A 230,069-nucleotide genomic window follows, 5' to 3' on the forward strand; every position below is an offset into this window, starting at 1 on the left:
CTGCGCGAGCGTCACGGCCTCGCGCGCCCGCTCCAGCTCCGTCGAGAATTGGGTACGCAGTTCCGCCAGTTGCCGGCCCGCGGCCTCCAGTTCCGCCCGCCCCGCATCCAGCCGGGCCTGGGTCGCCGCGTGCCCCTGCCGCTCCGCGGCCAGCGTCGCCTGACCCTCCTCGATGGTTTGGCGCGCGGTGTCCAGTTGCGCGACGAGCGCCGCGGCTTCCTCGCGCGCAAGCGCGGTCTCGGCGTGCGCGGCGTCGCGCTCGGCCTCGGCGACGCTGGCCGCATGGCGGGCCTCGGCGCGCAGCGTGGCCAGTTCGCCGGTGGCGGCCTCGTTGGCCGCCTGCCAGATGGTCTGCACCGCCCCGGCCGCGATGTCCTTCAACGCCTCCGGCAGGTCGGGATGGTCGATGGTGACGCGCGTGCGCCCGCGCAGCTCCTGCCAGAACGCCTGCAACACCTCGGCGGGCGTGCCCATGCTGCCCTTGCGCACCAGACTGTAGAGCTTGTTGGCGGTGGGCGTGACCCCGTAGCGGAAGAACAGCAGGCCGCAGACCTCGCGGTAGAGCGCGCGGGTCTCGGGAAAGCGCCCGCGCAGCTCGGCCAGGTCGGCCTGTAGCGCAGTGTCGGTCAGATCCAGGTCGGCAGCGGCCATCGAGAGAAAAACGAAAAAGTGATGATAAATATTACACCATAATACGTAATAAAGCCAATTTTCGGCTACATACTTTAGACATAACTGCGCTTATGTTTATAATATCGAAGTAAAGTGTGATTCTTTCGACTCGCGCATGGACCTGCTGCCCCTCAAACCGCTTGGGAGTCTTACCGACTCACTTCCCACACCGCTGGAGCGGTTGAAACTGTCATCGCCGCTGTCCGGCGCCGCCGGTACTAATCGCGCGCCCGCCACCGGCGCTCGTATTGCCGCGGCCGATGACCTGGCCGCCGTGACCGCCTGGCTGGCCCGCTATGCCGACAGTGCGGCGACCATCGCCACCTACCGCCGCGAGGTGGAGAGGCTGATCCTGTGGGCCGTGCTCCAGTTGGGCAAACCCTTGTCATCGCTGACGCACGAAGACCTGCTCGCCTACGAGCGCTTCCTCGCCGATCCGCAACCGGCCGCGCGCTGGGTGCTGGCCGGCAACAAGAAGCTCGCGCGCAGCCATCCGGACTGGCGCCCGTTTGCCGGGCCGCTGTCGCCCGGCAGCGTGCGCCAGGCCATGGTGATCCTGAACGCGCTGTTCGCCTGGCTGACCGAGGCCGGCTACCTGGCCGGCAATCCGCTCGCCCTCGCCCGCCGTCGGCGCGCTCCCAGCATGGCGCGCATCACCCGTTATCTGAGCCACGACCTGTGGGCGATCGTCAAGGAGACGGTCGAAGCGATGCCGACCGAGACCGCGCGGGAACGGCTGCATGCGGCACGCTGCCGCTGGGTGCTGAGCGTGCTCTATCTGGGCGGCTTGCGGGCGTCGGAGCTGACAGCGACCACGATGGGCGCGTTCTTCTGCCGGCGCGATGCCCAGGGCACTGAGCGCTGGTGGCTGGAGGTCACCGGCAAAGGCAGCAAGACCCGGCTGGTGCCGGCGACCGACGAGCTGATTGCAGAACTGGCGCGCTACCGTCGCGCCCACGCACTGCCGCCGACTCCGCAGTTCGGTGAGGCACGTCCCCTGGTGCTGCCGGTGATCGGAAAAGCGGACAGCGAGAAACCGCTGTCACGCGGCGCGCTGCACCTGATCCTGAAAGAGGTGTTTGGCATGGCCGCGGCGCGCCTGCGGGCGCGCGGGCCGGAATGGGAAGCGCAAGCCGCCGTGCTGGCCAGCGCCTCGGCGCACTGGCTGCGCCACACCGCTGGTTCGCACATGACCGACCAGCAGGTCGACCTGCGCTTTGTGCGCGACAATTTCGGGCATGCATCGATCTCGACGACGAGCGGCTACCTGCACAGCGAGGAAGATGCGCGGCACAAGGCCACGCAGGAGCGGCACCGGATCGGCTGGGGCAGCAAGAGGTAGCAGCCCGTGGGAATTATTTCATCATCGTTCTAAAAGGAATATGGCTGTTCCGTCAGCCGCCCCCGAGGGGCTGCCGCGACTGCCGCCGGGGAAGAGCACCCGTTTGATTTCCGAGTTCGAGATCCCATGAAACAATCAACCAACGCGACATCACGTTATACCCATGCTATTTACTTAGGCACGCATGGCTGACAGTCACTACTGACGCCAATAGAATCATCGGAACCGATATCCGATCTGGTAAAAAATACGCAACGACAAGGCTTGCCGTGAAAATAATGGGGACCACCATGCTCCTCGTATTCATTGACTCGCATCCCTCTCTACAGCAAAATTCGATACGCCATGTCAGGGGGGCGGATGTTCATACTTCGAAGCGCGTCTATTTCTGCCAAAGGAATTCCCTCACCCCCACCTATAAGTTTTGGCGCCAAGAGCTTATATCGAAAACACGCGCAGCAGTTGCCCGGGGGTGTGGGAAAAACCACTAACGATCTTGCTCATGCGCTCGTGCTACAAGGTAGCGCCCATCACCAAAGACGAGCGGCCTGTGCTCGGACCGTTCCAGGCGGATAACTCGACCGATATAAATGACATGATCGCCTTCACGATGGGCGGAAACCTTCACGCATTCCAAGTTTGCAGCGCATGAGCCAATGATGGGAATACCTCCCAAACCGGATCGAAAGGTGATATTTCGAAATTTTTCGTCGCTAGCGGTCGAGAACTGTTTGGATATCTGAATTTGATTTTCTGATAGAATATTTACTGCGAACCGATCGGAATCCCGAAACGCGGTGTAGCTTTTTGATGAAAGAGATTGACTCCACAGAATTAAAGGTGGATTTAGCGAGACAGAACTGAACGAATTGACTGTCATTCCACACCTCCTTCCGGTGGCGTCCAACGTGGTCATCACGGTAACCCCGGTGGGAAAAGCACCCAACGCCTTGCGGAAAGCCAGGCCATCGATCTGTATCATGATGTTTCCTTTCCCCCACCGGTGTGCTAAGCGGACGACCCTATTCCAACTTTGAAGATGTCAAATGTCCTGACGGACGTACTGCCCTCGACCATCCCTGCCGTACCAGTTCCGGGCGCTCCGAACCGAGCGTCCACCGCAGGGCGTGTCACTAGTACATCAAATCTTTCAGCTTGGGAGATAGAACCGGTGCGTCGACACATTAGGACGTTCGCGCCAAGCCTGGATTCTGGCAACTCGGCTCACTCGGGAGTGTTAAGCACATGCGTGTGCAGGCGCCGGAGATCCTATTCGCGTTCTGCGTCGAAGTACCGCCACGTCAGGCCATACACTACCGGAGTCGCGTTGCGCTTGGGCGCATAGAACCACGCCAGCCGGCGTCCTCGCCGCACTATAGCCGGGTCACGCCACGAGACTGTCCGGATTTCCGCCGCCACCTCTCTGGTCAGGGCGGGCTACGTCAATGGACCAGCCCCCAGTCACTCAACAGCAATCGTCGTGACCGGCGTCCAATGGCCTCCCTTGACCTGGTAGAGGGTGGATGTCGGATTCTTCAGGTCGCCATTGGCATCGAAGGCGATCTTCCCTGTGACCCCCTCGTATTGCGTTGCGCGCAGCGCCGGCGTGAATTCGGCAGGCTTCGCGGAGCCGGCCTGTCTCATCGCGTTGATGGCCACCCACGCGGCATCGTAGGCGAACGGCGCATAGCTGAGGCTGTCGCTGCCGAAGCGCTTCCGGAACTTCTGCATGAAAGCCTTGCCTTGCGGTAGGCTGTCGATCGGGCGCCCATATTCCCATGCCATCGCGCCTTCCGCAGCGGGACCGGCAATGTTCAGGAAGATGCTGTCGGCGATGCCGCCGCTGCCGACGAACTGGGTGCGCATGCCGAGCTCGCGCATGCGTTTCGTGATGAGCGCCGCCTGGTTGTCCAGTCCGGCGAAGAACAGCAGGCCGGCGTTGGAGGCCCGGATGTTCGTGAGCTGCGCGCTGAACTCGACCGACTTGTCGTTGGTATATTCCGCTATCGCGATCTCGCCGCCCGCCGCGGCGACGGCCTTCCTGAACTCGTCCACCGCCCCCTGGCCGAACGCGGTCCGGTCATCCATCACGGCAATGCGCTGCGCCTTCATTACCGTGACCGCGTACTTGCCCGCGTTGCCGGAGTTTTGCGCATCGGTCGGAATGATGCGGAAAACGGTCTTCAGACCTTGCTGCGTAATGGACGGGTTGGTAGCCGCCGGATGGATTACCGGGATACCTGCCCTGGCGAAAATCGGCGCGGCCGGAAGCGCGACGCCTGAGTTGTAGTAGCCGACAACCACGGCCACCCTGTCATCGACCAGCTTCTGGGCCACCTGAACGCCGATGCGCGGATCGCTCTGGTCGTCCGCCGGAGCGAGTTCGAAACGGGCATCCTGACCATCCAGCCGGATACGCTGCGCATTGGCTTCCTCTACGGCGAGGCGAACACCGTTCTCCATGTCCTTGCCATTGGCGGCATTGAGCCCGGTAAGTGGCGTGGACACGCCGATCCTGACGACCTGTTGCCGATCAGCCCCATAGGACTGGGTGCAAGCGAAGGACAGCAATATGACGTTCAAGCTCGCAACGAGCAGCTTTCCGGCAAGATTGGTCATTGAATTCTCTCCGCGACCAAAATGAGTCGACGGGATGGCCATTTACGGCCGGCCTAATACCCTGCCATTGATTCTATGGCACAGCCATGCGAGCGATCGCGGCGTCGCATGCCGCAAAAGACACATTCATACACGATGCACGCATTTCCAAACGCCAGCGCGGTGCTAACCAATCACCCTGGCTGCCGGCGTTCGTGGCTGGGCGCATGGCCGAACTGCGCACGGTATGCCTTGCTGAAATGGCACGGCGACTGGAATCCGCAAACCGCCGTCACCTGTGCGATCGACGCGCTGGTCGTGCGCAGCATATCGCGCGCCCGCTTCAGGCGCAGGGTCAGATAGTAGTGGGTCGGCGAAACGTTCAGATAAAACTTGAACATGCGCTGCAAATGGCGCTGGGACAGCCGCACCAGCCGCGCCAGTTCATCGAGCGAGAGGGGTTCCTCGATGTTCGCCTCCATCAGCCGCACCACCTCGACCAGCTCCGCTCGCGATAGCCCGACCCGCGCATTGACCGGGATCGGCTGCGCATCGGTCGCGCTGCGAATGCGCTCCAGTATGAACTGTTCAGAGACCTGCGCCGCAAGTTGCCGGCCGAAGCGCAAGCCAACGAGATGCAGCATCATGTCGATGGGCGCCGTGCCACCCGTGCATGTGAGCCGGTCGCGGTCGATGACGAACAGCTCGTCGGCGAAATGCACCAGCGGAAACTCCTCGTGCAGCGACGATCGGCTCTCCCAATGCACCGCGCAGCGGTATCCGTCAAGCAGCTTGCTCGACATCAGCGCGTAGGCGCCTGTGCAGATGCTGCCGAGCGGTATGGCCTGCGCGGCCAGCTTCGCCAGCATGGCGCGCGTGCCTTCGTCGACGGTATCGCGGACACGAATGCCTCCGCAAACGATCATGACGTCCGGCAGTGCCGAGTCCTCGAGCGCGCGCGTCGGCCGTACCACGATGCCGTTGCTCGCGTGCACCGGCTCGCCGTCGGTCGAATAGATCGACCACGTGTAATGGTTGGCACGCCCGAGGTAGTTGGCCATGCGTAGCACTTCGACCGCGCTCGAGAACGCAATCATCGAGAAGTCAGGCAATGTCAGGAAGCCGAAATGCGAGAGTGGCCCTGATGGGCCTGGTGGCCCGAGGGGCGCGAGGGCCGTCGATGGGAAAGCGCTGTCGGTTGGCACGGCTGCAACGGCCCTCAGATCAATTTCCTGGCGGCGGCTGGCTGGATCAGGCTTGCGCCGTGCTGGCCTTGGCGCCGAACAGCTGCCTGAGCCCGGAGAACAGCGGCGCCTTCGCGTCACCAGGCGCGCGGCCAAAGCTCTCGGTGATGCGGTCCAGTACGATCGCCAGCAGCACGACCGAGAGCCCGCTTTCGAAGCCCAGGCCGATATCCAGCCGCTGGATGCTCGCGAGCACCTCGTTGCCCAGGCCGCCGGCCCCGACCATCGATGCGATGATGACCATCGACAGCGCCATCATGATCGTCTGGTTCACGCCCTGCATGATCGACGGCAGCGCGTTCGGGAACTGCACCTTGTATAGCAGTTGCCACGGCGTGCAGCCGAAGGCATGGCCGGCTTCGACGATCTCCATGTTCACCTGGCGGATGCCAAGGCTGGTCAGCCGTACCGCGGGCGGCATCGCGAAGATCACCGTCGCCAGGATGCCCGGCACGCGCCCGAGGCCGAACAGCATCGCGGCGGGAATCAGGTAGACGAATGCGGGCATGGTCTGCATCAGGTCAAGGACCGGGCGCACGGTGGCGGCGACCACCCTGCTTTTCGCCGCCCAGATTCCGAGCGGAACGCCGAGCAGCAGGCTGATGATGGTGGACGACAGCGTGAGGCCCAGCGTGATGATGGTCTGGTCCCAGAATCCGGTCGCGAAAATCACGAACAGCGACGCGGCCGTGAACAGAGCGAAGCGCCAGCCGACGCGCCAGAGGCCGATGCCGATGAAGATGGCCATCATCAGCCACATCGGCACGGCCTGCAGGCCGCGTTCGATCCATTCGGCGAGGCCCCCTATCGCGCGGCCGATAGCGTCGAACGTTGCCGCGTCGTGATCGAGGAGGTAGTGGACGGACTGATCGACCCAGCGGCCGAGCGGGAGTAGTTCAGACATGGTTGCCTCGCGAGCGCGTGATTGCTTTCAGGATGACGGCGCGGCTGACCGAGCCGCAATAGCAGCCGTCGTCGTCGACGACCGGCAGGGCATTGGGAGTCGCGACGACGCGCTCGACGACGTGGTCGAGCGAGGCGTTGCGCTGGATGCTCTCGACGGGACGCACGCTTTGCGTCGCGTCGCGCGTGACAAAGCCGCGGAGCTTGCGTTGCGCATCGAGCACGAAGGCATAATCTTCGCTGCCGTTCAGCGTCGCCGCAATGTTGGCCGCATCGAGCCGTGACAGGGTCGGCACCGCATTGGTCTGCATCAGATCGCCGGCGGTCAGGTAGCGGCTTGTGTCGATGCCGTCGAAGAACGTGCGGACGTAGTTGTCGGCCGGGTTGGCAATGATCTCCTGCGGCGTGCCAACCTGAACGAGCCGTCCGCCCTCCATGATCGCAATCCGGCTGCCGATGCGCAGCGCCTCCTCCAGGTCGTGCGATACGAACATGATGGTGCGCCGGTGCTCCTTCTGCAACTGAAGCAGCACGTTCTGCATTTCCTTGCGCTTGAGCGGGTCCAGCGCGGAGAAGGCCTCGTCCATGATCATCAGCGACGGATTGACCGCCAGCGCGCGCGCCAGGCCCACGCGCTGCTGCATGCCGCCAGACAGCTCACGCGGCAGCTTCTGCGCGAACGTCGCCAGGCCGACCTGCTCCAGCACGTCCATGGCACGGCGCTCGCGCTCCTTCCTGCCAACTCCCGCCACCTCCAGCCCGAACGCGGCATTCGACAGCACGGTGCGTTGCGGCATCAACGCAAACGACTGGAACACCATGCTCATGTCCTTGCGGCGCAGCGCGATCAGCTCGTCGCGGCTCACTGCGGCAACGTCGCGGCCGCCGATCAAGACCTTGCCGGCGGTGGGCTCGACCAGCCGATTCACCAGGCGGATCAACGTAGACTTCCCGGAGCCCGACAGGCCCATCAGCACAAATATTTCGCCTTCCTTCACTTCGAACGACACGTTGTGCACACCGACCACCTGGCCGGTGCGCCGGAACACATCATCCTTCGTCGAACCGGCGGCGAGCATGTCGAGCGCCTGTCTGGGATTGCTGCCAAAGACCTTGCACAGACCTTCGACCACGACCTTGGGACTATCCATTGAAACTTCTCCTGGTCCTGCGGGGACTCACTCGTCATATGGCATGCCAACGCTTTTTCCACTGGTCCGGGAAACGCTGGCGGCACGTTGCTACTTTCCTCCCTGGAATGCCTGAGCAAACCTTGTCGTCGCACCGCAACCTGCATTGCGCGATTCCCTACATGGTTGCCAAGAAACGTCCTCCCCTGCCGACGAATTCCGACAAGCGCTTGCGGAAATACGACAAAGACAACCAGGCAAGGCGATTTTGACGCCGACTGTTCACAAACGCCCCCGACGATCCGGCATGGGCGCCTCATGGGCGCCTCATGGGCGGGTTAAGCGCACCGTTCGGCGCGGCGGGCCGGTACCAGCATCGCGGCGTTTCGGTTCTATCCGGTGTCCGCGCGGCCTGATCTACTTGGCGCATGGCATGTGCGCGCACGATGCGTCCGCGGCCAGCAAACCAGAGAGGATTCGCATGAACGCGCTGTCTCCTTCACAGCAGCACATCCTGACGCTGTCGTGCCCGAGTGCCCCCGGGCAGGTGGCCGCCACGGTCGGCCTGCTCGAGCGCCATCGCTGCTACATCGATGAACTGACCGTCTTCGACGACGACCTGAGCAACCGCTTCTTCCTGCGCTGCGTGTTCCATTCAACGGACGCGCACGCGCTGGATGTCGGCAGGCTGCGGCAGGAATTCGCGCCGATCGCGCAGAGCTACGGCATGCATTGGGCCGTCCACGATGCGCAGGCACGCCCGAAAGTGCTGATCATGGTGTCCAGGCTCGAACACTGCCTGGCGGACCTGCTGTTCCGCTGGCGCATGGGCGAGCTGAAGATGGACATCGTTGGCATCGCCTCGAACCATGCCGACCTGGAGCCGCTGGCGCGCCAGCACGACCTGCCGTTCCGGCACTTCCCGATCACGCCGCAGACCAAGGCCGAGCAGGAAGCGCGCTGGCTGGACCTGTTCGAGTCGAGCAGCGCCGAGCTGGTGATCCTCGCCCGGTACATGCAGGTGCTCTCCGCGGAGACCAGCGCGAAGCTCGCCAACCGCGCGATCAATATCCACCATTCATTCCTGCCCGGCTTCAAGGGCGCCAAGCCCTATCACCAGGCGCATGCACGGGGCGTCAAGCTGATCGGCGCGACCGCGCATTTCGTCACCGATGACCTCGACGAAGGGCCGATCATCGAGCAGGCCGTCGAGCGCGTCGATCATTCGTACCGGCCGGACCAGTTGCTTGCGGTCGGGCGCGACGTGGAATGCATCACGCTGGCGCGCGCGGTGAAGGCGTTCATCGAGCGCCGCGTGTTCCTGAACGGAGACCGGACGGTCGTACTCCACTAAGCGAAGCAACGCCGGCCACGATCGCTGTGCGATCGTGGCCGGCGTTTTTTTGCGGTGGTTGATAGTTTAGCGAAGTGGCGCGACCGGATTACTGCGTATTCTCGAGCCACCCGCTGACCCGGTCCCCGTGCGCGGCGATCCACGCGTCGGCGGCCGCATCCGGCTTGGTGCCATTCTGGATTGCCAGCATCACGCTATCGATCTCGCCCGCCTTCCACTGGAACTTCTTCAGGAAGGCCACTACCGGCTTTGCCTTGTTCTCCAGGCCCGGATTCACGATGTTGTCGACATGCTCGGCGTCCCCGAAGACCTTCTTCGGGTCATCAAGGAAGCGCAGTTTCCACTTGGCGAACATCCAGTGGGGCGCCCATCCGGTCACGACCACCGGCTTGCTCGCGTTCATCGAGCGCGCCAGTTCGACCGTCATCGCGCTGCCGGAACTGGGCATCAGCGAATAGCTGAGCCCATAGCTCTTGATCGCCTCGGACGCCTTGCGCATCACGCCGGCGCCGGCATCGATGCCGACGATGCGGCCTTCGAACGATGCCTTCTGCGCGTTCAGTTCGTCGATGCTCTTCGCACTGACCGATGCCGGCACGATCAGGCCGATCCTGGCCTCGGTGAAGTTGGGCCCCAGATTGACGACCTTGGTCTTGAACTGTTCCCAATAGGCGCCCTGCGTGACCGGCAGCCAGGCGGACAGCGTCGCGTCGAGGTCGCCGCGGGCGACGCCCTGCCACATGACGCCTGCCGCCACCGGCACGAGTTGCACCGGATACCCGAGCTTCTTCTCGATGATGCGCGCGGCGACGTTGGTGGTGGCGACACTGTCGTCCCAGCCTTCGACGTAGCCGATCTTCAAGGTTGGCTTGGTGTCCCCCAGCGCCAGCGCGCTCCATGTCAGCATGACCGACGCGGCGCCGGTGCAGAATAATTTTCCGAGAAGCTTCATGTCTACCCTCCTTAATCGGCGCCGAGGCGCTCCCTTTTCAAAGCAAACGTCGCCCGTCGTACCCGCCGGACCCTCACTTGTCGATCACGAGATCCGACAGCGGCTTGCTGCAGCACAGCAACACCATGCCCTGGTCGATCTCGCGCTGGCGGATGCCACCGTTGTGCTTCATGTCGACCTGGCCGCTGACAAGCCTGACCTTGCAGGTACCGCACATGCCCTGCGTGCACGACGCAGGCAGCCGCACGCCGGACTGGCGCGCCGCGTCGAGCACGTGCTGCCCCGCGTGGCAGGCAATCTCCCGGCCGCTTTTGGCGAAACTGATGTTGAACTGCGCCGTTTCCGCATGGCCGTTGGCCGCCGGCGCGCCACCCTCGACCGCCTCGATCGCTTCGCCAGGGGCAGGCTCCGCGTTCAGTGTCTCGAAGGAAAAGCTCTCCTCGTGGTAGCGCGTGCGATCGAAGCCGGCCTCGTCGAGCAGTTCGCGCACCGCCTTCATGTACGGCGCCGGCCCACACGTGAAGATCTCGCGCTCCATGAAGTCCGGCGCGACCAGTTTCAGCAGCGGCAGCGACAGGAACCCCGTGACGCCCGACCAGTTGGTGCGCGCGCCGACCCGTTCGCAGACGAACGCCGTGCGGAAGTTGCCCTGGTCAGAGGCGATCAGATCCAGCTCGCGTGCAAAGATGATGTCGTCAGGCGTGCGCGCGCTGTGCACGAACACGATGTCGCGATCCTCGGCGAGATCATGGTGCGCGCGGCTCATCGACATCAGCGGCGTGATGCCCGAGCCGGCGGACAGGAACAGGTACTTGTGCGCCGGATGCCGCGCACAGGTAAACTCGCCGCCCGGCCCCAGCATGCGGACCGGCGTTCCCGGCTTTACGGTGTCGTGCAGCCAGTTCGACACCTTGCCATCGGGCACGCGCTTGACCGTGATCGAGACTGTGTGCGGCTGCGCTGGCGAAGAAGAGATCGTATAGCAGCGATTGATCGTCTCGCCGTCGATGTCGAGTTCCAGCGTGATGAACTGCCCCGGTTCGAACACAAAGGCGCGCCCCTGGGGTGAACGGAAAAAGAAGCTCTTCACGTCGTGCGTTTCCTGCCGCACGTGGCAGCATATGAGCGTTTCCTCCACGTCGCTCGTCCAGCGCTCCGGAAGCGCGTTCCAGAACGCCGGGCGCGTCACCCGGCTATCCGCCGATTCGAAATGCACCGCATCGCGCATCATGTCAGCCTCCGCTCCTTGCGCTCAGGCGCCGATCTGCTCGGCGAGCCGGCGGATATACCAGGCCGAGAACTTCTCGACCAGGCCTTCCGTGAATGGCGAATACGGACCGGGCTCGTACGCGCTGCTCGCCGCACCACGCTGCGAGTACTCGACCAGCGCGCGGTCTTGGTCATTGGTCGCGTTCCACACCGCCGTCAGGTTCTTCACGTCGTAGTCCACGCCCTCGCGAGCATCCTTGTGCACCAGCCATTTCGTGCGCACCAGGGTCTCGCCAGCCGACAACGGGATCACCGAGAACGTGACAATGTGGTCGCTCATGAAGTGATGCCACGAATTCGGCTGCGTCCAGAAGGAAAGTCCGCCGAGGTCGGCCTGCTCGAAGTTGCCCAGCAGCTTCTTCGAGGCCACCTTGGCATCGAGCGTCTGCGACTCGCCGCTGCGGTCCAGCGGCAGGCGCTGGGTGCGGAAGCCGGTCGTCTCCAGCAGCCGCTCGATCTCGGCCGACGGCAGCTTCATTGCTTCCCATTGCGCAGCGCGCTCCTCGCAGGTGCGCTCGAACGACTCCATGCCCTCGGCGTTGGCGGGGGAGCGCTGGTAGCCAAAGCCGTACTCGTACAGAGAGATCGTCAGCTCCGGATGGTTCGCCACGCAGTGGTAGCACTCGCGGTTGTTTTCCATCGTGAGCTTCCAGTTGCCCTGTTCGATGATGTCGACCTGCGCTGCGACCTTGGTGTTCGGCAGGTCGTGCGGCAACAGGTACGGCTCCATCGCGGTGCGCATCGGCGCGAAATCCGGCGCCTCCCTGGCCAGGCAGACGAAGATCAGCCCGGCAAGGTTCTCCACGTGGACCGACTTCAGGCTGTGCTTGCAGCGGTCGAACTTCTCGCCCATGTGCTCGGCAAACATCAGTTCGCCGCTGAGGTTATAGGTCCAGCTGTGATACGGACACACGATGTTGCCCACCGTGCCCTTGTCCTCGTTGCAGAGCCGTGCGCCGCGATGGCGGCATACGTTGTGGTACGCGCGGACCTGCATGTCGTCGTCGCGCACGATCAGGATCGAGTCCTGGCCAAGCTCGACCGTCACGTAGTCTCCCGACTCCGGCACGTCGGGCTCGACCGCCACCTGGATCCAGTGCTGGCGGAAGATTGCCTCCATGTCGAGCGCGAAGATATCGTCGCTCAGGTAAAAAGGCGCCTCGAGGCTGTGGCCCGCCTTGCGCCGTTCCACCAGCGCGCGAATGTCTGCCGATTCTTTCATCGTTTTGCTCCGGATTCCCTGCGTCCCTGGTTGTTTGCCGACCCGCCAATGTCAGTAGTCGATGAGTTGATGCTCGCGTAAATACGCAAGGATGACTTGTGCTTTTTCGACCGAAGTCCCACCGTTTACGACGCTGCCGCCGCGGCTCTCGGTGGTCGTCGCCGACAGCATCCGGGCGTGGCCCGAGCGCTTTTCGGCGGCCGCCAGCCTGACCGGCTTGCGCTCGACGGCGCCGAGCACCCAAGCCGCGGCGTCGTGGTACGTGCTGCGCACGGCCGGTGCAGTCCGGATCGCTCCCCCGCGCAAGCGCGCGTAGGCATAGCGCGGATTCGCGTTGGCAAGGGGGTGCACCGCAACCACCGCGGGCAGCGCCGCATCGACGCGCCGGCGCAGCCCCTTGGGCAGGAACTGCCGCACGGCGACGCGTCCGCCGTCGATGTCGACGTCGACAGCAGCGCCGACCAGTGGGCGGCCCATTGCCGCGGCGAGCCGATATGGCAGCATGCCGGTGTCGTAAGCGCCCTCCGCGCGCGTGCCGGTCAGCACGAGGTCGCAGGTCTTCACATGCGCGGCGAGCACGCGTGCCGAGTCTTCGCTGGGATCGCACGCCAGCACCTCGACTTCGCCGGCGCCGAGCGCCAGGTAGTCGGCGAGTGCGGGCTCGGCCGCATCGCCCGCATGCACCACGGCAAGCTGGGCACCGTGTTTTTGGGCCAGGCAGCGCCCGAGCTCCAGCGCGGCGGCGTCGTTGCGGCTGTAGCGCGGCGCGCCGCTGACGGGATGGCGGCCAACGGATACCAGCACTGCGATGCGCTTCACTTGTCGGGGGGCGTTCATGCTGCGACTCCTGCGAGTTCCCGGGGACGGGCCGTGGCCGGTTGGCCGCTCCCCGGGCGTGCCGCCTGCACCAGCTCCATCAGCGCGGCAATGGTCTCGTGCGCGTCGCCGACAATGGTCAGGTTCGCGCGCTTGGCGATCGGGGCGCTGCCGTCCACGTTGACGGCGATTACGTGGCGGCAGTCCTTGATGCCTTGCAAGTGCTGTACTGCGCCAGAGATCCCGAATGCGATGTAGACACTCGCCTCGACCGTCTTGCCGGTTGCGCCCACCTGCTTGTCGCGGGTGAAATGCCCGTTGTCCACGGCGACACGGCTGGCGGCAATGGCGGCGCCGAACGTGCCGGCCAGGCGCTCGAACGCGCCGATATCAGTCACGCCGTTGCCGGCAGCCACGATAAAGTCGGCCTCCTCGAGCGCGACCCGGGCGGCATCGATCTCCTCGATGCCGAGATCGCGGTATGGATGCATGCTGCTCCCCTTGGCGCACAGGAAGTCGGGCGAAAGCCGCTCGCCCGCGCCGGTGAACGGCAGCTTCGCGTCGACCGCGCCCGGCGCCAGCAGGATTACGTCGGTCAACGCGCGGGTCGCGAACGTACGCTTCGCGTGCGCATACGTGCCGACGTGATGCGCATCGATCTCCACGACATGCGTTGCAACGCTTGCCCCTGCTTCCGCCGCCGCTGCCGCGTACCGGCGGCCAAGATCGCCATCGCCCGCCGCATTGTCCGGAATGAAGACATGCCTGGCCGACAGCGCCGTGGCGCATGCCTGCAGCGCCCGCAGCTCCGCCTCGGGGGCGAACGTGCGGCGGTCGAATTCCGGAAGCGCGATCAGCTTGTCGGCGCCGAGTTCCGCCGCATCGTCCTTCAGCTCGCCGAACACCAGCAGCGCGACTTCGGTTTGCGCGTCCGCCAGCAGCGCCGCGGCGGCAACCGCCTGGCGTGCATGGTCGTCAAGCGCGCCGCGCTCGCTGTGCGCGGCAACCAGCATCACGTAGCGCGGGTCGCTCACCAGCCGCCGCGGCTTTGCCGCCGCGCCATGACCGTGCGCGGGCCAGTGCGCCGCGCCAGCATCAGCGCTGCCGGCCTCGCCGAGCGTGATGCGCCTGAGGCCAGCCGCCGTGATGATGAATGGCCGGCGCGGATCGATTCGTTTGATTGTGTCCATCCATTCACTCCAGCGAAGCGGCAACCAGTTCAGCCACGTCGAGCACGTCGGGGCGCGGGCCAACTACGCCCTCGAGCATCGCGGTGCAGTTGGGACATCCGACCGCGACCACTTCGGCGCCAACCGCACGTGCATCGGCGATACGGATATCGGGGATGCGCTGCTTGCCCGGGATGTCGGTCAGCGGTGCGCCACCGCCGCCGCCGCAGCAGCGGCCGCGCATGCCGTGGCGCTCCATCTCAACCACCTGGATGCCGATGCTCTTGAGCAGCTTGCGCGGCGCCTCGGTTTCGCCGTTGTAGCGGCCGAGGTAGCACGGGTCGTGGTAGGTGGTGCGCTTCTCGCGCAGCGCCTCCACCGCCCTGGGGGCGATCAGTCCGCTCGACGCCAGTTCGGCGAGATACGTGGTGTGATGTTTCACCGTCACGCGCAGGCCCAGCGCACGATACTCGTTGCGCAAGCTGTGCATCACGTGTGGGTCGGCCGTCACGATCTGCTTGAACGACAGCGCGTCGAGCGTGCCGATCAGGTGTTTGGCCAGTTGCTGGAAGGTAGCCTCGTCGCCGAGGCGGCGCGCGACATCGCCCGTGTCGGTTTCGACCTCGCCGAGCACCGCATAGTCCACGCCGGCCTTGTTCAGCACCTTGGCCAGCGCGCGCAGCGTGCGCTGGTAGCGCATGTCGAAGCCACCTTCTCCGGCCACGACCAGCACGTCGACTGCCTTGCCCGGCAGCGCAACGGGTGCGTTCAGGTCCACCGACCAGTCGTAGCGCGCCGCCTTGTCGTAGCCGCCCATGGTGCCCGTCTCGCGCAGGTTCGCCAGCACTTCGGCGCCCTTGCCCGGCACGGTGCCATGCACCAGCGTCTGGTTGCGGCGCATGTCGACGATTGCGTCGACGTGCTCGATCAGCATCGGGCATTCCTGCACGCAGGCGCGGCAGGTGGTGCACGACCACAGCGTCTGCGCCTCGATCAGGCCGGACACGATCGGCCCGTTGGGCTCGCCGCGATGCCGGCCGACCGGAATTCCCGGCGAGGGGCTGCCCGCGTAGGCGGCATCGGTGCCCCCCGCCATGCCGACGACAAGGTCCTGGATCAGCTTCTTCGGGTTCAGCGGCTGGCCGGAGGCGAACGCCGGACACGCGGCCTCGCACTTGCCGCACTGCACGCAGGCGTCGAAGCTCAGCAGCTGGTTCCAGCGGAACTCGACCGGCTTGGCGACACCGTATTCCTTGTGCTCGAGGTCGGGCAGCTTGAGCGCGGTCGGCGGGGTGGCCGTGCCATTTCCGGTGTACGATTCGGGCGTAGCCGCGAACCGCTCCTGGCGAGGGTGGAAGGCGAGATGCAGCAGGCCCGCCATCGCATGCTTCATCGGCCCGCCCGTGGCCGCGCCGACCGTCATCGCGAACGCGCCGACGCCGATCAGCACCGCGCACAACACCGCGAACGCGCCCGACATCACCCCGGCCGGCACCATCGTGTACAGCGCCAGGCCCAGCGCGAACGAGCCGAGCAGCCAGGGCAATGTATTCCACGGCCCCTTCGACAGGCGCGCCGGCACGTCCTTCGCCTTGCGGCGGCGCCACACGAATACCGCGCCGACCAGCATCGCGAGCGCCGCGACCAGGATGAGCTTGTCGAGCCACGGCGAGTAGATCGCGAGGCCGTAGTTGACGAACACGAGTGCCAGCGCCGCGATCGCGCCGCCCGCGGTGGCCACGTGCGTCCTGGCGATGTACGGATCGCGCGCCACCACATGGTGCAGGTCGACGAAGTAGCGCTTGGGGATCGCGAACAGGTTGGCGATGCCGAACGAGCCGGGCGTGGCCGGCCGTCCGACCCGCCAGTACGACGCGCGCCGCAGCACCGCGAAGGCAAGGCCGGCCACCGAGAGCCACAGCAGGCCGGTAATCAGCAAGGACGGATTCATGGTCAGAAATCCTTCACGAGCCGCAGCGCGTCATAGATCGCGCCGTGGATGTTATGCATCGAGATGCAGTCGCCCACACGGAACAGCAGGAAGCGGCCGTTGCCCAGCGCCTCCGACAGGCACGGCTGCGGCTCGGCGGCGAACAGCTTGTGCACATCGACCTGGCCGCGGTTGACCGATTCCGGCTTGAGCTTCCAGTAGAGCGCGTCGTTCGGCGTCGAGCCGTTCTCGATCACAACCTGGTCGACGGCGCGCTCCTCAAGTTCCTCCGTGTACTCGTTGCGCAGCACCGCGATCTTTTTGCCATCTTCCTCGTAGACACGGTCGAGCCAGTAATTCGGCGTATGGATCACGCCCTGCGCATACAGACGGCGATAGAAGATCGGAAAAGTCGTGCCGCCGCAGTCGTCGGCGACCTTCACGTCGGGTGTGACGATCTCCACCTTGGCGCCGCGGCTTGCCAGGTAGTCGGCGACACCCGCTCCCGCATGCGTGCTGACGCCGTCGTAGACCAACACGTTCTGCTTCGCTTCGACACGCCCGGATAGCACCTCCCACGAACTGACGGCCAGTCCCTCGGCAACGCCCCAGGCGGGGACCTGGTCGGAGAAGGCTCGGCCACCCGTGGCCAGCACGATGATGTCCGGCTTTTCGGCCATGATCATCTTCGCGTCGGCCTCCACGCCCAGCCGGCGGTCAACGCCAAGGCGCTTGGTCTCCATGTCGAACCAGCGCACGATGCCGGCCATCTGCTCGCGCTGCGGTGCCTTCGATGCGAGCATGATCTGGCCGCCCACTTCGGTGTTCTTCTCGAACAGCACCACGTCATGGCCGCGTGAGCGCGCGACGCGCGCCGCCTCCAGGCCGGCCGGTCCCGCGCCGACCACGACGACCTTGCGCTTCGGACCGCGCGATTTCTCGATCACGTGCGGCATCGTCGCCTCACGCGAGGTGGCCGCGTTCTGCACGCACAGCACGTCGAGGCCGTTGTACTGGCGGTCGATGCAGTAGTTCGCGCCGACGCACTGCTTGATTTCGTCCTCGCGGCCATCGCGAATCTTGATCACCATGTGTGGATCAGCCATCTGCGCGCGCGTCATGCCGACCAGGTCGACCATGCCGCTCGCCAGCAGCCGCTCCGCCTGGCCCGCGTCGCGGATGCTCTGCGCGTGCATCACCGGGATTCTGACCACCGACTTGATGCCCGCCGCCAGGTGCACGAACGGCTCCGGCGGCAGCGCCATGGGCGGCATGCAGTTGGCCAGCGTGTTGTGCGTGTCCGCGCCAGATCCGATCACGCCGAGGTAGTCGATCAGCCCCGACTCGGACATGGCCTGCGCGATCTCCTTGAGCTGCTGGTGGTCGAGCCCATCCTCGTGGAACTCGTCGCCGCACATGCGCAGGCCGACGCAGAAGTCCTTGCCGACCGCCTCGCGCACCGCCTGCAGCACCTCCACGCCGAAGCGCAGGCGGTTCTGCAGGCTGCCGCCCCACTCGTCGGTGCGGAAGTTGGTGCGCGGGCTCCAGAACTGGTCGATCAGGTGCTGGTGCGCGGCCGAAATCTCGATGCCGTCCATCCCCGCATCCTTGACGCGCTTCGCCGCCGCGGCGAAGTCGGCGATGATCCGGCGAATCTCTTCCACTTCAATGATCTTTGCGTTGCCGCGATGCACGGGTTCGCGCACGCCGGAGGGCGACATCAGGTGAGGCCAGTGCTCGCCGTGGAACGCCGAGCGGCGGCCCATATGGGTAGCCTGGATCATGATCTTCGCGCCGTGGCGATGCATCGTCTCCGCCAGCCGGGAGAGTGGCTCGACGATCCTGTCCGTGGCAAGGTTCACCGACTTCCACCAGCCCTGGGGGCTGTCGATCGATACCGGGCTGGAGCCGCCGCAGATCGCCAGGCCGACACCGCCCTTCGCCTTTTCTTCGTAATAGCGGATGTAGCGGTCGCCCGGCAGGCCGTCCGGTTCGGCATACACCTCGGCATGCGCTGTGCTGACGATCCGGTTGCGCAGCGTCAGCTGGTTGAGCTGCAAGGGTTTAAACAAGTGGGGATAGCGCATCGCAGGCGACCTCTGGCGTTCGTATGTCTGTCGTGTTGCGGAGGGAATCTGGCTCGGCGGACGCTCAGTGGGCGATTGCCGACACCTCGAACACGCAATGCTCGTGGCCTTCGGCCGCGCACTGCGCTTCCTTGGACTGTGCGCGCGGCCCAGCCGTGCCGGTGGGCGCCGTGTCGTTGACCCAGTCCATCGCACCGGCGAACCAGCCGGCAAACATGTAGCAGAGCTTGCCTTCCTTGCCCGGCTGCGCGAGCACGAACGAGGAGTGGTGCAGCGCGATGCGGGCATGCGCCGTCGCCGGATCGGCTTCGAGGAGGGAGAAGAGGCCCCATCCGCGCTGCGACAGCCGCTTCAGGTAGTGCTCGTACACGGCCATGCCGCTCAGGCCATGCAGTTGCGCCTCCTTGTCGCACCAGTGGTATGCGGACTTGTACCCCGCCTTGTAGAGGATCTCAGCGTATGCATCGACGCCGAGCGTCTCTTCGACGGCAACGTGATTGTTCGTGAAGAAATGGCGCGGGACATACAGCATCGGCAGCGCGTCGGTGGTCCAGACGCCGGTGTCGGGATTGACGTCGATCGGCAGTTGCGGTTGCATGGTGGTGGCTCCGTGAGGATAAATTCGCCGCTTGCGTCGTTGCGCAGGCGCGGCATTGCCCGCGTGCCCGCGCGGCGCGCGGGCACGTCCCGTTTTGTACTAAATCGCTTGAAGGGTCCTGCGACTGGCGGTGGTGCCGGCTCAGGCGCCCCAGACTTCCTTGAAGACTCGTACCCAGTTCTCGCCCATGATCTTGCGGATGCGCGAGGTCTTCCAGCCCGCGCGTTCCATCGCTGCGGTCAGGTTCGGGAACTCGCCGATGGTGCGGATACCGTCGGGATTGATCACCTTGCCGAAGTTGGTCAGACGGCGATAGCGGCCCTTGTCGTGCGTCAGCATGTCAAAGAATTCCGTGCTGTAGCCCTGCGTAAAGTCCGTGCCGATGCCGACCGCATCCTCGCCGACCAGGTTCACGACGTAGTCGATCGCTTCGATGTAGTCGTCGACCGTCGCCTCGATCCCGCGCTTCAGGAACGGCGCAAACATGGTCACGCCGACGAAGCCGCCGGCATCGGAGATCTCTTTGAGCTGCTCGTCGCTCTTGTTGCGCGGATGCTCTTTCAGGCCCGACGGCAGGCAGTGCGAGTAGCAGACCGGCTTCTTAGAGAAGGCGATAGCTTCGGACGAGGTGTTGCCGCCGACGTGCGACAGGTCGACCATGATCCCGACGCGATTCATCTCCGTGATCACCTCGCGGCCGAAGTCGGACAGTCCGCCGTCACGCTCGTAGCAGCCGGTACCGACCAGGTTTTGGGTGTTGTAGCAGAGCTGCACCACACGCACACCCATGTCGGCGAATGCTTCGATGTAGCCCAGGTTGTCCTCGAACGCATGCGCGTTCTGGAAGCCAAGAATCACGCCGGTCTTGCCTTCGCGCTTGGCGCGCAGGATGTCGTCGGTGGTGCGAACCAGCGTCAGCAGTTCGCCGTGGTCGCGGATCTGCTGTTTCATCAGCGCGATGTTGTCGACGGTCTTGGCGAAATTGTCCCAGACCGAGACGGTGCAGTTCGCGGCGGTGACGCCGCCCTTGCGCATGTCTTCGAACACGGACCGCTCGAACTTCGAGATGTTCAGGCCGTCGATGATGATGCTGTCTTCGTGCAGCGGGCTCATAGGTTGCTCCACTCCTTGCCTTGGTTCTTGTCCGTGCTCAGTAGATCGGGAAGCGGTCGCACAGCGCGAAGATCTCGCGCCGCACACGCTGCTCCGTGGCCGGGTCCCCTTCCGGGTTCGCGTGCAGCGCTTCGAACACCTCCAGGATCAGCCGGCCGATCTCGCGGAACTCCGGGACACCGAAGCCGCGTGTGGTGGCAGCAGGAGCGCCGAGCCGGATACCCGACGTGATCGTCGGCTTCTCGGTGTCGAAGGGAATGCCGTTCTTGTTGCAGGTGATGCCGGCGCGCTCGAGCGCCTGCTCGACCTGCGTGCCCTTGAGCCCCTTGGGGCGCAGGTCGACCAGCAACAGGTGGTTGTCGGTGCCGCCCGTCACCAGGTCGACGCCGCCTTCCTTCAGGACTTCGCCGAGCGCCTGCGCGTTCGCCAGCACATGGTCGATATAGGTCTTGAACTCCGGCTGCAGCGCCTCGCCAAACGCGACCGCCTTGCCCGCGATCACATGCATCAGGGGGCCGCCCTGCAGGCCGGGGAACACGGCCGAGTTGATCTTCTTGGCGATCTCCTCGTCGTTGGTCAGCACGAAGCCGCCGCGGGGGCCGCGCAGGGTCTTGTGCGTGGTCGAGGTGACGACGTGGGCGTGCTCTACGGGGTTCGGATGGCGGCCCGCCGCGATCACGCCGGCGATGTGCGCCATGTCGACCATCAACTTGGCGCCGACGCTGTCGGCGATCGCGCGGAAACGGGCAAAATCCAGCTTGCGCGGGTAGGCCGAGAAGCCGGCGATGATCAGGCTCGGTTTGTGCTCACGGGCGAGCGCTTCGACCTGGTCGTAGTCGATCAGCATGGTGTCGCGGTTCACGCCGTACTGCACGGCGTTGAACCACTTGCCGGACAGCGCGGGCTTCGCACCATGGGTCAGGTGGCCGCCGGCATCGAGCGACATGCCGAGCACGGTGTCGCCCGGCTTGGCCAGCGCCAGCATCACCGCGCCGTTGGCCTGCGCGCCGGAATGCGGCTGCACGTTGGCGAAGCCGGCGTTGAAGAGCTGCTTCACGCGATCGATGGCGAGCGCCTCGACTTCGTCCGCGAATTCGCAGCCGCCGTAGTAGCGCTTGCCCGGGTATCCTTCCGCGTACTTGTTGGTCAGCACCGAGCCTTGCGCCTCGAGCACCGCGCGCGACACGATATTTTCCGAAGCGATCAGTTCGACTTGCGACTGCTGCCGCTCGAGTTCCTTGAGGAGTGCACCGCGCACCCGTGCGTCGCGCTCGGCCAGGGACTGCGAGAAGAAAGTCTGGGTGTTCGACATAGATGATCCGTGACTGATTGAGATGGCTGCCTGACGGGGCGTGAGACCCGCTGCGCCGGGGCGCTTTGGCTTTGCGGCCTGGTCGGCGCAGCGTTGCCGACGGATCTATTCTTGTCGTTTGGGTTTTTGACCGGTTGGTGAATTCAGACGCGTTCTTTTCCATTTCCGCCATTCGCGTCCGATTTGAACAAGTGGGGCACGCAACGCACGCATGCCGCGTGACGGATACGGCCGGCAGCGCGGCGAAAGACTCGTTGGTCTCCGGCGTCAGCGCCTCTCACCGAGTGCTGCACCGCACTGGCGCACCGCACTCGCGCGGCGCACGGTGCGTGTCACGCATCCGGTGCATTACCGGTGCTTGCGGCCGTTGCCGCCCCCCATTGGTAGGGTTTCGCCGTATGGCACGTTTGTTGCGCTCGCATTATCAATAGCCATAGACGGCATCGCGCCATTCCCCAAGGCCAGAATGCCCGCAAAAAGCCAAGGAACGCCCCCATGTCCACCGACCGAACCGCGTCGCTGTCTCACTTCGCATTCATGCCGCTACCCAACTTTTCGATGATCGCGTTCAGCAACGCCATCGAAGTGCTGCGCATGGCGAACTACCTGAGCGGCCAGGAGCTGTACCGCTGGTCCGTCATCAGCCCGGAAGGCGGGCCGGTGACGGCGAGCAACGACCTGACGATCGACACCCGTCCGGCGGAGAGCATCGGGAGGCCGGACATCCTGTTCGTCTGTGGCGGGATCGACGTACAGCGCTCGACCGGCGCCGACCACCTTTCAACCCTGCGCCGCGCGGCGCGTGAAGGGCTAATGCTGGGCAGCCTGTGCACCGGCACGTACGCGCTGGCCAAGTCCGGGCTGCTGGGCGGCTATGCCTGCGCCATCCACTGGGAAAACATGTCGGCGCTGAAGGAGGAGTTCCCCGATACCCGCTTCCTGAAGGAACTGTTCGTGATCGACCGCGACCGCGTGACCTGCACTGGCGGCGTCGCGCCCCTCGACATGATGCTGTTCCTGATCGCCAGCCGAGTCGGCACGGGCCGGGTCACGCAGATCGCCGAGCAGTTCATCGTCGAACATGTGCGCGACACCAGCGCGCAGCAGAAGATGCCGCTGGTCGCAAGGCTGGGGTCGGCGAACAAGTCCCTGTTCGAGGTGATCTCGCTGATGGAGAACAACATCGAGGAGCCGCTATCGCGCGAGGAGCTCGCGCGGCTGGCCATGATGTCGCAGCGGCAGCTGCAGCGGCTGTTCCGCGACCACCTCGGGATGACGCCGACGCACTATTACCTCACGCTGCGCCTGCGGCGTGCGCGCGAGCTTCTGCTGCAGACCGACATGTCGATCATGCATATCACAATGGCCTGTGGTTTCCAGTCAGCGTGCCACTTCAGCAAGAGTTATCGCGAGGCGTTCGGGGTGGCGCCGACACGCGAGCGGAGGGCGCAGACGGCGCCGCTGGCGAAGCCGCCGGTGCATGGGAAGGCGCAAAAGTATGCACCGGCGCTGCATGCGTGAAATGGTAAGAGAAGCTGGGATCGTCCCGCCCGCGCCGCGCCAATAAAATCGGGCGGCCTGCCTGCGCCGCCCTTTTTAACGCTCCGCGCGACGGATCAGGCCGCCGCCAGCATCCCATGCGGATCGATCACGAATTTTCGCGGCGCGCCGCCATCGAACTGCTGGTAGCCTTCCGGCGCCTGGTCCAGTGAGATCACCGACACATTGACGATTTCCGCGATGGGCAGGCGATTGTGCAGGATGGCCTGCATCAGGTTGCGGTTGTACTTCAGCACCGGCGTCTGGCCGGTGTGGAAGGAATGCGACTTGGCCCAGCCGAGGCCGAAGCGGATGCTCAGGCTGCCGCGTTGCGCCGCGGCATCCTTCGCACCCGGATCATCGGTCACGTAAAGGCCCGGGATCCCGATCGCACCTGCGGGGCGCGTGATCTCCATCAGCGAGTTCAGTACCGTCGCGGGCGCCTCCTCCACGTGGCCCGAAGCGCCATGTCCGTGCGCCTCGAAGCCGACGCAGTCGACCGCGCAATCAATCTCGGGCGTGCCGAGAATGGCGGCGATCTGTTCACCGAGCGTCGCATCCCGCGACAGGTCGACGACCTCGAATCCCATTGCCTTGGCGTGGGCAAGGCGCGCCGGATTCATGTCGCCGACGATGGTGCAGGCCGCGCCGAGCAGGCGCGCCGAAGCCGCGGCCGCCATGCCGACCGGGCCCGCGCCGGCAATGTAGACGGTCGAGCCGGGCTTCACGCCGGCGGTCACGGCGCCATGGTAGCCGGTGGGCAGGATATCCGACAGGCAGGTGAGGTCGCGGATCTTTGCCAGCGCCTGGTCCCGGTCGGGGAACTTCAGCAGGTTGAAGTCGGCGTACGGCACCATGACGTACTCGGCCTGCCCGCCGATCCAGCCGCCCATGTCGACGTAGCCGTACGCACCGCCGGCACGCGACGGATTAACGCTCAGGCAGACGCCGGTGTGTTGCTCCTTGCACATCGCGCAGCGCCCGCAGGCCACGTTGAACGGCACGGAAACCAGGTCGCCGATCTTCAGCGTCTCGACGTCGCGGCCAATCTCGATCACCTCGCCGGTGATCTCGTGGCCGAGTACGAGGCCCACCTCTGCGGTCGTGCGCCCGCGCACCATATGCTGGTCCGAGCCGCAGATATTTGTGCTCACGACCTTGAGAATCACGCCGTGCCCGATCGCGCGTCCGGTTGGATCGACCATTTTCGGATAGTCGATGTTCTGCACCTCGACCTTGCCCGGCCCAAGATATACGACACCCCGGTTGTTGCTCATCGCCTTGTCTCCTTGTCTTCGCTAGAGCCTGCCGCACTCGCGGCAGGCGTGTTCGAGAGTAGTGCGCAGAGCCGCTGTACTTTGTGCAAAATCCGACGCGCGCTTGAACTGGCCCGACTTCGTTGCCGCCGAACTCAGAACTTGTGGCGAATTGCCGCGCGCACCAGGACCTGGCTCGACGTCGACGACGAGTCGGCCGCGCCGGGGATGTAGGCGCGATCCAGTGCCGTGCCGGTCTTGTCGCCGCTCACGCGCTGGTAGACGCCCTGCAGATAGACGTCGGTCCGCTTCGAGAAGTTGTAGTCCGCCATCAGGCCGATGCTGTGGACTTTCGGCTTGGCCTCGCCCGACGACGCCTGGAACTTCTCCGTAGTCAGCGTGTAGACCGCGCCGGCATAGAACGCCGGCGTAAACTGGTACTTGAAGTTGAGCTCGAAGTTCTGGAACTTGAGCGCGTCCAGCGTGCCGGTTGCCGGCAGGATCGAGCCGGAAATGTAGGAAGTCGACAGCGGCTGCGTCAGGTTGGTGTTGGAGTACGCGAAGCCGGCGGTCGCCGCGCCGAACGTGTAGTTGATGCCGGCGCCGAAGATGCGCAGGCGCCTGGCAAGGAAGTTCTGGTCGCCGCCGCTGCTGATGGCGCCGTTGGCCGTCGCCGACGGGTTGTCGGCCTGCAGGTAAGCCGCCGCCAGCAGCCAGCCGCCGTTCGCGTACTGCATTCCCGCGCCGTACTGGCGGTTGTTGGCAAAGTTGGTGTCGTTGCTGAAGCTGTACGTGCCCCCGAACTGGAACCCGCCAAGCGCGGGGCTGGTGTACTTGACCGTATTGTTGACACGGAACGAGTAGACCATGTTGTCATTGTCGTAAGGATGGCCGAACATATAGCCGCCCCAGTTGCCGACCACGGTTGTCTGCGCCAGGTAGTCGATCACGGAATCGTACTGGCGCCCGAGCGTGATGGTCCCGAGCCGGTCGTCGGCCAGCCCGACATAGGCCTGCCGGCCGAACAGCACGCCGCCCTGCGCCGCCCTGCCGGTGCTGGCGTTGAAGCCGTTCTCGAGCTGGAACAGCGCCTTGACGCCCCCTCCCAGGTCTTCCGAGCCCTTCAGGCCCCAGCGGCTCCCTTGCGCGAAGCCGCTCTGCATCTCGACCAGCCGGTCACCGCCGACGTTGTTGGTGTAGTTGATGCCCTCGTCGATGATGCCGTACAGCGTCACGCTGCCCTGGGCGAAGGCGGACGTGGAAAACAACAGGGAAATGGTGGCGCCTAGCGTGGTTTTTTTCATTGGGTTTCCTCCTCGTATTGATAGCTCGCGGATACGAGAGTAGTCGCCAGGGCCCCACCGGTTGCATGCTAAACCCGACGCGCGCTTGACCGGCGCCGACATCTCCCCGAGGAACGGTCAGGCAGGCTTTCGGGCGCGGCGCAAGAAGTCGGCGCGCGTCCATTCCAGCTCGACGCCGACACGCTGTGTGCCGGGGCGTATCTTCGGCTTGTGCACGGCGAGCGTCAGGGTGTCGAGCGCCGGCCATTCGCGGAACGACAGCTCCGCGATGTCGGCCACCAGCGTCTCGAGAAGGCGCGTGTGCGGTTTGCGTGCCAGATAGGCGGCGACGCGCGTGCAATAGCCTTCGTAGTCGATCCACTCGGTGGCTTCGCTCGGCTCGCGCCGGTAGCCCAGGCGCGCGTCGATCACGATTGGCTGGGGGGCGTCGTGTTCGTGCGGATGGATGCCGATGCGCACCGGCACCGTCAACGCATCGACAAACACGCTCCAGCCCCGCCCCGGCAGCAGCGGTGCCTCGAGCCCCCCATCGAGTCGATTCAGCTCAAGCCCCGCCAGCGGCTCGGCAAACGCCTTCTCGACCGGCTTCATGACAGCAGCGGCGTCGCCGCGTCGAGCAGAATGCGGCAGAAGTAATCCGCGAAGCTGCGTCGCACCACGATTTCGAAGCGGTCGTCGCCGGTCGGCAGGAGTATGACCGGCGCCTTGAAGTAGTGGCTCTGGGCGCATTGCCCGGTCCGGAACACGCGCGGATGCAGGTCGAGAGGGCAACCCCGGGCCAGCACATCGCGCACACGATCCCCGCTGATTTCTACCACGGTGTAGCCGCTGCCGACGTCAACAGCGGCCGAATACGAGCCGGCGATGGCCGGCGCCAGCTTTTCCTCCAGCACGCCGGCTGGCACCGGCCCGTTCGAGCGCACCAGCCATTCGTCCGGGCCCAGCCAAAGCACGTCGTACGCGGCGCTGCGCGCACACGTGTTCGGCGCAGCCGGCGGACAGCAGCCCACCACACCCTCGAACCCATCGACGAACGCAGGGTCGGCCAGCTCGCCCCGCACGATGACCAGATCGAGGAACTGCCGCTCGCGCACCGTGAAGTACATCGACCCGCGCAGGTGCGGACTCTCCAGCAGACTGGCCGCGCCGACCAGCGGCGACTCCAGGCGCACGTCACGCGTGCGCGCGTTTGGCAACGGCGCGTCGGCCAATGCCGAGGCAAGACCTTGTTCATTCCACATTCTGGCGCACTCCTTCGGTATCGTAGAAAACCGGGCTGGAAATCTTCGCGCTCACGCGGCGACCATCGGCCAGCGGGATCGCGACGCTCTCGCCCATCTTGCCCAGCCCGCCCTTCACCACGGCGAGCGCAATCGAGCGCTGCAGGATCGGGCTGTAATAGCTCGATGTCACGTGGCCGATCATCGGCGTCGGCTCGGTCGTCGACACCCGCGTGCCCGGCGCGATGATCTGGGCCCCCTCGGGCAGCACGAACTGTGCGTCGTCGGTCAGCAGGCCGACGAACTGCTTGCGGCCCTCCTTCACCGTGTCCGAACGCGTCAGCGAGCGCTTGCCGAGGAAGTCCTTCGATTTCGCCACCAGCCCGCCCATGCCAAGGTCGTGCGGCGTGATCGAGCCGTCGGTGTCCTGGCCGACGATGATGTAGCCTTTCTCGGCACGCAGCACGTGCATGGTCTCGGTGCCATACGGCGTGATGTCGAACTCGGCGCCGGCGGCCATCAACGCTTCCCACACCGCGCGGCCGGCGTTTGCAGGCACGTTGACCTCGTATGCCAGTTCGCCCGAGAAGCTGATGCGCATCACGCGCGCCCTGGCGCCGGCCACGGTCCCATTGCGGTAGCTCATGAACGGGAACGCCGCGTTGGCAAAGTCAATGTCGGCGCAGACCTTCTGCAGCACCTTGCGGCTCTTCGGCCCGACCACGGCGAACGTCGCCCAGTGGTCGGTCACCGAGGACAGGCGGACTTTCATGTCGGGCCACTCGGTCTGCAGCCAGCGCTCAAGCCACGTCAGCACGCGCGCGGCGCCGCCGGTGGTGGTGGTCATCATAAAATGCTGCTCGCCGAGCCGGACCGTCACGCCGTCGTCGAACACCATGCCGTTCTCGTCTAGCATCAGCCCATAGCGGCACTTGCCGACTTCGAGCTTGCCCCAGGGGTTGGTGTACATCCAGTTCAGCAGCGTGACCGCGTCCGGGCCCTGAATGTCGATCTTGCCCAGCGTCGACGCGTCGAGGATGCCAACGCTGTTGCGCACCGCCAGGCATTCGCGCTTCACCGCGGCGTGCAGGTCTTCGCCCCGCTTCGGGAAATACCAGGGGCGCTTCCAGTTGCCGACGTCCTCGAACAGCGCGCCGTTCGCGACGTGCCATTCGTGCACGCAGGTCTTGCGCACGGGATCGAGGAAGTCGCCGACCTCGCGTCCGGCGAAGGTGCCGAACGTGACCGGCGTGTAGTTGGGCCGGAACGTGGTGGTGCCGGTCTCGGGAATCGACTTGCCCAGCGCCTGGGCGAGGATCGCCATGCCGTTGATATTGCCGAGCTTGCCCTGGTCGGTGCCGAAGCCCATCGCGGTGTAACGCTTCACGTGCTCGACCGACTCGAAGCCTTCGCGCGCCGCCAGCAGGATGTCCGAGGCCGCGACGTCATTCTGGAAATCGACGAACTGCTTGGGGCCGCGCGCGGCTGCCTCGCGGCTTCCGACCAGCCACAGCGGCAACAGCGCGCCCTCGGCGACGGCGCTGACCTTGGGCGCGGCCGGCCGCTTCGCGCTGTTGAAGCCGGCGGCCTTCGCCGCCTCGGTGCCCGCTTCCAGCGCCAGCGGCAGTGCCAGCGCGAGGTTGAATTCGCCCGCGGCCGCGCCGATGCTGGTCTCGGCCTGCATCGACTTGCCCGGCACGAAGCAGGTCTTCTCGTCGCTCCACTGCGCCTTGCCGCCCGATTGCGCGAACAGGTGCAGCACCGGGCTCAGGCCGCCCGACATCGCGACGAGGTCGCAGGCGATCCTCGACACCTTGCCGCCGACCTTGCCGTTGGCATAGGAGGCGACGCCGACCGAGGTCACGTGCGTCTTGCCGGCGGCAGCCACCACGACCGCGCCATTCATCACGTTCAGGCCCTGCCGCTTCGCCGCCGCGGGCAGCGCGCCGCTGGTCGTGGCCCGCGGGTCGACGACCGTCACCTTCGCGCCGCACGCCTTCAGATCAAGCGCCGCCTGGTAGCCGCGGTCGTTGTTGGTGAACACCACCGCCTCGCGACCCGGCAGCACGCTGTAGCGGTGGATGTAGGTCGACACCGCCGATGCCATCATCACCCCCGGCAGGTCGTTGTTGCCGAAGACGATCGGACGCTCATGGGCACCGGTCGCGAGGATCACGCGCCTGGCGCGGATCTTCCACAGCAGCTCGCGCGAGCCGTGGCGCATCGATACCGACAGGTGATCGGTCAGGCGCTGCGTGACGGTAACCAGGTTATGGTCCTGGTAGCCGAAGGCATTGCTGCGCGACAGGATCGTCACGTCCGGCAGCTTGCGCAGCTTGCCCTCTATCTCGGCGACCCACTGCAGCGCGGGCTTGCCATTGATGTCGGCGCGCCCGGACAGCAGGCTCCCGCCGAGCTCGCACTGGTCGTCGACCAGGATCACGCGCGCGCCGGTCACCGCCGCGGCATGCGCGGCGGCGAGGCCGGTCGGCCCGCCGCCGACCACGAGCACGTCGCAGTGCGCGTAGCATTTGTCGTAGCGGTCGGCGTCCAGCGTCGTGGGAGCCTTGCCCAGGCCGGCCGCCTCGCGGATCTTCTCCTCATACCTGGGCCACATCTTGCGCGGCCACATGAAAGTCTTGTAGTAGAAGCCGGCGGGCATGAAGCGCGCGAACTTCTGGTTGACCGCCATGCGGTCGCGTTCGAGATCCGGCTCGGCGTTTACGCTCGCCGCGACCAGCCCCTGATACAGCTCGATTTCCGTTGCTCGCGCATTCGGTACCGTGTAGGCGCCGCCCTCCAGCTGCACCACGGCATTCGGCTCCGCCACGTCGGCGGTCATGATGCCGCGCGGCCGGTGGTACTTGAAGCTGCGCGCGACGAAGCGCACGCCATTGGCGAGCAGCGCCGACGCCAGCGTGTCGCCCTGGAAACCCTGGTATACGCGCCCGTTGAAGGTAAAGGTCAGCGGCTTGCCGCGATTGATGCGGCCGCCCGTGCCGAGACGATCTTTCTGGCTCATTGCTTGCCCCTTCCTTGCTGTGCGTTGGCAGCGGGCTGGCCGAAGGTCTCGTAGCCCTTGATGTCATAGGAGACGGTATCGCGCTCGACCTTGAACCAGCGGCGGCAGCCCTGCGCATGGATCCACTGTTCGCGGTGCGTGCCACGGGTGTTGGTGCGCATGAACAGGTAGTCGCCCCATTCGCGGTCGGACAGCTTGTCGGTTTCGAGCGGGCGCGCGATGTCGGCTTCGCCGCCGCACGAGAATTCGGATTCGGCGCGCGGGCCGCACCATGGACATTGGATCAGCAACATGTCTATCTCCTGCTTGCGTTCAGTGCGCAACGGCGGCGGCGCCGTGCTCGTCGATCAGGTGGCCGGTATAGAAGCGGTCCAGCGAGAAGGGTGCGTTCAGCGCATGCGGCTGGTCGCGCGCGATGGTGTGCGCGTACGCCCAGCCCGAGCCGGGCGTCGCCTTGAACCCGCCCGTGCCCCAGCCGCAGTTGAAATAGAGGCCCTTCACGTCGGTCTTGCTGATGATCGGGCACGCGTCTGGCGAGGTATCGACGATGCCGCCCCACTGCCGGTTCATTCGCACCCGCGAGAACACCGGGAACATCTCGACGATGGCCTGCAGCGTGCCTTCGATGACCTGGAAGCTGCCGCGCTGGCCAAAGCCGGTGTACTGGTCGATGCCCGCGCCGATCACGAGGTCGCCCTTGTCGGACTGGCTGATATAGGCGTGCACCGCGTTGGACATGATCACCGAATTGACCACCGGCTTGATCGGCTCCGAGACAAGCGCCTGCAGCGGGTGGCTTTCCAGCGGCAGCCGGATGCCCGCCATGTCGGCCAGCGTGGTGGTGTTGCCCGCAGCGACGACAGCCACCTTCTTCGCCTTGATAAAACCCTTCACCGTCTCGACGCCGACCACTGCGCCGCCGTCGCGGCGGATGCCGGTAACCTGGCAGTTCTGGATGATGTCTACACCGGCGCGGTCCGCGCCGCGAGCGAAGCCCCAGGCCACGGCATCGTGCCGGGCCACGCCCGCGCGCCGCTGGATCGAAGCGCCCAGCACGGGGTAGCGACTGTTCAGGTTGATGGTGGGCTCGATCTCCTTGACCTGCGCGGGGGTCAGGAACTCGGCGTCGACGCCGTTCAGGCGGTTCGCGTTTACGCGCCGCTCGGTGTCGCGCACGTCCTGCAGCGTGTGCGCCAGGTTCATCACGCCGCGCTGGCTGAACATGACGTTGTAGTTCAGGTCCTGCGACAGGCCCTCCCACAGCTTCATCGCTTTTTCGTAGAGCGCCGCGGACTCGTCCCACAAGTAGTTGGAGCGCACGATCGTGGTGTTGCGCGCGGTGTTGCCGCCGCCGATCCACCCTTTCTCAAGCACGGCGACGTTGGTGATCCCGTGCTCCTTGGCGAGGTAGTATGCGGTCGCGAGCCCGTGCCCGCCGCCGCCGACGATCACCACGTCATACTCGCGCCTGGGCTCGGGACTTCTCCACTGCTTCTCCCAGTTCTCGTGGTACGACAGCCCGTTGCGGAACAGACTGAAAATCGAATAGCGGCTCATTCCCTGCACCCCCTTAGCATTCAATGACGTTCACGGCCAGTCCGCCGCGCGACGTCTCCTTGTATTTCGTCTTCATGTCGGCGCCGGTCTCGCGCATGGTCTTGATCACCGAGTCGAGCGACACGTAATGCTGGCCGTCGCCCTTGAGGGCCATGCGCGAGGCGTTGAGCGCCTTGATCGCTCCCATCGCGTTGCGCTCGATGCAGGGAATCTGCACCAGCCCGCCGACCGGGTCGCAGGTCATGCCCAGGTTGTGCTCCATGCCGATCTCGGCGGCGTTCTCGACCTGGTCGGGCGTGCCGCCCATCACCGCGGCAAGCGCGGCCGCGGCCATCGAGCACGCCACGCCGACCTCTCCCTGGCAGCCGACCTCGGCGCCCGAGATCGACGCGGTTTCCTTGTAGATCATGCCGATCGCGGCGGCCGTCAGCAGGAAGTCGACGATGCCATCGTCGTTCGAACCGGGCACGAACTTCACGTAGTAGTGGAGCACCGCCGGGATCACACCGGCTGCGCCGTTGGTCGGCGCGGTGACGACGCGGCCGCCCGCGGCGTTCTCTTCATTGACCGCCATCGCGTACAGGTTGACCCAGTCGAGCATCGACAGCGGATCGCGCAGCGATTCCTCGGAGCGCGTGCGCAGCCGGTGATTGAGCTCCGCCGCGCGCCGCTTCACCCGCATCGGGCCGGGCAGCTCGCCCTCGACCTTGCAGCCACGCTCGACGCAGGCGGCCATGGTGTGCCAGATCGCCAGCAACCCGGCGCGCACGTCTTCGGCAGGGCGCAGCGCGCATTCATTGCGAAAGATCAGCTCGGCGATCGACAGCCCGCTGTCGCGGCACGCCTGCATCAGCTCGGCGCCGGTGCGGAACGGGTATGGCACCTCCGCCGCCGCGCGCACGCCGTTCACGCGGTCGCCGTCGCGGTTGACGACGAAGCCGCCGCCGATCGAGTAATACTCCTTCTCGACCAGCAACTGCCCCTGCTCGTCGAACGCCTGGAAGCGCATGCCGTTGGGGTGCACGACGCTGCCCGTGCCGCTCATCATGCGGCGGTAGAAGCCGAGGTGCTCCTTTTCATCGAAGCCGATCCCGTGCTTGCCGAGCAGCAGCATGCGCTTGTCCTTGCGGAGCATCGCCAGCCGCGGCTCGATCAGGTCGGGGTCGATCCGGTCGGGCAACCATCCTTCCAGGCCTAGCAACACCGCCTTGTCGGTGCCATGGCCCTTGCCGGTCGCGCCGAGCGAGCCATACAATTCCGCGCGGACGCGGCGGACAAAGCCGAGCAGGTTCGCATCCTCGAGGTGGGATACGAAGCGGCATGCGGCGATCATCGGGCCGACCGTATGCGAACTCGATGGTCCGATGCCGATCTTGAACAGGTCGAAAACGCTGACATTCATCTGACTGCCTCTCTGCTCGTGCTGGGTTGCTGTCGTTGGAAGCCAGTACATCAGAGCGCCGGATTTGCAGATAGAACAAAACCGGCATCGGCGTGGGATGCCGGCGCCAGCCACCGCCCGTCCGGACCCGGATTTCGCTTTGGCGATGATTCGCGTCGGAATTGCGCAAGTCCGCGACGGGTGGATCGGCGAATCTGGCAGCGACGGAATGCGTCGTGCGAGCGGGCGCAAAACGGGGGCGAGCGGAGCGGCGGGAGGCTGAATGGATGCAGTGCGCATCACCAGATTCACCGAGCCGAAGGCGCCCTCCCCTGCCAGTCGACTTCGGGGTAACCCGGATGCGCCCGCCCATGCGAGCCTGTCAAGATGGATGCCGCCATGACACCAGACGTTCCCGTTTCCCCTGTTGCCGAGCCGGCGCCACGGCGTATCCGCTTCGGCATTGTGCTGCTGCCGAACTTCACGTTGACCGCGTTTTCTGGCTTCGTCGACATGCTGCGGCTGTCGGCGGACGATGGCGACTACAGCAAGCCGGTGCGCTGCGTGTGGAGCGTGGTCAGCAACACCCTCGCGCCGGTGCGCGCGAGCTGTGGGATCCAGGTCGCGCCCTGGGAGACCTTTGACCAGGCAGAGCCGTTCGACTACGTGGTGGTCGTCGGCGGACTGCTCCATTCCGGGCCGCAGGCCGGCCCCGAGACGCTCGACTTCATCCGCCGCGCGGCGGGCGGCGGCGCCACCATCGTCGGCATCTGCACCGGAGTCTTTTCCCTGATGCGCGCCGGCGTGCTCGATGGCCACCGGGCGTGCGTCAGCTGGTTCCACTACTGGGACTTCATCGAGCGCTTCCCGTCGGTCGATCCGGACCTGCTGGTCGCCGACCGGCTGTTCGTGATCGACCGCCGGCGCATCACGTGCTCGGGCGGGCGCGCGTCGATCGACGTCGCCGCCGCGATCCTGCTGCGCCACTTCGACCATGCCACCGTGCAGAAGGCGCTGCGGATCCTGCTGGTCGGCGAGATGCAGAAAGGCAATGCGCCGCAGCCGCATCCGCCGGGCCTGGAACCGGCGACGCACCCAAAGGTCAAGCGCGCGATCCTGCTGATGGAGCAGCACGTCGGGCGCGCACTGCCGCTCGAGGCGCTCGCATGCAAGCTCGACCTGTCGGCACGGCAGCTGGAGCGCCTGTTCAAGGCCGAGACCGGCAAGAGCCCGCAGGCATTCGCCAAGCACGTGCGGCTGCGCACGGCTGCGTGGCTCCTGACCAGCTCGGACCGTGGCGTCGCTGACATCGCGCTGAGCTGTGGCTTTGCCGATGCCTCGCATCTCGGCCGCGAATTCCGCAAGCAATACGGCGTGCCGCCCGCGACCTACCGCGACAAGGGGGCGGCTACCGCCGAATCCACGCTGGCCGAAGCTGATGGCGACGCGCTTTGCGCGCTCGGTGAAGGCGGAAGTGAGGGCGAAGCCGAAAGCGCAAGCGCAAGCGCAAGCCAGTTTTGATTGCGGCCATCGGCCAACTTAGATCCGTTTTCGGACAAATGCATGGCGCCCGGCCCATCACCATCGCCCATCCCCCTATAGTCTGGCGCCACGAACCAACCGACAGAACCGACCAATGAAAACACGCGCAGCAGTTGCCTGGGGTGCGGGAAAGCCGCTAACGATCGAAGACGTGGACCTGGACGGCCCGCGCGCCGGTGAAGTGCTGGTGGAAGTGAAGGCCACCGGCATCTGCCATACCGATTACTACACACTGTCGGGCGCCGATCCCGAAGGCATTTTCCCGGCGATCCTGGGCCATGAAGGCGCCGGCATCGTCACCGACGTCGGCCCCGGCGTGACCTCGCTCAAGCCCGGCGACCACGTGATTCCGCTGTACACGCCGGAATGCCGCCAGTGCAAGTTCTGCCTGTCGCGCAAGACCAACCTGTGCCAGGCGATCCGCGCCACGCAGGGCAAGGGCCTGATGCCGGACGGCACCTCGCGCTTCTCGCTCGACGGCAAGCCGATCTTCCACTACATGGGCACCTCGACCTTCGCCAACCACATCGTGGTGCCGGAGATCGCGCTCGCCAAGATCCGTCCCGATGCGCCGTTCGACAAGGTCTGCTACATCGGCTGCGGCGTGACCACCGGCGTGGGCGCGGTGCTGTTCACCGCCAAGGTCGAAGCCGGCGCCAACGTGGTGGTGTTCGGCCTCGGTGGCATCGGCCTGAACGTGATCCAGGCGGCGAAGATGGTCGGTGCCGACAAGATCATCGGCGTGGACCTGAACCCGGCGCGCGAAGCCATGGCGCGCAAGTTCGGCATGACGCATTTCATCAACCCGAAGCAGGTCGAAAACGTGGTCGACCACATCATCCAGCTGACGGATGGTGGCGCGGACTACTCGTTCGAATGCATCGGCAATACGCAGGTCATGCGCCAGGCGCTGGAGTGCTGCCACAAGGGCTGGGGCAAGTCGATCATCATCGGCGTGGCCGAGGCCGGCGCCGAGATCTCGACGCGTCCGTTCCAGCTGGTGACCGGGCGCGAGTGGAAGGGCTCGGCCTTCGGCGGCGCACGCGGCCGCACCGACGTGCCCAAGATCGTCGACTGGTACATGGAAGGCAAGCTCAATATCGACGACCTGATCACGCACACGCTGCCGCTGGAGCGCATCAACGAAGGCTTCGACCTGATGAAGCGCGGCGAGTCGATCCGCTCGGTGGTGCTGTACTGAGCCTGGTCAGGCGACTCCGGCGGCCTGGTCGACACCGGTGCTGGCGAAGCGCTCGCGATAGGCGCCGGGGGTCACGTTGAGGCGGCGCTGGAACGCCTGCCGGAGCCGCGCCTCCGATCCAAACCCGCACTCTACCGCGATCCACTTCAGCGGTTGCTCGCCGCTTTCGAGCAGCCGCCGCGCCGCGTCAAGCCGGGTCTGCTCGACGTAGGCCGACGGTGTGTGCCCGGTCTCCTTCTGGAACACCCGGGAAAAATTGCGCTCGCTCATCGCAAAGCGCGCTGCCAGCGCCTTGACCGAGAGGTCAGCCTTTGGCGTGCGATGAATATGGTCCTGGATATCGCGCACCCTCGGATGCACAGTCATCTGGCTGAGCAGGTGTTCGCTGAACTGCGACTGCCCGCCCGGCCGCTTCAGGTACACAACAAGATCCCGCGCCACCGACAGCGCGATGTCGCGCCCCAGGTCCTCCTCCACCATGGCGAGCACCAGGTCGAACACGGCGGTCACGCCGGCCGACGTCCAGATATGCGCGTCGCGCACGAAGATGGCATCGGCATCCACCTCGATCCCGGGATACCGCTGCCGCATGAGTTCCGCCACGCTCCAGTGCGTGGCCGCGCGCCGGCCGCTGAGCAGGCCCGCCTCGGCGAGGAAGAAGCTGCCCGAGCACAGGCCGACGATGGTCTGGATCCGGTTGGCCCGCGTGCGGCACCAGTCGACGATGTCGTCGCACGCCGCCAGGACATTGAGGATGTCCCGCGCGCCGACCACCACCACCACGTCGGCGGGCGTCAGGCCGGCGAGCGCGTGCGTGGCATCGAGGGCAACCAACGTATCGGAGCGGATCGCGCCGGCCTGCGGCGCGACGATGCGCAGCGCATATTTCGGCTCGCAGCCGAGCTGCTGCAGGCGGGTGTTGGCATAGTCGAAGACATTGATGGCGCCGACGGCTTCGATGGCCTTGAATCCGGGATAGATGACGATGTCTACAGTAGTTCTCATTGCGCGCAGCGTCGCGGTACGGCGCAGTCAGGGCAGTCAGTGCACGTTTGTCGAACGGCGATTCTATCCAATCATCGCCCGGGGCCACGTGCAGCGTGGCGCACCCTGCCCCGTTCGACGGGGCCGGCATGCCTTGCTATGATCAGATCGTTGACGGTCGCCGGGCCATCCAGAGGGGCAAGCCCCATGCGCTGCGCAAGCTGCGGTTTCGAGAATCCCGCAGGCGCCAAGTTTTGCGAGGAATGCGGCGCCAGGCAGACGCGTGTCTGCCCGGCCTGCGGACAGGAAGCGGCCGCAAGCGCCAAGTTCTGCAGCGAATGCGGCGCGCCGCTGAGCGTTCCTGCCGGCATTCCCGCCGCTGCGCCGGTCGGCCCCCAGGCAGGCACAACGTCGCCGGGCCTGGCGCCCACAACTCCGATCGACTACACCCCGCCCTACCTTGCCGAGCGCATCCGCGCGGCGCGGGCCGAGATGGAGGCCCGTGGCGTGGCGGACGGCGAGCGCAAGATGGTCACCGCGCTGTTCGCCGACATGGCGGGCTCGACCGCACTGATGCATGACCTCGATCCCGAAGATGCACGCCGCCTGATCGACCCGGTGCTGGCGCTGATGATGGAGGCCGTGCATCACTATGAGGGCTATGTGGCCAAGTCGATGGGCGATGGCATCCTGGCGCTGTTCGGCGCGCCCATTGCCAACGAAGACCATCCGCAGCGTGCGCTGCTGGCGGCGCTGCGCATGCAGGTTGCCATGCGCCATTACGCCGACGGCGTGCGCCTGGCACAGGGCATCGCGCTGCAGATCCGTGTCGGCATCAACTCCGGCGAAGTGGTGGTGCGCACCATTCGCATCCATGACCTGCACACCGACTACGACCCGGTGGGCAATTCGATCAATATTGCCTCGCGCATGGAAAATATCGCAGTGCCCGGCTCGATCGTCGCCAGCGAATACACGCGTAACCTGACCGAGGGCTATTTCGCCTTCAAGGCCCTCGGTGCAACGCCGATCAAGGGCTTGCCCGAGCCGCTCGCGGTCTTCGAGGTGCTAAGCCCGGGCCCGCTGCGCACGCGCCTGCAGGTGTCGGCCAGCCGCGGCCTGGCCCGCTTTGTCGGCCGCGTCCGCGAACTCGAGCAGTTGCACGAGGCGCGCGCGCGGGCACGGGCGGGACATGGGGAGATCGTCGCGGTGGTCGGCGAGCCAGGCGTGGGTAAGTCGCGGCTGTGCCACGAGTTCAAGCTGCTCGCGCCGCGCGACGCCCTGGTGCTGGAGACCTTCTCGGTCTCGCACGGCAAGGCCTACCCCTATCTGCCGCTGATAGAGCTGCTGCGCAACTACTGCCAGATCACGGCGCACGACGACGAGCGCCGGCGGCGTGAAAAGCTGACCGGCAAGCTGCTGACACTGGACCGTTCGCTGGAAGACAGCCTGCCGTATTTGTGCCACCTGCTGGGCGCCGCAGAGCCCGACCTGGCGCTGGCAAAGATGGACACGCAGATCCGCCAGCAGCGCACCTTCGAGGCGTTCAAGCGCCTGCTGGTGCGCGAGAGCCTGGCCCAGCCGCTGGAGCTGATCATCGAGGACCTGCAGTGGCTGGACGACGAGACCGAGGCATTTATCGGCTTTCTCGCAGAGGCGGTGGCCAACGCCCGCATCCTGCTGCTGGTCAATTTCCGGCCTGAATACCGGCACGACTGGAGCCGCAAGACCGACTACACCCAGCTTCGACTCGATCCGCTGGGTGACGCCGAAGCCCGCGAACTGCTGCGCGCACTGCTGGGCGATGCGCCCGGACTGGCCCGGCTCGAGCAGCTGGTGCTGAAGCAGACCGAAGGCAATCCCTTCTTCATCGAAGAGGTGGTGCAGGACATGGTTGAAGGGCACGTCCTGAGCGGCGAGCGCGGACATTACCGCCTGGAGCAGATCCCTGCCAAGCTGCACATTCCCGCCACCGTGCAGGGCGTACTCGCCGCCCGCATCGATCGCCTGCACCCGGCCGAGAAAGCACTGCTGCAGACGCTGGCGGTGATCGGCAAGGTCTTTCCGTGGAGCCTTTTGTCGCGCGTGGTCGAACTGCCCGAGGACAACACCAGGAGCCTGCTGGCGCGTCTGCAAGCCGGGGAATTCATCTATGAACAGCCAGCCTTTCCGGAGGTGGAATACAGCTTCAAGCACGCTCTGACCCAGGAGGTGACCTACGGCTCGCTGCTGAGCGAGCGACGGCGCGCCCTGCATGAATGCACCGGGCAAGCGCTCGAGGACTTGTACAAGGCCCAACTCGAGGAACACTGCAGCGAGCTGGCCTATCACTTCAGCCGCAGCGGCAACACGCCGAAAGCAGTGGAATACCTGCACCGCGCCGGACGCCAGGCGGTGCAGCGCTCGGCCGACGCCGAGGCGGTCACCCATCTCACCACGGCGCTGAACTTGCTCGCCACGCTGCCCGAAACCCCGGAGCGAGCGCGGCAGGAACTCGCGCTGCAGCTCGCGCTTGGCCCGGCCTGGATGGCCACAAAGGGCTTTGCCGCTCCCGAAGTGGAAGCCACTTATGCGCGCGCGCTGGCACTGTGCCGGCAACTCGGCGAGACGGTCGAGTTGTTTACTTCGCTGATGGGCCTGCGCACGTTCCATACCGTCCGCGCCGAATTGCGCACCGCGCGCGAGCTGGCAGGGCAGTTACTGGACCTTGCCGAGACAGCCCAGGATCCTGACCTGCTGATCCAGGCGCGCCGCGCGTTAGGCGCCAACTTGTTCTACCTGGGCGAACTGGTCCCGGCCCGCGAGCGGCTGGAACAAGCCATGGCGCTCTACGACCCGCGGCAACACCAGTCGCACGCCTTCCTCTATGGCCTGGAACCCGGCGTTCAGGGCCTGGCGCTGATTGCCATGGACCTGTGGCTGCTCGGCTATCCGGACCAGGCGTGCACGCGCAGCCAGGAAGCGCTTGCGCTGGCGCAGACGCCGCTGCATCCGTCGGACTCGGCAGATGCCCTGATCTCCGCCGCAGAAGTCCGGCTGCTGCGCCGCGAAGTGCAGCCGGCCCACGACCTCGCGCAGGCGCTCGTTGCCCTCTCAACCGACCATGGCCTGCCGTACGGGCTGGCGGCCGGGACCATCCTCTCGGGCTGGGCGCTGGCCGCCGGGGGACGGGCGGCAGAGGGCCTGGAACTGATGCGCAACGGCCTCAGCGCATACCGCGCTACCGGCGCCGAGCTGCTGCGCACCCATTTCCTGGGACTGCTGGCCGAGACCTGTGCCAGGGCGGGACAGGTCGATGACGGACTCGCCGCGGTGGCCGAGGCACTGGCGGGAGTGGAGCGGACCGGTGAACGCGTGCATGAGGCCGAACTGCATCGGCTCAAGGGAGAGCTGACACTGCTTGCAGCCGGCCGCGCGGACGCGGCCAATCATGCCGACCATGCCGCGCGAGAAGCCGAGGCCTGCTATCTGCGGGCGCTCGAAATTGCGCGTCGCCAGAGGGCCCGGTCGCCGGAGCTGCGTGCCGCGGTGGCGCTGAGCCGGTTGTGGCTGCGCCAAGGCCGGCATGCGCAGGCCCTGCCGTTGCTGTCCGCAAGCTACGGCGTCTTCAGCGAAGGCTTCGATACCATGGACCTCCGGGAAGCGAGCGCATTGCTTGAAGAACTCGGCCAACCGTAACCCTATCGCCCGCCGGATCGCCGCGCCGCGGCCATCGCCCTGCCGCAGGGTCAGCTTCCGCTACGCACGAATGGCGTGCGCACGACTTTCGCGGCTATTTTGTTCCTGTAGACCTCCACATTGACGTGCGAGCCGATCCTGATCTCGGGCACGACACGCGCCAACGCGATAGCGATCCGCAGCGTCGGACTATAGGTTGCGCTGGTGACCGTGCCAATCACCGCGCCCCCCTCGTCTGTCACAGCGCTATGCGCCGGCGGGACAGCGGCACTGCCTTCCAGGGCAAGTCCAACGAACTGCTGCGTCTGGCGACGGGCACACACGGCTGACTTGCCGAAGAAATCCCGGTCTGAATCAAGATCAACACTCCAGCCCAGACCGGCATCGAGTGGCGAGGTTTGGTGATCCATGTCCTTCCCGTTTCGATGTATGCCTGCCTCGAGCCGAAGCGTATCCCATGCTTCATGGCCCACTGGATCGATGCCTGCCGACCGCAACATGTCCCAAATTCGGCCAGCATGCCTTGCCAGCGGCAGCAATTCGAAACCATCCTCCCCGGTCTTCCCGGTTCTCGCCACCATCAACTCCCCGAATTCCGGGTCGTGCACGATGGTCGAGTTGAACGGCTTCAGTTTTTCGGCTAGGCGGGTGGCTGGAATCGCCCGGAATACTTTTTCCCGCGCTTTCGGGCCTTGCACTGCGATGACCGCTAATGGCTCAACCTCCTCCGTTACCCAATCCTGTCGTCGCGGGACCACGGTCACTTGGCTTTTCACCTCGTTGATCGTTGACCGGATCCACTCGATGTCACCTGCGGCCGTGTGCGCGTTCAGGACAGCGCGGAAATGCTGCTCCCCCAGGTAGTAAACAAAGAGGTCATCGATCACCCCGCCAGACATGTTGAGCATGCAGCTATACAGCGCCTTTCCCGGCGTCTTCAGCTTTCCGACGTCGTTTGCCAAGAGCCTGCCAAGTACCATTCGTACATCGAGCCCATGCAGATCGACTACGCACATATGTGACATGTCGAACATACCGGCATCTTCGCGCACGGTGTGGTGCTCTTCGATCTGAGATCCATAGGCAACAGGGAGCTTCCAGCCATCGACGTCGCCTATGCGAGCGCGAAGGAGACGGTGATGGTCATACAGTGGAGTCTGCTGCCAATGCGGGAAACCTTTGGTCATCGCTTTGATTCGGTAGGCAATTGGGTTGTTGGCACGGGAATCGGCCATGGTCCGTCGGTCAACGCACCAGATGTCATGCATTGTGTTGCGTTAGCGCGCGCCGTTGCCCACCAGTACATCAAATCGTTGGAATAGCTGATAGAACGAAAGCGGCATTCACATCGGACGCCCCCGCCAGACGAAGGGCTATTGTCGTCATTTGTTGAAGAACGTTATTCGTGCGAGCGGCGCTCATCGTTCATGGGAGCATAGCTTTTTCGGCTCAACATTCATGCGAGCATAGCTTTTTCAATGCGAAACAATGTCCCGGTGGGGCAGTGCGTGCGCTCTTCGAAGCAGCTGACTGAAATTGCCAATCTTGCGCCATCCAGAACCTCTGGCTTGCCGCGCGCGCCGAAGGAATCGGCGTGGGCTGGGTTTCCTTGTTCGACCCTGAACAGCTTGGCCGGCTGCTGCGGCTGCCTCCCGGTGCCCGGCCAGTGGCTGTGCTGTGCGTCGGCCAGGTCGACACCTTCTATGAGAAGCCGATGCTGGAACAGGAAGGCTGGGCCAGACGGCAATCCCTGGACGAGATGGTGTTCGAGAATGGCTGGACCAACCCTTCCGGACAATGACCTGATGCACTAAGGGCCGTTTCACCTGAATCTGGCTGCGGGCCTGGAAGACAGCATCGTTCGAATCTTGAACGCCGAGAACATCACCGCAGGTAGTCGCCGGCCGGGGCCGAATCAGGACATCGACCAGCCAACGGCCATCGGCTGGGGTTCAAGATCCAGCGCCTGGCCTGCAGCCCCGTGTGACTGCCAACCCTGCAACTGGAAACGGCGAGGATCTCCTCGCCGTTTTTCTATGCTGCCTTGGCTTCCGCGCCGCGCCGGATGTCCTTCTCCAGCGCCGGACTCACAATGTCCGAGAGGCTTCGGACGGCCTGCTCGAGCGTGCGGATCAGATCCGGGGTGGCTCCCAGGCCTTCATAGATGTTCTTCCAGCCCCGCACTGCACCCCATACCCGGCGAATCACGTCGAGCGCCGTAGGCCGGTCCGCCACGAAGGCAGAGAACTCGCTCATCGCATTGTCGAGGGTTGCAAGCTTCCCCTGCTTGCCCACGCTTAGGTGCAGGCGGCGCTCCATGGAGACGGACGCCCGCGGCACGACGTCGTACAGCGGGCTCAGGCGCCAGCCCTGCAGCTGCGTGTCGTAGGCAAACGCGTGGTTGCGCAGGTGGTCATCGTCGTTGGTCAGGAAGATGTTGAGCACCATGCGGGCAAACAGCTCCTCGTTGTCGGCTTTCACGCACGACGCCACGACCTGCTCGCGAATCGTCTGGGCCAGATCCTTGTAGCCCTTGGCCATCGACTCCATCTCCGGGCATCCCATCAGGGTCAAGGCGCTGACTTGCGCAATGCGGCCCTCGGTATAGCCGGGCATGGGCTCGGTGTCGTAGCCGCGCGCCATGGCCGAGAGCGGTTGCCCGGCCGGGGCCCAGTATCGGTCGAACCGACGGATCATCAGCACCGGCTTGCCCCCGACCTCGATCACCTTCACCGGCGGAACGGAAAGCCCGGCGGCCCGCGCGATCTCCAGGGCGCCGGCCTCGAGGACTGCCATGTTGAGCGTGTCGGTCTTGGACGGGAACTTGGCCAGCCACAAGACGCTGTCGGCCTCCCGCACGGAAGCTTTCGGGCGCGCGCCGCCGGCCGACGGCACGCCGCCGAGGTATGGCAGCAGGTTCGCTGGAATGGGCTCGCCGTTCTCGACCGCGTCAGCCACTTGCAAAAGGTATGGCAGATCGATCAGACCCCCGGCCCCCTTGTGAGCGGGGCTCTTGGTGTCCTCCCGCACGTCCAGCGCACCAACGCGGTCGCTGCCGGCCTCCAGCAGGTAGGTGAATTCGTCGAGCGAGTTCGGCGCGGCATTGAGCCCGGCCTCGATGACGCGGCGGCCCCAGGCATCGGGCGCAGCATCGCGGATCCCCCCAAATTCGTTCACCTCGGGCAGCGGGTACCACACCGTGCCGGGCTCCGCCAGCCGCGCCTGCGCCAAGGTGAGCGCCCGAGGGTCTACTTCGATGGCGTTCGGCCGCTGCAGGTAACGCGTGCCATAGGCAAAGCTGACGGTTTCCCGACCCGCGGAAGTCTCGCGACTGAGCAGACCTGCGGGCACAAAGTGATGCCCTTCCGCCTGATCGGCGATGTGGGCGAATACCGCTACCTTGTTGGGAGCGCGACGAGGGGCCAAGGCTTTTCCTTAGAAATCGAGTTCACGCAGTTCCGCCTTGCTTGCGGAGCGAATGCGCTGTGGCAGCTTGCGCGCATGCAAGGCGATCAATGCCGGCACATCCCCTGCAAGGAGCGCCTGCAGGGTGACTTCCGGCGCCAGGGCATGAACATAGCGCAGGATCTGCGTAAGAGTCCGTCCCGGATCACCTTTTTCGATCAGGATCGCTGTTCCCCGGGAGACCCCGGCGCGCGCTGCTACATCCGCCTGGCGTAGCCTCAGGCCTTGGCGCAGCTGGGTGATACGCGCACCGAGCTGCTCGGCTTCAGTGAACCGGGAAAGGGGCAGAAGTGGAGATTCGTCTCGTTTCATGATGTCCGTAATCCTGAACTATAAGACGATTTAGGTCTATGATTACGAACATGGTAGCGCTGGTGGCGCTGGTGGTCAAGACCGTTAGATGTTTCCAAAGTTAGACTGTATCCAGCTTAAAGTCTATGATTGAAAGCATTTTGGATCGTTTCGATCCTTCCACCTCGCTCAGCTTGACGGATATGACGCGAAAGGCATAAGCCGCCTCATCGAGTTGGCCCCGGTGAAGGCTTCCTGAACGGCGCTTGCCGAGGAAGTCATGCAGGGCGTTGAAGATGGCCATGCTCTTGCCTGCTGCTTGTGCCGGCGACCGACGAGTTGATCGCCGAACTGACGCGCTACCGCCGCGCCCACGAGTTGCCACCTACCCCGCAGTTCGGGGAGACGCGTCCACTGGTGCTGCCGGTGATCGGCAGCGAAGAACGCGAGAAACCGGTGTCACGCGGCGCGCTGCACCTGATCCTGAAAGAGGTGTTCGGCATGGCCGCGGTGCGCCTGCGGGGCCGCGGGCCGGAATGGGAAGCGCAAGCCACGATGCTGAACAGCGCCTCGGCGCACTGGCTGCGCCACACCGCTGGCTCGCACATGACCGACCAGCAGGTCGACCTGCGCTATGTGTGCGACAACTTCGGGCACAGCTCGCTGTCGACGACGAGCGGCTACCTGCATAGCGAAGAGGATGCGCGCCATGAGGCTACGCAGGAGCGGCACCGGATCGGTGGACCAATAAGTCGTAGGCACGCCAGCAGGCGGGCATTTCCACACGGATCGAGGGCCGCATCCGAGAATGGCGCATCATGATCGCCCCACTCATTCAGCCAAGTTTATTGGCCCCTGATTGATACCCTTGCCGTTGACGCAAGGGTGGAACCTCCGCGACCCGCACGAAATCTCGTCGGTCGAGCGCCCATCGGTGCCATGCCGCGCTACGACAGGTCACTCTCTTTGCAAGAGCTTCCAATTTCACAATCGGGACCGGCTTTCAGGTGCTACGTTTTCGGCCCCTCCACCCGGGAGTGTTACGGCCGGCGCTAGTCAGTCCATCCGTGGCCTGTTTGGACGGTTGCGAAAGGCGTGTCGGGCGTCTTTGCATCGCGAAGTAATATCGTCAGTTCCATTGCGGCGGCTTTGAGTTCCGAGACAATACGCTGCCTGATGTCTTCGATATCCGGATTCGGCTCGACCGCGCCGCAACTTAACGTCATCCGCACTGACGAGCGTCCCACGAATACTGGGAGTGCCACGCCGTACGAGTCGCGCTGATACTCATTCAGCGACATGCACGCGCCTGTGGTCTGCAGTTCTTCGAATGCAGTGTCAATGCCCTTGATCATGCCCTCTGTTTGCGCACCTGCTGCCTGCATGATCGAGGCGATGTACTCGCTGCGTGCCGCCGCAGGCAGCGCCCACAGCCATGCCCGCCCTGTCGCCGTCAGCCCCATTGGCACCAGCGAGCCGACGCCGCGCCGCAGCGTGACGATCCGCGCGCTGCTCCGATAGGCGATATAGAGCATGTCCAAGCCATTGGGCACCGATAACGCAACGCAAACGTTGAGCCGGTCGGCCAGTTGTTGCATGAAGGGATGGGCCAGTCGCGTGACCGGATTGGTTTCAAGGTAGGTTTGGCCGATGCCGAGCGCATCGCTGCTCAGCTCAAGCTGCCTCCTGCCGGGGACGCGGCGAAGGAAACCCAGGCGCACCAGTGTCATGGTGAGGCGGGATACCGTCGATCTCGGCAGCCCCGTACGGCGAACGAGCTCGCTATTGGTCAGTGGCGCCCGCTCTGCCCGAAAGGCCCGCAGAACGCAGAGGCCACGCTCCAGCGTCGTCGTGACATCCGTGGATTGACGCATTGCTGCTCCTGATATCGGGAAGTTTGGACGTGGCAACCCGTACTCAGCCGTGAACGCCCAGTTGCGCCTGAAGCGCTTGCACCGCGCCTGCGAGCCTGGGCCCCAGTTCCCGCTCTGCCCTGGCACGGGTGATGTCGGCACTGCAGCCGATACAGGCCAGCACCAATGGCGTGCCGTACGGAATACGGATCGGTGCCGCAACGCAAGTCAGCGCCGGTTCCCACTCGCCCTGCGACATGCAGAATCCAAGCTCACGTACCTGCGAAATGCCTGCCGCCATCCGGCGGCGCAACTCTGGCCAGTCGCACCCTGCCTTCCGTTCCACGTTGTGCTCCAGGAAATAGCGCTCCCGCTCCGGAAGCGTGGCCAGCAACGCCCAACCCATCCCTGACGATGCAATACCGAGCCGCGTCCCGGCACGCAGTGGCGCATCGAACTTCGGCCGACCGCTTACACGTGTTTCGAGCACCATGACGTCAAGTCGGTCCCGTATGCCGAGCACTACGCAGACATCGCCGCAGCCGGTCAGCGACTGCATCCCGGCACGCGCCAAACGCTGTAGCCCGGGGTCGGCAATGGACGCGTGGCCAAGGGTCAGGGACGCCGACGCCAACCGATACCGGCGATGCTTCCGGTCATGGCACACGTAACCCAACTCCACCAGCGAATGCAGCAGCCGCGAGACGGTAGCCGCGGGCAGCCCGGTTTCCAGCGCGATATCGTAGTTGCGCACCCACGTCTGGCGCGGATCAAAGGCCGCCAGCACGGCCAGGCCGCGGGCGAGTGGCTCGACCACCATGCGATCTGGGGCGATGTCCTTTCCCGGCGTTGGCAGCGCTGGCACGGATGAGTGTGGCGCCGGCATGGCGCGACCGGAGATCAGCAAGGGAGTCTCCTTGTGTCTGGACCATTGCAGGTTAGGAACGCCATCCCGTTCCGGTCAATGAACACATCGATGTTGTCCCGTACTTTGGAATACGCCCGCACACGCTTCTCCTTCCTTTCTTGGATGGTTCAGCGCGTAACGCCCTTGCGATTCGCTAGGCAGCGCACAGCCGGTGCCTCAACGCGCCACCTCCGAACGCTCCTGTTGGAGAACGTTGCGATAGTGCGTCGCCGCCGCCGTTGTGGACGGCAATGCCGTCGCGGGCCACTGCCTCCATGATGGCCGTGGAGTCTTGCGGGGCCAGGGCCAGATCCGTTGACAGCGCAATGCGGCGCCCCCTGTTCAGCAGGAAGCAGTCGCCTTCTTCAAAGCGGATCGGCTGGTCCACGCCATCAACCATTCCCCAGCATGCGCCTTGCAGGACGGCGGCGAACTTGATGCCGTCGTAAGGTGGGAAGGAGAAGGACCACGCCCCGGCGGCGTCGAGCCCCGCGTAGAACTGGTTGCGCGGCTTCAGGAGCGACAGAACATCCGAAAGCGTGTCCATGGGGCGGGGGTCGCATGGCCGGGACTGCAGCGGTCTAGGCAGACTGATGCCTGCGCCGGCGCAGGTCAATCACGCACTATGAGGGTTCCGTACATCCGAACGCCGGCGGGGCATTGCGTGCACGGTTATCCCAGGTGGCGTACAGATCCGGCTCGGTTGGGTTGCAGCCCGCGAACCCGACACACCGCCTCAGGCGCGCGTCAGTTGCACCAGCCGGCGCCACTTTTCCGCTTCGGCGGACAGCCCCGCCTGAACCGTGGCGGCGGACTGGAAGTCCGGATCTAGCGACTGGGCCGCGCAGAACGCCTTGAACTCCGGCGACGCGGCAATGACCCGGAACGCTTCGGAAAGCTTGCCCACGATGGCCGCAGTTGTCCCTTTTGGCACGAATGCCCACACCGGTGACACGATGTCGTAGCCGTCGACGCCAGCAGCCTGGTTCATCGTCGGCGCATCGGGCATCACCGCCGAGCGCCGGACGCTGGTGACCGCCAGCACGCGCAGCTTGCCGGCCTTGATCAGGGGCAACGCCGCCGGCCCGGAGAATGCGAGCTGCACCTGCCCGTTGGCTGTTTCGATCATCGCCAGCGACCCGTTCTTATACGGGACGTGGTTCAGCCTGATACCGGCTGCGGCATTCAGCAACGCCCCGCACATATGCGAAGGCGTGCCCTCACCCGCCGAGGCGTAGGTCACCGAACCGGGCTGCTGCTTCTCCGCTGCAATGACGTCGCGTACCGTCTTGAGCGGCGAATCGGCTGCGGTCACCATGACGAGTGCGGTGCTGGCAAGCCTACAACGGGCTCAAAGTCGGTGAGCGCGTCGTAGGGAGTCTTTTCCATCCATGGGTTCGTGAAATGGCTGGAAAAGGTAAACAGCAAGGTATACCCGTCGGGCGGCGACTTTGCGACCACGTCCGTGCCGACGACACCGCCTGCACCCGGCCGGTTTTCGACCACCGCCGCGCCGATCCACAGCTTGTTGAGCGAGGCCGACACCTGGCGCGCCACCAGATCCGTGGCCGCGCCCGGCGCGACCGGGACGACAAAGCGAATGGGGCGTGCCGGGTAGGCCTGGGCGAAGGCTCGCATTGCGCATAGCGACCCGAATGCCGGGAGTGCGATCAGCAAGGAACGGCGGGACAGCATCTGTGGTCTCCTAATGTCTTCTGGTTGACAGTTGTTCTTATTGCTTGGCGCCGAGTGCCGTCTTCCAGAAGTGCACCATCTCACCGACTTCGCGATTGGCCTCCTCCAGCGTGGTCGGCGCGGGCTGCAATGCCATCTGGCCGATCTTCTCCTGCACCGTCGGATCAGCGAGCGCCTTGCGCAGCGCGGCATTGAACGCCTGCGCAAGGGCCGGCGGATATCCCTTGGGCGCGAAGAAGCCCAGGAAGGTATGGAAGCCAAGGCCCTCGACACCGAGTTCCTTGAAGGTTGGAACGTCGGGCAGCAAGGGCCGCTCGGTGCCAGAGACCGCGATCACCCTCGCCTTGCCGGACCGGTGCGCGGCTATGGCTTCGGGCATGCCGGTCAGGCCGGCGGGAACCTGCCCGGCCAAGACGTTCTGCAGGACCGGCGCCGATCCCTGGTATGGCACCTGAACCATCTCGACCCCCGCGGATCTGCCAATCGCATTGCCGATCACGCTGGGGGCGCCTCCCGCCAACGGCACGCCATAGGAGCGGAGCATGGGGTCCCGCCTGACGGCCGCCAGGTAGCCCTTGAAGTCGCTGTGGGCAGCATTGGGCGGGATCATAAGTGTCCAGAACGTGCGTACGGCCTGACCGAGCGCCACGAAATCGTTGGTCACGTCATAGCGAACACCGGGCACGGTTAGCGGCACAATGATGAGCGAATGGTCGACCGCGAACAGCACAGTGCTCCCGTCCGGCGGCGCATTCTTGACCACTTGCGTGCCGACCTGCCCGCTGGCTCCGGGGCGGTTCTCCACAATCACGGTCTGCCCCAGTTCCCTGGACAGGCCGGGGATCAGCAGCCTGGCAACGATATCGGTGCCGCCGCCCGGGGCTTGCGGCACCACGATCTTGACAGGCGCCTTGAAAGACTGCGCGCCGCCCAGCCCCGGGGCGAGGCAGCACAGGACCATGGCTGCCGATAACAACAAGTTTCCGATTTGACTCATGGGATCTACCCCAGTGATGGTTAACTCTTGGCCGGCCGGTGAAAGGCCGGCCAGAGCTGCTGGACCAGTTCGCGCGAAGCGCCGTAGGCGTAGCAGCTATCGATCTTGCGCGGCTTGCCACTGGCGTCGGTGGCATCGCGCAGCAGATGCGCCCGCTGCGGGTTGACGGCCTGGATGGCCGCCGTCGCCAGCGGCATCAGGATCTCGCGGAGATGGGTGCAGGTGTCTCCCGAGGGCAGGCGCTTGCGCACCTCGCCGCTCCAGTCGGCGCCGATGCGTAACCCCACCAGCGCCTGCAGCGACTCGCCGCCGCCGGGACACTCGCGGTACGGATACGCGCGGATAAAGGTGCTGACCGCGTGGACGACCATGTCGAGGTCGAACACGACGCGCAAGCCGATGTCGTGGATGAAATCGTTCGCCGTCACCACACGCACGCCGCTCGGCGGCGTGAAGTCTTGCGGCTTCTGGTCGGTCAGATGGCCTTCGACTTCAAACAGGCCGTCGCTGCGCCGAAAGCCCTGGAACTCGATGCGCCGGACATGCAGTGGCTCGCGGGTGATTTCTCCTGCTACCATGGCCGGTTGCTCGGTCGTCATGTTCTTTACTCCTTGCCCGATTCCGCCACGCACTATGCACGCGCCAGTGCCTGCGCCAGCGCGCGGGCGCCCTGCGCTTCGTCCCACAGCAACCCGGCCAGCGTCTTGCCGACCGGCGTTGCCTTGTTCTTCGGGGCCAGCCCGTCGCCCTTGGCAATGATCTGCTCGATAGTCAATGGTTTGGCTGGCGTGCCCACGCTGTCCACCACCACGCTGGAGCGCGTGGTGCCATCCTGCAAGTCAATCCGCGCGCCGGTGGCAAACCGTGACGGGTAGTACTGCATCAGGGTCTCGCTGAGTTCAAAGCGCACCCTCTGCGCGATGCGGCGGATGCTGGGGTCGTCAAGGAATGCGTCGCCATAGGCGTCGTAGCGATAAGGTCCGTAGCTCAGCGTGGCGCCCACGATGTAGGGGCAGCTGTACTGCGCGGCCATGGTGGAAGTCGGCTGCGCCAGCATGTGCTGGTCGGCGATGAGCTGCGGGCCGCTGATAACGATCTCTCGGATTGCGGAGGTCGGCATGTGGAAATTGTCGGTCAGCTGCGCCAACGCATCGATGGTCGAATGAAACAGGCGGCAGCATGCATACGGCTTCAGGCTGATGGCGTGGATCTGGAGCCTGTCGGACAGCACGACCTCCCGCAGCGGGCCGCCGAAGAGCGCGGCGAGACCATAGGTCCCTTCGATGGCCAGCACCGGTGCGGTGACAGCGTCCATGAGCGCGAACTCCGCGGCCAACACGCCGTTACGAGCCGCAAACCCGGAGTGCACCCGCTTGACCTCCCCGCCGGACGCCTCCGCCGAGAATTACATCGAACCGCTGGCTTGCGACAGGGCGTGGCCCCACGCGCGAACCAGCAGTTCGGGTGCGACTGGCATGCCACGCTGGTACGCGTGCAACGCCACGCACGCGACCGCGGCACCAAAGGTGCCGAAGATCGCCGTAGGATGAAACCCCCGGTGCACGGTTTCCAGGCCACCGGCTGCCATGCCCACCAGCGCCATGGCCTCATAGCCGGCGGCGACGGCACCGAACAGGCCCGCCTGCGAGGCATCGGTGGCGGCGGCCACGGCCAGCGCTGCGGGAATGATGGCGGCGCCGGGATGGCTCAGGGTTTCGTTGTGGGTGTCGTCCAGCTCGTAGCTGTGAGACGCGGTGCCATGCACCAGCGCTGCAACGGAAGCGTCCGCGGTCCAGTCGCCCCCGAGCACGGGACTCGTGCCGGTGCCCGCGAAGCGGCCCGTCCACTGCGCGATCTGGCCGGTCCAGGGCCGGGTACTGCCCCACAGGGACACCACGAAGTTGTCCAGGAACAAGCGGCGCAACGCTTCCATGTCGGCCGCGTCAAGCTGCGCATTCGCCACTCGGGCGACATGCCGGGCGATGGTTGCGGTGGCTCCTGCTGATAGGGTGGCCGGCACACGGTCTCCGGAACCACTGTGGGGCTGCATCATCTGTCTCCTTGCGACTGGGTCAGTTGATGCCAGAGTGGTCCCGGCACCAGTGCAAGTCAATGCAACCGGAAAAAGCTCCCGCCTGTCGGAATGTGGCCGGCTCTCAGAGGTTCTCCTTGTAGAACGGCCCGAGCTTTGCCATTGCCTGTTCAACACATTCCGTGTCTGTCGTACAGGTCGTAATGGCTTGCCCCTTCCACGACAAACAGGCTCTTCCGCTTGGAACGCGCACGGGCGAACAGGTCGTAGCCATCACGCAGCGAGCCGAAAGCCCCCGGGCTTGCTGCCCACCACGATCTGAAGCGGCTGGGTCAGCAGGTGTTCCGCCAGGTGGAAGGCATCGAAACCCACTGCCGCCTGCAGCCCGGAGAAGCGCAGCTTGTTGGGAGAGCCGGGCTGCTGCCCGCGCGGCGTGGTGTAGTACTCGACCGCCTCGACGATATCGATGTCGGTGATCCCGGCCTTCTCCCTTTCCGCCACCGAGGCGGGGATATAGGTGACGATCGCCGGCTCGGCGCCGCGGGCCTCGGCGGTGCGTTGCCTGCCAATCGCTTCCAGCGTCTTCAGCGCCGCATCCGGGGACAGGTCGCCTTCGCGCATGACGTAGTTGGCCGCCACCACCGTGCCCACCGCCTTGATGCGGCGCTCGGTCATCGCGGCATTGACCGCGTACCCGCCACCGCCGCAAATCCCCAGCACGCCGATACGCGCTTCATCCACATAGCCCAGCGTCACCAGGGTAGTCCACCGCGCAGCGGAAATCCTCGACGCGGGTGGCCGGGTCTTCGAGGTAGCGGGGCTCGCCGCCACTCGCGCCCTGGTGCGAGGCGTCGAACGCCAGCACAACGTAACCCAGCGCGGCCAGCTTTTCGGCATAGATCGCTGCGGTCTGCTCCTTGCAGCTGCTGATCGGGTGGGCGCACAGGATGGCGGGGTACTGCTTTTGTTGACGGGCCGATCGTGCTCAACAGCATCGCGCCCATACGCGATGCCGCCGCGGCAGGCCTCGGGCTGGCCTTCCTGCCGCAGGCATACGTCAGCGAACAGGTCGCATCGGGGCATCTCATCCAGGTCCTGGGCGACTGGCGCAAGACATTCGAGGGCTACCACCTGTACTACGCCAACCGGCGCCACGCCTCGTCGGCATTCTCGCTGCTGGTCGAGGCGCTGCGGTACCGGAAGGCGTAGGCGACGCTCCCGCCGGGCAGGTCTGAGCCGTCCTTTTTGATGTACGGGACGCTCTGTGAGGCTGAATTGACGGATGGGCGGCCGATGCCAAAACTGCCCATCGTCACCTGTAGCGCCAGGCGTGGCTGTCCTCGGCACGCGCGGCGGTACATTCACCTTGCCCCGGGGAGGAAGGACTTGGCTGATCCACTCGAAGTCTGTGCTGACCACGCCCATCACATCGACCAGGGCGACCTCACTGCCCTGACCATCGCCGAGCTGGGCGCACGGCTGCGGCAAGGCACCCTGTCTCCGGTCGCGATCGTCGAAGCCTGCCTCGACCGGATCGAGGCACTCGACACACGACTGCACGCCTTTGTCACCGTGACGGCCGACCAGGCCCGCGCGGCCGCGCGCGCCGCGGAGCGTCGCATCCGCAACGGCGGCTATCGCAGTGGCATGGACGGCATCCCCTTCGCCATCAAGGACAACATCGATACCGCAGGGATCCGCACGACATCGAATTCGCGGCTGCTGCAGGACCATGTGCCACAAGAGAACGCCCACGTGGTCTCCCTGCTGGAACAGGCAGGCGCCATCGTCATCGGCAAGGTGGCCACATGGGAGTTCGCGCAAGGCGGCCCGTGCTGGGACCTGCCCTGGCCTCCCCCGCGCAATCCATGGAACGTGGCGCACCTGGCGGGCGGCTCGTCGGCGGGCTCGGGTGCAGCCGTGGCGGCGCGCCAGGTCCCCGCGGCGCTGGGTACGGATACAGGCGGCTCGCTGCGCTATCCCGCCGCGGTGTGTGGCATCGTCGCGCTCAAGCCAACCTACGGCCGCACCAGCCGGCGCGGATTGCATCCCAACACGTTTTCGCTCGATCACTGCGGCCCGATGGCGCGCACCGTGGAAGACTGCGCCCTGCTACTAGGCGCCATGGCCGGCCACGACCCGCGCGATCCGGCCAGCATCGACGAACCGGTGCCGGACTATCGTGGCGCACTGACCGGGGATATCAGCGGATTGCGCATCGGTCTCGTGCGCCACTGGTATGCCGGCGTGGCCACGCCCGAGGTCGAGGCGGCCATGCAAGGCGCGGTCCGGACGCTGGAGCGCCTGGGCGCACACGTCGAAGAAGTGCGGCTCGATGCATTGCAGGACTACATCGACTGCAAGACGATCATTGGCCTGAGCGAGCTCTACGCCGTGCACGAGGGCGACCTGAAGCGCCAGCCGCATCGGTTCGGCCGCCCGTTCCGCAAAAGCATCATTGCCGGCGCACTGCTGCGCGCTGAGGACTACGTCCAGGCGCTGCGCTGGCGCACCGAACTGGTCACGCGCATGTTCGCGAAGTTCCGCCAGGTAGACCTGCTGCTGACAGCCGGCTGGATGCAGGAAGCCGAGCCGTACGACCCGGCGGCAGGCAGCCGCTTCGCGCACCGGCCACCCATCACCATGCCCTTCAGCCTGGCTGGCAATCCGGTACTGAGCGTCCCCTGCGGCTACACCGCGGCCGGGCTGCCGCTGGGATTGCAGCTCGCGGCCAGGCCGTTTGACGAAGCCACCCTGCTTCGCGCAGGCGATGCCTTCGAGCGTCACCACGGCATGCGCGGCTTTACTCCCCCAACCCTTTGAAACGGCCTGGCGCCTGCGAATATGACCCACGCTCTGCTGACCCGTGACGAGATTGCCGTCCTCGCCAAAGCCGCCGGGCTTCCTCTTGACCCCGGATGCTTCGACGAGCTGGTCGAGGCATATCAGGCCATCGAACCGGCGCTGGCGCGCCTGCGCCGCGACCGGCCGCGTGCCGACGAGCCGGCACACGTCTACGACCCCAGGAACTTCATGCCAGGCCCCTCTCGCGACTGAGGGACCGCCGGCTTCGACCGATACGAATCGCTGCTTCGAAAAAGGCCAGTTGGCCAGACTGCGACCCGTCACTACCCTTGCAGCGGACGTTTCAGGTCCCGCCCGGGGGGCTCAACGTAGCACTCATAACAATGCAGAGAGGAGACACCATGCATCAAAACTTGCCAACCCGAAGCAGTCTGTCCGTCGTCATTCTATGTTTCCTGACGCTCGTGGCCGATGGCTATGACCTCATCGTCTACGGCGCCACCATTCCGCGGCTGCTGGAAGAGCCCGGCTGGGGCCTGAGCCCCACCGCGGCAGGCATGATCGGAAGCTGGACCCTGGTGGGCATGATGGTTGGCCTGGCGGCGGCCGGCCCGCTGACCGATCGCGTCGGCAGGCGCAACCTGATCATGATCGGCGTGCTGTGGTTCTCGCTCGGCTCGATCGTCTGCGCGCTGGCGACTTCCCCGATGTTCCTGGGCACGGCCCGCTTCCTGACCGGCATCGGGCTGGGTGGCGTGGTGCCGTCAGCCGTGGCGCTCACGGTCGAATATGCGCCGCGCAACCGGCGTCAGTGGTACAACGCGCTGACGCTGACCGGCTATTCGGTGGGCGGCATCATCTGTGCCTTCATCGCCATTGCCCTGCTGCAGTCGCATGGCTGGCGCACGCTCTATGCGCTGGGCGGCTTCTATGCGCTGATCCTGCCGGTGATGTACGTGGCCCTGCCCGAGTCGGTCAACTTCCTGGTCGACCGCGGCCGCATGGATGAGGCGCGCAAGCTGGCCGCGCGCTATTCGCTCGATTTCGACCAGATCCTGCGCGAGCAGGAGGCGCAGCGCCGTTCGCAGGACAAGGTCGCAGGCGCGCGTGGATACCGCCTGCTGCTGTCGGCCGATTTCCGCGCTTCCACGATGCTGTTCGCATTCGTGGCCTTCTGTGTGCAGCTGATCGTCTATGGGCTGAATGCGTGGCTGCCGCAGCTGATGCGCAAGGCGGGTTATCCGCTTGGCTCTTCGCTGCAGTTCCTGCTGGTGATGCAGCTTGGCGCCGTAGTGGGCATGCTCGGTGGCTCCTGGCTCGCCGACCGGCTGGGCTCGAAGCGCGTGATCATTCCGTTCTTCGCCATCGGCGTGCTGTCACTGGTTGCGCTCAGCCAAAAGCTGGAGTTCGAATGGCTGATGCTGGCGGTGTTCGGCGCCGGGATCGGCTCGATCGGCACCAGCTCGCTGGTCTACGGCTACATCGCTACGCACTTCCCCACTTCCTGCCGGGGCTCGGCGCTCGGGGCTTCGCAGGCGCTCGGCCGGTTCGGCTCTGTCCTCGGGCCGCTGATCGGCGGATGGATCGTCGGCTCGAACCTGGGGATGCACTGGAATTTCTATGCGTTCATCGTCCCGGCGGTGATGGCGGCCGTGTTCGTGCCGCTGATCCCGAAGACCCGGTAAGCCGGCCCGCCCTATGGAGACCTACGACTACATCGTGGTGGGCGCCGGCTCGTCCGGATGCGTGGTGGCAAGCCGCCTGTCGGCGGACCCCGCCGTGCGCGTGCTGCTGCTGGAGGCTGGCGCGGACATGGACAACTTCTGGGTGCGCACCCCGGCGGGCGCCGGCAAGCTGTTCATGGACAAGCAGTTCAACTGGGCCTTCAATACCGAGTCCGTGCCGACGCTGGGCGGGCGCAAGGTGTACTGGCCGCGCGGCAAGGGCCTTGGAGGCAGCAGCTCGATCAACGGCATGATCTACATGCGCGGCCAGCCGGGCGATTTCGACCACTGGGCGGCCCTGGGCAATGAAGGATGGGGCTGGGCCGACGTCCTGCCCTATTTCCTGCGCTCGGAAGCGAACCAGCGCGGCGCCAATGCCTACCATGGCGCCGATGGCCCGCTGCATGTGAGCGACCCCGCGGTCGGGCATCCGACGGCGGATGACTTCATCATCGCCGCGCATAGCGTGGGCATCCCGCGCAGCCACGATCTCAACGGACCGCCCCACGAGGGCGTCGGCTACCGGCAGTACACCATCCGCAACGGCCGCCGGCACACCTCGTACAACGCCTTTATCGAGCCGGTACGTCATCGGCACAACCTGACCGTGCGCACCGGCGTGCGGGCGACGCGGGTGGTGCTGGAATCGGGCCAGGCAACCGGCGTCGAGGTGCTGGAGCACGGCCAGCCGCGCCGGATCGCCGCCGCCCGGGAGGTGATCCTCTCTGGCGGTGCCCTCGCCTCGCCGCACCTGCTGATGTTGTCGGGAATTGGTGACGGCGCGGCCTTGCACCGGCATGGCATCGCGCCAGCTGTCGAATCGCCCGGCGTGGGGCGCAACCTGCAGGACCACTGGTTCGGGTCGCTCTCATGGCGGGTCACGCCGGAAAGCTCTTACAACCACCGGTTGCGCGGCGTGCACAAGTACCTGGAGGGCGCACGCTACCTGCTCACGCATGGTGGCTACCTCGCGCTGGGGGCAGCGCCGGCGACAGCCTATGCGCGCAGCGAGGCCAGCCGTCCGGAAGCCGACCTCCAACTGACCGTCAGCCCGATGACATTCAAGTTCACGCCGTCCGGTGAGCCGGTGGTCGATGATTTTCCGGCCATCGGCGCTTCGGTCGTGCTGCTGACGCCGGACTCGCACGGCCATATGGAACTGGCCTCGCCGGATCCCCTGCAGGCGCCCGCGTTTCATCCCAACTACCTGAGCGACCCCGGCGACATTCGCCGCACCATCGCGGGCATGCGGATCATGCGCAAGATCGTCCAGGCGCAGCCGCTGGCATCGCGCGTGGTCGCCGAGATCGCACCGGGGGCATCGACCGATACGGACGAGCAGTTGCTGGAGCATCTCAAGACCAGCGGCAACAGCGGCTGGCACCAGGTCGGCACCTGCAAGATGGGCAGCGATCCGCTCGCCGTGGTGGACGCGCGGCTGCGCGTGCGAGGCGTCCAAGGGCTGCGGGTCGTCGACGCATCGATCATGCCCAGGATCGTGGCAGGCAACACCAATGCGCCGTGCATCATGATCGGCGAGAAAGCCGCGGACATGATCCGTGCCGATGCGGTGCCAGCGCGCGCCGTCAAATCCTGATTCCGTCCATAACAAAACGATAAACCATGATGAACACCGAACGCACCATCCCGCTGACGCATCCCGGCTGCTTCTATATCGACGGCCAATGGGTGCCTGCCGGCAACACCGACCTGTTCGAGGTCCTCGATTGCAGCACCGAAACCGTGGCGGCACGCGTTGCCATGGCCGATACCGCGGAAGCTGCGCGGGCCGTCGAGGCTGCACGCCGGGCATTCGACCAGGGCCCATGGCCGCGCCTGGCGCCACAGGAGCGAGCAGCTTATCTCCAGAAGATCGCGCAACGCCTGGAGGCATTGAATGACGATTTCGCGCGCGGCTGGACCATCGAATCAGGCATCCTGCACAAGATCGCACGGCCCCGTATCGGCCAGTTTCTCGGCGGGGCGTTTCGCCAGTACGCCGACATGGTGCAGACCTACCCCTTTGTCGAGCCGCATCGGTCGGCGACCGGGCACCAGGCCTGCAGCGTCAAGGAACCCGTGGGCGTAGTACTGGCCATCGTTCCCTGGAACGGCCCCGCGGCACTGACCGCGTACAAGGTTGCACCCGCGCTGCTGGCGGGCTGCACGGTCATCATCAAGCCGTCGCCGGAGGCTCCCACCTCCGCCTATCTGTTCGCCCAGGTATGCGAGGAAGTCGGCCTGCCGCCCGGCGTGGTCAATATGGTGACCGCCGATCGCAACGTGTCCGAGGCCCTGGTTCGCCACCCTGGCGTGGACAAAATCACCTTCACCGGCTCGACTGCGGCAGGCCGGAGCATTGGCGCGGCGGCGGCCGAGCGGGTGGCACGAGTCACGCTGGAGCTGGGCGGCAAGTCGCCTGCCGTGATCCTGGATGACTACGACATCGACACCGCGGCCGGGACCATCGGCGGCGCCTACTTCGGTTACCTCACCGGACAGGTTTGCCACAGCCTGACCCGCATCATCGTCCCGCGTGCCAGGCACGACGCCATGGTAGAGGCCCTGAGCGAGGTGGCGCGCGCCATGGTGCTGGGCGATCCGTTCGACGACGCTACCACCGTCGGCCCGCTGGCGACGGCGCGCCAGCGCGAGACCGTAGAGCGCTATGTGGCCAGGGGCATTGCCGAGGGCGCCACCCTGGCTGCGGGCGGCTCCCGCCCCCGTCACCTGGAGCGCGGCTTCTTCTTCGAGCCCACGGTGTTCGGCAACGTCGACAACCGTTCGACCATTGCCCAGGAAGAGATCTTTGGTCCCGTGCTGTCCGTGATTCCGGCGGACAGCGAGGCGCAGGCGGTCGAACTCGCCAACGACACCATCTTTGGCCTGAACGCCGTGGTGTTCACGCATGACACTCAACGCGCGCAGGATGTCGCGCGGCGATTGCGAGCCGGCACCGTGGGACACAACGCTTCGCGCACGGATTTCTCGATTGGTTTCGGAGGCTTCAAGCAATCCGGGATCGGGCGTGAAGGCGGGGTTGAAGGACTCAACGCCTTCCTGGAATCCAAGACCATCGTGCTCGACAAACTGCTGACTTGAACGCCGCCTCGTTCGGCGCCACCAGAGGGCGCCGCTATGCGTCGGCGTTATGCACGCGAGCCCGCGAGCTGCTGGCAGGCTGACGTGCCAACGAAATTGCGCTAGACAGTCCGGCTGCCTCGACTCTCATGCTCAAGCTGTTCGCGCTGCTCAACCAGAAAGTCCATCAGGGCCCGTATCTTGGTGGGCATTTGCGCGCGTGACGGTACATAGAGAAAAAAGCCTGGAAACGGCCTGCACCACGGGCGCAACACGCGAACCAGCGAGCCATCGGCCAGATGGTGGCGCACACACAGGTCGATGTGCTGCACCAGTCCCACACCTTGCACGGCGGCGCGCAGCATGCTGTCGTCGTCGTTGAAGACGGCGTTGCCCTGAGGTTCGAAAACGATGGTGCGCCCCTCAGCATCTGGCGAGGCGAATGACCAGCGGTCAATCGTGCCACTGGAGGTGAAGCGGTAGGACAAGCAGTTGTGCCGCATCAGGTCGGCGGGAGATTCAGGCACCCCGTGACGCTCGAAGTAGGCTGGTGCGCCGACGATGGCCATCTCCAGCATGGGCGTAACAGGCACGGCCACCATGTGTTCATCCAGGCTCTCGCCCAGGCGGATGCCGGCATCAAGCCCCTCGGCCACGATGTTTGAAAACCCATCGTTGATTACCAGCTCCAGCCGGAGCTTGGGATAGCGCGCCAGGAATTCGGCCAGCCGCGGCTCCAACAGCAGCCGGGCTGCGACTCGGGAGGTATTCATGCGGATCAGGCCCGACGGCTCGCTTTGGGCCTCGCCCAATTCGGCCACTGCCCGTTCGATAGCGGCCAACGCTGGCTTCAAGGTATCGAACAGACGCTGCCCTTCCTCGGTCAGCGACATGTCCCGTGTTGTGCGATGCAGTAGTCGCACGTTCAGTTGCCCCTCCAGCGCTTTCAAGTGTTGTGAGAGGGCTGCACGCGACACCTCCATTTCCATGGCGGCCTTAGTAAAGCTGCGATGACGGGCAACGTGTGCGAACCAAGCCAGGGCCGGAAGGAGTGAGGGTTCTATTGGCATATTGTTAAGTCTAGCTTAACTCTGATGTCTTTTTAAGCATGTTTTTCTGGTGCAATTCGCTTCCTATCATGTGAGCCATGACAGCTTTTACTCGCAACCCGGAGTCACCCACCATGCAAAAAGTCAGTTTCAAGAACCTGAATGGCCAAGGCGTCAGCATCGCCGCAGTGCTCTACTTCCCGGAAGGCTTCGACCAGAGCAAGAAGTATCCGGCCGTCGTCGTCACGCACCCCGGCGGTGGCGTGAAGGAGCAGACGGCCGGCCTGTATGCGAAGAAGCTGGCCGGGAACGGCCTGGTCGCCATCGCGTTCGATGCCTCCTACCAGGGCGAGAGCACCGGTGAGCCGCGCCAACTCGAGAACCCGTACATCCGCACGGAAGACATCAGCGCGGTGATCGACTATCTGACGACGCTGCCATACATCGATCAGGACAAGATCGGCGCCATGGGCATCTGCGCAGGCGGTGGTTACACGGCCAACGCGGCCATCAACGACCGGCGCATCCAGGCAGTGGGCACAGTCAGCGCGGTAAACATCGGCCAGATGTTCCGCAACGGCTGGGAAAACACGGTCAAGGACGCGGACGCTCTCCCTCTGCTCGAACTTGGCTCCGGGTCCCGCACCGGCGACGCAGGCAAGGCCGAGCTTGCCACACTGCCGCTGGCCCCAATGCGAAAGGAAGACGCGCCGAACAAGGAGCTGGAAGAGGCCTGGGAGTACTACCACACGCCGCGCAGCGAGCATCCGAACGCGCCCGGCCTCATGACTGCCCGCAGCCTTAACCAGATCATCACTTACGACGCCTACAACAAGGCCGAGGCGTTCCTGACGCAGCCGCTCCAGATCGTCGCCGGCAACGTTGCCGGCAGCAAGTGGATGAGCGATGACCTGTTCAGCCGCGCGGCCAGCAAGGACAAGAGCTTCCACGTAGTGGAAGGCGCCAACCACATGTCGCTGTACGACGTCACGAAGTACGTTGACGAGGCCGTCTCGGTGCTTGCGCCGTTTTTCCAGCGCACGCTGAAGTAACCCCCCCTGGGCGCGGCGCCCTGAACTGGAGCCGCGCCTCCCCCAAGGCACAAGGCGCTGGCAGGAGAGTCACGCGCTTTGCGCCGCCTGCCAAGCCTGCCCCAAAGCCGGAACATCGACTGGAAACGCATCATGACCTCGAGCACCATCAAGAACGTCACTTACAAGAACCTGGGTTGGGATTCTGCGGCCGACCTCTATCTGCCGCCGAACTTCGACGAAAGCAGGAAGTACCCCGCCATCGTCAGCACCCACCCGATCGGAAGCTGCAAGGAGCAGACCTCAGGCAACATCTACGCATCGGCACTGGCCAGGGAAGGCTTCGTCGTCATCGCGTTCGACGCGAGCTTTCAGGGCGCCAGCGGCGGATCGCCCCGCTTCATCGAAGACCCGGCGATCCGTGTGTCGGATATCCGGTTTGCCATCGATTACGTGGTCACGCTGCCGTACGTCGATGCGGAGCGCATCGGCGCCATTGGCGTGTGCGGCGGCGGTGCCTACACGATTCACGCCGCCATGACCGACCACCGCATCAAGGCGTTGGCATCGATCACTGGCGTCAACTTCGGCCGCCTGATCCGCGAAGGCTTCAGCAACTTCGACCCGGTCGGCGCGCTGCAAGCCATGGGGAAGCAGCGCACGGCGGAAGCCCAGGGCGCCGAGCGCAACGTCATCAACTATCTTCCCGCATCGGTAGAGGAAGGCAGGAAGAACGGCATCACGGACATCGACGTGCTGGAAGCCACTGATTACTACAAGACCCCGCGTGGCCAGAAGCCACACGGTGCCACTAGCGGACTGTTCTCCTTCAACAGCGCCGCCGTGGCCTGGGACGCGTTCCACCATGCCGAGGTGTTGCTCACCCAGCCGCTGATGGTGGTCATCGGCGACAAGCCGGGCGGTTTCGGCGCGTATCGCGACGGCTGGGAGATTTACGGCCGCGCCGCGTCGAAGACCAAGCACATCGTCGTGGCCGAGGGCTGGTCGCACTACGATCTGTATGACCAGCCCGAACCGGTGGCACTGGCGCTGTCCAGGATAGCGCCATTCTTCAAGGAAAACCTTTAATCCGTTGCGCCGGTGCCGCTGCTCCACCTGGCGGCAGCATGAGCCGTGCTGTTGCCGGCTGGGCACCGTGACAACGGTGTGTACGTGGGGCCGCATGACGGGGGCACTGGTTCAGGCCTCCAGCCCGGACCGGCGCCTCGGCATAAGGGAAGGAATGATGAAGAATCTACTGATACTGGGCGCCAGCGGGCAGATTGCACAATGGGTGATCGAAGCACTGGCAGACCGCAGCGATACGGCGTTGACACTCCTGCTGCGCAACCCAAAGAGGATTTCCGGCAAGGAACCCTCGAATGCGAAAGTCGTTATTGGCAACGTCCTGGACAGGAAACTGCTCAGGCAGGTCCTGCCTGGACAAGACATCGTCTACGCAAACCTGACGGGCGAAGACCTGGACGCACAGGCCAGAAGCGTCATCGCGGCCATGCAGGCGACCGGCGTCAAGCGCCTGGTCTTCGTGCTGTCGTTGGGCATCTATGACGAAGTGCCGGGCGAGTTCGGCGAATGGAACCGGGCCACCATCGGTAAAGAGCTCGAGCCCTTCCGGCGCGCCGCCGACGCCATCGAAGCCTCGGGCCTGGATTACACCATCCTGCGTCCAGCCTGGCTGACCGATGAGGATGAGGTGGACTACGAGCTGACCGAGCTCCATGAGCCTTTCAAGGGCACCGTGGTGTCGCGCAAGAGCGTGGCGGATCTGATCGTGAAGGTCGTGGAATCGCCCCGGTTGCACTCCAGTGCCAACCTCGGCGTGAACAAGCCAAACACCGACGGCTGCAAGCCGCATTTCATGTAGGCCGGCGCGGAGCAGCAAAGGCATCCGCGTGTCGCCGATCCGCCCGGACTGAGCAGGCCGCTGACGAGTCGTGCGACGACATGAGGAAAGCCCGCAAGGCCGTGGACGCCCGCCCTGATCTTGCAGACGTGGCCCAGGCACTACCTTTGCGCAGCCGGCGCGGGTGCTGGTCAACGACCTTGCCATCTGGCCGGTACTGCAGTTCGTGCCTTGATCGTTCGGTAGGCGTACCGCACGACCACGTCCCCCTGTATGTACCCAACGTGACAGGAATCCATCCGTGGGAAAGCCGATTTCCATCATGCAATGGCTAATGATCGCACTGGGGCTGGCCCTGGTCGCTGCGGCACTTTTGCCGATCACGGTCACCTGGATCGAGAAGCGCCAGGCACGCCAGGTACGGGATATGGCCCCTTACCCACCAACCGCCGTCCAATCCGGTCAGACTGCGGTGGTGTACTTCTCTCGCTCGGGTAACACGGCACTGGCCGCACGCCATGTGGCGCAGCGGCTGAATGCGCAACTGTTCGAGCTGCAAGCGACCGACTATGCACTGGGTCTGGGGGGTTGGGCACATGCGATGAACGACGCGCGCAAGCACGTGGCAGACATCACGCCACGCACCATCGACTTGACGCAATTCGACACGGTCTATCTCGGCTCGCCGGTCTGGCTCTACAGCCCAGCCCCGCCCATCTGGGCCTTCGCGGAAAACAACCGCTTCGACGGCAAGCGCGTCATCCTGTTCAACACCTTCAACAGCCATGTCGGCGCCGAGTACATCGAAGCCTTCCGGGACACGGTGATGCAGCGCGGCGCCCGCTCCTTCGAGCACCGCCACATCCTGCGAGGACGCATGACCCAACAGATTACGCCCGACGAGATGCTGAAGGCGATCGATGCCGAGTGGTTTGCGGATGAAAGCGCTACCTCGGTCAAGGAGTCAGCAAGCTAACTGCAATGCCATCGCGATAGACAGGCGGTCCGGCACCAGGGCCGCACGGATACTGGAACCGTACAGATCGTACCGCGCCGCATCAAATGGCAATCAGCGAAATCGTGGTTCGCCGCCCGGGAACACCTGCCGGCCTGGTTCGCGTTCCGGCAACCGCCGGCTCGCGAATCGGCATTTGAGCCGCGCGGTTGCCGCCTCTACTATCAGTTATCAGTTCCAGTGGTAGGGAAAACACAGCGCACGCCAATGCGAACCCATTCATGACACGTCCCGCACAGATCACGATGACCCTGGAACGGGGCCTTCATGTGCTTCGCGCCTTCCGTGCCGAGCGTACGACGCTCACAAACAGCGAGATCGTCAAGCGTACCGGTCTGCCGAAAGCCACGGTATCGCGGCTGACCACCACCCTGATTGCGCTTGGCTTCCTGCGCCGCGTTGCCGGCAGCACGCAGTTCGAGCTGGCTCCGGCTTCTCTCCACATCGGGGACACCTACCTCGAAACCAACCCGGTCACCGATCGCGTGCATCCCTTCCTGCAGGAACTGGCGGACCAGCTCAATGTGTCGGTCGCTCTTGCCGTGCCCGATCAGCTCGACATGCTCTATATCGCGCATCGAACCAGTTCGCGCATTGCGACGCTGCGCCTCGGCGTGGGCTCGCTGCTGCCGATGGGCTGGACGGCAACCGGCCGTGCCTGGCTGTGGGGCTTGCGCCCCGATGCCCGGCATGAATACCTGGAAAGCCTCAAGCGCGCGGACGGCGCGCGCATCGCCGAACTCGAACGCGGCATCGCTGCGGCCTTCCAGGAACTGCAGACCGTTGGAGTCTGTACTTCCCTGGGCAAGTATCAGCGTAACGCTTACGGGGTTGCCCTGCCTGTCACGGTGGGACGTGCGGCCACACTGATGTCGCTGAGCTGCGGCGCGGTTGAGCTGGAGCCGGACATGGCAGCCATCACAGAACGCCTCGCGCCTGTGCTGAAGGCCGCAGCAGCGGACCTCGTCGAACTGCTGCGAGATGTTGATACGCGGATCTGACGGTCAATCCGAGGCGCCTTCCCGGGCGCCACTGCGGCATCAGTGACGCGTGCTCAGGCGCTCCTCCAAGGCATGCGCTGTCGCAGCGAGCCTCGGGCCCAACTCCCGCTCCATCCTGGCCCGATTCATGCCCGCGCTGCGGCCAACGCTGGCCAGCACCAGTGACGGATGTCCCGGCACACTGACAGGTACCGCAACCGAAGCCAGCTCGCGCCCGCAAGGCGACATGCAGAAGCCATACTGGTGGAGCTGCGACATGCCCTCGGCCATCTGCCTGCGCAGCGAGGGCCAGTCACGGCCGCTCTTGCGCTCGACGTTGCTCTGGAGGTAGAAGCGCTCCCGTTCCGGCAATGCGGCGAGCAGCGCCCACCCCATCGGGGACGAAGCAATCGGCACGCGGATCCCGGCACCAAGGTGCGTGTCGAGATAGACGTTCTTGCCGACCTGCGATTCATTGACGATGACATCGAGCCGGTCGCGTGAACCCAGGATGACATGGGTATCGCTGGCGTCGGCAAACTTCTGCATCTCGATGCGGGCGGCGCCTTGTACGCCGTCGCCCGAGACGGCCGCGTAGCCCAGAGTCAAAGCGGCCGAGGCAAGCCGGTACTTGCGCCGGCTCTCGTCGTAGCGCACATAGCCGAGTGCTGCCAGGGAATGCAGCATCCGGGACACGGTAGGCGCCGGAATACCGGTCTCCACGGCAATCTCCTGGTTGCCCAGCCACGGATACTCAGCGCTGAATGCAGCCAGGACGGCCAGGCCGCGGGCCAGCGGCACCACCCGCACGTCACCCTTGTCGAGATCACGGTTCGATTGCATCACGGCTTGAACGGTTGCCATGGCTGTCTCCATTTTTGCCCGGCCGGCCTGCATTGGGCCGAGCCGCTATTTCCGTCACGCTTCAAGCGTAATCAGCTGGCCGCGATGGGCCAAGTTGTGTTCCGCGATGCGGCGATTCGCCAAGCGCGATCCAGCACACAGCGTGCCGGGCGGCTGCCTCAGGATAACGCCGGCCCAGGCTGCCCGGTCAGCTGGCGGCGGCTCGGCGCGCGCCTCAGACCAGGCGCAGGATATCGTCGACCCGGGCACGCTCGGTGCGGTAGCCATTCACCGGGTGTGTCCTGTCGGCGTAGCCAAAGGAGATGCCGCACACGAGTTTGCGCCCCTCCGGAATGGCAAAATAATTGCGGATGAAACTGGACTGCGTGGCCAGGGCCGCCTGCGGCGTGGTGGCCACGCCATGGGCCTGGGCTGACAGCAGGAAGGCGCTGACGAAACCGCCCGCGTCCACAGCGCCATACGTGCCCAGCTCCTCCGGCACGGTAACGATCGCCACATGCGGCGCACCGAACAGGCGGAAGTTTTCGAACGACTGGCTGTCGCGCCGCTCCTTGTCGCCGCGGCCAATCCCCAGCGCTTCATAGAGCTGAAAGCCGGCTTGGCGGCGACGGTCGAGGTAGACGCCCCGGTATTCGTCCGGAAACGGAAAGTCAGCGTCCGGTGCGGGGTGCTGCCGCACCTGCTCCATCAGCGCGTTCCTGAACTCTTCGGTGTTCTCGCCCGAAGTAATCACCAGATCCCAGGGTTGCGTGTTGCACCACGAAGCGGTGCCGCGCGCGACCTCGACGATGCTGCGGATCACGTCCTCCGGGACCCGTTCGCGCAAATAGGCGCGGCACGTGGCGCGCCCGAAGATCAAGCGCCGTAGCGCATCAATATCGGCATTGTGTGCGGTCATGGGGACCAATCCTTCCAGGAGTGAGTTCGTGCCGAGCGCCGGCCCAGCGATGCTCGCCAGCCTTCCCCGAACAGGAGAAGGTTGGCGACATGGCCTATCAGAACGACTTGAGCAAACCCAGCAAAATGTGGGCCGCGAAGTTACGCACCATTGACGCCAGCCTGCAATGAGGCCGGCTTCAGGCGATGCGGCCATCCGGGCCACTCTTTGTGGTCAATAAGACTTCGGCAGCCCGAGCTTGCGCTCGGCGATGTTCGACAGGATGAGCTGCGGGGTGACGGGCGCAATGTAGCCGATCCAGGCTTCCCGCATGAATCGCTCCACGTGATACTCCTTCGCGTAGCCGAAGCCGCCATGCGTGAGGATCGAGGTCTGGCAGGCGTTCATGCAGGCCTCGGATGCCAGCAGCTTGGCCGCATTGGCCTCGGAGCCGCAGGAGATCCCTTTGTCGTAGAGACCGGCTGCGGCGAGCAGCATGTGGTTGGCAGCCTCGAGCTCCGCCCAATTGCGGGCCAGCGGATGCTGGACACCCTGGTTCTTGCCGATCTGACGACCGAAGACGACGCGGTCCCTGGCGTATTGCGTGGCAAGCTTGAGCACCGCGCGGCCGATACCGACCTGCTCGGCGGCGACGAAAACGCGCTCCGCATTCATGCCGTGGAAGATATATTTCAGGCCCTTGCCTTCTTCACCGATCAGCGAGTCCTTGGAAACCGGCAGATCGTCGATGAACAACTCGTTGGTGTCGACAGCGCCACGGCCAAGCTTGTCGATTTCCCGAATCTCCACATACTTGCGGTCGAGCTTGGTGTAGAACAGGCTCAACCCTTCCCCGTGCTTCCTGACCTCCTCGACCGGCGTGGTGCGCGCGAGAATCAGCATGTGGTCGGCGACCTGCGCGGTCGAAATGAAGACCTTCTTGCCCGAGATCAGGTAGTTGCCATCGGGCTGCTTCTTCGCCACGACCTTGAGCTTGGTGGTATCGAGTCCCGTGTCCGGCTCGGTGACCGCGAAACACGCCTTGTGTTCACCACGGACAAAGGGCGGCAGCCAGGCCTTCTTCTGCGCATCCGTGCCGAAATGCACGACCGGCTGCAAGCCGAAGATGTTCATGTGGATAGTGGAAGCTCCCGCCTGCCCGCCGCACTCGGCCACGGTACGCAAAAAGAGCGCGGCTTCCGTCACGCCAAGGTTCGCGCCACCGAACTCCTCTGGCATGCAGATGCCGAGCCAGCCGCCACTGGCAACCGCCTCGAAGAATTCGTGCGGAAACTCGTGCTTCTTGTCCTTGTTCCGCCAGTACTCGAGCGGAAAGTCCGCACAGATCTTTTCTGCCGCATCAATAATGGCGAGCTGATCGGCGCTGAGTTGGTAATCCATCGCTTTACTCCTGCGGGTGTCAGATCAGGCCTTGTCGGCAGGGCGCAGCATCATCAGGCCGGTGCGCACGGCAGTGCAGACGATTTCATCGCGCTGATTTTTGGCAACATGCCTGAAGGTGACAATGCCGGAGTCCGTGCGGCTCTTGGAGATGCGGGTTTCGATGATCTCAGTCTCGACGCGGATGGTGTCACCGTGGAAGGTGGGCTTGGGAAAAGCAATCTCGCCAAAGCCGAGGTTGCCCAGTGTGGTACCCAGCGTCGTCTCGTACACCGTGATGCCGGCCACCAACGCCAGCAGGAACATGCTGTTGACCAGGCGCTGCCCGTAGAACGTATTCTTGCTGTATTCGGCGTCGATGTGCAGCGGTGCGCAGTTGTAGGTCATGGCCGAGAACAGGACGTTGTCGGTCTCGGTGACGGTGCGGCGGATGGCGTGCTCGATCACCATGCCGGGCTTGAATTCTTCGAAGTAAAGGCCTGCCATTTTTCTATCTCCTTGGGTGGTCGCTATCAGTTGCTGTACGATTGTGCGAGCTCGATGATTTCGCGCGCCGTCTTCACATGCGCGATGTCGATGTGCTCGCCGTCATAGATGCACGAGGCACGACCCTCGGCCTGGGCCTTTTCCAGCGCGTCGATCATGCCCTGGTAGAACGCCACTTCCTCCTCGGTGGGACTGTAGGTCTGGTTGACGATCTCGACGTTGGAGGGATGCAGCACCAACTCGCCGCTCATGCCCAGCTGGCGGTCGTTGGCGGACGAGACCTTGAGCCCTTCGAGGTCATGCACCTGCTGCCAGACTCCGCCGATGGGCAGCTTGCCCGCGGCGCGTGCGGCCATGACGATGCGCGACTTCAGGTACAAGGTCTCGCGCCCTTCGAGCGACCAGACGGTCTTGAGGGCACGGGCCACATCGGCGTTCTTGGCCGTGGCGCCGACGATGGCGGGCACGCGCTCGTGCTGGGCGATCTCGTAGGCGTATTGCAGCGAGCGGGCGGTCTCCAGCAGCGGGATCACGCGAGTGTGGCCCACCGGCAGGCCGGCGCGGTATTCGGCCTCGGCCAGCATGGACGAGACGGTATGAATGTCTTCGGGGCCGCAAGGCTTGGAAATCACGATGCCCTCGACCACCGGATGGACGATGGCCAGGATGTCTTCGAAGTCGTACAGATGCGCGCTGCGATTGATGCGCACCCAGATGCGCGGTTTCTGCCCGGCCAGCCAGTCCAGCCTGGACTTGACGACCTCACGCGCCTCGACCTTCTGGGCTGGCGGCACACTGTCCTCCAGATCCAGGATCAGCGCATCCGCTTTGGCTGCCACCGATTTCACGATCCAGTCTGGCTTGTTGCCCGGCACGAACATCATGGATCGTATCGGTTTCATGGCACTTACACTCATCTCGTCTCCTGGTAATGATTACAGCCTTACAACCGTTAGATAAACGGCAAAAAATTTTTTTGGGGGATCCCGTGACCTTGATGCTAGATGGGCCAGATGGTTTGACTCAAGTAGTGACTGACGAACCACCGATTCGCATTGCGCGAACCGGCGATGCACCGACGGCTTCAACCCGCCGGGTGGCGTCTCGGCAATCGTTGCAGGCAGCGAAACTTGGCCACCACCTCGTTGCGCTGGTTATAGGCGCGACGCTCCAGTTCGATCAGGCCGGCGTCGGGGCGCGCGGGGTCTTCGCGCTTGTCCAGCACCTCGCTCTCAACATGGATGGTGTCGCCGATGAAGACGGGCCGCGTGAAGCGCACGTCGCTGAAGGCAATGGTGCCCGGCACCAGGCCCCGTGCCAGTCCGGTCGCACCGACTCCGCATGCCAGCCCCAGCAGGAGGATGCTGTTGACGGCACGCATGCCATATGGCGCGGCTTCGGCATAGGCCTGGTCCACGTGCAATGGCTCCATGCCATAGGTCAGCGTGCTGAACAGGAGGCTATCGGCCTCCGAGATGGTCTTGCGGATGGCATGCCGGCAGGCGCTGCCGATGACGAAATCCTCGAAGTAGCGGCCGGTCGCGGCGTCTGACATGGGTGCATTCCCTTGAAAGGCGGGACTTGCATGTGCATGCCACGACGCAGCATCCCGTCACGCCTCAAGGGTAATCAGCAGGCGGCGAGGCGCCAAGTTGTGTTCCGCGACACGGCGATTCGCCAACCGCGATCCGGCATCCGGTATGCCGGTCGGCTCAGGATGACCCCGGCTCAGGCTGCTCGGTCAGCTGGCGGATCAGCGCGCGCGTCGCCGCCGTGACCGCCTTGCCGCGGCGCGTGCCGATGCGCACGCTGCGAGTCGTCCATGGTTCGGGGATCCGTAGCACAGTCGAGCGCGTGCTGGCCTCAAGCGAGACCATGCACTCCGGCAGGATGGTCACGCCAAGGCCCGCCTCAACCAGGCTGCGCGCCGCCTCGGGACCATTGATCGTGAACTTGGGATGCACCACCCGGCCGATCTCGCGCGCGGCGCGGTTGACATCGGACATCAGCGTGGTGTTCGGGTGCATGGCAATGAACGGCTCGCGGATCAGGTCGGCGAAGGCGACCTCGGGCTGCTCGCCCAGCGGGTGGCCATGCGGCACCAGCGCGACCAGGCGGTCGACGCGATACGGCAGGCTGTCCAGCGGCTCATCGTCGATATCCGGGCTGACGATATACACCGCCAGGTCGACATCCCCTGCCACCACCGAACGCACCAGGTTGGTATTGGCGTCCTGTTTCAGCTCGAGCTCGACCAGCGGGAAGTTGCGGGAGAATTCGCCGATCTCGCGTGCCAGGTACTGGATGATGACGGCGCCCGTGGTGCCCACGGTGACATGGCCACGAACGCCTTCGGAGAATTCGCCGAGTTCCCGGCGCATGTCCTCAAGGTTCTCGAACAGCTGGCGCAGATGGCGCGCCAGGACTTCGCCCGCCGCGCTCGGCGCCACGCCGCTGGGATTGCGCTCGAACAACTGCACGCCGGCAATATCTTCCAGATCCTGGATGCGCTTGGTTGCCGCGGAGGCGGCAATGTTCTCGCGAATGGCGGCGCGCCGGATCTGGCGCTCTTCCACCACCGTCAGGAACAGCCGCAGGGTGAACAGGTCGACCCGCCGGGTCAGGCCATGCACGCTCAGCGTGCTCATGGTGTCTCCTTCAGTGCTGGAACCGGTCTGTCGCCGGGTCAGGCGTCGCGCGCATGCTGCATGGCAGCATCGTGCTGCGTGCGCCGTGAATCGCACCGCGAGTATACCGTCATGTCAGGCGGACCTGCACGGCTGCCGCGGCCGTACAAGGTGGAGACATCCTGCAGGAATCTTGCGGATGTCGAAGACGCTAATCATCGGCCCGATGGTCGCGCCCTGGACCAGTACCGTGGCCAGGATCAGGTCCGTGCCCCGCATCGCCGGCGACGCAAGCGGCTGGTGCTTTCGATTTCCGGAACAGGCGTGACATGTGAATTGCCGGGGGCGGCATCCAGGACTCTAATCGTTCGCGGCGAGCGCCCGGACCCTTCATCGGCCAGCCACCCTGCCGTGGGCCGCCCCAGGATGAACTAGCGGGCGCCCTGTGATGGCCAACCCAACCCCAAGACCCTGCCATGACGAGATTTCCACGCCAGAATTCCGAAGACCCAATGGCCACCCTGTGCCGCATGGCACTGCAAACGCAGTACGAGGAGCTGCCGGCAGACGTGCTCCGGCATGCCAGGCATACGTTGCTGGATGCCATGGCCGTCACCATCGGCGGCTCGGCAATGGACGGCATACCGGCGATCGTCGAACTGGTGAAGGACAAAGGTGGCAAGCCGGAAACCATGCTGCCCTTTTATGGCGGCAAGGTCCCCGCCGCGGAGGCGGCACTGGCCATCGGGCCGATGCCGCGGGCCATGGATTGCGGCGATCTCCATGAAGAGGCCGGGCACGTCAGCGAGTACATTGTCGCCACCCTCCTGGCCGCGACGGGCCTGCGACAGAACGTGACGGGCAAGGAATTCCTCGCAGCGCTGGCAATCGGCCAGGAAATCCTGATCCGCCTGGGCTCGGCCTACAAGCTCATCAGCCGCGCGGTCAAGGCCAACGACTGTGGCGGCCACTATATCTTTGGCGCGGTCGCGGCGGCCGGCAAAATGCTGGGACTGACCCAGGAGCAGCTCGAGAACGCCCAGGGCATCGCGCGCACCATGACCCAGCCGCACACGATGGCCATCTACGCCCCCGCGACGCTGATGGTCCGCGTGCATCACGGGCTGGTGTGCCAGGCGGCGATCACCGCGTGCCAGCTGGCCTCGCGCGGCATCACCGGACCGCGCCAGCAGGTGCTGCTCGGCGCCAACGGCTACCTGAACACCGCCCACTGGGAAACCGAGCCCGAAGCACTGACGCGGGATCTCGGCGTGCGCTGGGAGCTGGCCAGGATCATCACCAAGGGCTACAGCGCCTGCTATTTCTCGCATTCCTCCATCGACGGCATCCGCGACCAGATGCGCAGCCACGACTTCGGCGCGGCCGACATCGCCAGCATCCAAATCGATGTCTCGACGCCTGGCTGGCGTGCGGTCTGCGAACCGACCGAAAAGAAATGGCATCCGCGCACCGTACCGGAATGCCAGTTCAGCCTGCCCTATGCCGTGGCCACCGCGGCGATCGACGACAAGGTGTTCCTGGATTCCTACACGGCCGAGGCCAGGGAGCGGGAGGACGTCCGCGAACTGATGACGCGGATCATCGCGTCGGAGGATCCATCCGTTTCCGACTGGGGCGCACGGCTGACCACCAGGCTGCGCGACGGCCGCGTGATCAGCAAGGAATATGTCCATGTGAAGGGCCATCCCGAGAACCCATTCAGCGAACAGGACTTCATCGACAAGTTCAGGCTATGCGTGCCCTATTCCGCGTACCCGTTGAGCGAAGAGATCGTCGACACGCTCATAAACGACATCCTGCACCTGGAACGGATCGACGACGTGGCGCAGGCCCTGCTCGCGCCGCTGACCCCCGCCGGAGCCTGAACGAACAGACATGGCGAAAACTACTGGAGACAACGTTCAAATGGAAACGCTCGAACAACGCGTCATGCCCAAGGTGTTCCGGCGCCTGGTCCCGTTCCTGATCCTCTGCTACTTCGTGTCCTTCCTGGACCGCGTCAATGTCGGCTTCGCAGCCTTGCAGATGAACAAGGACCTGGGCCTGAGCGCCACGGCTTTCGGCCTGGGGGCCGGCCTGTTCTTCCTGACCTACTTCCTCTTTGAGGTGCCCTCGAACCTGCTGCTGGTCCGCTTCGGGGCGCGCCGCTGGATCGCGCGGATCATGGTGACGTGGGGCCTGGTTTCGGCGGCGACCGCGTTCGTCACCGGGCCGACCAGCTTCTACATCGTGCGCCTGCTGCTTGGCCTGGCGGAAGCCGGGTTCTTCCCGGGCGTGGCCTATTTTCTGACCCTCTGGTTCCCCTCGGCCTACCGCGCGCGCGTGATGGGCTACCTGCTGGTCGCGGCGCCGATGTCCACCGTGATCGGGGCTCCGATTTCAGGCGTGCTGCTGAACCTGGAGGGCGTGATGGGCCTGCATGGCTGGCAATGGATGTTCATCCTGGAAGCGCTGCCCGCAGTCATCCTGGGGTTCATCGCGCTGAAACACCTGAAGGGCGAACCCGCGGATGCCGCCTGGCTGTCGGCGGACGAGCGCCGCTGGCTGTCCCAGCGCATGGCGGCCGAGGATCGTGAGCGTCGCGCCGAGAGCCACCTGTCGGTGGCGCAAGTGTTCTTCAACCCCCAGGTGTGGCTGCTGTCGACGATGGCCTTCGGCTTCTTCCTGACCATCTTCGGCGTGGGCTTCTTCCTGCCCCAGATCGTCAAGTCGTTTGGCCTGAGCAATGTGCAGACCGGTTTCGTGGCCGCGATCCCGTACGTGGTCGCTTCGCTGAGCATCGTGTTCTGGGCCAGGCGCTCGGACGCACGGAAGGAGCGCCGCCTGCATATCGCGGTGCCCGCTTTCATCGCCGGCGTCGCGCTGATCGCGGCGGCGCTGGCGGACGATTCGATCCTGAAAATGATTGCCTTCAGCGTGGCTGCCTTTGGCATCTTCGGCGCCCTGCCGGCGTTCTGGGCCATCAACACCACCCTGCTCTCCGGACCCGCGTCCGCCGCCGGCATTGCCTTCATCGGAGCGGTCGGCAACCTGGGCGGCTTCGCCGGGCCGTCGCTGCTCGGGCTGTCGAAAGACCTGACCGGAAGCTACGCCGGCGGGCTCGTGATCCTGGCCGCCGTGGCCTTCGTCGCAGCCGCCATCGCGCTGGGGGTCGGCAGGCGCAGCAACCCGTCCGGCATCGCCCTGACACCATCCGGCGAATAACCCGGCCAGCCCGGCCAGCCGGGGCGCGGCATCCGCTCATTGTACGGAACCGGAGCCCGCCTCGGATTGACACGCCCAATGCGGGCGAGGAATCTGGTCACCAGGCCAGTACACGTCGCTCATTGAACGGGCGATGCATCAACGACACTTTCCCCAGGGGACGCTTCAGTGACTACCACCCAACCCGATTCCAGTTCTCCGGCCAACTGCCCGCCCCTTGAGCAGGCAGTGGTTCGCCTGATCCGGAACCTGACCTTCGCCCAGCTCGACGCGCCGGCGCACGCCGGGGTGAGCCGGCTCATGCGCGACCAGCTGGCCCTGCAGATCGGCACCTCGCAGATGCCATGGTCGCACCAGGTACTGGCGTTCGCCACCGCCCAGCAACGCCCCGGCCGCAGCCACGTCGCCGCAAGCAAGGCCACCATGAGTGCCGCGGACGCCGCCTTCGTCAATGGCGCCTATGGCCATGGCTTCGAGTACGACGATGCGCACGGAGCCAGCGCCAGCCATCCCGGCAGCTGCGTGATTCCCGCGGCGCTCGCGATCGGCGAGGAATTGGGCTCGACCCTGGAGGAGGTCATCACCGCGATCGTGGCCGGCTACGAGGTCTACACCCGGATCGGCGTGCTGGCGGCGCCGGACCTGCTCAAGCGCGGCTATCACCCGCATGCCGTACTGTCCAGCTTCGGCGCCGCGGCAGTCTCGGCCAAGTTGCGCAAGTTCGATGCGGAAACCACCCTGCACGCGCTCTCCATCGCGCTGAGCCATGCGGCCGGCACTACCGAGTACACCTCCACCGGTGGCTCGGTCAAGCGCGTGCACGCCGGCATCGGGACGCGCAGCGGCATGGTCTCGGCCGACCTGGCGCAGGCCGGCATCACCGGGCCGCGCGCCTTCCTGAGCGGCAACAAGGGCTTCTTCCGCACCTTCCTGCAGCGTGGCCCGGGCGATCGGGCCGAGGAGCGGTTCCGCCTCGGCCAGCCGTTCGAGATCGGCACGGTCTGGCTCAAGGCGTACTGCGCCTGCTATTGCACCCATGCGTATATCGACGCAATCCGCCCGTTCGCGGCGCGGCGCGCCAGCATTGCTGACATCCAGGCCCGCATCCATCCCGCCTTCAACGTGGTCGTCGGCACCGCCAACGCCAATGCGTATGAGCCGAAGAACATCGAGCACGTCCAGTTCAGCCTGCCGACGCAGATGGCATTTGCCGTGCTCGGCATGGGCAATGGCTACAAGGTGCACCGCGACTACCTGGATGGCAAGCTCGACATGGACCCCGTGAAGGAACTGGCGCGTGGCATCGGCATTACCGAGGCGCCGGAACTCGAACAGCGCTACCCCGGCAAGTTCGTCGCCGATGTCACCGTGACCTTCCGCGATGGCACATCCGAGCACGTATTTGTGGAAGATCCGATCGGTTCCCAGGCGAATCCCATGTCGGAAGCCGAGCAGGACGCGAAATTCATGGAGCTGACGGTTGGCGTGCTTGGCGAAGACCGGGCGCAAACGCTGCTGGCTACGCTCAGGAAGATGGATCCGCGCATCAAGGCCGCAGACCTGATGGCCTTGACGCACTAGGCACCAGGGCAGGACGCGCGCCGATCGCGTGGTGTAGCCACCGGCGTTGTCCGGATAAGGCAAGCGAGCCGACCCTGGTCGGCTCGCTCTCTTCGTCGCAGACCCATCGGCCGGCTTCAGCCGGCCTTTGCCTTGGCCTGCGTCAGGGCTACCAGCTTTTTCCACCGTTCCAGTTCAGCCGGCGCACTGGCGCGAACCGCAGCGGCATCCGCGATATCGACCTCCAGGCCCTGCCCGATGCAGTAGGACTTGAACGCGGGCGTCGCCGCCGCCGCGGTCATGGCCCGGGACAGTTGCGTGACGATGGCAGGCGGCGTGCCCCGTGGCGCCATGACCCAGATCGGTGAGACCAGCTCATAGCCTTTCAGGCCGGCCTCGTCCATCGTCACGACACCCGGAAGCTGGCTCGAACGCTGCAGGCTGGTGACTGCCAGCACGCGCAATCGTCCCGCCTTGACCAGAGCCAGCGACGAGGCCACGCCCCCGAAGCCGACGTCGACCTGGCCGCTCGCCGTATCGACCGCCACCTGCGCCGGTCCCTTGTACGGCACGTGGGTCATCTCAATGCTGGCCATGCTGCTCATCAGCGCCGCCGCCATGTGCGACGTGGTGCCATTTCCCGAAGACCCGAAGGACACGCTCCCGGGCTTGCGCTTCGCCGCCGCGATAACCTCCTGGACCGTGCGGAACCGCGAATTGGCCGCGGTAGTCAGCAGCAGCGCCGACATGCCCAGCCGCGCGACTGGTTCGAAGTCCCTGACCGCATCGTATGGCGTCTTCTCGACCCACTGGTTCGAATAGTGCGCGGCGTACGTGCACAGCAGCGTGTAGCCGTCCGGTGCCGCCTTGGCCACGAAATCCGTGCCGATGATCCCGCTCGCGCCAAGGCGGTTCTCCACGACAAACGCAGAGCCCATGGCCTTCGTCAGCTCGGCGCTCATATAGCGCGCCACGACATCACTGCCCGAGCCGGGGCTGACGGGTACGATGATTCGCACCGGGTGGGAGGGATAGGCCTGGGCGAGCACCGAAGCCGGGAACGATGCCGGCATAGCCGCCAGCGCCGGCAGCGACTGAAGGAAGGTACGGCGCTTCATCTTTGCGTTGCTCCATTCTGGATGCGGCCGGCGGCCGCCAGGTTGTCAAGCTCCTCCCTGGACAGCCATTCAGCCAGTGCCAGGGCGGCATTCTCCGGGGTGGCCGCAGCCGGAGGAACCGGATCGGCGGCGCGCGTACGCGAAAAGCGCGGCGCCGGGCGCGGCTGCATCACGCCATCCACCTCGACGAAGGTGCCGCGTGCCTTCAGGTGCGGATGTTCAAAGGCCTCTTCCTGGTCGAGAACGGGCGCAAAGCACACGTCGCTGCCTTCGAGCAGTTCCGTCCACTGCGCACGGGTCCGCGTCTTGAACTGCGCAGCAAACACGCTGCGAGCGGCTGGCCAGTCAGCGCGGTCTGCCTGCTTACCCAGCGCGGAGGGATCCAGCGCCAGTCGTTCGAGCAGCTGCTGGTAGAACTTGGGCTCGATTGGGCCGATCGATATGTACTTGCCATCGGCGCATGCGTAGACATCGTAGAAAGGCGCGCCAGAATCCAGCAGGTTGGTGCCTCGCTCCGATCCGGTCAGGCCGGCCGCGCGCAGCCCGGTATGTACCGTCAGCAGCGACGCCACGCCATCGACAATTGCCGCGTCGACGACCTGACCCTTGCCGGAGGTACGCGCCTCCAGGATGGCGCTCACGATGCCGAGTGCGGCATAGACCGAGCCGCCGGCATAGTCGCCGACGACATTGAGCGGTACCGTCGGCGGCTCGCCCTCACGCCCGATCGCATTGAGCAGTCCGGTAATCGCGATGTAGTTGATATCGTGCCCCGCCGTCTGGGCCAGCGGGCCATCCTGGCCCCAGCCGGTCAGCCTGCCGTACACCAGCCTCGGATTGCGCGCGAGGCACGCATCAGGCCCCAATCCGAGCCGCTCGGTGACACCGGGACGAAATCCCTCGATCAGTGCGTCCGCCTTGTCGATCAGCGCGCGAACCAGTTCCAGCTCGGCCGGATCCTTCAGGTCGACCTGGATCGACTTCCGGTTGCGCAACACCAGATCAAACTGCAGCGGCCGTGACAGGCCCAGCCCCGATGGCTCTTTCCGGTCGACGCGGATGATCGTCGCGCCGAGGTCTGCCAGCAACATGGCGCAAAAGGGAGCCGGCCCGATGCCCGCCAGCTCCACGATGCGCACTCCAGCAAGTGGTCCCACGATTGTCTCCTGATAGCTATGTCCGGTGTCCGCGCGCCTGCAATCGGCGCGAGAGCGGCCCACGCAACCGGGGGTTCGATCCGCCTGATTCAGGCTCGCCAGCGCCCCCGCGCGTACTGCCGCCACCTACCGATCGTGCGCGCCCTCCCCCCGGAACTCAACTCGCCAGCCCATGCCGTTCCGTGCTTTGAGAGGCGGAACCTTTGCCAGCACTCAAAGCACGGAACGGTGCACCGGCGATGATTGCCCAGCCCACCGGCCGCGCCTATCTTCGAGGCATAAGAGAGGAGACATTATGTTCAGCAGAAGGCATTTCCTGAAATCACTGGCGTCACTAGGGGTTGTCGCCTGCGCGCCGTCAGCGTTTGCGCAGCAATATCCGTCGCGGCCGATTCGCATTGTCGTGCCAGCCTCCCCAGGCACGGCAGTCGACATTACCGCACGCTTTGTTGCCGAAGCACTGGCAAAGAACCTGAAAACCCCGGTCATGGTGGACAACCGTGCCGGCGCCGGCGGGCTCATCGGCACGGACGCCGTCGCCAAGGCTCCCGGGGACGGCTACACGCTGCTCTTCGCCGGTGTTCCCCACCTGACCACGCGGTGGTTTGCCAATGGCCCGGTCACGTTCGATCCAGTCAAGGACTTTGCGCCGGTTGCCAAGGTGAGCAGTTCCGCGCTGGGCATCGTGGTCAAGGCCGACTCGCCTTACAAGACCCTGGGCGACCTGGTCGCGGCGATGAAGCGCAAGCCGGGCGAGATCACCTATTCGTCCGGGGGAGCGGGCAGCACCTCTCATCTCTGTTCGGTGATGCTGAACGATCTGACGAATACACGCGCAAAGCATATCCCCTACAAGGGCAACGGCCCGGCCGTGACCGACGTCATTGCCGGCCAGGTGGATTTCACCTGCCAGGGGGCGCCCAGCGTGGTGCCGATGATCAAGGCGGGAAAGCTGCGCGGTCTCGCCGTTACGAGCGCCGGGCGGTGGGGTGAGATCCCGGACGTCCCGACCTCGGCGCAAGCGGGGGTTGCGGGCTACCAGGTCGCGTCGTGGATCGGCGCCCTCGCCCCCGTTGCGACGCCGGCCCCCATCGTCCAGCGCCTGTCCGACGAACTGGTGCGGATCGCCCAGTCGCCCGAGTTCAAGGCCTTCTGTGCGCGTCAGTCGATGTACGTCGATATCGCCGATCGCCGCCAGTTTCTCGCCGACTTGCCGAAGGAGGATGCGCACTGGAAGCGCATCGCGCAACTATCGAAGGAATCCTGAGTTCGCGGGGCTTCTTACTTTCCTAAATCGAAGTACGGGACAAACCGGGTCACGCTCTTGGCGCGGCTGGGCTGCGTCATGTGAAATGGTCGCCGACGTGTTCCGCGCGGTGAAGCGGCTCAATGCCGAGGGCATGACGATCCTACCGGTAGCACAGAACGCGCGCCTGGCGCCGGAAGCCGCGCACCGCGCTGCGGTGCTGGAACAGGGCCGCATCGTCAAGCAGGGCATCGCGGCAGATCTGGCCAACGACCCTGTTATCGCGGACCACTACATCGGCCAAGCGGCCGCAATCTGAAGCCGCCCCGCTCCAGCGCGAGCCGGGACCGACTGCCACCGGCGGCGCCTTCAACCAGAAGACGATTCATGAGAATAACGACTGTCCTGCTGGATGGCCTGACGCATACCGAGGGTGCCCGCTGGCACGACGGCCGCTTCTGGTTCAGCGACTTGTACACCTACCGCGTGTATTCGGCAAAAGAGGACGGCTCGGACCTGCGCACCGAACTGGAGGTGCCTGGCTGCCCATCCGGCACCGGCTGGTTGCCGGATGGACGGTTGCTGGCAGTGTCGATGCACGACCGCAAACTGCTGCGCCGCGAGCATGACGGCACGGTCGTGACGCACGCCGACCTCTCGCCCTACCTTGAGTTCGAACCGAATGACATGGTCGTGGACCGCAATGGCCGCGCCTGGGTGGGAAACCTGGGGTTCGACGTCATGAAGCTGGCACCGCGCCGCCCCGCGCGGCTGGTGCGCGTGGATCCGGACGGCGCCGTGACCGTGGTAAGCGAACCGCTGCATTTCCCGAACGGTTCGGTCGTGGTGGATGGCGGCCGCACGCTCGTGGTCGCTGAGTCGTTTGCCAACCGTATGTCGGCCTTCGAAATCCGGCCTGACGGCACGTTATCCGACCGCCGGGACTGGGCGCGCTTTGGCCCAGTGGCTGAGAATCCAGACCCGATCCAGGCGATGGCCGAGATCGTGGTAGCGCCCGACGGCATCGCGGAGGCTGACGCCGAGGGCGCGATCTGGGTGGCCGACTTTGTCAGGACGCGGGCGATCCGTGTCCTTCCGGGCGGGGAGATTGTCGACGAGGTCTCGACCGGCAATCTCAACTGCTATGCCTGCGCGCTGGGCGGCGAGGACGGGCGCACGCTGTTCCTGTGCGCCGCACCGGCCGAGTTCAATCCGCAGATCCGCAGGAACCATCCGCTGAGCCAGGTGTTGTCAACCCGGGTGGACGTACCCGTCGCCTGATGGCGTTGCATGGGCCGGTTCATGCAGGCATGCCAGGCACATCTACCAATGCGAATGCAGCCATCGCACGCTCGCTGCAGAAGACAAGGAGTTCAATATGGGAAACGAAACAGCCACCGCAACGGCCGGCAACGTCGACACCGGGCTGGCCGCGGCGCGGGCATGGATCAGCGCTGGACCGAAGCGCCTGCTCATTGGCGGGCAGTGGGTAGCGGCCGCATCCGGCAAGACCTTCGAGGTCATCAACCCGGCCACGGAAGCGCTGCTCTGCCATGTCGCCGAAGCCGATAGTGCCGACGTCGATGCGGCGGTGGCCGCGGCGCGCCACGCCTTCGACAAATCGTCCTGGGTCGGCATGTCGCCGCATGCGCGCACGCGCGCCTTGCTGCGCATCGCGGACCAGATCGACCGGCACGTGGATGAACTGGCCGCGATCGAGACCCTCGACAACGGCATGCCCTTGTGGTTCAGCACGGCCGTGGCCTCCACCGCGGCCGACATCTTCCGCTATTACGCCGGCTGGTGTTCGAAGATCCTGGGCAGCACGATCCCATCCGATGCGTCCGGCTTCGTCTATACCTTGCGCGAGCCCCTCGGCGTGTGCGGCCAGATCATCCCGTGGAACGTGCCGATCCTGATGGCCTCGATCAAGCTGGCTAACGCGCTGTGTTGCGGCAACACGTTGATCCTCAAGCCCGCCGAGCTGGCCTGTCTCACGTCCTTGCGGCTGGCCGAGCTGATCCAGGAGACAGATCTGCCGCCGGGCGTCATCAACGTGCTGCCCGGCTTCGGCGCCACGGCCGGGGCAGCACTGGCGCTGCACCCCGATGTCGACAAGATCGCCTTCACCGGCTCGACGGCGATCGGCAAGCAAATCGTGCAGGCCTCCACCTCGAACCTCAAGAAGGTGACGCTGGAACTCGGCGGCAAATCGCCCAACGTCATCTTCGCCGACGCGGATCTCGACAAGGCCGTCCAGGCTGCCGTCAAGACCTTCTGCGGCAATTCCGGCCAGGTGTGTTCGGCAGGCACCCGGCTGTTCGTCCACGAGAGCGTGCATGACGAGGTTTCGGAGCGCGTCGCCCGCCTGGCCGCCACCTACACCGTGGGCGACCCGCTGGCGCCAGACACCAAGCTCGGCCCGTTGATCTCGGCCAGACAGCGCGATCGGGTGCTGTCCTATATCGAGGCAGGCCAGGCGGGCGGTGCGTCGCTGCGCCTGGGCGGCTCGCAGTGGACTGGAGGCGGCTACTTCGTCGCGCCGACCGTGTTCGACGGCGTGACCAACGGCATGCGCATCGCACAGGAGGAAATTTTCGGCCCGGTCCTGTCGATCATCCCGTTCCGCGACGAAGACGACGCCGTCTTCAAGGGCAACGACACCTCCTACGGCCTCTCCGCGGCCGTGTGGACCCGCGACGTCGCGCGGGCGCACAAGGTGGCGCGCGCGCTGAAGGCCGGGCGTGTGTGGATCAACACCTATGGCGAGGCCGATCCCGCCATGCCGTTCGGCGGCTACAAGCAGTCCGGCTGGGGGCGCGAATTCGGGCAGGAGTCCATCGACGCCTACACGCAGGTCAAGGCCGTGATGCTGAGGACGTAAGTGGCCGGGGGCGCAAGCACCTCCTTTCACAAGAATATTTCAAGGAGACATTGCATGAGCAACATGACATTCGGCGTGCAGACGCCGGCATTCGTCGGCGGCACCAAACGCCTCCTGATCGGCGGCGAATGGGTGTCGGCCGCGTCCGGCAAGGCCTTTGACACGGTCAATCCCGCCACCGGCGAGGTCATCGCGCGCCTGGCGCAGGCGGGCCCGGCCGACATCGGCCGGGCCGTCGCGGCGGCGCGTCAGGCCTTCGAAGGCCCCTGGAGCCAGTGGACGCACAGCGATCGCCAGCGCCTGCTGATCCGCATCCACGACCTGGTGGAGAAGCACTTCGACGAGCTGCCATCGATCGAGACGCTGGACATGGGCGCGCCGCTGGCGCGCACGCGCGGCATGAAGTCATTCCTGCTGCAGCTGATCCTGTTCTACTCGTCGCAGACGGCCGCCGGTAGTGTGCAGACCCCGATGAACGCCCTGCCCGGCAACTTTGCGACGCTCAAGATCAAGGCGCCGGTGGGCGTGGTCGCCGGCATTATTCCCTGGAGCGGCCCGCTGATGAGCCAGTGGTGGATTCTTGGCGCGACCCTTGCCACCGGCTGCACCGCGGTGCTCAAGCCGGCCGAGGATGCCTCGCTGAGCTCGCTGCGCATGGCCGAACTGCTGCTGGAAGCAGGCGTGCCACCCGGGGTGATCAACGTGGTGACCGGCTACGGCGGCGAAGCAGGCAGCGCACTGGCCGAGCACCCCGGCGTGGACCGCATCGCTTTCACCGGCTCGCCCGAGACCGGGCGCAAGATCGTCCAGGCGTCGGCCGGCAACTTCAAGCGGGTGTCGGTGGAGCTCGGCGGCAAGTCGCCCGACATCGTGTTCGATGACGCCGACCTGGGCAAGGCCGTGCCCGGCGTGGCCATGGGCGTGTTCACCAACACCGGCCAGATCTGTGCCGCCGGTACGCGCGTGCTGGTGCAGCGCCGGATCTACGACGAATTCATCGAACGACTGAAGGCCTTCAGCACCTCGCTCAAGATCGGCAACGGCCTCGATCCGCAAGTGCAGCTGGGGCCGATCGTCTCGCAGCGCCAGCTCGATCGCGTGATGCACTACGTCGACGTGGGCGGCCAGGAAGGCGCCCAGCTCGCCTGTGGCGGCCGGCGCCTGGGCGGTGAGCTGGCCGCGGGCTATTTCGTCGAGCCGACCGTGTTTACAGGCGTGCACAACGACATGACCATTGCGCGCGAGGAGATTTTCGGCCCGGTCGCTTCGGTCATGCCATTCGACACGCCGGACCAGGCGCTGCGCATCGCCAATGACACCAGCTATGGCCTGGCCGGGGGTGTCTGGACGCAGAACCTGTCCACCGCGCACAGGTTTGCACAGGGCATCCAGGCCGGAACCATCTGGGTCAACTGTTATGGCGTGCTGGATCCGCAGGTCGGATTCGGCGGCTACAAGCTTAGTGGCTATGGCTGGAAGGGCGCTGCCGAGCAGGTGGACAGCTACCTCTACCAGAAGGCCGTCTACATGAATCTTGGCTGAGGCCCGCGACCTGGGCGCCTGTCTGTCTGCATACCGTCTATACGGAGAAATCTATGCGTGGTGTTGTATTCAAAGGTGATCGCAAGCTCGAGCTCATGAACTTCCCCGACCCGACTCCGGGCGTGGGCGAGGTAGTGATCGAAATGAAGGCGTCGGGCATGTGCGGCAGCGACCTGCACTTCTACCGGCACAGTCCCGCCGAAGTGATCCGGTCCCTGGGGTTCAAGGACCTGGCGTCGCGCGGCATCGACGAGAACGCGCCGATCATTGGCGGCCATGAGCCGTGTGGCGTGATCGCTGCGGTAGGCCCGGGCGTGAACCCGAAGGCGTTCAAGGTCGGCGATCGCGTCATGGTGTTCCATTACGAAGGCTGCAGCTTCTGCGACGCGTGCCGCACAGGCTGGACGCAGTTGTGCGATCACGGTGCCACCGTGCACGGCGTGATCGCCCATGGCGGCCACGCCGACTACATGAAGGTACCGGTCTCATCGCTGGTCCACCTGCCGGACGAGGTGTCTTTCGCGGGCGGTGCGGCGATTTCCTGCGGCACTGGCACCGCTTATGGCGCGCTGCTACGGCTGGATATCAGCGCGCGCGACACCCTGGCGGTGTTCGGGCTGGGCCCCGTCGGCCTGTCTGCCGCGCAGCTCGCGGCCGCGATGGGCGTCGAGGTCATCGGTGTGGATATCTCGGCGGATCGCGTCAGGCAGGCCAGGCAGTTCGGGGTCGCCCATGCCATCGATGGCAGCCAGGTGGATGCCGTGGCGGAAATCCTCCGGCTCACCGGTGGCAAGGGCGTGAGCTGCGCAGTGGAGTGCGCGGGCGGCGAAGTACCCAGGCAGCAGGCGGTGCGCTGCACCCGGCCATGGGGGAAGATTGCCCTGGTGGCGGTCGGCGGGAATCTCAACGTCGACGCGATGAAGGACCTGATCGGCAAGCAACGGACCGTGATCGGCTCCTACACATTCTCGGAGGTTGGCATGAAGGAATGCGCCCACTTCATCGCCCGTCATGGCGTTGAAGTGGGCAAGCTGTTCACCGACCACTGGCGGCTCGAACAAGCCGACGAGGCGTATCGTCGCTTCGACGGCCAGGCCGGGGGCAAGGGCGTATTCCTCTTCTGAGCACGGCTACGCTCATTCCTGCCAATGCGCGCCATCACATGGCGCGCATACCGGGCCCTCCTGGCTTCCCCGTTCACACGGCGGTGTAGCCACCGTCCAGCGGCAGGGTCACGCCAGTGACGAACGACGCGGCATCGGACAGCAAGCACATCGCAGCTTGAGCCTGTGCAATTGGCTCGCTGGCGCGACCGGGCAGGTGCAGACCGTTCACCCGTTCCTCGTGATCGGGCTTGGTCTTCAAGTAGTGCAGGTACAACGGCGTGCGCGTCGAGGCAGGCGCGATCGCATTGACGCGGATGCTCTGCCGGCCATAGTCGGCGGCTGCGGCTTTGGTCATGCCGGTGATTGCATACCGGGCTGTGGTTTCCGGCAGCACGCCTGCACCGATAGTCCAGCGCATATGAAATCCTGCGCTCGGCCAGCGGGGGGCTCAGCGCGGACCTGCTCCCACAAACGTTAGGTAGATTTTGTGCGCCCGATGAAGTAACGTCCATGGGAAGTATCCGCCAACCCTGCCAGGAACCCGGCTCCGGCCCTCATCAATCATGACAAAACGCCAGGCCAACGCCACCACTGTGGATACCCGCGAGAAGCTGATGCGCCTGGCGGCGCGCGCCTTTGGCACGCAAGGCTATGCCGCCACGACCATGCGCGGGATCGCCGACCAGGCCGGCATTGAAGCGGCCAGCATCTACTATCACTTCTCCTCGAAGGAAGAGTTGCTGGATGCGGTGATGGAACACGGCGCCCAAAGCATCTTTGCGCACACACAGGCGCGCATCGCGGCGCTCCCGCCAGGCGCCGACGCCGAGCAGCGCTTCCGCGCCGGCCTGCTCGGCCTCTTCAGCGCGATGATCAAGTACGGCGACTACACCCTTGCGCATGGGCGCCAGCTGGCCGAGTTGCCGGACAAGGTGCGCGAGCGCCATCTCAGGCGACGGGCCCAGCATCAGACGTTCTGGAGCGGCATGCTGGAAGACCTGCGCAACGAAGGACACCTGCGCGAGGACATCGACATCGCCCTGTGCCGCGTGTTCGTCCTGAGCACGATTACTTCAGTGCAGACCTGGTTCAACCCGAAGAAGGGTTCGCCCGAAAAGGTGATCGACGAACTCTGCGCGATCCTGTTTGAAGGCGTCCGGCCCAAGCAGGTGCGCAAGCCGGCGCGACGGGCGCAGGCCGTGGCTTCGTGAACCAATGCTGCAGCAGCACCTCCCGATCGCGAACCGAATCCCCCTCCCCGGCATTCAGCGAGGGTAGATAGCCCTCAGCATGCGGGCGTTGTCATCCTGCCTTCGCCTGAGACAGCGCCACCAGCTTCTTCCAGCGCTCAAGTTCGGCCGCCGCATTGGAGCGGGCCTTGGCAGCGTCCTGGATGTCGACCTCCAGCCCCTGGCTGGTGCAGAACGCCTTGAAGGCCGGCGCCGCGGCGGCTTTAGTCATGGCGTCGGACAACTGCGTGATGATTGCCTGCGGCGTGCCGCGGCGGGCAAATGCCCAGATCGGGGTGACCAGTTCATAGCCCTTCAAGCCAGCCTCGTCCAGGGTGGGCGCGTCGGGGAAATAGGTCGACCGCTGCTTGCTGGTCACGGCCAGCACTCGCAAACGCCCCGCCCTCACCAGCGGCAGCGACGTGGCCACGCCGCCGAAGCCGGCATCCAGCTGTCCGCCCGCCACATCGACTGCGACCTGCGCCGGCGCCTTGTATGCAATGTGGTTCATCCGGATCCCGGCCATATTGCTCATCAGCGCCGCCGCCATCTGCGGCGTGGTGCCATTGCCGGGTGAGCCATAGGACAGCCCGTCCGGCTTGCGTTTCGCGGCGGTAATGAGATCTCGCACCGTTTGCAACGGTGAGTTCGCCGCAGTGACCAGCACCATCGCCGAGGTCGCCAGGCGGGCGATCGGCTCGAAGTCGGCGACCGCGTCATACGGCGTCCTCTCCACGAACTGGTTCGAGTAGTGCGCCGCGTAGTTGAACAGGATCGTATAGCCGTCGGCGGGTGCCTTTGCTACCAGATCTGTGCCGATGATCCCGCTGGCTCCCATGCGGTTCTCGACGACGAACGATCCGCCCATGGCCTTTGCCAACTCCGAGCTCATGTAGCGCGCAACGACGTCGGTACCGGAGCCAGGGCTCAGCGGCACGATAAAGCGGACCGGGTGGGACGGGTAGGCGTGCGCAAGCGCCGACAACGGTAGCGTTGCCAGCGCGGGCAGCAACTGCAGGCAGCTACGGCGTGAAATCATTACATTTTCTCCTGTTGAATCAGGCCGGTGACTGCGGTTTGCTCCCCTCTCCCACTTCGCGGGAGAAGGGATCAGACGATCAGCCGGCCGAGCAATGGCTAGACGATCCCCGTTTCGCGCAATGCCTGGATCTCTTTCGGGCTGAGCTTGAGCAGCCTGCCGTAGATCTCCTCGTTGGCACCACCCAGCGCCATGGCAGGCCGGTCGAACTGCGAGGGTGTCGCTGAGAACCGGATCGGCAGGCCCATGCCCACCGCGTCCACCGGGCCGAAATCGGGGTGGGCCAGGTTCATCAGCGCACCGCTCTCATGCAGCCGGGGGTCGTGCAGCACCTCGTTGGGCTTGCGCACCGGCGCGCAGGGCACGCCGCGCTTGTCCAGCAGTTCGCGCACCACCTCGGCCGAGTTGCGCCGCTTCGTCCAGCCCGCGATTACCTCGTTGAGTGCCGCGGCATTGCGCATGCGCGGCCCGCGGCCGCTGAAACGCGGGTCCTCGAGCAGCTCGGGCTGGCCGATCGATTCCAGCAGCCCGCGCATCCAGTCAGGCTGGAACGCGACAATCGCCACGTGCCCGTCCAGCGTCGGATAGACCCCGAACGGCGCGAGCCGGTCGTGGTAATTGCCAGTGCGCGAGGGATAGCCTTCCCGTCCCATGACGTCAAAGTGCTCTTCGGCCACCCACGATGCCAGGCAATCCAGCATCGACACCTGCACGCGCTGGCCCTCGCCGGTGCGGCCCCGGTGAATCAGCGCGGCCAGGATGCCATTGACGACATACATCGGCGCGACCAGGTCCGCGATCGGCAGGCCGCAGCGCGTCGGCGGGCCATCGGCGTAGCCAGTGACCTCCATCAGGCCGCTGAGCGCCTGGACGATGATGTCCATGCCCTTGAGCCCCGGGAACGCACTGGGCTCGCCCATCGCCTTGACCGACGCGTAGACGATGCGCGGATTGCGCTGCTTCACCTGCTCGTAGTCCACGCCGAGCTTGGCGGTGGTACCCTCGCTGAAGTTCTCGAGCACGACGTCCGATTCCTCGGCCAGCCGCATGAACAGCTCGCGGCCCTGCTCCGATTTCAGGTCCAGCGTGATGCTCTTCTTGTTGCGGGCCCGGTTCAGGACCGTCAGCGATACCTCGCCGTCTTCACGCTGGCCAAAGTGGATGCCGTGGCTGCCCACGAACGGCGGGTTGGTCCGTGCGATGTCCCCACCACCGGGCGCTTCCACGCGGATCACCTCCGCGCCCATGCCGCCAAGCAACAGCGAGCCATATGGCCCGGCAAGCGCCACGGTCAGGTCCAGTACGCGGATGCCTTCAAGTGGCCGCGATTGATTTGCTGGCACTACTGTCTCCTTTCTTGTCGGCCCGCCGTCATGCGCCCGGGCCCTTGTCACTTCCATTGCCTTACCACTGCTAACGACGCGCCGGCGCCGCGCTTTCCCGGCCTGACTTGGCTCCGGCAGGCCCCCATTGCTTTGATTCAATGCTAGTGGAGCCGGCCGGTTGCGCTCAAGTAGTCACTGGCGAACCACCAGTTCGCATTGTGCGAATTGCTGGTGGTGCGCTGGTGGTGCGGATCGTGCTGTCAGACGATGCCGGCCTTGCGCATGGCTTGCACCTGCGAGCGGTCGTAACCCACCTCAGCCAGCACTTCTTCGGTGTGTTCGCCGACCGTGGGCGGGCGCCGCACAACATCGGGCGGGGTACGCGACAACATCGCCGGCGGCGCCACGATCGGCGCCTTGCGCGGCAGGCCCGGGTAGTCGAGCCAGATGTAGGCGCCCGACTCCTGAATCGAGGCATCATCCAGCGCCTCGCGCGGGGAATAGACCGGCGCCGCCGGGATCCTGGCCTTCTCCAGTTCCCGCAGCGCGTCATCGCGGGTGCGGCTCGCGCACCATTTGCCCATCAGGCCGCTCAGGAACTCACCCTGCTCGCCGCGCCGCAAGTCGTCGCGGAAGCGGGGATCGTCCACCAGTTCCGGCGCACCGATCAGGTTGGCCCAGCGCCGGAACAGTGGCTGCCCGATCACCTGGGCGATGATCCAGCCATCGGCCACGCGGAAGATGTCCGAGGGCCCATAGGAGGGGCTGCGGTTGCCCATCGCCTGCCGGTCGATGGCAAGCGCCGCTTCCTCGATCAGCGCCCCGCTGGACAGGTTCAGCGCCGTCTGCAGCAGTGACGCCTCGACGCATTGCCCGCGCCCGCTGTTGCGCCGCTCGTAGAGCGCCATCACTGTGCCGAGCGCGCACGACAAGGCGGTCGAGAAATCGACCACCGGCACCATCGCCTTGGTGGGGCTGTCGGGTGTGCCCGACATATAGACAGCGCCGCTCATCGCCTGCCCCACTCCGTCGAAGCCAACTCGGTGGCCAGCGCCTTCATGCGAGCCGAAGGCCGTCGAAGCGGTCAGGATGATGCCGGGATTGATCGCGCTCAATGTCGCGTAATCCAGCCCCAGGTTCGCCAGCGTTTTCGGCGGCATGTTCGCCACCACCACGTCAGCCTTCTCCACCAGGCGGCGCACCACCTCGCGGCCCTCCTCGCTGTCGATGTCCAGCGTGATCGAGCGTTTGTTGCGGTTGCACTGCAGGAACAGGGCTCCCTCCCCTGAATCCGTGACCGGCACGATGAACCGGTCTTCGCTGCCCCCTACCCGGTCGATACGGATGACGTCGGCACCGTAGTCCGCGAGCAGCGCTGCGCAGAACGGGCCGGCAATGAAGCGTCCGAAATCGAGGACGCGGATACCTTCAAGAACCTTGGACATCTTCTTTAGCTTCCATCTCACTGGTTGCCTCGTCTGGGTGAGACGACGGCTGATGGAATCGATCCTGACCGCCGGCCCTTTGCTGGTCAATCAAGGCTTCCAAGACGTTCCGTGCATCGAAATTGTCTGGCTGGATCGGCAGCGGAAACCGGCGTACCACGTCACCCAGCTCAGGCGACCGAGAGCCGCCGGTCGGAAGAGCAGCGGATCGCAAGCCGCCTGGCCGCATCCAGCGACAAGCCGAAGCGATCATGGAATGCGGAGTCGAGGTCATTGGTGGCAGGCCAGCCGGCGCAGCCCCCCAGAGCGGACACCGCAACATCGCCCGACCCCAGGAAAATGCGCCGACAACGAGGGCGGATCGCCCGGCCCGTCGTCGCCCTTCCCGCTCAGGCCGTGGTCGTGCGCGGGAACACCGGAGCGCGCTTCTCGCGGAACGAGGCCACGCCTTCCTTGACCTCCGGGCCGCCGAAACCGAACATCTCCAGCGCCAGCGAGGCATCGAAGGTCGGGCCGGCCTGGCGCAGCCAGTTGTTCAGCGAATACTTGGTCCAGCGGATCGCCGACGGCGCGCCATTGGCCAGCCGCGTGGCGATCGATACCGCCGTGTCCTGCAACTCCGCCTCGTCCACGGCGAGCGACACCAGCCCCATCTGCTCCGCCTTCTCGCCGCTCACCGGCTCGTACAGCATCAGGTGGTACTTCGCCTTGGCCATGCCGCACAGCAGCGGCCACACGATCGCGGCGTGGTCGCCGGCCGCGACGCCGAGGCGCGTATGGCCATCCACCAGGCGCGCGGTGCGGGCCGCCACGGAGATATCGGCCAGCAGCGCGGCAACCAGTCCGGCGCCAACCGCAGAGCCGTGGATCGCCGAGACGATCGGCTTGGAGCAGTTGATGATGTTATAGACCAGGTCTTTCGACTCGCGCCAGACGCGGGCGCGCGCCTCGAAGGAGTCGATCATCTCCTCGACCATGTCGAAGTCGCCGCCGGCGGAGAAGGCCTTGCCGGCGCCGCACAGCACCACGGCGCTGACCGTGGGGTCGGCGTCAATATCGCGCCAAACGCGGGCGATCTCGTCGTGGCCGCGTGCATCCAGCGCATTCAGGCGCTCGGGACGGTTCAGCGTGATGCGCAGGACGCCCTCGCTCGGGCGGTCAAACGCCAGGCTTGAATAGTTCTCATAGGCCGCGCCCGCGGCGGCATTGCTTTTCGACATGGAATCTCCTGAACAAAAGTGCGGTGGCGTGTGAAGCGAACAAGAAATACACACGCCCCCGTCAATCAATGCGCCGTCACGGTGACGTCAATGCGCGGCAGCGGCGCGAATCTCTTCGAGTGCCGGCGGGTTGTCCAGCGCCGACAGGTCGCCGGCAGGCAAGCCGGTGTAAACGCTGCGGATCACGCGGCGCATGATCTTGGAGCTACGCGTCTTGGGCAGCTGCGCGACCACGTGGACCACGGACGGGCGGAACGGGCGCCCCAGCCGGCCGTCGACATGCTTGCTGACGGCGGCCGCCAGCGCCGCGTTCGACTGCGTCATGGCGGCCGATGGCACCAGGAACACAACCAGTTTCTGTCCCTTGACCGGGTCCTCCACGCCGATAGCGGCGGCTTCGGCGATCTCCGGCAGTTCGAGCAGCACGTCCTCGATCTCGGCCGGGCCAAGGCGCTTGCCCGCCAGCTTGATGGTGTCGTCGGAGCGGCCCATCATGAACCAGGTGCCGTCGTCACGGCGCAGCGCCAGGTCGCCGTGCACCCAGATGCCCGGCACGGTGTTCCAGTAGGTGTCGAGATAGCGCTCGTCATCCTGCCAGAACGACTGTGTCATGCCGACGAACGGGCGGCGGATCGCCAGCTCGCCCACGGTGTTGGTCAGCGACTTGCCGTCCGCATCTACCACATCGGCCGCCACCGACGGCGAGGCAGTATTGAACCCGGCCGGGCTGATCGGCTTGACGATGACGCTGGACAGCAGTGCGCCAGACACCTCGGTACCGCCGGTGTAGTTGATGACCGGGCGGCGGCCACCGCCGAACGCCTTCTGGAACCACACGAAGTGTTCAGGATCGATGCCCTCGCCGGCCGTGATCAGCAGCCTGACCGTCGACGTATCGCCTTGCGTGGCGATGGCCTCGTTGGCCGCCAGACCCCGGATCAGCGTCGGCGCCGAGCCGAAGTGCGTCACACCGTAGCGCTCGACGATGCGCGACATGCGGGACCAGTCCGGGTAATCCGGGGCACCGTCGTAGCAGACCAGCGTCGCGCCGCGCAGCAACGCGCACGACATCACCAGCGTGCCGGCGACCCAACCCATGTCCGCCGGCCAGCAGAACACATCCTTCGGGCTGACATTGAAATGGATGGCCGAATCGTGTGCGATCTTCATCGGGAAGCTGCCGTGCGTATGCACGGTGCCCTTGGGCTTCCCGGTGGTGCCAGAGGTATAGATGATCATGAAGGGATCGTCCGGCGACATCCGCTCCGGCGCGGCAGCCGGCTGCGCGTTGGCCACCTGCTTCCAGTCAACCACTGTGTCGCCGAAGGGGATCGCTTCGCCCGCATGCTTCCAGACCGTGGTGCCGATGTCCGGCAGGCGCGACAGCGCCTCGTCGACCAGGCTGCGCGTATCGACCCACTTGCCTCGGCGCGAGAATCCGGTCGTGGCCACGAGCGCGCTGGCCGAGCACGACGACAGGCGCGACACGATCGCATCGACGCCGAAGCCGCTGAATAGCGGCACCGTCACCGCGCCGATCCAGGCGACGGCCAGCGAAGTTACGGTCGCCTCGACGCCGTTTTCCATCAGCAGGCCAACACGGTCGCCGCGCTTGACGCCAAGCGCCTTCAGGCCGCCGGCAAAGCCGGCTACCTTGCGCGCCAGTTCGGCATAGCTCAGCTGCTCGACCGCGCCGCCCTCTTTTTCCGCCACCACGGCGGTGTGCGACGCCATCGCGGGATCGTCCGCCCACCTCAGCGCGGACTTGACCCAGTTGAGCTGCCCGCCCGGGAACCACTTCGGGAACGGCTTGCCCTTGGAGGCATCCACATACTGCGTGTACGGCACGTCCCACACCATCCCGCAGAAGTCGATGACGGCGTCCCAGTAGGCGTCAGGCTTCTCGTTGGAGAAGGCCAGCAATTCGTCGTAGTCCTTCAGGCCCAGGCGCGTGACCAGCGCCGACACGTTCGCCGTGGCGATATCGTCTCCCGTAGGGATCCAATCATTGTGCAGAGTGTCACTCATCGAAAATCCAAGCGTATTGGTTGTACGGTTGCTGCGGCGCGATGCGGTCAAGACAGTTCATGCCGCATCAGGAGCGCCATCGCATAAGTCCAGCGTGCGCGACGCACCGAAGCAAGTCAATCAAGGCAGCGGAGTTGTGCCGTACTTTGGAATGCCGTGGTCGCGGTCCGCAGCGCCGGGCCTGGCCGTGTGCATCGGGAGCCGGGGTGCGACGGCGCGCGCGGGCGCTCCCCGCGTGAGGTCCGCGGCCCGGACTGTGGCTTCCGGAATACGCAACGCAACCCCGGCCCGGCACACTAAGCCTCGCTGCCAACATCGCGCAGCAGCACCATCAACTCCACCGCGGCGGCCCTCAGTTCCGGCACGATGCGCGCCCGAATCGCGTCGACGTCCGGGCGCAGTTCGACCGCCCCACAGTTCAGCGCCATCAGCGTGTCCGCGCGCCCCACTCTGAGCGGCAGGGCGATGCCGTAGGCATTGCGCTGGTATTCGCCGAGCGACATGCACACGCCGCTCGTGCGCAGGTCCTCGAACGCCGCCTCGATGTTCTTCTGCACCTCTTCGGCCTGCGGCCCTGCGGCCTCTACCACCGAGGCAACGTAGCCCGCACGTGTGTCCTCGGGCAATCCCCACAGCCACGCCCGCCCGATCGCCGTCAGCCCCATTGGCAGCAGCGATCCCACGCCGAGGCGCAGCGTGGCGATGCGCGTGCTGGTGCGATACGCGACGTAAAGCATGTCGAGCTGGTCGGGCACCGCCAGCGCCACCGAAACGTTGAGCCGGTCGGCCAGTTGTTGCATGAACGGATGGGCCAGCCGCGTGACCGCGCTGGTTTCCAGGTAGGCGTGGCCTATGTCGAGCGGTCCGCTGGCGAGCTCAAATTGCGGCCCCCCCGCCACGCGGCGCAGGAAGCCCATGCTGACCAGCGTCATGGTCAGCCGCGACACCGTGGATTTGGACAGTCCCGTCCGGCGCACCAGTTCCCCGTTGGTCAGGGGCACACGCTCCGCGCGAAAGGCGCGCAGCACCTGGAGGCCACGCTCCAGCGTCATGGTGACGGGTGAGGAAGGGCTCATTGCGACTCCTTACAGCTTGCAGAAGGGAACACATCGCTACACCCGTATCCCTTACGCTTGTTAGGTACATTCTGGCAGCAAGAACTGCCGGCTTCCATGAGGTTTACCCGCACCGGTGGACTCCCCCATGTGTCTTCAATTTCATTGCACGGCACAGCTGTCGCATTGGCTTTGACGCCATTGCGCGACATCTCACAGACTCCGCACATATACAAGACCACAACGGAGGAGCCCTATGAAGAGTCGGTATTACGCCGCAGTGCTGTTGTCCATGACTGCACCATTCGCCGCCGCGCAATCGTCCGTCACGCTCTATGGCGTCGCGGACATCGGGATGGAATACCTGAACAACGCCAATGCCGCCGGCGACAAGCTGTTTCGCATGACGTCCGGCAACGTGTCGGGTTCGCGCTGGGGCCTGCGCGGCGTGGAGGACCTGGGCAGCGGCGTGAAGGCGGTCTATGCCCTGGAAAGCGGCTTCGATCTCGACAGCGGTGTATCCAGCCAGGGCGGCCGTCTGTTCGGCCGCCAGGCGTTCGTGGGCCTGGACCACAAATGGGGCCGCGTCACGCTCGGCCGGCAGCAGAACGCCCTGTTCGACTTGCTGATCAACTATGAGCCGATGGTGCTGGCGGCACGCTATTCGGCGCTGTCGATCGATCCCAACCTTGCTGGCCGCTACGACAACACTGCCAAGTACACCGGCAAGTTCGGCCCCGTCACGGCAACCGCCCTGTACAGCTTTGCGCGCGGTACCAGCATCACCAGCGGAGGCACTACGTCGCTCGGCACCGAGGTACCCGGCGACGTCAAGAGCGACCGTGCCTTTGGCGGCGGCCTGGAGTACGCCGGCGGCAACTTCGGCGCTACCGTGATCTATGACCAGCAGCAAGGCACGCGTGGCATCACCGGACAGAACTCGGGCCAGACCGACCGGCGCATCGCGGCGGCGGCCAACGTCAGCTTCGGCAGCTCGACGGTTTTGGCCGGCTATCGCTGGTTCAACGGCGATATCGGTGTCGCGCGCCGCAACGACCTGTTCTGGCTGGGCTACCGTTTCCAGGCCACACCGGCCCTCACCTTTACCGGCGCGGGCTATTACCTGAACAACCGGCGTAACGGGCAGGATCCGTGGATGCTGGTCGCATCCGCCAATTACGCATTGTCCAAGCGTACCGATGCCTTCCTGAACGTGGGATACGTGCACAACAAGGACAACTCCAACCTTGGCCTGAACGGCTTCGGCAGCACGATCACGCCGGGCGAGAATCAGACGGGGGTCATGGTGAATATTCGCCATAAGTTCTGACGGATAGACTCCGGCCGTGCCGCTTCAATGCGGTGCCGCCGGACAGCAAGACAAGAAGTAGAAAAGGGAAGAGGTAGAGGTAGACGTAGAGGTAAAGGGAACTGGCGCCTGCTCGCGTGTCAAAGCGCGACCAGGCGCATTTTTTTGGTGTGGCTAACGGCCTCGAAAGCGGCCGCTGCCGCAGCAGGCGCTAGCGGATCGCCCCCGCGTCGTGCAGCGCCGCGAGCTCCTGCGCGGAGAACCCCCAATCGCCCAGCACCTCGTCGGTGTGCTGTCCGGGGCGGGCCGGTGGCCGCTGGATGCTTCCCGGCGTGCGGCTGAAGCGCGGCGCCGGCGCGGGCTGCACCACGCCATCGACTTCAACGAAAGTCTTGCGCGCCTGCAGGTGAGTGCAGTGCGGCGCCTCTCCCATCGACAGGATGGGCGTGATGCAGGTCTCGGCGCCGGCCGCGAGCACTGCCCACTCGTCACGCGTGCGCCTCCGGAACGCGGCGGCAAACTGCTCGCGCATCGCCGGCCAGCCGGCGCGTTCGTGCTGGCCGGGCAACTTGTCGACGTCGAGCCCGAGGAGCTTTACGGCGTTGCGGTAGAAGCGCGTCTCGTTGGCGCCGATACCGACATGCTTGCCGTCCTTCGTCTCGTACACGTTGTACCAGGGCGCGCCCGAATCGAGCCGGTTGGTGCCGCGCTCGTCAGTCCAGTACCCTGCTGCACGCAGGCCGTAGATCAACGTCATCAGCGATGCCGATCCGTCCACCATCGCGGCATCCACCACCTGTCCGCGCCCCGACATGCGGCTCTCAAGGATGGCGCTTACCACGCCCAGCGCCAGGTAAAGCGAGCCGCCGCCGAAGTCGCCCGCGAGATTGAGCGGGATCGACGGCGCTTCGCCGGCCTTGCCGACGGAATGCAGCACGCCTGTCAGCGCGATGTAGTTGATGTCATGCCCCGGCTCCTGGGCCAGCGGCCCGTCCTGCCCCCAGCCGGTCATGCGGCCGTAGACCAGTCGCGGGTTGAGCTTGTGGCACTCGTCCGGGCCCAGCCCGAGCCGTTCCGCCACGCCGGTGCGGAAACCCTCGATCACGGCGTCGGCCTGGCTGACCAGCCTCAGCACCGTCGCGACCGCCTCCGGCTGCTTGAGGTCCATGGCCGCGCTGCGGCGGCCGCGATTGAGCAGGTCGAAGCGTGCCTCGACCGGCGCGCCGCCGTCGGAGGGCGACGGACGGTCGATGCGGATGATGTCGGCGCCCAGGTCGGACAACAACATGCAGCAGAACGGCCCCGGGCCGATGCCGCCCAGTTCCACGATCTTGATGCCCGCGAGGGGCCCGGTTGGCTTTTGCGCCATGGCGTTGGTCTCCTGGGAATTCAATGGCCTGTTCCAGGCCCGGCGGGCCGGGCCTCTGTCAGTCTGCACAGGGGACGGCACGTCACGAGGGCTGGCCACTACCCGGCGCGCCGTCCCGCTTTCATTCTCCGTTCGTGGACTCCGCACGGTCCGGAGCGGGTTCGCGCGCAGCGCCGCATGCCAGCATATCCCGCACCTCCGCGACGGAGAAGCCATACTCGGCCAGCAGCGCCGCAGAATGCTCGCCGAGGCGGGGCGCCGGATGGCGCAGTGACGGCGGGCTTTCGCTCCACTGCTGAGGAATGCCGATGGTGCGGATACGGCCCTCGGAAGGGTGATCCTCCTCCGCGAAGAAGCCCAGCGTGGTCATATGGGGATCTTCCAGCAGCGTTTCCGGCGTATTCATCTCGATGATGGGAATGTCTGCCGCCGACATCAGCCGGATCCACTCCGCCGTTGGCCGGGTTTCAAAGGTTTGCCCCAGGAACGCATAGAGCTCCTGGATATGCTGCGTGCGGCCATGGATATCGGCAAAGCGCGCATCCGCGGCCATGGCCGCATCGCCGCAGATCTCGAAGAAGCGTTGCCAGTGGCGGTCGGTGTAGCTCTGCACGCCGACATAGCCGTCCTGCGTGCGATAGGGCCGCCGTTCAGCCGTCATCATGCGCGCGTAACCCCAGTCGCCGATCGGCGGCACGAAGGTATGGCCATACAAGTGGTCACCCATCACGAAGTGCGCGAAGGTCTCGAACATCGGTACCTCCACGGCCTGGCCCTGCCCGGTGCGCTCGCGCCGGTACAGCGCCATGGCCACCGCATTGCTGGTCGCCATGCCGACCACGCGATCGGCAATGGCGGTGGCCACATAGGTCGGCGGACCGGCCTTGCGGCTTTGCAGCACCGGCAGACCCACAGCGGCCTGGATCAGGTCGTCGTAGGCCGGCCGCGAGGCATATGGTCCGTTCTGGCCGAAGCCGAACGCGCCGCAGTAAAGGATGCGCGGGTTCAGCGCCCGCACGTCTTCATACGACAAGCCCAGCCTGGCCATCGCCTGCGGACGCAGGCTGTACAACAGCACGTCGGCCGAGCGTAGCATGCGCTTGAGCGCAGCAATCCCGCTCGGCTTCTTCAGGTCCAGCACCAGGCTGCGCTTGTTGCGGTTCAGGTGCAGGAAGATCGCGCCCATGCCCGGGGTGCGGCTCGGGCCAACCTTGCGGGTCGTATCGCCTTCGGGCGACTCGATCTTGCACACGTCCGCGCCCATGTCGGCCAGCAGCAGCGATGCGTACGGCCCCATGAAATTGGACGTAAGGTCCAGGATACGTACGCCCTCCAGTGGTCCTGACATGGCTACTCCGGCTTGTAGTTCATTTCAGCAAAAAGGTTCTTCCAGACGTTGGCCTCTTCAGCCAGCTGCTTCGCGAACGCCGGCGGCGAGGATGCCACCATGCGCCCGCTCAGGCGCGACTCGATGCTGCTGCGGAATGCCTTGTCCGCTTCCAGCGTGCTGAAGTCGTGCGCAATGCGGTCCACCACCGCGGCCGGCGTTCCCTTCGGGACAAAGATGCCAGCCCACAGCAGCGGCAAGTAACCCTTGTAGCCTACCGCCTCGGCCAGTGTCGGCAGCTCAGGGAAGCTGGCGTAACGCTCGGCGCTGATGGCAGCCAGCGGCTTGAGCTTGCCCGAATCAATCTGCGACTTCATCGAGCTGGGCGTATTGACCAGGAACTGCGCATCGTTTCGCATGGCGGCCAGGTTCATGGTGCCGACGCTGTTGAAGTCCAGCGGCGTGTACTTCATGCCCAGCGACTTGTTGAGCAAGGCCATGGTCAGGTTGAAGACCGAAGTCTGGCCCGTTCCGGCGAAGAATAGCCCGTTGGGGCTGCTCTTGCTCAGGTCGACCAGCTCGCGCAGCGTCTTCGCCTTTGGGGCGGTTTCGGCATTCACCGCGATGACGAGCTGGTAGTTGATGACCTTGTACACTGGAACCAGGTCGGTCATCGGGTCGAACTTCAGGTTCCTGGTGGTGAACTTGGGCAGGATCGAACTTTGCGTGCCCAGCAGGAGGGTATGGCCATCGGTGGCATTGACCACATATTCCGTGCCGATGACGCCGCCCGCTCCGGGCTTGTTCTCGACGATCACCGGCTGCTTCCAGATCCCTTCGAGACGCTGCGCCAGGCTCCGGGCCAGGATATCGCCGGTGGATCCCGCCGCGACTGCGATTACGATCCTCACGGGCCGGGTTGGCCATTCCGCGGCCGCGGCGAGCCTGGGCAGCGATAGTGCCGCGCAGGCGGCCAGGCCGGCGGCGCCCGCCAGCCGTAGCCAGCGCCGGCGGCCGGGCGCTGCTAGTCGTACTGTCATGTCTCTCTCCGTTCTATCTGTTATATCTTGCGCTGCGTCAGGCCTGGGTGAACACCGGTAGCGCCTGCCCGCCGCGTTCGATCATGTGCGCTTGCACACGGTTGCCGATCTGCATCGACTCGGGCGGACCTTCGATCTGCGTGAACAGGAAATAACCTTCGTCCATCTCGACAAAACCGACCGTGTACGGCGCGATCGCGGCAAAGGCCGGTGTCGGCCCCCGCATCACGGTGCTGAACGAATACAGCTTGCCGCGGCCGGCGGAGACTTCCCAGGCGAGCTGGTCGGCGCTGCAGTGCGGACAGAAGGAATGGGCCGGCCAGACCGCCTGGCCGCATCCGCCGCAACGCTGGTATTTCAGCAGTCCGGCGCCGAGGCCTTCCCAGTAGGGCTTGGCATCGAGAAGCTGGTATGGCTGCGGCCAGCCGTCTTGCGTTTGGATCATCACGTGCTCCGATGAGGTTCAGGTGGAGGAAGACAGCAGCAGCACGCTGCCGGCGGCCAGCATGCCCCCGGCACCCTGCACCAGCACTGTCTTCGGCCGGCGCGCCGGCGCCAGCCCGAGCGCTTCGCCGCGCAACTGGCGCACGGCCTCGACCATGCTGTCCATGTTGCAGGAGATGCCCGGCTGGCCGAACGACAGCCAGCCGCCGTTGGTGTCGGTGGGCAGGTCGCCGCCCACCCCGGTGCGTCCTTCGCGGTACAGGTCGATACCCCGGCCCTTCTTCGCGAAGCCCAGGTCTTCCATCACGATCGGTCCCATGTGCGCGAAGTTCACCGAGATCTGCGCCATGTCGATGTCAGCCGGCGACAGCCCCGACATGGCATAGGCCTGGCTCGCCGCCGCCGCCGTCGCCGTGTAGGTCAGGTTGGGCATCGCGCCAAGCTCGGGAAATCTGCACGACCGCATGTTCATGCGATCTCCCAGGTACTCATGCGTCGTGGCTGACCCGTAGCCCATCAGGTAGACCGGGTTGCGCGCCGCCTTTGCCCGTTCCGGCGAGGTGACCACCAGCGCGCCGCCGGTGCCGCCGCCCCAGGTGGAGCACATCCAGCGCCGCAGCGGCGTGGCGACATAAGGCGACGCAAGCACGGTCTCGCGGTCAATTTCGCCGAAGCGCGCCTTGGCAGCATGCGGGTGATGCACGCCCCAACGCTGGTTGGCCACTGCGACCTCCGCAAGGTCGGCTTCGGTCAGGCCGAACTCATGGAGGTAGCGGCACGCGGCCTGGCCATACAACGCCGGGATGATCGGGCCATACGGCACTTCGAACTGCGGATCGGCATCGGCCTCGGCACCCATTGCCACGGCATCGACAAAGAGCTCGGTCGCGTCACTCTGCAGGCACAGTACGTACTCTGCCTGGCCCGCAGCGATCATCTCCGAGGCCACCGCCAGCGTGGCAGTGAGCCCAGCGCCGTGCATGGTGATCTCGCTGGTACGCTTCACCGGCATCTGCATGTGGGAGATGAAGATGTTGCTCCACTGCGAGCGCTTATCCGCCCAGGGCGAGCGGCCGGTGTAGACGGCGTCGACCTGGTCCTTGGTAATGCCCGCGTCCTGCAGCGCGCGCCGCGTGGCTTCAGCGGCTAGCTGCAGCGGGTCCTTGCGATCCGCCCGGGACGCGTAGGCGTCGCCCATCCCGATGATGGCCGCTACTGGCTTGGTCGACATGGCCGCCATTGCCTCATGCCGCCTTCAGTTCAGGCAGCGACGATGCGATCAGCGCGTCGAGGTCTTCGCGCTTGCGCAGCATCAGCAGGCTCCATTCGCCTTGCTGCAGCAGGTCGCCGTTCTGGTTGATCGCGCTGATGCGGAACTTGATCACCCCGTACTTGTCGTCCTTCTCCTTCTTTCCGATCACTTCGCACACGGCGTAGATGGTGTCGTTGATATACACCGGGCTGCGGAAACGCATATTGTCGATGCCGTAGTTCGCCTGGATGCCCAGGCCGAACTGGATCAGGCCGGTGACGATCGAGTAGGTCAGCGAACCCTGCACCAAACGCTGGCCAAAGCGGGTCTTGGACGCGTAGTGCGTGTTGGAGTGGATCTCGATCCAGTTGCCGGTGAGTGCGCAGTAATTGACCACGTCCGCTTCGGTGACGGTGCGCCCGCCCGAGCGGAACACCTGGCCCACCTGCAGCTCGTCAAAGGTCTGGTCGATACGGTTGTTGATAATGCGCTTGGTCGTGTCAGTCATGTTGCTGGTTCCTTGATGTAGTTGCGCGTTCAGCCCAGGCGCATGGACTTGGCGATGATGGTCTTCTGGATCTGCGAGGTGCCGCCGCCGATGGTGGACTGGACAGATTCGCGCAGGTAGCGCTCCATGTCGGCTTCGGGCAGGTTGGCATAGCCGCCCAGCACCTGCATGCCGGTCAGCGAGCATTGCTTGAGCGTCTCGGATCCATACAGCTTGGCCATCGACACTTCACGGCTGCACGGCACGTTGGCAGCTGCCATTTGCGCGGCGCGGTAGCACAGCAGCCGCGCGGCATCCACCTCGGTCTGGCGGTCGGCCAGCATGTGCTTGAGCACCTGGAAGTCCCACAACTGCTTGCCGAACTGGATACGCTCGTGGGCGTACTGCACCGCCTTCGACACCGCCGTTTGCGCATTGCCGACATAAGCAGCGGCCACCGCGCAGCGCTCGAGCTCCAGGTGCTTGGTGATGATTTCCCAGCCTTGGCCTTCTTCGCCGAGGATCGCATCGGCCGGCACGCGCACTTCGTCCAGGAAGATCTCGGTGGTGCCGGTCGCGTGCCGCGACAGGGTCGGCAGCTTGTTGATCACCAGGCTCGGCGTGGTGTTCGGGATCAGGAGAACGGACAGGCCGCCGTGCTTGTTGTCGGCATCCGTGCGCACCAGCATGGCGATGACCGTATCCTTGGCCGCCGCGCCGCTGCACCACAGCTTCTGTCCGGAAACGATCCAGTCGCCGTTCGCGTCGCGACGGGCGCGGGTCTTCGTGTTGGAGGCATCGGAGCCGGCGTCGGGCTCGGAGATCGACACAGAGAAGCGGATCCTGCCCTCGATGAACGGCTTGATGTACTTGTCCTTCTGCGCAGCCGTGCCGTACTTCGCGATATTCATCGCCGTGAAGGTCGGCACCAGGACCGCCGCCGCGAAATCGAAGCCGAACTTTCCAAGACCTTCGGCCATCAGCGTGTAGTCGAAGATGTCACCACCGGCGCCGCCCTCTTCCTCCGTGAACAGCAGCCCCAGCCAGCCCTGCTTGGCGATCTTGTCGTAGGCCTCGTAGGGATAGTCACGGTTCTGGTCGCACTTGCGCACGTACTCGACCGTGACCTCGTTGTCCATGAAACGGTTCACGGTATCCAGCCACAAGGCCTGCGATTCATTCAGGAAGTTCGGTTGCACTGTATTGCCTCCATTGGTTTGCGTTGGCATCTGCCTGCATTGCAGCGAGCCCTTGCTGCGATTGCCGCGATGCGTGTTGGAAGCGTAGTGGTGTGCAGCAGGCAAGCCAACTGGCCTTTTCCGAAGCGGCGATTCGGTGGGATCGAAGTGAGCCGCAGGAGGCGCCCGGACGGGCCGGCGCGCAGTGTTGCGCCGTGTTGCGCGACGGTGCGTGGTAGCGCTCAGCCCTGCCCTGATGCGGCGGGCTCGCCGCGCGGGCGGTCTAGCAGCTGCTTCATCAGCGCGGCGGCAGGCGGGCTCAGGACACGGCCGCGGGCCGTGGCGATATGGGTGGTGCGCACGGCCCATGACTCGTCGATGGCCACGCTGGTGACCTGATCGAACATATCGTGGCTGAGCAGGCATTCGGGCAACACAGTCACGCCCAGCCCGGCCTGGACCAGGCTGGTCGCCACCCCGGCGCTGACGACGTGGAACGGTGGGGCGAACTCGGCGCCCATGCGTTTCGCCGCGGCGCGGAACATGCCCAGCATCGATTCCACCGGGATCAGCCGTTCCGGCAGCAGGTCTTCGAACCTGAGCGTTTCGCGCGCGCTGAGCGCGTGCGAGTTGGGCACCACGGCGACCAGCCGGTCGCGGCGGTACGGTGTCACGTCGACGCCCCCAAGCTCAAGCTCGTGGGCCATGGCGAACACGCCTACGTCGGCATCGCCGCGCGACACCGCCTCGATGATCGCGGCGTTCTCGACTTCGCGCACCACCAGCTCCACAAGCGGGAAATCGCGCGCGTAGTCGCCCAGCTCGCGGGCAAGAAATGGCGCGATGATTGAGCGCGCCGAAGCCACCACCACCTTGCCGCGCATGCCTTCGGTGAAAGCGGAAATCTCGGAACGCAGGTTCTCGATGCTGTCCAGGATCTGGCGCGCGTAGCGCACCAGCACCGCGCCCGCGGGACTCGGCACGACGCCCCTGGGCCCGCGTTCGAGCAGCTTGACGCCGGCGATATCCTCGAGGTCCTGGATCCGCTTGGTCGCCGTCGATGCGGCAATGTTCTCGCGGCTCGCGGCGCGCCCGATCTGCTGCTCTTCGACAGCGGACAGGAACAACCGCAACGTGAACAGGTCGACTTGGCGGATCAGGTGCAGGCGGTTGAATTCGGTCATGAAAGGCTGGCGGGAAGGTGAAGGGCCAGCCTATTTTGCTCGCCTTATTCGCGCGATGCCAGCCGTTCCTGCAGCACCTGCGCCATCGCCAGCAGGCGCGGCCCGAGCTCGCGTTCGACGCGGGCGCGCGCCATGCGCGCAGTTCGGCCAATACAGGCCAGCACCAGCGGCGGCTGCTCCGGCACGCAAACCGGCACGGCGACGGTGGCCAACTCAGGCTCCCACTCGCCGAGCGACATGCAGAAGCCCAGTTCATGGACCTGCGAGATCTTCTCGGCCATGCGCCGCCGCAGCAAGGGCCAGTCGCGGCCGGCCTTGCGCTCCACATTGCCTTGCAGGTAGCAGCGCTCCAGTTCCGGGATCGCTGCAAGCAGTGCCGATCCCATCAGCGACGACGCAATATGCAGGCGCGTCCCCGGCGTCAGGCGCAGGTCCAGCACGGCCTGGCTGCCCACGCGGCTGTCCAGCACGATCACATCGAGCCGGTCGCGCGTGCCGAGCACCATGTAGGTATCGGTCGCTTCGGCGAACTTGCGCATCTCGATGCTGGCCTCGCGCTGCACGGCAGGATCGGCGGTCGCCGCATAGCCGAGCGCCAGCGAGGCGGCCGCGAGCCGGTATTTGCGCCGCACCTCGTCGTGGTGCAGGTATCCCAGTGCGACCAGCGACTGCAGCAGCCGCGTGACCGTGGGCGCGGGGATGCCGGTCTCCAGCGAAATCTCCTGGTTGCCCAGCCAGGCCTGCTCCGGGCCGAAGGCGGCCAGCACGGCCAGGCCGCGGGCCAGCGGCACAACCCGCACCTGACTTTCCTCTGTAGCGGACCGGCCCGGCCTGGGCCAGATCGCGCCGATCCCGGGTTGATGGCCTCGCGGCCTCGCGCCTGCTTGCTGCAACATGGGCGTCTCCGTATCCATGGATATGCTTGCGCCCGCTACCCACGAGCATGCGGCGCATGGCGGCGCGCCCGTACCTGACGAACGTTAGGTAGAGTTTGAGGGCCGGTTCGATGAAGCTCCATGGGGGTTAACCCCCTCGCTCATTGCACGGAACGTCGGCAAGCGCTGCATTGACCGCGCCTGCCCCCGATCCGACCATGCGTGCATACGCCACCCTGCACGCAGGGCTGTCAACAGGATATCGAGACAGGAGACCGCAGCAATGACCCATTCCCTTCACCGCCTGTGCGGCGTGATCATCATGGCGCTGGCCGCAGGCCCGACATTCGCGGCAGACGCTTATCCAGCCAGGCCCGTGCGCATCATCGTGAACTCGGCGCCGGGCGCGCTGCTCGACGTCACGACCCGCGCCGTGGCGCAGCAGATGGCCGAGAACCTTGGCCAACCCGTGGTCGTGGAAAACATGGCTGGGGCTGCCGGGCTGCTAGGCATCCGTTATGTGAAGGCCCAGAAGCCGGATGGCTACACCCTCCTCGCCACCGCCAACACCCTGGCGCTGGCGCAGGCCACCAAGCTGGAGCCGGGCTACGACCTGGCGCGGGACTTCACCGGCATCGGCATGATGAACAAGGCCCCGCTGATCATGGTGGGCTTCTCCGCCCAGCCCGACAAGACCCTGCCACAGTTGATCGCGCATGCCAAAGCCAGTCCGGGCACGATGTCCTATGCCACCGCGGGCATTGGCACCAGTACCCATATGGCCGCCGCGCTGTTCATGCACCAGGCCGGCATCAATATGCTTCACGTACCCTACAAGGGCAACGCCGGCGCCATGCCGGATGTGCTCGGCGGGCGCGTCAACATGATCTTTGACGGCGCCAACTCGTCAGGCCCATACGTCCAGGACGGCAAGCTGCGCGCGTTCGCGGTTTCGTCACCCAAGCGCCTGCCGGCGTTTCCCGATATTCCGACACTGGCCGAACAGGGCCTGCCCAACTATAGCTTCCATGTCTATATGGGCCTGACGGCGCCGGCCGGCACGCCAACGCCTGTCGTCATGCGGCTGGCGTTGGCATTGAAGGCGGCGCAGGCCAGCGAGGCCGTGCGCGAGCGGTTCCGCAAGGACAGCGCCGAAGCCGGCAACCTGTCCCCGGAGGAATTCACCGAGTTCTTGCGCCAGGATCTTCAGCGCAATATCAAGGTCGTGGCGGACCTGGGCATTCCGAAAGAGTAAGCCGAACGACAAGCCGAACTCCCCTGCCAGCCCCTGCCGCAGGGGCGCGACACATTACCTGGAGAGAACGCAATGGCAACAACCATCGTCGAGCACCTGGCCAGCTTCACCCAACAAAGCACCTACGACTCGCTGCCCCCGGCGGTCGCGGACGAATGCAAGCGCATCGTCCTCGATTCGCTGGGATGCGCACTGGCCGCCGTCGACCAGCCCAAGGGCAAGATCGGGATCGACTATGGCGCACTGATGGGTGGCGCCGCGGGCAACGCCACTATCATCGGCACCGACCAGCGGGTGTCGGTCGTCGGCGCGGCCTTTGCCAACGGCGAACTGATCAACGCGCTCGACATGGATGCGGTGGTTCCGCCGGGCCATGTGACGCCCTATGTCCTGCCCGGCGCGCTGGCGGTCGGCGAAGCCATGGGCCGCTCCGGCCAGGACCTGATCACCGCGCTGGCCGTCTCGCACGAGATGTCCTACCGGCTCGGCAAGGCCATGGACTACCTGCGCGACACCAAGGACGGCAAGGTGTCGCCACCGAAGATCTATGGCTACAGCAGCACCGTCTTCGGCGCGACGGCGGCCATCGTCAAGCTGAAGGGACTGGGCGCCGAGACAACAGCGCATGCGCTCGGAATTGCCGGCAGCATCAGCCCGGTAAATTCGCAAGTCGCCTGGTTCCAGCATGCGCCCAGCTCCACGATCAAGTACCTGCTTGCCGGCGCGCTGACGCAGGCGGCCATGGCCGCCGCGCACATGGCCGAGTTCGGCCACCGCGGCGACCTGCAGATTCTCGATGACCGCGAGTACGGTTTCCCGCGCTTTATAGGCACCACGCGCTGGGAGCCCGATCGCATCCTCGCGGCACTCGGCACCGACTGGCAGTTTCCCGCCGAGCAATCCTACAAGCCCTACCCGCACTGTCGCATCCTGCATGCGCTGCTGGACAGCCTCAACGAGATCGTCGGCCAGAACGAGCTGCGACAGGATGAGATCGACGGCATCAAGGTCTGGGTCGAAGGCTTCGTCGAGCAGCCGGTATGGCTCAACCGGGATATCCGGCATGTGCACGATGCACAGTTCAGCATCGCGCACGGCATCGCGCTGGGCGCGCATCGCGTGCCGCCGGGCAAGGCCTGGCAGGATCCGGAACTGGTCTTCGGCGAATCCGTGATGCGCCTGATGGACAAGGTCGAGCACGCGGTGCACCCCGACTATGTGGCACTGCTGACCGGCCACGCGGCCAGCCGGCCGGCGAAGATCGAGGTGTCGGCGCGCGGCCAGACCTTTGCCGACGAGCGGCGCTATCCGAAGGGGAGCCCCTCCCCCGATCCGGCCAGCCATATGAGCACGGAAGAACTGGTACAGAAATTCCGCGACAACGCGCAGGACGTCATTCCCGAGGCCAACATCGCTCGCGTCATCGATGCGGTGCTGGACCTGGAGAATGTGCGGAACATCGCGTCGATCCTGGCTGACGTGCGACCCGGCTAAGGTCCGGCTTCACCTGGCAGCGGGCGCCATGTGCAAGGCATGGTGCCCGCGCAGACCTCAGCGGTTAGCGCATTCGGGCCGCGGCGTCCGCGGTGGCGCGCTGCAGGCCCGAGACAATTGCCTTCAATGACGCCGACACGATGTCAGAGTCGATGCCCACGCCGAACAGTGTACGGTCGCCAATGCGCAGCTCGAGGTACGCCACTGCCTGCGCGTCTGCGCCGGCGCCAATCGAATGCTCGTGGTAGTCCAGCACGCGGATGCTCTCACCGGTGGCCGCCGCCAGTGCTTTCACGAAGGCATCGATCGGCCCGTTTCCGGCGCCGTCCAGGGCAACCGGCTGCCCGTGGACCACGGCTTCGCCGGCAAGCCGTACGCGTTCTCCCGCAGCGCCTGCCGCGGCTTCTGCCAGGCTGTGCTTCGGCGCGGGGATGGCATGCACGGCGTACTCGCGCTCGAACAGCTCGAACAGGTCATGCGCGGTCAGCTCGGTGCCGGTCGCGTCCATCACGCCCTGCACTACCTGGCTGAACTCGATCTGCAGGCGCCGTGGCAGCTCCATGCCGTACTCGCTCTCGAGCAGGTAAGAGATGCCGCCCTTGCCGGACTGGCTGTTTACGCGGATCACCGCCTCGTAGCTGCGGCCGAGATCCTTGGGATCGAGCGGCAGGTACGGCATGTCCCAGATATCGCCCTCCTGGCGCGCGGCGAAAGCCTTCTTGATGGCGTCCTGGTGCGAACCGGAAAACGACGTGTAGACCAGGTCGCCCGCATAGGGGTGGCGCGGGTGCACCGGCAGCTGGTTGCAGTGCTCCACAGTGCGACGGATCTCGTCGATATCGGAGAAGTCGAGGCCGGGGTCCACGCCCTGCGTGTACAGGTTCAGCGCGACATTGACCAGGTCAAGGTTGCCGGTGCGTTCGCCATTGCCGAACAGGCAGCCTTCCAGGCGGTCGGCACCCGCCATCACGGCAAATTCGCCGGCCGCTGTCCCCGTACCCCGGTCATTGTGCGGATGGACGGACAGTCTGATCGAATCGCGGCGCGCCAGGTTCCGGTGCATCCACTCAATCATGTCGGCGAAGATGTTCGGCGTGGAATGCTCCACCGTCGAAGGGAGGTTCACGATGCACTTGTGCGCGGGCGTGGGCTGCCAGACCTCCGTGACCGCGTCAACCACGCGCTTGGAGAAAGCCAGCTCGGTACCCGAGAACATCTCCGGCGAGTACTCGAAAATCCACTGCGTCCCTGGCTGCTGCGCTGCCAGTTCGCTGAACAGCTTGGCGTGGCTGGTGGCGAGCTCAACGATGCCGGCCTCGTCGAGGCCAAGCACCACCCTGCGCATAACGGGCGAGGTGGCGTTATACAGATGGACGATCGCGCGCGAAGCCCCGCGCAGGGACTCGAAGGTGCGGCGGATCAGGGGTTCGCGTGCCTGCGTCAGCACCTGGATAGTCACGTCGTCGGGAACGAGTCGCTCATCGATCAGCTTGCGCACGAAATCGAACTCGACCTGCGACGAGGACGGGAAGCCGACTTCGATCTCCTTGAAGCCCGTCTGCACCAGCATCCTGAACATGCGCAGCTTGCGCTCGATGTCCATCGGCTCGATCAACGCCTGGTTGCCATCGCGCAGGTCCACGCTGCACCAGGCCGGCGGGCGGGTCAGCACTGCGTCCGGCCAGGTACGGTCGCGCAAGTGGACCGGGGCAAAGGGACGGTACTTGGTGGCGGGTTGCTTCAGCATGGGAGGAAGGCCTTTGGTCGAAGGTGGCGCCAACGGCGCGAACAAAAAAAGAAGCCCCGCGGCAAGCCGGTCGGGGCATAAGCTCGCTCGGAGGCGAGCATGGAGACAACAGCTACCGTTTCCGGCATGCACGGATTCACTATGCTGCAGCGGCGCCAGATAACCAATGGCGTTGCGCAAACTCTCCCGTACTTTGAAACATCTCGGCAAACCCGCGCCCCTGAGCGCTGAAGCCGCAGCGTGGCGACCGCCGGAACCGGTCGCATCCCGACCTGCAGTTGCGGGCGGCGGCGCCGTGGCATTCCAAGGTACGGAACGCCCTGTCCTTTTCGGTTGAGCTGGCGGGCGTCATCGTCGTAGCATTGCCCGCAACGCCGCAAGAAAGGCATGGCCGGGAACGCCCGGGCCGCGCCAGGCAATGACATGGCAACCATGACCGAACACCACGCCTCGAGCACGAACGCCTCGCGCGTGCAGGCCGCCCTGCAAGACCTCGAGCGCCGCTGGAACGCCGCCGCGCTGACGTGGAACGCAGACGCGCTTGCCGCGCTATACGCGCCCGAAGCCCTGTTTTTCGGGGGCCGCCCGGGCCACGCCGTGGGCCAGGCGGCGATCCTGGGGTACTTTGCCTCGTATGCCGGGACGCTGCGCTCGGCATCCATGTCGCTGGTCGACCAGACCCTGGTTGAGCTTGGCGCGGACACGCTGCTGGCGCAGGGGCACGCAAACTTCCGCTTTGTGCTCGCCGACGGGAGCGAAACCGCCTCGGCACTGCGGACGACCTGGGTGCTGGTCAGGCGCCTGGGGGTGTGGCAGATTCTGCAGCATCACTTTTCCCCGACACCGGAAGCACCGCCTATCCAATAGCCGGCGCCCCCTTCATCGAGATGACCCGATGCACGAAGACCAAGCGCCCGCCGCCGCCCACGCCGCGGCAACGCCTACCTGCGAATTGCCGCCACCGGCCCACGACGCCACCTGCATACCCGCGCTGTCATCATGCAGGGCTTTCGCCGTGACGACGGCTTGTGGGACATCGAAGGCGAGATGAAGGACAGCAAGACCGGGCCCTGGCCCAGCTGGGAAAGCGGTGAGCAACCGCCCGACGTGCCCATACACCACATGCAGGTCCGCATCACGCTGGACAACACCTATACCGTCCGGGCCATCGCAGCAGCGCTGCCTTCCATCCCTTTTGCCGAATGCACCGGGGGCCTGCCACCGCTGCAAGGCCTGGTTGGCGCGAGCATCGCGCGCGGCTGGCGCAAGACGCTCGAAACCACGTTGGGCGGCACCAGGGGCTGCACGCATCTGCGCGAACTACTGATGAATCTCGGTACCGTGGCCTACCAGACCGTGGGCGGCGAAGCGCGGCGCCAGGAATGGGAAGCCCTGCCCGAACCCCGTATCAGGCCTCCGGTGGCAACATCGCCCAAGCCGCACTGGGACAAGTGCGTCGGCTGGCGCCTTGACGGGGAAGTGATCAGGCGGTGGGCACCGGATTTCTACCAGACCCCCGGCAAGGCTTCGGCGGGCACCAGCCCAGCCGATACGGAATAACCACCGACGCGGGTGGTCGTGCAAGGTACCCGTGGTATTGCCGGATATCCTCGCGCAGGATGCCGCGCGGCTCGGTGATGCGCATCGCACCTTCTTGCACCCTGTGGCTCGAGGTGATGACAGCTTCCGAGGCCGCGCCGGGCAGGTGGTTGAGCAAGCGCGAAAGACGGCCTTAACAACCGGCTCCTCAACATAGCACTTCCAAAGTACGGGACGCGCGCTTGCAACTCGTTGCGACGCGGCGTGGCATTGGTCTCCAATCTGGCATACCTGTCAAATGAGCCACGCCATGGGGACTGAGAACGCGAACGAAGCTGGCGCTGCCGGTATGTGCCAGAAGCCATCGGTGAGCACATGACGGAGCCGCCACGCAAGTCGGCGCAAGCCGCCGCCACCACCGCCACCGCCACCGCGTGGGGGCCGCTGCGCAACCGGCGGTTCTCGGTACTCTGGTCGGTATGGGTCGCCGCCAACCTGTGCGTGTGGATGTGCGACGTCGCCGCGGCCTGGCTGATGACCACCCTGACCGACAGCAAGATCCTGGTTGCCCTGGTGCAGACGGCCACGGCCTTGCCAGCGTTTTTTCTCGCTCTCCCCGGTGGCGCGCTGGCGGATCAACTCGACCGGCGCAGGTGCTTCCTCCTCACACTCTTGTGGACTACGGCCACGACGACTGCGCTCGCAGTGGCTGCTGCCACTGGTTTCCTCAATACACCGCTGCTGCTTGCGCTGGTCTTTGCCGGAGGCATTGGCACCGCCGTGCGCTGGCCGGCTTTCTCGGCCTTGCTGCCGGAGGTCGTTGCGCGCCCAGAGTTGCCGCAGGCAATGGCCCTGCATGGCCTGGCTGTGCACGGCGGACGTGTGGGAGGACCGCTCCTGGCAGGCTTGTTCCTGGCCATATGGGGCGGCGCCTCGGTGTTCATCGTCGGCGCGCTGATGTCGCTTGCCTCGGCATTGGTGATCTGGAAATGGGACTATAACGCGCCGCCGCGCAAGCGCCGCACCGTGCGTCTGCCGCAATCGATACGATCCGGCCTGCGTTACGCATGGCGCAGCCAACGCCTGCGCGCCGCGATCGTGCGGGTCTGGGTGCTCTTTTTGACTGTGACCGCATTGATGGCGTTGCTCCCGCTGCTCGCGCGCGCATATGGCGGGGTCAGCGCACAGGTCTACACGACGCTGCTCGCTTGCGTAGGCGCCGGGGCCATGACGGTGGCGATGGCACTGCCGCGACTGCGGGCCCGTTTCGGCTCGGCAAGGATCGTCACGGATGGCTCGCTCATCCTCGGTATCGCGATTGCAGGCATCGGGCTGGCCCCGCATGCGTGGCTTGCGGCATCTGTCCTGTTCGTGAGCGGAGCCAGCTGGCTTGCGATCGGCAACTCGCTGAACGTCAGCGCCCAGCTGGCGCTGCCTGACCGGCTGCGCGCCCGCGGCATGGCGGTCTTTTTCATGGCCGCAATGGGAGGCGGCGCCAGCGGCGCTGCGCTATTCGGCGCGCTGGCCGACCATGTGGGCGTGCGTCCGGCGCTGCTGTCACTGGCGCTGATGACGTTCGGACTGGGCTGGCTGATGCGCGGCCGTTGGTCTATCTCATTCGCGGACGGCAACAGTCAGGAACAGGGTTGAACCAGAGGCCTGCGGGACCGCGCAGCCCGCCAGTCAGGAGCATGCACGCTGGCTGGAGGGACTTTCTGCATCTGACGACGCAGTTGCCTCAGTGAATGGTCAACCCACCCGTAGGACTGAGCGTCGCCCCCGTGAGGTAGTGCGCGGCATCCGAAGCCAGGAATGCCACCACCTGGCCAATGTCTTGCGGCGCCGCCACGCCAAGTGGGCTGCTGGCGATGATCTTTTCATACTGCTTGCGGTGGCGCTCCGAGACCCCTCCCTCCTTCTCGAATGCAGCCTGCCAGGAGGGGCTGTCGCGCACCACCGTCACGCACACGCAGTTCACGCGGATCCGGTCTCGGGCCAGCTCCCTGGCAAGCACCTTGCTCGCACTGATCAGCCCGCCGGCGAAGGTCGCGACCGCTGTCTGGGTGGGCGTGGGCACGCGGCCACCCTCGGATGTCACAAAGACGACGCTTCCGCCTCCGCGCTGGCGCATGAAGGGCAACGCCGACTGTACCGGGAGCAGCTTCGCAGCGGTGTTCTCTGCCACCACGGCGCAAACACGCGACAGGTCGATATCGCCGAACGGTCCCCTGACGTCGGGGCGGCGTGCCTCGTCGTCGTTGCCGCCGGCGTTCGCGACAACAATGTCGATGCCGCCATGATGGCGGGCAGCTTCGGCGGCCACCGCATCCATGTCCGCTTTGGAGCGGACATCACCGGACAGGAAATCCCCGGTACCTCCGGCGTGGCGAATCTCGGCGAGCACCGCCTCAGCCCTCGCTGCCGTTCTGCCACTGATGACAACGATGGCGCCGAGCGCAGCAAGCTGTAGCGCGATCCCCTTCCCGATCCCGCCGGTGCCGCCGGTAACGATGGCAACCTTCCCTTCAAGAATTTTCATTGCGGAGAACCTCTATCCATTGAGACGTTGATTGCATCGGGGCAGATGCCCAGGCGCTGCTCAGATGACCTCCGACGCGTGCAGTGCGTCGAGCTGCTGCGCATTCATGTGCAGCCAGTCGCCCAGCACCCTATCGGTATGCTGACCTAGCCGGGGTGGCAGACCAGCCTCCGGCTCGGGAGTATCGGACATCTTGATCGGATTGCCCGCGACCTGGACGGCGCCCCATGCCGGGTCCTGCAGGGTCATCAGCATCTGCCGCGCGGCAACGTGCGGGCATTCGAAGACATCAGCAATGTCGTTGACCGCGGAGGCCGGAACCCCGCCTTCACGCAGTGCTTCGACGGCCTCGGCGCGTGTGCGCGTGGCCAGCCATGCGTCGATATGCGGGTTGAGCGCGTCGCTGTTGGCACTGCGGGCCATACCGTCCTGGAAGCGCGCATCCTCCAGCAGGGCAGGCATGCCAATCACGTGGCAGAAGCGCTGCCAGATATGATCCCCCAGCACGGCGATGACAATATACCCGTCGCTGGCGCGGAAGGTGCCGAACGGCGCCGTCACGGCATGCAACCCGGGCGGCGCAGGCTTGTGGAAGGCGGAGTACATCGCAACCGAGATCTCGTTCTGCACCAGAGAGGCGTCATAGAGCGAAATGTCGACCTTCTTCCCCAACCCGGTTCGTTCGCGCTGGTAAAGCGCCAGCAGCGCCCCCTGTGCGGCAAGGATGCCGCCCTGCAGGTCGGTCATCGAGAAGCCGAGATAAGTCGGCCGGTCTCCCTGGCGCTCGGGCCGGTACATCAGCCCGCTCAGCGCCTGCCCGATGATGTCGAAGGCCGGGTAGTCGGTGTACGGGCTCGGCATCACATCTTCATGCCCGAAACCGGAGATCGCGACATAGATGAGGCGCGGGTTGTGCTCGCGCAGCGCGCCATAGCCAATGCCGAGACGGTCCATCACGCCGGGCCGCAGGTTCTCAAGGACGATGTCCGCCTCGCATGCCAGTTGCGTGAATATCCGCTTGCCTTCGGGATGCTTGAGGTCCAGCGTGACGCTCTTCTTGTTCCGGTTGTTGCGCAGGAAGGACAAGCTTTGCACGGAGCCGTCCTCGGCGCTCTTCACCGGAGTGGTGCTGCGCGCAAAATCCCCGCCGTCACGCGACTCCACCTTGACGACTTCGGCACCGGCATCGGCGAGCCACATCGAGGCAAAAGGCCCGGCAACAAAATTCTCGACCGCCAGGACTCGCACGCCGCTCAGGGGTCGCCCAGGGTTGTTCGTGGTGGCTGCGGTAGCAGCATTCGCATTGGCACTCATGGTGACTCGGGTTGGTCATGCATCAAGGCGAAGAGACTCTCCGTTTGCGGAACTTCGGTCATGTCTCTCTCCGTTTTCATATATCGTCGTAGCCGTCAAGCCTTTGGCCGCATGGTCAGGCACGCAAGGTCCGCGTTGTCGTGGCCGACTTCGCGCGCCGCCGACAATGGCGGCGGACGCTTGCCGTTGAACGACAGCGGCAAGCCAACGACAGCGAGCTCATCGTCTGACGGCTTGCCGATGATGCCCAGCGCCTCCGTCTGCGCGTGGTGCACCAGCTCCTCGGTCGTCTGGATCGGGGCGCACGGCAGCCCGACGACGCCCAGCCGCTCCTGCCAGTAGGCGCGCGGATGCTCGGCCAGGCGCTCGCCGATGAGTCCGTCGATCAGGGCGCGATTACGCAGGCGCCCCGCATTGGTGGCAAAGCGCTCGTCACGCGCCCATTCGGGCCGGTCCAGCGTCTCGCAAAGCCGGGCGAACAGCGCATCGTTGGCGCAGCTGACGATCAGGTAGCCGTCGGCGGTCTGGTAGGCGCGATGCGGCACGATGAAGGCGACGCCGGACCCATGGCGCGAACCCGGTTCGCCGTCCGCGTTGTAGTTGGCCACGCCGATCGACATCCAGGCAATCGCGGTTTCCAGCAGCGAGCTGCTGACGGTCGCGCCGACGTGCTTCTTCTGCCGGCGCATCAGCGCCGCCAGGATGCCGATCACGGCCCACATACCCGTGCCAAAGTCGACAATGGACACCCCGGCGCGCACCGGCGACTGCCCCTCCTCGCCGGTGATGCTCATGATCCCTGCGAACGCCTGCATTAGCGGGTCATAGCCCGGCGCGGTGTTCAGCGGACCCTGGTGGCCGAAGGCGCCGACTTCGCAGCAGATCAGCTCCGGCTTGGTCACGCGCAGGCTGTCGGCATCGAGCCCGTACTGCGCCGCCGAGCCGGGCCGCAGGTTGTGGAAGAAAACGTCGGCGCGCTCCGCGATCAACTGGTGCAGCTTGGCCAGGTCGCCGGGATCCTTGATGTCAAGGCTGATGAAGCGCTTGCCGCGGTTGATGGCATGGAAGGCCGCGCCGCTGCCCTTCCACTTGCTCGGCCCCCAGCCGCGCGCAGAATCGCCCGTGGGCCGCTCGATCTTCCAGACGTCCGCGCCGAGCGCTGCAAGGATCTGGCCGGCGAACGGCGCCGAAGCGCTGTCGCTCAGCTCGACCACGACCACACCGTCGAGAGGCAAGTCATGCATTGCTGATACGCTCCTTCGTTTGATATGCGTTGTGTTGCATCTGCTTGGATCGGATGCATGCGGGAAGAGTAGAGGCGTGACGCCGTCTGGCCAACTGGCCTTTTCCGAAACGGTGATTCGGAGGGATCGAAACCGGAGCGCCACGGCCCAACCGGTTTTGGGGCCGCTTGGGCGCGGCAGCGTCGTCGCGCGCCCCTCGCCGAGTTGCCTGATCAGCGCAGCAAACCCATCGTGCTCACTTAGAAACGTGAGGTTATAGGCGCTTTCAGCTTACATTTCCAATGAATCCCCACATTGAAATGGAAGTCCCGAGCGCAGGGCTGCCAATTTCGAGCGCGGGAGCAGAATCGGTAGTCGACAATGTCATTGGCCAGCGCATGAAAAGGAACGGGCACATGCGATGGACGATTGCTGGAGCCAATGGACTACTGCAGGTTCGATGTGCCGTTCTCAACGGCGTGAACTGTAGTAAAAGGCGGTACGTTTTCGTAGATGGAATGGTCGCCTCCCGCCTCGGCGAATCGCCGACCGTGCCGGAGCAGTTCGTAAGGCAGCTCCCATGTGTGTCACAGTGGTGATTCTGTCGTCGCAGCCTGCCAAGGAGGATCCACATGGAACCGACCACAGTAGCCATCGACCTGGCCAAGCACGTTTTCCAAATCCATTTCGTTGAGCCCGACACTGGCACGATTCACAGTAAAGCCATGAGGCGCGCTCAGCTGTTGCCGTTCTTCACAAACCGACCGCCATCCCGCATCGTCATGGAGGCCTGTGGCAGTGCGCATTACTGGGCACGGAAGTTGTCTGCGCTCGGGCACGATGTCCGGCTTATTGCGGCCCAGTTCGTGCGGCCGTTTGTCAAATCCAACAAGAACGACACCGCAGACGCCGCAGCAATCTGGGAGGCAGCGCAACGCCCAGGAATGCGATTTGTGGCCGTCAAGACGGAGGAACAGCAAGCCATGCTGGCGCTCCACCGCATGCGCCAGCAACTTGTACGCTTTCGCGTGATGCAGGTGAACCAGTTGCGCGGACTATTATATGAGTTCGGGGTGGTGCTGCCACAGGGGCGCCGCACGGGGATCGCAGCTGCCAAGATCGCCTTGGCTGATTTGGCAGACCAGTTGCCTGCAATGCTAACGGATGGCTTGCAAGACCAACTATCTCGGCTGCTCGCGCTCGACGAGCAGATCCAACGGATTGAGCAACGCATTACGGAATGGCGTCGCAGTGACGAAGCGTGCCGCCGTATCTCCGACGTCCCGGGGGTTGGCTTGTTGACAGCCACTGCCGCAGTCGCCGTCATCGGGAATGCCCGCACCTTCAAGTCCGGACGAGAGTTTGCAGCCTATCTTGGACTTGTGCCTCGACAGAATGGCTCTGGCGGCAAAGTCAAACTGGGCGGCATCAGTAAACGGGGCGACGTCTATCTCCGCACCTTGTTGATCCACGGGGCACGATCCGTAATATCAAAGGCTCGACACTTGCCCGACCACCTGAAGTCCATGCTTAAGCGACGACCCACAAACGTCGTTGCCGTGGCGCTGGCCAACAAAATGGCGAGAATCATTTGGGCCCTGCTGGCATACAGGCGCACGTACCAGGTTCCCCTCGCTCCGCCATTGCCGGCGTGACTTCGATGAAACGACTATCCACACCACCTTTCACGGTTGCATAGGTTGATATTGAATTGATGGCAAGACAGGTCGGACCGCGCAGAGCCAAACCTGAAACATTACTCGGACCTTGAGTCCGTTGCGTAGATGAGGACCTCTGCGGCGAAATCCATCGGGGCCTGCGGGTACGCCCGCGATAGAGTCCGGATATAAGTGCTCGCTTAACGTAGCCAACATCGATGCCAAGCTCGGCGATGGGTTTTTTCTCCTCGCACCACCGCCGCACAGGCCTTGCGTGCTGGAGGTATTTGCCTACGGCCACGGTGTGATTGCGGATGGTGACGTGGCTATCGCGGCCGGAGGTTGGTAACAAGAGGTTCATGACCTGCATGGCCTGCCGGTATGGCATTGTGGCGCTGAGTTCAGCATGCAGCCATCGCAGTTCCCCTGTGCTTGCTTCCCTAACAAAATTCTTAAGCGGCGATACATACCTCGATTTGTCAGCACCACACTTGCATGCTTTCCAGCGAGGGCGACAGTAGTAGACCTTTCCCAGCGTCGTCTTCAGTTCTGAGCTATGCAAGTCATGTTCACGACGGAGCGTGCCGCAGACCTTACAAGTTCGCTGTGACGCGCAGTAGCGGGCGATCTGTTCGTTGACAAATTCCTCCTGGACGCAATTGACGAATGATTTGCCTTCCTCCAGCGTCAAGCCCACGTCGCCGCAGGGCCCGCATTCAGCGCGGTGAAATCGCATCAACTCAACCCGCTTGACCGCTGTGCCGTGGCCATCATCGAACTCGAGAACGATTGTGCATCGCATGTCGGTTCTCCGTCTCTTTGCTACAGATACGATACTCCGATGAAGGGCGGCGTCCCGGGCTTTTTAACGGCTTCCTTCAACACTAAGGCGGTAAAGGATGGGCTCGGTCTGCGCTGGTCGTTCATGGGGCCAATGGAGACCATCGACCTGAACGCGCCTGGTGGCCTACGCGACTATTGCGGACGCTATGGTCCGCTCTATCTCGACATTGCCAGGCAAGCTACGCCGCGACAGTGGACCGATGCGCTCATTGGCAAACTGGAAGCGGAGCGCCTTGTGGAACTGCCGTCGCATCTACGCGACGCTCGCCAGGCATGGCGCGATCAGCGATTGATGCAATTGGTGGCCCACAAGCGCAGCGCATCAACCGAGTATGCGAACGATTGAGTGTTCCTCAAGTCGATTCTTCCCATTTAATAAACGCGCCGCGCACATGTGCAGTCAGGTGCGCTTCTCACTATGCTTGTTTCCGTTGCCTCCGGAACCTGCCCATCCTATAATACTTAGTCTCCTAACAATATGGATGGAGGCATGATGGCAGCGCACAATCCGATGTACTGGCATGACGGGCTACTGATCGGTCATTCCTCGATTGACGACGAGCATCGACAGTTTGCGGCGCTCATCCAGTCGTTGCGCGAAGCGCCTGTTGAGCGCCTGGCGGAGATGCTGGAGGAACTGCTACAGCTGGCAAGAACGCATTTCCTGCACGAGGACAGGCTGATGGAGGCAACGGCCTTTCCGCCGCGCAAGTGCCACATCGGCGAACATGCAGCCGTGCTGGCCTCGATATCCGGCGTGCAGGCAAGGCTCGTACGCGGGGAGGTGGAGGTTGCGCGCCGGCTGGCAGAAGAACTGGAGCGCTGGTTTCCTGCGCATGTCCAGCACCTGGATTCGGCGCTGGCGCACTGGATCTGCAAGCAGCAGGTCGGCGCCAAGCCGGTCGTCCTGCGCAGGAACCTGGAAGCCAGTCGCGCCGCGGAGCCTGCGTAAAGCACAGACAAGCCGTGGCAGAATACGTCTTTGCCCTTGCTTCCCGCCCTTATGTCGAAAGCCTCTGAACTCAGAGAACAGGAAATCGCCCAGCGCGTCCTGCGCCGCTGGCACGACGACGTGCCCAATGATCGCCTTGCGCACCTTGTGAAAGACGCGACGCGGGTCTTCCTGCGCGCGCTGCAGCACCGGCTCTCCCAGCATGACGTGCAGCTTGGCCACTGGACCTTCCTGCGCATTCTCTGGGAACGCGACGGCATCACCAAGCGTGAGCTGAGCATCGAGGCGGGCGTGATGGAGCCGACCACATTCGCGGCCTTGCAAGCCATGGAGGCGCTCGGCTATGTCACGCTGGAGCGCCGGCCGACCAATCGCAAGAACATCTATGTGTTCCTCACGCCATTAGGCAAGCGGCTGCGCAAGACGCTGGTACCGTTGGCCGAAGAGGTCAATGCGGTAGCGGTCCAGCATCTCGCCACGGAAGATGTCGCCACCACGCGCCGCGCCCTGCTGGTGATGATCGACAACCTGACCCGCGACCAGGAAGGTATCGAGCAGGCGTAACGATTGCGCGACTGCGCGCGAAGGACTGCGGCTGGCAGTCCTGTTTTCCCCAACACATCTCCAGCAGCCCCCTCCTCCCTCCCCCCTCTCAATATTCCCGGCTGCGAGCTGCTTCGCCGTCCGCCCTTTTTCGCCCTTCCGCCGAGCATCTGGCAAGCCGATGCCTTGCTTCCCGTCCGGCCGCGCATTGCGCACGTGACCGTGACGGCGCACGCTCCCTTTTTATTAGCCCCCTAAGTATTTTCCCTTGGTTTCCCAATCCCGCCTTGCTATCGAGGTTTGCCCTGATTATTCTTAGGCCACTAAGTATTTTTCAAGCAAAGCCAGAACGCCAGACCGGCCAGCGCCCGGGATGCGATGGCCAGGAGCCCCCAAATGATGACCAAGGAAGAAAATGATCTGTTGTGCCGTGTGGAAGGCGATGCGCCGATGGGGCAGCTGATGCGCCGCCATTGGACGCCGGTTTGCCTGCTCGAGGAGGTGACGGAGCCCGATGGCGCGCCGGTGAAGGCGCGCGTGTTCGGCGAAGACCTGGTCGTGTTCCGCGACAGCGACGGCCGCGTCGGGGTGATGGACGAGTACTGCCCGCACCGCAGGGCTTCGCTGGTCTTCGGCCGCAACGAGGAAGGCGGCCTGCGCTGCCTCTATCACGGCTGGAAGATGGATGTAGAGGGCAACGTGCTGGAAATGGTCTCCGAGCCCGCATCCAGCGGCATGGCAGAGAAAGTCAAGCACAAGGCCTATCCGGTCAAGGAATGGGGCGGCATGGTCTGGGCATACATGGGACCGGCGGATGCGGTGCCGGAATTCGCGCCGCCACGCTGGGCCCCGACCGAGGACACCCGCGTCAGCATCGCCAAGGTGCTGCTGCCTTGCAACTGGGCACAGGTGCTGGAGGGCGCGATCGATTCCGCGCACAGCTCGAGCCTGCACAGCTCGGACATGGTGCCGGCGCGCGTGGACAGCGCCAAGGCAACCGACAGCCTGTGGCTGCGCCCTTCGACCGACAAGGCGCCGCGGCTGCAGGTGCAGCGCGGCGGCTACGGGTTCCGCTACGCCGCCATCCGCAGGCCGATCCACCAGGCGCAGACACATGACTATGTGCGCTCCACGGTCTTCGTTGCGCCGGCGACCGCGCTGATCCCGCCGAACAACCTTTACAACGTCGCCAACATCAACGTGCCGATGGACGACACCAACACGGCGTTCTACTTCATCGCCTGGGGCCATCCGGCGCAAACGCCAGAAACAGAGACGTGGCGCAAGTTCCTGCGCCAGACCGTCGGCGTGGACCTGGACGCGTACTACCGCCCGCTGCGCAACATCGACAACCGCTTCTGGCAGGATCGCCAGGCGATGAAGGCAGGCAACTTCACCGGGATTGCCGGCTTCCCGAACCAGGACGTCGCGATGTGGCTGACGATGGGCCCGATCGCCGACCGCAGCCACGACCGGTTGGGCGCGAGCGATCTCGCCATCGTCGAGTTCCGCAAGCAGATGCTGGATGCCGTCCGGGCGTTCCAGCAAGGCGGCGAAGCGATCGGCACGGGCGCCAATGCGATTCCCGCCGACATCTGCGCGTTCCAGGCGGTGGTGCCGAAGACCGATGACTGGCGTACGTTCGACGTGCAATACGTCTGGGCCGGTAGGCAGGACCTGCCCGAACTGGAGCCGTCGTACTCCGTCACCGCTTGAGGCACACATCCCCCCGCATCCCCCGCTGACTGCCCCCCTGCAATCCCCCGAGCCCCCACTCCATCACCGATGACCAAACTCCGCCTCTCCGTCGCCATGGGCGACTATGACCGTACCCGCGCGCTGCTCGACGGCCGCGTCCAGATCGACGGCGTCGATCCCGTCTACATGACGCTCAACCCGGAGGAAATGTTCTTCCGCGCCATGCGCAGCCAGGACTTCGATATCAGCGAGCTGTCGTTCTCGAGCTACCTCGTCAAGCATGCGCGCGGCGACTGTCCGTACATCGCGGTGCCCGTGTTCCTCTCGCGGGCGTTCCGCCACACCTCCATCTACGTGCGCAAGGATCGTATCGGACGTCCCGAGGACCTGAAAGGCTGCCGCATCGGCATTCCCGAGTACCAGCTCACCGCGATCGTGTGGGCGCGCGCGATCCTGCAGGACGACTTTGGCATCCACCCGTCCGATGTGACCTGGGTACGCGGCGGCATCGATACGCCGGGACGTCCGGAAAAGGTGAAGCTGCAGCTTCCCGCCGATGTCCGCGTGGAAGCGGCGCCCGAAGGTCGCACCATTTCCGACCTGCTGGACAGCGGCGAGATCGACGGCTTCATCGCCCCGCGGCCCCCGGGCGCGGCGGCGCTGCGCAACGAGAACGTGGGCTGGCTCTTCGACGATCCGACCGCCGAGGCGAAAGACTACTTCCGGCGCACTGGGGTGTTTCCCATCATGCATGTGGTGGGCATCCGCAAGACCCTCGCCGAGGCACAGCCGTGGCTGCCGGGCGCCGTCTTCAAGGCGTTCAGCCAGTCCAAGGCCCACGCGCTGGCGCAGCTGTCCGATACGTCCGCGACCAAGGTGACGATGCCGTTCGTCGAAGAGATGCTGAAGGCCGCGCGCGAGACGCTGGGCGAGGACTACTGGTCGTACGGCGTGCAGGCAAACCTGCGCACGCTGGAGACGTTCTCCCGCCATCACCATGGCCAGGGCCTGTCCGAGCGGCTGGTGCCGGTGGAGGAGATGTTCCATCCCTCCACCTACGAGTCCTACAGCATCTGACGAACGCCGCGCGGCCGGGGCCATCCCGTGCCGCGCATTCGGGAGCAAATGATGTTCGAGTACAACGAGACCCTCGAGCAGGCGCTGCGACGCAACGTCGACGACGCGCTGCGCGAGGACATCGGCCGCGCCGACTGGACAGCGCAGCTCGCGCCGGCGGCCAAGCGCGTGCAGGCGCGCGTGGTGGCGAAGGAAAGCGCTGTGATCGCGGGCCAGCCGTGGTTCGACGCATGCGTGACGCGGCTCGATCCGGACGCGTCCATCGCATGGCGGATTGCCGAGGGCGAGGCCGTGCTGGCTGGCGCCGAGGTCTGCCGCATCACCGGTGACGCGCGGGCGCTGCTGTCCGCGGAGCGCCCGGCGCTGAATTTCCTGCAGACACTGTCCGGCGTCGCCACCGTGACGCGCCGCTACGTCGAGCGGATCGCCGGGGTGTCGCCCAATCCAAACGGCTGCGCGATGCTCGACACCCGCAAGACGCTGCCCGGCCTGCGCCTGGCGCAGAAGTACGCGGTCCGCGTGGGCGGCGGCGCCAACCATCGCCTGGGCCTGTGGGACGGCATCCTGATCAAGGAGAACCATATCGCCGCGGCCGGTGGCGTGCGCGAGGCGCTCGAACGCGCAGCGCAGCTCGGCGCAGATGTGCCGGTGCAGATCGAAGTGGAAGACCTGGAGGAGCTGGCGGCCGCACTGGCCGCCGGGGCCACCAGCATCCTGCTGGACGACTTCAGCCTCGACGACATGCGTCGCGCCTGCGCGCTGAACGCCGGGCGTGCGCTGCTGGAGGTCTCCGGTGGCGTCGACCTCGAATCGCTGCAGGCCATCGCCGCCACCGGCGTCGACCGGATTTCCAGCGGCAAGCTGACCAAGGACGTGCGCGCGATCGACCTGTCGATGCGCATCGTCGACTGACAGGAATGCGCATCATGACTACCACACCGCTCCATCCCGAGCCCCACGCCGGGTTGCATGCAGACACGCCGATGCTGCTGCGCATCGCGCGCATCCACGACGCCGCGCAAGGCATCCGGGGCTTTGAGTTCGTGCAGGCGGACGGCACCGAACTGCCTCCGTTCACGCCGGGCTCTCACATCAAGGTGCAGGTGCCCAACGGCATGCTGCGCAAGTACTCGCTGTGCAACGACCCCGCCGAGCGTCACCGCTACGTGATCACCGTGAAGCGCGACGATCAGGGACAGGGTGGCTCGAAGAGTCTGTGCGACGACGCCAGCGAGGGCGACCTGATCCCGGTCGGCTTGCCCGACAATGCCTTTGCGCTGCTGGAGGATGCCAAGGCATTCGTGTTCATCGCCGGCGGCATCGGCATTACGCCGATTCTGTCGATGATCCGCAGCTTTGGCGAGCTTTCCACCGCAAAGTGGCGGCTCTATTACTTCACGCGCTCGCCCGAGAGCACCGCCTTCCTGGACGAACTGCAGGCGCCCGAACTCAAGGGAAAGGTGAAGATCCACCACGATTTCGGCGATCCCGCCAAGGCCTTCGACCTGTGGCCGGTGCTCGAGCGTCCGGGCGACACCCACATCTACTGCTGCGGTCCGCGCGGCCTGATGGAGGCGGTGCGCGACATGTCGGGACACTGGCCCGCCACCCGGATCCACTTCGAAAGCTTCAACGAGGGCGGCGGCGTACGAGCCGACGACAAGCCGTTCGACGTGGTGCTCAGCCGCAGCGGGCAACGCTACGAAGTGCCGGTCGGCGCGAGCATCCTGAACGTGCTGCGCCAGCATGGCTGCAATGTGCCATCGTCCTGCGAGAGCGGCACCTGCGGCACATGCCGCACCGGGCTGGTCTCGGGCGAGGCGGATCATCGCGACATGGTGCTGATGCCGGAGGAGATGGACCACCAGGTGATGATCTGCGTCTCGCGGGCAAAGTGCGCCGAACTGGTGATCGACCTATGAGCGCCAACGCAACCCGGCAAGTGCGCCTGGGCGTGGTCGGGCTCGGCCGGGCCTTCTCGCTGATGCTGCCTACGTTCCTCGCGGATCAGCGCGTGCGCCTCGCCGCCGCCTGCGATCCCCGCGAGGCGGCACGCCAGCAGTTCGCGCGCGATTTCAATGCGCCCGTCTATGAGGACCTGGCGGCGATGGCAGCGTCGCCCGACCTTGACGCCATCTACATCGCGAGCCCTCATCAGTACCATGCTGCGCATGCGTGCCTGGCGGCGGAACACGGCAAGCACCTGCTCGTGGAGAAGCCGATGGCGATCTCGCTGGCCGAGTGCGATCAGATCATCGCGGCTTGCGGGCGCGGCGGCGTACGGATGATCGTGGGGCATTGCCACAGCTTCGATTCCCCATACCTGCACGCGCGGCAACTGATCGCGTCAGGGCGCTTCGGCGCAGTGCGCATGATCCACGCGCTGAACTACACCGACTTCCTGTATCGCCCGCGGCGCCCCGAAGAATTGCAGACGGAGGCCGGCGGCGGCGTGGTGTTCAGCCAGGCCGCGCACCAGGTCGACGTGGTGCGATTGCTGGCAGGCGCGCCCGCCACACGTGTGCGGGCGACACTGGGCAGATGGGACCCGGCCCGGCCGACCGAGGGCGCCTATAGCGCCATGCTCTGGTTCGAGGATGGTGCCTACGCGTCGCTGACCTACAGCGGCTATGGCCGTTTCGACACGGACCCGTGGAACGGCGGCTTCAGCGAAATGGGATTCGCCACGCGCGAGGAGGACTACGGCCGCGCACGGCGCAAGCTGGCGTCGATCGGCTCGGCGCAGGCGGAGGCGCGCCTGAAGACGGATGGCACCTACGGCGGCCCGTCGTGGCAGGCCCCGGCCGGCACGGAACGCGCGCTCGCCAACCAGCACTTCGGGCCGGTCATCGTGAGCTGCGAGCATGCCGATATCCGGCCGATGCCGGATGGCATCTGGGTCTACGCCGACACGCAGCGCGAGCACATCCCCCTGCCGGCACCGGCGGTGCCCCGCTTCGAGGTCATCGACGAACTGGTCGATGCCGTCATCCATGGCCGCGACCCGCTCCATGACGGCGCGTGGGCGCGGTCCACGCTCGAGGTCTGCCTGGCGATGCTGACCTCGGCGCGCGAGGATCGGGACGTAACGCTCACGCGCCAGGCGAGGGCTTCGCCACCTCCGGTCGACGCAACACCGGTCGCCTGAACCCACGGCTCGCCCAAGACCACCATCCGATAACCCCCGCGCAACGAGCCCACGAATGCCGTCGTCAGAACGGCATCACCAAGGGCCGCCGCATGCACTACGATCGTAAAGTGGAGACAACACATGAACCGCCCCCAAATCCGACTTGCACGACGCAGGCTTTGCTTCAGCCTGGGCCTCGGCCTTACCGCAGCATTCGTTCCCGCATTGGCCATGGCCAGCACCGATGCCTGGCCCGCCAAGCCCATCCGCTTTATCGTTCCCTACGCGCCCGGAGGCTTGCCTGACACTGTTGCGCGCGTTTTGTCCCAGCAACTCACCCAACGCCTGGGCAAGCCGGTCGTCGTTGACAACCGGCCCGGCGCCAATGGCGTGGTAGCCGCCCAGGCGCTCATGACGAGCCCTGCCGACGGCTACACGTTCCTGGTGACCGACGGCTCGATGATGTCCATCAATCCGGCGATTTTCAAGAACCTGTCGTATGAACCCAAGCGCGATTTCGTACCCGTCTCGCTTGCCGCCAGGTCTCCGCTCTTCCTCGCCGTCAATGCACGCGTTCCGGCCGACTCACTCAACGATTTTGTCGCGCTGGCGAAATCCAGATCTGGCGCGCTGAACTATGGATCTTCCGGCATCGGCAGCACCCATCACCTGTCGATGGAAGCACTGAAAACCGCCCTCAAGCTGGATATCAAGCACGTGCCGTTTCGTGGCTCCGGCCAGTCCGTTCCGGCTTTGATCGGGGATCAGGTCCAGGTGGTGTTTGCTGCCTTGCCGTCGCTGTCGGGCTTCGTCAAATCGGGCCAGGTCAAGATTCTCGGCACCAACTCCCTGAAGCGCTCCGCGCTTGCGCCGAAGATTCCGGCGATCTCCGAGGTGGTGCCAGGATACGACTTCGCTGTGACGGTCGGGTTGCTTGCCGCAAAGGGAACCTCGGACGCCGTGGTTCAGAAGATGGCCAACGCGGTTTCCGAGGCAGTCAAAATGCCCGAGGTGGTCTCGCAGTTCCACGTTGCCGGTATCGAACCCGTGGGAGGATCCAGCGCGGACTACGCGAAGGTCATTGCCGACGAGGCGGCTCGCTATGCGCAGACCATCAAGGTTGCGCATGTCGTGGCCGAGTAAGTAGCAAAGTCCATCTGCCGCTATTCCTGAGCCTGATGACCAGGCTCAGGATTCAACTCTCTCGGCCTCCCAGCTTTTGCACGCTCTCATTCAGTGGGTGACCGACACCACCTGCGGGAATGTCTTCCAGAATACACTTCTGGTACACCTGTGCAACGACCGCTGCCCGAAAGCCCTTGGCGGGGTCACGTCCCATCGCTTCGAGCGTCTCCCGCACCCATCCGGGGCTGACGACATTCACGCGAATTTTGCCTTGCAATTCGAGCGCTGCAGCCCGCCCGAACGCCTCGATGCCCGCGTTCACGGTGCTCATGGCGGCACCACCGAGCATTGGATGCTGCGCGAGGGTGCCACTGGCCCAGGCTCGGAGCGAAGCAGTGGAAGTTCTTCGACAGGGAAGCGAGCTGCGGCTCCCAATAGCGGTAGTCGCACAGCGACCCGTGCACGAATACCATTGGCGCGCCGCTCCCAGCTTTCACATAGGGAATGGAGGTGCCGGAGGCAGTGGAAACAAAAGAAGGTTGTGGCCAGGCACCGGCAATAGCCAGCGTAGTCAGGGGCGCTCGTGCATTCATGGTTAACTCCTTGCCGAGACTTTGCTGCACCGCCCCCAAAAAGAAAATCGAATAATATTGATGGAATCGTTCAGATTTTCTGATAGCTCCACAGTCGCGGGGGGCACACAGTCTCGTGTCCCAGCGCGAACGCGCGGGCGGCCCGATTAGCATGGCGGACGCGCAGATTGCAGCCATCTGTCGGCACCCCGCCGCCGCGTTGGCCACACGCAACGGCAAGGACTTCGAAGGGGTTGGCATTGTGTAGGCCAATCCCTGGTTGGATTGATCCAGTCCTCCCGTGCAGCCGAACTGCGCAAGGCGCAATCGGCCGATGCCAGCCGCACGCGTTGCAATAGGGACCGCTGCGTCAGTCCGGCATCATGCCGCCGGTGGCAGTCCCAGCAACTGGCGCGCTTGCGCTGGCGTTGCAACGGCGCGGCCGTATTGTTCGCACAGATTTGCTACCCGGCGTACCAGTTGAGCGTTGCTGGCGGCCAGCGTGCCCTTGTCCCAGCGCACATTGTCCTCTAGGCCGGTGCGGCAGTGGCCACCGAGTTCCAGCGTCCAGTGGTTCACTTCTAACTGGTGGCGCCCGATGCCGGCGGCCGTCCACGTGGCGCCTGGCAGGATTTTCTGCAACTGGTCCACCTGGAAGGCCAGGATTTCCCGGCGAGCGGGCAATGCGTTCTTGATGCCGAAGACGAACTGCACATGCGCGGGCGCCGCGATCAGCCCTTCCCTGACCAGTTCCGCGGTGTTGTAGAGCATGGCCAGGTCGAAGATCTCGATCTCCGGCTTGATATCGAAGTCACGCATCGTTGCGGCCAATGCGCGCACGAAGCCGGGCGGGTTCTCGTAGACCGTGGTGGGGAAGTTCACGGACCCGGTGGCAAGCGATGCCATGTCGGGCCGCAGGTACAGCATCGCGCCGCGCTGCTCCGGCTCGCGCCCGCGTCCACCCGTGGAGAACTGCACGATCATGCCCGGGCAATGCTTGCGGATGCCCTCCTGTACGGCGGCAAAGCGTTCCGGGTCAGAACTGGAGTTCTCCTGATCGTCACGCACGTGCACATGGACCAGCGTCGCGCCGGCCTCATAGCTGGCGTGCGTGCTTTCGATCTGCTCGGCCACCGAGATAGGGATGGCAGGGTTGTCTTTCTTGCGAGGAATGGAACCAGTAATGGCCACCGAGATGACGCAGGGGTCTTGCATGTGGAAACTCCGATAGCGGTGAAAGGTGGGGGAGCTGCCGTGGGGGCTAGCTTTCGGGAGTCGAGATCGCAGTGAGCGGACCCGGTGATCGGCCGCCCGGGAAGGCAGTCGGGCGATTGGCTGGTTTGCGATACCGATGGCGGGTCTAGCGTCTGGCGCAGAGATTAGGCGTGGTTTTCCATATCGACAACCACAGTACGCGCACGTACGTCCAATAATCGCGCACTCAAGAACGAATACCGTACGAAACTAGGGTTTCCATGGGAAGACGAATGGATACACCGGCGTGACTGGATTACCGGCCTGGAAAAAAACCATGCTGGACGCGATGTACCAATTCGCGGGCTGCTGGATGTGCACGGCACGATGCTCGAGATCAACCGGGCCGCGCTCGAGGCGATTGGCATACGGTTGGACGACATTCGGGGGAAGCCGTTCTGGGAGGCCCGCTGGTGGGTGGTCTCGCCAGAGACCCAGGCGTTGCTGCGAGAACTGATCCAGCGTGCGAGCCAGGGCGAATTTGTCCGTTGCGACTTCGAAAACTACGGCCAGGCCATGGGCGAGGAGACGATCATTGTCGACTTCTCGCTCCTGCCGATCAGGGATTCGAACGGGAACGTTGTATTCCTGCTCCCGGAAGGCCGCAGTATCACCGAGAAGAAGCGCGCCGAGGCCGCGCTGGCGCGAAAGAACGAGGAATTGCAGGCAAGCTCGGAATTGATCAGGCGCCAGCACGACGAGCTCCAGAACCTCTATGAAAGGCTTCTGGCCGAGCAGGAGCTGCGGAGCGCCTGCTACTCAACCTGCTGCCCCTCCCAATCGCTGAACGACTGAAAGCGCGTCCTGACCTGATCGCCAGCGGCGTTCCGGAACTCATCGCCGACAGCTTTCCGGAGGTGACGGTCCTCTTCGCCGACGTCGTGGCGTTCAGCCGTTTCTCTGCAGGCATGAGCCCCGAGCAGTTGGTTGCCATCCTCAATGAGATCTTCTCCGAATTCGACACCATTGCCGACTATCGCGGCCTTGAGAAGATCAAGACCATCGGCGACGCCTACATGGCAGCCGCGGGACTGCCGGAGCCAGCGCCTGACCACGCGGTGCGGGCCGCGCATATGGCGTTGGATCTATCAGCGCCGAATCTGCTCGGCTTGCTGCAGCGGCACAACTACCACCGCCGCATCATCGCCACGATCGAGTCCAGCCGGGTCCTGTCGCACGCGACGGCATGCCGTCGGCGAAGATTGGAACAGATAGCGCTACTTGCCCGCTGATCCCAATCAAAACTTGTGTCGGAGATTGACAGTGACCCCTGTCTGGCTTTGCCCTGTGGTCACCGTGCCAAATCCGTTCAACCCAAGACGTGAATTGTCCTTGTTGTGCGCATAGCCCACGGTCAGGAATGCATCGGTCCGCTTTGACAGGGCATAGTTGACCGACGCCACTAGGCTCCATGGATCCTGCCTGGAGTTCCTGTCATTGAAGTAATAGCCTGCCGCAGTGAGACCTACTGCTGGCGACACCTGTAGGCGATAGCCGAGCCAATAGATATCATTGCGACGTGCCTGACCACCCGGGGCGATGCCGATGTCCCCCCTTAACCAACGGTAGCCCACGGAAATGGTCGCCTGTCCCAGCATGTAGTTGCCTGCCACGGCTAAGCGCCGGTCAGTCTGGCCGGAATTCTGTCCGGAGATGCCGGAAGTGCCCTGTTGCTGGTCATAGATCACTGTCGCGCCGAACGAGCCGGCTGCGTATTCCAGGCCACCACCGAACGCACGATCGCTCTTGACGTCCCCAGGAGACTCGCTTGCGAAGGCGCTACCAGTGCCACTCGTCACGGTGGTGCCGCGCGCAAAGCTGTACAGGGCTACCGCGGTGATTGGCCCAAATTTTCCTGAGTACTTCGCCATATTGTCGTAACGACCAACCAGGGCGGGGTCCAGCATAAACGCCGAGTATCGCGTCGCCAGGCCCGTTGGATCGTAGTTGATCAACAGGTCAAAGAGCGCATTCTGCTGCCGACCCAGCGTAACACGTCCCCACTGGTTTTCCAGTCCTACATAAGCCTGTCGACCGAAAAGCCGACCACCTTGGCCCATCCCCGTGTCCAGATCGAAACCGCTTTCGAGCGCATAGACGGCCTTGCTGCCGCCGCCAAGGTCCTCAACGCCGCGCAGGCCCCAGCGCGAGCCTGAAACGTTTCCACTGGCCATGCGAAGCTGCTTGTTACCAGCCGCATCGGCATTGGTCAGGTATTCAAATCCGATGTCGCCAACGCCATAGAGCGTGACAGACGACGCTGCCGTAGCCACCTGGGACCCAATCGCCAGCAGCATGCCTGCATAGAACTCCTTCTTCATGGGTTTCTCCTCCTTTGACAAGCCTTGTATTTTTTGGAAAACGGGCGTTCTGGTCTGGCAAGAGCCGCCGCGCCCCCGCCGCATCTCGCCTGGCGTGACTTCACCGCATCAGTGGGAAAAGCCACGCCGCGTAGCCTGGTTGTGCCGCTGGCCAGCTCAGGGCATATAGGCTCGCAGCACTTCGGCCGCCGCCCGGTAGTCGCCTGTCAAGGGACGGTCCTGTTCGAGAAAGGCCACGCGCTTGCGCAAGGTATCGGCCAGCGCCTGGGTGGCAGGCGACAACGTGAACCCGGGATCTTTGCGGCGTCGCAAGTCTGCCGCCTGTGCGGCATGGACAAGCTCAATGGCCAGCAGTGCATAGGCGTTGTCGATCTGCTTGCGCACGCGCTGCACGACAGCGGGAGCGTTGGTCGCGACATCTTCAATGTTCCCGGAGGATGGCGAGAAATCCATCGAAACCGGGTGCGCCAGTGCCTTGTTTTCCGCGGCGAGCGCGATAGCAGGCTTCTCCATGGCACCGAAGGCATGGACCGTATTGTCAGTGCCGAGGGAACGTGAAAGGCTGGTGAAATTGGGGTCGTTCAGGCGGCCGATGCGTTGGGCGGATGCCAGCGAGTGATGCCCTAGGGCAATCGCAGTCTGCTCAAACGCAAGCACCCAAGGCAGCGGCACGAAGTTTGCTGTGGGGAGCACTGCCCCGCCCTTTGGCAGATAGCTTTGCTGCTCTTGCCATCGGGCCGATCGCGGTTTCACACCAATTGCCACCCCCGGGTTGTCGTCAGATGCGTTGTACTGGACGTTCAGCAGTGTGCGTAATTCCGCCTGTGTGCGATCCAGTTCGCCAATCAGGAAAACCCCTGTGCGGAAACTGAGCGGATCCTGCAGACGGCGGGACGCATCCTGGTTCCAGAGACTGGAGCCGCTCAATAGACGGCGCAATTCCGCCCCGGCTTTTACCGTCTCCGGGAACGGCCGCAAGGCGAGCGAGTCTTCCAGGAACGGCGACACATTGCCGTTGAGCGCCTGCAAGCTCAACGCGTAGACGAGCTTTGAGTGCCGGCTCAGATTCGCAAGATCCACCAGCGCCAGCGAAGCCAGGCCAGAGGCATAGGAGTTGGAGCTGAGGATGGACAGGCCGTCCTTGCCAAAGGGCTGAATTGGTGCGATGCCGGCAGCCGGAAGAACGCCGGACGCCGGTTGCCGACGGCCCTGATAGTACACGTCGCCTTCTCCAAGCATGGCCACCCCGACATGGCTGAGGATGGTGATGTCAGCCTCGCCAATGGAGCCGACGGATGGGATCGCAGGCGTAACGCCCTCGTTCAGGAAGCGAACGTAAGCGTCGACGATACTTTCCTGTACGCCGCCACCGCCGGAAAGCAAGGCATTGAGCCGGGCAGCCATCGCGGCGCGCACGTCTTCAACAGGTGCGTCAGGCCCGGCGCCGCCACTGTGCGCGCGCAGCAGGGCGACGTTAAAGCGCCGTGACGCCTCCACGATCTCGCTAGTCAGCTGGCCCTTGGCATCGACCATGGAGCGGTCCTTGTTGAGACCGACACCGACGGTCAGGCCATAGATCTGCTTGCCTGCGCGGGCCGCATCAAGCAAGACGTCGTGAGCCTGGCGCACGCGCTGACGCGCCGCCGGCGAAATGCGGACGGATTCGCCACGAGCGATGCGAACGATGGACTCCGGCGTAGCATTTCGACCGTCGAGCTCGACGTCGGCAAAAGCCGGATATGCCATGCAGGTGGCGAATGCGGCAAGGCCGAAGCAGCGGCCGAATGCCAGGGCTTTTCTGCTACGGAACACCAATACATTGCGTTTCATGGCTGGCTCACAAAGATTTGGACAAATGAAGTGCGTTACCGCGTCCCGGAATGCGGGAGCGAATCTTGTTCAGGCAAAAAGAGAATTGAGCAGCGGTGCGGACATCCCGGCCCTGGCAGGGTCCAGGGCAAGGCCGGCGCTACAGCTCCGCCGCAACCGAAGCGCAAAGACCCGTGTCAGGACCACCACATGGCGCTCGTCAGGAAAGGCGCGAGAAGACTGCGCTCACTCCGTCTGAAATCTGTCGCTGGCGAATCAGGACCGCCCAGCGGCTGCTTTCCTTGCGAGATGCTTCGCGCCGATTGCGGTCAGTGCGCCGGTGCGCGCCTCCATGATGAAAGCCGCATCCATCATGGCAACCGGTACGCCGGTGCGAGGCTCGAACAGGTTCAGCATAGCCATCTCCGAAGGCAGGCCAAGCTTGTAGTTCGCGACGAAACCGCCACGATCTTCACGTCAGTCAGTCCGAGCGGCGCTACATACCCACGCAATACATTGAAGTGGCCATAGAAGGCGGCATCGGGAATCAGATGTACCCGGGGTTCAATCACGGTTTGTCCGTTCCCCTGGGCCACCAGGCCTTGCTCGACCGCGTCCAGGATTCCTGCGTCAGTCATTTCCAGCCGAGCAATGTCCTTTCCATTGATATACGTGAGATTGAGGTCTCCCAAATAGTCTCCTGTCCGGCAGTTGATACTCCGCACACCATGTTGTGCCCATGGTTCATTGCAGCACGCACTGAATCCATGGAACGCAGTGTAGACATAGACTCATTAACTGTCTTATGCCTTTTTGTCAGAGACCCTTAACATCGCATTAATTATCATGAAGATGAGCCTTCGCCGGATCGTGGTGTATCTTGCGGCCATGCTGACTGGGTCGACCAGTGGCGCATCGAAGTTGCTATTTGTCTCCAGCCTGCCATCAGCCGACTGATGGCGCCCACTGAGCAACCGGCAACCTGCTGAGCCCGTAACCCAGTGCACCGGACGCAACGAACAGCGCTGGCTCGGCATTGGCTTCGTCCCTTCGGTGCTGTATTGCTCCTGCCGTAAAGATACGTGGCGATGCCTGCCATGCATGCCGATCACTCCGGCGAGCCGGCCAGCGATGAATGTCGGGGCGTCAGGATGGCGTGCTGCACGCCGCGCCGGACAGCATTGAGCATGGCATCGCCGATGATCGCGGTAGTCAGCACGCTGTCCGGAGCGATACGCCGAATCAGGGATAGCGGCGCCTTGAACGCGATATGCATCAGCCGATAGAATCAGCCGATCGACATTGGTGCGAGACTGGATACCGTCTTCGGCGATGATCGCCGAGCGGAGCCGGACGTTTGCCGCCATCGCTTTCGCTGCCTGCGCGACATACCGCGACGAACTCGCTTGCAAGGCGCGCCGCAGTTGTTGCAGATCGTTATTTCGGCCAATGGCGGTCACAATTTCCGCCAATATGGAGATCTGACCGCTTTTTCCTACCCCTTGCGCTGACGCTTGCTAATCGCACGGAGAACCTCAGTGAGGTTGCGGCAGATACGTAGCGTGCATGGCGGGAGGGTATTCAGTCTATGGCCAGGGAGTCGGCAGACAGCCGTGTGCGGATCCAGCCAATCCCGCTTCCAGCGCGGCGATGAAACGTCAACGGGATTCAGAACCAGGCAGTCGAAGCAGTATGGGAGCTGATCGCGGTCTGACACCCAAGCCATAGGTGTTTGAAGTGCCTCGAGCCTTTGGATACCGATATGAGTCAGCAGCGCAAGGCGGCACAGCGCCTGCTCGTCCATCGGGGGAATAGAAGCCAGCCACTATTGGTCAACGCTGGAAACGCACCAAGGTCGCCAATCTGCCACAACTGGTCAACACTGATCTGATACCTTGCGCCCAGGCGACCGAGCCAACCGCCAAACGCTTCGTCATCGAATGGGCGCGGAGCAACAGGCCAAGGCCTAACACCCTCAAGAGAGCAAGGTTCGCGCTGCATGCTCTATGTGACCAAGGTCGATGGCCTCCTGCCCATCCCGGATCGCGAGTTCTGCGGAAACAGTCAAGAGGCGCGACACTTCCCCGGTTAACCCTCCACTTGCAGTCAGAATGGCATGTACCATCTCTCGCCGTGCAAGATTCGACGGACGTCGAAGTGGAAGAATCATCTCGAAGGCAGCAAGAAGGGAACGAAATGCCTCCGTCTCCTGCCATCTCGGCACCTCGAGGCGGGCGAATCGACTGACCATCTGGGGATCCGTTTGAAGCGCCATGACGGCGTCTTGAGTGCCAACGAGGACAACAGCGATTTTCAAGTCATTGGCGAGGAACTTCAGCAGATTCAAGGATGCACGTTGCTCCCGGTAGTTGCCGGCCAGCAAGTGATGAACCTCGTCAACGATCAGCATGCGCGCCGAAACTTTTCGAAGCAGTGCGCGACTCAGGTTCTCAAGCGCAGATAGCCTTGCCGACGCGTTGAAGGGGGCGCCCAGTTCGAAAAGCAATGAGGAATAGAACCGGGGCTGCTCGGGTGTCGGTGGCATCTGCATGGCAACAATACTTCGCAACTCGACGCCCTTCCCTTCGTCATACTCGGGGGGATGACGACGCTGGAATTTGGAGACGATCTGCGTCTTACCGATGTTGGAATCTCCGTGCAGCAATAGACACGGCATACGCTCCCGCTGAGGTGTTTGCAGGAGACGCTCGAGAATCTCCAGCGCCTGGTCATCGGCAAGAACTGGATTAGAAAGCGCAGGGGTTCAGGCGCCGCATTGGGAAGTAAGCGTGGCGGCGTCTTTTTACCCGCCGTCGCCCACTCCGAAAATGGAGTGGCGCCCTGCAGCCCGCGGTGAGCGTTGTGGTGATAGCGTTCGGCAATCTCGAGAACTAGCCACCGCTCAAATTCCCGGATCGTCACGGAGGCTTCTTTCTCCGGCGGTCTGGCCTTGCGGCCCTTGGGTGACGAGCCAGTCGACCCTGGCAAACTGTGGACACGTTCCATGATGGTCCTCATCAAACGTTCGATATGGCCCCCGAAGTACGGTCTCCCCGCAGGTCGGTACATCAGTTCGACACCGTACTCCCGACACCCCGCTCGCAATGCCCTACTCTTGAATTCCGCCGCATTATCGAGATGAAGTAGCTGTGGAATGCCGTGCATAGGCCAATCAACGCTAACATCGAGGCTGGCGAGCCAGCCATCCTTTGGCAAGACAACACGGGTCAATAGCAACGCAACAGTTGCCGCGTTGGGGCGGTCCATCCCGACGTATACGCCGACGACGCATCTTGTCGAAACGTCGAGGGCGATGCTTAGCCATGGCCGGCCAATGGGGCGTCGGCTCGCATCATCCACCAGCATCAAATCGGCCAGCGTGTGATCAATCTGCACAATGTCCATCGGACAGCGCGCCACAAGATGGCCTGGGGGAATCTCAGAACCCGGCAGCGTTGCGAGCCGAAGGGCCTCTTCTTCCCGATGTGCGCGCCAGCGTCGCGAAATGGTAGATCTGCTTGGCGGACTAATACTTGCCGCTGCGCATCGCTTCCGGATTTCGACGACGAGCTCGAAGAGCGGGTGAGCAAGATGAGGCTGTCGCGGCAGCCAATCGGTAAGTACCTCCCTCACAATTTCCTCGACAGTCGCCGCTAGACGCGTATCTCCCACTTTGGGACCTCGTTCATACGGTATCAACGCGCTCGCCACAGGATCCGCGAGGAAGCGCTGGCGCAAGTGATAAACCGTCGCCCAATGGATTCCAAGCAATTTGCCAGCATTCTCGGCTTGCTTACGCGAGAGAGGATCCCTCCCAAGAGGACGTAAGACCCTCGCAATCGCCAGCTCGCGTTCGTTGCAATCCTCATCGCATGTCCAAGACGGTGGTCTTAGTCACATTAGGCGATTAACTGAACGGCTGACCCAGGCTGGCGGAATTAGTGGACCCGACGCCGCAAAACGCGTTGCCTACCAGCAACAGTGTTAGACGGCACAGCGGATGAGAAATCCATTACGGATCAATCAGTTGGATCGAGGTGAATGCTAGCGGATATAGCGGCTACCGCTGGCGCTATTGGCGATCGGCAACAGCAGCGCGCGATCCGCATTGCCTTCGTTCCGCTTCATGATGCATTCCTCTCTGGATTGCTTTCCCGTGCCTTACCGCAGTGCCACGCCGGCCTGGCCGGCATGGCGTGCGTTACTTGGACTGGCCCTCGGTGTAGGGGTCGAACTTGCCGCTGCGCGCCACGTCGTCGGGCTGCGGACGTTCGTCCGGAAACTTCTTGGCGTCCGGCGATTGCGGCTTGGCGCGCGCCCCATCGGTATAGGGATCGAACTTGCCGGTCCGTTGCGGAGCGGTCTTGCTCGATGCCTTCGCGTTGTTCTTGCCCTGCGAACCCGCATGGGCGCCGCCATAGAGATCGCCGCCATCCGTGTAGTTCTTCTGCGCCATGACAGGCGATGCCGTCAACGCGGCAATGGCCGCCAACACCGCGAATCCGGTTGCATGATTGCGCTTCATTTCCTTCTCCTTCGATCCAACAACAGTACGTTTCCAGACTAGGATCGCGTCCCGAATCAGGCTTGACACACATCAAGCCAAGCAGCCGACCAGCGCATAGTCTTCCATCGTCATCGGGCCGATCGACTCGACGGTCCACCTCTCTGGGAAACTGCCATGTACAACTTCGCCGTTGCCTTCTACTCGCGTACCGGCACCACGCGCGACGTGGTGCAACGGATGGCCGATCGCCTGGACTGCCCGCTCATCGACATTGCCGATGTGGTGAGTCGGGCGGGATTCTGGGGCGACATCCGGTGCGTGTTCGACAACCTGTTCTGGCGGCGCGTGCCGTACCGGGCCAGCGGGCCCGACGTTGCCGACTGCAATACGCTGGTGGTGATGGCGCCCGTGTGGATCGGGCACCTTGCCGCGCCGATGCGCGCGTTCCTGGAAGACCACCGCGCGTTCCAAGGCAACCTGGCGGTCATGGCCGCGCGCGGCGGCTATCTCTCCGCCGAGGACATCGCCATGGCGGCGGGACGGTAATGCAATGAAATGCATCAAGAGGCACTTCTTTGCCGTGGCATCCTAGCCGCCACCCTTACATGGCTAGGTCGTGCAGCGCAGCCTGACATTCATCAGTCCGGAAGCCGCCCAGGTACTCTCGGCTTCTGAGAGGTCCTGATAAGGCAATGTTATCGAACCTCTGGTGGGTATCCATTTAACCGGAGTCACCACGCCTCCACGGTCTGTTTTGCCAGGGACGTTCGTTCGAGACTGGGAGGATGTCCGCGGTTCCGCGGTGGTGTCGGACGTACGGCCTTGGGGCTCGCTATTGTCATGCTTTGCTCGAGCGACGAACCATTACAGCAGCGAGCTAGCGGATTCCTAATGGCGGTATCCGGCCATTCTGAGCCATTCGCACTTGCGGTCATGCGGTCACTTAAGTTCCGCTCCATCATCATCAGGTTAGAACTCCCGGTCGCAATCTGCTCTGAGATAGATCATCTGGCTGTCGTTGCGCGCGCTGGCCGTTGGTGAGCCCGCTAGTCGCGGCGCGTAGCTGCGCCGCGGCCAGCGCCGCCTCGAGCGGGACCAACCCGGCTGGCCACCTTTCATAGCTGGCAGCTCGCCCTATGCTAGGTGATGATTGCGGCGCATTTCCGGCACTATGGGTTGCGGTTGACAACTGTCCCTATATAGTGGTGGTAAGTGCTTAAAACGCACGACACCAGCCCGACATTGCGCGTTGCATGACCTACCCTTTCGCCCCCAAAGGCAAGGCCTGGCCGCCATCGTCCAGAAAAGCGCCCCCGCTTGCTATCGATTTTGCGATTGGCAGTGGTGCAGTCGTGCTTTGCATCGCCCTGGCCTATCTCCTTCGGATCACCGTCGAACGGTACCAGGAGTTTCTGGTACCGTTGGTGCCTGTGTTGGGGGCGGGGATCGGACTGGTGGCTGGTCTTTACTGGATCCGGCTGAGAAGGCTCAAGCGCGCCTCCGGGGACGGTCTTCAGAGCGTGAAGGAAAGCGAGGCGCGGTTGGCGGGGATCATTCGCTCCTCAGTGGAAGCGATCATCACCGTGGACAGCGACCAGCGCGTCGTGCTGTTCAATCCAATGGCCGAGGCCTTGTTCGCCTGGCCTGCCGAACTCGCGATTGGTCGCCCGCTCGGCGATTTCATTCCCGAGCGTTTCCGGGCCGCGCATGAGGCGCATGTACGCCGGTTTGGTATCACGGGGGTGTCGGATCGCCAGATGGGACGTCAACGAGCCCTCTACGCCTTGCGGCGAGACGGCAGCGAATTCCCGATCGAAGCGTCCATCTCGCAAACGGCGGACGGAGGCACCAAACTGTATACGGTGATGCTGCGCGATATCACCGAACGTGCCCGTGCCGATGAGGCGCTGCGGAGCAGTCTCCAGCGAGTGAAGGAAAGCGAAGCGCGCTTGGGTGGCATCATCCGCTCGGCCATGGAGGCGATCATCACCGTGGACAACAACCAGCGGGTCGTGCTGTTCAATCCAATGGCCGAGAGTTTGTTTGGCTGGCCTGCCGAACTGGCGATTGGCCGCCTGCTCAGCGATTTCATTCCCAAGCGCTTCCGGGCCTCCCATGAGGAGCATGTGCGCCGGTTCGGCATTACCGGTGTGTCCGAGCGCCAGATGGGACGTCAACGGGCACTCCATGCCTTGCGTCGGGACGGTAGCGAATTCCCGATTGAAGCGTCCATCTCACAAACCGTTGACGGTGGCACCAAGCTGTACACGGTGATGCTGCGCGACATCACCGAACGCGTACGTGCCGAGGAAGCTCTGCGGCGTTCGCGTGAGGAACTGCAGCATCTCTCTGGGAGCGTTCTCGCCACACGCGAGGAGGAAAAGCGGCGCGTTGCGCGCGAACTCCATGATGACCTGGGCCAGCGGCTCAGCGCGCTGAAGATGGACACGTCCATGCTTCGCGCCGACATGAAGGACGGCCGTGATGCTGCGGACCTCCTTCAGGAGATGGATACCATGGACGAAGTCATCGACGACGCCGTAGCCTCGGTTCGCCGCATTGCCAGTGACCTACGGCCGGCGCTGCTCGACGAACTTGGGATGCTCCCCGCCATCGAATGGCTGGCCAATGATTTTGCCAACCGGTACGGATTGGCGGTAAGCGTCGATGGCGTCGATGCGGAAGTTCCGGAGCGAACGGCAATCGCCATGTTCCGCATTGCCCAGGAGGCGTTGAGCAATGTCATCCGGCATGCCGACGCAACGGCCGTACAGATCCGCCTTACCCAGAAAGCGAGCCAGGTAGAACTGCAGATACAAGACGATGGCGTGGGCTGGGACAAGAAACCTTCCGGGGGCGGGCCGCGCAAGTCGCTGGGCCTGCTCGGCATCCGGGAACGGGCGCGCCTCCTGGGTGGCGCCGTCTCGATCGACAGCACCCCTGGTAAAGGATTTTGCCTGATGGTACAAGTCCCCCAGGTCAAGGAGACTTAACGTGGTACGCGTCATGATTGCCGACGATCACGCATTGGTCCGCGACGGGCTCAGGCAGATCCTGGAGCGAGCCGGCAAGTTCGAGGTCGTCGCCGAAGCCGCGGACGGGGCGCAAGTCCTGTCTCTGGTGCGCGATTGCAGGCCGCAAGTGATGTTACTTGACCTCTCCATGCCGGGACGCAGCGGGTTGGAGCTGATTCGTCTGTTGCGGGACGAGCAGCCGGCGTTGCGCATTCTCGTGCTTACCATGCATGCGGAGGAACAATACATTGTCCGCGCCTTCCAGGCGGGGGCTGCCGGCTACCTGACCAAGGAAAGCGCCGCGAATGAAGTGGTCGCCGCCATTAGTCAGGTAGCCAATGGCAGCACCTATGTCAGCCCTGCCATCGCAGGAAAACTCGCGACGAGCTTGCAAGATCAACATAGCGAGACCCCTCACCTGCACTTGTCCGACCGCGAACTGGAGGTCTATCGCCGTCTGGTCCTGGGCGAGTCGCTGACGGCCATCGCTGCGGCGCTGTGTGTCAGCGCCAAGACCGTCAGTACCTACAAGATGCGCCTGATGGAGAAGATGGGGACGTCAAGCGAAGCCGCGCTGGTACGGTATGCCCTGCACCATCATTTGTTTGGCGACGACGAGGACTGCTAAGACTTAGCATTGGGCCTTTGTTCGATGCGGTACCCCGTCGAAGCGAGCGCTGTTGGCCGGATGCATTTGCGTGTGGGCGCGGCGTGCCGGCACTGTTCCCTGCCCCCAGCACGCGTCAAGCGCCTCGGGGTCGCATAGCGTGATTTGCTTGCCATGGACCCGGATCATGCCTTCCTGCTGGAAGCGGGACAAAGTACGGCTAACCGTTTCGAGTGTCAGGCCCAGGTAACTCCCAATCTCCTCCCGTGTCATGCGCAACGTGAAGTCGGTCGCCGAATAGCCACGGCGTTCGAACCGTGCCGAGATGTCTAGCAGGTACGCGGCCACGCGCTGCTCGGCGGTAAGGTTACCGAGCAGCAGCCTCTGACCGGCTTCACGTACGATTTCCGCGCTCAACATCTTATGAACATGTAGCTGCAACGGTTTGACCTCGCGGCACAGCGCTTCCAGTAGATGGAACGGGATCACACAGACGGCGCTGTCCTCCAGGGCAACGGCATCGCAGGTGTGCTGCTCTGTCGCAATGCCGTCTACGCCGAGAGTTTCGCCAGGCAGGAAGAACCCGGATACGTATTCCCGGCCACTCTGGTGCGAGAGAACGGTCTTGAACGAACCTGAGCGCAACGCATACACACTGTGGAACGGATCTCCGGCCCGGTACAGCGCCTGCCCCTGCCTGAGCGTTCGCCAGTTGAGGACAACGCCACTCAGTCGAGCGACCTCCTTCTCATCCAGGGCGGACACCATGCAGATGTGCCGCAACGCACAGGAGGAACATTGGGCCTTTGGCTTTGGCGACTTGGACGCGATGTGACCAAAGTCCTCCGCTGCCGAGGCGACGGTATCGAATGCCGTCAAGGCTGCCGTCCCCGCAATGCTTGTTTCGAACATCGTTGTCTCCATCTCGATGCCAGTCGTTGACTGGCCGAACGGCGATCTTGCGCATTCTGGACTGCGCGCATTTGTCACCGATTGCACTCTCCCTATCGTTCCTTGGCGTTCTTGACTGCAACAGCTTCCATCAGAGCCGCCCGCAGTTCATTGATCTCGAGCGACCTGTCAAAGCAGTAGCGCCCACCTGCCTTCAGGCAAGCCTTACGTAACAAAGAATCGCCGCTTTCAGCAAGCACAATCAAGATGCTCTCCGGGAGTGCTTTCGCCACTGTCTGGATCTGCGCCAACCAGCCTGGCTGCGAGGCGCGCAGTCCGATCAGAATGATGTCCGGCCTTACAGCAATCAGCACCTGCAACTCGGTCGCTGCATCTGCCCCCATTCCTATGACCTGAATGCCTGCAAGCGTCCTCAGCATACGCAACTGTCTGCGCCGGATCGGGATAACATGTTCGAGCAGATAGACGGTGAGGCTATCTTGTCGGGTGGGATCACTCATGTACCCAGTATTGTGGATGTCCGGGTGTGTCGAAATGAGGCGACACTGAGAGTGGCGTCAGATTTGGAGGCGGCGCTGTCAGACTTTCCTGACAGGCGGTCTGCGTTTAGGCCCCGACCGCGAGGAAATTATGCCTCACCGCCCGTAGTGAAGAGGGCGTGTTACCGTCGCAGCCGGCCAAAGCCTAGCAATTGCAGGCTGTCCCCTTTTCGGCCGGCACAGGTCTGGCGCGCAATGAGAAATTCTCGGATCATAAATATAAGGACCCCATGGGCAGCCCGATGCAGAATGCCCGAGACGTCCGCACAGCGTGCAATAGTGGTCCATGGCCATTTCCTTCGTGGATTGCAGAGCGTTGCCAACTCCAGTATCGAAGGGACACCCGACTACCGCCATCAGGAGACGCTGATTGTAATGTCAGAACCGTGGCGCGCCGTTTGTCGGCCGTGCCCCTGTGCGCGTAAGTAACTACGGCAGGCCTGTCAGGGCACCCTGACAGCGGTCGACTCCTGATTTGTCGCCGGGTGTCGTGAACGCAGGGAGCCTTTCACTTGGCTCGGGGTGTTTCCAGTATGGCATTTCGAATCGCCGTTACCGGCTCCGCGTCGATCGCACGATCCATCAGGTCCCGCAGGGCACTCCGGGAAAACTGCCAGCCCATTCTTGTCACCATCAGGCCAACCACATTCACCGAACTCGATGCTTCTGATGCCGAACTAACTCTGCAAGCAGCTATTTCGCTTGAAATGGAAAGGCCTGGTCCAGGCGCTGAGAACATCAACGTCGAAGACCTTTGGTGTCGCAAGGGTCAGATTCTTCACGAGACCAACTAAGGAGAGAGATATGCCTACCGGCGATTGTCAACGGCAGCGTGGACGAGGCACGCGCATGGACGCAGCAATTCGTGCGTTGGTACAACCACGAGCACAAGCATAGTGGATTGAAATTCGTGACACCGGCGCAGCGCCACGGTGGTACAGCCGCGGTGGTCCTGGCGCACCGTGAAGCGGTCTACGCTGAGGCTAAGGCCAGAACGCCCGAGCGTTGGTCCGGGTCAACGCGGAACTGGAGTTTGGCGGATGAAGTCTGGCTCAATCCGGAGCGGATTGAGCCAGCAGAACTAAAGCAGGTTGCGTGAGGTGACGCGACAACTACGTTGACAACCGCCGGAACTGGAGGGGCAAACCGTACGACTCCATGACCGGTTTAGCCCAGCTATCTATGATCGGTCAGGCGATGATATGCGTGCACGTGGTCTTTTCCTGGACATGCCACCCTGGGGTTATCATGTTTTTGATGTCCAAAGGATTGGTTGATAGGGCCGTTGGCATCTCCGGGGAGACCTCACCTACTCTCAACGCGAAGTCGCCAGGCGCCGAGTAACTTCGCTGCTCAGTTACCAACAACAACGGAACAAGGTCTTTAGCCATTTCTGCGAAAAAAAGGGGGCAGAGGCCGGGACACGCGGGGTCTTTTCTCTGCCAGCCTGAGAAAACGAGCGAGTTCCGTCCCCAGCGGCACCCGCAGAGGAGCCTCGGTCAGCTCTACGGCGCAGCCCCCCGGGCGAGAGCCCTTGCAATATTGGCGGGAGGCTGGCGGCATTAGCGGCCTCCTGGCCAATCAAAAAAACTTCTTGACGTGCCTCAGGACGACTTGAGGCTTTACGCATATTCTCTAAAGACAGTTCCGGCTCGTTGGCTTCCGTTTTCATCATCGAAATGCCCCAATGCCGAGACTGTATGTATCGTTGAAGCCCGAAGGAGAATCGTAATGAAAAGCACAATCTTGGCAGCGGCGTTTTCGATACTTGCACTCTCTTCCGTTCCTGGATTCTCGCAACAACCGTCAGGCGCTAAAGCGAGTCCGACGGCTCCCAATGTGCAGGAGTTCGACAAGCAGATGGCGCAGGTGCAAGAGAACATGAAGAAGATGCAGGAGCAGATGGATAAGATCCGACAGACTCAGGACCCGCAGGCACGGCAAAAACTGCTCCAGGATCACTGGGCCACTATGCAAAGCAACATGCAGTTGATGCACGGCATGTCGGGGCCGGGCGGCGGAATGGGCCCGGGGATGATGGGTATGGGCCCGGGGATGAAGGGCGGACGGATGATGGGCTGGGGGCACATGGGTGGCTATTACTCCAAGCTCACACCGGAACAGCAGCGGCAACGCCAGTACATGTGGGATCAGTACATACCCATGCAGCAGATGATGATGGACCACATGATGCAGCACCAGCAGATGATGTGGCAGTCGCAACAGCCAAGATAGCCAAACGCCCTAACGGCCCCGGGACGTCTCCTAGGGACAAACATAGTCCCCCTGCTCTGCGCATGCCCGTCCGGGGTGGGATGGGGTAGCCCGATCACCTCGATTTCTCTGGCGGCGGCCTCCCTCTCACAAGGTCGAACACGCAGCAGAGGCTTAGCGGCTTTCCTGAAATAGGGTATGGGTGGTGGAGAGGGCCACCTTTGCCAGCCAGCCTGACCGAGCGTGTCAGTTTCGCTTGCCGAATTTGCGATTGGCAACACTGGACATTTCGCTCGCGTTTCAGTGCAGGCGACGGGACGGTGCCTTGCGCCCGATCAAATGGCAGCCCGTCTGGCGTCCTACAGTAGCTTGCACCAGGACCTGTCCCCACCACGCCCACCAGGAGTGCCGCCATGACACCGGTAGCCGATCCCAGCCTGGACGCCTACTCGCCCAAACAGGTCGCGAGCCGGGTCAACGAATTCTGCATCGCCAAGGCGCACATGCCGCTGCTGAAGCTGGCGATGCTGGGCATGCTCGCGGGCGCGTTCATCGGGCTGGGCGCGCTGATGTTCGCTCTGGTGACCAGCGATGCCTCGCTCGGCTTCGCGGCAAGCCGGCTGCTGGGCGGGCTGGCGTTTTCGCTTGGGCTGATTTTGGTGACGGTGGCTGGCGCCGAACTGTTTACCGGCAACAACCTGCTGGCCATGGCTTGGGCCAGCGGCTGCGTGAGCACCCGCGATGTGCTGCGCAACTGGATCGTCGTTTGCGTAGCCAACTTCGTTGGTGCACTCGGGCTGGCGCTGCTAGTCTGGCTCTCGGGCCACGCCACGATGAACGGCGGTGCCGTGGGAAGCACAGTCGTCTCCATCGCCACGACCAAGGCCGGACTCTCGGCAACCGACGCCTTCTTCCGCGGCATGTTGTGCAACGTCCTTGTCTGCATAGCGGTGTGGATGGCGCTGGCCGGGCGAAGCTTGGCGGACAAGGCGGTGGCCATCGTGTTTCCGATTACCGCCTTCGTTGCCGCCGGCTTCGAGCATTCCGTCGCCAATATGTATTACTTCCCGCTGGCGATGCTGCTGGGCGCGCCGCTGGGCTGGGATGATTTCGCACGCAACCTGGGGCTGGTGATCGCCGGCAACCTGGTCGGGGGCAGCGTGCTCGTGGCACTGGTCTATTACACGATCTACCTGAGGCCGACGGCACGGGAGGCGGACACCGCCGCTACGCCGATCAGCACGAAGGAGCCCGGATGCTGAGTCTGACGATCGACGGCAAAGTGCTCTCAGTGCCGTCCGGACAAAGCGTGCTTGAGGCAGCCCGCCTCCACGGCATCGAGATCCCGACCCTGTGCCATCACCGTGACCTCACACCGGTTGGCTCTTGCCGCCTGTGCCTGGTCGAGATCGAGGGCGAGGATCACTTCGCGGCCGCCTGTGCGCTGGAGGCCCGGGCCGGCATGGTGGTGCGCACGGCCACACCGCGCATCGTGCAGGCACGCCGCGCGGTGCTGGAGATGCTGCTCTTGCGCTACGACGACGCGGCACAGCCTGAGCGGGACTCGGAGTTCATGCGCTGGGTGCGAGAATACGGGGCAAGTCGGCCGGAGGCCCCGCCCACTGCAGCGCGCTTTACCGCCGATACCGATCCCCACCCCTTCATCCGAGTCGATCTCAACAAATGCATCCTCTGCACCCGCTGCGTGCGGGCCTGTGCCGAGGTGCAGGGCAGAGCGCCGGCTGGGCCGCACGCGGGCTGGGACTACACCGGCCCGGACGACATCCTGACCGAAGTGGGCATGCTGTGCCCGTCCTACGCCGGCATTACGCCGGCGCGGCTCTCGCGCGGCGAAGCGCTGCACTGGCCGCGGACACAAGCCATCCGGGAACACCCATCCTGCACATGGGACACTTCAGCCGCGGCAAAGGGAAATTCCACCTTGCCGAATACCTACCCCCTCAAGAACTGCCGGACGCAGACTATCCGCTGCTGCTCACCACCGGCCGCGTGCTCCCACACTGGCACGCGGGCGAGATGACGCGGCGGGTGCCCGGGCTACTGGAGCTTTATCCGCAACCGCTGGTCGAGATCAGCCCCGAAGATGCGGCGCGGCTGCACATGGCCGACAAGCAGCCGCTGCGGCTGGCTTCGCGCCGCGGCGAGATGCAGGCCCTGGCGCACGTCACGGACCGGGTACCGCCAGGGGTGGTGTTCGGCAATTTTCACTTTCCGGGCGAGGCCAACGTCAACAACCTCACGCAACCGGCGCTGGATCCGGTAGCGAAGATTCCGGAGTTTAAGGTCTGCGCGGTGCGGGTGGTGGATTCCGGCACACGCACTGGTGAGCCATAGCGATCCCCAGTAAGCCAGGACCTATCCCTCTTGATAAGCTAGCGTGCGAGCGCGTCCGCCCGTTTTGGCCGCCGCTCGTTGTGGGCGTAGCATTGGGCCCGCTCAGCGCTGCCATGCAATCCATGCGGACTCTGCGGGCAGGAATGCTTCTTCGTGCCAGGCGCGTACTCTTGCCGTGTAATGTCCCGCCAGACGGGAAGCTGGCACAGAGGCCGAAAAGATATCCCCCTCGGTGGCCCCCGCAATTGGGCCTTCGGAGGTCATCGGCGTCCTTTCGGCGGGGGAACTCGCCATTGGCGGCGGCATAGAGTTCCACCTTGACTGTATTATCTGGCGCAATCTCACCCAGATACACGGGTAGCCTGATATGCCACTGGTCTGCCTCCCGCCTTTGCCTCGACGGCACCGAAATGGACCTCGTGCCAATCAGCGGCAAGCGCTGCGTCCCGCGCATGCAGTGCTCGCGCCAGCCGCGCTCCGCCTTCACAACGCCGCCGATAGGCGCCTGCCGCGGGCCGATAGAAGCGTTCCAGGTACTCGATGAACATCCGATTGGTACTGAAACGCGGTGCCAAATGCGACATGCTGGCACGCATGCGGCGCACCCAGCTGCGTGGAATGCCCTGGGCGTCCCGTGCATAGAATGCGGGCACAACTTCATCCTCGAGCAGGCGGTACAGGCATTCGGCGTCCGCGCCGTCACCCCCCTCCCCGCTCCCGATCGCCTATCCATACTCCGGCTGAAAGGCTTCCGCCCACCAGCCGTCCAGCGTCGACAGATTCAGTCCGCCATTGCACAACGTTTTCATACCGCTTGTCACACAGGCCTCCCGCGGCCTTCGCGGCGTATTGGCCGCTCCTCAAGCACAAGACGAAGCAGCAAGATGCGGCCGCTTGTCATTGCACATGGGTCGCGCGGACAGCCAAGGAAGACCGGCCTTGACCTTCATCAATTTGCGTTCCCGCTCATGGCCTACTTTGTCTAAGGGTCCATTGAGTTCGGTGGATAAGATTGAATGCCATGTGGCAAGCACATGACTGGCACCTGATCAGGGCTAATGCGTGCGGAATTTCGGAGGAGAGTAACCATGAACAAGTTCGTTGCCAATGCTATGGTTCTGTGCCTGAGTGCCATTGCCGTTGCCGTCCATGCGCAAACAGCGCCTTCAACCGTTGCTGGTCAGGACCAGACAGGTGTTTCATCTCCTCCCGCACATGGAAGCAAATCGGGAAAGGCAAAGTCGACTAACGTTGCCGGAAAAGACCGTACAGGCCCTTCGGCACCCCCGGAGCAGTCTGGCCAATCCAGTGTGGCGGGTCAGGACCGGACGGGCGTCTCGTCTCCTCCCGCGCACGGAAGCAAATCGGGAAAGGCAAAGTCGTCTAACGTTGCCGGAAAGGACCGTACAGGCCCCTCGGCACCGCCGGAGCAGTCTGACCAATCCAGTGTGGCGGGGCAAGACCGGACGGGCGTCTCGTCTCCTCCCGCGCACGGAAGCAAATCGGGAGAGGCAAAGTCGTCTAACGTTGCCGGAAAGGACCGTACAGGCCCCTCGGCGCCGCCGGAGCAATCGGGCGATTCCAGTGTGGCGGGGCAAGACCGGACGGGCGTTTCGTCTCCTCCCGGACGTAGCGTGAGTACCGATGCGAAAAAATGAGACCACAGGCCGCTGGATGGGACCATTGAAGCATTTGGCCGGTGGAAATCGTCAGGCAACACGCGTAATGAGATCCTGTCCAGAATTCAGCAGCCTGACATTGCGAGTGACAGCCCCAGGCTACCTGTCGGCCTTGTCGTGGCATCGATTCAGGCTAGGGTACCCCGTGCCCGGCCGCCCGGTACTCACGTCAGTCCACCGTCGAAATCGGGCTCTTCGCTTTCCAGAATCTCGAAAATACGTGCTGTCTTGCCTTGCAGCTCATACCCAGCCTGATGCGTCAGACGCTGGTCGGATTTGAGCCACGTGTACGCCTCAAGGACTTCAGCCGTACTTGGGGTGAGTTCCAGGATCAGTTCGACCACCTCGTCGTCCAGCGCACCAACGATCTCTCGGATCTCGCTTGCCGTCGCCGTCGGCGCTTCCGAATGGGTATCCATTGTCTTTCCTGATAGGGCAGCGGTTTCGTCGGAGTAGACGGGCCGGTACCCAAGTGCGAGCGCTGTTGCCCGCGTGGTTGCGCCCACGCCGATCGGAGGCGGGGCGCATGCGTCATCGCGCGCCTCGCCACCGGCTATAGAATCAAGCGCCCTTGATCGGGATCTTCTTCTCGGCTTTACGTGCTTCCGGCGTCTTGGGCAGCGTTACCGTCAGCACCCCCTTCTTGAAAGTCGCTTCAATCTTGTCGGCATCGACACCCTCTGGCATGCGGAAGGCGCGCTCAAACGAGCCGAAGTGGCGCTCATGGAGATAGTAGCCCTTGTCCTTCTGTTCCTTCTCTACGTGTTTTTCGCCTCTAATCATTAGCCCGCCATTGGCAAGTTTCACCTCGATATCTTTCTCGTCCATGCCAGGCAATTCTGCTGTGATCTCGTAGGAACTGTCCGTCTCCACGAAATCCACGGCAGGTCCGGATGCCCAGGTCCATTCCCCGCGCCAGAGCGGCTCGACGTCGTGCATCGGACGCTGGAATGGCGAGAGGCTAAAGTCGCGGTCGAAATCCCTGAAGAGGCGATCGACCTCGCGACGCAGGCTCTCGAACGGGTGCCACGCTTGCGGTAACCACGAGCGTGCATCCCCTTCTTCGCCCTTCTTCACGGGCAGTTTGGTAGCAGTCTCGGCCATGTCAGTTCTCCATCAGTTGATGTACATGAACCATAGGCACGCACACCCAAAACCCATTGATGAAAATCAAGCGTGTGCCAGACGTCCGCGCTTGTCGCGCTAGCTCCGGCCGGCTATGGCGCGACCGTTCAAAGGCCAGCGCAGCCGCAGGAATCGATCTGGCACTGTTCAAACCTGTTCAGGATTTCGTTGAGGATACCCGCGTGCCCGAGCGGCTGCTTGTGCTCGCGATGCCACGTGACGTCGTCCGCCCCGGCGAGATCGTCACAGAAGATGCGTCAAGCGGCCACTTTTTAGGATAGTTCACGAGGGGGTAACCAGACCAGGACGTGAACGACGAAATCCCGTAGTGGCGCCTCTGCGCCGTTGCACAGCGCCCGCATCGCGCCGCCATCCGCCTATCTGCCTGTCCGCGAGTTGAGAATTCCGACTCTGCCCCCAGATCGGTAACCATGTGGCACGCCGGAGCGAACGGGCGTTTGCGGATCCCCTGGCTGCCAGACGGGCGGGGCGCGAGTCTCGCCAATCCTGTATCGCGGGATGAGTCCGCACACGATATGAGTACGCAAGAGCGCGTGAACGATGGGGGCAGTCCCTCCCAGGCCATGGCCCAGTTGCTGGCGCTCGCCACGGAGCGAGGCTACCTGATCCACTCGGATGTTGTCGACGAGCTGCCGGCCGAATATGCGTTGCCGGAAGAACTCGAGTCCGTGCTCGCCGCGCTCGCGCAGCTGGGCATCGATGTACTCGAGGAGCGGCCACAGGCCGGGACCTTGCCGGTCGCCGCTGGAACCTCCGTGGACCCCGCCGCAATCGAGGAGGCCCGCAGATTCCTGGACGACGTCGTCACTCACGGGTCAGGTGCGTCAACGGACACCCTCGCGGTCTATGTCCGCCGCATGTACGCCGTCGCGCTGCTGACGAAGGACGAGGAAGTCGTGCTGGCGAAGGAGATCGAAGCCGGCCGGCGCGACGCCCTGCTGGCGTTCGCCGGATGCCCGCGCGCGATCGGGGCGTGGATCGACAGTGCCGATGCGCGTGGCCTCATCGAGGATGCGCGGACGCTTGACGAGATTCGCCGGTCACTGGCATCGATGGGTCGTTCGCTGCGCCGGGGAGGCATCGAGGCGCCCGCCTACCGGGGTGCCCGCCAGGCTATCTTCGCGCTGCTCGAGACGAACGCGCAACCGGCACGCGTCGTGGAGAGCCTGGCGCAGGTCATGCGGGATCTGAACGCCCTGGCCTGCGAACAGACCGACGACAGCCTCGATGCACGCGCCGGCGTCGGCGCGCTCGCGAAAGAGGTAATGGCGGCGGAAGCGCGCATCCATCAGGCCACGCGCAAGATGCTGGAGGCCAATCTGCGGCTCGTTCTGTCAGTCGCCAAGCGGTATCGGAACCGCGGGCTGGATCTGGCGGACCTCGTTCAGGAGGGCAATATCGGCCTGTTGCGAGCCATCGAGAAATTCGAGTACCGCCGGAATTTCAAGTTCTCGACGTATGCCACATGGTGGATCCGCCAGGCCGTGGCGCGCGCCGTGGCCGACCGCGCGCGGATGATCCGGTTGCCTGTGCATGTCGGTGACGAACTGGGCCGCGTGCGGCGCACGGCAGAGCGTATCCGACAGCGCACGGGTCGAAAGGCGGCGCATGGGCAACTGGCAAGCGAATGCGGGCTGGACCCGGAGAGGATTCGGACCTTGTTGGCGCTGCCTGGCGCACCCGTTTCTCTTGACGCGCCCGTCGCGGACGGCGAGACCCATCTCGCCGAACTCATCGAGGACCACGGCGCGCCCGATCCGTTCAGGACGGTGGCCGACACGCGCTTGCGCGAGTTCGTTTCTTCGCTACTGATGACGGTGACGCCGGACGAAGCCGAGGTCCTGCGCCGGCGATTCGGCATCGGCGGTGACCTTCCGAACAGCTACGAGGAAATCGCCCGGCAGACGGGTCTGTCGCGAGAACGGGTGCGCCGCATCGAGCAAAGGGCGCTGGAAACCCTGCGCGCATCGGCGCACGCACGGGCGGCACAAACGTTCCTGGAGACGGAAGCCTGAACTGGCCGGACATCCATGCCGCATGGCGGGGCACGCCTGCCACGGGTTCCCTGGCAGTCCTATCTGCGCCGCACGATCATGTCGAGAAGGCGTTTCCGTGTTGTAGATCCGGCACCACTGCGGCCACCGCACGCGAGATCCTCTTTCTCGCCCCCATCTTGAGCAGATCGTCAAGGGCATACGTGCTTGGACGGAAACGGAAAAAGCTGCTCGACGTGTCTTGATTTCCCGCATTGACAGACTTCGCCAGTGCTTCTGGCGTGCCCAGCTCGAGAAAGCCCAAAGTCGGATGCAGGGTATCTCACAATCTGTCGGGTGATCGTGCCTGAAACGCCGGGCGTTGCCAACAGTTTCGCACAACTGGACTACCGGGCCCGACAGCTTGTTGCATATGTCGACGCGAATGGCGGGCCGACGATCAATTACGGGGCAAGACATCGTCGAAACAAGCCTATCTCAACCGCACCGTTCGAGTCTGCGGTTAATCAGGTACTGAACCAGCGTGCAAGCGTCAACAAATGCGCTGGTCGGCGAACGGAGCCCATTTGCTTGCCCAGATCCGACTGATCAACGGTGACCTCATCGAGAGACTTGCCAAGTATGAGCCACCGACGGAACCAGTGCCGAGGGAATCAGCTGAGTTCTTCGAGCAATTCTGGCTTGCCTCGGAGTTACAACCCCAAGGTTTTTGACGCTCCCCCGCGACTATCGCGACGGCACGTCCGCCCCCTTCTTCTTCTCGCCAACCTGCTGACGACGCGGCGCCAGCGCAATCGTGGCCGAACTCCCAATTCCAACTCGCTCCGCGTGCTCCAGCCATTCCGCTAGTGCGCTCAGATCGTGCTCAGCGATCCCGCCCGTTCGGTGCAGGATCACGTTGCACGCCTTTCGCAGAAATTGGTACGCCGTCGAATCCTCGACCACGAAGAGGACGTTGCTACCCGTGTTCAGATCCTCGCCCCCTTCGGTCACGGCGTCCTTCAGGAGCGCTAGATCGTTGACCGCCACGCTGATCGGTGCGGCGGCCGGATAGCAATTCACCACCACCTCCAAGACTTGCTCCTCACACGTCAGCGTTAAAGCGTCCTGGGGCGACGCCAGCTCGAAGCCAGGCTGGCCCTTGAGCACGCGCATTTCGCGCTCTTCCAAATCCAGGTTGAATTGCGGGTTGCTGCGCAAGAAGATCTGAACGGTCGCGTCGCACACCGCTACCGGCTGATAGACATATTCGCCCTCTTTATTGATGCGTCGGATCGACTGCGCGACACCCGGGCAGATATCGAACATCAACTTGTTCTCGGAACGCCAGAAGGTGACCTTCGGCACTTCCCGCCAGACGCTGGCCAACTCCGGCGACAGGCCTTGCGTCTCGATGAGGCGCTCGACTTTCTCGCTGATACCGCCGGCGACCTTCCGGAACTCGGCGTCCAGATCAAAATCCTTCACCAGATCTAGGAACTGCGCGGCGACGCCGCCCTGGCTGATGGCCCACCGCAGGAGCGCGTCATGCCCCTCCAGTTGCTGGCGTGCTGCGGCGTGGAATGGGGAGGATCCAGAGGCGGCGGAGCGCGCCATAGCGAACTCCCAGGGTGGTTTCCGATATAGTATAGGGGCGCCGGCGGCTCCCCGACTTCTGACGTGTCTCGCGCCGCGCCAAGACGACGCTGCGCACCCGACGGATCATCGTCGGATGACATCGGTCTTTTCGAGCGCACATCTAAAACACCCGTCCGCGTGGGCTTCTTTGCACGTTGCACGGACATTCAAGGCGATTTACGTTTGTGAGGGATCGAGCCTTTCACGTCCACTCCGGCGCGGAACGGTCATCGACAGCTCTGGCAATTGTCGGCGGGTCCCGTAGCCTGTCGATTCGGCACAGCGTTGGGCTGGCCTGACAGCTAGAAGCTACCGAGTACAACGAGGACCACCAATTTCGATAAGAGATAGCGGGACGCAGCCTCCCACCCATCTAACGGCACACCAAGACCGGGATCTTGCAGTGCGTGAGCACTTTCTGGGTTTCGCTGCCGATCAGCAAGGCCCCCACGCCAGCCTGGCCGTGCGACGCCATCACGATGAGGTCGCAATTCCGCTCCTCGACGATTCGGATAATTGTCTCGTAGGGGTGATCGGCAGTGACGCAGATTGCTTCACATTCCACCGAGGCGTCCTTGGCTGCTTGTTCAATCACCCCCAAGTAATGGGCGGCGTGTTGTTCGGCAAGCTGCGCGTAGCGCTCGCGCTCGTCCTCCAGCATTTCGATTCGGTGGGTGAAGACACGGTACTCCGGGATGACATGCAATCCCGTGAGCCTGGCCTGGAACAGCCTGGCAAGTCGTACCGCGATCTGGACTGCACCTTCCGAGAGAGCCGTGCCATCGGTTGGCACCAAGAGATGCTTGAACATCGTCGTCTCCTTAACGCTTGGCAAGGCAACGCATCGGCGCGCAGGACTTAGGCCGCGTTCGCATGAGGGTTGTTGATTGCGCCAAGTCTGTCGGGCGCAAAATGCCGCACAAGGATCAAAACTACCGCACCGGAAGCCGGCCGCCGTGCAGTACCAAGTGATTAGGCTTTGGGTTGGTTAAACCATCGCGAGCACTCAGCAAGCCACTAGGAGGCTCGTCAGTCCAGAGCCGGCTCCATTTCGGATCACGCCCCCGCACGCTCTAATATGGGCACCCAGCCAGTCCGCAGCTTGCGCTGCGTCAAGCCACAATCGGCCGTTGCGCGTGGCGTAGCGACCTACCGGCTCCCAAGGCTGACTCGAGATCACGAAATTGCTGATCCAGGCAATAACGACAGCGCAGGGGAGCTCCGCACCGAGGCCCAGTGGGAGCGCCAGGGAACTGGGCAGCGATATCCCCCTGCACTTCACGGGATTCCATCCCGACTACAAGATGCGCGGCGTGGCGGTCCAAGCGAAGTGATCGAAGATTCCGGACTGAGTTCCGGCATGGCCACCACATGGCGCTGCTCAGCTCACACGGGAGGCAATTCCGGCAGGTTGCGCACCAGGTGCTTGAATCGTCCCCAGTCGACGGCCGGACGAATCGTGGCTTCTCCATGTCCATAGGCCCGGACCAGGACCGACACCCGCATGGCAGTCTCGTTGTCATTGGCCTCGAAGATGTCGAGATAGTCATAGGGCCCGAGGGTCGCATAGCTGCCCAGCCATTTCACCTCCGGACAAGCTTTCTCCAGATAACCGGCCACGCCACGCTCAAGCGCCTCGAACGACCGCGGCTGTCGCAGGGATTCCACGGAGACACGGGTTTCCATGATGAAGATCGCCATTTCTAACTCCTCAATATCGGCATGGGCCGGTTAGCCTCACAGCTAAAGGCTAGCTTGGAGATGACCCGCTTTTTTGGACACCCGCTATCTTGAACCATAGGGGGTACCCATCATGGCCAAGACCCGAGCGCCGTATGCCGCTGCTTTCCGGCAGCAAATGATTGACCTAGTCCATGCCGGCCGGACGCCGGAAGACCTGGCCAAGGAATTCGAACCCACTGCCCAGACCATCTACAACTGGGTCGCACAGGCGGACCGTGACGCCGGCAAACGTCACGATGGCTTGAGCACTGCCGAGCGCCAGGAACTGACCCATCTTCGTAGAGAGCTTCGGCAGGTCAAGATGGAGCGCGATATCTTGGCAAACTGACTTCGCGACCCGTCGCGGCCCGGGCAGAAGAAACACGCGGCGCCTACACTGTCGTGGCACCCGGGCCCGAGGCCGTCAGCTTTTTGGCGATATTCCACCCCGTCGGCAAACATGGTCCAGGGGATCTGCGGACCCGATTTTGGTGGCGCTTCGGTGACCCCGTTTAGGAAAGTGATGCTTGTCCGTGTCCCCGTCCGGGCGCTCAACGCAGGAGGTGACCATGAGCAGGCGATCCAAGGCCGTAGATCTACCGATTCTCAACGCACGTGCTGCGGCCATCGATATCGGTGCCCGCTTCCATGTCGTTGCGGTGCCCAGCGAATTGTGTACCGAGCCATTGCAGACGTTTCAAGCCTTCACCCGTGACTTGCACCGAATGGCCTACTGGTTGTCCGCGCTGGGGATCACGACGGTGGCAATGGAATCCACCGGCGTGTATTGGATCCCGGTGTATGAGGTGCTGGAGGACGCGGGGCTGGAGGTCATCGTCACCAATGCGCGCGAAGCGCGCGCCGTGCCCGGACGCAAGAGCGATATCAAGGACGCCCAATGGTTACAGCGCTTGCATGCTTGCGGTCTTCTGCGGGCCAGTTTTCGTCCGGGCCGGGAGATCGCGGCGCTACGCGCGTACCTCCGGCTTAGAGAAAGGCATCTGGATTACGCTGCCGCCCATATCCAGCATATGCAGAAGGCATTGACGTTCATGAATCTGCACCTTCATCACGTCGTCAGCGATGTAACGGGGGCGACCGGGCTGAGGATCGTGCGGGCCATCATCGCCGTCGAGCGTGACACTAAAGTACTGGCACGCATGCGTGATCTCCGATGCAAGGCGACGCACGAGGTGATCGAAGCCGCATTGCAAGGCAACTATCAGCCCGAACACGTCTTTGCGCTACAGCAGGCACTGGAACTGTATGACTTCTATCAGCGACAGGTCGAGCAATGCGACCGGCAGATCGAGCAAGTCCTGACGAGGCTTGCTGCGCAATCCCCTGCGCCCACGGCACCGCTGCCTAAGCCACGTCATCGAACCAAACAGCCCAATGCCGTCGATTTCGACACGCGACCACTTCTGCATCAGATCACGGGCACTGATCTGACTCAAATCCATGGCATTGGCCCCTACCTCGCGCTGCGCCTGGTCTCGGAATGCGGTACTGATCTGAGCCGTTGGCCGAGTGCTAAGCACTTTACGTCTTGGCTGTCGCTGTCGCCAGGTTTCAAAATCAGTGGCGGCAAGGTCCTGTCTTCGCGAACACGCAGGTCGAGCAATCCCGTCGCCGCCCATCTTCGCTTGGCAGCAGTGACGGTGGGCCGCACCGATACTGCGCTTGGCGCCTTTTATCGGCGCCTTGCGGGCCGCCTCGGCAAGGCAAAGGCGGTGACGGCGACAGCACGGAAGATTGCCGTGCTGTTCTATAACACAATGCGCTACGGGGCCGACTATAAAGATCCCGGTGCAGATTATTACGAGGCGGCCTACCGAGACCGTGTCGTCAAGCAGCTTCAGCGGCGAGCGGCAAACTTCGGGTTCCGCCTCGAAGCCATTGAGGGTAGCCGCGGCCTGGTTCGCCCGGGAGACCGGAACGGTACCCGACAAGGGTTCGAATTCATGAAGGCGAATCAGGACACCTGGCCCTTGGCGACCATGGCACGGCTGCTCAAGGTCTCGCGCAGCGGTTTCCATGCGTGGAATCAACGCCGGCCATCGGCCCATGCACAGCAGGATATGGACCTGCTGGCACGCATCCGGGCCATCTACGCGCGTTCACACGGCACCTATGGCATGCCGCGCATTCACGCGACGCTGGCCCGGCAAGGCATCCACGTCGGGCGCAAGCGCGTGGCACGCCTGATGCTTGAAGCGGGCCTGCGCGGCGTGAGTCGGCGCCGCTGGGTCAAGAACCACGCGGCGAGCACCTGGGGCACGACCGGCTCCGGATCTGGTGCAGCGCCACTTCCAAGCTGACGTGCCGAACCGTCTGTGGGTCTGCGGATTTCGGTGAAGGTGATCAGCAGTTTCGGCGAACGTGATCAGGGAAGGAAGGTGGTACTGCGCGGTCAGGAGATTGTAGCGTAGGTGATCACGATGCCCGTTTCTTGGCGTCGGTTGCCGTGCGCTTACGCATGGATTCGCCTTTGAGCGGCACCTTGTGCGCCTGGTGGACCAGCCGGTCCAGGATGGCGTCAGCCAGCGTCGGATCATTCAACCACTGGTGCCAATGCTCGATTGGGAGCTGGCTGGTCACGATGGTCGAGCGGGTACCAACCCGATCGTCCAGAACTTCCAGCAGATCGCCGCGGGCACTTTCAGAAGGCTCCTGTAGGCCCCAGTCGTCCAGCACCAGAACGTCGATGCGCGCGAGCTGCGCCAGGCGGCGGGTGAAGCTCCCGTCGCCGTGGGCGATCTGTAGTTCCTCGAACAGTCGTGGCACGCGCAGATAGAGCGCAGAGAATCCCTGCCGACAGGCCTGCTGGGCAAACGCACAGTCCAGCCAGGACGTGCCGGCACCGGTCGCCCCGGTCAGGATGAGGCTCTGAGCATTGCGGATCCAGTCGCAACTGGCCAGGGTGGCGACCAGCCGCTGGCCGTGTCCATGTCGAATACCGTGACGAGTCAGACGCGTCGGGCTGCCCTGCGGCGTACGGTTGCGCGATAGAACCAATGCTTGGCGAGTTCCGCGCAGCCCAAGTATACCAGCGTGAGCGCGGAGATCAGGAGCAGCAGCCCCGCGGGCGGCGCGACAAAACCGAGCAAGCTGGCCAGTGGGGTGAACGGCAGCGCCACGGCGATGCTCACCGCCGCAAGCGCGGCCGCGACGAGCCACCGCTGCGGCCGGCTTGCCCAAGGCCGGCCGCGCGTACGGATGACGAAGATCACCAGCACCTGGGTGGCGATCGACTCAATGAACCAGCCGGTGCGAAACAGCGACTCCTGCGCCTGGAACACCCACAGCAGCAGCCCGAAGGTCGCGAAGTCGAACAGCGAGCTGACCGGGCCCAGCGTGAGCATGAAGCGCCGGATGAAGTTCGGATCCCAGTTGTGCGGCCAGCGCAAGTAGTCGGCATCCACGTCGTCGAGCGGGATGGGCACCTCCGAGGCATCGTACAGCAGGTTGTTCAGCAGGATCTGCACCGGCAGCATCGGCAGAAACGGGAGGACTAGCGAGGCGCCGGCCATGCTGAACATGTTGCCGAAGTTCGAGCTCGTTCCCATCATGATGTACTTCATCACGTTGGCGAAGGTACGCCGGCCCTCGATCACGCCGTCGTGCAGCACACCCAAGTCATGCTCGAGCAGGATCATGTCCGCGGCGTCCTTCGCCACATCGACCGCGGAATCGACCGAGATGCCGACGTCCGCGTCGTGCAGCGCCGGCGCATCGTTGACGCCGTCACCGAGGAAGCCCACGACGTGGCCGCGCCGGCGCAGCGCGCGCAGGACGCGGCTCTTCTGCGGCGGCGAGACGCGGCAGAACGCGTCGGTGCGTTGCGCAAGCGCGGCCAGCGCCGGGTCGTCGAGCTGGTCGATCTGCGCGCCGGTTAGCAGGTGCCTGATCGGCAGCCCGACCTGAGCGCACACGTGGCGCGTGACCCACTCGTTGTCGCCGCTGAGCACCTTGACCCGGACGTTGCTGCGCTTGAGCTGCTCGAGCGCGACGGCGGCGCTCGCCTTGGCCGGGTCGAGAAAGGCCGCAAAGCCGCACAGCACGAGCTGCGTCTCGTCGTCGACTACGGCGTGTCCGTGGTCCGCGCCGACCGCGCGCCATGCGATCGCGAGCACGCGGAAACCCTCCCGGCTGAGGGCTTCGAACTGCGACAGCGCGCTCGACCGCGCTGCGTCGTCCATCGGTTGCAGTATTGGCCCCGGATCGGCTGTACCCGCTTCGCCCGCCTCATACTGCACGCACAGCCGCAACATGTCCTCGGGCGCGCCCTTGACGACCAGCAAGCGCCCCTCGCCCGTGCACTCGGCCAGCACAGACACGCGCCGCCGCTCGAAGCCAAACGGCACCTCGTCGACTTTGCGCCAGCCGCCGACGTCCACCTCCTTGTGTTCCCGAATCGCATCGTCGAGCGGGCTGCGCAGGCCGGACTCGAAGAAGCTGTTGATGTAGGCCAGGCGCAGCACGCGCGCGCTGTCGCGGCCCTGTGCGTCGACGTGCCGCTCGAGCCGGATCGCCGCCTCGGTCAGCGTTCCGGTCTTATCGGTGCACAGCACGTCCATGCTGCCCAGGTTCTGGATCGCGGTCAGCCGCTTGACGACGACCTTGTGGGCCGACATGCGAAGGGCGCCGCGCGACAGCGTCACCGACACGATCATCGGCAGCAACTCCGGCGTCAGACCCACAGCCAGTGCGACGGCGAACATCACAGTTTCGTGTACCGGCCGGTGCGCCAGCACATGCACGAAGACGATGAAGAGCACCAGCGCGAACGTCATCCGCACGATCAGCAGACTGAACCGGCGCGTGCCGAGCTCGAACGCCGTGGGCCCGGCCGGCTCACGCAGCGTGTCGGCGATGCCGCCTAGGAAGGTCGATGGCCCGGTGCAGCACACCAGCAACGTCGCGCTACCGGAGAGCACCGACGAGCCCATGAACGCGGCGTTGACGGCGTCGGCTACTTCGCGCGCTTCAGGCCCCAGATCGGCGGCGCGCTTTTCCACCGGGAACGCCTCGCCGGTGAGGACCGACTGCCGCACGAAGAAGTCGAGCGCCGCCACCACCCGGCCATCGGCAGGAACCAGGTCGCCAGCTGCCAGCTGCACCAGGTCGCCCGGCACCAGTTGAGCTGCGGGCAGGCGCACCGGCTGGCCATCGCGCAGCACGGTGGCGCGCAAAGCCACCGAGTCGCGCAGCCGCTCGGCTGCATTGCCGGCGCGGTGCTCCTGCACGAAGTCGAGCGTCACGCTGCCGGCGACGATCAGCGCGATGACGACGAAGCTCGTGGCGTCGCCCAACAGTGCGGACATGCCGCTCGCGCCCAGTAAGAGGAGCACTAGCGGGTTGCGGAAGTGCGCCAGATACTCCAGCGCCAGCGTGCGGCGACGGCGAGCGCGCAGCCGGTTCTCGCCGACGGTGGCGCTCAGGCGATCAGCTGCGGCAGTGGTCAGACCTTGCGCGCCGGTGCCAAGCTCGGCCTGCAGATCCCTTAGCGGGCGAGACCAGAATGGTGACGCCTGCAAGTCGATGTGATGCTCCATGCGGTGTGCCCCTGTCCAAATCCACACATGGATGGCAGCGCGAACGAACGCAGCGCCAACGCATGCATGATCAGCGCAAACACCAAGGCGGCTGCCAACACGATGAATACACCGTCAATACCACGTCCCTTGGTCGCGGAGTGCGGGCAACCAGAGCCGGCGCGCCGCAGCTGCGGCAATGCTTCTCACGCTAGCCCGCCGACGCTGCACCGACTCACTTGATGATGGCAGCCTTCTTGGCCGCGGCGACTTGCTTCTCACAGAGCTTCTGTTCCCTTTCAGTGGAGGCGCTCTGTGTTTCCGCGAGCTGCGTCTCGGCCTTTTCCTTGTGAGCCTTGTTGGTCACCTGGCGACCTCGGTCTCGACCTTGGCAATATCGGCCTCACAGTCCGCGTGAACCGGCAGGGACACGGCACCACGAATGGCGGCCGCGACAACAGAGGTGGTGAGTTTCAGCATGATTCACTTCTGACTCCGATTGGAAGAAAGATTTCAGCATTGTGGGTTGCCCTGAACTCCATGCAATATAAGTCGCACTACCGCCAGGGCATTGCGCCATGTCAAGTCGCGAATCACAAGGGCGATTCCTTGATGCCCAGTCGCGCCGACAGGCGGCATGCCAGTAGATCGGAGCAGTTCTCAGAGGAGAACAGCCTTGACGCTCCTCCGATTACCCACGAGGCCACGCGCTGGTGGCAGCACTGACGGTCGGTCTCCTGATTGGCTCGGAGCGTGGATGGCATGAGCACGGACCCCCGAAGGAGGGCGCGTCGCCGGCCTGCGCACTGCTTTACACGGAATTCGAGTCCAGGGCGTCACTAGAGCACGCGATGTAGTGCTGAATATGTTAAGCCGCTCCGCTGCCGACTAGCGCCCACCGCTCACTGCGATTGAACAGCTTGAACGTGTGATTCGGCTTGTGAGCCAGAAACTACCGCTGAGCACGTGGCAGAGCTTGTGACAACCCTACGCCAACGCTGCCCAGCACGGCGGCGCAGAGCCACGCCCCGTATAGCGCTTGCGCACGCGCTCCGCGCGACACCGTCGCATTCCGTTCCGTGACAAGGACCGGCAGCGCCGCCGCGATGGCCCATACGCCTTCCTTAGCCGTCAGGTCCGAGATCGGGTGGCGGTCATGCGCATACAAGCCCTCGGCGGCGTGCGCCAGCGCGTTGATGCCACTGATGACGCTGGCAGCGACCGGCAAGGAGTAAGTGAGTTCCTTGATCGTAAATGACGGCACGCGGCAGCACTTTCATGTCAGTGCCTGTGCGCTTCAGCCCCGCATCGGTGAGCCCGTAGATCGCCGTCATCTCCGAGCCGGCATAGGTGGTAGGGATCGCCACTCCAGGTTGCCATCGCACAGGCCGCGTGCGCCGTCTCGACGGGCACGTGCATCACGGCACGGTCGAAGATGCCGATCGCGCGGACGCCGAGCAATGCCACAACCGGCTCCAGCCAGTGGGCTGCGCGTCCGGGTTGGTCTCGCGGCGGCCCATGTCGGCTGATGAATGGCTCGAGCCGCTCAATGAGACATCAGCACCGGCACAGTCATAGATTCCAGAAGCGTTCGCGTCATACCGCCCAAAACAATTTCACGGAGCCGGGCATGGCCATAGGCCCCCATCACGATGAGGTCGGCATCCCGGTCAGCTGCGAGCGATAGCAACAGCTTTCCAGCGTCATCACCACCTCCATTTAGTACTGGCTCCTCATGGGTGGCTTGAACGCCATGACGTGCAAGCCACTGCACAGCATGCTCAACAGGCGAAAGCCAAGGATCGCGCAAAATGCCCGGCCGCAAGTACGAAACGATATGAACGTGATCCGCTCGTAGAAGGAGTGGCAGCGCGTCGCGGATCGCACGGGCCGCCTCCCGGCTGCCATTCCATGCCACCAAGATATTCTTGCCGACGCTAGAGAATCTACCCGCATAAGGAACCAAGAGAACCGGCCGACCACAATGTAGAACGACAGACTCAACGAAATGATCCTCTGCGAAAGCCTCCGCGTCAGCAGAATCGCGTTGCCCGAGAATTAACAGGTCGGCAAGATGAACATCGGCTTGTACCGATGAAACCGTGGCGCACTCTGGCGCCCGCCATTCTGTCGTTATCCCCGTCCCTTTTGTAGCACCTTCGAAGGCCTGACGACCACAATCTTCGATCTGTCGGTGCCATTCCTTATACGAAGCGAGGTAGCGGTCGCCATCAGCAAAATAGCGAATTGCCTTCGGGTCGGGGTTGCCTGCGGCGAGAAGACCTACCAGCGCAGCGTTAAACTCTAGCGCAAGTTGGGTAGCAAGGTGCAGGCGCTGGTGCACATGACGGCTCGCATCCAGATGCACCATGATCGTGGCGTAGTCCATGGACGTTTCCTTCAAGCGGATCTAGACCGCATGTTTAATCTAGAGCTCGGCCATGGGCGGGACTTGACGTATGTCAAGGCCAGTGCGCGGAAATGTATCGTTGGCGAAATTCGACCCCCTGCTGTCGCTTGCCTCAGCCCGTCGTGAACTGTAGATGGAATGGTCGCCTCCCGCCTCGGCGAATCGCCGACCGTGCCGGAGCAGTTCGTAAGGCTCTGCTCCCATGTGTGTCACAGTGGTGATTCTGTCTGGCACGATTCACAGCAAAGCCATGAGGCGCGCTCAGCTGTTGCCGTTCTTCACAAACCGACCGCCATCCCGCATCGTCATGGAGGCCTGTGGCAGTGCGCATTACTGGGCACGGAAGTTGTCTGCACTCGGGCACGATGTCCGGCTTATTGCGGCCCAGTTCGTGCGGCCGTTTGTCAAATCCAACAAGAACGACACCGCAGACGCCGCAGCAATCTGGGAGGCAGCGCAACGCCCAGGAATGCGGTTTGTGGCCGTCAAGACGGAGGAACAGCAAGCCATGCTGGCGCTCCACCGCATGCGCCAGCAACTTGTACGCTTTCGCGTGATGCAGGTGAACCAATTGCGCGGACTATTATATGAGTTCGGGGTGGTGCTGCCACAGGGGCGCCGCACGGGGATCGCAGCTGCCAAGATCGCCTTGGCTGATCTGGCAGACCAGTTGCCTGCGATGCTAACGGATGGCTTGCAAGACCAACTATCTCGGCTGCTCGCGCTCGACGAGCAGATCCAACGGATTGAGCAACGCATTATGGAATGGCGCCGCTGTGACGAAGCGTGCCGCCGTATCTCCGACATCCCGGGGGTTGGCCTGTTGACAGCCACTGCCGCAGTCGCCGTCATTGGGAATGCCCGCACCTTCAAGTCCGGACGAGAATTTGCAGCCTATCTTGGACTTGTGCCTCGACAGAGCGGCTCCGGCGGCAAAGTCAAACTGGGCGGCATCAGCAAGCGGCGGCTACCGGGGCAAGCTTGGCAGTGTCACCATCGCCGGTACGTACAGCCTTGGGCGCGACGTCGTCAGTGCACCCTGCCGGCGCCAACTGCGGCGCCGAAAACCCTGCCGACAAGCAAGCCTGCAGCGGGTGGTCGGCAATGATCGCCTACGACATCCAGGCCGTTGCCGCAGCATACGCCGCTCTTCTCGTGGCGCCACCACGCGTCGAAGTCATAGACATGAACGAAGCCTTCGTGTTCGCGGAGATGAAACGCGGTCAGTGGCAGTTCGCTGGCGACTGTGCAGAGCTGCAAGATGCCGTCATGAGCTTCGCCGTAACGCCGGCGGCACAATTGCAAATCCCGTCCACGCCTCGGCAAGGTCGTTTGCCCCGCTTTGGCGCGCTCGCCGGCTAGCGCTACAGACCGAGTGCCGGTCCCCGGCTCCGCTTGAGCTGGAACGCCACCGACACACGCTCGGCCGGATAGACGGTATCCGTAATCTCGAGAATCTTGCCGGAGCCTTCCTTGTAGTGGCGGATCAGCCGCAGCCCCGCCGATCCCGCCGGCACGCCGAGCTGCGTGGCCAGAGGTTCCTCGATCAGTGTGGCCGTGACTACCTGCCGGATCTCCGCGATCGCGGTGGCATGTTCGCGTTCGATCAGCTCACTGACCAGTGTCTGCGGATGATTGCGGATGGTATCGACGAGACCCGCCAGCGACGCGTCGATGTAGATGTCGGCGCGCGCCACGGGCGTGCTGCCTTTGCGCGCGTCCACGCGGGTGCCGCTGAGCAACACCCAGGCGCTGCCCACCGGCGCTTCGAGCCGCCGCGCGAGAGCGCGGTCGAGCGTGACGTCGTGCACGTCGTCGATCGCACGCACCTCGGTGGCCGCTACGCGCACGAGGTCTTCGGCCGTGCCGAAGGATTGCGTATACGCCGCGTTCGGGTTGACGGCCTCGACAATGGTGCCGACCGCCTTCTTGCGCGAGATATACCCCAAGTCCTGCAGCATGCGCAGCGAGGCGCGCACCGTATGGCGGCTCACACCGTGCTGTTCGGCTAGTTCGTGCTCCGTCGGCAGCAAGCTGCCCACCACGCGGCGGCCTTCCACGATGTCCTTCACCAGCAAGCTGGCGAGTTCGGCGTATCGGGTGGACGCGGCCGGCGCACCGGTTTTACTGTCCTTCAGTATCGCTGTCATGGCGGCAGGCGGTGCGGAAAGTCGTAGGGATTGCGCATTTTACGATGTCACTGCCCCTACCCTCCTCCGTCAGTTGGCAAAAAAGCGGCGCTCCGCCTCGGCCGGCATCGCCATGCCGGTGACCTTCGCCTTCTGCAGCACTTCCCAGAAATAGCGGTAGGTGGCGCGGTCGTGCAGCTCGCCCTTGTACTGGATCGGGCCCCAGTCCGCGTCCTGCGCGGCCACCAGGATGCCAGCGGCATCTTCCACCTCGGTGAAGTCCGGGCGCATGGCGTTGACGATCGGCTGGATCTGTGCCGGATAGATGCTCCACATGCGCAGGAAGCCGAACTCGTTGCGTGCGCGGCCCGCGTCGCCGGCGATCACGTCGGCGTCCTTCAGGTTCAGGCACACGTTATGGGCCGGCACGATGCCGTTGGCTAGCGCCGCCGCGACCATGTCCGCCTTGGCGCGCGCCAGCAGCGCGTGTTCGAACTGGCCCGGGCTACGCATGGCGGCGGCCGGGATCGCGCCGTGGTGGCCGCTGACGAAGTCCATCAGGCCGAAGTCGAGCACTTCGATGTTCGGCAGTTCGGCAATCTGGAACACGTTCCGGAGCGCGCCGTGGGTTTCGATCAGCACGTGGACCGGCACGGGCTTGTCCAGGCCGGCCTTCTTGGCGGCCTCGCCGATATAGCGGATCACCTCGGCTACCTGCTCGCTGTTGGTGGCCTTTGGCACGGTGATATAGGCCAGCCGGCTGCGGGCTCCGGTCACGATGATGTCGACGTCCTGACGCCAGGCCGGGTGCGACGGGTCATGGATGCGTGCACCGGCGCGGTCGAAGCGGTTGCGGTCGGAGGCAATCATGCGCGCGACCATCTCGGCGTGCTCGCGTTCCTGGCCGGAGGCGGCGCCGTCCTCGCAATCGCAGGTCACGTCGAAGACCGGGCCGTATTCGAGCTGCAGGTCCATGGCCTTGCCGATCAGCTTCTCGCTGCCGGCAAAATGCTCGCAGGCGGCCAGTACCGGGAAGGATTTTTCGCCGGCGAAGAGGGCGTCTTTCGGATGCGTTGCGGTGGTCATGTCTTGTCTTGTCTCGCTGAATGGTTGGATGCAAGGGGCAGCCCAGGCGTGGGGTTTACCGCTGGCGTTTCGGAATGGCGATGGTGTAGTCGAGGTCGAGCACCACGTTGGACGGATGCGCCGGCCTGCCCTCGCCCGGTTCCGGGAAAACGATGGACGCGGCGCTGGCGTTCTTCACGCCGATCATGCGCAGCCGCAGGCCGCCGACGTGTTCCTGGCCCAGGTCGATCTTGTCCAGCACCTGTGTCGCGCAGGCGATGGTGTCGCCGGCATAGCTCGGGTTCACGTGGCTGCCGCCGTTGATGGCCAGGATCGACAGGCCGTTTTCCAGCCCGTCGTAGGCCAGCGCGCGGCATACCGAGATGATGTGCCCGCCGTAGACCAGGCGCTGGCCACCGTTCGCCGCCATGGCATGGCCATCGAAATGCGCTCGTGCCGTGTTCTGGTACAGGCGCGTGGCCAGGCTGTGGTCGCTGTCGTTGATCGTCATCGCGCCCGGATGGTCGAGCCGCTCGCCCACGGCGTAGTCCTCCCACAGGTCGTCGAAGCCCGTCATGGCCGTGATCTCGCGCACGCGTGCCGTGTAGTCGCTGCCGCGCAGGCGCTCGGCCGGCACCACAGCCTGGGTAGACGGCACCATCGCTTCACCGCAAGCGGCACCGTGGTCGCGCTTGTGCACCATCACCCAGCGCACCCAGCTTAGTACCTCGCGGCCATGCTGGTTGCGCGCGGTGGAACGCACATAGACCACCCCGCTCTTGCAGCTGGAGTTCTCCTTGAGACCGATGACTTCGGTGTCGACGGCCAGCGTATCGCCCGGATACACGTGCGACACGAAGCGCACTTCCGCGTAGCCGAGGTTCGCCACGGCATTGAGCGAGATATCCGGAACCGTCTTGCCGAACGCAGTGTTGAACACCAGCATGTCCTCCAGCGGCCGGCGCTCGAAGCCGAGCTGCCAGGCATTGGTCTCGGCCGTGCACAGCACGGTACGGCTGCCGGTTAGCCCGATGTACAGGCTTCGGTCGCCTTCGGTCAGCGTGCGCGGCGTGGCATGGCTAGTTCTCATGCCAACGCGGAAGTCCTCGAAAAAATTACCGCTGCGGTCCTTCATGTCCCCTTCCTTGTCCCTCAGACCCGGCGTCGGCCTGCGCCGGCTCGCAGTCATTTATGTACGTACATAGTGATTGGCAAAGCAAGCGATGTCAACCCGTATTTTGCCCAGTGCAGCTCGTAGATGGCTTATATACCAGGATAAATCCCCACACGACTTGAGTGGGTGGCATGGATAAGCCTTGCCATCCACCGGATTTCTCCGGTTACTATGTACGAACATAAATACCGCTGAAAAGCGGACCGCAGGACAAACCGCCAGCAGTGCAAGGTGCAGAAACTGACCGTGCATGGTTCAGGAGGCCGCGCGCCAGTTCACCCAGCACGCGGCGTGTTACGGATTCCGAGAGCAGCATGCCGCATCTCGGGTTCCGGCTGCCCATGGATGACAGGCAATGGGAGCAAGTGCGATCCACGCACGCAGTTGCAGACCGGGGCCAAAAACAACCGAATTCCCATAGGTATCTGGCACTCCCTCCGGGCTAGAAGACGTCGACCACGGTCGTTGCATTCCTGGCGCGACAAAAGACGCCGGCATATGCCTGTACCGCCCCATGCCGCCGTTTCGCGAACTACTGGTGCAGACATCTCCGATCTTATCCGAGATTTCGTATGCATCAACGCCCCCTCGAAAAACCATTTGCCATCCCGTTCGACAGGTCGTACATTTATTCCATATATCGTAGTTTAGTCCGACATTTCGGAGCAAACAGTGCCAGTCCAGATTCCCGCCGCAAGCCGCGCCATGGCCGTATTCGAAGTGTTCGCCCGGGAGCGACGGGACCTGTCGAACTCCGAAATGGCGAAATTGCTCGCTGTCGCCGATAGCAGCTGTTCCGACCTGTTGCACACCCTGCACTCGCTTGGCTACCTGATGCGTACCACGCGGACGCGCCGCTTTTATCCCACCGTCCGCCTGCTGGAAACCGCGCGGCAGATCGCCGAGAACGACCCGCTGACGCGGCTTGCCCAGGAAGCCGTCGCACGCCTCACGGACAAGACCAACGAGAGCGCCTTCTTCGGCGTACTGGAACCGCAGGCGGTACGTGTTGCCGCCGTGGCCCAGAGCCGGCTGCCCCTGCGCTACATCCTGGATGTCGGCGAGCGCGTCGCGCTGCATGCGTCGGCGCTGGGCAAGGCCATGCTGGGCACCCTGCCGGAAGGCGATGCCCGTATGCGTCTGGAGGCCGCCAAGCGGCCCGCCGTGACTCCCAGCACGGTGGTGGATCTCGACCGCCTGATGGCGCAGCTGGCGCGCGGCCGCGAGCAAGGCTGGTACGAGGCCCATGACGAAGGCACTGACGGCGTGACCGCGCTGGCTGTCGCGGCGCGGCTGGGCGACCGGCCGGTAGCCATCTCGGTCGCAGGCCCCACCGAGCGCATCGAGAAACACCGCGAATCCTATCTGGCAGCCCTGCGCGACGTGCGCGACTCGCTGCTGTCCGAACACTGAACCCACACACCCCCTAGGAGAGAGACATGGATCTTGGATTGACAGGCCGCGTGGCGATCGTCACGGGCTCGGCGCGCGGCATCGGCGCCGAAACTGCCCGCATGCTGGCCCGTGAAGGCATGGCCGTGGTCATTACCGATGTGGACCTGGATGCCGCGCGCGAAACCGCCGCCGGCATCAGCCTTGCCGGCGGCAAGGCCATTGCCGTGCAGTGCGACGTGCGCCAGGAGGACCAGGTGCGCACGATGGTTGGCGCAGGCAAGGAAGCCTTCGGCAGCATCGACGTGCTGGTCAACAACGCGGGGCTGGTCAAGGACCGCACCATCCTCAAGATGGACGAGTCCGACTGGGACCTGGTGCTGGACGTGACCCTCAAGGGCGCCTTCCACACCACCCGCGCGGCACTGCCTTTCATGCATGAAAAGGGCTGGGGCCGCATCATCAACATCAGTTCGCGCGCGCTGTTCGGCAACCCGGGCCAGGCCAACTACTCGACCGCCAAGGCCGGCATCATCGGCTTCACCCGCGCACTGTCGCTGGAGCAAGCGCGCAAGGGCGTGACGGTCAACGCTATCGCCCCGGGCTACATCGAGACCGAGTACATCAAGAGCCTGCCCAACTACGACACCATCCTGGCCAACGTGATGACCAAGAACGCCGTGACCTTCCCGGGCCAGACCAGCGACATCGCCGGCGCCGTGGCCTTCATGGCATCGGAACACGCCCGCTACATCACCGGCACCACCCTGTTCGTGACCGGAGGCCGCTATGGTTGATCCCAATGTCGATGTCGACGGCCTGGATGCCAGCCAGCAACTGCTGCGCGACAACATCCGCCGCTACCTGAAGGAACACATCGCCCCGCGCATCGACCAGGCGGAGCAGGAAAAGCGTTTTCCGCACGAGGCGCTGACGGGCCTGGCCGATTTCGGCTACTTCGGCGGCTACCTGCCGGAGGCCGACGGCGGCCTGGGCCTGGACTACCTGACCTGGGCCGTGATGATGGAAGAAGCCGGCTACTGCTGGCTGTCGCTGCGCATCCTGCTCAACGGGCTGAACATCGTCTCGGGCATCATCAATGCCTACGGCACCGAGGAGCAGAAGGAACGCTTCATGCGCCCGCTGCTGCGCAACGAGCGCAAGACCTTCGTGTCGATCTCGGAGCCGGACGTCGGCTCCAACGTGGCCGAGATCAAGACCCGCGCCGACAAGCGCGGCGACCGCTACGTGCTCAATGGCAGCAAGCTGTGGATCACCAACGGCATGTTCGCCGACTTCGGCATCGTGGTGGCGCGCACCTTCAGCGAGACCTGCAACGGCGAGCTGTCGCTGTTCCTGGTGGAGCGCGACGTGACACCGTACAGCGCCACGCCGGTGGAAACCATGTTCACACGCAGCACCGGCACGGCCGCCTTCACGTTCGAAGACGCCGAGGTGCCCGCCGCCAACCTGCTCGGCAAGGAAGGCCAGGGGCTGCGCCAGATCCTGATCGGCCTGAACTTCGGCCGCCTGAACGTGGCCATGGGCGCGGTCGGCGCCGCGCAGTGCGCGCTGGACCTGTCGGTGGACTACGCGCTGCAGCGCAAGCAGTTCGGCCGCCAGATCGGCTCGTTCCAGCTCGTGCAGAAGCACATCGTCGACATGACGATGCGCACGCAGGCCGCCCGCGCGCTGGGCTACCGCGCCGCACGCTCGATGCAGAACGGCACGTCGCGCACCGAATGCTCGATTGCCAAGCTGTACGCCACGGAAGCCGCGTTCGAAGTGTCCAACCTCGCGCTGCAGGTGCACGGCGGCATGGGCTACGCCACCGGCTACCCGATCGAGCGCATCTTCCGCGACACGCGCGGCGGGATGATCCCCGAAGGCACCACCGAGATCCAGACGCTCATCATCGGCCGAGAAATCCTGGGCATCAGCGCGCTGACCTGAACTTCGCTTTCACCGACCGCTTGACTTGCAGGCGCCCCTCTCCCACAGGCGGGAGAGGGGTGCAATCAGAACCGACAATCCAAGAGACACCATGACGCAACCCGCCATCCTCGAACAGATCGCCAATACCACGCTCTACTGGGAAGACCTGGTGCCGGGCATGACCTACAGCACCTCGTCGCGCACCATCACCGAAGCCGACGTGGCCGCCTTTGCCGCGCTGACCGGCGACTTCAACAAGGTGCACGTCGACGCCGAATACGCCAAGGGCACCATCTTCGGCCAGCGCATCGCGCACGGCATGCTGGTGGCCTCCTTCATGGCCGGCCTGACTTCGCGCTCGATCCCGAACCAGTTCTTCGAAGGCTCGCTGTTCAGCGTGCTGGAAAACCGCCTGAAGTTCCCCAAGCCCACCTTCATCGGCGACACTATCCGCGTGGAGATCGAAGTCGTGGAGCAGAAGACCACCAGCCGCCCGGACCGCGGCATCATCGCGTTCCTGCGCAAGGGCATCAACCAGCGCGGCGAAGTGGTGGCCGAGATGGCTGCGACCTGTCTGTTCAAGCGCCGCACGCCGGGAGAGGCGCAATGAGCCAGCAGCCCATCTGGTTCAGCGACCTGTCGCGACTGGTCAACCCGCACTCCATTGTGCTGGTCGGTGCGTCCGAGAAACCGGACAGCATCGGTGGCCGCACGCTGGAAAACCTGACCACCTACTCGGAGTTCAAGGGCGACCTCTACCTGGTCAATCCAGGCCGCGCCGAGATCCACGGCAGGCCCTGCGTCGCATCGGTCAATGACCTGAAGCAAGCGCCGGACCTGGCCATCCTGGCCGTGCGCGCCGACGCCGTCATCCAGACCCTGCGCGATTGCGGCAATCTCGGCGTCAAGTTCGCGATCGTCTTCACTTCCGGCTTCGGCGAAACCGGCGAAGACGGCCGCGCCGCGGAAGCCGAAATGCGCGAGATCGTGGCCAGCACCGGCATGCGCATCTATGGCCCGAACTGTCCCGGCCTGAACAACATGAATGCGCGCCTGGGCCTGACCTTCTCGCCGGCGTGGCGCATCGACCGCCGTCCCGGCCCGATCGGCGTCGCCACCCAGGGCGGGGGGCTGGGCCGCTCGTTCATCCAGGCGATGGACCGCGGCGTGGGCGTGGGCCTGTGGTGCTCGGGCGGCAACGAGGTGGACCTTGAGGTCAGCGACTACATCCACTACATGGCCGACGCGCCCGACATCGAGGTGATCGTCACCACGCTGGAAGGCGTGCGCAATGGCCCGCGCTTCATGGCGGCAGCCCTGCACGCGGCCCGCCGCGGCAAACCCATCGTGGCAATCAAGGTCGGCAAGTCGGAGTACGGCGCCAAGGCGGCGCAATCGCATACCGCCGCCATCGCCGGCTCGGCCGAGATCAACAGCACGGTGTTCAGCCAGCTCGGCATCATCGAGGTGGACGACATCGACGAGCTGATCGACGTGGCCTCGCTGCTGTCGCGGCGCAAGCCCACCGGCAAGGAACAGCTGGCCGTGTACAGCTTCTCGGGCGGCACTGCGGCGCTGGCCTCCGACATGGTCGGCCTGGCGGGTCTGAAGCTGTCCGAGTTCGCCCCCGCGACCATCGAGGCCCTGCGCAACGCCCTGCCCGGCTTCGCCGCCTTCAACAACCCGGTGGACGTCACCGCCGAGGTGCTGGTGAACACCGAGGTCAGCTACGCCACGCTCAAGGCCACCGCCGCCGACCCCCACACCGACCTGGTGCTGGTGCCGATCCCGGTGGAATACGGCACGACCACCGCCATGCTGGCCGACAGCATGGTGCGGGTGCAGGCGGAAGAGACCAACACGCCGATCGTGCCGGTCTGGATGAGCGACCGCACCGGCGAAGGCCAGCGCAAGATGATCGATGGCGGGCTGATGCCGATGCGCGCGGTGGGCAACGCCGTGCTCGCCGTCCAGCGCTTCATCGAGTACGGCAAGTGGAAAGCCAGGTTCGAATGCGAATGGCGCCCGCTGGCCGAAGTGAGCAGCGCTGACGCGACCGCCAACCTCTCCGAAGCGCGGACCAAGGCGCTGCTGGAGAAGGCCGGCGTTCCGACGCCGGGAGGCATCGTGGCCCGCTCCCCCGCGGAGGCCGCGCTGGCCTTCCGCAACGTCGGCAACGGCAAGGCGGTCATGAAGATCGTCAGCGCGGCCATCACCCACAAGACGGACATCGGCGGCGTGCGCCTGGGCATTACCTCCGGCGGCGATGCCATGGCCGCGTACGAGGAAATCCATGCCAACGGCGCCAAGGCCTGCGATCCCTCGCAGATCGAAGGCGTGCTGGTCGAGCCGATGCTGCCCTCGCCGTTTGTCGAGGCCGTGGTGGGCATCCACCGCGACCCGGTGTTCGGCCACGTCTGCACCTTCGGCCTGGGCGGCGTCAGCATCGAGCTGTTCAAGGACGTGAGCCGTCGCCTGCTGCCGCTCACCCCGGCCTCGGCGCGCGAGATGATTGCCGAGACGCGCTGCTACGAACTGCTCAAGGGATACCGCGGTCAGCCGGCATTCGACATCGACGCGCTGATCGACACGCTGGTGAAGCTCTCCGGCTTTGTCGCGAAACACGCGGGCAGCATCGAGGAACTTGAAATCAACCCCCTTGCGGTCCGTCCGCAAGGCCAGGGAGTGGCCGCGCTGGACGCCGTCCTCTCGTACCAGGGCACGGAGCCTTCCACATGGTAAAGACTGAAATCGGCTACACCACCACCGACACCATCATGGTGCGTGGCCTGAACCTCTCCACCGAGATCATCGGCAAGTTCGACTTTGTCGACATGATCTTCCACACCACGCTGTCGCGGCTGCCCACGCCGCGCGAGAAGGTCATGGTCAATGCCTTGCTGGTGACCACGGCCGACCATGGCATCACGCCCAGCTCGCTGTCGGCCCGTCTCACCTACATCGGCGCGCCGGAAGCCCTGCAGGGGGCGGTGGCTACCGGCCTGCTCGGCGCGGGCAGCGTGTTCCTCGGCCCCATGCAGAACGCCGCCGAGATGCTTAACGAAGGCGCCAGCGAACTGGCGGACGATCCCACGGACGAACAGGTCCTGGAAGCTGCGCGCGCGCTCGTGCGCCGCTACAAGGAGCGCCGCCAGCAAGTATTCGGCGTGGGCCACCCGATCCACGTCGACGGCGACCCGCGCGTGCCCGCGCTGCGCGACCTGTCGCGCGAGCACGGCTACTACGGCCTGCACTGGCGCCTGATGGAAGCCATCGTTGCGGTGCTCAAGGAGCAGAACCGCAAGTTGCCGATGAACGTGGTGGGCGCGATCGGCGCGATCGTCGCGGCCATGGGCCTCGATCCGCTGATCGCTCGCGGCCTGGCCCTCGTGGGCCGGTCGGCCGGCCTGCTGGCCCATGTGCTCGAAGAGAAGACGCAACCGATGGCGCGCGAGGCATGGCAACTCGTCCTGAAGGACGATCCGCGCAACGAACTGCCGTAAAGACCGGCTCCAGGGCCGTCGAATACCCGAGGAAGAGACGATGCAGAGACTGACCGAAGAGCGGCGCATGATCCAGGAGGCCGCCCGCCAGTTCACGATGGAGCGCGTGCTGCCCATCGCCAACAAGCTGGACCCGGAGAAGGGCCAGATCCCGCGCGAGCTGATCGACGAGATGGCCGAACTCGGCTACTTCGGCATCCTGATTCCCGAGGAATACGGCGGCCTGGGCCTGGGCGCCTACGAGTACTGCCTGGTGGCCGAACAGCTTTCCCGCGGCTGGATGAGCGTAGGCAGCCTGATCGCCCGCGGCAACGGCCTGATCGGCGCGCTGAAGGCGCTGACCCCGGAGAAGAAGGCCGAGTACCTGCCGCGCATGGCGCGTGGCGAGTTCCTGGGCGCGTTCTCGCTGTCGGAGCCCAATGCGGGCTCCGATGTCGCCAATATTTCCTGCCGCGCCGTGCGTGACGGCGACGACTGGGTCATTACCGGCAGCAAGTACTGGTGCACGTTTGCCGACGAGTCGGACTTCATCCTCGTCATTTGCCGCACCGATCCGGTGGTCGACCCCAAGGCACGCCACAAGGGCCTGTCCGCCTTCATGATCGAGAAGCCCCGCGGCGAACTGCCGGAAGGCGTCAAGGGCAGCATTATTCCCAAGATCGGCTACCACGGCTGGACCACGTGGGAGCTGGCCTTCGACGGCTGCCGCGTGCCGCACTCGAAGATGGTCGGCGAGGAAGGCAAGGCGTTCTATCTCGCTACCGCCGGGCTCGAAACCGCCCGCGCCCATACCGCCGCACGTTCGATCGGCCTGGCACAGGGCGCGCTGGAAGACGCGATGCAGTACGCGAAGGACCGCGCCCAGTTCGGCAACCCGATCGGCAATTTCCAGGCCATCCGCTTCAAGATCGCCGACATGGCCACGCAGATCGAGGCGTCGCGCGCCCTGCTCTACACCGTGTGCGAGAAGATCGACGAAGGCGTGCGCGCCGACACCGAAGCGTCGATGGTCAAGCTGTTCGCCAGCGAGATGTGCGAGCGCGTGACCAGCGAAGGCCTGCAGATCCACGGCGGCGCCGGCTACACCACGCACTTCGCGGCCGAACGCTACTGGCGCGACGCACGCCTGACCAAGATCTTCGAAGGCACCTCCGAAATCCAGATGCGGATCATCTCGGACGCCCTCATGGGCAAGGTGACGGCATGACCGCCCGACCGCAGTGCGCGGGCGCGCTGGCCGGCCTGCGCGTGATCGACCTCACGCAGATGCTCGCCGGCCCGTTCTGCACGCAGATCCTGGCCGACCACGGCGCCGACGTCATCAAGGTCGAAACCATGACCGGCGACGGCACGCGCCTCACCGGCCCGTTCTGCGAAGACGACACGCTGCGCGACTACGGCGGCTATTTCCAGAGCGTCAACCGCAACAAGCGTTCGATTGCCGTGGACCTGAAGACGGCCGAGGGCATCAGCATCGTGCGCAAGCTGATCGATGGCGCCGACATCGTCGTCGAGAACTTCCGCGCCGGGGTGATGGAGCGGCTCGGACTGGCTTACGAAACGTTGCGCGAATCGAATCCGCGCCTGGTCTACGGCACCGTGCGCGGCTTCGGCGACCCGCGCTCGGGTGCCAGCCCCTATGCCGGGTGGCCCGCCTATGACGTGGTCTCGCAGGCCATGGGCGGCATGATGGGCATCACCGGGCCGGACCGCAGCACGCCGATGAAGATCGGCCCCGGCGTCGGCGACACGATCCCGGCGCTGATGCTCTGCATCGGCATCCTGTCGGCCGTTCACCGCATGAAGGAGACCGGCCAGGGACAGTTCGTCGACGTGGCGATGACGGATGCCGTGCTGGCCATGTGCGAGCGCATCGTCTACCAGGCCTCGTACACGGGCGCGGTGCCCGGTCCGGAAGGCAACCGCCATCCGCTCTTGTGCCCGTTCGGCTTGTTCCGGGCACGCGACGGCTACGTGTCGATTGCCTGCGCGACCGACGCGCTGTGGGAAAAGCTCGCCGATGCCATCGACCGCCCCGAACTCGGCGCCGACCCGGCCTGGGCGACCAATGCGGCGCGTGTCGCCAACATGCAGCAGGTGATCGACGTGCTGGAGGGATTTACGTCGGTCCGCACCAAGGACGAGATCGCTGCCGTGCTTGGCGGCAAGGTGCCGTTTGGCCCGGTTTACACGTCGGCGGATGTGTTTGCCGATCCACACTACGCGGTGCGGGAGATGCTCGTCGAGGTCGAACAGCCCGGCTCCGCCCAGCCAGTGAAGATTGCCGGCGTGCCGGTCAAGCTTAGCGAAACACCCGGCGCGGTGCGCCGGCGCGCGCCGATGCTCGGCGAGCACACGGACGAGGTCCTGAGCGCGGCTGGCTATGCCACGGAAGACATCCATCGTCTGCGCAAGGGCTGCGTCGTGCGATAAAACCACCGGCGGGCTATCGGCAACCTACGAAATTTCGTATAGTTCCGCAGGTAACCGAATAGCTGCCCGCCTACCCATGCCCACCCTGATCCCTGCCGCCGGCCGCGCCATGGCGGTGTTCGAAGTCTTTGCCCGCGAACAGCGCGAACTGTCCAATTCGGACATGGCGCGCCTGCTGTCCCTGCCGGAGAGCAGCACCTCGGACCTGCTGCATACCTTGCAGACGCTCGGCTACCTGATGCGCACCACGCGCAGCCGGCGCTTCTACCCGACCGGGCGGCTGTTCGAGGTCGCCCGCCAGATCGCCGAGAACGATCCGCTCAGCTCCGTCGCGCAGGAAGCCGTGGAACAGGTGGGGGAGAGGACCAACGAAAGCGTCTTCTTCGGCGTACTGGACGCGGCCGCCGTCAAGGTGGTGGCGGTCCAGCCCAGCCGCCAGCCGCTGCGTTACATCATTGAAGTCGGCTCGCGGGCGGCCCTTCATGCCTCCGCGCTTGGCAAGGGCCTGCTGAGCCTGCTGCCGCCCGATGAGGCACGCGCCGCGCTGACGCGGAGCAACCTGCGCGCGCTCACCCCGCACACCATCGTCGACATCGACACGCTGATGGCCCAGATTGCCCGTGGCCACAAGCGCGGCTGGCATGAAGCCCGCGAAGAAGGCAGCGAAGGCGTGTACGGCCTGGCGGTCGTGGGGCTGCTGGGGACGCAACCAGCCGGCATCTCCCTGGCCGGCCCGGCGGAACGCATGAAGAAGAACCACGATGCCTATCTGGCCGCGCTGACCGAGGTGCGTGACGCGCTGATGGAGCCCGCATAAGCGCAGCCCTGCTGCGCCAGGGCACCATGAGGCGATACAGGCGATGTATTGCGCGACATACCGAAAGTATTTTTCACATCGCCCCGCCGTCCGTAGCATCGAATGGAACCCTGCCGGAGTCAGCGCCCCGGCAGGACTGCTTCCGGCCATTCCATTCGAACCCTCATGAACAGCTTCCTGGACCTCAAGCGCGAAGGCGCCGTTGCCCTGATCACCATGAACCGCCCGGAAACGCGCAATGCGATTTCCGACGACGACGCGGTCCAGGCGGTGGTCGAGATGTGCGAAACGCTCAACCACGACACATCGATCCGCGCCGCGATCCTGACCGGCTCGGGCTCGTCGTTCTCCTCTGGCGGCAACCTCAAGACCCTGCGCGACAAGATGGGCGGCGGACTGGGCGAACCCATCCGGTCCCGCCAGGCCTATCGCGACGGCATCCAGCGCGTGCCGCTCGCACTGGGCAGCCTGGAGGTACCGATCATCGCGGCGGTCAATGGCCCCGCCCTTGGCGCCGGCAATGACCTGGCCTGCCTGTGCGACATCCGCATTGCCTCCGAGCGGGCCGTGTTTGCCGCCACCTTCGTCAAGCTGGGCCTGATTCCCGGAGACGGCGGCGCATGGCTGCTGCCACGCGTGGTCGGCATGTCGCGCGCGTGCGAACTGGCGTTCACCGGCGACACCATCGATGCGCGCCAGGCGCTGCAGTGGGGCCTGGTATCGCAAGTAGTGCCGGCGGACGACCTGCTGGCCACGGCGACGGAGCTGGCGCAGCGCATCGCGCGCAACTCCGGCCACGCACTGCGCATGACCAAGCGCCTGCTGCGCGAATCGACCCACTCGCGGATGGACACCATCCTGGAAATGTCAGCCGGCTTCCAGGCACTGGCCCACCACACGGCGGAGCACGAAGCCGCGCTGGACGCATTCCTCGAGCGGCGCAGCTGACGGACGGCACGCCGGCCGCGGCCGGACAAGACAAGCAAAACAGGAGACGACATGGCAATTCCCCCCTTGAAGCGGTACCTGATCGCGACATCACTGGCGCTGGCCTCGATCACGGCCACGGCCCAGTCCGACTATCCGAATCGCGCGGTGAAGGTGATTGTCTCCCTGCCGCCCGGCAGCGGCGCCGATACGACCGCGCGCTTCATCTCCCAGCACCTGGCCGAGAAGTTCCGGCAGCCGTTCGTGGTCGAGAACCGCCCCGGCGCCAACAGCTTCATTGGCGCACGCGCGGTCACCGAAGCCGCGCCTGACGGCTACACGCTGTTCGTCGGCAGCAATTCGTCGATGGTGACCAATGTCGCGGTGTTCAAGAGCCTGCCGTACGACCCGGTCAGGGATTTCGTGCCGGTAGAACGGATCGCGCGCTTTGCCATGGTCGTCGTAGTGCCGGCAAGCTCGCCGTACAAGACCCTCGACAATCTCGTGGATGCCGCGCGCAAGGCGCCCGGCAAGCTCAATTACGCCAGCGGCAGCGCGGGCTACCAGGTGGCGGTGGAACTGCTCCATGAACGCTTCCGCATCAAGGGCAACCCGATCACCTACAAGGGGACGGCACCGGCCATGACCGACGTCGCCGCCGGCAATGTCGATTACTCGATCGGCGAAATCAGCTCGGTCCTGCCGCTGATTCGCGCCGGCCGCCTGCGTGCGCTGGCCGTCACCGACACGCAGCGCCTGAAGGAACTGCCGCAGGTACCCACGGTTGCCGAAAGCGGCGCGCCCGGTTTCGAAGTCTTCGCCTGGACCGGCGTCTTCGCGCCGGCGAAGGTGCCCGAAAAGATCGTCAAGGCACTCTCCGACGCCGTACGCGAAGCCATGCAGCAAAGTGACAGCGTGAAGTTCATCGAGAACCTTGGCGGCAGCGTGTTCACGGGCGGGCCGCAGCAACTCAGGCAGTTCCAGCTCGCGGAAATCCAGCGCACCCGCGAGATCGTCAAGACCGCCGGCATTCCCGTGGAATAACCCCACGCCGACACTACACAACCACCGCAAGAGGAGAACGATGGGCCCCCTCGCAGGCATGAAGATCATCGAACTGGCCGGCATCGGCCCCGGCCCCATGGCGGGCATGCTGCTCGCCGACATGGGTGCCGAGGTGCTGCGCATCGAGCGCCCCGGCGAAGCCGACCTGGGGGTCAGGCGCGAGCGCCGTTTCGACCTGATGCTGCGCAACCGCAAGTCGATCGCGCTCGACCTGAAAGACCCGCAGGCCGTGGCCATCGTGCTGGACCTCGTGGAACAGGCCGACACCCTGATCGAAGGCTTCCGCCCCGGCGTCACGGAACGCATGGGGCTGGGCCCGCAGCACTGCATGGCGCGCAACCCCAAGCTGGTCTACGGCCGCGTCACCGGCTGGGGCCAGACCGGGCCGCTGGCCCATACCGCCGGGCACGATGTGAACTACATCTCGCTCACCGGTGCGCTCAACGCCATCGGCGGACGCGGCCAGCCGCCCGCGATTCCGCCCGCCTACCTCGGCGATTTCGCTGGCGGCGCCATGTTCCTCGTCACAGGTGTCCTCGCGGCCCTGATCGAAGCCGGCAAGTCGGGACAAGGACAGGTCGTCGATGCCGCCATCGTCGACGGCGCCGCGGCGCTGGGCACCGTGTTCTATGGCATGACGGCGGCTGGCCAGTGGCGGCAGGAGCGGGGCACCAATGTGCTCGACTCCGGCGCCCACTACTACAACGTCTACCAGTGCCAGGACGGGCTCTGGATCTCGGTAGGACCAATCGAGGCACGCTTCTACCGCGACCTGCTGGCGCGGATCGGCATCGACGCCGCCAGCCTGGGCGAGCAGCTTGACGCCGGCAACTGGGAAGCCGCGCGCGAACGCCTGGCCGAAGTCTTCCGCACGCGTACCCGCGACGCGTGGTGCCAGTTGCTCGAAGGCACCGACGCCTGCTTCGCGCCCGTCCTGAACTACGAGGAGGCGCCCCGGCACTTCCACTTGAAGGCACGCGAGACCTTCATTGAAGTGGACGGCATTCCCCAGCCCGCCCCTGCCCCGCGCTTCAGCCGCACACCCAGCAGCCTGCCGGCCGCGCCAAGCGCGCCCGATGCGCGCCGCTATGGCGAGGTGCTGTCCGGCTGGCTGCCGCAAGCAAAGATCGACGCGTTGCTGACGCTCGCCGGCACCGGCGCATGAATGGCGCACGGGGCAATGCCGGATTGCGCATTGCCCCGGCTTCGCGCATAGTCAGCCGCGCGGCGATGATGCCGCGACCGACCCGTCTCATCCGCATGGACCTCCGTCAGATCAAGCAGGCGCTGGTGCTGAGCGAAACGCTCAATTTCCACCGCGCCGCCGAGCGGCTGCACATGGCGCAGCCGCCCCTGTCCACCGCCATCCGCAAGCTCGAGGAAGAACTGGGCGTCACGCTGTTCGAGCGGCTGCCTTCCGGCCTGCGCCTGACCCCCGTGGGCGATACCGTGCTGCGCCAGATGCGCAACACCCTCTTCTTTGCCGACGAGATTCGCCGCGCCGCCAGCGAAGGCGAGCGTGGCGAACAGGGCAAGCTGCGCGTGGGCTTCGTCGGCTCGGCGGTGTACTCGCTGATGCCACGGATGATCCGCGCCTTCCGCCTGCGGTATCCGCGCGTCGACCTGGTGATCGAGGAATCCACCACGGTCGAGTTGCTGCGCCGGCTGGAGGAACACTCGCTCGACGTGGCGCTGGTGCGCTACCCGATCCTGGAGCGCTCCAGCGCCAGCGTCGTGCTGCTGCAGCCCGACCCGATGGTGCTTGCCGTGAGCACCGACTCCGCGCTGGCCGCGCGCGACGCGGTGGACGTGACGGAGCTCGGCGCCACGCCGTTCATCGTGTATTCGCGGACCTTCGTGCCGGCCATGTATTCGATGACGATGATGGCTTTTCATGAAGCCGGCATCCAGCCCCCCATCGCGCAGGAAGCGGTGCAGGTGCCATCCATCCTCGCGCTGGTGGAAAGCGGCCTCGGCGTGGCGCTGGTGCCCGCCACGGCGGCCAGGCAGGCCGGCGACGGGGTGAAGCTCGTTCCCCTGACCGGCATGCCGCAGAGGCTGGACCTTGGTATTGCGCTGGTGACGCTGCCCGAGACCGTCAACGCCACCACGCGCAACTTCGTTGCGCTTGCGCGGGAGATCATGCCCGGGCCGCCCGGCGCGCCTGCGCCGACGGCGTGCTGACGCGATGCATCGCGCGACGCGAGCCGCATTGGAAGGGATCCGGGGCAGCTGGCGGGGCCGTATGTGTGTCGGGGTCAGCATCCCTTGAAAACCGGCGCGCGCTTCTCGGCGAAGGCACGCAATCCCTCTTGCATGTCGTAGGAGCGCTGGTGGTCGCGGAACGCCAGCAGTTCATGACGCAGGGCGTCGGCCACCGTCTTGTCGGCCGCTTCGGCCGCCACGCTTTTCATGCGCGCCAGCACCAGCGGACTGCGTGCCGCCAGCTCTTCGGCCAGGGCCTGGGCGTGACCGGGCAGCTCGCTGTCCGGCACTACCTCGTTGACCAGGCCATGGCGCTCCATCTGCGCCGCCGTGAACGTGCGGCCGGTGAACAGCAGGTAGCGGGCCACGTTGGCCGGCAGCTTGCGCGGCAGCACGGCCGCGCCGCCGGCGCCCGGAAACACGCCGAAGTTGGCATGCGCATCGCCCAGCCGCGCCGACTCGGCCGCCACCACCAGGTCGCAGGCCAGCACCAGTTCCAGCCCGCCCGCCACCGCCAGGCCGTTGACGGCGGCGATCACGGGCTTCGGGAAGTTGCGCAGCGTGGCGAAGAATGCCGCCGCGATGTCGATGAAGTCAGGCTCACCGGGGGCCACCGGTACCGACACTTCCTTGAGGTCCGCGCCGGCGCAGAAGGCGCGGCCATTAGCGGCCAGCACCACCACGCGCACCGCGGGGTCGTCGCGCCACAGCCGCAGCTGCGCGTCGAGTCCGCGCATCAGCTCGCGGCTCAGGCTGTTCATGGCGCCGGGCCGGTCCAGGGTCAGCCAGCCGACGGCGCCGCGTAGTTCATGCAGATGGCTCATGGTCAGGCTCGGTTCAGCACAGCTCGACCGCCACGGCCGTGGCCTCGCCGCCGCCCAGGCACAGGCTGGCCATGCCGCGGCGCAGCTTGCGCTGCCTGAGCGCGTGGATCAGCGTGACCAGCAGCCGCGCGCCGGTGGCCCCCACCGGGTGGCCCAGCGCGCAGGCACCGCCATTGACGTTGAGCCGGTCATGTGAGATGCCCAGTTCCTGCAGCGTGACCAGCGTCACCATGGCAAATGCTTCGTTGACCTCGTAGAGATCCACGTCCTGCGCCGTCCAGCCCGCCTTGTCCAGCAGGCGGCGCATGGCGGCAGCCGGCGCATCGACGAACTGCTGCGGCGCCTGGGCATGCGTGGTGTGGCCGACGATGCGCGCGAGCGGGGCCAGGCCCTGGCGTAGCGCATCGCTTTCGCGCATCAGCACCAGCGCGGCGGCACCGTCGGAGATCGACGACGCATTGCCGGCGGTCACGGTGCCTTCCTTGCGAAACACGGGCTTGAGCTTGGGCAGCTTGGCAGCATCGCACTGGCCGGGTGTTTCGTCGCGGGTCAACAGCGTCTCTTCCCCTTTGCGCTTCAGCACAACCGGGGCGATCTCGTCGTCGAACGTGCCTTCCTGCACGGCGCGCTGCGAGCGCAGCAGACTTTCGCGGGCGTAGGCGTCCTGCGCTTCGCGGCCAATGCCGCGCTCCTGCGCGGAGAGATCGGCGTAATAGCCCATCAGGTGGCCTTCGTAGGCATCCTCCAGGCCATCGCAGTACATATGGTCCAGGAACTGGCCATGCCCGAGGCGATAGCCATGCCGCCCGCGCGGCACGATGTAGGGGGCATTCGTCATGGACTCCATGCCGCCTGCCACCGCCACCGAACAGGTGCCGGCCAGCAGCAGGTCGTGCGCCAGCATCACGGTCTTCATGCCCGAGCCGCACATCTTGCTCAGCGTGGTGGCGGGCGTTGACACCGGCAGGCTAGCGCCCAGCACGGCCTGGCGCGCCGGTGCCTGGCCCACGCCCGCGAACAGGCAGCAGCCCATGATGGCCTCGTCGACCGAGGCGGGATCGACACCCGCCTCCGCCACGGCAGCGCGGATGGCTACGGCGCCCAGTTCCGGCGCCTTGTATTGCGCCAGCGCGCCGTTGAACGCCCCGATCGGCGTGCGCTTCGCAGCGACGATCACGATGGAATCAGTTTTCCGCATGTCAGGTTCCGCAAATCAAGGGGTCAGGACGCGGCAGGTGCCAGCTGCAGCCGCACGAAGTCCAGGATCTCCTGGCCGGCGCCGGTCGGCTGCGCGAACAGCGCATCGCCAAGCGCGGTGGCGCAGGCGGTCTCCGTGCCCGCGCAGGCACGCCATTCATGCAGCCGTCGCGTGAACAGCCCGAGCGCGAGTTCTTCGGTGATGCCGATGGCACCGTGCACGGCGTGCGCGATGGCGGCGACACGGCTGGCCGCCTCGCTGCAGCGCAGCTTGGCGGTGGCCGCCAGCAGCGGACGCGGCAGGTAGCCGTCGGCGGCACAGCCCAGGCGCGCGCCGAAGACCGACGCGTTGGCCTGCTCGGCCAGCACGCTCAGTTCCTGCTGCATCGCCTGGAACTGCGAGATCGCGCGGCCGAACTGCTGGCGGTCGTTGACGTAATCGATGCTCATGGCCTGGATGCGCGCCATGGCGCCGGCCATGCCCGCGGCATGCACGGCGTTGCAGATGGCCACCACGTCTTCCACGCCAGCCGGCAGGCGGCGCATGGCCTGTGCCGGCGAATTCCAGCGCAGCGTGGCCGATGCCTGCGGACGGTAGGCGCCGGGCGTGGCATGCGCGAGCTGGCGCGGCATCAGCAGCCACTCGCCGCGCCAGCCCACCAGCACCTGGTGCGCCAGCGCGCCGCCCGGCACTTCGCGGCAGACGATGGTGTCGCCCGGCTGCGCCAGTGCCGGGGCCATGGCGATGCACTCGCCCGCGTGCCCATGCCCGGCGCTTGCCAGGATGGCGCGTGCGACCGCCGTCTCGGCGAACGGATGGCTCAGGCCGGCGCGGCCGGCGGCCAGGAACAGCGCAAAGGCGTCGGTCAGCGACAGGCCTGCCCCGCCCTGCTCCGCGGGCACGAGCGCGTCGGTATAGCCGAGCGTATCGATGGCGGCCCATTGTGCGTCGGCGCCTTCGCCGCTCTCGCTGCGCCGCACTTGTTCGTCCGTGCACAGGCCGGCCAGCGCGCGCTCGAAGCCTTCGATCAGGGAATCAGTCATGATGTGTGTCGTCTCAGCGAAGTCCGAGGGAGCGCGCGATGATGCCGCGCAGGATCTGGCGCGTGCCGCCGCGCAGCGAGAAGCTCGGGCACAGCTGCGTGATATAGGCGTGCGCACGCAGCAGGTCCCCGGACGGCTGGAACGCGGGCATCTGCTCCATCGCCTCGCTGATCCAGCCAGGCACGGTCTGCTCGAACTCCGTGCCGAGGTCCTTGACATAGGACGCGTCGATTTCCGGGTTCTCGCCCTTGTCGAGCCGGTCGGCCACGACCAGCGACATCGCCCGCAGCACCGCCATGCGGCCCGCGATGCGGCCCGCGATCGCCTTGACCGAATCCGGCACCGGCAGGCCGGATGCCTTCACCTCGGCCAGCCATGTCTCGGCCAGCATCAGGCTGGTCAGGATGCGTTCCGGGCCGCTGCGCTCGAAGGCCAGCTCGGCGGTGACCTGCTTCCAGCCCGAGCCCTCTTCGCCAATCAGTGCATCGGCCGGCAGGTCCACGTCTTCAAACACCACCTCGCAGAAGTGGCCGTCGCCGGCCAGGTCGCGGATCGGGCGCGCGGTGATGCCGGGCAGGCTCAGATCGATCAGTACCTGCGACAGGCCCTTGTGGCGGTCGCCATGCTGGCCCGAGGTGCGCACCAGCGCGCACATGTACTGGGCACGGTGGGCGTTGGTCGTCCAGATCTTGCGGCCATTCAGGCGCCAGCCAGTCTCGGTGCGCACCGCGCGGGTACGCACCGAGGACAGGTCCGAGCCTGTGTCCGGCTCGCTCATGCCGATGCAGATGAAGATTTCGCCGCGGATCAGCCTAGGCAGGAAGAACTGCTTCTGCGCTTCGCTGCCGCAGTGGAGGATCAGCGGCGCGGTCTGGCGGTCGGCAAACCAGTGTGCCGACACCGGCGCCCCGGCGGCGATCAGCTCCTCCACCAGCACGAAGCGTGCAAATGCGCTGCGCCCGGCGCCGCCGTACTGGGGCGGCAGGGCAAGGCCGATCCAGCCCCGCTCGCCAAGGGCGCGGCTGAACTTTGCATCGAAGCCCATCCACGTGCGCGCACGCACGGGTGCCGGCACGTCGCGCAGCGCCGATTGCAGGAATTCGCGGATGGGGGCTCGCAGCGCCTCATCCTCGGACGGGATGCTGACGAGCGGAAAGGAATCGAGGGTCGAGTTCAATGGTGCTTCCGGTATCGGGTATTGGTTCGGTTCATGCGCCGGCGTTGGCGGCAAGGCGCGTGGCGCCCTGCCTGGCCAGCTCGCGGATGTCTTCGTCGGTGTAGCCGGCCTCGGCCAGCACCTGGGCGCTGTGTTCGCCCAGGCGCGGCGCCTGCCGCGTGACCGTTGGCTGCGACTTCGACCATTGCGAGGGGATCGCCATCGAGCGGATCGCCCCTTCGCTCGGGTGTTCGACCACGTCGAAGAAGCCCACTGCGTCGAGGTGCGGATCCGCCATCAGCGAATCCACCGTGTGCAGCTGCATCACCGGCATGTCGGCGGCTTCCAGCACTTCGGTCCATGCCGCCGTGGTGCGCGTCGGCATGATCTCGGCCACCATGCGGTACAGCTCGTGGATATGCTTGTTGCGCTCGACGATGGAGCTGAAGCGCGGATCGCTGTCCATCAGGTCCGGCTGCCCGATCAGCGCCAGGAACTTGCGCCACTGCTTGTCGTTGTAGAGCAGCACGCACAGGTAGCCGTCCTGCGTCCGGTACGGGCGGCGGTGTTCGTTGAGGATGCGCGAATAGCCGCTCGGGCCGATCGGCGGTTCGAAGGTCAGCCCGCCCATGTGGTCGCCCAGGATGAACTGGGCCATGGTCTCGAACATGGGCACGTCGACCGACTGGCCTTCACCCGTACGCTCGCGGTGATAGAGCCCGGCAGTCACTGCATTGACCGCTGCCAGGCCGACGATGCGGTCCGCGATCGCGCTCGGCGCGTAGCGCGGCACGTCGCTGCCGGCCTGCCTGGCCAGCGTGGGAATTGCGACCGCGCCCTGGATCAGGTCGTCGTAGGCGGATTTGGCCGCGTACGGGCCGCCCTGCCCGTAACCGTACAGGCCCACGTACAGGATGCGCGGATTGACCTTCGCCAGGTCCTCGTAGCTCAGGTTCAGCCGCGCCATGGCCTGCGGCCGCACGTTGTAGATCAGCACGTCGGCATCGGCGGCGATACGCAGCAGCGCCTCGCGCCCGGCCGGGGCCTTCAGGTCCAGCACGATGCTGCGCTTGCTGCGGTTGGCATGCAGGAAGATCCCCGACATGCCGGCGTGGCGGCGCGGGCCGACTTCGCGCACGGTGTCGCCGTCAGGCGGCTCGACCTTGATCACATCGGCGCCCAGGTCGCCCAGGATCTGCGTGGCGTAGGGGCCCATCAGCACCGTCGTCATGTCGACGATGCGCACGCCGTGCAACGGGCCGCTCATGCCGGGCTCCCTGCCCGCACCGCGGCAAGAGAGTGCAATGCGGTGGGTGTCATCGTGCCTCCTTGAATCGTGTTGAAGGAGATGCTACGGAAGCACGGACGCCGAGAAAAATACTTTGTGTATGTCGATCAATACATGGCTTGTATCGGCGCCCACCAGTGTGGGGCGCCGATCGGGCGCGGCTCCTGACCGCCCGTACGGGACCGGTGCTGCCCCGCACCGGCGGAAAGATGCGGGGAACCCCGGTCCGGCAGGTTCCCCGCGCGCACTGCGCAACAGCCTGACGGCGTCAGAAGACGTGGCGAATGCCGGTGGTCACGCCGACCATGGCCTTCTGTCCGGCCATCATCGGATAGCCGTAAAGGAACAGCGTCTGCGACGAGTCGAAGTTCAGGCCAGCATTGCGCGAATAGGCCGCCGCCAGGTAAACGTCGGTGCGCTTGGACAGGTTGTAGTCCGCCAGGAACGACACCTGCCACGGATTGGCCGGATTGCTGCCGGATGCGGTCGGCCCCAGGCTCAGGCGCTTGAAGTCCGCGTAGTAGTACGCCAGCGAAAGCCCCAGTGCCTTGGTGGCCTGGTAGTTGACCCCGGCCCAGTAGTAGTCGTCGCGCGCCAGCGTATTGCCGTTGGCAAAATCCACCTTGGCCCAGCGGTAGCCCACCATCGCCTTGAACGGGCCGGTGGCATAGCTGAACGCGGTGCCAACCTTGCGGCTTTCCCCCGGCTGGCCCGAGGTGACGGTCGGATTCCATTCGTCGTAGGCGACGGTGGCGCCGAAGCCATTGCTTAACCAGGTGAGCGATGCGCCATAGCCCTTGTTGTCGCGGAACGCGCCGGGGACTTCGCCGGCACCGCCATTGGCCAGCGCGGTCGAGCCGATCGCCGGTACGCCGACGCCGAACGAGTAGTGGGCAACCGCCTGCAGCGGACCGAACTGGCCGACATACTTGACCACGTTGTCCTCGCGGTAGTTCGTGCCCAGTTGCCATGCCACCGGCTCATACGTCGAGGCAAAGCGCAGCGGCGCGAAGTTGGCCATGCCTTCGAAGAACGAGGTGTACTGCCGACCCAGCATCAGCTTGCCGTAGGGCTTGTTCTGCAGGCCGACAAACGCCTGGCGGCCGAAGATCCGCCCCGACTGGACGGCACCAGTGTCCCAGGCGAAACCGCTTTCCAGCACGAAAATGGCACTGGTGCCGCTGCCCAGGTCCTCCACGCCGCGCAGGCCCCAGCGCGAAGGCGACAGGCCGCCCAGCGTCGGCATCCCGAAGCGTTTGCCGCCATTCGCGGAATGCACCAGCTGGCCATTGACGACGGTCGGCTGCGCCGTCGCGACGCGATTCACATACTCGATGGACCCGTCGACCACCCCGTACAGCGTCACGCTGGAATTTGCCCGGGCCGTCGCGCCAAATCCCCCAAGGGCGCCGAGCGCCGCCAGGGCGAAAATCGTCTTCCTCATTTCTTGTCTTCTCCTTGTCAATCGTCTGCGCCAGACGCAAGCGTGTCGCTTCCCGTCTGGCACGGGCACGCCTCCTCCTGAAGCGCGGCGCACGGCGTTTCCTCCGTGTGCGCGGTGACTAGGAGAACATTGCGCTGGCATCCCGACACCCCCCTGTCGGGAGGCGTTGGCCCTGCCCACACCCCCCCTCAGGTCGAGGGGGGACAAGCGTGGCAAAGCCCTGCTTCGATTTCGTCGGCAAAAAAAACTCCGGCACACGTGCCGGAGCGAGACACCCACCACGTCGAGCCCGTGATGGGCATGGAGACAGCTTGTTCAGCGCTGCGCCAGGGCAGCCATGCCGCTTTATGTCGCGCCATTTGTGCAACAGGCCCGGGATTCAGCAAGGGATCTTTTGGTCTGACCATCAGCCTTGCGGCGGCCCATAGCACACACCGAGCGTGGGCAGGCATATCAGGATTGCGCCTCCCGCTCCCAGTCAAAGCGTGCCGGCTTGCCATGGAGGAAGGCGTCGACTGCCTCGGCGTAATACGGCACGGCCGACGCCAGCGCCTGTGCCTGGCACTCCAGCTCCAGCAGGGTGTCGTAGGAGCTTTCGAACGTGCGGTTGAGCGCGCGCTTCATCAGCGCGAGCGCTTCCTGCGGAGCGGCTACGAAGCGACGCGCAAAGCGCCTCGCTTCCTCTCCCAGGTGCTCAGCGGGATGGATGGCATGCACGATGCCGCAACGCCTGGCATCGATCACTTCGAGCCGCCGTCCGGTGAACATCAGTTCCTTGGCAAGCATCATCCCCACGGCGCGCGGCAGCGCATACAGCGAGCCCATGTCCGGCAGCAGGCCCACCTTGGCGAACGACATGCAGAACGACGCACGCTCCGACGCCAGCACGAAGTCGGCCGCCAGCGCCAGCGAAAACCCCGCGCCGGCCGCAGGCCCGTCCACGGCCGCGATCACCGGGATCTCAAGGTCGCGCAGCCGCCGCAGCCACTTGTGGACGTCCTGCAGGCGGCGGCGCATGGCCTCCGGCGCCCGCGCCGACGGATCGGGGCTGGCGAAGATGTTCTGGATCGACTTCAGGTCGCCGCCCGCGCAGAAGCTGCCGCCCGATCCGGTCAGGATCAGCGCGCGGATGCTACGGTCGCCTTCCACGCAGTCAAGCATGTCGTGGTAGTCCTGCCGCATCTCCAGCGTCAGGGCATTGCGCGACGCCGGGCGCTGGTGGGCGAACTCGGCCACGCCGTCCGCAATGCAAAGGTGGCTGTGGCGCAACGGGATCTGCTGGGGCTGCATCGTCGTCTGTCCTCCGGGAATGGATGTGCGCTCGGCTCGTTCGGCATCGCTACACGGGAAAGCCCGTGGCAGCAGTGTGGCGCGACCCCGTGTGTTGCGGCCCCCCTCATCTCAAGGGGGATCACCCCGGCGTTGCCAATGAATCGGCGCCTAAGCGCGTGAGGCGCCCCCAGTGCTGGGGGGCGTTCGCGGCCATGCTCCCGCTTAATGTGGATGGCATCGGCAATGCAGGCTGGCCAGCCGGCCGCCACCCATCGGAGAGCCTTCATGAACTTTGCACCCGACCCCAATCTCGAAGTGTTCCGTCAGCAGGTACGGGACTTCCTGCGGCAACACCAGCCGGCGGACCTGCCGCCGCGCAAGGACGGGCTGCGTTCGCCGCGGGCCGACGTGGTGCGCTGGCAGCGCATCCTCAATGCCCAGGGCTGGGGCGCCCCTTACTGGGCCACGGAGCACGGCGGCACCGGGTGGAGCGTGCAGCAGCGCCTGGTGTTCGACGAGGAATGCGCGGCAGCCGGCACGCCTTCGCAGGATTCGTTTGCGCAGAAGCTGGTCGGCCCGGTGCTGAACCAGTTCGCCACGCCCGCGCAGAAGGCCGAACACCTGCCGCCGATCTTCAACGGCGACCGCCTCTGGTGCCAGGGATTTTCAGAGCCCGGCTCCGGTTCCGACCTCGCCTCGCTGCGCACGCGCGCCGAACGCGACGGTGACCACTACGTGATCAATGGCCAGAAGATCTGGACCAGCTATGCGCATCACGCGGACTGGATCTTCCTGCTGGTGCGCACCGACCCGAGCGTCAAGAAGCAGTCGGGCATCAGCTTCCTGCTGGTGGACATGAAAACCCCGGGCATCACCGTGCGGCCGATCATCAGCATCGACGGCTGCCACCACCTCAACGAGACCTTCTTCGACAATGTGCGCGTGCCGGTAAAGAACCTCGTCGGCGCCGAAGGCGAAGGCTGGAAGATCACCAAGTTCCTGCTCAACAACGAGCATGCCTCCACGGCCGACCTGCCCACGCTGCGCCGCCTGCAAGGCCAGATACGGGACCTGTCGCACACGGCACAGGCGGGCAGCGTGTCGCTGTCGGACCGGCACGAGTTCCTACTGCGCATGTCTCGCTATGACGCCGAGCTCAAGGCCATCACCGTCATGGTCCAGCGTGTCGCGGCGATGGAGCAAGACCACAGTCCGGCGGCCCATGCGATGGGCTCGATGCTGAAGATCCGCGGCACCGAACTGCAGCAGCGGATGAGCGAATTCCTCGTGGAAACGCTGGGCGATCACGGTGCCGTGGCGTATCCGGGTGTCCATGCGGAGCGTTCGGCAGACAAGCCGGCATTGCCAATGGCGGATGTCGCACAAGGCATGGCGTCGGAAATGTTCTTCCGCCGCGCTACCACGATCTACGGTGGCACCAGCGAGGTTCAGCGGTCCATCATTGCGAAGTCGCTGTTCCAGTTCTGATTCTGAGTCTTGCCGAAGCGCTGAAACGAAGTGCCCCCACCGGAATCGTGGGGGCGTTTGCCGCGTGAACCGCGTGTAGCCACGCCCGGTGCAACGGCACCGGTCAGGTCACGTACTTCCAGTAGGCATCCTTCGACAGCAGCTTGCCGTCGGCGACGCGAAACACGTCGAGCCCCATCGCATCGATTGCCCGGCCGTCTTCCGCCTTGCCGCGCACGCGGTAGCGCAGCAGAACCACGTCGCCTAGGATCTCCATGCTGCTGTCGGAGAACCTTACGCCTTGTCCAGCCGCCTGTTCGGCGAACCGCTCGCGCAGGTAGCTGTGCGTGGCCTCCCTGCCCTGCAGCCATTTGCCGCGCGGATCGCCGGTGCCGGCGGGCAGTTGCCAGATGAAGTCGTCGGCAAGGCAGGCGGCGGCTGCGTCAGCATCGCCCGCGCGGAATGCGGCGCCGAATGCCGCCATCAGCGCCTTCACTTCGGATTCAGTCATGGGTATCTCCATTCAGGACAGGATCGGGATTCGGAAAGGTCCAGGGCTGCGCTGCCTCAAGCGCGCGCGCGGCGCGCAGCACGAGCGCGTCCGCATGCGCGGGACCGACGATCTGCAGCGCCACGGGCAGGCCGGCGCGCGTGAAGCCGCAAGGCACGCTGGCCGCGGGTTGCTGCGTCAGGTTGAAAGGCAGGCAGAACGGCGCCGACCACGTGGTGCCGACTTCGGGGGCCGGCGCGGCCAGCGTGGGCGTGACAAGCAGGTCGTAGCGCTCATGGAACCGGCCCAGCATGACGCCAAGCTCGCGGCGCCGGTCCATCGCATCCAGGTAAGCGGTGGCGTCGAGCGCGCGGCCGCGTGCGGCGGACTCGTGCAGCGCGGGCTCGAGCAGCGGCAGCCGTTCGGCGGGGATGCCGCGCAGCAGCCGTGCGACACCCGCATCCCACAACGGCCGAAAGACCTCCACAGGATTGCCGAAGCCGGGATCCGCATCCTCGACGCTGGCCCCAAGGGCAGCCAGCCGCCGAACCGCCCGTTCGCAGATCGCGGCCACTTCCGGGTCAACCTGGACGTAGCCGAGCGTGCTGCTGTAGGCCACGCGCAATCCCGTCACGCCATCGTCCAGACCGGTGCACCAGTCCCGATCCTCATGCGGCAAGGCATGCCAGTCGCGCACGTCACGTCCGCCGATGACATTGAGCAGCAATGCGGCGTCCGCGACCGTGCGCGCCATCGGGCCGAGGTGGAAGAGCGTACCGGAATGCGCCGGCGGATGGCATGGCACGCGCCCGAAGCCCGGCTTGAAGCCGAATACGCCGCAGGCCGCCGCCGGGGCGCGAATGGACCCGCCGCCGTCGCTGGCGACATGCAGCACACCCATCCCCAGCGCCGTGGCAGCGGCAGCACCGCCACTGCTGCCACCGGACGTGTGGCCCGTGTGCCATGGATTGCGCGTGACGCCGGCAAGCCGGCTTTCGGTGACGCCCTTCGCGCCAAACTCGGAGGTATTGGTCTTGCCCAGCAGCACGGCCCCGTGCTCGCGCAGGCGTGCCGCCGCAGGACAGTCTTCCGGCTGTGGGGCATCACTGGTGGCAAGGCTTCCCATGCGCGTCGGCCAGCCTTGCACGTGGAGCAGGTCCTTGAAGGTCACCGGCACGCCATCGAGCGCGCCACGCGGACTCCCGCGCGCCCAGCGTGCTTCGGATGCGCGTGCCTGCTCGCGCGCGCCGTCCGCATCCACATGCCGGAAGGCGTTGACGACGGGATCGAGCCGCGCCACGCGGTCGAGCACCGCGTCCAGTACCTCGACGGGTGACAGGTCGCGGCTCGTGTAGCGTTGCAGCAGTCCGGTAGCGGAAAGATCAGCGGGATGGGTCATGATGCTCATGGACTCCGGTCAGAAAAGCCATACCACCCCGCCACCGCAATCAGGCACAGCGAGGTGACCACACGCAACGCCCGTTGGGGCAGCCGCCGCGCCACCATGCGGCCAAGCCAGGCGCCGGCCAGCAAGGCCGCGCCGGTCTGCACCGCCAGCATCACGGGCAACTGCCCGGCCAGCAGATGGGCCGTGCTGGCGGCAACGGCAACGGGAAGCTGGATGGCCATGGCGGCCGCCACCGACGGAACGGGCGGCGCGCGCCACAGCGTCAGCAGGGGGAGCAGGATCACAGGTCCGCCCGTGCCGGACATGGCCGAGGCAAAGCCCACGGCCAGCCCCAGCGCGGCCAGCGTTGCCTGCCCAGGCATCTGGCGCGGCGCGGCACCGGATGCCCAAGCCGCCGACACCAGGCCATAAAGACCGGACGCCGCGGCCAGCAGCGCCAGCCCTGTGCGCGCAGCACCGGCCGGCACGGCGAGAATCGCGAGGCCGCCGGCCAGCGCACCGGCCAGGGCCGCGCCATGCAACGGCCACGTGGCGTCGCCAGCCGGCATTTGCCGGCGCGCGGCGCGCCAGCCGAGCAGTCCGGTAGGCAGGAATGCCATGCTGGCAGCCGCAATGGCCACCGGCTGCGGCACCCCGGCCACCGCCGACAGCACGGGCACGACGAGCACGCCGCCGATCGACGTCGCGCCGATCGCCACGCCGCACAGCAGAAGCAGCCCATCGGCCAGCCAGGTTTCCATGTTGCCTCGCCCGGCTTCAGTCGATTCTCGCGCCGGACGCCCGGATCAGGCGTTCCGTCACGGGCACCGTGGCATCGAAGTCGCGCCGGAACTCGGCGGCGCTGGTGCCGAGCGCGTACATGCCGAAGATCTGGAAGCGCGCCTTCATCGACGTGGTTTGCACGGCGGCGCGCACCTCCTGCTCAAGCCGGGCCAGCACCGCGGGCGGCACGTTCGCAGGCGCGAGCATCGCGGCCCAGCCAACCGGCCTGTACTCCGGCTGCGGGAAGCCGGACTCGGACATGGTCGGCACGTTCGGCAGTTCCGCCGGCCGGCGGTCGCCCAGCACCGCCAGGGGCCGCAGGCGCCCGTTCTGGATGTGCGGTGCCATCACGCCCACCGTACCGATCGCCCAGTCCAGCTGGCCGCCGATCAGGTCCTGGACCATCGGCGACTCTCCCTTGTACGCGACATGCGTCATGTCGAGGCGGTTCGATTCACTGAAGTACGAGCCCATCAGGTGCGCCGCCGATCCCACGCCATACGAGCCGTAGGTCACGCTGCCCTTGTGCTGCTGCGCCCAGGCCATGAACTCCTTCACCGTCTTCGCCGGCACCTTCTGCGGATTGACCGCGAGCACGAGTTGCCCGGTGCAGATCTGCGAGACGAAGGTCAGGTCGCGCCTCACGTCATACGGCACCTTCGCGTACATGAAGGGGGCCGTGAGGACCGGTCCGGATGCGGTCACCAGCACCGTGTAGCCATCGGGCGCGGCGCGGGCGACGTACTGCGTGCCGAGCATGCCCCCGGCGCCGGGCTTGTTGTCGACGATGACGGGCTGGCCCATCTGCCTGCCCACGACTTCGGCCAGCGCGCGCGCAATGGAATCCACGGCGCCGCCCGCCGCGGCCGGCACGACAAAGGTGATCGGCCGGCTCGGATATGAATCGGCCTGTGCGGCCGCGCTGACAGCCAGCGCGACGGCGCCGAGGAGTGCCTTCCATTTCATGACTGCCTCCTTTTATCGTTCGGTTCAGAGCGGACGGTCGCCGATGATGGTCGCGCGCATCATGCGCCGCACGGCCGGGAAGTAATCCTGGATCGCGTAGTGCTGGGTCGAGCGGTTGTCCCAGAACGCGATGGTGTTGGGACGCCAGCGCAGCCGCATCTGGTACTCGAGGATGGCCGGCTGGCGGAAGAGATAGTCGAGCAGGTCCTGCTTTTCGGACTGGGACTCGAACGCGCCGCGTACCGGATTGCGCGCCCGGAAATTGGCGAAGTGGGTCGCGAAGGCGGAATTGATGTAGAGGATCTTCTCGCCGCTCTCGGGGTGGGTCCGTACCACCGGATGCGTGGCGGGCGGGAACTGCCGATGCTGCTCCGGGGTCATCTTGTCGCCGAAGGCGGGGCGGATGTCGTGCACGGCGAACAGCCCCTCGATCTGCTGCTTGCGGTGCTCCGGCAGCCGCTCATAGGCCAGCGCCATGTTGACCCAGACCGTATCGCCGCCTATCGCGGGACATTCGACGCAACGCAGCATCGACGCCATCGACGGAATCTCGCGCCACGATACGTCGCTGTGGTACCCGTTCTCCATGGCGGGGCGCTTGTCGTCGCCGCCGAGCAGGACGAGCTCCGGAAACTCCTGGTGGTGCGGGAAGGTGGGATGGACCTCCAGTTCCCCGAAGCGACGCGCCAACCCGACATGCTGCGCCGGCGTAATGTCCTGTTCGCGGAACACCAGTACCTTGTGCTCCACCAGCGCGCTGCGCAGGGCCCCGATGGTCCCGTCATCAAGCGGCGCCGTCAGGTCGATATTGCCGATCTCGGCCCCGAGTGCGGGCGAGATGCGGCTGACCGTGAACGATGATTGCAGGACCGAGGCGTGAACGACTGCGGGGGCGGATTTGGGGGCGGATTTGGGGGCTTCTGCAGCGTGGACCGTACTCATGGCTTGTCTCCAATTTATAATCGGTATTACATTTTTGGATGACCCCATCGCCCGATGCAAGCGGCAGCGCGGGTGGGCCGGGAAAACCACGACGAGACTTAAGAACCCATTTCAAGCGCGGAAAAGATCATGACAAGACGCAAGCCCCTGTCCGCACTGGAAGGGCAGCCCGGCTTCATCCCCCCGCGCTACAGCCGTGCGGGGCTGACCACAGACGCGCTGCTGCGGGCCGGACGCGACCTGCTGTGCCTGCGCGGCATCGACAGCGTGACCATTCAGGAGGTGTGTGCCGCAGCCTGCGTCACCACGGGCGCGTTCTACGGCCGGTTCGACAGCAAGGAGGCGTTCTTCCGCGCACTGCAGGCAACGGCGGAACAGGACTCGCATCTGTCGATGCAAGCGCGGCTGGCGGCGCTGAAGGAGGAAGGGAACTGGACTCTGGAAACAGGGGTCCACGCGCTGCTGGCGGAGCTGCGGCGCATCGTGCTGCGAAATCAGGGCGTGCTGCGCGCGACGCTGCTCGAAGCACACGGCAGCGCCTGGCCACGCTTCAAGGAGGGGCGGCACGAATTCATTGAAGCGGCGACGCCAGTACTCATGCGGCTGCACGGCGAAGGTGACCCGGCGCTGCTGGAACGGCGCATCCGTATTGCCTTCCAGTTCGCCTTCGGCAGCATCATCAACGCCATGCTCAACAACCCGGGACCGCTGCGGCTGGCGAGCCGGGAATTCGACGACGAACTGGCGCGGGCCTTCTGCGCCTATCTGCGCGCCTGAGCGTTGCGCAGAGAGTGCGGCAGATGCCCCGCATGGCGGTGATCCGCGACGAAGGCAGAGGTGCTCGGGCAAACCACCCGAAACACCTCATTGGCTCACCGGCCGCCTAGACGCACCCCGTCACCGATTTGGCTTCCAGGAACTCGACCAGCCCGTACTCCCCGAATTCCCGCCCGTTGCCCGACTGCTTGTAGCCGCCGAACGGTGCCGTATAGTCCGGCCGGGCACCGTTGATCTGCACCATGCCGGCCTGCAGCCGCCCCGCGACGCGGCGGGCACGCGCGGCGTCGCCCGACCATACGTGCGCGGCCAGCCCGTACGCGGTATCGTTGGCGATCGAGATCCCCTCCTCTTCGCTGTCGTAGGGAATCACCACCAGCACCGGCCCGAAGATTTCCTCGCGGGCAATGCCCATGTCGTTGCTGACGTCGGCAAAGACCGTCGGGCGCGCATAGAAGCCGCGGTCCAGCCCCGCCGGCCGTCCCGGCCCGCCCGCCACCAGGCGCGCGCCTTCGGCGACACCGCGCCCGATCATGGCCTGCACGTGCTCATACTGGCGCCGGTTGGAGATCGGCCCCAGCTTGCTGTCCGGCGACGCCGGATGGCCGACCTGCAGCGCGTTGGCCGTGGCCGCCGCGATGGTCACGGCCTGCTCGTACTGGCTGCGCGGCACCAGCATGCGCGTGGGCGCCACGCAGGTCTGCCCGGAGTTCATCATGCAGCTGATGACTCCGGCCTGGACCGCCGCCGCCAGGTCGGCATCGTCGAGAATCAGGTTCGGCGACTTGCCGCCGAGTTCCTGCGTGACGCGCTTCACGGTCGGTGCCGCGTGGACAGCCACGTCGATGCCGGCCCGGGTGGACCCGGTGATCGACACCATGGCCACGTCCGGATGCGCCGCCAGCGCCCGGCCGACCTGCTGGCCATCGCCATAGACCAGATTGAAGACACCCGGGGGTGTACCGGCCTCGTGCAGGATCTCGGCAAAGATGCGCGCGCTCAGCGGCGCGATCTCCGACGGCTTCAGCACCGTGGCGCAACCGGCCGCGAGCGCCGGCGCCACCTTGGCGACGATCTGGTTGAGCGGCCAGTTCCACGGCGTGATCAGGGCGACCACCCCGACCGGCTCGCGCACGATCTCGGTGGTGCCGCGGCGGGTAACGAAAGCGAAGTCCTTGAGCGCCGCTATGGTCGCATGCAGGTGCGCCAGGCCAGCCGGCACCTGGTACTGGTGCGCCAGCCATGCCGGCGCTCCCATTTCCGTGCTGAGTGCGCGGGCAAGATCGGCGCTGCGCGCCTGGTAGCGATCGACAATGCGGCCAAGCAACGCGAGCCGCGCTTCGCGCCCGGACTGCGACCAATCCGGCAAGGCGGCGCGTGCCGCCGCCACCGCGCGCGCCACGTCGGCGGCCCCGCCCATCGACACCCTGCCGATCACGGCCTCGGTCGCCGGGCAGACAATGTCCGCCTGCGTACCGCCTGCGGACGGGACCCATTCGCCCTGGATATAGAACGCATCGACTAGCTGCATGTCACTTCCTGTTCATCGATATGGAATGGATCGGAGAGGCCGGTGGCCATCACTCCGGCTGCAGTCCGGCCGCGGTGATCAGCCGCTTCCAGGTCTGCTGGTCGGCCACCACGGCCTTGCCGAGCTCCGGCCCGGTTCCCGGGTTCGGCTGGCTGCCGCGGCTGGCGTAGTGCGCCATCGCCTCGGGCGAATTGACAAACTCAAGCGCCAGCTTCGCAACCTTCTCGACGATCGGCTTCGGCGTGCCCGCCGGGGCAAACAGGCCGCTCCAGTTGATGCGCGATACGGCTTCCACCACCGTGTTGTTCTGCATGCCGACTTCGGACAACGTTGGCACATCGGGCATCAGCGAGACCCGCTTCGGGCTCAGCACGGCGAGCGCACGCAGCTTGTTCGACTGGATCAGCGGCATTGCCGCCGTAAACTCGACTATGGTGAAGTCCACGTTGCCGCCGATCAGGTCCGGCAGCAGTGTCGCGGTCGCCTTGTAGGGCACGTCCATGGTCTTGATGCCTGCGGCCTCGGTGAACGCGGCGGCCATCAGGCGATAGCCGGTGCTGCTGCTGGCGCCATTGAGCTTGCCCGGCCGGGCGCGCGCGGCGTTGACGAGATCCGACACCGACTTGTAGGGAGAACTCGCCGACACCACCAGCGCGACCGGCAGCGAGGACATGCGCGCCACCGGAACGAAGTCCTTGGCCGGGTTGTACGGCAACTGCCTGAAGAGGTAGGGATTCGCCGACATCGCGCTGGAGGCGGTCAGCAGCAGCGTGTAGCCGTCCGGCGCGGACTTGGCGACATAGTCGCTGGCGATGATCATATTGGCGCCGGGCCGGTTCTCCACCACCACGCTTTGCCCGAGCTTCTGCGCGAGGAACTTCGCCAGCAACCGGGTGTAGTCGTCGATGCCGGTGCCCGGGCTGGCAACGGACACGATCTTGATCACGCGTTCCGGGTAGTTCTGTGCCTGCGCTCCCGCCGGCAGAACCGTGGCCAGTGCGCCGATGGCCGCGGCGGCCAGCAAACGGCGGCGCCGCGGGGAAAGGGCCTCGTGCATAAATGTCTCCTCCTTCTCTGTCCTGCCCTGGTTCGGGCAGCTTGTCTTATGTAGTCCGGCGGCTGCCGGGCGTCGGCTTACGGGAAGCGCCGGATGATCGATTCCGCGACGCAGACCGGCTTGCTGCCCCCCTGCCGCTCGACGGTCATTTCCAGCTTAAGCTGCCCGCCACCGTTGTCCAGCGCGTCGAAGGCCACCAGCTTGAAATGCGCCCGCACCAGGCTGCCCACCGGCACCGGCGCGGGAAAGCGGACCTTGTCCAGGCCGTAGTTCACGCCGGTGCTGCTGTTCTTCACCTTGTAGGCGGTATGGGAAAACGCCGGCAACAGGCTCAGCGTCAGGAAGCCGTGCGCGATCGGCGCACCGAACGGGCCGTCCTTGGCACGCACGGGATCCACGTGGATCCACTGGTGGTCGCCGGTCGCGTCGGCAAACAGGTTGATGCGGTCCTGCTCCACCGTCAGCCAGTCGCTGGTGCCGATGACTTCGCCGACCAGCGGCTGCAGGTCGCTGATGTTTTCGTAGATCTTCATGCTTGCGTTTCCTTTCCGTTCAGGGACGCCTGCAACGCGCGGGCGTTGCAGGCCTCATGCAGGTCGGCGTTGCCGAACAGCGCGTCGGCCACCACTGCACGCTTGAAGTAGTGGCCCACCGTGTACTCCTCCGTCATGCCGATGCCGCCGTGGAGCTGGATGCCCTGCCCGCACACATAGCGGGCAGCGCGGCCGATCAGCGTCTTGGCCTGCGATACCGTGCGGGCCAAGTCCGCTTCACTGTCGTTCTCGATCGACGCCAGCAGCGCAAACAGCATCGAGCGCGCCACCTCCAGCTCGGCGGCCATGTCGGCCATGCGGTGCTGCAGGGCCTGGAAGCTGCCGATGGGAACGCCGAACTGTTTGCGCACCTTGAGATAGTCGGACGTGATCTCGATGGTCTTTTCCATGCCGCCGATCAGTTCGGCGCACAGTGCCGTGATGCCGTGCGTGAGCCCGTGGCGCAGTGCGGCCTGTCCCTTGCCGGGGTCGCCAAGCAAGGCGTCGGCGGGGACAAAGGCCTGGTCCAGGGTGACTTCCGCCGCCCAGCTGCCGTCGTGCAGCGGCAGCGCGGTACGCCGCACGCCCGCGGTGTCCGCCGGCACCAGGAACAGGCTGCACAGGGCAGCCTCGTCAGCCTTGCCGGGCAGCATGGCGGAGGCGATGAAGGCGTCGGCGTCGCAGCCGCCCAGCACCAGCGTCTTGGTGCCGTGCAGGATGTAGCCGCCGGGCGCCGGCTCCGCGCGCGTCGTCACGGGTTCAGGCAGGCCGCGCGATTGCGCTTCGCTGTAGGCCAGCGCAATCCGGCGCGACCCGTCCGCGAGCGCGGGCATCAGCGTTTCCAGCTGCGCGGGTTTGGCTGCCGCCAGCAGCGCCTGCGCGGCCAGCACGCCGCTGCCGAGATACGGCTCGACTACCAGGCCGCGGCCCAGCTCGGTCGCAATCAGCACCGTGTCGATGATGGAACCACCGAGGCCGCCGGCCGACTCCGGCAGCGCCGCGGCCAGCCAGCCGTTCTCGGCGAACATGGCCCAGTGCCTGGCGTTGCAGGGCTCGCAGGACTTGATCCGTGCGGTGCGGGATTCGAAATCGTAGTCTTTGTCGACGAAGCGGCGCACGCTGTCCTGAAGCAGGCGCTGTTCGTCAGTCAGGTTGAAATTCATGATCGGTCCGTGCTTCAGAGTTGGAACATTGACTTGGCGATGATGGTGCGCTGCACCTCGCTGGTCCCGCCATAGATGGTCGAGGCACGGCGGAAGAACATCTCGTTGGTGATGCCGCGTGCCACGCCCTGCATGGGAAGCGGTGCAGCCGCATCGCCGTCCTGCGGCGTGGGGTATGCCACCGCACCGTAGTCCCCGAGGGTCTCCACCAGGAAGCTGCTCATCTTCTGCAGCAATTCGGTGCCGCGGATCTTCAGGATGGAGCCCATGGCATGCGCCGCGGGGCTGTGGTCTTCCTCCATCGCCGCCACGCGCTGCACCAGCGTGGCGATCGCGGCAAGCTCCGCTTCGAAGCGCGCGAGTTGCAGCGCAAATTCGTGCCGTTCCAGCAGCACGCTGCCGTGCTCGCAGCGGCGCGTCGCCAGCGCATGGATCTGCGCCAGGTAGCGGCGCAGCATCGGCAGGTCGGCAGCTGTCGCATGCTCGTTGTTGAGCAGGAACTTGGTGATCCTCCAGCCTTCGCCCTCGGCGCCAACCAGGTTCTTCACCGGTACGCGCACGTTGTCGAAGAAGGTTTCGTTCAGGTGATGGCAGCCGTCGATGGTGACGATGGGCCGAACCGTGATACCCGGCGTTTTCATGTCCACCAGCAGGAAGCTGATGCCTGCCTGCTTCTTCACCTCGGTGTCGGTGCGCACCAGCAGGAAGATCCAGTCGGCGCGGTGGGCATAGCTGGTCCAGATCTTCTGGCCGTTGACCACGTAGTGGTCGCCATCGCGCGTGGCACTGGTGCGCAGCGAGGCCAGGTCCGAGCCGGAGCCCGGTTCCGAGAAGCCCTGGCACCACTGGCGCTCGCCGCTGAAGATATGCGGCAGGTGTTCGGCCTTCTGCTCCGGCGACCCGAATGCGTTCAGCACGGGGCCAAGCAGCTTCTGCGCGCCGGTATCCTGCGAAGGCGCGCCGAGTGCCGTGCATTCCTCGTCGAACACCAGCCGCTGCATCACGCTCCAGCCGGTCCCGCCGTGCTCCTTCGGCCAGTAGGGCGCACCCCAGCCCTTCTCGTTCAGGATGTTCTGCCAGCGGATAAGCTCCGACCTGGGCGAGCGCGTGCCGATGCGGATACGTCCGCCCAGGTCGGCCGGCAGGTGCTCGCGCAGAAAGGCGCGCACCTGCTCGCGGAAAGCCTCCAGGCCCATGTCACGTTGAAAATCCATGCTTTGTCTCCTCGGACGCTGGCGGCGGGCGCCCCGGGGCGCCCGCTGCCGCGTCGGCGTCAGCTGGTCAGACCGGGTCCCAGCCGAACACGTCGCGCGACAGGTCCAGCTTGTAGAAGGAGTCCTGGAACATCGGGATGGCGCGCTCGATGCACGACTCGACGGTCCAGCCTTCGCTGTTGTGGGCCGTGCGGATCGGGCGCGGCTGCGAGAACAGGTAAATCTCGTTGTTGCGCACGCCGAAGATCTGGCCGGTGACCTGCCTGGCCTGGTCGGTCAGCAGCGCGAGCGTGAACGGCGCGATCTTGCCGGCTTCCAGCCGCATGTTGATCTTCATGCGTTCGGCCGCTTCCGGCGTGTTGGTCGGAATGCTGCCGACCATGCGCGTGAAGGCGAACGGCGCGATGCAGTTCGAGCGCACGTTGAACTTCTGCATATCGACCGCGATGGACTTCGACAGGCCGACAACGCCGAGCTTGGCCGCCGAGTAGTTGGCCTGGCCGAAGTTGCCGATCAGGCCGGCGGTCGAGGTCATGTGCACGAACGCCCCGCTTTCCTGGGCCTTGAAGTGCGGCGCGACGGCGCGCGAGACATTCCAGCTGCCCTTCAGGTGCACGCGGATCACGGCATCGAAGTCGTCCTCGCTCATCTTGTGGAAGATGATGTCGCGCAGGTTGCCGGCGTTGTTGACCACGCCGTCGACACGGCCGTACAGGTCCAGCGCCTGCTGCACGATCTTCTGCGCGGCGCCCCAGTCGGCCACGCTGTCGGTATTGGCCGCCGCTTCACCGCCTGCCGCCTTGATCTCGTCGACGGTCTGCTGGGCCGGGCCGGCATTGCCGCCGGAGCCGTCGATATTGACGCCCAGGTCATTGACGATCACGCGCGCGCCCTGGAGCGCCGCTTCCTGGGCGATGCCCTTGCCAACCCCGGCACCAGCGCCGGTCACGATGATGACTTTCCCTTCGAGCAAGCTCATGGTTTCGTACTCCTGAATGAATCGGTTGAATCAAGCAATCAGCACCGTGTGCCGCGGCGTACCGCAAGGTGCCGCTGCATGTAGCCGGCCAACCGGTGATCGAGGTGCCGGATTGGACGGAACATGACAGGGCTGTCGACGATGCTGCCTGGGTAACCATGATTGCGGGCGGCATCCGGACGGGCACTCCCCAACCCGGGGGGCGGTCCGGAACGGAGCTTATGGAAGGGGGACGGATGGGACATATGCTGGAAAGCCCCCCGCCCGAAAGATGTCCGGGCGTACCACCACGTGCGAGGGAACGGCCGGCACGACGACAACAAGGGGCCTGGCGTCAGGCCTGTACGGGCGTGGCGCCGCCCAGGTCGCGCAGGCGCGCGGCCGCCCCGCCCCGTCCGCCAACGCCAAGCTTGGCGTAGATATTCTTCAGGTGCCACTTGACCGTCTCGGCCGAGACGTTGAGCACCTTGGCGATCTTCTTGTTCGACATCGCCTGCGCCAGCAGCACCAGGATCTCGCGCTCGCGATCGCTCAGTGTCGCCATCGGCCCGGGGGCCACACCGGCGTGCGGCAGACGCTGCCGCGGCGCGATACTGCCCTGTGCGTCCTGCAGGCGCTTGACGTAAAAGGCCAGCACCAGATCCGGCACCGAGTCGCGCCCCAGCGTCGCCAGCGCGTCCGGCGCCCCCTCGAGCGTATCGAGCAACGTCCGCGTCAGCCCGAGCCGATGGCCTTCCCGGACAGAATGCAGGAAGTCCTGGTTCGCTGCCTGGTGCTCGCCGAGCCCCAGGCGCGCAACGGCCAGTTGCAGCCGCAGGCCGACCCCGCCGAGCTCCTGGCCGCTGCCCGCAAGCAGCGGCTGGATACGCTCGATGGCGTTGGCATAGTCCTTGGTGTGCAAGGCCATGTCGACGCCGGCACGCGCCGCGGCCCGCGCGATCTGGCCCGCTCTTTCGGGGCCGGCGCCCGCATAGCGCTCCGCCAGGCCCTGGACGCATTCCAGCACGACATTGGCCCGTTCCATCTCTCCATGCTGCAAATGGCGGCGCAGGCGCAAGACCAGGGCCTCGGCAAGCAGCCGGTCCAGGCCGTAGCGCACCGCATACGCTTCCAGGCGGTCGAGGCAGCCCAGCGCCTGCGCACGGCGGCCCGCCAGCCAGTGCGAACCGGACAGCACCAGGCAAGCGCGCAGCACGATATCCGGCAGCGAGACGCGCTCCAGCACGTCGATGCGCGGCTCGAGCAGCTGGCACGCGGCCTCCGTCTCGTTCAACTCGTAGAGCGTGTCGGCCAGCAGGCCGGCAGCCATGCAGGCCAGGCCTACGTAGGCGGCGCCATGGCGCTCCGCTTCCTCCATCACCTCGCGCACGATCTTGCTGGCCTGCTTGATCTTGCCTTCCCGCGCCAGGCTGATGGCATGGATGCAGCGGCCAAGCTGCCCGCTGCGCGGCGCGCCGGTGCGCAGCTCTGCCTCCTCGAGCATGCGGCGGGCCAGGTCATACTCGCCGCGCGCGGTGAGCATCCATGACAGCACGTTGCCGCGTGCATGCCATGCAAAGTCGTCGACGCCTGCCGGCACGTCCCACAGGCGCGGCAGCATGGCTGCGGCGGCATCGGTATTGTCCAGTTGCAGGGCGAGGCCGGCGCGCAGCAGGCAAAGGTTGTAGCGCTCGCACTCGTCCAGCCTGTCCTGCTGCGACTCCATCTGGTCCAGGCTGCGCTGCAGCTGGTCGAAATCGCGCGAGTAGAGATGCATATAGGCGTTGACGATATGCAGGCCGAAGCGCTGCTCCACCTGCTGCGCCGGCAGCAGGCGCATCAGCCCGGCCACCCGGTGCAGCTCGCCGCGCGACAGCAGCGCCTGCGCGCAGCTTTCGACCATTCCCGCCGCGGCATTGACGTCACCGGCCCTCACGGCATGGAATACGGCCTCGTCAACATGGCCGCGACTCTCATACCAGCGCCACGCCGCCGTATGCAAGGCGAGCTGTCCGGTCTCGCCGCGCTCTGCCAGGCGGGCAAGCAGCACCTCGCGCAGCAAGGGGTGGACGCGATACCACGTTTCGTGGTCGTGGCTGCCCGCCGGCGCGATGAAGAGGTGGTCAGCCACCATCTTGCCCAGGCGGGACTTGATGTGTGAAATCGCCATCGGCCTGCCCAGCACGTCCGCGCAAAGCGGTGCGCAAAAGCGCTGGCAGATTGACATGCTGACCAGCATCTCCAGATCGTCCGGTGCCAGGCGCACGAGAACCTCGCGCTCGAAGTAGCTGGCTAATCCGCGCGCATCGCGCACGCGCGTCAGCGGAGTCTTGCCGGCCTGCCTGGTACGCAGGTCGATGGCGAAGTGCTGCAGGCCGGCTACCCACCCATCGGTCAGCGTATGCAGGGCGACGGCATCGTCGCGCTCGATCGCGCCGAGCTGCTCGCGCAGGAAGCGTTCCGACTCCTCCGGCGTGAAGCGCAGGTCGTGCATGTCGAATTCGACCAGGGTCCCCTGCAGGCGCAGCCGCTCCATCGAGAGTTCCAGCGCGCTGCGCGAGCTGAACGCCAGGTGCAGGTGCGGCGGTGCGTAATCCAGCAGCCATTGCAGGGCCTGCAGGATGCGCGGGTCGGCGATATGGTGCAGGTCATCGATCATCAGCACCAGTTCGCGCTGGCGCCGGGCCAGCGCCTGTACCAGGGTGATCACCCACAGTTCGATTGCGGCGTCGCCGCAGTCGGCCCCGACCGCTCCCGCGGCTTCCCGGGCGGCGGCAGGATCGGCTTCGCCGATGCTGGCCAGCAGGCAGTCAATGAAACGCGACGGTTCATTGTCTTCGAGCGCCAGCGACAGCCAGCAGACGTCATAGCCCAACGGCAGGATTTCCTTGCGCCAGGCCATCAGGGTGCTGGTCTTGCCGCTGCCTGCCTGTCCCCGGATCACCACGCAGAGCTGCCGGCGCGCCTCCAGCAGGCGGTTCATCAGCGCTTCGCGCGGCATGAGCTGGCGTGCGCCGCGCGGGGGCAGCACCTTGGTGCAGGCCATTGGCCACGGTTCCCGCGCACCCCTTGCCGGCTCGTCTTCGGCGCGAACCGGCGGGACCAGCCCTGGTTCGCCGCCCGCTGTCCCCTCGGGATCGCTGGAGACTTCCTTAGTGGCCGGCCTGCGCCACGCGTCCGTCGCGGCACGGATCCACCTGTAGGGCACATTCGCGCCCGCCCGGGTGGCGGCTTCGATTTCCGCCAGCAGTTCGGGGATGCCGGCGGGAAATCCGTTTCGCCGCTGCGCCTGCGCATCGCGCAAGAAACGCTGGACCATGCGCAGCCATGCCGCGGGACAGGGGGCCAGTTGCACACGGAAACGCGGATGCTGCTGCAGCCACTGCTGTACTTCCGCGTGATCGTGGCAGGCGTGGCTGACGGCAAGCACCCGCATCCGCCTTCCCGGCGGCGCGGCCGCCTCCACGTCTTGCAGGAAGGCCAGCCAGGCTTCATGGCGGACATGGCCGGACGCGGTGCCGGCCACGCCGGCTTCGAGCATCGTCAGTGCGGTCATCAGCGAGGCAGCCAGGCTGCGCTGGTGGGCCGGCAGTGTACGCATGTTGCAGGCGGCGTTGTCCGGCGGCAGCGCATATGCGTCGGCCTCGGCCGGATCCTCGATGGAAAGCGCGAGCGCATGCACGGGCGGGGACGCGTACAGCGCCGCGATATCCACCGCGCCGGCGGCAGGACTCGCCGCCGGCGTGCCACGCACGTGGCGGCTGGCGCCGGGCCTCAGTCCGGCCGCACGCCAGTGGCGCGAAACGCTGGCCGCGCTCACCCCGAGTTCGGCGGCGAGGCTGCGTGTGCTCCAGTTGCGCGGCGTCTCCGTGCCGTCGCAACTAGTCAGCAAGGCCAGGCGCGCCACGTCGACCTTCACCGGCGGCGCGCCGCGCGGCAAGTCCTGCAGGATGCCGCCCAGGCCCGACAACGCATAGCGTTCGCGCCAGCGCGCCACCTGCGCGCGGCCAATGCCCAGCAGCGGCGCGATGGTCTTGTTCTGTTCGCCTTCGGCGGCGAGCAGGATGATGCGCGCACGCTGCGCCAGCCGTGCCGGCGCATCGGTCGCCTGGGTCAGTGCCTCGAGTTCGGCACGTTCCTGTTCGGTCAGGTGGATTGGGGGTGCAACACGCATAGACAGCCTCTGCGGATTGGCGGTGGCGGGACGCCACAACAATGCAATGGCGGCACGGGCATCCGCGCCGCCGGTACGACAGATCAGCCCAGCGAAGCGACGGCGTCGGCCGCCGGATCCTGGTACAGCGTTTCAATCAGTGACTTGCGGCGTTCGCGCGTGGTGGCCTGGTTGATGTAGCCCTTGTCAGCCATTTCGTTGGCATCGATCGACGGCGGCTCCGCCATCAGCAGCACCCGGCGCACCTGCTGGCTGGCGCTGGCCCCGCCGCCGCTGCGCAGCTTTTGCGCCAAGGCCTGCACCACCACCGGATGCGACACCAGCGCCTCGGCGCCCAGACCGGCCAGTTCGGGCGCCAGTGCCTGGCAGGCCACCACGTTGGGCCACGCCAGCGCGGCCACGAAATCGCGGTCATGGCCGCAGATCACGGCATCGGTCAGCAGCGGCGCGCATTGTTCGAGCAAGCCCACGCGTACGGCACCGGTTCGCACCCAGGTGCCGCTGATCAGCTTGAAATCCTCGACACACCGGCCGGCATAGCGCAGGCCTTCGGCGGGCGCATCGGGCTCGGCCAGGCGCACGGCATCGCCCATGCAGTAGAAGCCCTCTTCGTCAAAGGCACTGGCAGTCAGGTCCGGACGGCCGAGGTAGCCCGCGAACAGGTTGCGGCCGCGCATGCGGATCTCATAGCGGCCGTCGCCGCCGTCCAGCGGCACCAGCTTGATCTCCACGCCGGGTGCCGGCATGCCCAGGTTGCCGGTCTCTTCGGCCGGACGGCTGAAGTTCAGGCCCATGGCGGTGGTTTCGGTCGAGCCGAAGCCGCTCGTGAACAGGATGCGTTCGCCGACGGTGTGCTCGGCCAGGCGCTGGAAGCGCGCGTAGACATCGGCCGGCAGGCTCGCGCCGCCGAAGCTGACGAACATCAGCCGCGCAAAGAACGCGCGGGCCAGCGCCTCGTCGCGCTCCAGTTCGGTCACCAGCATGGCCCACGCCGCGGGCACGGTGGCGAACATCGTGGGCGATACCTCGCGCAGGTTCTGCAGCGTGCGCGCAAACTGCCCGGCAACCGGACGGCCGTCGTCGATGTAGTAGGAAGCGCCCAGCACGAAGGCTCGCCCCACGTTGCCGACGCCGCCAAACACGTGGCTCCACGGCAGCCAGTCCAGCACCACCGCCCCCTGGTACACCGGGTCGGCATGGGCAAAGAGAAACTGGCCGATCAGGGCCTGGATGCTGGCATAGGAAATCTCCACGCCCTTGGGCACGCCCGTGGACCCGGAGGTAAAGAAGATGCGCGCGGTATGCTCGGCGCGGACGGCGGCGTGCGCCGCCTCGACCTGCGCCAGGCGTTGCGGGGTCAGCGCCGTGGTCAGCAGCGATGCCCACGGCATCTGGCCATCCGCTGCACCTTCGACGGCGATGACCGCCTGCGCCGGCATGGCCAGTGCCTCCAGCGCGCGGGCAAAGGCGGTTGCCGACTGCACGAATGCCGCGGCTGGCGCCAGCAGGCCGTGGATATCCTTCAGCCGGGCGAAATCCTTGCTCTGCAGGGAATACGCCGCTGATGTCGCGGCACACGGGATGCCCACGTATTCGGCCGCCGCCGCCAGCAGTGCATGCTCGATCGAGTTGCCGGACAGGATCATCAGCGGACGCCCGCGCGACAGGCCCATTTCCAGCAATCCGGCCGCCACCGCCAGCATCTGCCGGTGGAAGTCCTCCCAGGTCACCGTGCGCCAATCGCCGGCGCTGTCACGCTGCGCCAGCGCGACTTGCGTGGCACGCTGCCGTGCCCAGCCTTCGACGAAGCCGCTGAAACCCAGGTGCGGCGCGGGCACCGGCGCAATGCCGGCGCGCAGCAGCAGCGTGCCGTCGGCGCGCGCTTCATGGATGGCTTTCGCCGTGCGCAGCGCAGCGTCGCGATACCTGGGCGACGCACCGGGCTGGCCAGATGTCGGAGGCTTGGATCCCGGAACGTGGGCGGAATGGTGCAACATTGTCTTCAATCTCCTCTGCTTGTTCCCGGCCAGCGGTCTGCGCCGGGGGCGATCCTGGTCAGTCGATGGTGGCGCCCGAGCGCTGGATGGTGTCCTTCCACTTGCTGCGCTCGGCCTGCACGAAGCTGCCGAACTTCTGACCGGACAAGGGCAATGGCACGCCGCCCATCTTCTGGATGGCGTCGATGACCGCCGGATCCTGCAGGATCCGGCCGATATCGGCCTGCCACCGGGTCACGATGGCGGCCGACGTGCGCGCCGGGAAAAACAAGCCGATCCACGACGTGGATTCCGCGCCGGCGTAGCCGGCCTCGGCGATGGTGGGCACCTGGGGCAACGCGGGCAGTCGCGTGGTGCCGGTCACAGCGAGCGCGCGCAGCTTGCCGGCCTGGATCTGCGCCAGCGTGGAGACGGGATAGTCGAACGTCATGTCGACCTGCCCTGCAAGCAGGTCATTGATCGACGGCGCGCTGCCCTTGTACGGGATATGCACCAGCCTGACGCCCGACTGCGCCTGGAACAGTTCCGCGGCGAGGTGCGTGCCGGTGCCATTGCCCGCGGAAGATACGGTCAGCTTGCCCGGATTCGCCTTCGCGAACGCCACCAGGTCCTTGACCGACTGGTACGGCAGGCGGCTGTTCACCACCAGCACATTGGGGATGGAAACCAGCCCTTGTGCCGCGACGAAATCCTTTGCCGGATCAAAGCGCAGCGACTTGTACAGGAACTGGTTGCTCGCCATGGTCCCCTGCGTTCCCATGAGCACCGTATAGCCGTCGGGATCGGCGCGCGCGACGAGGTCTGTCGCCAGGTTGCCGCCCGCGCCGGGACGGTTGTCGACGATGACGCGGATACCGGCGCCGCTCGTCATCCGGGCCGCAATCAGGCGTCCGAGCTGATCGGTGATGCCTCCGGGTGGTCCCGGCACCACCAGCGTGACTGGCTTGGCGGGGTAGCCTGCCTCCGCCAGCGCAGCCGGCGCGGCCAACGTCAGGGCCGCCAGGCCCAGTACTGCCGCCCATCGTGGTGCCAGCGCCTTCACACACCAGTCCAAGCCCCGCTTCACGAGCTGTCTCTGCATTGCCACTGTCTCCTGTCGTGCCGGATGCCCCGGCGGATTGTCACGTTCGTCTTTCGCAACTTTTGTTCTCTACGATATGCCGTAGAACTTATCGCAATGTCGTATGAATCTATACTACGCTATTTCGTAATTACCTACCAGATTTCGTAGCAATGAGGGATATGGTGCACATCGGGCTCGATCCGCCCGTTGCGCCACCCCCTGTCACGCGGATAACCGGGCTTATGAAGCTACATGGCTCTTACGACCCGCCTGCCCCCCTTGGTCGAGTGGGGCGATTCCCGGGCCGGCGCGTGACACTTGCCTGCAGAACCCGCAGCCCTGTTCAAACGAAACCGGCTGCCCCGGAGACAAGCTGATGCAGTGCCACCCATACCGGACGCCTACGGCGTCATCCCAGGCCCCTCACCGGCCATCCGCATCCAACCAGCCGCCGCAGGCGGTCGCGCCCATGGAGCGGCTCATGGATCTGCTCCAGGAGGTCCGCCAGTTCAGCCGCCATCTGCAGCGCAGTGCCAGGCAAGCCGCGGGATGCGCCGATGAGTCGTCCTACGAGGTCGCGCTGCACGCCATGCTCAGCGACCGCATGTGCCGCGGCGACGAGCGCACGCGCATCCTTTGCTACGCGTCGGCGGCAGAACTGGGCGTGCCGGTGGAATTGCAGGCGGAACACTGCCGGCAAGCCATGAGTGGTGGCCTCGGGTTTCCCTTGCGGGTGCTGTTCTGGGCTGCCCACCGGCGCATGCACGCCGGCAGGCGGCCGCGCGCTGCCGTGCTGACCTGGAACTGACTACCGATCGACTTGCGGCCGGCTGCCGTGCGCAGCCATGGCATGGAGCCCGCTCATGACCCCGAATACGACTGAACGCACCGCCATTCACACCCGCCAGGTGACCTGCCATGGCTACGAACGCAGCGACGGCCTGGTCGATATCGAGGCCGAGATGCGGGACATCAGTCCCACCGGTACCGATCTGCTGTTCAAGCAGGTGTTGCCGGGTGGCGCCATCCACCACATGCGCATCGTGGTGACGGTGGACCGGTCCCTGGTCATCCATGACATGAAGGCGCTGATCGAAACCGGCCCGACCGGGCACTGCACTGCCATCGAATCCGCTTACGCCGGCCTGAAGGGGCTGCAGATCCGTGGCGGATTCCGCCAGCAGGCAAAAGCGATCATCGGTGGCGTGCGCGGCTGCACGCATCTGACGGAACTGCTCGGCCCGCTGGCCACCACCGCCATGCAGACCGTCATGGCAATCGGCCGCCGCGAGCGCAATGGCCGCTGGCCCGGCGAAGGCACGGGGCTCATGCCGAAGCCCGTGCTGATCGGCAGTTGCCATACCTACCACGAGGACGGCGAGGCGGCAAAGCTGCTGTGGCCCTTGCACCGGCGCGCGCCTGATGCGCCGGTCGCCTGAATGCCGGCGCCGGCAGCGCAGCACGGCTGCCGGCACCGCTTCGCGCGCATACCGCGCGACCACCTGTCCGGCACGCCCTGCTCGGAGCCGGCAAGACGATCACCACGGAGGAGACATGAGCTGTTTTGCAGAACGGGCCCGCGGGCCCTTGCGTGCGTTGCTGGCCCTGCTCTGCCTGCCGGCGCTGGCATTGCCGGCCGCCGCGCAGACCTACCCGGAGCGCCCCGTGCGCATCGTATCGATCACCAGTGCCGGCACGGGCGCCGACGACTACACGCGCCTGCTGGCCAAACACCTCGGGCAGAAGCTGGGGCAGAGCTTCGTGGTCGAGAACAGGCCCGGCGCCAACATGATCCTGGCCAGCGACTATGTCGCCAAGGCTGCCCCCGACGGCTACACCCTGCTGCTTTCCGCGTCCGGCGCCATGGCGGCCAACCCGTTCCTGTTCAAGCGCCTGCCTTATGACCCGCTGAAGGACTTCGTGCCGATCGCCCGCATGTCGGTGATCCCGGTCGCGCTGGTGGTGCCGGGCACGTCGCCGTACCGCACCGTCGCGGACCTGGTCGCCGCGGCCCGGGCCAGGCCGGGCGCGCTCAATTTCGGCACGTCGAGCACGGGCTACCGCACCATCATCACCGCCTTCAACGATGCCGCGAAGATCCAGACGGTGAGCGTCCCCTACAAGGCCATGAGCACGCTGCTGCCCGACCTGATGAGCGGGGTGGTGGACTACGGCGTCGTCGAGGTATCGGCCGCAGTGCCTCATGTGCAGTCGGGCAAGCTGCGCGCGCTGGCGGTCACGGCGGGCGCGCGCATGCCGCAGCTCAAGGACGTCCCGACCATGGCCGAGGCAGGCATGCCTGCGGCGGCGATCAGCAGCTGGACCGGCCTGTTCGCGCCGGCAGGCACCCCGCCGGCCATCGTCGACAAGCTTGCGCAGGCCACGCTCGAGTTCGTGAATTCGCCGGATGCCACGGCGCACTACGGCGCGCGCGGCAGCATGCCTTATCCCGCCGGCGGCGCCGAACTGCGCAAGACCATCGTCGCCGACCAGCAGATGTGGAAGCGGCTGATCACGCTGGCCGGCATCGAACCGGAATAAGCGGAGCAGACGCCCACCCGATTGCATCCCGGGCAGGCGATGCCTGCCCTCCCCGTCACTGACCAACAGGAAACCAAGATGAGCATCAAAGGCAAGGCCTATATCGTCGGCGCCTATGAGCACCCGACCCGCAAGGCACCGGACAAGACCGTCGCCCAGCTGCATGCCGAATGCGCGAAAGGCGCACTGGAAGACGCCGGCCTGACGCTGGCGGACGTCGACGGCTATTTCTGCGCGGGCGACGCGCCGGGCCTGGGCGTGCTGAACATGGTCGACTACCTCGGCCTGAAGGTCCGCCACGTCGACTCCACGGAAACCGGCGGCTCCTCCTACCTGGCGCATGTGTCGCATGCCGCGCAGGCGATCGCCATGGGCAAGTGCAACGTCGCGCTGATCACGCTGGCGGGCCGGCCGCGCTCCGAAGGCTCCAGCGGCACCAAGGCCCGCAACTGGGGCGCCGACCTGCCTGACCTGCCCTTCGAGGCCCCCTACAGTCCGCTGACCGTCAACTCGTACGCCATGGTGGCCATGCGCCATATGCACGAGTACGGCACCACGCCCGGGCAGCTGGCCTGGATCAAGGTGGCCGCCTCGCACCACGCGCAACACAACCCGCACGCGATGCTGCGCGACGTGGTGACCGTGGAAGACGTGCTGAACTCGCCGATGATCTCGGACCCGCTGCACAAGCTGGACTGCTGCGTGGTGTCCGACGGCGGCGGCGCGCTGATCGTGGCACGGCCGGAAATCGCCGCGAAGCTGAACCGCCCGAAGGTCAGGATCCTTGGCGCCGGCGAGCATGTGAAGGGGCAACTGGGCGGCGAGGTCGACCTCACCTGGTCCGCCGCTAAGGTATCCGGCGCGGCAGCCTTTGCCGAAGCCGGCATCACGCCCGCCGACATCCAGTACGCGTCGATCTACGACAGCTTCACCATCACCGTGCTGATGCAGCTGGAAGACCTGGGCTTCTGCAAGAAGGGCGAAGGCGGCAAGTTCGTGGCCGACGGCAACCTGATCTCCGGCGTGGGCAAGCTGCCCTTCAACACGGACGGCGGCGGCCTGTGCAACAACCACCCGGCCAACCGCGGCGGCATCACCAAGGTGATCGAGGCCGTGCGCCAGCTGCGCGGCGAAGCCCATCCCGCGGTGCAGGTCAGGAACTGCGGACTGGCCCTGGCACAGGGCACCGGCGGCCTGCTCGGCAGCCGCCACGGCAGCGCCACCCTCATCCTGGAACGCGAATAACGCCTGACAGCAGGCATCGAGCTCAGCCATGACGACCCCCTACACCCCTACCCCTTTCAAAGCGCCCGCCGAACACCCCGACAACACCGAGTTCTGGGCCGCCGCGCGCGAAGGCCGCCTGCTGGTGCGGCACTGCGACAGCTGCGGCAAGCCGCACTGGTACCCGCGCACGCTGTGCCCGTTCTGCCTGGGCACGACCCACTGGAAGCAGTCCAGCGGCCGCGGCACGATCTACTCGTACAGCGTCACGCGGCGCGCCGGCCCGACGCCCTTCTGCATGGCCTACGTCACGCTGGACGAAGGCGTCACCATGATGACGCAGATCGTCGATTGCGATCTCGATTCGGTACGCATCGGCCAAAAGGTGCAGCTGCGCTTCTCGCCCTCTGACGGCGGCGCACCGCTGCCGACCTTCACGCTCGCCTGAAGCCGGGCCGCGCGCGCCCCGCCATCCACCCAATGCAAGCCTGATCCATGAACACGACTGCATCCCTGGAAAGACTGTTGAATCCGCGTTCGGTCGCCATCATCGGCGCCTCGGACGACCCCGCGCGCATCGGCGGCCGGCCGATCGCCTCCATGCGCCGGCTTGGCTACGCAGGCCGCATCCTGCCGGTCAACCCGAATCGCCGTGAAGTGCAGGGCCTGCAGGCCTGGCCTTCGGTCGACGCCTTGCCGGAAGTGCCCGACGTCGCCATCGTGGCCGTCCCCTCCAGCCAGGTGCTGGACGTGGTGAAGGCGCTGGGCGAACGCGGCGTTCCCGGCGCCATCCTGTTCAGCGCAGGCTTCGCGGAAGTGGGCGGAGCCGGCGTCGCCTTGCAGGCCGAACTGGTGGCCACCGCGCGGCGCACCGGCATGCGCCTGCTGGGCCCGAACTCGCTTGGCCTGGTGAACCTGCACACCGGCTTTGTCGGCAGCTTTTCGTCGCTGGCGGGCATTGACAATGTGAGCGCCGGCCGCGTCGGCGTGGTCAGCCAGTCCGGTGCGTACGGCAGCCACCTGGTGTCCACCCTGGTGGATTCCGACGTCGGGCTGTCGAACATCGTCATGACCGGCAACGAGGCCGACCTGACGCTCGGCGAGATCGTCAGGCTGATGGTGGACGATCCAAACACCGACGTGATCGCCCTCTACTCCGAAGGCATCAACGACGGCGACAGGCTCGTCGAAGCGCTGAAGGCCGCGCGCGCCGCGCGCAAGCCGGTGGTGATGATGAAGGTCGGCCGCAGCGAGGTGGGCGGCGCGGCGGCGCAGTCGCACACCGCGTCGATCGCCGGCAACGACGCGGTCGTCGACGCCGTGCTGGAAGAACTCGGCGTGGTGCGCGCCTACACCACCGAAGCCATGGTCGACGTGGTGCGCCTGGCCACGCGCGGCGTGTTCCCGGCCGACAACACGCTCGGCGTGATCACCGTCAGTGGCGGCGCGGGCGTGATCGTCTCCGACGCGGCCGAGGAATACGGCGTGCCGATGCCCGAGATGCCCACGTCGGCCCAGGCACGGATGCTCAAGATGCTGCCGATCTGCGCGCCGCGCAATCCAGTCGACACCACCGCGCAGTTCATCAACGACCCGACGCTGGTGAAGCCGTTCATGGAGATGATGCTGACCGAAGGCGGCTATCGCTCCGTGCTGGGCTTCTTCAGCTACGCCGGCACCACCGCCGAGGTGGCGCCCGTGCTGCGCGAGCAGCTGGCGGCCATGCGTGCCGCCTATCCGGACCGGCTCTATGTGCTGGTGCTGCGTGGCCCGCGCGAAGTGATCCGCAGCTACGAGGCCGAAGGCTTCAGCGTCTTCGAGGACCCGAGCCGGGCCGTGGCCGCCATTGCCGCCATGGGCCGCTTCGGCCGCGCCTTCGCCATGCTGCCGCTGGCCGGGGCGCCGCAGTTCGGCGCGGTCACGCTGCCGGCGCAGACGCCGAGCGAAGCGCAGAGCAAGGCGCTGCTGGCCGAAGCCGGCATTCCCAGCGCACCGGAGCGCGCCTGCAGTTCGGTGGAAACGGCGGTGCTAGCCGCGCGCGGGATCGGCTACCCGGTGGTGCTGAAGATCCTGTCGCCGGACATCCTGCATAAGTCGGAAATCGGCGGCGTGCTGCTGGACGTGCGCGACGAGACGGCGGTCCGCAGCGGCTTCGCCACGCTGATGGAGCGTGCCGGCAAGGCCGCGCCCGATGCGCGCATCGAAGGCGTGCTGGTGGCCAGGCAGTTGAGTGGCGGTGTGGAATGCATCATGGGTATCAACCGCGACCCAGTCTTTGGCCCGATCGCCATGTTCGGCCTGGGCGGCGTGTTCGTCGAGGTGCTCAAGGACGTGGTATTCCACCGTTGCCCGTTCGGCGAGGACGTGGCCCAGACCATGATCCGTTCGATCAAGGGCGCACCGTTGCTGCTGGGCGCGCGCGGCCGGCCGGTGGCGGATATCCCCGCGCTGGCGCGTACGCTGTCGCGGCTGTCGGCATTCGCCGTGGCGGCGGGGCACCGCCTCCAGTCGATCGACCTGAACCCGGTGTTTGCCATGCCGCTGGGTGAAGGCGCGTACGCCGCTGACGCGGTCATCGAAATCAACGCGGACGCCGTCTGATCCATGCGGGATGGGCCGGCTTGCCGGCTCACTCCCTTTTCCTCGTCCGGCATATTCCTGCTGCTGTTCAGCGTCGCCTCTCGTACTTGTTCACTACCCTCCGATGGATCGCATTTCAAGCTGTCGCTCGCGCGTTGGCCCGCGCCGAAGAAGTATGTGTCGGGAGTCGCGCTGCAGCTGCTCCGTACACGTAGGGCACGTTTCGCACGCCTCAGTGTGGCGTAAGCCGGGCGGGGGAGAGGCCGCCCCAGTGGTGGGCGCATGTCGGTGTTCAGGGCGGTGTGACGCCGCCAGACGTAGAACAAAGGAAAGTCGTCACCGACCCCGAAGTAATGTCGTCAATCCGCATGACAACGGTGCCGCAACCGGACGTACCATCATAAGAATCAATGACTTACGCTACGCGAACTAAAATCGTCACCGGCTTTTGGTCGCGAAGTGTCAATTGAGGGCATGCGAACGCCTGCACGGACCCAAAATGCTGCGCCATCTCCATTTGGCGACCCAAGATCGGAGACCTGAAACAGGTCAACCTGACCGCCTTGTGGCAGCGGCTCGCGCTATGCAGATCGAACCCGCGAAACCTCTACCCGCGGCTCCTGCATCCGAGGCCATGCTCAAAGTACGAGCGCGCGAACGCCTTGCGGTGGTCCGGCCTCATCGGCTGAAGACGGTCGGGTCGCCACCCCCGGTGGCCATAGAATGCATGGCAATGCGGACAACGGTATGGTGCCTCGAGTAGCTGCACGTTCAGGTAATACGGCGCTTCATGTCCGCACCGTCTACATGTCGACTCCACGGGGCAACGATGCGCAGGACATCGACTCGCGGTCTCTAATTGGTGCAAGAGAGAGTGGTAGCCACGCACCATGCAGAAATGGCGGTAGCGAAACACTTCGCTATAGCGTCGCCGATTGGTTTCCTCGATGAGTGCCATGTGCAGCGATTTTGTTGGCAAGCCCAGCGCTTCGTTCAGCCGAACGATATCGACGAATCCCCTCGTCGGCGGAAGGCTCTCGTAGGGATCGATGTCCAACCTCATCAACCGCATCACAGCGACACCGGACAAGGCATTCGCCACTTTGAGTTTCCAGAGGATCGAGACGAGCGATTCCCGTGGATCGATCCACTTCTTGTCGAACACGTAGCCCAGCGCCGGAGTGAGCTTCGCCTAGGCCCTCACAAGGCAGCGGAGACGAGCACACGACCGATTGCATGGCGTGACTGGACATAACCGGAATGCCGTACCGCGTGCGCCCATAGCGCTGGCTCGGGACAGTAGCCCGAGCAATCCCTGAGCTCGCTATCCTTTAGCAGGATCTCTACGGCACGGACAAACGACTCCATTGGAATCTCGAGAGCCCCAGGCAAGCTGGCCTTGTGGTGCGCCGTCTCGAACGCGTCCCACAGCGCGTCGGCATCGTTGACCAGTCGATAGCCAGCGTCAAAGGCTTGCGGAACGTAAAATCGGGTAAAGCTCCATTCGCTACGCTCAGGATAAGCCGTCTCGTCATAGCCGCTCAGACACGTCGCCACGTCCTTCGCATTTCGAATGCCGTAGAAGGCCAATTCCTCGACCATCAGCCGCGCGACAATCTGAGTTTCCCCGGCCAACTGCATGGCCGTTTTCTGAGCGAGCAATTCCTGTTGCCCGACGAGGAAGGTGAACAACTTGATCTGCTGTCGATCCAGCGCATCGTGAACGTCACGCAGCCATTCGTATTCATTGTCGTTGTAGCGCTGCGCCTCATCACAGAAAAGCAGAACCGTCCCACTGCCTGCCCGAGCGGCGGCCTCACGAATCCTCAGTGCGAGGCGCATACGTTTGGCCGGGTTGGCGACAGCGTTAGGATCCGGGTCGCCAACCGCTTCAAGCAGGTTGGCGAAGAACGGTCCCTCCGCATGCCTCGGCTTGTGTTCGCATCGTGCGTGGTAGCTGGTCATCCGTGGGTGTTCGCGTGCCAACAGCAATCGCACGTACTCGATTGCCCGCGTCTTACCGATGCGCGACGGGCCGTAGATCAGGGCGCCCATAATTCTGTAGCGCAGACATCGAGTGACCAGTTCGTAGAGTTCTTCGATGGCCGGCGTGGCGATACGATAGTTGCCGGTGACCAAGGGGTGCAGCGATGGATCGATCGGACGCGGTATCTGAAGCGACATGATGACTCTCTCGCGGATGACAGGGTTAATGGACTTGGCCGGTACCGATAGACAGCTTCTTGGGTCGCGTCGGTGTTTTTTTCTGCTCGGAAGCCTTGTCTGCTTTCTGTTCTGACTCGGCGTTCGTTGCGGTCTGGGCGGCGGATGCTCCCCGCCCCATCGCAGTTCGCGCCGTCGGCGCGGATGACAGAATCCGCTTTGCTTCCGCCAGTTCGGATGCCGCCTTCCGTGACTTCTTTGCCTGCGCCATCTTTCCGTCGACGTAGTCTCCGATGGGATCCGCATCCACTGGCCCACGCGACCGCTTCTTGTCTTTCTTCTCCTGATTGATTTGCTGGCGTAGTTTCAGGTTATGCCGTATCACGCCCCAGGCCCCCTGCGCCTCCAAGACCCCAAACTCCGCGCCGTCCGGTTGGAACGCGTGGACACAGCGAAGATCATCGGCGTTCAGGTATATAAGCAAGTCTTTGCCGATCAAATCCGTGCTGCACGCAAGGACGCTGCTTGTGTAGCGCACGCCATACAAGTTGATGTGCGGTCGAATCGGGACTGTACTTTGGCCCTGCGTCTGCGCAACAGCCAACGAACTCGCAAAACGCGTCGAGCGTCTCCTTGGCGAGATTCGCCTTCGCATTGTCCAGCTTCATCCATTCCCAGGTTGTATACGCCAGCTCTGTGAGGCGCTGTGAGGGAAAGCCGTTGTGCGGACCGTAGGCCAAACCAGGAATCGTGAAGTCGCGCAGTCGATGCGGCTCCAGGGCCGACTCGATGGTCTTGATGACGTCGTAGCGACTATACTCGCGGCAAATCGCAGATGAAAGCCTAGCACCGCACGCGTGCAGACGTCGATGATTGCAAGCAGCCAAACGCGTTCGATCTCGAATTCATGTTCAAAGCCCAATGCATCGCGTACGACCACCTTCAGCCGGATATCGAGTCGGTGGCCGTCGAACTCCACGACCTGGTAGGGGCGCATGGCCGGCCGACTTTCCGCCTTATCGTAAGAGCGCTTTGTCGCCAGTCCAAAGCCGCTTTCAGTCTCTTCAATCTGCTGCATACCGGTCGCGTGCATGCTGAGGAACTGCGAACCGACGAGAAAGCTATCCGGCGCTGGCAGGATGGCTGCTCCTAAAAATAAAGCAGCGCCGCGTGTTGCTCAAACAGGTGCATACCAATGGACGACTTCATGTGTGGAAGCCCTTTCAGGTGAGTGGCGCCAGCCGCCCGTGCGGCGTGTTCGGCCGCGTCGACCAACCGGACATTGACCGCATCAGCGTTCAACTCGAGGCCCTCCTTCGCTTCTTCATCGATCACTGGATCCGGCAGGAGGATCAACTCTTGACGATCGGAGTACGAGACCAGGAAGTCTGCTAAGTGCCGCCTCTCTCGAAACTGAATGAACCCGGGGCGCTCGCAAAAGTGGCTGATTGCCGGATCGGATTCGATCAAGACCCATTGATCGAACGCACAGCGTCGGTGGAAAGTCAGCCGCCGCTTCAGCTTTGGACTGAAGACTTCGAAGCGGTGCGCACCGCGCGGGCGGACGAGCGCAACCGGCTCCGCTATACGCAGAGAATCTTCCATGAGATCAATGCCTTACGAGCGGGGCATTCGAAGTCTAGGACGTCAATTGACGAAATTAATCCGGACTAATGCGAATTGACGATTTTGCTTCGCGAGGAGTGCAAGCAATAGTGTCAATTCACCGGCCGGGTTTCTATATTCGACGCGGGTTCCAGCCGGATTCCGGAGTGACAGACTTGCTCCGTTCTACGCGTGTGGCAACGATACACGGCAACATGCGCTGCCAGTTGTCTACCCAGGTACGCGAGGCCGCCAGCTCCGCGGCGTTGACCAACCGGACGTTTCTGTCGCCGGCATCAAGATTCGCGAGTGGCTTCGCATCGCCTCCAACTATCGGATCGGGGAGGATAACGAGTTCTTGCCGATCAGGGTATGTCACCAGGAAGTCGGCGAGGCTACGCTTACCTCGGAACTGAATGTAGCCAGGACGCTCGCAAAACTCGCGAACTTTCGGATCTGACTCAATCGTGATCCATAGGTCGAACGCCTGCTTTCGGTACAACATGAGCCGCCGATTTAGCTTTGGACTAAATGGCGCCGCCAAAGAGCTAACGCGAAATCCCGGTCCAGCCCTCAACCCACCCGCTGCGCCTGCGCCCAAGCCAGTTCGGCCACACGCGCAAAGCGTTCGCCCATGGCATGCGCGTCGGCATTGGACGCCGTGCCGCGCGCAACTCTGCCCTTGATGCCATGCAGGATCGCGGCGAAGCGGAACATGTTGAAGGCGATGTAGAAATCGAGGTTCGGGATACCATCGCGGCCTGTACGCCTGCAATAGGCGTCGACATACGCAGCCTCGTCCGGCAATTCCAAGCCTGCCAAATCCAGCCCCGAGATGCCACCCAGGATATCAGGCGGCATGCGGAACATCATTACATGGTAGGCAAAGTCGGCAAGTGGATCACCGAGGGTCGACAGTTCCCAGTCCAGCACCGCCAGCACCCGGGGCTCGGTGGGATGAAAAATCACGTTGTCGGCCCGGAAGTCGCCATGGCCAATGGCAACCTCATCGGCGGCTGGCAGATGCCGAGGCAACCAGTTGGTGAGCAGATCCATCGCGGGATGCCGACCGGCCACTTCGTCGCTCAGGTACTGGGCCGACCAGCGCGCCACCTGGCGAGCCACGTAACCGCCAGGCTTGCCGTAATCGCTTAGACCGATCGAAGCGGGATCTATTGTATGCAACCGGGCCAGCGTCGCGTTCATCGCGTCCATGTACGCCGCCCGTTCATGCCGTGACACATCGGAAAAGCTGGCATCCCAGAAGATCCGTCCTTCGATCATATCCATGACGAAGAACCAGCTGCCAACTACCGACTCGTCGGTGCAAAGCCCGTGAATATACGGCACCGGAAAATCCGCTTGGCCGAGCGCCGCCATCACGCGCGCTTCGCGCTCCACCGCATGGGCGCCCTTCAGCAAGGGGCCGCGCGGTTTGCGCCGCAGCACATAGCTGCGGCCAGGCGTGGTCAGGCGGTATGTGGGGTTAGACTGCCCACCCTTGAACTGGTCGATCGTGAGCAGCCCCGCATAGCCCGCCACATTCTGTTCCATCCAGCGCTCCAGGGCCGTCTGGTCGAACTGATGCTGCTCGCGCACCGGCACCGTGCCGGCGAAATCATGCCTGTTGGTCATGTTTGTCCTCGGCGTCGAAAGCGTTACGCTTCATCATCTTCGCTGGCGTCCGTTTGTTAACAGCGATCGACCCGTCATAGATTCGAAGGCATACGGCCACTCCCGACCATATGCCTCTACTCAGGGTCTAAACATCTTGCGTGCCGAGACCAGCGCCCTTATCTCAGAACTTGTGCCGAATCCCCAGCGCAACCCCGGTTTGGTTGGTTTTCCCCGGTGCGAGCGTCTGCAGCGAAGCGAAGTTGAGCGCAGAGTTTTTTGCGTAGGCGGCCACGCCATAGACGTCGGTGCGCTTGGATAACGAGTAGATTCCCTGCAACACGTACTGTTGCGGATTGGCCGGGTTGGCGACGCCTGCCTTCGACTTGATGTCGTCGTAGTAGTATGCGAGCGTCAGCCCAAATGGCGTGGCGATCTGATAGCCGATGCCGGCCCAATACATATTGTCGCGCGACGAGGTAGCACCATTTGCGGCGACGTCCTTGCCCCAGCGGTAGCCGGCCGTGAGCCGGATCGGTCCCTGCGTGTAGGTGCCGGCCACTGCTGCCTTGCGCGACTTGGCGATGCCGGCGGCGGTGTCGGGGCCATTGCCCTGGTCATAGATCACCGAGACCGCAAACGGCCCCGACCCATAGCTGACGCCGCCGCCCCAGGATGCGCTGGCCTGAATCGAGCCAGGCTGTTCGCCGAACGCGTAGTGAGCCTGCGCCGTCAGCGCGCCGAGGGCGATGCGGTACTTGACCGCGTTATCGACGCGCAAGGGCCCGAGCAGCACCGAGAACGGTTCGTAGGTGCCCGAGTAGTAGAGCGGCGTAAAGTTGGCCAGGATGTCAAAAAACGTCGTGTATTGCCTGCCAAACGTTAACCGTCCATAGGGCGATTCCATGCCGACAAAGGATTGCCGGTTAAACAAGCGCGAGGTGTCGGCCATCGTACCGGTGTCGATATTGAAGCCGCTCTCCAGCACGAACAGGGCCTTCATGCCGCCACCCAGATCTTCCACGCCGCGCAAGCCCCAACGCGGGCCGGACAAGCCGGCAGAGGTGAGCTTGACCGCCGACTTGGCGCTGTTATCTCCCGCAATTGCAGAACGATTGTTGCTGCTGTACTCCAGATAGGTATCGGCCACGCCGTAAATCGTAACACTGGATTGCGCGAAGACGACCTGCGCCGACATACCCGTTGCACCCATCGCCATAACCGATGCCAGAAACCGAACCCGTCCAATCTTGTTCAAAACACTCCTCCTTATCGATGTGATGCACACCCTGCGGGAATTCCCCATTTCCCAGCGGCAATTTATTCTTCCTGCCTGCCTGCTCATCAGAAGAACGTTTCTGATGATTCAATTCAGAACTATGAGATAACGCGCCGCCCCTCCTTACGCAGTGTTAGCCCGGGCCCATACCGAGGCAAATAATGGGCCGCCCTTTTCGAAGGCTCAGTCCAGCCGAATGTCGGCCGCCTTGATCAAGGCGGACCAGCGTGCCTGATCGGCGCGGACATCGGCGGCGAATTCCGGCTGCGGCTTTCCCCCGGGCTCGTAGCCCAGGTCGGCAAATTTCCTGACGACGTCCGGATTGCGCGTCACCGCCGAAATCTCGGTCTGCAAGCGCTTGACCACCTCCGGGGGCGTTCCCGCGGGGGCGAAGAAGGCGCCCCAGCCGAGCGCTTCGAAACCCGGCAAGCCAAGTTCCGACAGCGTGGGGACATCGGGCGTCAGGCGGCTTCGCTTGGCGCCAGAGGAGGCGATGATGCGCACCTTCCCGGATGCGACATAGGGGCGCACAGACGGGTAATCGGTCCACATCGCGGCGACCTCCCCGTTCGCCAGCGCTTGCACCGCGGCACTGCCGCCTTTGTAGGGGACGTGGAGCATGCCCGCACTTAGCGCCTGGTTCAATGCGTGGCCGTACAAGTGCGACGACGAGGCGTTGCCGAACGACGAGTATTCCCACTTTTTGGTGGTGGCTTTCGCCTCGCTGGTGAATGCTGCGAAATCGGTGGCCTTTACGCGGCTGGTGCTGACTGCCAGCCACAGCGGCGCGCTAACCAGGGTGGTCACGGGAACGAAATCGCGCAGCGGGTCATACGGGATCTTCGGCATCGCGCTGGCAGTCTGCAGCAGGATCGGAATCGTGAACAGTAACGTATAGCCGTCAGGCTGGGCCTTGGCGACATAGTCGCTGCCGATCACGCCGCTTGCGCCGGGCCGGTTGTCGACCACAATGGCCTGCTTCATATTGACCTGCAGCGCCGAACCGGCGATGCGCGCGACCACATCGGTACCGCCACCGGCGGGGAACGGCACTACGACCCGCACTGGCTTGTCGGGGTACGATTGGGCCGCAACCGGTCCGCACAGCAGAACCAGCATCGCCATCAGGGCACGCCGGCGGGGGAATGAAATCCACGTCATTGGATCACCTCGACAAATTCGGAAGAAAAAAAGGGGGCTCTGCGCGTACGCGCAGTGGCAAATGTCACGGCATTTTTACGACTGAACGGCCCCACCGGGACCGGCAGCGGCAGATCAGTCCGGTTGAATCCCGGCCTTCCCAATCAGCTCGGCCCAACGCACTTTTTCGGCGCCGACTCCCCTGGCGAACGATTCCTGGGACTGCCCGCCGGGCATGTAGCCAAGGCTGCCCAGGCGTGATACGACATCAGGCTGATGGAGAACCTTCACGGTCGCCGCGTGCAGCTTGCTGACGATCTCTGGCGAGGTCTTGCTGGGGACGAACAGCCCGGCCCACGTCGGCAGATCGAAGCCCGGATAGCCTTGCTCAGCCAGCGTCGGCACCTCGGGCGTCAATGGCGACCGCTTGCCGCCAGTGACCGCCAGAAGGCGGATCTTGCCCGATGCCAGTTGCGGCTTCAGCGTGACGATATCCAGAATCGTGAGCGACACCTCGCCCGCGACCAGCGCCACGCTCGCCGGGGCAGAGCCTTTGTAGGGCACGTGGATCATGTCCAGCCCGGCCACCGCGTTGAACTGCGAGCCGAGCACATGTGCGGAGGAGCCGTTGCCGAGCGAGGCGAAGCTATGCTTGCCCGGATGCGCCTTGACCTCCGCCACGAACTCCTTGACGGTGCGCGCTGAGGTCCGCGAGGTACTGACCGCCACCCATAGCGGCGAGGTGACCACGTCAATGACCGGCGTCAAGTCTGCGATCGGGTCATATGGCAGCTTCTTGAACAGCGATGGCGTCTGCACCAACAGCGGCACCGTCAGCAGGATCGTATTGCCATCCGGCGCCGACTTGGCCACCACGTCGGTGGCAATCGTGGCGCTGCCTCCCGGCCGGTTCTCGACGATGACGGTCTGCCCCAGCTCGACGGAAAGCTTCTCCGCCAGCAGGCGGCCCAGCACGTCGCCGCCGCCGCCGGGCGCGAACGGGACGACGATCCGCGCCACCGGCTTTGACTGAGCCCACACAGGGTTGCCCAGCGAAGCGAGGCACGCGGCCTGGGCAGCGAACGCGAGAAACGATCGGCGGGTTTTCGTGGACATGCTCTTGTCTCCTGTAGACGGCTGTCATGGCCGCCTTTCTTATGGTCTGGAATGGTGGGGCCCGCAGTGCCAGCCTTCCTTCATGGCAGAATTAGAGCGCACAACGCAGGCGGTGGAAAATAGCTTCGAAAGAACAGCTCACATCATGGGATTTTCCTCGTCGGCATGGAGGGCAGCGGACCTCAAGGGCATTCCGCGCCACCTTGCTCTGCTCGCGCGATAACGGACTCACCAGATGGCCGCCATCCACTGCCAGCGTCGTCCCGGTCATTGCCGCGCCAGCATCCGATGCCAGCAGCAGAAGTGGCCCGTCCAGATCGGTCAGCTGGCAAAAACGCCGGCCGGGAATGCGCAGGCGCAGTTTTTCGCCGGCCTCGCTGCGCAGGAAGTCTTCGTTCATCTCGGTCATCACGTAGCCGGGCAGAAGCGCATTGACCCGGATCCGGTGCCGCGCCAGTTCCAGCGCCAGTGCCCTGGTCGCCTGGATCACGCCCGCCTTCGAGATGGCGTACGGTGCAACGCCCGCGGTCACCCTGGCGCCAAGAATCGAGGCGACATTTACAATGCTGCCGCCGCCGGCATTTATCATGCGCCGCCCGGCTTCGCAGGCGACCAGCCAGCACCCTTTCAAGTTGGTGTCGACCACCGCATCGAAATCCGCCTCGGTCTGCTCCAGCGCCGGCCCAGTCAGCGCGACCCCGGCATTGTTGACCACCACCTGCGGAGTACCCCACGGTATCGCGTCGAAGCAGGCCTGGATGCTTTTCGCGTCAGTCACATCGAGCGCCAATGCGCACGCCGTTCCGCCCGCCTGGGAAATCGCTTCGACGATCGGTTGCAGCTTGTCCACGCGACGCGCAGCGAGCGCGACACGCGCGCCGGCCTCCGCCAGCACAGATGCAAAGTGCTTGCCGAGTCCGCTCGATGCGCCCGTGACCAGCACCACGCGCCCATCCAGCCGGAAGCGCTGCGATGGCGCGACGGCTGCAGCGCTGTGTGTGTCCTGCAATTCACTGTTCATGTTGTCGCCCGACTCTTTTACCGAGCGGAACAGCAGTCCGCTCGATCCGATTGATGTCAGCCAAAGTTAGCCTGCCTCTTCTGCAGCATCGCCGTCACGCCTTCGGCGAAGTCCGCGCTCGCGGCACATAGCGCGAAGCTCTCGGCCTCGGCGCGCAGCTGGGCCGCCAGATCGCGCTGGCCGGCATCGAGCAGCAAGCGCCGGGTCAGCGCCAGCGCCAGCGGCGGACCGGCTGCCAAGCGACGCGCGATCCCCTCGGCCTCAGCCATCAGCTCCGCCGGTGCCACCACGCGGTTGATCAGGCCGGCAGCGCGTGCGTCTGCCGCGGACAGCGGCTCGCACAACAGCGCAAGCTCCAGGGCACGACGCAGCCCCACGGCGCGCGGCAGGCGCCAGGTCGTGCCGCACTCGGGGCTCGCGCCGACCAGCGCGGCGGCGACATTGAAGCGCGTATCCGCCGCGGCGACGATCAGGTCCGCGGCCAGCATCACGCCGATGGCACCGCCCGCCACCGCGCCGTGTACGGCGGCTACCTTCGGGAATTCGAGACGCTCCATCACGGCAAGCGCGCCGTGCATTTCGTCGACAATCTCGGCCGGGCTGCCATGCGCCGAGGTCATCGCCTGCAGATCGCCGCCGGACAGGAAGGCACGCCCTTCGCCGCTCAGGATCAGTGCGCGCACATCGGTGGCGGCCGCGAGGTCTTCGCAGGCGAGGCGGAAGGCCCGCGCCAGCGCAAGGTCGACGGCGTTGCGCGCCACCGGCCGGTTGAAGCGGATATGCGCAAGGCTCCCATCCCGCCATGCCAGCACCGGCATGGTGGCCTCCGTATCGGCACCGATCTCAGTGAGCGGCATCATGCTTCCCCGTCCCGCTCCACCACAAAGCTGGCCACAGTGGCGCACGACCCACCGATATTCAGCGTCTGGAGCCGTTTTGCGCCCTCGATTTGCGCCTCCCCTGCCGTGCCGGTCACCTGGCGCGCGGCATCCAGCAACATGCGCGCGCCTGTGGCGCCCACCGGGTGCCCACACCCGATCAAACCGCCGCTCATATTGACGGGGCACCGTCCGCCCGGTTCGATGCTACCGTCTTCCACGGCTTGCCAGCTCTGCCCCGGCGGCGTCAGGCCGAGGTGGTCCAGCGCCACGTACTCGGTGGTGGTGAAGCAGTCATGGGTCTCGACCCCGTCGATCGCTTCAATACCCGTCACATCGGCTCGTCGCCAGGCATCCTCGATGGCGTGGCGCAGGTGCGGGAATACATAAGCCTGGTCACGGCTGCGCTCCAACTTGTCCTGCAAGCGCAGGCCGGCGGTGCGGTGTCCCCACCCTGCGATACGCGGCAGTTGGTCGACCGATGTGCCGCGCCGCCGCGCATACTCCTGCGCGAAGCGTGGCGAGGCCAGTACAATGCCGCAGCCGCCGTCGGTCACCTGGCCGCAGTCCTGGCGGCGCGTGCCCGGCTCGATCAGCGGGTTGGCTTCGTCGTTGTCGGTGAAACTGTCGGCGCTGAACTGCCAGTTGCGGGTCTGCGCCAATGGATTGCGGCGAGCATTACCGTAGTTAATCTCGGCAATGCGATTCAGGTATTTGCGGTCCAGTCCGAAGCGGCGCTCATACTCCTGCGCGATGCGCCCAAATGCCGCAGGCCACATGAAGGTGCATTCGATCTCTTCGCGGCCTTGCCACGCGGCGGAATTCTGATTTTTTGAGGCCTCGTGGCCCGAGATGTTTTTAAACTCCTCGGCGCCCACCACCAGCACGCAATCATAGCGCCCGGCTTCGAGCTCCGCCATCGCCGTCAGTACGGCCAGCGATGACGACGCGCAGGCGCCCTCATGGCGCATGGCCGGTACGCCCCACAGTTCCGGCACCACTTGCGCCACCATCGCGCCGAGATGCGCCTGCTGGCGCTGCAGTTCACCGAACGCGTTGCCGACGTGGATGCTCTCGATCTGCGCTGCATCGAGCGCGCAGGCGTCGAGGGTACCGAGCGTGGTGTCGCGGATGATGTCGGAGATGTCCTGTCCATGGCGGGACCAGACCCTGGCGAAGTCGGTCTGGTAGCCGCCGAGGATGTATGCGGATTGGCTCATGTCAATGGCTCGGTTGGGGGTTCACAGCAAGCCAGCCCAATCGGACTGGATGTCCCTCGCGTCGGCCCAGCACGCATGCGTACCGCTGCTGATGCGATGGGGAAGGAAAATGCGCGCGACCGGCCCTGCGGCGAGATCGCGGGCGTCCAGCACAAGGCATTCGGAACGCTCGGTGTTCATGTCGGTGACGAAACTGACCACATAGCCATCGTCCTCACCCTGCGCGTCGTGGCACGGCGCCATCGGCGATTCGCTGCCGAAGCGGCCTTCGCCGAACAGATACTGTTGCGACTCGCCGGTGATGTGGTCATAGCGCAGGATGCCGTCGAACAGGAATGCTCCGGGGTGCGCAAGCATGTTGTACGAGTAGCGATACGGCTTGCCCCAGTACTCCATGTTGACCATGCCGAACTCGAGATAGCGCTCGTCCAGGCGGCGTTCGCGCGTAGCGCCGGTGCGCAGGTTGAAGCGCCATTCGTACAGCGTAGGGCCGTACCGGTCCGGCCCCATGGTGTTGCCGGTGTTGTCGTAGCCGGCCTTCGGCATGGGCGTCTTCTGGTGATAGCCGTGCAGCACCACCTCGTCACCGTCTTCCCAGGCATTGAGCCAATGCAGCACGTAGGTCGGGCTCGCCTCGAACCAGCGGATCTGCGCCGAGGCGGCCCAGCGGCGCGGCACGATGGCAAAGCGCGACGGCTTGTCGGGGTAGTAGCTGAGCTTGTGCTTGCCTTGCGGCAGCAGATTTTCGTCCCAATGCAGCGGAAAGTCGTTCAGAATGGCGAAATGTTCAGTGAACGCCATGTCGTGCGGAAGCCGTGGGCCCGGCAGCGGCACCGGCACGTAGTGCACCAGCCGGTTTTGCCGGTCGACCTCGCCGTAATGCATAT

The 230,069-nt window shown here is 65.0% G+C and carries 196 protein-coding genes and 16 pseudogenes (1 of these 212 running past the window's edge); 85 read left to right on the forward strand and 127 right to left on the reverse strand.

Features of this window, described 5'->3' with window-relative positions; translation table 11 throughout:
- A partial coding sequence (locus E1J61_RS02015) for a DNA-binding protein (protein ID WP_207951167.1) occupies positions 1-651 on the reverse strand: 651 nt, incomplete at its 3' end.
- A gap of 136 nt (positions 652-787) precedes the next feature.
- Between E1J61_RS02015 and E1J61_RS02020 the strand changes: the two genes are divergently transcribed.
- Positions 788-2,014 carry a tyrosine-type recombinase/integrase gene (locus tag E1J61_RS02020; RefSeq protein WP_133092517.1) on the forward strand — a complete coding sequence of 409 codons (1,227 nt, stop codon included), beginning with the start codon at positions 788-790 and terminating at the stop codon, positions 2,012-2,014.
- Between the two features lie 487 nt (positions 2,015-2,501).
- On the opposite strand, the gene E1J61_RS02025 is transcribed toward E1J61_RS02020, so the two are convergent.
- The 5 genes and pseudogenes from E1J61_RS02025 to E1J61_RS02045 form a co-directional block, all read right to left on the reverse strand.
- On the reverse strand, positions 2,502-2,996 hold the full coding sequence (locus E1J61_RS02025) for a flavin reductase family protein (RefSeq protein WP_133092518.1): 495 nt from the start codon (positions 2,994-2,996) through the stop codon (positions 2,502-2,504).
- A 479-nt stretch (positions 2,997-3,475) separates the two neighbouring features.
- Complete coding sequence (locus E1J61_RS02030) at positions 3,476-4,633, reverse strand: branched-chain amino acid ABC transporter substrate-binding protein (RefSeq protein ID WP_133092519.1); 1,158 nt, start codon at positions 4,631-4,633, stop codon at positions 3,476-3,478.
- 173 nt (positions 4,634-4,806) lie between these two features.
- Positions 4,807-5,709 (reverse strand): GlxA family transcriptional regulator, encoded by a 903-nt coding sequence (locus E1J61_RS02035; RefSeq protein WP_243736779.1) that lies wholly within the window; start codon positions 5,707-5,709, stop codon positions 4,807-4,809.
- A 154-nt stretch (positions 5,710-5,863) separates the two neighbouring features.
- Positions 5,864-6,760 carry a choline ABC transporter permease subunit gene (gene choW, locus E1J61_RS02040; protein ID WP_133092520.1) on the reverse strand — a complete coding sequence of 299 codons (897 nt, stop codon included), beginning with the start codon at positions 6,758-6,760 and terminating at the stop codon, positions 5,864-5,866.
- Positions 6,753-7,948, reverse strand: a pseudogene (locus tag E1J61_RS02045) (glycine betaine/L-proline ABC transporter ATP-binding protein); the annotation flags it as partial. The gene choW and the pseudogene E1J61_RS02045, both read right to left, overlap by 8 nt.
- A 422-nt stretch (positions 7,949-8,370) precedes the next feature.
- Between E1J61_RS02045 and purU the strand changes: the two are divergent.
- A complete protein-coding gene (purU, locus tag E1J61_RS02050; RefSeq protein WP_133092522.1) occupies positions 8,371-9,243 on the forward strand; it encodes a formyltetrahydrofolate deformylase in 873 nt (290 codons plus the stop codon).
- A gap of 88 nt (positions 9,244-9,331) precedes the next feature.
- Here the strand turns inward: purU and E1J61_RS02055 are convergent, their stop codons facing one another.
- From E1J61_RS02055 to E1J61_RS02100, 10 genes are all read right to left on the reverse strand, one after another.
- Positions 9,332-10,195, reverse strand: coding sequence for a glycine betaine ABC transporter substrate-binding protein (locus E1J61_RS02055; RefSeq protein WP_133092523.1), 864 nt, complete (start codon positions 10,193-10,195; stop codon positions 9,332-9,334).
- A gap of 73 nt (positions 10,196-10,268) precedes the next feature.
- Positions 10,269-11,426 (reverse strand): hybrid-cluster NAD(P)-dependent oxidoreductase, encoded by a 1,158-nt coding sequence (locus tag E1J61_RS02060; RefSeq protein WP_133092524.1) that lies wholly within the window; start codon positions 11,424-11,426, stop codon positions 10,269-10,271.
- Positions 11,427-11,447: 21 nt separating this feature from the next.
- On the reverse strand, positions 11,448-12,686 hold the full coding sequence (locus E1J61_RS02065; RefSeq protein WP_133092525.1) for an SRPBCC family protein: 1,239 nt from the start codon (positions 12,684-12,686) through the stop codon (positions 11,448-11,450).
- 51 nt (positions 12,687-12,737) lie between these two features.
- Positions 12,738-13,523, reverse strand: coding sequence for an electron transfer flavoprotein subunit beta/FixA family protein (locus E1J61_RS02070; RefSeq protein ID WP_133092526.1), 786 nt, complete (start codon positions 13,521-13,523; stop codon positions 12,738-12,740).
- Complete coding sequence (locus E1J61_RS02075) at positions 13,520-14,692, reverse strand: electron transfer flavoprotein subunit alpha/FixB family protein (protein WP_133092960.1); 1,173 nt, start codon at positions 14,690-14,692, stop codon at positions 13,520-13,522. The genes E1J61_RS02070 and E1J61_RS02075 overlap by 4 nt, the downstream gene beginning before the upstream one ends.
- 4 nt (positions 14,693-14,696) lie before the next feature.
- Positions 14,697-16,622 carry a (Fe-S)-binding protein gene (locus E1J61_RS02080; RefSeq protein WP_133092527.1) on the reverse strand — a complete coding sequence of 642 codons (1,926 nt, stop codon included), beginning with the start codon at positions 16,620-16,622 and terminating at the stop codon, positions 14,697-14,699.
- Positions 16,623-16,624: 2 nt separating this feature from the next.
- Positions 16,625-18,688 (reverse strand): NADH:flavin oxidoreductase, encoded by a 2,064-nt coding sequence (locus E1J61_RS02085; RefSeq protein WP_133092528.1) that lies wholly within the window; start codon positions 18,686-18,688, stop codon positions 16,625-16,627.
- A gap of 64 nt (positions 18,689-18,752) precedes the next feature.
- Positions 18,753-19,286 carry a DUF5943 domain-containing protein gene (locus tag E1J61_RS02090; RefSeq protein WP_133092529.1) on the reverse strand — a complete coding sequence of 178 codons (534 nt, stop codon included), beginning with the start codon at positions 19,284-19,286 and terminating at the stop codon, positions 18,753-18,755.
- A gap of 141 nt (positions 19,287-19,427) precedes the next feature.
- A complete protein-coding gene (locus E1J61_RS02095) occupies positions 19,428-20,399 on the reverse strand; it encodes a dipeptidase (RefSeq protein ID WP_133092530.1) in 972 nt (323 codons plus the stop codon).
- Positions 20,400-20,436: 37 nt separating this feature from the next.
- Positions 20,437-21,711 (reverse strand): serine hydroxymethyltransferase, encoded by a 1,275-nt coding sequence (locus E1J61_RS02100; protein ID WP_133092531.1) that lies wholly within the window; start codon positions 21,709-21,711, stop codon positions 20,437-20,439.
- A gap of 495 nt (positions 21,712-22,206) precedes the next feature.
- Between E1J61_RS02100 and E1J61_RS02105 the strand changes: the two genes are divergently transcribed.
- The gene (locus tag E1J61_RS02105) at positions 22,207-23,232 is read left to right on the forward strand and encodes a GlxA family transcriptional regulator (RefSeq protein ID WP_133092532.1); all 1,026 of its coding nucleotides are present in this window, start codon (positions 22,207-22,209) and stop codon (positions 23,230-23,232) included.
- A gap of 95 nt (positions 23,233-23,327) precedes the next feature.
- Here the strand turns inward: E1J61_RS02105 and fdhA are convergent, their stop codons facing one another.
- The 8 genes from fdhA to E1J61_RS02145 form a co-directional block, all read right to left on the reverse strand.
- Positions 23,328-24,527, reverse strand: a complete 1,200-nt coding sequence (fdhA, locus tag E1J61_RS02110; protein WP_133092533.1) for a formaldehyde dehydrogenase, glutathione-independent — start codon at positions 24,525-24,527, stop codon at positions 23,328-23,330.
- Positions 24,528-24,661: 134 nt separating this feature from the next.
- Positions 24,662-25,810, reverse strand: a complete 1,149-nt coding sequence (locus E1J61_RS02115; protein WP_133092534.1) for a porin — start codon at positions 25,808-25,810, stop codon at positions 24,662-24,664.
- 117 nt (positions 25,811-25,927) lie between these two features.
- On the reverse strand, positions 25,928-26,401 hold the full coding sequence (locus E1J61_RS02120; RefSeq protein ID WP_133092535.1) for a dihydroneopterin aldolase: 474 nt from the start codon (positions 26,399-26,401) through the stop codon (positions 25,928-25,930).
- Entirely contained in the window at positions 26,398-27,051 is a 654-nt protein-coding gene (locus E1J61_RS02125; protein WP_243736725.1) for a sarcosine oxidase subunit gamma, read from the reverse strand. Before E1J61_RS02125 ends, E1J61_RS02120 begins: the two co-directional genes overlap by 4 nt.
- Positions 27,041-30,052, reverse strand: coding sequence for a sarcosine oxidase subunit alpha family protein (locus tag E1J61_RS02130; RefSeq protein WP_133092536.1), 3,012 nt, complete (start codon positions 30,050-30,052; stop codon positions 27,041-27,043). Before E1J61_RS02130 ends, E1J61_RS02125 begins: the two co-directional genes overlap by 11 nt.
- On the reverse strand, positions 30,049-30,345 hold the full coding sequence (locus E1J61_RS02135; RefSeq protein ID WP_133092537.1) for a sarcosine oxidase subunit delta: 297 nt from the start codon (positions 30,343-30,345) through the stop codon (positions 30,049-30,051). Before E1J61_RS02135 ends, E1J61_RS02130 begins: the two co-directional genes overlap by 4 nt.
- A gap of 19 nt (positions 30,346-30,364) precedes the next feature.
- Complete coding sequence (locus E1J61_RS02140; RefSeq protein WP_116321524.1) at positions 30,365-31,609, reverse strand: sarcosine oxidase subunit beta family protein; 1,245 nt, start codon at positions 31,607-31,609, stop codon at positions 30,365-30,367.
- Between the two features lie 13 nt (positions 31,610-31,622).
- Positions 31,623-33,011, reverse strand: coding sequence for an L-serine ammonia-lyase (locus E1J61_RS02145; protein WP_133092538.1), 1,389 nt, complete (start codon positions 33,009-33,011; stop codon positions 31,623-31,625).
- 378 nt (positions 33,012-33,389) lie between these two features.
- Here E1J61_RS02145 and E1J61_RS02150 point away from each other — a divergent pair, with 378 nt between their 5' ends.
- Positions 33,390-34,511 (forward strand): GlxA family transcriptional regulator, encoded by a 1,122-nt coding sequence (locus E1J61_RS02150; protein WP_243736726.1) that lies wholly within the window; start codon positions 33,390-33,392, stop codon positions 34,509-34,511.
- A gap of 115 nt (positions 34,512-34,626) precedes the next feature.
- Entirely contained in the window at positions 34,627-35,733 is a 1,107-nt protein-coding gene (locus tag E1J61_RS02155; protein WP_133092539.1) for an S-(hydroxymethyl)glutathione dehydrogenase/class III alcohol dehydrogenase, read from the forward strand.
- A 6-nt stretch (positions 35,734-35,739) separates the two neighbouring features.
- Here E1J61_RS02155 and E1J61_RS02160 read toward each other — a convergent pair whose 3' ends face one another.
- On the reverse strand, positions 35,740-36,738 hold the full coding sequence (locus tag E1J61_RS02160) for a GlxA family transcriptional regulator (protein ID WP_133092540.1): 999 nt from the start codon (positions 36,736-36,738) through the stop codon (positions 35,740-35,742).
- Between the two features lie 186 nt (positions 36,739-36,924).
- Here E1J61_RS02160 and E1J61_RS02165 point away from each other — a divergent pair, with 186 nt between their 5' ends.
- Complete coding sequence (locus tag E1J61_RS02165) at positions 36,925-40,395, forward strand: adenylate/guanylate cyclase domain-containing protein (protein ID WP_133092541.1); 3,471 nt, start codon at positions 36,925-36,927, stop codon at positions 40,393-40,395.
- A 50-nt stretch (positions 40,396-40,445) separates the two neighbouring features.
- Here E1J61_RS02165 and gcvT read toward each other — a convergent pair whose 3' ends face one another.
- Positions 40,446-41,582, reverse strand: coding sequence for a glycine cleavage system aminomethyltransferase GcvT (gcvT, locus tag E1J61_RS02170; protein ID WP_133092962.1), 1,137 nt, complete (start codon positions 41,580-41,582; stop codon positions 40,446-40,448).
- A gap of 356 nt (positions 41,583-41,938) precedes the next feature.
- Here gcvT and E1J61_RS02175 point away from each other — a divergent pair.
- Positions 41,939-42,196 (forward strand): annotated as a pseudogene (locus E1J61_RS02175) (nitroreductase family protein); the annotation flags it as partial.
- A gap of 233 nt (positions 42,197-42,429) precedes the next feature.
- On the opposite strand, the gene E1J61_RS02180 reads toward E1J61_RS02175, so the two are convergent.
- From E1J61_RS02180 to E1J61_RS02190, 3 genes are all read right to left on the reverse strand, one after another.
- The gene (locus E1J61_RS02180; RefSeq protein ID WP_133092542.1) at positions 42,430-43,821 is read right to left on the reverse strand and encodes a type II toxin-antitoxin system HipA family toxin; all 1,392 of its coding nucleotides are present in this window, start codon (positions 43,819-43,821) and stop codon (positions 42,430-42,432) included.
- Between the two features lie 9 nt (positions 43,822-43,830).
- A complete protein-coding gene (locus E1J61_RS02185) occupies positions 43,831-44,172 on the reverse strand; it encodes a helix-turn-helix transcriptional regulator (protein WP_022540384.1) in 342 nt (113 codons plus the stop codon).
- A 100-nt stretch (positions 44,173-44,272) separates the two neighbouring features.
- Positions 44,273-44,455: a hypothetical protein gene (locus tag E1J61_RS02190; RefSeq protein ID WP_133092544.1), complete on the reverse strand. Its 183-nt coding sequence runs from the start codon at positions 44,453-44,455 to the stop codon at positions 44,273-44,275.
- Between the two features lie 14 nt (positions 44,456-44,469).
- Here E1J61_RS02190 and E1J61_RS02195 point away from each other — a divergent pair.
- Positions 44,470-44,973 (forward strand): annotated as a pseudogene (locus E1J61_RS02195) (tyrosine-type recombinase/integrase); the annotation flags it as partial.
- A 230-nt stretch (positions 44,974-45,203) separates the two neighbouring features.
- Here the strand turns inward: E1J61_RS02195 and E1J61_RS02200 are convergent.
- From E1J61_RS02200 to E1J61_RS37780, 10 genes are all read right to left on the reverse strand, one after another.
- Positions 45,204-46,025, reverse strand: a complete 822-nt coding sequence (locus tag E1J61_RS02200; RefSeq protein ID WP_133092545.1) for an IclR family transcriptional regulator — start codon at positions 46,023-46,025, stop codon at positions 45,204-45,206.
- A gap of 43 nt (positions 46,026-46,068) precedes the next feature.
- Entirely contained in the window at positions 46,069-46,911 is an 843-nt protein-coding gene (locus E1J61_RS02205; protein WP_133092546.1) for an IclR family transcriptional regulator, read from the reverse strand.
- 154 nt (positions 46,912-47,065) lie between these two features.
- Positions 47,066-47,458 (reverse strand): cupin domain-containing protein, encoded by a 393-nt coding sequence (locus E1J61_RS02210; RefSeq protein WP_243736727.1) that lies wholly within the window; start codon positions 47,456-47,458, stop codon positions 47,066-47,068.
- Positions 47,459-47,647: 189 nt separating this feature from the next.
- Entirely contained in the window at positions 47,648-48,229 is a 582-nt protein-coding gene (locus tag E1J61_RS38025) for a tripartite tricarboxylate transporter substrate binding protein (protein WP_243736728.1), read from the reverse strand.
- On the reverse strand, positions 48,223-48,606 hold the full coding sequence (locus E1J61_RS38030; RefSeq protein WP_243736729.1) for a tripartite tricarboxylate transporter substrate binding protein: 384 nt from the start codon (positions 48,604-48,606) through the stop codon (positions 48,223-48,225). The genes E1J61_RS38025 and E1J61_RS38030 overlap by 7 nt, the downstream gene beginning before the upstream one ends.
- Positions 48,607-48,643: 37 nt before the next feature.
- The gene (locus E1J61_RS02220) at positions 48,644-49,603 is read right to left on the reverse strand and encodes a tripartite tricarboxylate transporter substrate-binding protein (protein ID WP_243736730.1); all 960 of its coding nucleotides are present in this window, start codon (positions 49,601-49,603) and stop codon (positions 48,644-48,646) included.
- A 20-nt stretch (positions 49,604-49,623) separates the two neighbouring features.
- The gene (locus tag E1J61_RS02225) at positions 49,624-50,202 is read right to left on the reverse strand and encodes a DUF2889 domain-containing protein (protein ID WP_133092547.1); all 579 of its coding nucleotides are present in this window, start codon (positions 50,200-50,202) and stop codon (positions 49,624-49,626) included.
- 32 nt (positions 50,203-50,234) lie between these two features.
- Positions 50,235-50,918 carry an MmgE/PrpD family protein gene (locus tag E1J61_RS38035; RefSeq protein ID WP_243736731.1) on the reverse strand — a complete coding sequence of 228 codons (684 nt, stop codon included), beginning with the start codon at positions 50,916-50,918 and terminating at the stop codon, positions 50,235-50,237.
- Positions 50,919-51,008: 90 nt separating this feature from the next.
- On the reverse strand, positions 51,009-51,623 hold the full coding sequence (locus tag E1J61_RS38040; protein ID WP_243736732.1) for an MmgE/PrpD family protein: 615 nt from the start codon (positions 51,621-51,623) through the stop codon (positions 51,009-51,011).
- A gap of 285 nt (positions 51,624-51,908) precedes the next feature.
- Positions 51,909-52,391 (reverse strand): hypothetical protein, encoded by a 483-nt coding sequence (locus E1J61_RS37780; RefSeq protein WP_207951168.1) that lies wholly within the window; start codon positions 52,389-52,391, stop codon positions 51,909-51,911.
- A 225-nt stretch (positions 52,392-52,616) separates the two neighbouring features.
- Here E1J61_RS37780 and E1J61_RS02240 point away from each other — a divergent pair, with 225 nt between their 5' ends.
- The 6 genes from E1J61_RS02240 (at position 52,617) to E1J61_RS02265 (ending at position 59,266) form a co-directional block, all read left to right on the forward strand.
- Positions 52,617-52,844, forward strand: a complete 228-nt coding sequence (locus tag E1J61_RS02240; protein WP_243736733.1) for a LysR substrate-binding domain-containing protein — start codon at positions 52,617-52,619, stop codon at positions 52,842-52,844.
- A 177-nt stretch (positions 52,845-53,021) separates the two neighbouring features.
- A complete protein-coding gene (locus tag E1J61_RS02245; protein WP_165971404.1) occupies positions 53,022-54,458 on the forward strand; it encodes an amidase in 1,437 nt (478 codons plus the stop codon).
- Between the two features lie 21 nt (positions 54,459-54,479).
- Positions 54,480-54,692 (forward strand): hypothetical protein, encoded by a 213-nt coding sequence (locus E1J61_RS02250; protein WP_133092550.1) that lies wholly within the window; start codon positions 54,480-54,482, stop codon positions 54,690-54,692.
- A 149-nt stretch (positions 54,693-54,841) separates the two neighbouring features.
- Positions 54,842-56,125, forward strand: coding sequence for an aromatic acid/H+ symport family MFS transporter (locus E1J61_RS02255; protein ID WP_133092551.1), 1,284 nt, complete (start codon positions 54,842-54,844; stop codon positions 56,123-56,125).
- Positions 56,126-56,138: 13 nt separating this feature from the next.
- Positions 56,139-57,761 (forward strand): GMC family oxidoreductase, encoded by a 1,623-nt coding sequence (locus E1J61_RS02260; RefSeq protein WP_133092552.1) that lies wholly within the window; start codon positions 56,139-56,141, stop codon positions 57,759-57,761.
- A gap of 26 nt (positions 57,762-57,787) precedes the next feature.
- Positions 57,788-59,266, forward strand: a complete 1,479-nt coding sequence (locus E1J61_RS02265) for an aldehyde dehydrogenase (RefSeq protein ID WP_133092553.1) — start codon at positions 57,788-57,790, stop codon at positions 59,264-59,266.
- A gap of 101 nt (positions 59,267-59,367) precedes the next feature.
- Here E1J61_RS02265 and E1J61_RS02270 read toward each other — a convergent pair whose 3' ends face one another.
- The gene (locus E1J61_RS02270) at positions 59,368-60,315 is read right to left on the reverse strand and encodes a LysR family transcriptional regulator (protein ID WP_133092554.1); all 948 of its coding nucleotides are present in this window, start codon (positions 60,313-60,315) and stop codon (positions 59,368-59,370) included.
- A gap of 113 nt (positions 60,316-60,428) precedes the next feature.
- Here E1J61_RS02270 and E1J61_RS02275 point away from each other — a divergent pair, with 113 nt between their 5' ends.
- From E1J61_RS02275 to E1J61_RS02295, 5 genes are all read left to right on the forward strand, one after another.
- Entirely contained in the window at positions 60,429-61,346 is a 918-nt protein-coding gene (locus tag E1J61_RS02275; RefSeq protein WP_133092555.1) for an alpha/beta hydrolase, read from the forward strand.
- 132 nt (positions 61,347-61,478) lie between these two features.
- Positions 61,479-62,414: an alpha/beta hydrolase gene (locus E1J61_RS02280; protein ID WP_133092556.1), complete on the forward strand. Its 936-nt coding sequence runs from the start codon at positions 61,479-61,481 to the stop codon at positions 62,412-62,414.
- Between the two features lie 94 nt (positions 62,415-62,508).
- Positions 62,509-63,210: an SDR family oxidoreductase gene (locus E1J61_RS02285; protein WP_243736734.1), complete on the forward strand. Its 702-nt coding sequence runs from the start codon at positions 62,509-62,511 to the stop codon at positions 63,208-63,210.
- Between the two features lie 280 nt (positions 63,211-63,490).
- Positions 63,491-64,165 (forward strand): flavodoxin, encoded by a 675-nt coding sequence (locus E1J61_RS02290; protein ID WP_207951169.1) that lies wholly within the window; start codon positions 63,491-63,493, stop codon positions 64,163-64,165.
- 260 nt (positions 64,166-64,425) lie between these two features.
- Positions 64,426-65,205 carry an IclR family transcriptional regulator gene (locus tag E1J61_RS02295; RefSeq protein ID WP_133092557.1) on the forward strand — a complete coding sequence of 260 codons (780 nt, stop codon included), beginning with the start codon at positions 64,426-64,428 and terminating at the stop codon, positions 65,203-65,205.
- Positions 65,206-65,244: 39 nt separating this feature from the next.
- Here E1J61_RS02295 and E1J61_RS02300 read toward each other — a convergent pair whose 3' ends face one another.
- From E1J61_RS02300 to E1J61_RS02330, 7 genes are all read right to left on the reverse strand, one after another.
- Positions 65,245-66,048, reverse strand: a complete 804-nt coding sequence (locus E1J61_RS02300; protein ID WP_243736735.1) for an IclR family transcriptional regulator — start codon at positions 66,046-66,048, stop codon at positions 65,245-65,247.
- Positions 66,049-66,262: 214 nt separating this feature from the next.
- Positions 66,263-66,946, reverse strand: a complete 684-nt coding sequence (locus E1J61_RS02305; protein WP_133092559.1) for a nitroreductase — start codon at positions 66,944-66,946, stop codon at positions 66,263-66,265.
- A 213-nt stretch (positions 66,947-67,159) separates the two neighbouring features.
- Positions 67,160-68,326, reverse strand: coding sequence for an acyl-CoA dehydrogenase family protein (locus E1J61_RS02310; RefSeq protein ID WP_133092560.1), 1,167 nt, complete (start codon positions 68,324-68,326; stop codon positions 67,160-67,162).
- 24 nt (positions 68,327-68,350) lie between these two features.
- Positions 68,351-68,812 (reverse strand): MaoC family dehydratase, encoded by a 462-nt coding sequence (locus tag E1J61_RS02315; protein ID WP_133092561.1) that lies wholly within the window; start codon positions 68,810-68,812, stop codon positions 68,351-68,353.
- Positions 68,813-68,838: 26 nt separating this feature from the next.
- Entirely contained in the window at positions 68,839-69,714 is an 876-nt protein-coding gene (locus tag E1J61_RS02320; RefSeq protein ID WP_133092562.1) for a CoA ester lyase, read from the reverse strand.
- Between the two features lie 182 nt (positions 69,715-69,896).
- Complete coding sequence (locus E1J61_RS02325; RefSeq protein ID WP_133092563.1) at positions 69,897-70,367, reverse strand: MaoC family dehydratase; 471 nt, start codon at positions 70,365-70,367, stop codon at positions 69,897-69,899.
- A gap of 157 nt (positions 70,368-70,524) precedes the next feature.
- A complete protein-coding gene (locus E1J61_RS02330; protein WP_133092564.1) occupies positions 70,525-71,460 on the reverse strand; it encodes a LysR family transcriptional regulator in 936 nt (311 codons plus the stop codon).
- Between the two features lie 178 nt (positions 71,461-71,638).
- Here E1J61_RS02330 and E1J61_RS38605 point away from each other — a divergent pair, with 178 nt between their 5' ends.
- The 4 genes from E1J61_RS38605 (at position 71,639) to E1J61_RS02345 (ending at position 76,245) form a co-directional block, all read left to right on the forward strand.
- Complete coding sequence (locus tag E1J61_RS38605) at positions 71,639-71,767, forward strand: hypothetical protein (protein ID WP_256376120.1); 129 nt, start codon at positions 71,639-71,641, stop codon at positions 71,765-71,767.
- A 148-nt stretch (positions 71,768-71,915) separates the two neighbouring features.
- A complete protein-coding gene (locus E1J61_RS02335; protein WP_133092565.1) occupies positions 71,916-73,325 on the forward strand; it encodes an MmgE/PrpD family protein in 1,410 nt (469 codons plus the stop codon).
- 40 nt (positions 73,326-73,365) lie between these two features.
- A complete protein-coding gene (locus E1J61_RS02340) occupies positions 73,366-74,664 on the forward strand; it encodes an MFS transporter (protein ID WP_133092566.1) in 1,299 nt (432 codons plus the stop codon).
- Between the two features lie 168 nt (positions 74,665-74,832).
- On the forward strand, positions 74,833-76,245 hold the full coding sequence (locus E1J61_RS02345; RefSeq protein WP_133092567.1) for an MmgE/PrpD family protein: 1,413 nt from the start codon (positions 74,833-74,835) through the stop codon (positions 76,243-76,245).
- Positions 76,246-76,361: 116 nt separating this feature from the next.
- Here the strand turns inward: E1J61_RS02345 and E1J61_RS02350 are convergent, their stop codons facing one another.
- Both E1J61_RS02350 and E1J61_RS02355 read right to left on the reverse strand, forming a co-directional pair.
- Entirely contained in the window at positions 76,362-77,342 is a 981-nt protein-coding gene (locus E1J61_RS02350) for a tripartite tricarboxylate transporter substrate binding protein (protein ID WP_133092568.1), read from the reverse strand.
- Complete coding sequence (locus tag E1J61_RS02355) at positions 77,339-78,499, reverse strand: CaiB/BaiF CoA-transferase family protein (protein ID WP_133092966.1); 1,161 nt, start codon at positions 78,497-78,499, stop codon at positions 77,339-77,341. Before E1J61_RS02355 ends, E1J61_RS02350 begins: the two co-directional genes overlap by 4 nt.
- A gap of 295 nt (positions 78,500-78,794) precedes the next feature.
- Here E1J61_RS02355 and E1J61_RS02360 point away from each other — a divergent pair, with 295 nt between their 5' ends.
- From E1J61_RS02360 to E1J61_RS02385, 6 genes are all read left to right on the forward strand, one after another.
- Positions 78,795-79,766: a tripartite tricarboxylate transporter substrate binding protein gene (locus tag E1J61_RS02360; protein ID WP_165971406.1), complete on the forward strand. Its 972-nt coding sequence runs from the start codon at positions 78,795-78,797 to the stop codon at positions 79,764-79,766.
- Between the two features lie 85 nt (positions 79,767-79,851).
- Positions 79,852-80,064, forward strand: coding sequence for a hypothetical protein (locus tag E1J61_RS02365; RefSeq protein WP_207951170.1), 213 nt, complete (start codon positions 79,852-79,854; stop codon positions 80,062-80,064).
- Positions 80,065-80,132: 68 nt separating this feature from the next.
- The gene (locus tag E1J61_RS02370; protein WP_207951171.1) at positions 80,133-81,026 is read left to right on the forward strand and encodes an SMP-30/gluconolactonase/LRE family protein; all 894 of its coding nucleotides are present in this window, start codon (positions 80,133-80,135) and stop codon (positions 81,024-81,026) included.
- Between the two features lie 97 nt (positions 81,027-81,123).
- On the forward strand, positions 81,124-82,629 hold the full coding sequence (locus E1J61_RS02375; protein ID WP_133092569.1) for an aldehyde dehydrogenase family protein: 1,506 nt from the start codon (positions 81,124-81,126) through the stop codon (positions 82,627-82,629).
- A gap of 54 nt (positions 82,630-82,683) precedes the next feature.
- Positions 82,684-84,171 carry an aldehyde dehydrogenase gene (locus E1J61_RS02380; protein ID WP_243736736.1) on the forward strand — a complete coding sequence of 496 codons (1,488 nt, stop codon included), beginning with the start codon at positions 82,684-82,686 and terminating at the stop codon, positions 84,169-84,171.
- A gap of 53 nt (positions 84,172-84,224) precedes the next feature.
- On the forward strand, positions 84,225-85,295 hold the full coding sequence (locus E1J61_RS02385; RefSeq protein ID WP_133092570.1) for a zinc-binding dehydrogenase: 1,071 nt from the start codon (positions 84,225-84,227) through the stop codon (positions 85,293-85,295).
- Positions 85,296-85,368: 73 nt separating this feature from the next.
- Here the strand turns inward: E1J61_RS02385 and E1J61_RS02390 are convergent, their stop codons facing one another.
- Positions 85,369-85,695 (reverse strand): SDR family oxidoreductase, encoded by a 327-nt coding sequence (locus E1J61_RS02390; protein ID WP_133092571.1) that lies wholly within the window; start codon positions 85,693-85,695, stop codon positions 85,369-85,371.
- Between the two features lie 145 nt (positions 85,696-85,840).
- Here E1J61_RS02390 and E1J61_RS02395 point away from each other — a divergent pair, with 145 nt between their 5' ends.
- Positions 85,841-86,488, forward strand: a complete 648-nt coding sequence (locus E1J61_RS02395) for a TetR/AcrR family transcriptional regulator (RefSeq protein WP_133092572.1) — start codon at positions 85,841-85,843, stop codon at positions 86,486-86,488.
- A gap of 91 nt (positions 86,489-86,579) precedes the next feature.
- On the opposite strand, the gene E1J61_RS02400 is transcribed toward E1J61_RS02395, so the two are convergent.
- The 6 genes from E1J61_RS02400 to E1J61_RS02425 all read right to left on the reverse strand — a co-directional run bounded on the left by E1J61_RS02400 (position 86,580) and on the right by E1J61_RS02425 (position 94,639).
- The gene (locus tag E1J61_RS02400) at positions 86,580-87,518 is read right to left on the reverse strand and encodes a tripartite tricarboxylate transporter substrate binding protein (RefSeq protein WP_243736737.1); all 939 of its coding nucleotides are present in this window, start codon (positions 87,516-87,518) and stop codon (positions 86,580-86,582) included.
- Positions 87,519-87,643: 125 nt separating this feature from the next.
- A complete protein-coding gene (locus tag E1J61_RS02405) occupies positions 87,644-88,888 on the reverse strand; it encodes a CaiB/BaiF CoA-transferase family protein (protein ID WP_243736738.1) in 1,245 nt (414 codons plus the stop codon).
- A 242-nt stretch (positions 88,889-89,130) separates the two neighbouring features.
- Entirely contained in the window at positions 89,131-90,315 is a 1,185-nt protein-coding gene (locus E1J61_RS02410; protein WP_133092575.1) for a CaiB/BaiF CoA-transferase family protein, read from the reverse strand.
- A 389-nt stretch (positions 90,316-90,704) separates the two neighbouring features.
- On the reverse strand, positions 90,705-91,535 hold the full coding sequence (locus E1J61_RS02415; RefSeq protein ID WP_133092576.1) for an enoyl-CoA hydratase/isomerase family protein: 831 nt from the start codon (positions 91,533-91,535) through the stop codon (positions 90,705-90,707).
- Between the two features lie 87 nt (positions 91,536-91,622).
- On the reverse strand, positions 91,623-93,563 hold the full coding sequence (locus E1J61_RS02420; protein ID WP_133092577.1) for an AMP-binding protein: 1,941 nt from the start codon (positions 93,561-93,563) through the stop codon (positions 91,623-91,625).
- 296 nt (positions 93,564-93,859) lie between these two features.
- Positions 93,860-94,639: an IclR family transcriptional regulator gene (locus E1J61_RS02425; RefSeq protein ID WP_133092578.1), complete on the reverse strand. Its 780-nt coding sequence runs from the start codon at positions 94,637-94,639 to the stop codon at positions 93,860-93,862.
- A 271-nt stretch (positions 94,640-94,910) separates the two neighbouring features.
- Between E1J61_RS02425 and E1J61_RS02430 the strand changes: the two genes are divergently transcribed.
- Entirely contained in the window at positions 94,911-95,948 is a 1,038-nt protein-coding gene (locus tag E1J61_RS02430) for a porin (protein ID WP_243736739.1), read from the forward strand.
- 190 nt (positions 95,949-96,138) lie between these two features.
- On the opposite strand, the gene E1J61_RS02435 is transcribed toward E1J61_RS02430, so the two are convergent.
- The 9 genes from E1J61_RS02435 to E1J61_RS02475 form a co-directional block, all read right to left on the reverse strand.
- A complete protein-coding gene (locus tag E1J61_RS02435; RefSeq protein WP_133092580.1) occupies positions 96,139-97,296 on the reverse strand; it encodes a CaiB/BaiF CoA-transferase family protein in 1,158 nt (385 codons plus the stop codon).
- Between the two features lie 121 nt (positions 97,297-97,417).
- The gene (locus E1J61_RS02440; protein ID WP_133092581.1) at positions 97,418-98,644 is read right to left on the reverse strand and encodes a CaiB/BaiF CoA-transferase family protein; all 1,227 of its coding nucleotides are present in this window, start codon (positions 98,642-98,644) and stop codon (positions 97,418-97,420) included.
- A gap of 2 nt (positions 98,645-98,646) precedes the next feature.
- A complete protein-coding gene (locus E1J61_RS02445) occupies positions 98,647-99,663 on the reverse strand; it encodes a tripartite tricarboxylate transporter substrate binding protein (RefSeq protein ID WP_133092582.1) in 1,017 nt (338 codons plus the stop codon).
- A 37-nt stretch (positions 99,664-99,700) separates the two neighbouring features.
- Complete coding sequence (locus E1J61_RS02450; protein WP_133092583.1) at positions 99,701-100,108, reverse strand: Zn-ribbon domain-containing OB-fold protein; 408 nt, start codon at positions 100,106-100,108, stop codon at positions 99,701-99,703.
- 18 nt (positions 100,109-100,126) lie between these two features.
- Positions 100,127-101,338 (reverse strand): thiolase family protein, encoded by a 1,212-nt coding sequence (locus E1J61_RS02455; RefSeq protein ID WP_165971407.1) that lies wholly within the window; start codon positions 101,336-101,338, stop codon positions 100,127-100,129.
- A 13-nt stretch (positions 101,339-101,351) separates the two neighbouring features.
- Positions 101,352-101,867: a MaoC/PaaZ C-terminal domain-containing protein gene (locus E1J61_RS02460; RefSeq protein ID WP_116321606.1), complete on the reverse strand. Its 516-nt coding sequence runs from the start codon at positions 101,865-101,867 to the stop codon at positions 101,352-101,354.
- A 29-nt stretch (positions 101,868-101,896) separates the two neighbouring features.
- On the reverse strand, positions 101,897-103,045 hold the full coding sequence (locus E1J61_RS02465) for an acyl-CoA dehydrogenase family protein (protein WP_243736740.1): 1,149 nt from the start codon (positions 103,043-103,045) through the stop codon (positions 101,897-101,899).
- Between the two features lie 221 nt (positions 103,046-103,266).
- Positions 103,267-104,208: a LysR family transcriptional regulator gene (locus tag E1J61_RS02470; protein WP_133092586.1), complete on the reverse strand. Its 942-nt coding sequence runs from the start codon at positions 104,206-104,208 to the stop codon at positions 103,267-103,269.
- A gap of 44 nt (positions 104,209-104,252) precedes the next feature.
- Positions 104,253-105,008 carry an IclR family transcriptional regulator gene (locus tag E1J61_RS02475; protein ID WP_243736741.1) on the reverse strand — a complete coding sequence of 252 codons (756 nt, stop codon included), beginning with the start codon at positions 105,006-105,008 and terminating at the stop codon, positions 104,253-104,255.
- A 358-nt stretch (positions 105,009-105,366) separates the two neighbouring features.
- On the opposite strand from E1J61_RS02475, the gene E1J61_RS02480 reads away from it, so the two are divergent.
- Complete coding sequence (locus E1J61_RS02480; RefSeq protein WP_243736742.1) at positions 105,367-106,338, forward strand: tripartite tricarboxylate transporter substrate binding protein; 972 nt, start codon at positions 105,367-105,369, stop codon at positions 106,336-106,338.
- A 72-nt stretch (positions 106,339-106,410) separates the two neighbouring features.
- Positions 106,411-107,832 carry an MmgE/PrpD family protein gene (locus E1J61_RS02485; RefSeq protein ID WP_133092588.1) on the forward strand — a complete coding sequence of 474 codons (1,422 nt, stop codon included), beginning with the start codon at positions 106,411-106,413 and terminating at the stop codon, positions 107,830-107,832.
- A 64-nt stretch (positions 107,833-107,896) separates the two neighbouring features.
- Here the strand turns inward: E1J61_RS02485 and leuA are convergent, their stop codons facing one another.
- Positions 107,897-109,579, reverse strand: a complete 1,683-nt coding sequence (gene leuA, locus E1J61_RS02490; RefSeq protein WP_133092589.1) for a 2-isopropylmalate synthase — start codon at positions 109,577-109,579, stop codon at positions 107,897-107,899.
- A gap of 423 nt (positions 109,580-110,002) precedes the next feature.
- Between leuA and E1J61_RS02495 the strand changes: the two genes are divergently transcribed.
- From E1J61_RS02495 to E1J61_RS02505, 3 genes are all read left to right on the forward strand, one after another.
- On the forward strand, positions 110,003-110,446 hold the full coding sequence (locus E1J61_RS02495) for an SgcJ/EcaC family oxidoreductase (RefSeq protein WP_243736743.1): 444 nt from the start codon (positions 110,003-110,005) through the stop codon (positions 110,444-110,446).
- Between the two features lie 111 nt (positions 110,447-110,557).
- Complete coding sequence (locus E1J61_RS02500) at positions 110,558-111,139, forward strand: DUF2889 domain-containing protein (RefSeq protein ID WP_256376125.1); 582 nt, start codon at positions 110,558-110,560, stop codon at positions 111,137-111,139.
- A gap of 330 nt (positions 111,140-111,469) precedes the next feature.
- Positions 111,470-112,768, forward strand: a complete 1,299-nt coding sequence (locus E1J61_RS02505) for an MFS transporter (RefSeq protein ID WP_165971408.1) — start codon at positions 111,470-111,472, stop codon at positions 112,766-112,768.
- Positions 112,769-112,856: 88 nt separating this feature from the next.
- Here E1J61_RS02505 and E1J61_RS02510 read toward each other — a convergent pair whose 3' ends face one another.
- The 3 genes from E1J61_RS02510 to E1J61_RS02520 all read right to left on the reverse strand — a co-directional run bounded on the left by E1J61_RS02510 (position 112,857) and on the right by E1J61_RS02520 (position 116,215).
- Complete coding sequence (locus E1J61_RS02510) at positions 112,857-113,657, reverse strand: SDR family NAD(P)-dependent oxidoreductase (RefSeq protein WP_133092592.1); 801 nt, start codon at positions 113,655-113,657, stop codon at positions 112,857-112,859.
- Positions 113,658-113,717: 60 nt separating this feature from the next.
- Entirely contained in the window at positions 113,718-114,971 is a 1,254-nt protein-coding gene (locus E1J61_RS02515; protein WP_133092593.1) for a CaiB/BaiF CoA-transferase family protein, read from the reverse strand.
- A gap of 95 nt (positions 114,972-115,066) precedes the next feature.
- Positions 115,067-116,215: a CaiB/BaiF CoA-transferase family protein gene (locus E1J61_RS02520; protein ID WP_133092594.1), complete on the reverse strand. Its 1,149-nt coding sequence runs from the start codon at positions 116,213-116,215 to the stop codon at positions 115,067-115,069.
- Between the two features lie 611 nt (positions 116,216-116,826).
- Between E1J61_RS02520 and E1J61_RS02525 the strand changes: the two genes are divergently transcribed.
- Positions 116,827-117,849, forward strand: coding sequence for an IS110 family transposase (locus E1J61_RS02525; RefSeq protein ID WP_133092595.1), 1,023 nt, complete (start codon positions 116,827-116,829; stop codon positions 117,847-117,849).
- A 160-nt stretch (positions 117,850-118,009) separates the two neighbouring features.
- Here E1J61_RS02525 and E1J61_RS02530 read toward each other — a convergent pair.
- Positions 118,010-118,654, reverse strand: a pseudogene (locus E1J61_RS02530) (ISKra4 family transposase); the annotation flags it as partial.
- Between E1J61_RS02530 and E1J61_RS02535 the strand changes: the two are divergent.
- The 9 genes from E1J61_RS02535 to E1J61_RS02575 all read left to right on the forward strand — a co-directional run bounded on the left by E1J61_RS02535 (position 118,577) and on the right by E1J61_RS02575 (position 127,238).
- Positions 118,577-119,041, forward strand: a complete 465-nt coding sequence (locus tag E1J61_RS02535; RefSeq protein ID WP_207951179.1) for a hypothetical protein — start codon at positions 118,577-118,579, stop codon at positions 119,039-119,041. The pseudogene E1J61_RS02530 and the gene E1J61_RS02535 overlap by 78 nt on opposite strands.
- A 144-nt stretch (positions 119,042-119,185) precedes the next feature.
- A complete protein-coding gene (locus tag E1J61_RS02540; protein ID WP_243736744.1) occupies positions 119,186-119,647 on the forward strand; it encodes a bacteriohemerythrin in 462 nt (153 codons plus the stop codon).
- 51 nt (positions 119,648-119,698) lie between these two features.
- Positions 119,699-120,211: a MarR family winged helix-turn-helix transcriptional regulator gene (locus tag E1J61_RS02545; RefSeq protein ID WP_133092596.1), complete on the forward strand. Its 513-nt coding sequence runs from the start codon at positions 119,699-119,701 to the stop codon at positions 120,209-120,211.
- A gap of 375 nt (positions 120,212-120,586) precedes the next feature.
- Positions 120,587-121,906, forward strand: a complete 1,320-nt coding sequence (locus E1J61_RS02550) for a Rieske 2Fe-2S domain-containing protein (protein WP_133092597.1) — start codon at positions 120,587-120,589, stop codon at positions 121,904-121,906.
- A gap of 69 nt (positions 121,907-121,975) precedes the next feature.
- Complete coding sequence (locus E1J61_RS02555) at positions 121,976-122,965, forward strand: ABC transporter substrate-binding protein (RefSeq protein ID WP_133092598.1); 990 nt, start codon at positions 121,976-121,978, stop codon at positions 122,963-122,965.
- A 51-nt stretch (positions 122,966-123,016) separates the two neighbouring features.
- Positions 123,017-123,877 carry a carboxylating nicotinate-nucleotide diphosphorylase gene (nadC, locus tag E1J61_RS02560; protein WP_133092973.1) on the forward strand — a complete coding sequence of 287 codons (861 nt, stop codon included), beginning with the start codon at positions 123,017-123,019 and terminating at the stop codon, positions 123,875-123,877.
- Between the two features lie 14 nt (positions 123,878-123,891).
- The gene (locus E1J61_RS02565) at positions 123,892-124,887 is read left to right on the forward strand and encodes a PDR/VanB family oxidoreductase (RefSeq protein ID WP_133092599.1); all 996 of its coding nucleotides are present in this window, start codon (positions 123,892-123,894) and stop codon (positions 124,885-124,887) included.
- Positions 124,884-126,113, forward strand: coding sequence for a Gfo/Idh/MocA family protein (locus tag E1J61_RS02570; RefSeq protein ID WP_133092600.1), 1,230 nt, complete (start codon positions 124,884-124,886; stop codon positions 126,111-126,113). The genes E1J61_RS02565 and E1J61_RS02570 overlap by 4 nt, the downstream gene beginning before the upstream one ends.
- Before the next feature lie 123 nt (positions 126,114-126,236).
- A complete protein-coding gene (locus E1J61_RS02575) occupies positions 126,237-127,238 on the forward strand; it encodes a tripartite tricarboxylate transporter substrate binding protein (protein ID WP_133092601.1) in 1,002 nt (333 codons plus the stop codon).
- A 90-nt stretch (positions 127,239-127,328) separates the two neighbouring features.
- Here E1J61_RS02575 and E1J61_RS02580 read toward each other — a convergent pair.
- The 3 genes and pseudogenes from E1J61_RS02580 to E1J61_RS02595 all read right to left on the reverse strand — a co-directional run.
- Positions 127,329-127,593, reverse strand: a pseudogene (locus tag E1J61_RS02580) (SDR family oxidoreductase); the annotation flags it as partial.
- Positions 127,583-127,813 (reverse strand): annotated as a pseudogene (locus tag E1J61_RS38045) (alpha/beta fold hydrolase); the annotation flags it as partial. The pseudogenes E1J61_RS02580 and E1J61_RS38045, both read right to left, overlap by 11 nt.
- A 360-nt stretch (positions 127,814-128,173) precedes the next feature.
- Positions 128,174-129,007 (reverse strand): 3-keto-5-aminohexanoate cleavage protein, encoded by an 834-nt coding sequence (locus tag E1J61_RS02595; RefSeq protein ID WP_133092602.1) that lies wholly within the window; start codon positions 129,005-129,007, stop codon positions 128,174-128,176.
- 286 nt (positions 129,008-129,293) lie between these two features.
- Between E1J61_RS02595 and E1J61_RS02600 the strand changes: the two are divergent.
- A pseudogene (locus E1J61_RS02600) lies at positions 129,294-130,134 on the forward strand (adenylate/guanylate cyclase domain-containing protein); the annotation flags it as partial.
- Positions 130,135-130,284: 150 nt separating this feature from the next.
- On the opposite strand, the gene E1J61_RS02605 reads toward E1J61_RS02600, so the two are convergent.
- The 3 genes and pseudogenes from E1J61_RS02605 to E1J61_RS02615 form a co-directional block, all read right to left on the reverse strand.
- The gene (locus E1J61_RS02605; RefSeq protein ID WP_133092603.1) at positions 130,285-131,367 is read right to left on the reverse strand and encodes a porin; all 1,083 of its coding nucleotides are present in this window, start codon (positions 131,365-131,367) and stop codon (positions 130,285-130,287) included.
- Positions 131,368-131,523: 156 nt separating this feature from the next.
- The gene (gene hutH, locus E1J61_RS02610; protein ID WP_133092974.1) at positions 131,524-133,113 is read right to left on the reverse strand and encodes a histidine ammonia-lyase; all 1,590 of its coding nucleotides are present in this window, start codon (positions 133,111-133,113) and stop codon (positions 131,524-131,526) included.
- A gap of 360 nt (positions 133,114-133,473) precedes the next feature.
- Positions 133,474-133,868: pseudogene (locus E1J61_RS02615) on the reverse strand (ornithine cyclodeaminase family protein); the annotation flags it as partial.
- A gap of 154 nt (positions 133,869-134,022) precedes the next feature.
- Here E1J61_RS02615 and E1J61_RS38055 point away from each other — a divergent pair.
- Positions 134,023-134,150 (forward strand): annotated as a pseudogene (locus E1J61_RS38055) (LysR family transcriptional regulator); the annotation flags it as partial.
- Positions 134,151-134,284: 134 nt separating this feature from the next.
- Here the strand turns inward: E1J61_RS38055 and E1J61_RS37275 are convergent.
- The 3 genes from E1J61_RS37275 to E1J61_RS02635 form a co-directional block, all read right to left on the reverse strand.
- Entirely contained in the window at positions 134,285-134,452 is a 168-nt protein-coding gene (locus tag E1J61_RS37275) for a hypothetical protein (protein WP_165971409.1), read from the reverse strand.
- A 699-nt stretch (positions 134,453-135,151) separates the two neighbouring features.
- Positions 135,152-135,853: a TniB family NTP-binding protein gene (locus tag E1J61_RS02625; protein ID WP_243736746.1), complete on the reverse strand. Its 702-nt coding sequence runs from the start codon at positions 135,851-135,853 to the stop codon at positions 135,152-135,154.
- Positions 135,854-137,377: 1,524 nt separating this feature from the next.
- A complete protein-coding gene (locus E1J61_RS02635; protein WP_133092605.1) occupies positions 137,378-137,701 on the reverse strand; it encodes a hypothetical protein in 324 nt (107 codons plus the stop codon).
- Positions 137,702-137,857: 156 nt separating this feature from the next.
- Between E1J61_RS02635 and E1J61_RS02640 the strand changes: the two genes are divergently transcribed.
- The 3 genes from E1J61_RS02640 to E1J61_RS02650 all read left to right on the forward strand — a co-directional run bounded on the left by E1J61_RS02640 (position 137,858) and on the right by E1J61_RS02650 (position 141,325).
- Positions 137,858-138,229, forward strand: coding sequence for a hypothetical protein (locus E1J61_RS02640; protein ID WP_133092606.1), 372 nt, complete (start codon positions 137,858-137,860; stop codon positions 138,227-138,229).
- Positions 138,230-138,936: 707 nt separating this feature from the next.
- Complete coding sequence (locus tag E1J61_RS02645) at positions 138,937-140,676, forward strand: PAS domain-containing sensor histidine kinase (RefSeq protein ID WP_133092607.1); 1,740 nt, start codon at positions 138,937-138,939, stop codon at positions 140,674-140,676.
- A 1-nt stretch (position 140,677) separates the two neighbouring features.
- Positions 140,678-141,325, forward strand: a complete 648-nt coding sequence (locus E1J61_RS02650; RefSeq protein WP_133092608.1) for a response regulator transcription factor — start codon at positions 140,678-140,680, stop codon at positions 141,323-141,325.
- A 3-nt stretch (positions 141,326-141,328) separates the two neighbouring features.
- On the opposite strand, the gene E1J61_RS02655 is transcribed toward E1J61_RS02650, so the two are convergent.
- From E1J61_RS02655 to E1J61_RS38065, 3 genes and pseudogenes are all read right to left on the reverse strand, one after another.
- Positions 141,329-142,216: a helix-turn-helix domain-containing protein gene (locus tag E1J61_RS02655; RefSeq protein WP_133092609.1), complete on the reverse strand. Its 888-nt coding sequence runs from the start codon at positions 142,214-142,216 to the stop codon at positions 141,329-141,331.
- A gap of 92 nt (positions 142,217-142,308) precedes the next feature.
- Positions 142,309-142,716 carry a response regulator transcription factor gene (locus tag E1J61_RS02660; RefSeq protein ID WP_133092610.1) on the reverse strand — a complete coding sequence of 136 codons (408 nt, stop codon included), beginning with the start codon at positions 142,714-142,716 and terminating at the stop codon, positions 142,309-142,311.
- Positions 142,717-143,275: 559 nt separating this feature from the next.
- Positions 143,276-143,401 (reverse strand): annotated as a pseudogene (locus E1J61_RS38065) (cation-efflux pump); the annotation flags it as partial.
- A 111-nt stretch (positions 143,402-143,512) separates the two neighbouring features.
- On the opposite strand from E1J61_RS38065, the gene E1J61_RS02670 reads away from it, so the two are divergent.
- The 5 genes from E1J61_RS02670 (at position 143,513) to E1J61_RS37280 (ending at position 147,324) form a co-directional block, all read left to right on the forward strand.
- A complete protein-coding gene (locus E1J61_RS02670) occupies positions 143,513-143,854 on the forward strand; it encodes an integrase core domain-containing protein (protein WP_165971410.1) in 342 nt (113 codons plus the stop codon).
- A 632-nt stretch (positions 143,855-144,486) separates the two neighbouring features.
- Entirely contained in the window at positions 144,487-144,990 is a 504-nt protein-coding gene (locus E1J61_RS02675; protein ID WP_133092612.1) for a hypothetical protein, read from the forward strand.
- Between the two features lie 392 nt (positions 144,991-145,382).
- A complete protein-coding gene (locus E1J61_RS02680; RefSeq protein ID WP_133092613.1) occupies positions 145,383-146,231 on the forward strand; it encodes a formate/nitrite transporter family protein in 849 nt (282 codons plus the stop codon).
- Positions 146,225-147,010 carry a 2Fe-2S iron-sulfur cluster-binding protein gene (locus E1J61_RS02685; protein ID WP_133092614.1) on the forward strand — a complete coding sequence of 262 codons (786 nt, stop codon included), beginning with the start codon at positions 146,225-146,227 and terminating at the stop codon, positions 147,008-147,010. The genes E1J61_RS02680 and E1J61_RS02685 overlap by 7 nt, the downstream gene beginning before the upstream one ends.
- Positions 147,007-147,324 (forward strand): molybdopterin dinucleotide binding domain-containing protein, encoded by a 318-nt coding sequence (locus E1J61_RS37280; RefSeq protein WP_243736747.1) that lies wholly within the window; start codon positions 147,007-147,009, stop codon positions 147,322-147,324. Before E1J61_RS02685 ends, E1J61_RS37280 begins: the two co-directional genes overlap by 4 nt.
- A gap of 1,843 nt (positions 147,325-149,167) precedes the next feature.
- On the opposite strand, the gene E1J61_RS02695 is transcribed toward E1J61_RS37280, so the two are convergent.
- A complete protein-coding gene (locus E1J61_RS02695; protein WP_133092615.1) occupies positions 149,168-149,422 on the reverse strand; it encodes a hypothetical protein in 255 nt (84 codons plus the stop codon).
- 142 nt (positions 149,423-149,564) lie between these two features.
- Complete coding sequence (locus E1J61_RS02700; protein ID WP_133092616.1) at positions 149,565-150,107, reverse strand: Hsp20/alpha crystallin family protein; 543 nt, start codon at positions 150,105-150,107, stop codon at positions 149,565-149,567.
- A 59-nt stretch (positions 150,108-150,166) separates the two neighbouring features.
- Between E1J61_RS02700 and E1J61_RS02705 the strand changes: the two genes are divergently transcribed.
- The 3 genes and pseudogenes from E1J61_RS02705 to E1J61_RS02715 all read left to right on the forward strand — a co-directional run.
- Positions 150,167-150,409, forward strand: coding sequence for a hypothetical protein (locus E1J61_RS02705; RefSeq protein WP_133092617.1), 243 nt, complete (start codon positions 150,167-150,169; stop codon positions 150,407-150,409).
- A gap of 255 nt (positions 150,410-150,664) precedes the next feature.
- Positions 150,665-152,164 carry a sigma-70 family RNA polymerase sigma factor gene (locus E1J61_RS02710; RefSeq protein WP_133092618.1) on the forward strand — a complete coding sequence of 500 codons (1,500 nt, stop codon included), beginning with the start codon at positions 150,665-150,667 and terminating at the stop codon, positions 152,162-152,164.
- A gap of 154 nt (positions 152,165-152,318) precedes the next feature.
- Positions 152,319-152,863: pseudogene (locus E1J61_RS02715) on the forward strand (ISKra4 family transposase); the annotation flags it as partial.
- Between the two features lie 6 nt (positions 152,864-152,869).
- Here the strand turns inward: E1J61_RS02715 and E1J61_RS02720 are convergent.
- The 3 genes from E1J61_RS02720 to E1J61_RS02730 form a co-directional block, all read right to left on the reverse strand.
- Entirely contained in the window at positions 152,870-153,739 is an 870-nt protein-coding gene (locus E1J61_RS02720; protein WP_133092619.1) for a hypothetical protein, read from the reverse strand.
- A 394-nt stretch (positions 153,740-154,133) separates the two neighbouring features.
- Positions 154,134-154,571 (reverse strand): universal stress protein, encoded by a 438-nt coding sequence (locus E1J61_RS02725; protein WP_133092620.1) that lies wholly within the window; start codon positions 154,569-154,571, stop codon positions 154,134-154,136.
- A 575-nt stretch (positions 154,572-155,146) separates the two neighbouring features.
- Positions 155,147-155,461 (reverse strand): GYD domain-containing protein, encoded by a 315-nt coding sequence (locus E1J61_RS02730; protein ID WP_133092621.1) that lies wholly within the window; start codon positions 155,459-155,461, stop codon positions 155,147-155,149.
- A gap of 112 nt (positions 155,462-155,573) precedes the next feature.
- Between E1J61_RS02730 and E1J61_RS02735 the strand changes: the two genes are divergently transcribed.
- Both E1J61_RS02735 and E1J61_RS02740 read left to right on the forward strand, forming a co-directional pair.
- Entirely contained in the window at positions 155,574-155,831 is a 258-nt protein-coding gene (locus E1J61_RS02735; RefSeq protein WP_052279792.1) for a transposase, read from the forward strand.
- A gap of 220 nt (positions 155,832-156,051) precedes the next feature.
- Positions 156,052-157,803, forward strand: coding sequence for an IS110 family transposase (locus E1J61_RS02740; RefSeq protein ID WP_133092622.1), 1,752 nt, complete (start codon positions 156,052-156,054; stop codon positions 157,801-157,803).
- A gap of 115 nt (positions 157,804-157,918) precedes the next feature.
- Here the strand turns inward: E1J61_RS02740 and E1J61_RS02745 are convergent.
- The 5 genes and pseudogenes from E1J61_RS02745 to E1J61_RS02760 all read right to left on the reverse strand — a co-directional run.
- Positions 157,919-158,431 (reverse strand): annotated as a pseudogene (locus E1J61_RS02745) (ATP-binding protein); the annotation flags it as partial.
- A gap of 20 nt (positions 158,432-158,451) precedes the next feature.
- Positions 158,452-161,040, reverse strand: coding sequence for a magnesium-translocating P-type ATPase (mgtA, locus tag E1J61_RS02750; RefSeq protein ID WP_133092623.1), 2,589 nt, complete (start codon positions 161,038-161,040; stop codon positions 158,452-158,454).
- Positions 161,041-161,254: 214 nt separating this feature from the next.
- The gene (locus tag E1J61_RS38610) at positions 161,255-161,386 is read right to left on the reverse strand and encodes a hypothetical protein (protein WP_256376121.1); all 132 of its coding nucleotides are present in this window, start codon (positions 161,384-161,386) and stop codon (positions 161,255-161,257) included.
- A gap of 581 nt (positions 161,387-161,967) precedes the next feature.
- Positions 161,968-162,570: pseudogene (locus E1J61_RS02755) on the reverse strand (iron-containing alcohol dehydrogenase); the annotation flags it as partial.
- Entirely contained in the window at positions 162,566-163,408 is an 843-nt protein-coding gene (locus E1J61_RS02760; protein ID WP_133092624.1) for a universal stress protein, read from the reverse strand. The pseudogene E1J61_RS02755 and the gene E1J61_RS02760, both read right to left, overlap by 5 nt.
- A gap of 247 nt (positions 163,409-163,655) precedes the next feature.
- On the opposite strand from E1J61_RS02760, the pseudogene E1J61_RS02765 reads away from it, so the two are divergent.
- A pseudogene (locus tag E1J61_RS02765) lies at positions 163,656-164,393 on the forward strand (IS110 family transposase); the annotation flags it as partial.
- Positions 164,394-164,533: 140 nt separating this feature from the next.
- A complete protein-coding gene (locus E1J61_RS02770; protein WP_133092625.1) occupies positions 164,534-164,791 on the forward strand; it encodes a hypothetical protein in 258 nt (85 codons plus the stop codon).
- Positions 164,792-164,793: 2 nt separating this feature from the next.
- Here E1J61_RS02770 and E1J61_RS02775 read toward each other — a convergent pair whose 3' ends face one another.
- From E1J61_RS02775 to E1J61_RS02785, 3 genes are all read right to left on the reverse strand, one after another.
- Positions 164,794-165,579 (reverse strand): GntR family transcriptional regulator, encoded by a 786-nt coding sequence (locus tag E1J61_RS02775; RefSeq protein ID WP_133092626.1) that lies wholly within the window; start codon positions 165,577-165,579, stop codon positions 164,794-164,796.
- Positions 165,580-165,648: 69 nt separating this feature from the next.
- The gene (locus E1J61_RS02780; protein ID WP_133092627.1) at positions 165,649-166,644 is read right to left on the reverse strand and encodes a CoA ester lyase; all 996 of its coding nucleotides are present in this window, start codon (positions 166,642-166,644) and stop codon (positions 165,649-165,651) included.
- 55 nt (positions 166,645-166,699) lie between these two features.
- Positions 166,700-167,758, reverse strand: a complete 1,059-nt coding sequence (locus E1J61_RS02785) for a MaoC family dehydratase (RefSeq protein WP_133092628.1) — start codon at positions 167,756-167,758, stop codon at positions 166,700-166,702.
- Between the two features lie 711 nt (positions 167,759-168,469).
- On the opposite strand from E1J61_RS02785, the gene E1J61_RS02790 reads away from it, so the two are divergent.
- From E1J61_RS02790 to E1J61_RS02850, 13 genes are all read left to right on the forward strand, one after another.
- Positions 168,470-169,210 (forward strand): IclR family transcriptional regulator, encoded by a 741-nt coding sequence (locus E1J61_RS02790; RefSeq protein WP_133092629.1) that lies wholly within the window; start codon positions 168,470-168,472, stop codon positions 169,208-169,210.
- A 26-nt stretch (positions 169,211-169,236) separates the two neighbouring features.
- Positions 169,237-169,986, forward strand: a complete 750-nt coding sequence (locus E1J61_RS02795) for an SDR family NAD(P)-dependent oxidoreductase (RefSeq protein WP_133092630.1) — start codon at positions 169,237-169,239, stop codon at positions 169,984-169,986.
- Positions 169,979-171,142: an acyl-CoA dehydrogenase family protein gene (locus E1J61_RS02800; RefSeq protein WP_133092631.1), complete on the forward strand. Its 1,164-nt coding sequence runs from the start codon at positions 169,979-169,981 to the stop codon at positions 171,140-171,142. The genes E1J61_RS02795 and E1J61_RS02800 overlap by 8 nt, the downstream gene beginning before the upstream one ends.
- Positions 171,143-171,233: 91 nt before the next feature.
- Positions 171,234-171,734, forward strand: a complete 501-nt coding sequence (locus tag E1J61_RS02805) for a MaoC/PaaZ C-terminal domain-containing protein (protein ID WP_133092632.1) — start codon at positions 171,234-171,236, stop codon at positions 171,732-171,734.
- Positions 171,731-173,866 carry an acetate--CoA ligase family protein gene (locus tag E1J61_RS02810; RefSeq protein ID WP_133092633.1) on the forward strand — a complete coding sequence of 712 codons (2,136 nt, stop codon included), beginning with the start codon at positions 171,731-171,733 and terminating at the stop codon, positions 173,864-173,866. The genes E1J61_RS02805 and E1J61_RS02810 overlap by 4 nt, the downstream gene beginning before the upstream one ends.
- A complete protein-coding gene (locus E1J61_RS02815; RefSeq protein WP_133092634.1) occupies positions 173,860-174,627 on the forward strand; it encodes a citryl-CoA lyase in 768 nt (255 codons plus the stop codon). The genes E1J61_RS02810 and E1J61_RS02815 overlap by 7 nt, the downstream gene beginning before the upstream one ends.
- Before the next feature lie 40 nt (positions 174,628-174,667).
- Positions 174,668-175,834, forward strand: coding sequence for an acyl-CoA dehydrogenase family protein (locus E1J61_RS02820; RefSeq protein ID WP_133092635.1), 1,167 nt, complete (start codon positions 174,668-174,670; stop codon positions 175,832-175,834).
- Entirely contained in the window at positions 175,831-177,060 is a 1,230-nt protein-coding gene (locus E1J61_RS02825; RefSeq protein ID WP_133092636.1) for a CaiB/BaiF CoA-transferase family protein, read from the forward strand. Before E1J61_RS02820 ends, E1J61_RS02825 begins: the two co-directional genes overlap by 4 nt.
- Before the next feature lie 76 nt (positions 177,061-177,136).
- Complete coding sequence (locus tag E1J61_RS02830; RefSeq protein ID WP_133092637.1) at positions 177,137-177,877, forward strand: IclR family transcriptional regulator; 741 nt, start codon at positions 177,137-177,139, stop codon at positions 177,875-177,877.
- Positions 177,878-178,042: 165 nt separating this feature from the next.
- Positions 178,043-178,825, forward strand: a complete 783-nt coding sequence (locus tag E1J61_RS02835; protein WP_133092638.1) for a crotonase/enoyl-CoA hydratase family protein — start codon at positions 178,043-178,045, stop codon at positions 178,823-178,825.
- 51 nt (positions 178,826-178,876) lie between these two features.
- Positions 178,877-179,848 carry a tripartite tricarboxylate transporter substrate binding protein gene (locus E1J61_RS02840; protein ID WP_133092639.1) on the forward strand — a complete coding sequence of 324 codons (972 nt, stop codon included), beginning with the start codon at positions 178,877-178,879 and terminating at the stop codon, positions 179,846-179,848.
- Positions 179,849-179,888: 40 nt separating this feature from the next.
- Entirely contained in the window at positions 179,889-181,034 is a 1,146-nt protein-coding gene (locus E1J61_RS02845) for a CaiB/BaiF CoA-transferase family protein (RefSeq protein ID WP_133092640.1), read from the forward strand.
- A gap of 95 nt (positions 181,035-181,129) precedes the next feature.
- The gene (locus E1J61_RS02850; RefSeq protein ID WP_133092641.1) at positions 181,130-182,053 is read left to right on the forward strand and encodes a LysR family transcriptional regulator; all 924 of its coding nucleotides are present in this window, start codon (positions 181,130-181,132) and stop codon (positions 182,051-182,053) included.
- 74 nt (positions 182,054-182,127) lie between these two features.
- Here the strand turns inward: E1J61_RS02850 and E1J61_RS02855 are convergent, their stop codons facing one another.
- From E1J61_RS02855 to E1J61_RS02885, 7 genes are all read right to left on the reverse strand, one after another.
- Positions 182,128-182,898, reverse strand: a complete 771-nt coding sequence (locus tag E1J61_RS02855) for an enoyl-CoA hydratase/isomerase family protein (RefSeq protein ID WP_133092642.1) — start codon at positions 182,896-182,898, stop codon at positions 182,128-182,130.
- A 13-nt stretch (positions 182,899-182,911) separates the two neighbouring features.
- Positions 182,912-184,096: an acetyl-CoA C-acyltransferase gene (locus tag E1J61_RS02860; protein ID WP_133092643.1), complete on the reverse strand. Its 1,185-nt coding sequence runs from the start codon at positions 184,094-184,096 to the stop codon at positions 182,912-182,914.
- Between the two features lie 23 nt (positions 184,097-184,119).
- On the reverse strand, positions 184,120-185,139 hold the full coding sequence (locus E1J61_RS02865) for an acyl-CoA dehydrogenase family protein (RefSeq protein ID WP_133092644.1): 1,020 nt from the start codon (positions 185,137-185,139) through the stop codon (positions 184,120-184,122).
- 13 nt (positions 185,140-185,152) lie between these two features.
- Entirely contained in the window at positions 185,153-186,316 is a 1,164-nt protein-coding gene (locus tag E1J61_RS02870) for an acyl-CoA dehydrogenase family protein (protein ID WP_133092645.1), read from the reverse strand.
- Positions 186,317-186,347: 31 nt separating this feature from the next.
- Positions 186,348-187,562, reverse strand: coding sequence for a CaiB/BaiF CoA-transferase family protein (locus E1J61_RS02875; protein ID WP_133092646.1), 1,215 nt, complete (start codon positions 187,560-187,562; stop codon positions 186,348-186,350).
- A 289-nt stretch (positions 187,563-187,851) separates the two neighbouring features.
- On the reverse strand, positions 187,852-189,027 hold the full coding sequence (locus E1J61_RS02880; protein WP_133092647.1) for a porin: 1,176 nt from the start codon (positions 189,025-189,027) through the stop codon (positions 187,852-187,854).
- Between the two features lie 453 nt (positions 189,028-189,480).
- Positions 189,481-190,317 (reverse strand): enoyl-CoA hydratase/isomerase family protein, encoded by an 837-nt coding sequence (locus E1J61_RS02885; protein WP_133092648.1) that lies wholly within the window; start codon positions 190,315-190,317, stop codon positions 189,481-189,483.
- A 267-nt stretch (positions 190,318-190,584) separates the two neighbouring features.
- On the opposite strand from E1J61_RS02885, the gene E1J61_RS02890 reads away from it, so the two are divergent.
- Entirely contained in the window at positions 190,585-191,787 is a 1,203-nt protein-coding gene (locus E1J61_RS02890; RefSeq protein ID WP_133092649.1) for an acyl-CoA dehydrogenase, read from the forward strand.
- Between the two features lie 103 nt (positions 191,788-191,890).
- On the opposite strand, the gene E1J61_RS02895 is transcribed toward E1J61_RS02890, so the two are convergent.
- The 5 genes from E1J61_RS02895 to E1J61_RS02915 are packed head-to-tail and all read right to left on the reverse strand — an operon-like array spanning position 191,891 to position 196,334.
- Positions 191,891-192,277 (reverse strand): nuclear transport factor 2 family protein, encoded by a 387-nt coding sequence (locus E1J61_RS02895; protein ID WP_165971412.1) that lies wholly within the window; start codon positions 192,275-192,277, stop codon positions 191,891-191,893.
- A complete protein-coding gene (locus tag E1J61_RS02900; protein WP_207951172.1) occupies positions 192,270-193,664 on the reverse strand; it encodes an amidase in 1,395 nt (464 codons plus the stop codon). The genes E1J61_RS02895 and E1J61_RS02900 overlap by 8 nt, the downstream gene beginning before the upstream one ends.
- Positions 193,661-194,404, reverse strand: a complete 744-nt coding sequence (locus E1J61_RS02905) for a sulfite exporter TauE/SafE family protein (RefSeq protein ID WP_133092651.1) — start codon at positions 194,402-194,404, stop codon at positions 193,661-193,663. Before E1J61_RS02905 ends, E1J61_RS02900 begins: the two co-directional genes overlap by 4 nt.
- A gap of 16 nt (positions 194,405-194,420) precedes the next feature.
- Positions 194,421-195,392 (reverse strand): tripartite tricarboxylate transporter substrate binding protein, encoded by a 972-nt coding sequence (locus E1J61_RS02910; protein WP_133092652.1) that lies wholly within the window; start codon positions 195,390-195,392, stop codon positions 194,421-194,423.
- Between the two features lie 24 nt (positions 195,393-195,416).
- Positions 195,417-196,334 carry a TauD/TfdA family dioxygenase gene (locus E1J61_RS02915; RefSeq protein WP_133092653.1) on the reverse strand — a complete coding sequence of 306 codons (918 nt, stop codon included), beginning with the start codon at positions 196,332-196,334 and terminating at the stop codon, positions 195,417-195,419.
- A 129-nt stretch (positions 196,335-196,463) separates the two neighbouring features.
- On the opposite strand from E1J61_RS02915, the gene E1J61_RS02920 reads away from it, so the two are divergent.
- Positions 196,464-197,111, forward strand: a complete 648-nt coding sequence (locus E1J61_RS02920) for a TetR/AcrR family transcriptional regulator (RefSeq protein ID WP_133092654.1) — start codon at positions 196,464-196,466, stop codon at positions 197,109-197,111.
- A gap of 106 nt (positions 197,112-197,217) precedes the next feature.
- Here the strand turns inward: E1J61_RS02920 and E1J61_RS02925 are convergent, their stop codons facing one another.
- The 9 genes from E1J61_RS02925 to E1J61_RS02965 form a co-directional block, all read right to left on the reverse strand.
- Positions 197,218-198,642: an aldehyde dehydrogenase family protein gene (locus tag E1J61_RS02925; protein WP_133092655.1), complete on the reverse strand. Its 1,425-nt coding sequence runs from the start codon at positions 198,640-198,642 to the stop codon at positions 197,218-197,220.
- A gap of 49 nt (positions 198,643-198,691) precedes the next feature.
- Complete coding sequence (locus tag E1J61_RS02930) at positions 198,692-199,699, reverse strand: tripartite tricarboxylate transporter substrate binding protein (protein WP_133092656.1); 1,008 nt, start codon at positions 199,697-199,699, stop codon at positions 198,692-198,694.
- 77 nt (positions 199,700-199,776) lie between these two features.
- A complete protein-coding gene (locus tag E1J61_RS02935; protein ID WP_133092657.1) occupies positions 199,777-200,232 on the reverse strand; it encodes a MaoC family dehydratase in 456 nt (151 codons plus the stop codon).
- Positions 200,229-201,395: an acyl-CoA dehydrogenase family protein gene (locus E1J61_RS02940; protein WP_133092658.1), complete on the reverse strand. Its 1,167-nt coding sequence runs from the start codon at positions 201,393-201,395 to the stop codon at positions 200,229-200,231. Before E1J61_RS02940 ends, E1J61_RS02935 begins: the two co-directional genes overlap by 4 nt.
- Before the next feature lie 14 nt (positions 201,396-201,409).
- Complete coding sequence (locus E1J61_RS02945) at positions 201,410-202,609, reverse strand: acyl-CoA dehydrogenase (protein WP_133092659.1); 1,200 nt, start codon at positions 202,607-202,609, stop codon at positions 201,410-201,412.
- Between the two features lie 67 nt (positions 202,610-202,676).
- Positions 202,677-203,588 carry an SDR family NAD(P)-dependent oxidoreductase gene (locus E1J61_RS02950; RefSeq protein WP_133092660.1) on the reverse strand — a complete coding sequence of 304 codons (912 nt, stop codon included), beginning with the start codon at positions 203,586-203,588 and terminating at the stop codon, positions 202,677-202,679.
- A gap of 334 nt (positions 203,589-203,922) precedes the next feature.
- Entirely contained in the window at positions 203,923-207,741 is a 3,819-nt protein-coding gene (locus E1J61_RS02955; protein ID WP_133092661.1) for a LuxR C-terminal-related transcriptional regulator, read from the reverse strand.
- 83 nt (positions 207,742-207,824) lie between these two features.
- Entirely contained in the window at positions 207,825-209,738 is a 1,914-nt protein-coding gene (locus E1J61_RS02960) for an AMP-binding protein (RefSeq protein ID WP_133092662.1), read from the reverse strand.
- 58 nt (positions 209,739-209,796) lie between these two features.
- Entirely contained in the window at positions 209,797-210,819 is a 1,023-nt protein-coding gene (locus E1J61_RS02965) for a tripartite tricarboxylate transporter substrate binding protein (RefSeq protein ID WP_133092663.1), read from the reverse strand.
- Between the two features lie 463 nt (positions 210,820-211,282).
- Here E1J61_RS02965 and E1J61_RS02970 point away from each other — a divergent pair, with 463 nt between their 5' ends.
- From E1J61_RS02970 to E1J61_RS02995, 6 genes are all read left to right on the forward strand, one after another.
- On the forward strand, positions 211,283-211,609 hold the full coding sequence (locus E1J61_RS02970) for a hypothetical protein (protein ID WP_243736748.1): 327 nt from the start codon (positions 211,283-211,285) through the stop codon (positions 211,607-211,609).
- Positions 211,610-211,664: 55 nt separating this feature from the next.
- Positions 211,665-212,240: a DUF2889 domain-containing protein gene (locus E1J61_RS02975; protein ID WP_133092665.1), complete on the forward strand. Its 576-nt coding sequence runs from the start codon at positions 211,665-211,667 to the stop codon at positions 212,238-212,240.
- Positions 212,241-212,355: 115 nt separating this feature from the next.
- A complete protein-coding gene (locus tag E1J61_RS02980) occupies positions 212,356-213,342 on the forward strand; it encodes a tripartite tricarboxylate transporter substrate binding protein (RefSeq protein WP_133092666.1) in 987 nt (328 codons plus the stop codon).
- A 78-nt stretch (positions 213,343-213,420) separates the two neighbouring features.
- Positions 213,421-214,587, forward strand: a complete 1,167-nt coding sequence (locus E1J61_RS02985; RefSeq protein WP_133092667.1) for a thiolase domain-containing protein — start codon at positions 213,421-213,423, stop codon at positions 214,585-214,587.
- A 28-nt stretch (positions 214,588-214,615) separates the two neighbouring features.
- Entirely contained in the window at positions 214,616-215,014 is a 399-nt protein-coding gene (locus tag E1J61_RS02990; protein WP_133092668.1) for a Zn-ribbon domain-containing OB-fold protein, read from the forward strand.
- A 77-nt stretch (positions 215,015-215,091) separates the two neighbouring features.
- Positions 215,092-217,167 carry an acetate--CoA ligase family protein gene (locus tag E1J61_RS02995; RefSeq protein WP_243736749.1) on the forward strand — a complete coding sequence of 692 codons (2,076 nt, stop codon included), beginning with the start codon at positions 215,092-215,094 and terminating at the stop codon, positions 217,165-217,167.
- 1,179 nt (positions 217,168-218,346) lie between these two features.
- Here E1J61_RS02995 and E1J61_RS03005 read toward each other — a convergent pair.
- Both E1J61_RS03005 and E1J61_RS03010 read right to left on the reverse strand, forming a co-directional pair.
- Positions 218,347-219,330: an ATP-binding protein gene (locus E1J61_RS03005; protein WP_133092670.1), complete on the reverse strand. Its 984-nt coding sequence runs from the start codon at positions 219,328-219,330 to the stop codon at positions 218,347-218,349.
- A 25-nt stretch (positions 219,331-219,355) separates the two neighbouring features.
- A pseudogene (locus E1J61_RS03010) lies at positions 219,356-220,327 on the reverse strand (integrase); the annotation flags it as partial.
- Here E1J61_RS03010 and E1J61_RS37285 point away from each other — a divergent pair.
- Positions 220,217-220,462: a hypothetical protein gene (locus E1J61_RS37285; RefSeq protein WP_165971402.1), complete on the forward strand. Its 246-nt coding sequence runs from the start codon at positions 220,217-220,219 to the stop codon at positions 220,460-220,462. The pseudogene E1J61_RS03010 and the gene E1J61_RS37285 overlap by 111 nt on opposite strands.
- Here the strand turns inward: E1J61_RS37285 and E1J61_RS03015 are convergent.
- The 9 genes and pseudogenes from E1J61_RS03015 to E1J61_RS03055 all read right to left on the reverse strand — a co-directional run.
- Positions 220,459-220,914: a hypothetical protein gene (locus E1J61_RS03015; RefSeq protein ID WP_195428762.1), complete on the reverse strand. Its 456-nt coding sequence runs from the start codon at positions 220,912-220,914 to the stop codon at positions 220,459-220,461. The two genes, E1J61_RS37285 and E1J61_RS03015, sit on opposite strands and share 4 nt — an antisense overlap.
- 573 nt (positions 220,915-221,487) lie before the next feature.
- Complete coding sequence (locus E1J61_RS03020) at positions 221,488-222,549, reverse strand: phosphotransferase family protein (protein ID WP_133092671.1); 1,062 nt, start codon at positions 222,547-222,549, stop codon at positions 221,488-221,490.
- A gap of 163 nt (positions 222,550-222,712) precedes the next feature.
- On the reverse strand, positions 222,713-223,786 hold the full coding sequence (locus tag E1J61_RS03025) for a porin (RefSeq protein WP_133092672.1): 1,074 nt from the start codon (positions 223,784-223,786) through the stop codon (positions 222,713-222,715).
- A 204-nt stretch (positions 223,787-223,990) separates the two neighbouring features.
- Positions 223,991-224,968: a tripartite tricarboxylate transporter substrate binding protein gene (locus tag E1J61_RS03030; protein WP_133092673.1), complete on the reverse strand. Its 978-nt coding sequence runs from the start codon at positions 224,966-224,968 to the stop codon at positions 223,991-223,993.
- A gap of 114 nt (positions 224,969-225,082) precedes the next feature.
- Entirely contained in the window at positions 225,083-226,063 is a 981-nt protein-coding gene (locus E1J61_RS03035) for a tripartite tricarboxylate transporter substrate binding protein (RefSeq protein ID WP_133092674.1), read from the reverse strand.
- A 220-nt stretch (positions 226,064-226,283) separates the two neighbouring features.
- Positions 226,284-227,084, reverse strand: a pseudogene (locus tag E1J61_RS03040) (SDR family NAD(P)-dependent oxidoreductase); the annotation flags it as partial.
- Positions 227,085-227,140: 56 nt separating this feature from the next.
- Complete coding sequence (locus E1J61_RS03045; RefSeq protein ID WP_133092675.1) at positions 227,141-227,944, reverse strand: enoyl-CoA hydratase/isomerase family protein; 804 nt, start codon at positions 227,942-227,944, stop codon at positions 227,141-227,143.
- A complete protein-coding gene (locus tag E1J61_RS03050) occupies positions 227,941-229,182 on the reverse strand; it encodes an acetyl-CoA acetyltransferase (protein ID WP_133092676.1) in 1,242 nt (413 codons plus the stop codon). Before E1J61_RS03050 ends, E1J61_RS03045 begins: the two co-directional genes overlap by 4 nt.
- A gap of 21 nt (positions 229,183-229,203) precedes the next feature.
- Positions 229,204-230,069: the 3' portion of a carotenoid oxygenase family protein gene (locus tag E1J61_RS03055; RefSeq protein ID WP_133092677.1), read on the reverse strand. 610 nt of this gene lie beyond the right edge of the window; the window shows 866 of its 1,476 coding nt (coding positions 611-1,476); the start codon falls outside the window, past its right edge; the stop codon is at positions 229,204-229,206.

This window comes from Cupriavidus sp. L7L (genome assembly GCF_004353535.1).
Taxonomy (GTDB): domain Bacteria; phylum Pseudomonadota; class Gammaproteobacteria; order Burkholderiales; family Burkholderiaceae; genus Cupriavidus; species Cupriavidus oxalaticus_A.

Coding starts and splice junctions, on each gene's coding strand:
- E1J61_RS02020 (WP_133092517.1), top strand. CDS start 788: ATGGACCTGCTGCCCCTCAAACCGCTTGGGAGTCTTACCGACTCACTT.
- E1J61_RS02025 (WP_133092518.1), bottom strand. CDS start 2,996: ATGATACAGATCGATGGCCTGGCTTTCCGCAAGGCGTTGGGTGCTTTT.
- E1J61_RS02030 (WP_133092519.1), bottom strand. CDS start 4,633: ATGACCAATCTTGCCGGAAAGCTGCTCGTTGCGAGCTTGAACGTCATA.
- E1J61_RS02035 (WP_243736779.1), bottom strand. CDS start 5,709: ATGATTGCGTTCTCGAGCGCGGTCGAAGTGCTACGCATGGCCAACTAC.
- choW (WP_133092520.1), bottom strand. CDS start 6,760: ATGTCTGAACTACTCCCGCTCGGCCGCTGGGTCGATCAGTCCGTCCAC.
- purU (WP_133092522.1), top strand. CDS start 8,371: ATGAACGCGCTGTCTCCTTCACAGCAGCACATCCTGACGCTGTCGTGC.
- E1J61_RS02055 (WP_133092523.1), bottom strand. CDS start 10,195: ATGAAGCTTCTCGGAAAATTATTCTGCACCGGCGCCGCGTCGGTCATG.
- E1J61_RS02060 (WP_133092524.1), bottom strand. CDS start 11,426: ATGATGCGCGATGCGGTGCATTTCGAATCGGCGGATAGCCGGGTGACG.
- E1J61_RS02065 (WP_133092525.1), bottom strand. CDS start 12,686: ATGAAAGAATCGGCAGACATTCGCGCGCTGGTGGAACGGCGCAAGGCG.
- E1J61_RS02070 (WP_133092526.1), bottom strand. CDS start 13,523: ATGAACGCCCCCCGACAAGTGAAGCGCATCGCAGTGCTGGTATCCGTT.
- E1J61_RS02075 (WP_133092960.1), bottom strand. CDS start 14,692: ATGGACACAATCAAACGAATCGATCCGCGCCGGCCATTCATCATCACG.
- E1J61_RS02080 (WP_133092527.1), bottom strand. CDS start 16,622: ATGAATCCGTCCTTGCTGATTACCGGCCTGCTGTGGCTCTCGGTGGCC.
- E1J61_RS02085 (WP_133092528.1), bottom strand. CDS start 18,688: ATGCGCTATCCCCACTTGTTTAAACCCTTGCAGCTCAACCAGCTGACG.
- E1J61_RS02090 (WP_133092529.1), bottom strand. CDS start 19,286: ATGCAACCGCAACTGCCGATCGACGTCAATCCCGACACCGGCGTCTGG.
- E1J61_RS02095 (WP_133092530.1), bottom strand. CDS start 20,399: ATGAGCCCGCTGCACGAAGACAGCATCATCATCGACGGCCTGAACATC.
- E1J61_RS02100 (WP_133092531.1), bottom strand. CDS start 21,711: ATGTCGAACACCCAGACTTTCTTCTCGCAGTCCCTGGCCGAGCGCGAC.
- E1J61_RS02105 (WP_133092532.1), top strand. CDS start 22,207: ATGTCCACCGACCGAACCGCGTCGCTGTCTCACTTCGCATTCATGCCG.
- fdhA (WP_133092533.1), bottom strand. CDS start 24,527: ATGAGCAACAACCGGGGTGTCGTATATCTTGGGCCGGGCAAGGTCGAG.
- E1J61_RS02115 (WP_133092534.1), bottom strand. CDS start 25,810: ATGAAAAAAACCACGCTAGGCGCCACCATTTCCCTGTTGTTTTCCACG.
- E1J61_RS02120 (WP_133092535.1), bottom strand. CDS start 26,401: ATGAAGCCGGTCGAGAAGGCGTTTGCCGAGCCGCTGGCGGGGCTTGAG.
- E1J61_RS02125 (WP_243736725.1), bottom strand. CDS start 27,051: ATGTGGAATGAACAAGGTCTTGCCTCGGCATTGGCCGACGCGCCGTTG.
- E1J61_RS02130 (WP_133092536.1), bottom strand. CDS start 30,052: ATGAGCCAGAAAGATCGTCTCGGCACGGGCGGCCGCATCAATCGCGGC.
- E1J61_RS02135 (WP_133092537.1), bottom strand. CDS start 30,345: ATGTTGCTGATCCAATGTCCATGGTGCGGCCCGCGCGCCGAATCCGAA.
- E1J61_RS02140 (WP_116321524.1), bottom strand. CDS start 31,609: ATGAGCCGCTATTCGATTTTCAGTCTGTTCCGCAACGGGCTGTCGTAC.
- E1J61_RS02145 (WP_133092538.1), bottom strand. CDS start 33,011: ATGAATGTCAGCGTTTTCGACCTGTTCAAGATCGGCATCGGACCATCG.
- E1J61_RS02150 (WP_243736726.1), top strand. CDS start 33,390: ATGACACCAGACGTTCCCGTTTCCCCTGTTGCCGAGCCGGCGCCACGG.
- E1J61_RS02155 (WP_133092539.1), top strand. CDS start 34,627: ATGAAAACACGCGCAGCAGTTGCCTGGGGTGCGGGAAAGCCGCTAACG.
- E1J61_RS02160 (WP_133092540.1), bottom strand. CDS start 36,738: ATGAGAACTACTGTAGACATCGTCATCTATCCCGGATTCAAGGCCATC.
- E1J61_RS02165 (WP_133092541.1), top strand. CDS start 36,925: ATGCGCTGCGCAAGCTGCGGTTTCGAGAATCCCGCAGGCGCCAAGTTT.
- gcvT (WP_133092962.1), bottom strand. CDS start 41,582: ATGACCAAAGGTTTCCCGCATTGGCAGCAGACTCCACTGTATGACCAT.
- E1J61_RS02185 (WP_022540384.1), bottom strand. CDS start 44,172: ATGAAACGAGACGAATCTCCACTTCTGCCCCTTTCCCGGTTCACTGAA.
- E1J61_RS02190 (WP_133092544.1), bottom strand. CDS start 44,455: ATGGCCATCTTCAACGCCCTGCATGACTTCCTCGGCAAGCGCCGTTCA.
- E1J61_RS02200 (WP_133092545.1), bottom strand. CDS start 46,025: ATGCGTCAATCCACGGATGTCACGACGACGCTGGAGCGTGGCCTCTGC.
- E1J61_RS02210 (WP_243736727.1), bottom strand. CDS start 47,458: ATGGACACGCTTTCGGATGTTCTGTCGCTCCTGAAGCCGCGCAACCAG.
- E1J61_RS38025 (WP_243736728.1), bottom strand. CDS start 48,229: ATGGTGACCGCAGCCGATTCGCCGCTCAAGACGGTACGCGACGTCATT.
- E1J61_RS38030 (WP_243736729.1), bottom strand. CDS start 48,606: ATGCTGTCCCGCCGTTCCTTGCTGATCGCACTCCCGGCATTCGGGTCG.
- E1J61_RS02220 (WP_243736730.1), bottom strand. CDS start 49,603: ATGAGTCAAATCGGAAACTTGTTGTTATCGGCAGCCATGGTCCTGTGC.
- E1J61_RS02225 (WP_133092547.1), bottom strand. CDS start 50,202: ATGACGACCGAGCAACCGGCCATGGTAGCAGGAGAAATCACCCGCGAG.
- E1J61_RS38035 (WP_243736731.1), bottom strand. CDS start 50,918: ATGGACGCTGTCACCGCACCGGTGCTGGCCATCGAAGGGACCTATGGT.
- E1J61_RS02250 (WP_133092550.1), top strand. CDS start 54,480: ATGACCCACGCTCTGCTGACCCGTGACGAGATTGCCGTCCTCGCCAAA.
- E1J61_RS02255 (WP_133092551.1), top strand. CDS start 54,842: ATGCATCAAAACTTGCCAACCCGAAGCAGTCTGTCCGTCGTCATTCTA.
- E1J61_RS02260 (WP_133092552.1), top strand. CDS start 56,139: ATGGAGACCTACGACTACATCGTGGTGGGCGCCGGCTCGTCCGGATGC.
- E1J61_RS02265 (WP_133092553.1), top strand. CDS start 57,788: ATGATGAACACCGAACGCACCATCCCGCTGACGCATCCCGGCTGCTTC.
- E1J61_RS02270 (WP_133092554.1), bottom strand. CDS start 60,315: ATGCCAATAGAACCCTCACTCCTTCCGGCCCTGGCTTGGTTCGCACAC.
- E1J61_RS02275 (WP_133092555.1), top strand. CDS start 60,429: ATGCAAAAAGTCAGTTTCAAGAACCTGAATGGCCAAGGCGTCAGCATC.
- E1J61_RS02280 (WP_133092556.1), top strand. CDS start 61,479: ATGACCTCGAGCACCATCAAGAACGTCACTTACAAGAACCTGGGTTGG.
- E1J61_RS02285 (WP_243736734.1), top strand. CDS start 62,509: ATGACGGGGGCACTGGTTCAGGCCTCCAGCCCGGACCGGCGCCTCGGC.
- E1J61_RS02295 (WP_133092557.1), top strand. CDS start 64,426: ATGACACGTCCCGCACAGATCACGATGACCCTGGAACGGGGCCTTCAT.
- E1J61_RS02300 (WP_243736735.1), bottom strand. CDS start 66,048: ATGGCAACCGTTCAAGCCGTGATGCAATCGAACCGTGATCTCGACAAG.
- E1J61_RS02305 (WP_133092559.1), bottom strand. CDS start 66,946: ATGACCGCACACAATGCCGATATTGATGCGCTACGGCGCTTGATCTTC.
- E1J61_RS02310 (WP_133092560.1), bottom strand. CDS start 68,326: ATGGATTACCAACTCAGCGCCGATCAGCTCGCCATTATTGATGCGGCA.
- E1J61_RS02315 (WP_133092561.1), bottom strand. CDS start 68,812: ATGGCAGGCCTTTACTTCGAAGAATTCAAGCCCGGCATGGTGATCGAG.
- E1J61_RS02320 (WP_133092562.1), bottom strand. CDS start 69,714: ATGAAACCGATACGATCCATGATGTTCGTGCCGGGCAACAAGCCAGAC.
- E1J61_RS02325 (WP_133092563.1), bottom strand. CDS start 70,367: ATGTCAGACGCCGCGACCGGCCGCTACTTCGAGGATTTCGTCATCGGC.
- E1J61_RS02330 (WP_133092564.1), bottom strand. CDS start 71,460: ATGAGCACGCTGAGCGTGCATGGCCTGACCCGGCGGGTCGACCTGTTC.
- E1J61_RS38605 (WP_256376120.1), top strand. CDS start 71,639: ATGTCGAAGACGCTAATCATCGGCCCGATGGTCGCGCCCTGGACCAGT.
- E1J61_RS02335 (WP_133092565.1), top strand. CDS start 71,916: ATGACGAGATTTCCACGCCAGAATTCCGAAGACCCAATGGCCACCCTG.
- E1J61_RS02340 (WP_133092566.1), top strand. CDS start 73,366: ATGGAAACGCTCGAACAACGCGTCATGCCCAAGGTGTTCCGGCGCCTG.
- E1J61_RS02350 (WP_133092568.1), bottom strand. CDS start 77,342: ATGAAGCGCCGTACCTTCCTTCAGTCGCTGCCGGCGCTGGCGGCTATG.
- E1J61_RS02360 (WP_165971406.1), top strand. CDS start 78,795: ATGTTCAGCAGAAGGCATTTCCTGAAATCACTGGCGTCACTAGGGGTT.
- E1J61_RS02365 (WP_207951170.1), top strand. CDS start 79,852: ATGGTCGCCGACGTGTTCCGCGCGGTGAAGCGGCTCAATGCCGAGGGC.
- E1J61_RS02370 (WP_207951171.1), top strand. CDS start 80,133: ATGAGAATAACGACTGTCCTGCTGGATGGCCTGACGCATACCGAGGGT.
- E1J61_RS02375 (WP_133092569.1), top strand. CDS start 81,124: ATGGGAAACGAAACAGCCACCGCAACGGCCGGCAACGTCGACACCGGG.
- E1J61_RS02380 (WP_243736736.1), top strand. CDS start 82,684: ATGAGCAACATGACATTCGGCGTGCAGACGCCGGCATTCGTCGGCGGC.
- E1J61_RS02385 (WP_133092570.1), top strand. CDS start 84,225: ATGCGTGGTGTTGTATTCAAAGGTGATCGCAAGCTCGAGCTCATGAAC.
- E1J61_RS02390 (WP_133092571.1), bottom strand. CDS start 85,695: ATGCGCTGGACTATCGGTGCAGGCGTGCTGCCGGAAACCACAGCCCGG.
- E1J61_RS02395 (WP_133092572.1), top strand. CDS start 85,841: ATGACAAAACGCCAGGCCAACGCCACCACTGTGGATACCCGCGAGAAG.
- E1J61_RS02410 (WP_133092575.1), bottom strand. CDS start 90,315: ATGTCCAAGGTTCTTGAAGGTATCCGCGTCCTCGATTTCGGACGCTTC.
- E1J61_RS02415 (WP_133092576.1), bottom strand. CDS start 91,535: ATGTCGAAAAGCAATGCCGCCGCGGGCGCGGCCTATGAGAACTATTCA.
- E1J61_RS02420 (WP_133092577.1), bottom strand. CDS start 93,563: ATGAGTGACACTCTGCACAATGATTGGATCCCTACGGGAGACGATATC.
- E1J61_RS02425 (WP_133092578.1), bottom strand. CDS start 94,639: ATGAGCCCTTCCTCACCCGTCACCATGACGCTGGAGCGTGGCCTCCAG.
- E1J61_RS02430 (WP_243736739.1), top strand. CDS start 94,911: ATGACTGCACCATTCGCCGCCGCGCAATCGTCCGTCACGCTCTATGGC.
- E1J61_RS02435 (WP_133092580.1), bottom strand. CDS start 97,296: ATGGCGCAAAAGCCAACCGGGCCCCTCGCGGGCATCAAGATCGTGGAA.
- E1J61_RS02440 (WP_133092581.1), bottom strand. CDS start 98,644: ATGTCAGGACCACTGGAGGGCGTACGTATCCTGGACCTTACGTCCAAT.
- E1J61_RS02445 (WP_133092582.1), bottom strand. CDS start 99,663: ATGACAGTACGACTAGCAGCGCCCGGCCGCCGGCGCTGGCTACGGCTG.
- E1J61_RS02450 (WP_133092583.1), bottom strand. CDS start 100,108: ATGATCCAAACGCAAGACGGCTGGCCGCAGCCATACCAGCTTCTCGAT.
- E1J61_RS02455 (WP_165971407.1), bottom strand. CDS start 101,338: ATGTCGACCAAGCCAGTAGCGGCCATCATCGGGATGGGCGACGCCTAC.
- E1J61_RS02460 (WP_116321606.1), bottom strand. CDS start 101,867: ATGACTGACACGACCAAGCGCATTATCAACAACCGTATCGACCAGACC.
- E1J61_RS02470 (WP_133092586.1), bottom strand. CDS start 104,208: ATGACCGAATTCAACCGCCTGCACCTGATCCGCCAAGTCGACCTGTTC.
- E1J61_RS02480 (WP_243736742.1), top strand. CDS start 105,367: ATGACCCATTCCCTTCACCGCCTGTGCGGCGTGATCATCATGGCGCTG.
- E1J61_RS02485 (WP_133092588.1), top strand. CDS start 106,411: ATGGCAACAACCATCGTCGAGCACCTGGCCAGCTTCACCCAACAAAGC.
- leuA (WP_133092589.1), bottom strand. CDS start 109,579: ATGCTGAAGCAACCCGCCACCAAGTACCGTCCCTTTGCCCCGGTCCAC.
- E1J61_RS02495 (WP_243736743.1), top strand. CDS start 110,003: ATGGCAACCATGACCGAACACCACGCCTCGAGCACGAACGCCTCGCGC.
- E1J61_RS02510 (WP_133092592.1), bottom strand. CDS start 113,657: ATGAAAATTCTTGAAGGGAAGGTTGCCATCGTTACCGGCGGCACCGGC.
- E1J61_RS02515 (WP_133092593.1), bottom strand. CDS start 114,971: ATGAGTGCCAATGCGAATGCTGCTACCGCAGCCACCACGAACAACCCT.
- E1J61_RS02520 (WP_133092594.1), bottom strand. CDS start 116,215: ATGCATGACTTGCCTCTCGACGGTGTGGTCGTGGTCGAGCTGAGCGAC.
- E1J61_RS02525 (WP_133092595.1), top strand. CDS start 116,827: ATGGAACCGACCACAGTAGCCATCGACCTGGCCAAGCACGTTTTCCAA.
- E1J61_RS02540 (WP_243736744.1), top strand. CDS start 119,186: ATGATGGCAGCGCACAATCCGATGTACTGGCATGACGGGCTACTGATC.
- E1J61_RS02545 (WP_133092596.1), top strand. CDS start 119,699: ATGTCGAAAGCCTCTGAACTCAGAGAACAGGAAATCGCCCAGCGCGTC.
- E1J61_RS02550 (WP_133092597.1), top strand. CDS start 120,587: ATGATGACCAAGGAAGAAAATGATCTGTTGTGCCGTGTGGAAGGCGAT.
- E1J61_RS02555 (WP_133092598.1), top strand. CDS start 121,976: ATGACCAAACTCCGCCTCTCCGTCGCCATGGGCGACTATGACCGTACC.
- nadC (WP_133092973.1), top strand. CDS start 123,017: ATGTTCGAGTACAACGAGACCCTCGAGCAGGCGCTGCGACGCAACGTC.
- E1J61_RS02565 (WP_133092599.1), top strand. CDS start 123,892: ATGACTACCACACCGCTCCATCCCGAGCCCCACGCCGGGTTGCATGCA.
- E1J61_RS02570 (WP_133092600.1), top strand. CDS start 124,884: ATGAGCGCCAACGCAACCCGGCAAGTGCGCCTGGGCGTGGTCGGGCTC.
- E1J61_RS02575 (WP_133092601.1), top strand. CDS start 126,237: ATGAACCGCCCCCAAATCCGACTTGCACGACGCAGGCTTTGCTTCAGC.
- E1J61_RS02595 (WP_133092602.1), bottom strand. CDS start 129,007: ATGCAAGACCCCTGCGTCATCTCGGTGGCCATTACTGGTTCCATTCCT.
- E1J61_RS02605 (WP_133092603.1), bottom strand. CDS start 131,367: ATGAAGAAGGAGTTCTATGCAGGCATGCTGCTGGCGATTGGGTCCCAG.
- hutH (WP_133092974.1), bottom strand. CDS start 133,113: ATGGCATATCCGGCTTTTGCCGACGTCGAGCTCGACGGTCGAAATGCT.
- E1J61_RS37275 (WP_165971409.1), bottom strand. CDS start 134,452: ATGCATATCGCGTTCAAGGCGCCGCTATCCCTGATTCGGCGTATCGCT.
- E1J61_RS02625 (WP_243736746.1), bottom strand. CDS start 135,853: ATGCCGTGTCTATTGCTGCACGGAGATTCCAACATCGGTAAGACGCAG.
- E1J61_RS02635 (WP_133092605.1), bottom strand. CDS start 137,701: ATGAAGCGCAATCATGCAACCGGATTCGCGGTGTTGGCGGCCATTGCC.
- E1J61_RS02640 (WP_133092606.1), top strand. CDS start 137,858: ATGTACAACTTCGCCGTTGCCTTCTACTCGCGTACCGGCACCACGCGC.
- E1J61_RS02645 (WP_133092607.1), top strand. CDS start 138,937: ATGACCTACCCTTTCGCCCCCAAAGGCAAGGCCTGGCCGCCATCGTCC.
- E1J61_RS02655 (WP_133092609.1), bottom strand. CDS start 142,216: ATGTTCGAAACAAGCATTGCGGGGACGGCAGCCTTGACGGCATTCGAT.
- E1J61_RS02660 (WP_133092610.1), bottom strand. CDS start 142,716: ATGAGTGATCCCACCCGACAAGATAGCCTCACCGTCTATCTGCTCGAA.
- E1J61_RS02675 (WP_133092612.1), top strand. CDS start 144,487: ATGAAAAGCACAATCTTGGCAGCGGCGTTTTCGATACTTGCACTCTCT.
- E1J61_RS02680 (WP_133092613.1), top strand. CDS start 145,383: ATGACACCGGTAGCCGATCCCAGCCTGGACGCCTACTCGCCCAAACAG.
- E1J61_RS02685 (WP_133092614.1), top strand. CDS start 146,225: ATGCTGAGTCTGACGATCGACGGCAAAGTGCTCTCAGTGCCGTCCGGA.
- E1J61_RS37280 (WP_243736747.1), top strand. CDS start 147,007: ATGACGCGGCGGGTGCCCGGGCTACTGGAGCTTTATCCGCAACCGCTG.
- E1J61_RS02695 (WP_133092615.1), bottom strand. CDS start 149,422: ATGGATACCCATTCGGAAGCGCCGACGGCGACGGCAAGCGAGATCCGA.
- E1J61_RS02700 (WP_133092616.1), bottom strand. CDS start 150,107: ATGGCCGAGACTGCTACCAAACTGCCCGTGAAGAAGGGCGAAGAAGGG.
- E1J61_RS02705 (WP_133092617.1), top strand. CDS start 150,167: ATGAAAATCAAGCGTGTGCCAGACGTCCGCGCTTGTCGCGCTAGCTCC.
- E1J61_RS02710 (WP_133092618.1), top strand. CDS start 150,665: ATGAGTACGCAAGAGCGCGTGAACGATGGGGGCAGTCCCTCCCAGGCC.
- E1J61_RS02720 (WP_133092619.1), bottom strand. CDS start 153,739: ATGGCGCGCTCCGCCGCCTCTGGATCCTCCCCATTCCACGCCGCAGCA.
- E1J61_RS02725 (WP_133092620.1), bottom strand. CDS start 154,571: ATGTTCAAGCATCTCTTGGTGCCAACCGATGGCACGGCTCTCTCGGAA.
- E1J61_RS02730 (WP_133092621.1), bottom strand. CDS start 155,461: ATGGCGATCTTCATCATGGAAACCCGTGTCTCCGTGGAATCCCTGCGA.
- E1J61_RS02735 (WP_052279792.1), top strand. CDS start 155,574: ATGGCCAAGACCCGAGCGCCGTATGCCGCTGCTTTCCGGCAGCAAATG.
- E1J61_RS02740 (WP_133092622.1), top strand. CDS start 156,052: ATGAGCAGGCGATCCAAGGCCGTAGATCTACCGATTCTCAACGCACGT.
- mgtA (WP_133092623.1), bottom strand. CDS start 161,040: ATGGAGCATCACATCGACTTGCAGGCGTCACCATTCTGGTCTCGCCCG.
- E1J61_RS02760 (WP_133092624.1), bottom strand. CDS start 163,408: ATGGACTACGCCACGATCATGGTGCATCTGGATGCGAGCCGTCATGTG.
- E1J61_RS02770 (WP_133092625.1), top strand. CDS start 164,534: ATGATCGCCTACGACATCCAGGCCGTTGCCGCAGCATACGCCGCTCTT.
- E1J61_RS02775 (WP_133092626.1), bottom strand. CDS start 165,579: ATGACAGCGATACTGAAGGACAGTAAAACCGGTGCGCCGGCCGCGTCC.
- E1J61_RS02780 (WP_133092627.1), bottom strand. CDS start 166,644: ATGACCACCGCAACGCATCCGAAAGACGCCCTCTTCGCCGGCGAAAAA.
- E1J61_RS02785 (WP_133092628.1), bottom strand. CDS start 167,758: ATGAAGGACCGCAGCGGTAATTTTTTCGAGGACTTCCGCGTTGGCATG.
- E1J61_RS02795 (WP_133092630.1), top strand. CDS start 169,237: ATGGATCTTGGATTGACAGGCCGCGTGGCGATCGTCACGGGCTCGGCG.
- E1J61_RS02800 (WP_133092631.1), top strand. CDS start 169,979: ATGGTTGATCCCAATGTCGATGTCGACGGCCTGGATGCCAGCCAGCAA.
- E1J61_RS02805 (WP_133092632.1), top strand. CDS start 171,234: ATGACGCAACCCGCCATCCTCGAACAGATCGCCAATACCACGCTCTAC.
- E1J61_RS02810 (WP_133092633.1), top strand. CDS start 171,731: ATGAGCCAGCAGCCCATCTGGTTCAGCGACCTGTCGCGACTGGTCAAC.
- E1J61_RS02815 (WP_133092634.1), top strand. CDS start 173,860: ATGGTAAAGACTGAAATCGGCTACACCACCACCGACACCATCATGGTG.
- E1J61_RS02820 (WP_133092635.1), top strand. CDS start 174,668: ATGCAGAGACTGACCGAAGAGCGGCGCATGATCCAGGAGGCCGCCCGC.
- E1J61_RS02825 (WP_133092636.1), top strand. CDS start 175,831: ATGACCGCCCGACCGCAGTGCGCGGGCGCGCTGGCCGGCCTGCGCGTG.
- E1J61_RS02830 (WP_133092637.1), top strand. CDS start 177,137: ATGCCCACCCTGATCCCTGCCGCCGGCCGCGCCATGGCGGTGTTCGAA.
- E1J61_RS02835 (WP_133092638.1), top strand. CDS start 178,043: ATGAACAGCTTCCTGGACCTCAAGCGCGAAGGCGCCGTTGCCCTGATC.
- E1J61_RS02840 (WP_133092639.1), top strand. CDS start 178,877: ATGGCAATTCCCCCCTTGAAGCGGTACCTGATCGCGACATCACTGGCG.
- E1J61_RS02845 (WP_133092640.1), top strand. CDS start 179,889: ATGGGCCCCCTCGCAGGCATGAAGATCATCGAACTGGCCGGCATCGGC.
- E1J61_RS02850 (WP_133092641.1), top strand. CDS start 181,130: ATGGACCTCCGTCAGATCAAGCAGGCGCTGGTGCTGAGCGAAACGCTC.
- E1J61_RS02855 (WP_133092642.1), bottom strand. CDS start 182,898: ATGAGCCATCTGCATGAACTACGCGGCGCCGTCGGCTGGCTGACCCTG.
- E1J61_RS02860 (WP_133092643.1), bottom strand. CDS start 184,096: ATGCGGAAAACTGATTCCATCGTGATCGTCGCTGCGAAGCGCACGCCG.
- E1J61_RS02865 (WP_133092644.1), bottom strand. CDS start 185,139: ATGACTGATTCCCTGATCGAAGGCTTCGAGCGCGCGCTGGCCGGCCTG.
- E1J61_RS02875 (WP_133092646.1), bottom strand. CDS start 187,562: ATGAGCGGCCCGTTGCACGGCGTGCGCATCGTCGACATGACGACGGTG.
- E1J61_RS02880 (WP_133092647.1), bottom strand. CDS start 189,027: ATGAGGAAGACGATTTTCGCCCTGGCGGCGCTCGGCGCCCTTGGGGGA.
- E1J61_RS02885 (WP_133092648.1), bottom strand. CDS start 190,317: ATGCAGCCCCAGCAGATCCCGTTGCGCCACAGCCACCTTTGCATTGCG.
- E1J61_RS02890 (WP_133092649.1), top strand. CDS start 190,585: ATGAACTTTGCACCCGACCCCAATCTCGAAGTGTTCCGTCAGCAGGTA.
- E1J61_RS02895 (WP_165971412.1), bottom strand. CDS start 192,277: ATGACTGAATCCGAAGTGAAGGCGCTGATGGCGGCATTCGGCGCCGCA.
- E1J61_RS02900 (WP_207951172.1), bottom strand. CDS start 193,664: ATGAGCATCATGACCCATCCCGCTGATCTTTCCGCTACCGGACTGCTG.
- E1J61_RS02905 (WP_133092651.1), bottom strand. CDS start 194,404: ATGGAAACCTGGCTGGCCGATGGGCTGCTTCTGCTGTGCGGCGTGGCG.
- E1J61_RS02910 (WP_133092652.1), bottom strand. CDS start 195,392: ATGAAATGGAAGGCACTCCTCGGCGCCGTCGCGCTGGCTGTCAGCGCG.
- E1J61_RS02915 (WP_133092653.1), bottom strand. CDS start 196,334: ATGAGTACGGTCCACGCTGCAGAAGCCCCCAAATCCGCCCCCAAATCC.
- E1J61_RS02920 (WP_133092654.1), top strand. CDS start 196,464: ATGACAAGACGCAAGCCCCTGTCCGCACTGGAAGGGCAGCCCGGCTTC.
- E1J61_RS02925 (WP_133092655.1), bottom strand. CDS start 198,642: ATGCAGCTAGTCGATGCGTTCTATATCCAGGGCGAATGGGTCCCGTCC.
- E1J61_RS02930 (WP_133092656.1), bottom strand. CDS start 199,699: ATGCACGAGGCCCTTTCCCCGCGGCGCCGCCGTTTGCTGGCCGCCGCG.
- E1J61_RS02935 (WP_133092657.1), bottom strand. CDS start 200,232: ATGAAGATCTACGAAAACATCAGCGACCTGCAGCCGCTGGTCGGCGAA.
- E1J61_RS02940 (WP_133092658.1), bottom strand. CDS start 201,395: ATGAATTTCAACCTGACTGACGAACAGCGCCTGCTTCAGGACAGCGTG.
- E1J61_RS02945 (WP_133092659.1), bottom strand. CDS start 202,609: ATGGATTTTCAACGTGACATGGGCCTGGAGGCTTTCCGCGAGCAGGTG.
- E1J61_RS02950 (WP_133092660.1), bottom strand. CDS start 203,588: ATGAGCTTGCTCGAAGGGAAAGTCATCATCGTGACCGGCGCTGGTGCC.
- E1J61_RS02955 (WP_133092661.1), bottom strand. CDS start 207,741: ATGCGTGTTGCACCCCCAATCCACCTGACCGAACAGGAACGTGCCGAA.
- E1J61_RS02960 (WP_133092662.1), bottom strand. CDS start 209,738: ATGTTGCACCATTCCGCCCACGTTCCGGGATCCAAGCCTCCGACATCT.
- E1J61_RS02965 (WP_133092663.1), bottom strand. CDS start 210,819: ATGCAGAGACAGCTCGTGAAGCGGGGCTTGGACTGGTGTGTGAAGGCG.
- E1J61_RS02970 (WP_243736748.1), top strand. CDS start 211,283: ATGGATCTGCTCCAGGAGGTCCGCCAGTTCAGCCGCCATCTGCAGCGC.
- E1J61_RS02975 (WP_133092665.1), top strand. CDS start 211,665: ATGACCCCGAATACGACTGAACGCACCGCCATTCACACCCGCCAGGTG.
- E1J61_RS02980 (WP_133092666.1), top strand. CDS start 212,356: ATGAGCTGTTTTGCAGAACGGGCCCGCGGGCCCTTGCGTGCGTTGCTG.
- E1J61_RS02985 (WP_133092667.1), top strand. CDS start 213,421: ATGAGCATCAAAGGCAAGGCCTATATCGTCGGCGCCTATGAGCACCCG.
- E1J61_RS02990 (WP_133092668.1), top strand. CDS start 214,616: ATGACGACCCCCTACACCCCTACCCCTTTCAAAGCGCCCGCCGAACAC.
- E1J61_RS03005 (WP_133092670.1), bottom strand. CDS start 219,330: ATGTCGCTTCAGATACCGCGTCCGATCGATCCATCGCTGCACCCCTTG.
- E1J61_RS37285 (WP_165971402.1), top strand. CDS start 220,217: ATGTTCAAAGCCCAATGCATCGCGTACGACCACCTTCAGCCGGATATC.
- E1J61_RS03015 (WP_195428762.1), bottom strand. CDS start 220,914: ATGGAAGATTCTCTGCGTATAGCGGAGCCGGTTGCGCTCGTCCGCCCG.
- E1J61_RS03020 (WP_133092671.1), bottom strand. CDS start 222,549: ATGACCAACAGGCATGATTTCGCCGGCACGGTGCCGGTGCGCGAGCAG.
- E1J61_RS03030 (WP_133092673.1), bottom strand. CDS start 224,968: ATGACGTGGATTTCATTCCCCCGCCGGCGTGCCCTGATGGCGATGCTG.
- E1J61_RS03035 (WP_133092674.1), bottom strand. CDS start 226,063: ATGTCCACGAAAACCCGCCGATCGTTTCTCGCGTTCGCTGCCCAGGCC.
- E1J61_RS03045 (WP_133092675.1), bottom strand. CDS start 227,944: ATGATGCCGCTCACTGAGATCGGTGCCGATACGGAGGCCACCATGCCG.
- E1J61_RS03050 (WP_133092676.1), bottom strand. CDS start 229,182: ATGAGCCAATCCGCATACATCCTCGGCGGCTACCAGACCGACTTCGCC.